Source organism: Allostigmatella hybrida, assembly GCF_020103775.1.
In the GTDB taxonomy this organism is placed as follows: Bacteria; Myxococcota; Myxococcia; order Myxococcales; family Myxococcaceae; genus Hyalangium; species Hyalangium aurantiaca.
In genome coordinates this window covers 229,099-421,268 of the sequence record NZ_JAHXBH010000005.1, presented here as the reverse complement: position 1 = coordinate 421,268, position 192,170 = coordinate 229,099, and the positions used below count along the sequence as shown (strand labels likewise).

Here is a 192,170-nt window from a genome sequence, read left to right as displayed (position 1 = left end):
GCTCGCTCCCCGTGGAGGAGCCAGGCGCCGAGCCGTCCGCCCGACGCCCCTGGCTCGTTAGCTCAACACACTCCTAGATGCCCAGCAGCTCCGGGCAAGGGACTTGCGGGCGTTGACTCTCCGCCAGCTCGGGCGGGACGCGGAGGCTTCCGAGGCGCTGGCCGACACGCTCCGGATGGACCCGCTCGATTGGTGGGCGAGGGATCTGTTGGGCGAGACGCTGGCGTGTGACAACCAGGTTCGGTTGGATCTCGCTTGGGATTACGCCCACGCGGGCTTCTACGGGGAGGCGCGCCGCGTGCTCAAGCAGGCACCTCTGGCGGCTGATGGGACGGCGCCACTTCTCGCTTACACCCGTGCATTCCTTCACACGCAAGAGGGCCAGGCCCAGGAAGCCAAACGCTTGCGCCGTGCCGCCCGCGAGGCCGAACCGGCGTATTGCTTTCCCGCGCGTCTGGAGGAGCTCTTTGTCCTGCGTGCGGCCATCCAGGCGGAGCCGTCCGATGCCCGCGCGCCGTTCTTCCTGGGCCACCTCCTCTATGACCGGCGCCGTCACGAGGAGGCCATCGCGTGCTGGGAGCGTGCGGTGCGCCAGGAGCCCGGCAATGCCATCGCCTGGCGCAACCTGGGCATTGCCTACTACAACGTCCGCAAGCAGCCCACCCGTGCCCGCACCGCGTATGAGCGGGCCTTCCGGGCCAACCCCAGCGATGCCCGGCTGCTCTTCGAGAGGGACCAACTGTGGAAGCGCCTGGGGACCGCGCCCCGGCGCCGCCTCCGCGAACTCGAGAAGCATCTGTCCCTCGTGCGCCAGAGGGATGATCTCTCCATCGAGCTGTGCACGCTCTATAACCAGACAGGACAGGCCGCGAAGGCACAGGCGGTTCTCGCCTCCCGCAGGTTTCAGCCCTGGGAGGGGGGAGAAGGGCTGGTCCTCGGACAGCATTTGCGCACCCACCTCCTGCTGGGCCGGGCCGCGCTGGCTGCCGGACGCGCGGAGGAGGCCCGGAAGCTCTTCGAGGTGGCCGGCTCCGCGCCCGCCCACCTGGGCGAAGCCCGGCACCTCCTGGCGAACCCGGGCGAGCTCGGCTTCTGGATGGGCGAGGCGCTCGCCGCCGAGGGAGACCAGGCTGGGGCCCGGCGCGCGTGGCAAGCGGCGGCTTCCTTCCGGGGAGACTTTCAGCAGATGGCCGTTCAGCCGTTCTCGGAGATGACCTATTGGTCCGCGCTCGCGTATGCGCGGCTCGGGAAGAAGGCCGAGTCGAAACGCCTGCTCAAGGGACTGCTGGAGCATGCGCAGGCGCTGGCGTGGAAGCCCGCGGCGATTGACTACTTCGCCACCTCGCTGCCGGCGATGCTGCTGTTCGACGAGGACCTGGCCTTTCAGCAGGAAACGGCGGCCTTGTTTCTCGAAGCGCAAGCCCTCTCAGGGCTCGGCCAGAACGCGCGTGCCCGCAAGATTTTGACCGAAGTGCTGCGCCGTGAGCCGAGCCATGCGCTCGCTCAGGACTTGCTCGGCGAATGGGGACGGTGAAGGCCCGCAGGTCACGGGCCGGTAAAAATGGTTCAAAAGTTGGACGCTCAACATTGCCCATCATACCGTCTGGTTAATCCTGCCGTTTCGTTGATAACCAGCACGCCAGGGGGGAATTCATGGCCAGTGGGCGTAAAAAACAGCCATTTCAATTGCCAGATTTCTATGTGCCTTGGCCCGCGCGGTTGAACCCTCACCTCGAGGGGGCCCGCACGCACTCGAAGGCCTGGTCGTACGAGATGGGGATCATCGGGGTGCCGAAGGACGGCTCCAGCCCCGAGATCTGGAACGAGGCCCAGTTCGATGCCATGGACTACGCCTTGCTCTGTGCGTACACGCATCCCGAGGCGCCCGGTCCCATGCTGGACCTGGTGACCGATTGGTATGTCTGGGTTTTCTATTTCGATGACCATTTCCTGGAGGTCTTCAAGCGCTCCCAGGACAAGGCGGGCGCGAAGAAGTACCTCGACCGGCTGCCGATGTTCATGCCGGTGGATCTCTCCAAGGCACCGCCCGAGCCCACCAATCCGGTCGAGCGGGGGTTGCTGGATCTGTGGGCTCGCACCGTGCCCACGCGCTCCGAGGATTGGCGCCGCCGGTTCTTCGAGAGCACCGTGAACCTGCTTGAGGAGTCCAACTGGGAGCTGTCCAATATCAGCGAGCGCCGCGTCTCGAACCCCATCGAGTACATCGAGATGCGCCGCAAGGTCGGCGGGGCCCCCTGGTCCGCGGGCCTCGTGGAGCACGCCGTCTCCGCCGAAGTGCCTGCCCGGATCGCCGCCAGCCGGCCCATGGAGGTCCTCAAGGACACGTTCTCCGATGCGGTCCACCTGCGCAATGACCTCTTCTCCTACCAGCGGGAGATCGAAGAGGAGGGCGAGCTGTCCAACGGCGTCCTCGTGTTCGAGCGGTTCCTGAACATCGATCCGCAGCGCGCCGCCAACCTCGTCAACGACGTGCTGACCTCCCGGCTCCAGCAGTTCGAGAACACCGCCGTGACGGAGCTGCCGCCGCTCTTCGTGGAGCATGGCCTGGACCCGGCCGAGCAACTGAGTGTCCTCACCTACATGCGGGGACTTCAGGACTGGCAGTCCGGCGGCCACGAGTGGCACATGCGCTCCAGCCGCTACATGAATGACAGCGCCGGGGGCGCTTCGGCAGGGGGCAGCACGCCATTCGGGTTGTCGGGCCTGGGGATGTCGGCCGCGCGGCTGCCCCTGTCGCCGGGCGCCCTGGGGCTGGGGCGGATCAAGAACTTCACCCACGTGCCCTTCCGGCCCGTGGGGCCGGTGAAGCTGCCGAAGTTCTACATGCCGTACTCCACGAGCGTGAGCCCCCACCTTCAAACGGCCCGCCGGGACTCCAAGGATTGGGCCCGCCGGATGGGCATGCTGGACACGCTTCCGGGCGTGCCCGAGGTCCACATCTGGGATGACCACAAGTTCGATGTGGCCGATGTGGCCCTGTGCGGCGCGCTGATTCATCCGGAGGCCTCCGTCCAGCAGCTCAACCTGACGGCCGGGTGGCTGGTGTGGGGCACCTACGCCGACGACTACTTCCCGGCCTTCTACGGCAACACCCGGGACATGGCGGGGGCGAAGGTCTTCAACGCCCGCCTGACCGCCTTCATGCCGGACGGTCCCTGCACGGCCATTCCCACCAACCCGGTGGAGCGGGGCCTGGCCGACCTGTGGGCCCGTACGGCGGGCCCCATGACCGACAGGGCACGGCGCCAGTTCCGCAAGGCCATCCAGGACATGACCGCGAGCTGGCTGTGGGAGCTGGCCAACCAGATCCAGAACCGCATCCCGGATCCGGTCGACTACGTCGAGATGCGCCGCAAGACGTTTGGCTCGGACCTCACGATGAGCCTGTCCCGGCTGGCCCAGGGCGACGCCATCCCGGAGGAGATCTTCCATACCCGACCGGTGCGCGGGCTGGAGAACTCGGCCGCCGACTATGCGTGCCTGACCAACGACGTCTTCTCCTACCAGAAGGAGATCGAATTCGAGGGTGAGCTCAACAACGGCGTACTCGTTGTTCAGCGCTTCCTCAACCTCGAGGCGCCCCAGGCCGTCGAGACCGTCAACGATTTGATGACCGCGCGGATGCGCCAGTTCGAGCACATCGTCTCGAAGGAGCTGCCCATCCTGGTGCGCAGCGCCGGTCTGAACGCGAATGCGCAGGACAAGCTGCGCGTCTACGTCGAGAAGTTGCAGCGCTGGATGGCGGGCGTGCTCCGTTGGCACATCGCCGTGGACCGCTACAAGGAATTCGAGCTGCGCAGCACCCGGAAGCCCCGGCGCAAGGCGGGAGAGCTGACCGGGATGGGGACCTCCGCGGCACGCATCTCCGAGCTGTTCGGTGCCAGCCGTTCCAAGACCGTGGCGAAGTTGGGCAAATAGGTTTCTTTCATTCAGACACAGAGAAGGTGACGCATGGCGACTCCCGTGAAGACGGATGATGGGGCAGAGAAGCAGCAGATGAGCCTTGGGACGGATGCGGCGCGCCAACTGGCGACGACGACCAAGTCCGCCCCGCAGATGCAGGGCATTTCCTCCCGGTGGCTGCTGAAGCTGCTGCCGTGGGTCCAGGTCTCCGGCGGCATTTTCCGCCTCAACCGCCGGCTGAGCTACAACGTCGGTGACGGCCGCGTGTCCTTCACCAGCGTGGGCGCCAAGGTGCAGGTCATCCCGCAGGAGCTGCGGGAGCTGCCCCTGCTGCGCGGCTTCGCGGATGACGACGTGCTCGCCGGGCTGGCCTCGCGCTTCGAGCAGCGCGACTACAAGCCCGGGGACATCATCACCGAGGCGGGCAAGGAGGCCGACTCCATCTGCCTCATCGCCTACGGCAAGGTGAACAAGATCGGCAAGGGCAAGTACGGCGACCAGACCGTGCTGGAGACGCTGGCCGAGGGCGACCACTACAGCTACCAGGCGCTGCTGGAGACCCAGGACTACTGGCAGTTCACCGCCAAGGCCGTCACCCCGGTCACGGCGCTGATCCTCCCGCAGTCCTCGTTCGAGGCGGTGGTCGCGCTGTCCCCGTCCCTGCAGCGGCACGTGGAGGAGTTCAAGGCCCTCTCCCGGAAGAAGAAGGACACCTCGGGCCAGGCCCCCATCGAGCTGGCGGCCGGCCACCACGGCGAGCCCATCCTGCCGGGCACCTACGTGGATTACGAGACGCGGCCGCGCGAGTACGAGCTGAGCGTGGCCCAGACCGTGCTCCAGATTCACAGCCGCGTCGCGGACCTGTTCAACGACCCGATGAACCAGACCGAGCAGCAGCTCCGGCTGACCGTCGAGGCGCTGAAGGAGCGCAAGGAGCACGAGCTCATCAACAACCGCGAGTTCGGCCTCCTGCACAACGCCGACCTCAAGCAGCGCATCCAGACGCGCAGCGGGCCGCCGACGCCGGATGACATGGACGAGCTGCTGGCCACGGTGTGGAAGGACCCGTCCTTCTTCCTGGCCCACCCGCGCACCATCGCCGCGTTCGGCCAGGAGTGCAGCCGCCGGGGCATCTACCCCACCAGCGTCGACATGGGCGGCAACATGGTGCCCGCCTGGCGCGGCATCCCCATCATGCCCTGCAACAAGATTCCCATCAGCGACGCGCGCACCAGCTCCATCCTGCTGATGCGCACCGGCGAGCACAACCAGGGCGTCATCGGCCTGCACCAGGCGGGAATCCCCGATGAGATCGAGCCCAGCCTCTCGGTCCGGTTCATGGGCATCAACGAGAAGGCGGTCATCTCCTACCTCGTCAGCACCTACTTCTCCGCGGCGGTGCTCATCCCGGACGCGCTCGGCATCCTCGAGAACGCTGAGATCGGCCGCAACTAAACGCCGTCTGTCCACGGGCAGCTTGGAAAGAGTTGAGGGAGCATTTCATGGCGAATCCTGTCCATTCGGCGGGCGGTGGTAAGGCCGAGGCGCAGCAGACCAGTTTGGGAACGGCGGCGGCCCGTCAGCTGACGACGGTCACCAAGTCGCGGCCGCAGATGGAGGGCATCTCCTCCCGGTGGCTGCTGAAGATGCTGCCCTGGGTGGAGGTGCCCGGTGGCACGTACCGCGTCAACCGCCGGCTCACCTATGCGGTGGGCGATGGGCGCCTGAGCTTCAGCAACATCGGCGCCAAGGTGGAGGTGGTGCCCCAGGAGCTCCTGGAGCTGCCGCTGCTGCGCGGCCTGGAGGACGAGGGCGGCTTGCTCCAGGCCCTGGCCAGCCGGTTCGTTCAGCGGGAGTACAAGGCGGGGGACCTCATCGCCGAGGCGGGCAAGCCCGCGGACCACGTGTTCCTGCTGGCCCACGGCAAGGCCAACAAGCTGAAGCAGGGCAAGTATGGCGACCCCGTCATCCTGGATGTCCTGGCCGACGGGGACCACTTCGGCGACCAGGCCCTGGTCGAGTCGAATGACCTGTGGCCCTTCACGGTCCAGGCGGTGACGCCGTGCATCGTGCTGGCGCTGCCGCAGCGGAACTTCGAGGAAGTCATCCGGCAGTCGCCGGTGCTCCTCGCCCACGTGGCGGCCTACCAGGAGCGCCTGCGCAAGCCGCAGGACAAGGCCGGGCAGGCCTCCATCGAGCTGTCGGCGGGCCACCATGGCGAGCCGCAGCTGCCGGAGACGTTCGTCGACTACGAGCTCAGGCCCCGGGAGTACGAGCTGAACGTGGCGCAGACGATGCTCCGGATCCACACCCGGGTCGCCGACCTGTTCAACAACCCGATGAACCAGCTCGATGAGCAGGTCCGGTTGACCGTCGAGGCCCTGCGCGAGCGGCAGGAGTACGAGATGATCAACAACCGCGACTTCGGGCTGCTGCACAACGCCGACCTGAAGCAGCGGGTCATCACCCGGAGCGGTCCGCCCACGCCGGACGACCTGGACGAGCTGCTGAGCCGGCGCCGGAAGTCCCGGTTCTTCCTGGCCCACCCCCGCGCCATCGCCGCCTTTGGCCGGGAGTGCACCCGCCGGGGGGTCTACCCCACCGGCGTCGAGGTGGAGGGCCGCAAGTTCATGGCCTGGCGCGGCGTGCCCCTGCTGCCCTGCGACAAGATTCCCATCTCCGACAGCCGCACCACCTCCATCATCGTCATGCGTACGGGCAAGGACGACCAGGGGGTTGTCGGCCTGCACCAGACGGGCATTCCGGACGAAGTGGAGCCCGGGCTCTCCGTGCGGCGCATGGAGGTCAACGAGAAGGCCATCGCCTCCTACCTCGTCACCACCTACTTCTCCGCCGCCGTCCTCGTTCCCGATGCGCTCGGCGTGCTGGAGAACATCGAGCTGGGCGTCTAAGCATCAGGGCCGCTCCGCCGTCACCTCCCGGGCCACGTCCACGAAGGCCCGGAAGGCTGGCGACACCTGCGCGCGGCTGGGGAAGTACAGGAAGAACCCGTCCACCCAGGCCGCGTAGGGTTCGAGGACCAGGCGAAGGGTGCCGCGCTTCAAGAGCGGCTCCACGGTTGGCTCGAACGTGTACATGAGCCCCAGGCCCGCCTCCGCCATCCCGTGCAGCACGGCGGGATCGTTGGAGATGAGGGCGCCCCGGACCGGGATGCGCCACTGCCTCTTTCCGCGCTCCAGCTCCCAGGCGTAAAGGGTGCCGTGGGATGCGAGCCGGAAGCTCAGGCAGTCGTGCGTGAGCAGGTCCTCGGGGCGCTGGGGCGTGCCCCGGCGCTTGAGGTAGGCCGGGGCCCCCACCACGACGAAGCGGAAGCCCTTCGACAGCCGCACCTGCACCATGTCCTTCTGGATGGTCTCGGACATGCGGATGCCCGCGTCGAACTGCTTCTCCACGATGTCCACGAACTGGTCCTCGACGCGCACCTCCACCTCCACCTGGGGATGGCGCGCCATGAAGCGCCGGAGGATGGGCAGCACGAAGGACTCCACGGCGAAGCTGGGAACGGAGAGCCGCACACGCCCGGTGAGCTCGCCGGGCCGGGCCACCGCCGTCTTCAGGGCCTCGAGCGCCTGGTCCACGGCCGGCCCCGCGGACTCCAGCAGCCGCTGGCCCGCCTCGGTCAGCGAGACGCTCCGGGTGGTCCGGGTGAGCAGGGGCACCCCGAGCCGGGCCTCCAACTGGCGGATGGACTGGCTCAGCGCGGAAGGGGAGATGCCCAGGCTGGCGGCGGCCACGGTGAAGCTCCGCTGACGGCCCACGGCCAGGAAGGCGTTCAGGGCATTGAGGGGGGTGGAGGCCATTGTGAAGTTTTCCTACAAGGCGTGTGTCGATTCCACCCGTTTCGAAAGCCAGGCCCCGGACGCATGATTTTCCCCGTTGGGTTTCACGCACCTGTTTCCGAGGAGTGCCTTCCATGATTTCCGCCCGTGGTTACGCCGCCCAAAACGCGAAGTCCCCCCTGGCCCCGTTCCAGTTCGAGCGCCGGGAGCCGGGCGCGCGGGACGTGCAGATCGAAATCCTCTTCTGTGGTGTCTGCCACTCGGACCTCCACCAGGCCCGGAACGAGTGGGGCGGCTCGCTGTACCCCATGGTGCCGGGACACGAGATTGTCGGCCGCGTGGTCCGCGTGGGGGCGGAGGTCCAGAAGTTCAAGGCGGGTGATCTGGCCGGGGTCGGCTGCATGGTCGACTCGTGCCGCACGTGCGGAAGCTGCCAGGAGGGGCTCGAGCAGTACTGCGAGGCGGGCAACACCCTGACGTACAACGCCAAGGAGCGGGATGGCCAGACGCTCACCCAGGGGGGTTACTCCGACGCCATCGTGGTGGACGAGGCCTTCGTCCTGAAGATTCCCGCGAACCTGGACCTGGCGGGCGCCGCCCCCTTGCTGTGCGCGGGCATCACCACGTACTCGCCGCTCCGCCACTGGAAGGTGAAGCCGGGCCAGCGCATCGGCGTGGTGGGGCTGGGCGGGTTGGGGCACATGGGCGTGAAGCTCGCGCGCGCCATGGGGGCCCAGGTGGTCGTGTTCAGCCACACGGACCGGAAGAAGCAGGATGCGCTCCGGCTGGGAGCCCACGAGGTGGTGGTGTCCTCGAACCCGGACGAGATGGCCGCCCAGGCCGGGCGGTTCGACTTCATCCTCGATACCGTCTCGGCCCAGCATGACCTCAACGCCTACCTGAACCTCCTGCGGCGCGACGGGACCGTGGTGCTGGTGGGGGCGCCCGAGAAGCCCCTGCCGGTCAACGCCTTCTCGCTGCTGGCCGGGCGCAAGGGCGTCTTCGGCTCGGGCATTGGCGGCATCCAGGAGACGCAGGAGATGCTCGACTTCTGCGCCCAGCACGGGATTGTTTCCGACATCGAGCTGATCCCCATCCAGCAGATCAACGAGGCCTACGAGCGGCTGCTGAAGGGCGATGTGAAGTACCGCTTCGTCATCGACATGAAGAGCCTGCGGTAGGCAGGGCTACCCGCGCTGGAGCGCGGGCAGCACCTTCTCGCCGAAGGCTTCGATGAAGGGCGCCTGCTCGCGGTTGACGTTGTGCAGGTAGAGCCGGTCGAAGCCCAGGCGGACGTCCTCGCCGAGCCAGTCCAGGTGCTGCTGGAGGCTGGAGGAGATGCGCACCGAGGCCTCCAGGTCATGCGGCTGCACCGTGCTGGCCGCCTCCTCGAACTGCGAGGGCCGCCGCAGGTCGCTGAGCACCGAGCTGGGGAAGATGTTGGCGGCCCACTGCCGCAGGGCGCCCTCGCGCGCCCGCGCCTCGGCCGGGGCGTAGGACAGCTGTACCTTGAGGAACATGGGCTTGCCCTCGCCGCCACCCCGGCGGAACGCCTCCACCACCTGGCGCAGCGCGTCCGGAGGCTTGGAGGTGGTGATGAGCCCATCCGCCCAGCCGCCCACCCACTCCGCCGTCTTCGGGGTGATGGCCGCGCCCACCAGCAGCGGTGCCTGGGCGGGCCGGGTGTAGAGCTTCGCCTCCTCCACCGTCACGAGCCCCCGGTACGTCACCGTCTCGCCGCGGAAGAGGGCGCGGATGATGTCCACGCACTCGCGCAGCCGCGCGTTGCGCTGGTCCTTGGCGGGCCAGCCCTGGCCGGTGATGGCCTCGTTGAGGAGCTGGCCGCTGCCGAGCGCCACCCAGGCCCGCCCCGGGAACATCTCGCCCAGGGTGCCCAGCGCCTGCGCGATGAGCGCGGGGTGGTAGCGCTGGCCCGGCGCGTTCACCGCCCCCATGGAGAGCTTCGTGACGGCGAGCGCCGCGCCCATGAAGGACCAGACGAAGCCGCTCTGGCCCTGGGCCTCCGTCCAGGGGTGGAAGTGGTCGGAGTTGAGAACGGCCTGGAAGCCCGCCTCCTCCGCCTTTCGCACCAGGCCGAGCAGCTCGCTGGGGGGAAACTGTTCGTGGGATGCGTGGTAGCCGACCTGCACTCTGGGGACGCCGTTCATCACGGGCATCTAAGCGGGAAGAACGGGCTCCGAGTACACTGTCCTTTCGTGCATTCCCCGTCCGCTGACTGGCCAACACCCATGGGACTGAATCTGTTGTACGCGAGCGAACACCTGGACCTTCACCACGCGGACACGCAGCGGTGGCTCTACGCCGACTGGAAGGGGTACCTGTCCGTCGACATGGTGAAGGGCGGCTGTGAGGAGATGCTGCGCTACCTCACCCGGCTGAAGCTGGCCAAGGTGCTGAATGACAACTCCCACATGACGGGCGCCTGGATCGGTGCCGCCGACTGGCTGGCGAAAGCGTGGTTCCCGAGGATGCGGCAGGCCGGCCTGCGCCACTTCGCCTGGGTCCCGTCTCCCTATCCGCTGAGCCGCCTCGCCGCGCTCACGGCCTTGCAACACGCCGTCCTGGGCCCCGCCGAGCTGTTCGACACCGTCGAGGCCGCCGCCGCCTGGCTGCGCGTACAGCCGTTCTGAGGCAGCCGGGCCCCCGGCTTCACTCCAGCAGGTGGGAGGCCGCGGTCTTGAACAGCCAGGTGATGCCCATCGAGACCGCATCCGCCGCCACGTCCTCGTTGCCCGTGAGGTAGATGCCCAGGGCGGGGGCGAGCGCCGGGCTGGCCCGGGCCAGCTCGATGTCGAAGGGCGCCGCCCCGGCGGGAGCGCAGCTGCCGCAGTACAGCTTGTTGTCATAGGTGAAGGTGTGCTTGAGCAGCTGCTTGCGCTGGCACGCGGAGCAGGGGGCCTTCTTGAGCGTCTTCAGCAGCTCCTGCGTCGTCACCACCGGCTTGCGCGGGCGGTTCTCCGCGGCGATCTGTTGCAGCCGCTCCAGCCCGCTGGGATCCAACGCCATGCCGTTGCAGCTGGAGCAGATGTCCATCCGGAGGCCGTGCACCTTGGCCACCGCCAGCGGCGCGGTGCCACACGGCGGACAGGCGGGGGCGTCATGCCCACAGCGCGGGCACTGGGCCACGTAGGACAATGACGCATTGCAGTGTTTGCATTGTCCGGGTTTGCCTTTCGTCCGCTGGGCGAGCACGGCGGCCGCCTCGGGGCCCACCAGGTTCACCAGGCTCTCCCCCTCGAACCAGAGCGAGGCGCACTTGGTGCACTTCTCCCGGGGCAAGCCATTGGTAAAGGTGGGGGACATCTTTCCGAAGCAGAAAGGGCAGGGGTTCATGGGGGCTCCGCGGGGGGCCCGTGAAGTCTAGCCCAGGTGCGGCCCCGCGGCCTCCTGCTGCTAGACTGAGCCCATCTTGAGCGACGGTGCCGTCACCCCTTTCGGAAAGTACGAGCTGCTCGAACGCCTGGGCGCCGGAGGCATGGCGGTGGTCTACCGGGCCCGCTACACCGCCGCGCCGGGCATCTCCAAGCCCGTGGTCATCAAGCGGGTGCTGGGCCACTACGCGGAGGACCCCGCCTTCGTGGAGATGTTTGTCCATGAGGCGCGCATCTCCGTGGGGCTCAACCACGGCAACATCGTCCAGGTCTTCGACTTCGGGCAGGTGCAGGGCGAGTACTACCTGGCCATGGAGCTGGTCGACGGGCAGCCCCTCTCCCGCCTGCTCAAGAAGGCCGAGGCCCTGGGGCTGGCGCAGCTGCCCCCACCGCTGGCGGTGAATATCGCCATCGAGATGTGCAAGGGCTTGCACCATGCCCACACGCGCAAGGATGAGCGGGGGCGGCCCCTGGGGCTCGTGCACCGGGACATCTCTCCGGACAACGTCCTCGTCAGCTACGAGGGCGAGGTGAAGATCTCGGACTTCGGCATCGCCAAGGCCCAGCTCGCGGGCCGGCCGGTGACGGAGTCCGGGGTGGTGAAGGGCAAGTTCCGCTACCTCTCGCCGGAGCAGGCGTGCGCGGAGAAGGATCTCGACGCGCGCTCGGACGTCTACGCCGTGGGGGTGGTGCTCTACCGCATGCTCTGCGGCCGGCTGCCCACCGAGGGGCACGAGTACGCCGTCATGCACCGCATCGTCGAGGGGCGGCTCACCCCGCCTCGCGAGCTCAACCCCGGCCTGGAGGAGGACCTCGTGCGGATCCTCCAGGAGGCGCTGGCCACCGACCGCGAGGCCCGCATTCCGGACATGGAGGCGCTGCACCTGCGACTCTCCCAGTGGACGGCGTCCATGGCGCCGATGTTTCCCGTTCACACCCTGAAGCACCTGACGGCCCTGCTGTGCGAGTCCGAGCTGACGGCGCGGGGCCGGCCGCCCCCCCTGCCGCCGAAGTTCCGGGAGCAGGTGGCCCGGTGGATTGCCCAGCAGCAGGTGAAGCCCCGCCCTTCGCCGGAGGCGTCCACGCCGTGGCCTGGCACGACGGCGGCCGGCAGTGCGCGCCCGGAGACGGGCTCCGAGGCGACGCGGCCGGTCCGGCGGGTGGCCCGGGCGGAGCCTCGGAAGGTGGGGGCTTGGCCCAAGGGGGACGAAGGGGCACTCGATGGCGACACCCGGGAGATGGCCCCCGTGGTCCGGGAGGCCGCCTCGGCCGCGAAGGCCGGCGCCCCGCCGGATGGCTACGCGAAGGTGGTGGGCGTGCTGATGAACCTGCCCCACTGGCGCCTGCTTGCCGCGGGCGCCGTGCTGGCGGTGATGCTCTTCAAGATCGCCGTGGCGTCCTTCGGGTGGGGGACGCCCAAGCTGGTGATCCGCTCCGAGCCGCCGGGCGCGCTGGTGAGCATTGACCACACGTTCAAGGGGAAGACGCCCCTGGAGCTGCCGGACATCTCACTCAGCGAGCCGCACACGCTGGAGCTGACCCGGCAGGGGATGAAGGTATGGTCCCGCCGCTTCGAGCCCGGCACGCTGTCCGAGCGGCTCGATGTCACCTTGGAGCCGATGAATCCACTCCAGCGGGGGCCTTGAGGCTAGGCCGCGTCCCGCGCGAGCTGGTCCTGGATGGCGCGCAGCAGCTCCTCGTCCGAGAGCCCCTTCTCCCAGTGGCCGGGCAGCTCCACGCGCACCGACTTGGCGCCCCCGCTGGGGGTGCAGACGACGTGGAAGCGGTTCCCGGCGCCCTCGACGCGGGCGGCCTCGGTCTTCTCCGAGTCCTTGCCCAGCCCCGCGAAGGCCTGGATGCAGCTCCACCGGATCCCTTCCGCGTCTGTGACCTCCCGAGGCATGCCTTGCTCCCGCACCACGAGCCCGCCCCTCAGGTAGGACCCACGGCGGGCTTCATCATCTGGACGCGTGTTCAGACCGCCCTGTCCCGAGCCGTGCTTCTTGGCCGGCTAACGTGTTCGAGCCCCTCGGATTGACGCGTCCAGTCCCCTGGGCTATTGCTCGTGCGAACCGTAAATGAGAATGATTCTCAGTCGTAGCATCGAACTGCACGCGCCCGGTCCTGGCGAAGTCCAGGATGCCTCGGATCGCGGACAGCTCTTCCGCATGGGAGAGCCGCCCCGAGGGGGAGGCGAGCGGGAGCGGTGGGGCTGGGCGTTGGTTCTCGCGGTGCTCGTTCATGTGGGTGGGGCAGGGCTTGGCCTGATGGTGCCCCCCGAGGTCCGGCCGGTGGCGCCGCCCGAGGCGCCGCCCGAGCTGGTGTTCCTGCAGTTCGCGCCGCCGCCTGCCGCCAGCACCCCGGCCCCGCAGCCGGTGCAGGCCGCGCGCGTGAAGCCGCGCACGAAGGTGCTCCCGTCGCAGCCGGTGATGCCCCGGACCGTTCCGCAGGAGCTTCCCAAGGAAGTGCCCGTCGAGGTGCCCGTGGAGCCCGAGCCCGCCGTGGCCGAGCCGGAGGTGGCCGCCGAGGCGGCGCCTGCCCCAGCTCCCGTGGCGGACAGCGCGGGTGTGGCAGGGGGCGTGGCGGGGGGCGTGGCGAATGGCCAGGAGGGTGGGCTCGTGGGCGCCACCGGAGATGCGCTGCAGCTGAAGCAGGTGGCGCGCGCCCCCGGGGTGCTCAAGCAGGTGCCTCCCCGCTATCCCCGGGCCGCCCGGAGCGATGGCATCGAGGGGCTCGTCCTGGTGCGCGTCATCATTGGGGTCGATGGGCGCATCGAGCCCGGCAGCATGCAAGTCATTCGCTCCGTGGCCGCGCTCGACGAGGCGGCCCTGGCCGCCGTCAGTCAGTGGCGCTTCTCGCCCGCCCTGGGCCACCAGGGCAGGCCCGTGCGCGTCATCGTTGAGATCCCCATTCAGTTCTCTCTGAAGTGAAGCGCGCGGGCAGGGCTCACCGCCCCGGCCGCGCATGAGCCGCCATGCGCCTCAGCGTCCGTTCCTTCCTGTTCTGGCCCCACCTCGTCGCGGGCCTTCTCGCCGGGCTCATCATCGGCGTCATGTGCTTCACGGGCGTCGCGCTCGCCTTCGAGCATCAGCTCCTCGACTGGGCGGACCAGGAGGCGCGGCAGGTGGCCGTGCCCTCGCCGGGCGCGCCCCGCCTGCCCATGGATGAGCTGATCTCCCGCGTGCGCGCCGCCCGCCCCGAGACGCCGCCCTCGGCGGTGACGGAGTACCCCGAGCCCACCCTGGCGGTGACGGTGAGCACCGGCCGGGGGACGGGCGTCTATGTGAATCCCTACACGGGCGAGGTGCGCGACTGGGGCGCCCCGGGCTGGCGCGCGTTCCTCCAGACCATGGAGTCCTGGCACCGGTGGCTGGGCACGGAAGGCGACACCCGCCCCATTGGCAAGGCCCTCACCGGCGCGAGCAATGCCCTGTTCCTGTTCCTGGGCGTGACGGGCCTCTACCTGTGGATGCCACGCAAGTGGACGCGGCGCATCCTGCGGCCGTCGATCTGGTACCGGCGCGGGCTCAAGGGCAAGGCGCGCGACTGGAACTGGCACAACGTCACCGGCTTCTGGCTGCTGCCCGTGCTCATCGTCCTGACGGCCACGGGCATGGTCATCTCCTACAAGGGGATTTCGGATCTCGTCTTCACATGGGCCGGGGAGACGCCGCCCGCCACCGGAGGGCCTCCGCCAGGGCGCCCCGTCCAGGTGCCCGTGCCGCCGCCGGGCAGCGCGCCGGTGTCTCTCGAGGCGGCCTTCGCCCAGGCCCGCAAGCAGCTTCCCGCCTGGGAGAGCATCCACCTGAGGCTGGGCGGCGGTGGGGGGAAGAAGGGCGCTGGGGAAGGTCTCTCCGCCCTGACCTTCGCCATCCGTGAGCCGGAAGGCTGGCCCCTCTTCGCGGCGACGCAGGTGTTCGTGGATCCGTACACCGCCCAGGTGCTGCGCCAGGATGCCTTCGCGGATCTCTCCACCGGGAACCGGATGCGCCGGTGGCTGCGCTTCCTGCATACGGGCGAGGCGCTGGGCCTCCCCGGCCAGTTCATCGCCGCCCTCGCCTCGCTGGGAGGCCTGCTCCTCGTGTGGACCGGCTTCGCCCTGTCCTGGCGCCGCTTCTTCCCGGCCAAGCGCCCGGTGTCCGAGCAGATCGAAACCACTCCCTAGCCTGCCGGGGATAGGTGGCCACCGGAGCAAAATTCGTCACGGGGGAGCCCAAAAGGGTCACCTGGCGCATGGCCTGACATCTGGAACCTCCTGATTCCAGGCGTGGGCGGGAGGGCACGCCCGGTATGGAAAGTGCTTCGGGGCAGGGCCAACCCCTTTCCAGGAGCAAGCCCCGATGGTTTCCGTTGGACGCCGCGGTTTTACCTTCGTCGAAGTGCTCATCCCCGTGGCCATGGCGGGCGTGCTGGCCGCCATTGGCATTCCGAAACTGCGCCAGGCTCAGGAGCAGGCCCGGTTTTCCGAGGTGATTACCAACCTCAAGAGCATTCACGCGACCCTGAACGCTCAGCCCACCAAGCCTTGGTCTCTGTACGAGGCCGGGGTGTCGCTGCCTCGCGGCAACCGCTACAGCTACCACGCGGGCACGCCGTGCATGTCCTTTGAGGATCGCAGCACGATCTATCTGGATGCGCACGAGACGGACGATTGCATTGGCGTGGATACGTATGCCCATCCCTTCTCGCCGCCTTTCTTCGAGCCGGCTCCGTTGAGTGCCGTCGCGTGGGATGATCAGGGCGTTGCCAATGAGATGACCGCCACCCCAGGAATCTTTGGCTCGGAGACGAACTGGGATTACTTCGTGGCGGCGGCCCGGAACCGGGACTCGGATCCGTCCGATCTCGCGGAGACCTGGGGGATCGCATCCGCGGATGCATGGGTGTTTGTCATCTGTCCAGAACTCCCGTCTGACACCTTCATCGCGGCCGGTGAGCCCTTCCGGGTGAACCAAGACATCGGCTGCTCCTACTGAGCCGGGGCCGCTGTGCCTCACGGGCTTCTGGGGCTACCGCCAGAAGCCGAGCGAGAAGCCGACGTTGGTGTAGCGCCGGGCCAGGTCGAACGAGGTGCTGAAGGACCAGTCCTGCCAGTAGCGGAAGAGGAACAGCTCGAAGCCCCCGGTGATGTGCGGCCGGGGCGCCTGCCCCTCGAAGGGCGAGGGCTCCACGAAGAGCCCCAGCCGCGTGCGCACCCGCCCGGGCCACGTGTCGTGCTCGGCCCCCACGCGCGGCTGGAGCAGCATCGCGCTGCCCACGTTCTCCGGCTGCTCGTCGAAGGCGGCCACCGAGCGCAGCGCCACCGCGCGCTCCACGCTGGAGATGAAGTCCACCTGGCCCGAGATGAGCAACGTGCCCGTGGGCACGTCCGGCGGCTCCTCGGGCGGCACGTTCAGCTCGCCGTTCTCCAGGAACTGCCGCCGCGCCGCCGGGGACAGGCGGTTGTAGCGCTCTGCGCCCTCGCCGAAGCGCCGGCTCACTCCCAAGGAGAGCACCGCCGGGGACACCACCCCCGAATAGATGGGACTTCCTCCCAGCACCGGGAGCTGGCCGTCCGCCCGCTGCCAGGTGCCCACCACCTCCGGCCGCACCGCGATGCCGATCCGGTACGGGCGCCCGTGGGGCCGGAAGAGCAGGTCCAGCGACAGCCCCGTGCCCCCGTAGCGCCATTCCTCTCCGCCCTGGGAGAGCGTGGCCTGCCCCGCGTAGAGCCCCAGCGAGACGATGAAGTCGTCCTGGCCGAAGGCCACCGCCCCCGCCAGCGCCGAGTGCGTGACGGACACCTGGATGTAGTCCTGCGAGCGGCACTCCGGCGTGGCGCAGTAGCTCACCGAGCGCGTGCGCAGGAACGTGCCCACGCCGAACTGCTTGTACTGGAGCAAGAGCCCCATCAGGTACTGGCGGCTCCGGGGCGCCAGGTCCGCCAGCCCGTCGTTGTCCAGATCCTGCCGCCGCCGGTTGGACAGCGGCACATCCAAGAGCGAGAAGGTGACGCCCACGTCCCAGTCCCGCTCCAGCCCCGGCGCCCGGTGCGCCAGCGCCGCCAGGTTGCCGGAGAAGCCCGCCGTCCCCTCGGCGATGCCCGCGAAGGCCCCTCCCATCGCCACCATGCGCGTGGAGCCCATCAGCACCCCGGGGTTCAGGTACAGCCGCTCCGGCCGGGGCTCGGGCTCCGGGGCGGGCACGTCCTGGGCCTCGGCGGCCAGGGCGATGGCGAGCACGGCAAGGCATCCCAGCAAAGGCATCCGGCGCATGGCTGCGTCCCCAGGCCGCTACTGGCCCGTGGTCTCCTTGAAGAGGCGGTCCGCCTCGGCCGCCAGGTTCGTGTCCCGCGAGGTGAGCCCCCCCGCGTCGTGCGTGACGAGCGCCAGCGTCACCTTGCGCCAGCGGATGTCGATGTCCGGGTGGTGGTCCGCGCGCTCCGCGGCCTGGCCCACCCGCTCCACGAAGGCAATGCCCGTGAGGAACGCCGGGAACGCGTAGGTGCGGCGGAGCATGCCCCCCTCGTGCGTCCACCCGGGGTGGCCGGTGAGGAAGGACTGGAGGGCTTCGGAGGTCAACAGCGTGAGGCCGGTGGCCATGGCAGGGGCTCCTGGGAAAGGGGGAAACGGCGTTACGGTAGGGCCGGAGGCCGCGAGAGGATGCGCAGCATCGTGAGCGGATTTCCGGAGGTGAAGACCGTGCTCCTGCCCCACATCAGGGTGGACGAGGCCTGGGGCAGCACCATGCCCGAGTCCAGGTACTCCAGCAGGAGTCGTTTCTGCACGGCGTCGTATGCCGGCATGAGGGCGTGGGGAGGACGAAGCGTGCGGTCCAGGCTGGAGGGGAAGTTCTGGTGGGAGGTCAGCACCGGGACGGAGGTGTTCTTCCCCTCGGCCGTCGTGAAGAACGTCTGCAGCCCGTTCAGGCTCAGCGTGGCGCGCGGCATGAGCCCCCCGGGCGTCCACTCGTAGTAGCTCAGGGTCTGGGTGCTCGAGGACTCCTCCACCCACAGCCCGCCCGGCTCGAAGCCCACCACGGTCCCGTTGAACCCCGTGCAGGCGAAGGCCGTGCGCTCGAGGCGGCCGTTCACCACGGTGTAGGGGCAGGCCTGGTGGGAGAACGGAGAGCCGGAGCCGAAGGGCCGGCCGGCGGCGATGGCCAGCGTGTCCCCCGCGCGCATCAGCAGGGCCTTGGGCCCCAGCCCGGAAGGCAGCTCCGTGCCCGTACCCCAGCGGGTGGGGGCTCCGCCCGTGAGCGCCGTGCCGTCGAAGGCCACGTGCTGGACCGTCTGGCCATGGAGCGCCACGAGCGTCTCCGGCGTGGCCAGCACCGCCTCCACCTTGCCCTCCGCATGGGGCCAGGTCCCGGTGAGCACCAGCTCCGTGCCCGTGTCCATGTAGCGCTCGAACCGCTGGGGCTCCATCCGCCACACCACCTCACCGGCCACGGCGAGGCGGCTGCCGGGGAAGTCCCGGACGAGGACGCCCTCGCGCAGCACGCGCACGTCGCAGACCCAGGCGCCGGCCTGGGTGCGCTCCAGCGTGCCGCAGTCGAGCGGCAGCATGACGGGGGCCGTCTCCCCGGAGCGGTCCCGGGCCGCGTGGAGGTCCGCCTGGATGATGCCTCCCACCGGGTCGAACGCGGCGAAGAGGTGGTAGCGGCCCGCCTGCTCCGGGGTGAAGTGGAGGACACCCAGGGTGGGGTTAGCCGGCTCGAACGCCTTCTGGACCGGGACGGGCAGGTTGTCCGGGCCGGAGAGCTCCACCACCAGGGAGGAGGGGGGCGTCTCCTCCGGCGCGCATCCCGGCATCGCCGCGTGGACGGTCACGCGCGCGGGCACTCCCACCAGCACCAGCTCCGTGACGGAGGGCTGCGGCGCCGGGGCCGTGGTGCAGCCGATGGGGTCCGGGCACGCCGGCAGGCCCACGAGCAGCGCCAGGGCCCCGGGCAGGGCCAGGAGGCGCCCGCGGCTCATGCCCGCTCCACCGCGCGCTTCCACTTGTCCAGGTGCCGCTGGCGCACCTCGGGCTTCATCCGCGGCTTGAAGGTGCGCTCGGCCTTCCACGCCCGGCGGATGGCCTCGGGGCTGCTCCACACCCCCGCGCCCAGGCCGCCCAGGAACGCCGCGCCCAGGCTCGTCGTCTCCAGGTTGCGCGGGCGCACCACCGGCGTGCCCAGCACGTCCGCCTGGTACTGCATGAGCAGGTTGTTGGCCGCCGCGCCCCCGTCCACCTTGAAGGCGGGGATGTCCCGGCCGCTGTCGTGTCGCATCGCGTCCGCCAGGTCATGAATCTGCAGCGCCATGCCCTCCAGCACCGCGCGCGCCAGGTGCGCCACCGTGGTGGAGCGGTCGATGCCCGCGAACAGCCCGCGCGCCTCCGGGCGCCAGTGCGGCGCGCCCAGCCCCGCCAGCGCCGGCACGAAGACGACGTCCCCGGAGTCCTTCACGCTCTCGGCCAGCGCCTCGATGTCCGGGGCGCGCTTGATGACCTTGAGCCCATCGCGCAGCCACTGGACCGCCGCGCCCGCGATGAAGGAGCTGCCCTCCAGGGCGTAGCTGGTGCGCTCGCCCAGGCGCCACGCCACCGTGGTGAGCAGCCCCGCCGTGGAGCGCACCGGCGTGCTCCCGGTGTTCATCAGCAGGAAGGCCCCCGTGCCGTAGGTGCACTTGGACTCGCCGGGCTCGAAGCAGGCCTGGCCGAAGAGCGCCGCCTGCTGGTCGCCCGCCATGCCCGAGATGGGGATGCCGTCCGGCAGGCTCTTCATCCCCTTCGTGGTGCCGTACACCTCCGCCGAGCCGCGGATCTGCGGCAGGCACGCGGCCGGCACCCCCAGGAGCGCGCGCAGCTCGTCATCCCAGGTGAGCGAGCGCAGGTCCATGAGCAGCGTGCGGCTGGCGTTGGACACGTCGGTGACGTGCACCGCGCCCCCGGTGAGCTTGTAGACGAGCCACGTGTCGATGGTGCCGAAGCACACCTCGCCCTTCTCCGCGCGCGTCCGGGCTCCCTTCACGTGCTCGAACAGCCAGGTGAGCTTCGTGCCCGAGAAGTACGGATCCAACACCAGCCCCGTCACCTCGCGCACCCGGGGCTCCACGCCGCGCGCCTTGAGCCCCTGGCAGATGTCCGCGGTGCGCCGGTCCTGCCACACGATGGCGCGCGCCAGCGGCTTGCCCGTCCCCCGGTGCCACAGGCCTGTCGTTTCGCGTTGGTTGGTGATGCCCACCGCGGCGATGTCCTGCCCCTTGAGCCCCGCGTCCCGCAGCGCCCGGGCGATGCAGAATTCGCTGGAGGCCCAGATTTCCTCCAGGTCGTGCTCCACCCAGGAGGGCTTGGGGAAGTGCTGGGTGAACTCGCGGTAGGAGCGGCCCACCACCTGGAGCCGCGCGTCGAGGATGGTGACGTGCGTGCCGGTGGTGCCCTGATCGATCGCCAGGACGTGCTTCGCCTTCGCCATGAATGTCCTCCTCCGGGCCTTGCCGGATGGCCGGACACCTTAGCCGAGGCCGAGGAGTGGGCAGGATGGCTTCGAGGGTTTAACCTGGAGCTGCCATGCCGTCCGTGCACCAGCTCCGCCCCTTCGCTGAAGCCCCTCTGGAGGCCTTCCGGGCCGCGTCCGGGCCGGTGGCCCTCATCCAGCAGCCGCCGGACCCCGTCTTCCAGCGGGTGGCGCGCCAGCTCGGCGAGGGGCGCACCGTCGTCATGGCCCACCGCACCCGGCTGGTGGAGCGGCTCCTGGCCATGCTCCAGGGCTTCCACCACCTGGAAGTCCATTTGCTCCAGCCCCGCCGGGATGGGGAGGTCTTCACTGTAGGACGGTTGGATACCTGTGTGCTGGTGGTGCCGGACCCGTCCGTCTCCAAGCTCCACGCCATGCTGCGCTGGAACGCGAAGGAGAACCGCTGCACGGTGGTGGATGCGGGCTCGATGAACGGCACCTTCGTCAACGCCGTGCCGCTGGGCGCCAAGCAAGAGGTGACGCTCAACGACGGGGATGCGCTGGCCTTCGGGGACTCGCAGTTCCTCTACGTGCACATCGAGACGCTGCACGCGCACCTGCGGCTGTTGCAGGACCCCTCCTAGGACGGGCGCCCCCCGCGGAAGGTGTCCCCCCGCGAGAGGCGTCTTCCCGCGCGCATCAATAGACGCGGCGCCGGCTCATCAGGCTGCGCGTGAGGTAGGCGGCGGCGCCCCCCATGGCCATGCGGCCCAGGGAGCCTCCGAAGAAGCCGGACGAGGGGGCGCGGCGGTAGCCCCGGCCATAGGAGGAGCTCCAGTTGCTGGAGGAACCGCGGCCATAGCCGTAGCTCCGGCGAGAGGCGAGACCCAGGGCGCTCAACAGGTTTCCGAGAATGGCCATGACGTGACTCCGGTGAAGGGTGGCTCCCGGCCCATGGGCGCGGTGGCCGGAGCGGGAGTGCCCTAGAAGGTGGGCCCTCACCGGGGAAGGAACAGCCCTTCCGGGCCCCTTCGCGCCCGGCCCTTTCTGGGACTGACGGGGTGGACGGGGCCTGCCTGCCTGCCCGCCGGGTGCCCAGCGGCCATGCCTACTTTTGAACTCATGGGCGGCTTGCCGCGTGCCCCGGAGGCTCAAGGCCATGGCTCACATCACGGACATCCGAACCGGTGGGGCCTCGGCCCTGCCCCCGCAGGTCTCCACCGCCAAGATTTCCCTGGTGGCGGCCGTGGCCGCGCTGGGTGGGTTCCTCTTCGGGTTCGACACCTCGGTCATCAATGGGGCCGTGGGCGCGCTGCAGTCCACCTTCGCCGCGAGCCCCTGGGCCACGGGCCTCGCCGTCTCCTCCGCGCTGATGGGTTCCGCGGTGGGCGCCTTCTTCGCGGGCTCCATGGCGGACCGGATCGGCCGCGCGCGGACGATGATGGTGGCCTCGCTCCTGTTCGTCATCAGCTCGCTCGGCTCCGGCCTGTGCATCACCCTGTGGGACTTGAGCGCCTGGCGCCTCGTGGGCGGCGTGGCGATTGGCGTGGCCAGCGTGGTGGCGCCCGCGTACATCGCCGAGATTGCCCCCGCGCACCTGCGGGGCCGGCTCGGGTCGTTGCAGCAGCTCGCCATCGTCATCGGCATCTTCGCCGCGCTGCTCGGGGACTATGCGCTGGCCACCCGCGCGGGCTCGGCCACGGAGCCGCTCTGGTTCGGCGTCCCCGCCTGGCGCTGGATGTTCTGGTCCGAGCTGCCCGCCGCGGCCCTCTATGGCATCGGTGCCTTCTTCATCCCCGAGTCCCCGCGCTACTTGGTCGCCCGGGGCAATGAGACGCAGGCCCTGGCCGTGCTGCGCGGCCTCGTGGGGAACTCGGCGCCCTCCAAGGTGGTGGAGATCCGCCGCTCGCTGCGTACCGAGAGCGTGCCGCGCTTCCGGGACTTGCGCGGGCCCCGCTTTGGGCTGCTGCCCATCGTCTGGGTGGGCATCCTGCTGGCGATGCTCCAGCAGTTCGTGGGCATCAACGTCATCTTCTATTACTCGAGCGTGCTGTGGCAGGCGGTGGGCTTCTCCGAGCAGGACTCGCTGGCCATCACCGTCATCACCAGCTTCACCAACATCGTCACCACCGTCATCGCCATTGCCTGCGTGGACCGCTTCGGGCGCAAGCCGCTGCTCCTCGCGGGCTCCATCGGCATGGCGCTCACCCTGGGGGGCCTTGCCTACCTGTTCGGCACCGCGGGCATGGATGCCCAGGGCAACCCCGTGCTCCAGGGCACCCGGGGCATGCTGGCGCTCATCTGCGCCAACGCCTACGTGTTCAGCTTCGGCTTCTCGTGGGGCCCCGTCGTCTGGGTGCTGCTCGGGGAGATGTTCCCCAACCGGATCCGCGCCCTGGCCCTGTCCATCGCCGCCGCGGCGCAGTGGGTGGCCAACTTCGCGGTGTCCGCCACCTTCCCCTCGCTCAAGGGGGTGGGGCTGGGGTGGGCCTATGGGCTGTACACCACCGCCGCCGTGCTCTCGCTGTTCTTCGCCTGGCGCTACATCCGCGAGACGAAGGGCAAGGAGCTGGAGCAGATGTAGCGCGCCTTCAGGAGAGGGGCTCCATCGCTTGGAGGTGCTGGAGCACCTCGTGGGGGTGCTGGACTTCGGCGAGCCGGTCCGCCAGCCCCTGGCTCGCCAGCCGCGCCACGTGCGCCAGCCGCATGAGGGCGGGCCGCCCCCGCTCCGGGCTCATGAGCGCCACCACCAGCCGCACCGGGTGCCCATCCGGCGTCTCCGCCTGGAGCGGCCGGGCCAGCGTCACCAGCGCCGCCACCGCGGGCCCTCCGGCCAGGGCGACCCTCGGCACCACCACCCCGTTGCCCACGGCGCTGGAGACCTCCTCCTCGCCCCGCAGCAGCCGGGCCGCCAGCGCCCCCGCGCCCGTGCCCGGGACGGCGGAGGCCAGGCGCCCGGCGGCGACGTCCAGCGCGTCGTCCAGGCGGGAGCAGGACAGCTGGAGCACGAGCCGCTCGGGGCTGAGCAGCGGGGCCAGCGTGGCGGGCGGCTCGTCCCGGGAGAACTCCCGCGAGGGAAACTCCGTGTGAATGAGTTGCCGCAGGCGCGCGAGCTGCTGGCCGTTGAGCTGCCGCCGGGCGATCTCCAGGAAGAGCTGGCTGGCGGCGGGCTCCTGCTCCAGGTAGCTCGCCAGGAAGGGGCTCACCCGGTGGGCCACGTCCATGAGCAGCGTGGGCGGGATGTCCAGCTCCCGGGCGATGGCGGAGATGCGCGCCGGGGTGGGCACCGCGTCCAGTCCGTGCTCCACCCGGCTGAGGTAGGCGCTCGAGACGCCAATGCGCTTGGCGAGATCTCTCAGCGAGAGCCCCGCCTCCACGCGCAGCAGTTTCAGGGTGGCCCCGACGTGCATGTCAGGAGACGCCCTCGTTGGCGGGCAGGCCGCCCACCGCCGCGGAGGCCACCGCCGGGGCGGCCGACGCCTGCGGGTGGCGGACGATGAGCAGCGAGCCCGGCGCGTCGCGGATGATGCGCTCGCGCGACAGCCCGAAGAGCCGGTCCTCCAAGCCCCACTCGGAGCCGGCGCCAATCACCGTCAAGTCGTAGCCCTGCGAGGCCTCGGCCAGCGCCGCCTCCTCGGGCGAGTCGCTCTCCACGACCTTGAAGCGCACCTGGCCCAGCTCCTGGGGGAAGAGTTCCTCCACCAGCGCGCGGCCCCGGGGGCCCTGGGAGGCGCTGCCCGGCGCGGTGACGTGCAGCACCGTCACCTCGGCGCCCGTGTGCCGCAGGATGCGCCGCGCCAGCGCCAGCGCCTGCCGGTCATTCTGGCTGCCGACGAAGGGCACCAGCACCCGCTTCGTCTCGGACAGGCCGCGGTCCACCAGCACCGCCACGCTCGTGGTGGCCTCGCGCATCACCTCGTGCACGGTGCCTCCCAGCATCGTCCGGCTGAACAGCGGCTTGTGCCAGCCGAGCAGCACCAGGTCCGCGCGCTTGGCCTCGGCGGTGCGGCAGATGTCCGCAGCGGGCTCCGAGGAGACGAACGACAGCGAGCGCACCGCCAGCTCCAGGCGCTTGGCGCTGGAGAGCAGCGGCGCGAGCGCGCCCTCGTCCGGGGGCCGCGGCTCGTGCAGCCGGTGCATGCTGGAGCGATCGGCGGAGATGAGGTGCAGGGCGTAGAGCTGGGCGTTCTCCGCGGCGCTGCCGCCAGTGAGTGCCCGCCCCAGGGCCGCCATGCCGGGGCCCGCCTGGCCGTGGGAGACGCACATCAGCACGGTGAAGGGCGCGGGGCCGGCCGTCACCGGCGTCAGCTCCATCTTGTCCCGGGCGAGCTCCTCGGTGGGGTAGATCCAGTTGAGCAGCGGCGAGGTGATGAACGTCGTCACCAGCGCCATCACCACCATCATGGTGAAGAGGGTGGGGGAGATGACGCCCAGGTCCAGGCCGATGTTGAGCACGATGAGCTCCATCAACCCGCGGGTGTTCATCAGCACGCCCACGGCGCTGGCCTCGCGCCAGCGCAGGCCCGTGAGCCGCGCCGCCACCGTGCTGCCGCCGAACTTGCCCAGGCAGGCCAGCAGGATGATGAGCCCGCACATGGCCCACGCATCCACGCTGTTGAGCAGGCCCACCTGCGTGCGCAGGCCGCTGTAGGCGAAGAAGACGGGCAAGAGCAGCACCACCGCCACGTCCTCGAGCCGCTCCGCCAGCGCATCGGCGAGCCCGCCCTCCTTGGGGATGACGGCGCCGAAGAGGAAGGCGCCGAACAGCGCGTGGATGCCGATGAGCTCCGTGGCCCAGCTGGAGGCCAGCAGCAGCACCAGCGTGCCCGCCACGACGTTCTGGGTGAGCCCGTCCTTGCTGGCCACGCGCGCGCCCAGCCGCGCGAGGAACGGCCGCACCACCAGCAGCATGAAGACGATGTAGAGCAGCGCCAGCAGGGTGGTGATGCCCGCGTCCGTGAGGCTCGAGGCCCGGACGATGGACACCACGAAGGCGAGCAGGCACCACGCCGTCACGTCATCCACCGCCGCGCAGGTGATGCTGATGACGCCCACCCGCGACTGGAGCAGCCCCCGCTCGCTGAGGATGCGCGCCAGCACCGGGAAGGCGGTGATGCTCATCGCCACGCCCATGAAGAGCACGAACGACAGGAAGGGCACCTCGGGCGACGACAGGGCGCGGTAGAGCCACAGGGCGCTGGCGCCCGCGCCCAGGACGAACGGGGCGATGATGCTGGAGTGGCTGATGGCCACCGAGCTGTGGCCCCGCCCCTGGAGCAGCTTCAGATCCAGCTCCAGCCCGATGAGGAACATGAAGAGGATGAGCCCCACCTGGCTGAGCATCTTCAGCACCGGCAGCGAGCTGTCCGGGAACAGGCTGTGCATCAGATCCGGCGCCAGCCAGCCCAGCAGCGAGGGGCCCAGCATCACGCCCGCGACGACTTCCGCGATGACGAGCGGTTGGCCCAGCCAGCGTGTCACCTTCCCAATGAGCCGGGAGAGTCCAATGATGACGATGAGCTGCACGATGAGCACCGTGAGCGGGTTCTGGGCCAGTCCGTGCATCGTCTCTCCTTGGACCAAGAGGGTGATAAGGAGGCACTTAGCAACCACGTCCGGAGGCGTCAACCCACGGTTCCTGGGAGCGTTGGGTGGCCGCGTGCGCGCGGATCATCGTCCTTTCAAGGGGGCCGGGAAGCCGAGGCCTCGGGCACATCCCCGTAGCCCGTCAGCTCCACGTAGCCCCGGCCCGTCACCGGCTGGCCCGCGCGGGTGCCGGTGAGCGTCACCGCGCCCTCCCAGTAGAGGACGACGACGGGCAGCTCCTGATCCGCCTGGGCCGGGAGGATGTCGAGCTCGAGCTGCTGCGAGGGCACCGCGAGGTGCCAGCGCGAAGGATACGTCACGCCGCTGCGCGGACTCTTCCACGTGCCGCGCACCTCGAGCCTCACGTCCTCGCGCTTCAACTGCACGGCGGCGCCCTGCGGCGGCACGAAGGAGCCCGCGCTGCGCGGGGCCACCACGCCGTCGCGCTGGCGCAACTGGTAGTACATGAGCTCGGTGCTGTCCGAGAGCTGGAGGGCGAACCAGTCCCAGCCAATCTGCGAGGCATCGAGCCCCACGGTGCTCCACTCGCGGTCCATCCAGCTCGCGCCCGTCACCGCGTGCGTTTGCCCCTCCACCGTCACCGTGCCGCGCGAGGGCATGCGCGTGAGCGAGTAGTAATAGGAGGAGCCCTCGCCGCCGCCCTTCTGGCTCAGCCCCTGGTTGCCCTGGAGCACGGGCGGCTTGCCCTCCTCCAGCTCCAGCGACAGGCCCACGCCTTGCGCCGCCGCCACCAAGCGCATGGGCAGCGCTCCGTCCTTCACGGCCCGCACCTCCCAGTCCTCCAGCCACACCCGGAAGGGCTGCGTCTGCGCGCCCGCGAGCCCCAGCGCCGCGCGGTTGAACCGCTCGAAGACGTGGAAGCGCTGCGCATGGATATCCGACAGCGCGAAGTGGCCCATGTAGAACTGGCGCGTGCCCCACTCGGAGGCGCGCTCCGGGGCCGTGGGGGCCAGCGCGTTGCGGAACAGCGTGAGCTGGTAGCCGAAGGCGCGCCCGTCCGCCGTCTGCAGGTTGCCCGTCCAGTACCACCACTCGGTGCGGAATTCTTCGTGGGGCCCGTGGTCCTCGGGGAAGTGGAACGGCCGGACCTCCAGGGCGCGCGCATAGCCCTCGTCCCCGCCACCCGTCCGGCCGAGCAGCGCGGCCACCGTGAGGCCCGGGGCCGCCGGCGGCGCGGGCGGCTCGCGCGTGACGAGGAACACCCCCACGGCCAGCACGGCCAGCACCGCCCCCACCCCCAGCACGAGCCCCTTGCCGCCACGCTGCATGGCCTACTCCTCCCGAAGGGCCAACGCCGGGTTGGCGCGGGACATTCGCCACGCGGGGTACAGGCCCGCGAGCCCCGCGGCCGCCAGCGCCAGCCCCACCGCCTGGAGCAGCACCCCCGGGGTGACGGCGAGCTGGAGCGTCCACCCGAAGGAGCGCTGGTTGATGACGTGCACGAGGATGTACGCGAGCGCCAGCCCCAGCGGCACGGCGAACAGGCCCGCCAGCAGCCCAAGCAGCCCCGTCTGGAGCGAGACGAGCCCCCAGAGCTGGCCCGGCGTCAGCCCGGTGGCGCGCAGCACGGCGAACTCCCTCGCCCGTTCGAGCTGGAGCGCCATCAGCGCGCTGAGCACGCCCACGAAGGCCACCCCCACCGCGAGCAGCCGCAGCACCTGGGTGATGGTGAAGGTGCGGTCGAACACCTCCAGCGAGCCCTCGCGCAGCACGCGGTTGGAGCGCACGTTGACGGTTTGCCGGTCGTCCACGCGGGCGCGCACCCGCTCCACCAGCGCGTCCACGTCCTGTCCGGGCGCGGCGTAGAGCGCCAGGCCCGTCACGCCCCGGTCCTCGAAGGCGGCCTCATAGGTGGTGCGCGTCATCAGCACCGCGCCCACGTCCGAGCCGAAGTCGTAGTACACGCCGCGCACCTGGAAGTCGCGCGGCCCCCGGTCCGTGCGCAGCCGCACCGTGCTGCCCCGGTGCACGTTGCGGTGCACGCTCAAGGGCTCGGAGACGATAAGCGTGTCCGGGGCCTCCAGCTCGCGCCACACCGTGTCCGCGTCGCCCTCCTTGAAGCGGTAGGCGCGCGGGAGGCCCGGCGGAAAGCCGATGGCCGTCAGGTCCGTGGGGACGCCGTCCACGTCCACCTTCACCGAGCGGAGGGTGGAGCTGGCCGCCACGCCCGGCGTCCCGGCCAGGTGCTCGGCGAGGCCCGGGACGAAGGCGCTGTCCCCGCGCCGGGCCATGAGCGAGGGCGGGGAGGCGTAGATGTCCGCCTGGAGCGAGGACTCCAGCCACTCGGCCACCGTGCCCCGGAAGCTGGCCACCATGAGGCCCACGCCCACGGTGGTGGACACGGCGATCATCAGCGCCGCCAGCGCCACGGAGGTGCGGCTCAGGCTGGTGCGCACGCCGCGCGCCGCCATGCGCCCCAGCATTCCGAACACCGCGCCCAGCGGGTGGGCCGCGCCGAGCACCAGCTTCCCGGTCGTCCACGGCACGAGCAGCGCCGCGCCGAGCTGCACGCAGAACAGGCCCACGTACGCCGGCGGCAGCGCCTGGGTGGGCAGCACCAGGAGCCCCGCGCCCCCGCCCAGCACGAGCAGCCCCAGGAGGGCGAGCCTCGGCGCGCGGCCCTGGGCGAGGTCCTCCGAGGCGGAGCGGCGCATCGTGGTGACCGGGGGCGAGCGCGCGGCCTCCCACGCGGGCACGAGCGCCGCGCCCAGGGTGGCCCCCAGCCCCAGCGCCACGCCCTTGGCGAACATCAGCGGCTCCAGCGACAGCCGGCGCACGCTCACCACGAAGTACAAGTCGTTGAGGGTCTGCGTGACGAGCCCCACGAGCCCCCGGCCCAGCAGCACCCCCAGCAGGAGCCCCGCCACGGTGCCCACCGCGCCGAGCAGCGCGGCCTCGCCGAGCACCAGGGCGAACAGCTCCCCCCGGGTGATGCCCAGGGCCCGCAGCCGCCCGAGCAGCCCGCGCCGCTGCACCACCGAGAAGGTCATCGTGTTGTAGATGAGGAACATGCCCACCACGAGCGCCAGCAGGGACAGCGCGGTGAGGTTGGTGCGGAAGGCCCGCGTCATCTGCTCCACGGTGTTGCCGCGCGAGGCGGCGCGCAGCAGCTCCACGCCCGGTGGGAGCGCCTGCCGCACCTGGGCCACCTCCGCCTCGTCCCCGAGCTTCAAGTCGATGCGGGACAGGCGCCCGGTGAGGCCGAGCACCTCCTGGGCGGTGGACACATCGGCCAGGAGCAGCCCCTCCAGGGCCCGGCGGGTGCGCGCATCGGAAGGGGTGAGGAAGCCGAGCACGCGCAGCGTCCGGAGCTGTCCGCCCACCGCCACCTGGAAGGAGGCCCCCGGCGCGGGCGCGCCCACCAGCCGCGCCGTCTCCGCCGTCATCAGCACCGTGCCCGGCTCGGTGAGGAGCGAGGGGAGCTGCGTGCCCTGCCGGTCCGACACGTAGGGCCGGAAGGGCTCCTCGGCGAAGGGGTCCACGCCCAGGAGCGTGAGGGGGCGGCGGTTCCCCTGGGCGGCCCGCACGTGGCCCTCCACCACGGGGGCGGACGGGGGCATGCCGGGGCGCAACCGCAGCGCGCTATATAAGGATGCGGGCAGGCCCGTGGGCCCCCCGGTGAGCTGGTGCGTGGCCTGGCCCGCCACCGTGCCCGTGGACTGCTCGAAGGCCTGGAGCGCGCTGTGGCTCGCCAGGTCGATGGAGACCACCACCGCCACGCCCAGCGCGATGCCCAGCAGCGACAGGGCGGTGAGCCACGGGTGGCTTGCCAGGTGGCGGGCGCTGGCGCGCGCGAGCAGCCGCCGGCTCATGGCCGCCCCGTCCGCTCGACGAGCCGGCCCGCCTCCAGCACGAAGGTGCGGTCGGCCCGGGCCGCCAGCGCCTCGTCATGCGAGACGACCAGGGCACACGCGTTGCCCCGGCGGATGAGCTCCTCCAACAAGTCCAGCACCTGGAGGCCCGTCGTCTCGTCCAGGTTGCCGGTGGGCTCGTCCGCGAGCAGCAGGGGCGGGGTGTGCGCCAGCGCCCGGGCCACCGCCACGCGCTGCTGCTCGCCGCCGGACAGCCGGTCCGGGAAGCTGCGCTCGCGCCCGCCGAGCCCCACGCGGCCGAGCAGCTCCTTCACGCGCGCGTCCACCTGGGCGCCCGGGCGGCCGAGCAGCTCCAGCGGCAACCGCACGTTCTCCTCCACCGTGAGCGTGGGCAGCAGGTTGAAGGCCTGGAAGACGAAGCCGATGCGCTCGCGGCGCAGCAGCGTCCGCTCCCGCTCGCTCAGGGTGGAGAGGTCCTTGCCCTCCACGCGCACCTGCCCCCGCGTGGGCAGATCGATTCCGCTGATGAGGTTGAGCAGCGTGGACTTGCCCGAGCCGCTGCGGCCCAGCAGCACGGTGAACTCACCCCGGTGCAGGGTGAGGGTCGCGCCGGTGAGCACCTCGCGCGTGGCCTCGCCCTCGGAGTAGGCCTTGGTGACGTCTCTCAGCTCGATGACGGCGGACGAAGGGGAGGGCATGCGCGGCGCCGCACACTAGCCGCCCCGGGCGCTCAGAGCGCGGAGGAAGCCTCGGTTAGCCCCGGCGCGCCCAGGCTCTCGTTGCGCCCGCGCAGGGCGTGCAGGAACGCGCCCACCTCCAGGGCGAGCCGCGGCCCACCCCGGTCCCGGGGGATGATGTGGTAGCCCTCCTGGAGCGACAGCACGCGCACCGAGGCGGCCCCGGTGAGCTGGTGGGCCAGCCACGGCCCGCCCTCGGGGTCCACCACGTGGTCCTGCTCGGCCACCGCCACCAGGGTGGGGCAGCGCACGCGCGGGGCGAGCACCTGGGCGGACTCCTGGAGCGTCCACAAGTCGTTGAGCCGCGCGCTGGGGAAGGCCTTCAGGATGGGCGCCTCCGCCAGGGCCACGGGGTCGCTCAGGTCGGTGCTGTCCTTGGGCACCCAGGGCTTCACCCACTCCAGCAGGCCCGTGTGCCGCAGCCCCTTGAGCAGCGCCATCTTCGGCCCCTTGAAGCGCGCCGCGGGGGCGATGAGCACCAGCCCGCGCACCACCTCGGGGAACTGGGCCGCCAGCCCCAGGGCGAGCAGCGCCCCCATGGACAGTCCCGCGACGAACACCCGGCGGAAGCCCGTGAGCGAGTGCAGCGCCTCGGCGGCGGCCTGCTCCCAGTCGCGGTGGTTCACCTCCAGCAGGGCCTCGGGCGTGGTGCCATGGCCCGGCAGGCGGGGGGCCTTCACGTACAGGCCCTGGGCCGCCAGGGCCTCGCCCAGGGGGAGCATCTCCCAGGGGCTGCCGGTGAACCCATGCAGCAGCAGACAGGCGTCGTCGCCTCGGCCCAGCTCGAAGGGTGCGGTTTTCCCGGTATCCATCCAGCGTCCGTGGGCGTGCACAGGGGGACGCTAGTCACGATAGCCCCAAAGCGTTATGCCGAGTGCCTTTTGTCAGACATTCATTCGCGGCATTCCGCGGCTTTCCGCCGGAGTTCTCATGACGCGTAGCGCTGGCCTCTCCGCGCGGTCCATCGCAGACTGGGGGCGCGTGTACTCCTTTCTCCTCCTGCTCCTGGTGGTGTTGATGGCCCCGGTGGCCTCCGCTGCCTGCGCGGAGGGCGGGGTGCAGCTGTTTCCCCGGCCGGGGGCCGTCCTGCCCACCAACACGCGCCTGCTCCTGGAGGGAGTCGGCACGGCGCGGACCCTGGTGGAGGCCTTGCCAGGCAAGACGATCCGCCTGCAGACGGGGGGGCACGAGGTGCGCGCGCGGGTGCAGCGCGGGTGGACGAGCACCCTGAACCGCGCCACCGTGGTGCTCAAGCTGGAAGGGCTGCTCTTGCCGGACCGGGTCTACACGCTGCGGCTGGACGACGTGCTGCCGCGCACGGTGGCGCTCCTCAACGGCACGGCCACCACGGTCCAGCCCGAGTGGCTCTCGGGCAAGGGGCCCGACAAGACGGCCCCCATTTGGCTCAAGCGCCCGGCGGTGTCCGAGGGCTTCTCGCGGCGCTCCGAGCAGGGGACCACGCGCTACCTGCGGCTGACCTTGTCCGCGCGGGAAGAGAGCCCCACCTACATGGTGGTGACGCTGACGCGCAAGCGCTCGGGGGCCGCGGCGCAGCACTACGTGGTGCCCGTGGTGAACGGCACGGCGCAGCTCGGCCACGAGCCGTGCAGCGGGGCCTTCGCCCTGGAGGATGGGAAGAGCTACCGGGCGCGCGTGGAGGTGTTCGACGCGGCGGGGAACCTCGCCCCGGCGGTGCCGCCCATGGACTTCGAGGCGCCGGCGGCGCCTCCCGAAAATTAGGAGGGACCATGACGTTGGACGTGGAGAAGGTGGAGCGGCTGAAGGGGCGGATGTCGGAGTTCATCCAGCAGCTGCAGAATGAAATCTGCGCGGGGCTGGAGACGCTCGAGGGCACGGCGCGCTTCCGGGAGGACGCCTGGGAGCGCGCGGGCGGCGGCGGGGGGCGCTCGCGGGTGCTGGAGGGCGGCACCGTGCTGGAGAAGGCCGGGGTGAACATCTCGGTGGTGCACGGCCAGCTCGAGGAAGCCTTCGCCAACCGGCTCCAGGGCGAGGGCCGGCACTTCTGGGCCGGCGGGCTGTCGCTGGTGCTCCACCCGCGCAACCCCCACGTGCCCACCGTGCACGCCAACTTCCGCTTCATCCACCAGGGCCCCAAGGCGTGGTTCGGCGGGGGCGCGGACCTGACGCCCTACTACCTCTATGACGAGGACGCGGTGCACTTCCACCGCACGCTGAAGGCGGCGTGTGACAAGCACGACCCGGCCTACTATCCGCAGTTCAAGCGCACCTGCGACAAGTACTTCTACCTGCGCCACCGCGAGGAGTGCCGGGGCATCGGCGGGCTGTTCTTCGAGGACCTAGGCGGGGCGGACCTGGAGCGCGAGCTGGCGTTCGTGATGGACGCGGGGCGGGCGTTCCTGCCGGCGTACCTGCCCATCGCCGAGCGCCGCAAGCACACGCCGTACACCGAGCCGCAGCGCTTCTGGCAGGAGGTGCGGCGCGGGCGCTACGTGGAGTTCAACCTCGTGTACGACCGGGGCACGGTGTTCGGCCTGGAGACCAAGGGGCGCACCGAGTCCATCCTCATGTCGCTGCCGCCCCAGGTGCGGTGGCTCTATGATCACCACCCGGTGCCGGGCACCGAGGAGGCGCGGCTCCTGGAAGTGCTGCGCAACCCCCGGAACTGGGCTGCTGGCGGCCAGGAAGGGTAGGGCGCGCCCGTGACGACGACGCAGGACGCTCCCCGCCGCGGCCGGCCGGGCCGGACCGTGGCCCTCGTGCTCGCGGTGCTGGTGGGGGTGCCGCTCGTGCTGGGCGGCGGCGCCTTCCTCTACCTGCTGTGGAAGCGCAGCCAGGCCCCGGATCCGGACAACGCGCTGCGCGTCGAGGCGGGCGGCAACACGGCGCCCTCCGAGGAGGCGCGCATCAACGTGCTGGCCCTGTGCGATGCGGTGCAGATGTACCGCGCCGAGCATGGGGCGTTTCTCCAGGCGGGGCCCACCCCCGCCGCGGTGCCCCGGGGCGGCCAGGCGGTGCCGTTTCCGCACGACGAGGCCTTCGAGAAGCTGGGCTTCGCCCCGGGCACGGCCGTGCGCTTCCAGTACCAGGTGGCCCTCCAGGAGAACCCGGTGGGGGAGACCGAAGTCACCTGCTTCGCGCGGGGGGACCTGGATGGGGACGGCCAGAACGCCGTGTACCGGGTCATGTTGGACGCCAACGGCATGACGTCCCCGGTGGAGGTGGAACGAGAAGGTGAGTAATTGGCGCACCTGCACGCAACTTGCCCGCCCACCGGCCGAGAATCCCGGAGATGGGGCATGTAGGGGAACTCGGCAGAGGCGCACGAAGTGGGGGTGGTGAAGCCACCCGCATCGGACCTGCGCCCACCGCGGAGGGTCCCCGGGAGGGCCGGGGCCGGACGGGCGAGCGTCCGGCCCTGGGTTCCCGCTCGGACACCCCGCCCCAGGTGCGCGTGCCGGCCACGTTCGCCGACGCGCTGACCCAGGAGAAGGGCGCAGGGACGCGGGGCAAGGCCGTCATGGCCACGTTGATCATGCCCCAGCTCCCGGCGGAGGCCCCTCCGGCGCGCAAGGGCAAGGACGTGCTACCCTCCGGGTCTCCCCAGCAGGCCCCGCAGGGGCCCCCGGTCAGCCCCATGGATACGCCCATCGGTCGTGGCGGTGGCACCCGCATCGTCAGGATGCCCGAAGCCCCGGGTGGCAAGGAGCGGCCCGCGGGCCCCTCCAAGGGCGGGGACACCCAACCCGGCGGACGCACCCAGACGCGCGATGGCTTCGGGGCCACGCCCACCACGGGCAACCGCCCCGCGCTGGGCCAGGGCGAGGCCCGGGGCCGGGTGCTGCCGGTGAAGGACCTGGTGCCCGGGGGGCTCGAGAAGCTGGTGAGTCAGGAGGGCGTGGCCAAGCGCTTCGCCTCGGACCTGGCCCTGCTCCACCAGCAGCTGCGGCCCTCGGACATGCCCTCCTCGGAGCGGGCGCTGCGCGCCTGGGCCTTCTTCACCGCCTACGCCGAGGCCGCCGCGGGGCACGAGTCCACCCCGGAGGGGCGGGAGACCTTCGACAAGGCCCTGAAGGACCAGGGCTTCTCCGAGCTCCGGGACGCCCACACGGGCGATGACGGCATGGCCGCGGCCCAGTGGGTGCTGGAGGCCTCCAACCCCGAGGAGGCCCGGGCACGCGCCGAGCAGGTCCAACCCGAGCCCCCGCCGGAGGTGCGCCTCTCGGAGTCCGCGCAGCCGCAAGAGGCCGCCCGCAAGCCGCAGCCCAAGGACGAGCCCCCGCAGGCGCCCTCGCAGGAGCACCGGGACAACGCCTTCACGCAGGGGCCCGAGCGCCCCGCGCTGGAGCGCATCCCCGGCCAGGCGGAGCTCGTCCGCGTGTCCCCGCAGCTGTTGCACCTGCCGCCGCAGGTGATGGTGCCCGCCCGCACGGAGGCCGAGCGCCTGGCCGGCGACGAGGCCCCCCTGGACCGGTGGAAGGGCCGGGCGAAGCGGCTGGGCCGCAACATGCTCTGGAACGTCCTCCACCGCTTCCGGGCGGGCCCCGAGGACAGCGCCATCGAACAGGAGAAGTGGGATCAGCTCGCCTTCGGGGCGGTGCTGGCCATCGTGGGGATGATGATTTTGATCATCCTGCTGGTGGCGTTGTAGTCCCCCGCCCAGGGTTCAATTTCACCCGGAGGCTCACGGATTTGTTGGGAAAGCGTTCGTGCGTGGTAGGGTGTACCCCCCTTGGCCACCGACGACCTTACCCTCGTCAAGCGCGTCCGCAACGGCGACCAGCGCGCTTTCAAGCTCCTCGTCGAGCGCTACCAGCGCAAGGTGTATGCCGTCGCGCTGGGAATGCTCAAGGACAAGGAGGAGGCGATGGACGTCTCGCAGGAGGCGTTCGTCAAGGTCTACAAGTACCTGGACCACTTCAAGGGCGACTCGTCCTTCTACACGTGGCTCTACCGCATCACCGTGAACATCTGCATCGATCTCATCCGCAAGCGCGCGGGTGCGGGCGGCGAGGCGGTGGAGTTCGACGAGACGCAGGCCCTGGACTTGTCCCAGGCCAACATCGGCGCGCTGGGCAGCCGCCTGGGCACCAACCCCCAGAAGAGCGCCCTGCGCCGGGAGCTGGCCGAGAAGATTCAAGAGGCCCTGGCCACGGTGCCCGAGAAGCACCGCGCCATCCTGCTGCTGCGCGAAATCGAGGGCATGTCCTACGAGGAGCTGTCGCGCACGCTGGACATTCCCAAGGGCACGGTGATGAGCCGGCTCTTCCACGCGCGCACCAAGGTCCAGAAAATCCTCAGTGAGTACCTGGAGTTGGACGAATCCAAGAGCGGAGTAGGAAGTGAGTGAGACGGGTTGGAATATCGGCCTGTGGCCGCCGTCACACCTCCGGGGCATCACTTTTCTGAGAGAATGCTATGGCCGGTAATCCTGCTTGCGAGCGGTTCATCCCGTTCCTGTCTCCCTACATCGATGGAGAGCTGACGCCCGCGGAGCGCGTCAACGTGGAGCGCCACCTGGGCGCCTGCAAGGAGTGCATGGGGCGCACGGCGGACTTCCGCGCCGAGGCAGGCCTCCTGCGCGTGGGCCTGGACATGGCGGTGGACGATGTGGACTTCAAGGACTTCACCCAGAAGGTGATGGCTCGCATCACCCCCGAGAAGCCGCCCCTCCTGGAGCGGCTCAAGCTGTCGCTCTCGGAGATGTTCCTCTACCAGCGCACGGCCATGGTCTCCTCGCTGGCCACCGCCGCGGTGCTGACGGTGGTGGCGGTGCCCCTGCTCATGGGCCGCGGCGCCCCGGAGGGCTACGGCGCCGAGCGGATGACGGTGCAGCGGGTGAGCGCCTACGAGCCGGCGCGCGTGGCCCCGGTGGTGATGGAGACGGACAACGGCGGCGCCATCATCTGGCTTGTGGACCAGGACACACCAGGAGCCCAGCCCGGTCAGGATGAGGACGGTGGGACGGGCGCGGGGCTGGAGCGGGACGGGCTGCGGCGGGAGGATGCTCCCCGGCCGATGAACCCGGCGTCGCCGCCGGACACCCAGGGAGGTTCCTTGTGAGGATTCAGACGCAGGCGGTGCTCTCGCTGCTGTCGCTGGGGCTGGTGCTCCTGCCCCCGGCGGACGCGCACGCCCAGGCCCAGACGGTGAAGGTGCAGGCGGAGGTGGTGCTCGCCTCCAACAAGGGCGACGCGGTGGAGCCCCCCGAGCTGGAGAAGATGAAGGAGCTGTTCCGCAAGCAGAACTTCAGCTTCACCTCCTTCAAGCGGCTGTCCCTGGAGACCGTCACCGTGGAGGCCCAGAAGGCCACGGAGATCCGCCTGCCCAACGGCGTCAACGCCTCGCTGCAGCTCCTGGCCTTCAAGGACGGCACCGCCACCGTCCGCGTGGTCATCCCCAAGCAGTCCGCCATGGACGTGGAGCTGGGGCGCCAGGGCTCCGTCTACCAGAAGGCCGGCCGGCACGTGGGCGGAGAGCTCATCCTCGTGCTCTCCCCGCCCCCGAAGTAGCGCCCGCTCAGACGGCCAGGCACTCCACGGCCTGCCCGGTCAGCACCTCGGCCTGCGGCTTCTGGGGCTGGAGCGCCAGGGGCAGCGCCGCATGCTGGAGGGCCACCGTGGGCGCCAGCGGCTCCAGGGCGCTGGCCACCTCCTGCCGCAGCCCGTGCATCATCGCGTCGAAGACGGAGTAGGTGCGCTCCACCAGCGCCAGCCCCTGTACGCGCAGCTCCTCGGGCAGCTCCATGGCGCGCAGCCGCCGCTCCATCTCCTCCTCGAAGACTTCGTGCTGGGCCTCCACCTGCACGTGGAAGTCCGAGAAGTAGCGCAGCCGCTCGGTGTTGCCCTTGGCCGCCACCAAGGCCGCGGTGCGGCTGAAGAACACGTGGCTGGTCGCCTCCATGGTCAGCACCAGCGCGATGCGCAGCCGGTCATCCATGGGGCGATACACCTCGGAGATGAGCGCATACGTCGCATCGCGCGTGGCGGTGTGCGCCCGGCCGAACAGCGCGCTGACGGTGAGCTGCTTGCCCGTCAGCTCCGCGATGTCCTCGAAGAACCACCGGTCATGCCCCACCTCTTCCGAGCGGTGCTGGATGGTGAGCTGCTTGAGCGCGGGGTCGCTGATGAAGTGCGCGTTGAGCCGCAGCACGTCCTGGAACGTCATCACCCAGAAGGCCAGCTTGGGCGCAAAGGCCATGATCTGATCGATGGGCCGATCGAGCTTCAGATCCTCGAAAAAGGGATGTTCGGCGAACAGATGCTGACGCGCTGCGATGTATTCCAGGATGACCTTCATGGACTTCCTCCCGACCTGCCGTTCGTGGCGCCTCACTCAGGTGAGGATGACTGCTATGTAAGGGGGTTCGGGTGAGGGCTACTACCAGGTGATGAGATAGGTGCAGGAAGCGTCACCCCGGCGACGGCAGCTCTTGGGGTCGTGCTCGATGCGCACCCAGAGCGCATCCTTGGGCCGGAACCGGTCACACACCGCCTCGATCAACCCCAGATCCAAGTCACAGGGATACGGGTTGTCGCAGACCATCCGCGCGCTTCGCCGGTCGATCTGCTCGTACCGGTAGTCGCCAATCCTGTCGCTCCCGCGATGATTGAGGTGGTAGGCCACGTCGATGGAACGCAGGCCCTTCTCCAGCGAATCCAAGTTCGCCGGGAACCGGGCATTGTCGGGAATCTTCCTTCCGATGGCGCGCACCGTGCTGGGGCCAATCTTCTCGAAGATGAGCTGGAAGGAGTTGAGCAGGCTGGACATCGGGTACCACACGTCCGCCTTCAAGGGAGCAATCCCATTCTCCTCCAGGATGCGAAGCGCCCGCGCCTGGACCACTTCCATGCCGCCAACGATGGCGAGGATGGATTGTCCGACCACCTGGGAGTTCGGGTAGGGATCGTTCATCTCGGACTTGGCCTTGAGGGGGGGTGCGTTCGATTCCATGGGTCAAGCACCTCAAGACTCGCCCCACACTCCATTGGAACGGTTAAAGGCGTCAAATGCAAATTGCCCCGGATGTAAGCCGGACTACCTGGGGGCAGGGGGCCGCCCCGGCGACACATGTGTTGTAGCAAGTTGTAAAGCGGCGAATGTTTTGATGCCCCAGGGCCGGGGGTGATCCCGTCATTCATTCCGATCTTCCCCGCCTTCTGAAAAAATGTCAGTCCTTTTTCGGGAGGCATGAACCTCGGATTCCAGGAGGCGGCCAATAAAACCAATAGGTTAGAGCCTGGCACACGGGTTGCTGAAGAGGAACTGCGCAGGGCGGCGGCGGTTTGGCCGGGCCTGGAACAACCAAGCAGTAGCCCACCAGCACTCCTCGGAGAAAAGACCATGGCGAAGGCTCAGCGGCGTGATCAGGTCATTCAGCGGAAGACCCGTCAGACGAAGGCGAAGGTGGCCCGGGCGGCCGCCAACGTGGCGCGGCCGGTGCGCCGGGTGCAGGTGACGCTGGGCGACCTGATCGCCGCGGCGTTCGATACCGTGGGGGGCGAGGTGAAGAAGGTGGCCAAGGTCGTCTCCTCGCCCAACATGACGCTCGCTACGGGCAAGAACATCGTCTTCGTCGGCTGAGGCGCAGGCCACGCGGCCGGTGCCTCGGGGGGCAGGCCATCGGGAGAGGTTCACCGTGAAACGCATCCTGGAACCCGGACGCAACTGCTGGACACAGACCGAAGCGCACGACGCGGGAGTGCTCGTCGACGGACGGGACTACTACAAGGCTTTCTACCGCGAGGCGCTCCGGGCCAAGAGTTACATCGCCATCACCGGATGGCAGTTCGACAGCGATGTCTCGCTGCTGCGCGGCGAGGACGCCGGGCAGGCTCAGGGCGAGCTGCGCATGCTGCCGCTGCTGCGCGAGCTGTGCGAGAAGAACCCGGAGCTGCACATCTACATTCTGGCGTGGGATTTCAACGTGCTGCTCGCGATGGAGCGCGAGTGGATGCAGCACACGCTGTTCAACGGGTACAGCGACCGGCTGTCCTTCCGCTTCGATACCTCCGCGCCGCTCTACGCGGCACACCACCAGAAGCTGGTCCTCATCGATGGGCGCGTGGCGTTCACCGGCGGCATGGACATCTGTGACTGCCGCTGGGATGACCGCGACCACCCGGCCCGCTCCACGCTGCGCTGCGACAACGGCAGAGATCCGCACGGCCCCTACCACGATGTGCAGTCGGTGCTCACCGGCCCCGTGGTGGAGAAGCTGGCGGAGCTGTTCGAGGCGCGCTGGTTCAACTCCGGCGGTGGCACGCTGCGCCTGCCCACCCCCGTGTCGCGCGACGACGTGGACCTGAAGCCCACGGTGCCGCTGCCGCCCGGGCCGGTGGCCATCTGCCGCACCTTCGGCAAGACGCTGGTGCCCTTCCAGGAGCAGGTGCAGGAGATCCGCGCGCTGTACCTGGATGCCATCGACGCGGCCGAGCACTTCCTCTACTTCGAGAACCAGTACTTCTCCTCGCGCACCCTCTTCCAGGCGCTCGTGCGCCGCATGCGCGCCAAGGACCGGAGCCGGCTCAACATCGTCTTCGTGCTGCCCCGCATGCCCGAGGCGCTGCGCGAGCAGCTCGCCATGGGCGTGGCCCAGGTGCGGCTCCTGCGCCTGCTCCAGCGTGTGGCGAAGGAGACGGGCCACGCGCTGGGCGTCTACTGCTCGGTGTCGCGCGATGAGGCGGGCCAGGATGTCTACACCTACGTGCACTCGAAGCTCCTGGTGGTGGATGACCGGCTGCTCACGCTCGGCTCGGCGAACACCACCAACCGCAGCCTCGGGGTGGACTCGGAGCTGAACCTGGCCTGGGAGGTGCCCGAAGAGAACGGGGAGCTGCTGCGCCGCGCCATCCGGCGGCTCCGCGTGAGCCTCATGTCGGAGCTCAGCGGGGTGTCGCGCCCGGCGGAGCTGCGCCAGCTGGCCCGCGCGGACGGGCTCGTCTCCTTCCTGGATGGCGTGGCGGCCCGCGGCGAGGCGCGCCTGCGCGCGCACCCGCTGGAGACGGTGTTCGACCAGAACCCGCTCATCAAGCCGCTGGTGCCCGAGGAGCTGGGGTTCGACCCGGAGGACTCGCTCATCGACGAGAGCCTCTTCGAGTCGCTGAAGCAGGAGCAGGGCCTGGTGGCCTCGAGCGTGCGCTTCCTCGCGCGCTGGTTCGGCAGCCTGCCCGCGCGGCCTCACCCCGCGAGCCTGCCGGCCGCGAACACGGTGCCTCAGGAGCACTGAGGCAGGCAGGCAGGCCGTGGGCCACGCCCCGGGCGTTGCCCGGTGGACGCTGAGTGTGGGGCCCTGGCCCCGCGAGGGGGGCGCCCCGGGCATTTTGTGTCCCTACGGCTTTCGGGTCTGGAGGAGGCGGGTAGAGTGAAGCGGATGAACGCCGCTCCCTTCCTGCTCCTGCTCGCCGTGCTCCAGCAGACCTCTTCGGTGGAGGACGTCTCCTCCGGGGACTCTGGGGACTCCTCCGGGGACTCCTCCGTTCAGTTCCGCGCGCTGCTCGAGGCCGGGCTGCTGAGCTTCCCGTCGGGAACCCGTGGGGGCGAACAGGACTTCTTCGCCGCCGCCACCCCCGTGCTGCGCCTGGACGTGGGCGAGAACTTCGCCCTGGAGGTGGGCGCCACGCTGCGCTTCCGCCTCGTGGACCAGGACCCCAAGCAGACGGCCGGGGACTACGGGGGCCACCTGCGCCGCGAGGACTGGGACACGCCCAGTGACTTGGGCCAGCTGATCCGGGAGCTGCGGCTGGGCCGGGAGGAGGGCCGGTTCTTCTTCCGGGCGGGCCCCCTCACCACCTTCACCCTGGGCGAGGGCCACCTGGTGGACCGCTACGTCAACCAGCTGTCCGCCGACTACCACCCGGCGGGGGCCACCGCCACGGGCTACTTCGGCCCCTTCCGGCTCCAGGTGGCCGCCAGCGACGTGCTCGCCATGCGGCTGTTCGCGGGCGAGCTGCGCATGGACATCGGCCGCCTGGCCAGCACGGACGAGACGGTGTTCGACCGCTACCACGTGAGCGCCTCCCTCGCGCACGACTTCGGGCGCGTGGGCGAGGAGCGCACCGAGCCCATCACCGCCGCGCTCGTGGGCGGCAACGCGGCCATCTACAAGGGCGAGCGCTTCCAGCTGTTCGCCATGGCCGGGGCGGGCAGCCGCGTGGATGTGAGCCCGCTGGACTTCGGCGGCTTCGTGGGCCTGTCCGCGCGCGGCATGCGCGGCGCGGTGGACGTGAGCGGCCGCCTGGAGGGGCGCTCGCAAGGGGGCAGCTTCCGCTTCGGGCTCTTCGGGCCCTCGTACGAGCTGTCACGCTTCTCCGCCACGGGGCTCTCCGAGGCGCCGCTCGCCGAGGAGCGCCTGTCGCGGGCATTCTCCGGCTACGGGGAGCTGCGGCTGGGGCTGGGGGATGCCGAGAACGCGCTGTATTTCTCGGCCAGCGCCGCCGCGGAGTACTTCGCCTTTGGCCGCATCGACACGGACATGGCGCTGATGCTGCAACTGCCGGGGGGCCGCACGCGCATCACCGCGCGCGCCATCGTGGTGGGCCTGAAGACCCACCCGCGCTACTCCCTGCTGGCCGAGCTGCGCCAGCGCCTGCTGTCCTCCCTCTACGTGTGGGGCTCCACCGGCACCGTGCACTTCCCTCAGGCCGATGGCACCCTGGTGCGGGGGTTCACCGCGGGGGCCGGCGTGGGGGTGGACTGGGCGCGCTGAAGCGCGGGAGGGCCTACCCGGTGAAGCCCTCCGCGATGTTGAAGAACGACTTGATGACGCGCTCGCCGTGCACTTCCCAGATGACGACCTGTCCCTGCTGGATGAAGTAGCTGTCCCCGGGGCGGTACGTGTGGGTCTGTCCAGTTTCGTCCGTGAGCGTCACCTCGCCCTCCAGGATGGTGGCGTGCTCGGTGAACGGGAACGTCACCTCCACGCGCCCCTGGGTGGCCACGAAGAGCCCCGCCGTCATGGGGCCCGCCCGGAAATCCACCCGGGTGAAGATTTCCGGTCTGCCTCCCAACGTCTTCCCGCCGAGGTTCTCGGGCCTACCCAGCGAGACGAGTTGGGACAGATCCTGGCTCGTTCCAGGCGAGCACACGTTCATCCGGCGTGCCCGTACCGCATTGCTCGAAGTCATGACTCCTCCCTAGCGAAAGCGGCGAGGATAATCTCTTTTTCAATCAGGCGACGGTTGGCCCCGGCCAAGTGATGACGGCTGGCCAAGGGCCTGCCTGGAGAGACGGTCTCGCCCCGGCCGCGGCGGGGGCCGGGCCGTACGTGCGGGTGATGGCGCTGTCGGTCCCCGGTCAGCGCCCGAAGAGCCCTTTGCGCTTCACGGCGGGCGTTGTGACCTGGGCGCGCGAGAGGCGCTGGCCGAGGATGCGGCTCATCTCCAGCGCCACGGAGGGGTTGGCCATCACCATGCCCCGGAAGTCCTCGCGCCCCACGGCCGCCAGCTCGCACGGGGTGGCCGCCAGCGCGGTGGCCATGCGCGGCTCGCCGGTGAGCAGCGCCAGCTCGCCGAAGAAGCCCCCCGCGCCCACCATGCCCACCCTCTGCCCGCCGTCGCCCACCAGCTTCACCTCGCCGGAGAGCACCACGAAGAAGCTCTCGCCCGGGTCCCCCTTCTTGAAGATCTCCGCGCCCGCGGGGCGCTGGAGGAACTCCGCGCCGCGCGCCACGCCCTCCAGGTGCTCGTCGCTCAGGGGCATGAGGAAGTCCACCTTGCGCAGCGCCTGGGTGAGCGGGGTGATGCCGGCCGCGAGCTCGGGCTCCGCGGTGAGGAACTCCACCACCTGCGCGAGCTGCGCGCGGCGCGCCACGAGGATGACGGTGTGGCCGGCGCGCAGGAGCGTGCTCCCATCGGGCACCGCCGTGTGCCCCTCGGGGTCCACCATGCCGATGAAGAGGCTCTCCTTGGGGAAGCCCTCCAGGGCGCGCACCTGCGCCACCGTCTTGCCCGCCACGAGCGCGCGCGCGGGCACCGTCAGCTCGAACAGAATCGTCTGCCCATCGGCCAGCGGCAGCGAGCCCTCCACCTGGGGAAAGTCGATGGCCGTGGTCATCTTCGCCACCACCACCTCGGCCTCCGCCACCAGCTCCTTCACGCCCGCCAGCCGGTACGCCTCGCGGTAGCGCGTGTCCAGCATGCGCACCATGAGCCGCGCCCCGGACATGCTGCGCACCAGCATGGCGAAGGCCAGGTTCTCCGGGTCTCTGGCGAGCACCCCCGCGGCCACGTCCGCCGTGGCGATGCCCGCGGCCTCCAGCACGTGCGGGTCCGTGGCATCGCCGCACACGGTCACCACGCCCACCTCATCGAACAGCCGGCTGCAGATGCCCGCATCGCGCTCGATGACCGTCACGGTGTGCTGCTCGGCGATGAGCCGCGCGGACAGCACCGAGCCCACCCTGCCTCCTCCGGCGATGACGATCCTCATGAAGCCTTGTGTCCTCCTCCGGGCTCCCCATGCGGGGTGCCTCGCAGTGCATGTTCCAGCTCCAGCGTCCGCTCATCCAGCCGCGCGAGCATCTCCTCCGCGGTGGCCTCGGGGATGAGCCCGTTGCGCCGCGCGCCCAGGAGCGCCGTGCGCTCGGCGTCGATGAGGCGGCGGCGCACGGCGATGAGGCTCTTGGCCCCCTGCGCCAGGTGCTGCTCGTTGATGCGCCGCAGCTCCCGCTCCGCGCGGGCGATGTTCACCTGGTAGTCCCCGCGCAGGTGGTCATACGCGGCCCGGGGGATGAGCCCCTGGCCGTGCAGCGTCTCCAGCTCGAGGTGCGCGGCCCGGCTGGCGATGAGCCGCGCCTGCTGCTCGGCCACCTGGAAGGACACGGGGTCCTGCTCCAGCAGCCCCATGCGCCGCAGAAAGCCGCCCAGCATCAGCCCCTGGCCTACCAGGGACAGGAAGGTGACGCCGAAGGCGATGGCCACCAGCAGCTCGCGCGAGGGGGTGTTGGCAGGCAGTCCCAGCACCAGGCCAATGGAGATGGCGCCCTTGATGTTGCCCACCAGGAACACGTGCTGCCAGCGCAGGGGGATGGCCTCCGCGGGGCGCACCCAGCGCAGCAGGAGGAACGGCCCGTAGATGGCCACCGCGCGGCCGATGAAGATGCACACCACGGCGATGAGCGTCTGCGGCAGGTACGCCAGCAGCGTCTCGGGCGGCGTGGACAGCCCCATCGACAGGAAGAGGAAGGTGTTCACCCCGAAGGCGGCGTACTCCCAGAAGGTGTGGATGGCCACCTGGCTCTGCGGGGAGACGTCCCGGCGCAGCGTGCCGCCCACCGTGAGCCCGGCGGTGACGGCCGCGATGGCGCCCGAGAGGTGGAACTGCTCGGCGGCGGCGAACGAGGCGAACGCCAGCGCCGTGGTGGCCATGATTTCGGCCAGCGGATCCTCGGTGCGGCGGATGACGAAGCTGGCCAGCAGCCCCAGGGCCAGCCCGACGACGGCCCCGCCCAGGCTGGCCAGCACCACCCGGCCGCTCATCAGCGCCAGCGAGGGGCTGTGCCCGCCGGCCACCACCGCGCTGATGGCCGCGTAGACGACGAGCGCCGTGCCGTCATTGAAGAGGCTCTCGCCCTGCATGATGCCCGACAGGCGCTGGGGCACCGGGGCGCGGCGGAAGGCATAGAGGATGGAGACGGTGTCCGTGACGGCGAGCACCGAGCCCAGGAGCAGCGCCGGGCCCCAGGCGAGCGCCAGGCTCCAGTGCAGCGTGGCCCCCGTGGCCCCGATGGCCAGCAACATCCCCAGCGTGGCCAGGAGCGCGATGGGCACCGCGTTGGCGCGCACGTTGTCCAGGTCCGCGGTGATGCCGCCCTCGAAGAGCAGCGCCGGCAGGCACACCAGGAACACCACCTCCGCGCTCAGCGGGGGAATGCCCGGCAGCAGGCCGCTCACGGAGATGAGGAGGCCGCCCACCACCAGCGCCACGTTGTAGGGGAGGCTCGCGCGCTTGGCGGCGATGGCCACGATGATGGCCACCACCATCAACCCAATGATGACTGGCATCTCCAGATGCACGGTGTGTCCATTCCTCCCGGGCAGGGATGGGGAGAGCCTCTCACCCTTCCGCCGCCGCCGCACGCCAGCCGGCAGAACCCAGCCCCGCCGCCGGGCTGACTGTACGGACTGCAAGTGAATCTGTCATCATTCCCAGACATCCTCGAAATACATCGTGATGCTGAAATCAGGAGGAAGGCCGATGTCCCCGTCGCCTCGAACCCTCGCGGCCCTGCTCGGTACGAGTCTGTGGCTCTCCTGCGCGGAGCCCCCCGCGCCCGCCTCCCCGTCGGCCCCCCCGGACGCCGCCGCCTCCCAGGCCCTGGGCGCGGCCCCCCTGGCGGGCCGCCGGCTGTACCGGGCCGGAGAGCGGGGCCTGGCCGGCCGGTACATCGTCGTCTTCTCGGAGGCGGAGGCCCAGCGGCTGCGGGCCTCGCCACTGGAGGTGCGCAAGGCCTCGGAGGCGCTCTCCCGGGCGTACCGCGCCACCGTGCGGCGGGTGTATTCGAGCGCCCTCAAGGGGTTCTCCGCCGAGCTTCCGGAGGCCGAGGCGCTGCGCCTGAGCGAGGACCCCCGCGTGCGCTACGTCGAGCAGGAGCGCGTCTTCACCCTGAGCGGCACCCAGCAGGCCAATCCCCCCTGGGGGCTGGACCGGTTGGACCAGCGCGGGCTGCCGCTGGATGGCCAGTACCATTCGGAATACACGGGGGCGGGGGTCCACGCGTACGTGCTCGACACGGGCATCCGGGACACCCACGCCGAGTTCGCCGGGCGGATGGGCAACGGCTTCGACGCGGTGGGCGGCGGGAGCACCGGGGACTGCCACGGCCACGGCACCCACGTGGCCGGCACGCTGGGCGGCGCCACGTACGGGGTGGCCAAGGACGTGACGCTCCACGCGGTGCGGATGATCGACTGCTCGGGGGAGGGGACGCTGGAGCAGCTGCTGTCGGGCATCGACTGGGTGTCGGCGAACCACGTGAAGCCCGCCGTGGTCAACATGAGCCTCGGGGCCGAGGGCACCCAGGCGGTGGATGACGCGGTGACGGCCTCCATCGCCCAGGGAATCACCTATGTCGTCTCCGCGGGCAACGAGGGCTTCGATGCGTGCACCAAGTCGCCCGCGCGCACCCCGCGGGCGCTCACCGTGGGCGCCACGGACAGCGAGGACCAGCGCGCCTTCTTCTCCAACTTCGGCACGTGCGTGGACCTGTTCGCCCCGGGCCAGGACATCCTCTCCGCGTGGCACACCTCGGACACGGACTCGAGGGCCGAGAGCGGCACCTCCATGGCCGCGCCCCACGCCGCGGGCGCCGCCGCGCTCTACCTGGAGGCGCACCCCCAGGCCTCGCCCGATGCGGTGCATGACGAGCTGGTGGCCCGCTCCACGCGGGGCTTGGTGTTGGACCCCGGCGAGGGCTCGCCGGACGTGCTGCTGCACGCGGGCTGCATGGGCTCGGCCGGCGCGGTGAATCCCCAGGTGGTGCTCACCTCGCCCACGGAGGGCGAGGTGCTCACCGGCCGGGTGGCCCTGTCGGCCACCGCCAGCGACGATGGGCTCGTCTCCCGCGTGGAGTTCTACCTGGATGGGCGGCTGCTCGGCACCGACACCCAGGCGCCCTACACGTGGGACTGGAACAGCAACGAGGTGGGCAACGGGCCCCACGTGCTCGGCGCGCGGGCCTTCGACGAGGGCTGCAACAGCCACTTCGCCTCGGTCACCGTCATCCTCCAGAACCCCGGCAAGGCCGCCTATGACGCGGCGCTGGGGGCGCCCGCCTGCGCGGAGCTGGCCAGCCAGTGCGACTCGATGGACCTGCTGGTGGGCCGGGGCGCGATGGGCCCCGAGCCGCACACGCCCAACACCCTGTCGAGCGCGTGCCCGGACGGGGACGAGGGCTGGTACCAGTTCGACGGCTCGATCGAGCAGCTCAAGGTGGTGCGGGACGATGGAACGCCGTTCGCCGCGGGCAAGCAGGTGCGCATCGAGGCGAGCTTCTACTCGGGCCTCTTCGGCGCGGTGGAGCGGCTGGAGCTGTACTCCGCCGCCAATGCCCATGCGCCCGACTGGAAGCTCATCGGCCCGGTGCTGCCGCTGGACTATGGCCTGAACACCGTGTCCACCCGCTTCATCCTGCCGCCGGGCGGCGTGCAGGCCATCCGCGGCGTCTACCGGACCACGGGCGAGGCCGGCCCCTGCGTGGTGGGCGCCTCCAATGATCACGACGACCTGGTCTTCTGGGTGAGCGATGCGCCGGACACCGTGCCGCCCACGGCCGCGCTCACCGCCCCCGCGGCGGGCACGGTCCTCAAGGGCACCGTCAAGCTCACCGCGGCGGCGGCCGACAACTTCGGCGTCACCCATGTGGAGTTCTACGCCGGCGATACGCTCCTGGCGTCCACCGCCACCGAGCCCTTCCGCTTCTCCTGGGACACGGCGCGGGTGCCCAACGGGGCCACCCCGCTGTCCGTCCGGGCCTACGATGCGGTGGGGCAGGTGGGCACCTCCGCCCCCGTGGCAGTCATTATCGACAATGACACGGAGCCGCCCACCGTGGGCTTCACCGCCCCCGCGGAGGGCGCCAGCATCAAGGACACGGTGTCCCTCGCCGTGGCGGCCACCGACAACGTGAAGGTGACGCGCGTGGAGTTCTACGTGGGCACCACGAAGCTGGGCAGCGACACCACCTCGCCCTTCAGCTACAGCTGGGCCACCCGCTCCACCGCCAATGGCCTCTACACCGTGCGCGCCACGGCCTTCGACGCGGCGGGCAACACGGCCACCGCCGAGCGCACCGTCACCCTCGCGAACGACGAGGAGCCCCCGTCCGTGGTGCTCACCCAGCCCGTCGAGCTCCAGACGCTGAAGGGCACGGTGAGCCTGGCGGCCACGGCCAGTGACAACGTGGGCGTGTCGCGCGTGGCGTTCTTCGTCGAGGGCGTCCAGGTGAACTCGGACGCCACGGCCCCCTACAGCTACACCTACAACACCCGGCTCAAGCCCAACGGGACCTGGACCCTCCAGGCGAGGGCCTACGATGCCCGGGGCAACGAAGGGCGCTCGGAGGAGGTGCGCGTGCGCTTCGACAACGACTTCACCCCGCCCACCGTCACGCTCACCAGCCCCGGCCAGGGGCAGACGCTGACGGGAACCGTGAACGTCACGGCCGAGGCCACGGACGACGAGGGCGTCGTGCGGATGGCCCTCTTCGTGGATGGCGCCCAGGTGGCCGTGGACTCCGCGCCGCCGTTCACCCTGAGCTACAACACACGCAGCAAGCCCAACGGGGAGAAGGTGCTCACGGTGAAGGCCTACGATGCGGTGAACAACGTGGGCACCTCGCAGGAGGTCCCGGTGACGTTCGACAATGATCTCCTCCTGCCCACCACGAGCATCCTGTCGCCCGCGAGCGGCGCGGCGGTGTCGGGCACGGTGACCATCGAGGCCACCGCGAGCGATGACCGGGGCATCGACCGGGTGGAGTTCTTCATCGGGGGCGTGCTGAAGGGCACGGCCACCACCGCGCCGTACACCCATGCCTGGGACACCTCCAAGTCCTCCGTGGGCACGGTGAACCTCATGACCAAGGCGTGGGACGTGGGGGGCAACTTCAAGACGAGCACCACCGTCCCGGTGAAAGTGGTCCGCTGAGGCGGGGAGGGCGCCCGGCCGTGGAGCAGGCCTGCGGCCGAGGCGCTGGTTCCCTCCGAGGGGACCTTCCGTTGTCGCCTCTCAGGGCGTGGGCACCTTCTTGGAAGGACCCTTTTCCGGAGGAGGGACGCATGGCTCGAATCATGTTCATCGTGGCATCTGACTTCGAGGACTCGGAATTCCGTGTCCCTTACGACCGGGTGAAGGAGGCGGGCCACGAGGCGGTCATCGTCGGCACGGAGGCAGGCAAGAAGCTCAAGGGCAAGAAGGGCAAGGAGTCCATTCTCGTGGACCGGGCGGCCCGGCATGCCTCCGCCGAGGAGTTCGACGCGCTCGTCATTCCCGGCGGCTACTCGCCGGACCACCTGCGCATGGACGCGGACGTGGTGGGGCTCGTCCGCGACTTCTCCCAGGCACACAAGCCCATCGCCGCCATCTGCCACGCGGGCTGGATGCTCGCCGAGGCGGGCATCCTGGAGGGGCGCACGGTGACGTCCTACCCCTCCATCAAGACGGACCTCATCAACGCGGGCGCGCACTGGGTGGACCGCGAGGTGGTGGAGGACGGCCACCTCATCACCTCGCGCAAGCCGGATGACCTGGAGGCCTTCTGCGGGGCCCTGCTGCGCCAGGTGGCCCAGGGGCGTGGCTCCCAGGCCCAGGCGGCCGAGGCCGTGACGGAAGTGCCGCCCTCCATTCACTGAGCCAGGGCGCGCCCGGCGTTCGCCTGGAAGGCCTCGTGCGCGTAGCGCGCGAGCCCCGGGCGCACCCCGTCGAGGCTCGCCGTGAACCGGGCGTCGTTCACGTAGAGCTCGCCCAGCCCCCGGTGCAGCGCGTGGGAGCAGGGATAGAACCACCGCGAGATGTACTGGCGGTGCTGCTCCGCGAGATCCATCGGTCCCTCATCCGTGGGGGGCGTGCCCGCCTCCAGCTGGGCCGCCAGCTGCCGCAGCAGGGTGTCCCCCTCGGCCTTGAGCCGCTCCCAGTCCTCGCGGGTGTAGCGCGAGGTCCGCTTCGCGGACTCCCGGTAGGCCTCCGTGTGGCCCCAGCGCTCGCGCACCTCCTCCTCGTACTTCGAGGGCTCGAAGTCTCCGAACATCTTCGCCTGCTCTTCCTGTGACATGGGGGTTCCTCGCTCCAGGGTGTCGAGCGCTGCGTCCACCGCGCGGACGAGCGCCTGGAGGTGGCCGGCCTTCTCGAGCAGCAGCCGCCGCTGGGTGTGCAGCGCGGCCCGCACGTCGAAGTCCGGGTCATTCAGGACGCGGAGGATCTCCTCCAGCGGGAAGCCCAGCTCCTTGTAGAAGAGCACCTGCTGGAGCCGCCGCAGATCCTCCGCTTCGTAGAGCCGGTAGCCCGCCTCGCTGCGCCCGGAGGGCTTGAGCAGCCCCAGCTCGTCGTAGTGGTGCAACGTCCGGATGCTGATCCTCGCCAGCCGGGCCACCTGGCTCACCGTCAGGGCCATCGTCCTCACCTCCGCGAGAACAGATAGGGCCTCACGCCGCGTGAGGGTCAACCCCCTTCGCCGCCCCCCGCTGCGAAAGGGCGGCGCGGTGCGCTACAGTGAGGCGTGGGTCAGCCAGGAGGAACTGCCGTGGCCACGGACAAGAACCGCCGCACCATCGCCTCCCGCCCCATCGGCCGGGTGCTCAGTGGGCAGGACCGCTACGAGAAGGAGGCGCAGGAGGGTGACCCGGCGAGTGCCCTGGCCGAGTCGGTGAGGGCGCAGCGGCGCGGGGCGCTTCCGCCCGCGCCCGCCAAGTCCAGCTTCCTGGAGGCGCTCCAGCGCCAGACGGGCCCGAAGCGCAAGCCCTGAGCGGGATTGACCTTACCCACTTTTCGGCGGGCCCGAGCGTGCTCCGAACCGCTCGGAGAGGGAAGCTCCAGAGGAAAATGGGCGCCGCTTGGTCGGCTGGAGATGAGGCCTCCTCAGTCGCCTGCACCATGGCGAATCCCGGCAATCGATGAGCGCACGTCGCTAGCGTCGCCTGAGAATGCTGGGCTTTTGTTAGGTTGGTGACTTCGGAGGTTTTACGTCCTTGGTCCTACCCGCGCACTGGCTGGCCCTTCCCCTCTGCTTTCTGGTGGCTGGCCCGGCCGCCGCCGAGCCCGCTATCCGCCAGCGCCAGGACCGGCGCGCCTCGCTGCCCACCACGGCCTCCGAGCCCTTCCTCGAGCTGTACGTGGCCGCAGGCCATCTCACCACGGTGGCCTTCAATGGACCTTTGGACCGGGACAGCCTGGTGGTGGACCGGACGCGCTTCAAATGGGTGGACGTCGGCGACCGCATCCTCGCGCTGCAGCCCCTGGTGGATCTCGGCTCAGGCGAGCGGCTCTTCGTGAAGATCGGCTTCAAGGACAGAGCCCTGCCCACGCAGGCCGTCCTCGCTGTCGTCACCGATTCCAAGGTGGTGGACGGGAACGTCGAGGTGGATCGGAGGGCGAACACCCCCGAGGCGCTGCTGGCAACCCTCGCGCGGAAAGAGGCGGAGCTGGAGGAACTCAAGGCACGGCTCGCAGGCAGTGGCCCCGCGAACCTCGTCCTCTCCGAGTGGCTCAACAAGCACATGCTGCCTATCGCGTTCTCCATGCCCGTCGTTCCGGCAGGCACCAGCGGCTTGGAGGTACTGGAGAGCATTGGCTACGAAGGGAAGTCCTCATCTCTGGTTGCCATCCGGTTGCGCAATGTCCCGGGCCAGAAGCGCTGGGTGTTGGGGCAGGCGCGCCTCACCAGCGGGACGGGAGTTCCCGTGAAGGTGCTCGCGGCACAGATGAAGTTGGAGCACTTGGAGCCAGGAGAAGAAGGCCTCGTCGTGGTGGAGACGAAGACGCCTCCCTGGGGGCCCAAGGCGTTCGGCGTGGAAATGGTGGACTCCAGCGGCCAGCGTCGCCTTTCCTTCAACCTGAAGACGAAGTAGGAGTCGCCCGCCCATGGCAACGGACGCCTTTCACCCTGATCACCTCCAGCCAGGACAGTGGGTCGGCTCCTGGCGCATCCTGGAGACGCTGGGCAGCGGTGGCTTTGGCCGTACCTTCAAGGTCGAGAGCGAAGGGGCGCTGTTCTCGCTGAAGATGGCGCTGCGCCCAGCTTCGGAGGACAAGGAAGTCGAGGGGCGTGCGGCCCACGAAGCCGCCACCCTCATGGCCAACACGAGCCATCCCAACCTGCTCCGGCTGCATGCTCTGGGCCGCTGGCCCCACCCCAGTACCGGCTACCTCTACTTCGTCACCGAGTACGTCGAGGGGGAGAACTTCAACGACTGGCGTGTGCGCACACGCCCCTCCGCGGCACAGCTCGTGGACCTCTTCCTCGCGCTGGTCCTGGCGGTGGTGGAGCTTCACCGGCGCCAGCTTCTGCACCGCGACCTGACCGGCGCCAACATCGTCATCCGCAAGGGGGACCACAAACCCTTCTTCATCGACTTGGGCAGCGTCTGGTTGCCGGGCTCCTCCACCCTCACGGAGAAGCTGCCGCCCAGCATGGCCCACGCACTGCCACCCGAGTGCGTCGCCTTCCTGCGGCGCAGTACCGAGGAGGGCGAACACTTCGACGCGGGCGTCGCGGGAGACCTGTACCAGCTGGGGGTGCTCATGTTCGAGGCGCTCACGGAGCACCACCCCTTCGACCCCAAGAAGCTCCCGGCACCGGAGCTCCTGGCCGCCATCGAGACGCTCGTCCCCCGCCCCCCGCACTACCTCAATCCGGATGTCCCCGAGCCGCTGAGCCGCGTCGTCATGCGGCTCTTGGAGAAGCGGCCGGAGGACCGGTACGAGAGCGCCACCGCCCTTCATCAAGCGCTCTGGGAAGCCGCCAAGGAGCGGAAGAGTCCAGCCTGGAAGGTGCCGCTGGTGCTTCCGGAGAGCGGGCCAGCGCCTCTCACCCAGGAGGAGGTGGAAGCGCGGAAGGCTCTGCAGCAGGAATCCGAGCGCAGAGCGCAGGAGGCGCGGCAGCAAGAGACCGAAGCGCTCTCCGATAAGCAGTCGCTGGAGAAGATCTACACCGCTGCGCAGGAGTTCGAAGCCCAGCTCCAAGCCCTGGATGAAGCGCAGGCCCGCCGCAGAAAACGGCGCTGGAAGATGGCGGCTGGAGGAGGGGTGGTGCTCCTGAGCTTTTCGCTCTTCGCTGCGTGGCGGCTGTGGCTCAGTCCCACGACGGCATCGACCGCCGAATCCGAGAAAGGAAGCTCGCTCGTGTCCACCTTTAACAACTCTCGCCCCATCAAGGCAGGGGCTGCTTGGCTGTGCGTCACCTTCAGCGTTGGCTGCCCCGCGGCCCAAGTGCGGCCCCTCGCCGAAGACTGCCCTCAGGAGGCCGTCCGAAGTATGGAGGACCTGCACCTTCTCAATCAGGACTCCTACCGCGTCGTCATCGACATCAACCAGCCAGGCTCGAACTGGCAGGAGGGCACCTACCACGAGGGGAAAATCGTCAGCCGGGTGGTGCGCTACGGATGGACTGGCCCCTTGCCCGACGGCACCCTTCTTTACGGGCGGCTCTGGACAGAAGGGCTCATGAAGCGGGGGGAGGAGGCTGTCCTCGGCCGCTATACCGAGGCCCTCCTGCCGGATGGGCAGCGCGTTCCCGTCTGCTTGGTCCTGGGGGATCTGACGGGCCTCACCATCAAAAACTCCGGGTCTAAGCCCGGCGCGGCTCGTCTGCCGCGGGAGTGGAGCGCCCTGGCTGTCCGGCACTGGCCGTGAACATCGCCGGATTCCCGTCCGCGATGGGACGTTCCATGGAGTTCCTGCTTGGGCGCCGGGAGGCGCCGCCATTTAGGGCAGGCTACGTCCAGGTGGACGGCGCAGCGCTTCTTCATCGGAGGGGCAGGCGAGGGGGCATGGGCCCCACCAAGCGCTCTTTCAGAAAATGGGAAAGGTCGAACGGAGCGGGGCGCTCACCCCGCGGTGCGCTGGGCCGCGGGGGCCATGGGCAGCTCGATGGTGACGGTCGTCCCGACGCCCTCGTCGCTCTGGATGGAAATCTTCCCGCCGTGGACCTCGATGACCCGGTGGCACACGGCCAGGGACAGCCCCTTGTCGGACCACTGCTGCTTGGTGGTGAAGAAGGGGTTGAAGAGCCGGTCGAGGTGCTCGCGGGGGATGCCGCGCCCCGTGTCGCTCAGCTCCACGCGCACCGCCTGCCGGCCGATGACATGCGTGGCCAGGGTGATGCGCCGCTCCGGGCGCCCCTCCATGGCGCTCAGCGCGTTGCCGAGCAGCCGGTGGAAGACATCGTCCAGCGCCTTGCCATCCCCCAGCACCAGGGCCTGGCCCGAGTGGAAGCGGCACACCACGTGGACGCCCGCCGTGTCCAGCTCCTGGATGCGCGCCTCCACGGCCCGCTCCACCACGGGGTGTAAGTCCACGGGCGCCATCTCCCCGCGCTGCCGGGCCTCCAGGGCGCGCAGCTCGCGGATGATCTCCGCCATGCGCAGCGCCTGCCGGTGCGCCGCGGAGAGCATGGGCCGCTCCGGGGAGTCCTCGGGCGACTCGGCGAGCAGCAACTGGAGGTTGGCGGTGATGACCGACAGCGGCGTGTTCATCTCGTGCGCCATGCCGGCCGCCAGGTCTCCCACGGCCACCAGGCGCTGGCTGCGCAGCAACTGCTCCTGCGTCTGCTTCAGGTCCCGCGTCTGCTCCTCCACCTGCTCCAGGAGCTTGCCGTTGACGTGCACCAGCTCGCGGTGGGCGTTCTCCAGGCTGCGGCCCATCTCGTTGAAGGCATCCGCCAGGTCTCCCAGCTCGTCCTTGCGCCCCAGGGCGATGCGGTGCTGGAGGTTGCCCTGGGCGAGCTGCCGCGCGCCCTGGGCGAGCTGGGCCAGGGACTGGCCCATGGAGCGGAAGGTGAACAGCGCCAGCGCCAGGCCGCCTGTCACCACCAGCGCGACGAGCCACGGGGTGGCGGGGCTCAGCCCGCCCAGCGAGGCGAAGGAGGCCTCGTGGGGCCGGGCCGCCACGGCCATCCACCCCAGCTCCGGCACCGGGCTGAAGGCCGCGAGCCACGGGCGGCCGTCCTCCTCGTAGTGGAAGGTGCCCGCCTGGCGCGTGAAGGCCGTGGTCTGGAAGGGCACCGGGGGGCCGCCGGCGCCGGTGCTCCCGTCGAGCAGGAGCCGGCCCGCGCCATCCAGGAGGAACAGGCGGCTGCCGGCCTGGCTCGTGGTGGAGAGGCGGTGGGACAGCTCCTCCAGGCTCAGCTCGGCCACGAGGCTCGGCCCCTGTCCGGACGGCGCCCGTCCGGCCACGAGCACGGTGGGCCGCAGGTGGACGGCGCTCAGGTAGGGCTCGGAGAAGAGGTACGGGCGGCCCGTGGGGGCGCCCGCCAGCAGCGCCTGCGTCCGGCGCTGGAAGTCCTCCGCCTCCTGGGGCGTGAGCAGGGCGCGCCCACCGCCGGGGGCCTCGCGCGAGCCGGTGGAGATGGCGGCGGTCATCTGGCCCCGGGCGTCGAACAGCCCCACCCGCCGGAGGCGCTCCTGGCTCGCGTAGCGCGCGGTGAGCCACGCCTCCGCCTCGGGGGCCTCGCGCGGCAGGGTGTCCGGCATGGAGAGCGGTTCGGAGAGCCGCTCGGCCACCGCGCGCACGTAGAGGGCCACGTGCTGCGCCTCCCCGTGCGCCGTGCGCAGGTGCTGCTCGGTGAGCGCTTGCGCGAGCTGACCCTCCATCTCACGCCGGATCAGCAGTCCCGTCATCAGGGCGGGGGCCGCGGCGGTGAGGGCGAGCAGGAGCAGGAACTTGTGACGGAGGTTCATGCGCGAGCGCAGCTCTCTGCTGTCACGGGGGGGCCCGGAGAAGGGCACAACCTCCCACGGCTGTCCCGCTTCGGTCTTCATCATCAAATGGCCGGCCTCCCCCGTGCGCACCTGCCCCGCGTGCGCTCCCCACTCGTCCGGTCTTTTGCGTGAGGTCCTTCAAGGATAATCGGTTTACCTTGTTTCCGCAGAAGAGGCTACCTTGCAAGTTGTCCAAAACGGGGCACTGGCCGCGCCCAAGTGACGGGTAGCCCACGGGATGGCACCAGGGTGCAAGGCGGAGAGACCTGCCGGGTAGGCAGGCGCTCGCGGGAGGGCGTGAAGAGGGTGCGCGGACGCCCGGATTCCGCTAGCACGGGGGACACGTGCGAGACCGTGAGGGTGTGGGAGTCGCCAGCAGGAAGGCTGCCCGGTGGCCGGGACGCTCCGCCCAGGGCGTGAACGCCCGCTCCTGGGCCCTCACGCTCGTCATCGCCGCGGGGCTGGGGCTGCTCCTGGCGGTGGCGACGGCCAGCCTGCCCTACCTGGTGTCCTCTCCCACCACCGACCCCCACTTCGGGGCACTCAACCACTGCCTCACCGGGGCCCTCCGGGGCCCGCGGCTGGGGTGGGCGGTATCGCCGGATGGCACGCGCGCGGCCCTGTTCGACGCGCGGGGCGTGGCCCTGTGTGGCCCCTCGGGGCGCCCCACGGTGAGTGCGCGGCCCGGGGTGACGGCCCTGACGTTCGACGGGGCAGGACGGCTCTGGGCTGCCACCCGGGGGCAGCTCTTGCGCGAGGAGGACGGCCAGCTTCGGGTCCTCGGGGACCTGGGGGCGGTGGCCCTGGCGGGACACGCCGGGGGGGTGCTGGTGCTGGACGGCGAGGGGCACCTGGCCTCCATCTCCCCAGGCGGAGAGGTCCAGGCCCAGGTGCTGCTTCCCCCTGGGGGCACGCTCTCGGTGGGGCCTGGCGGGACGCTGGCGGCGGCCGTGGTGGACGGTGTGCCCTGGGTCTTCGAGGCGAGCACCCTGGCGCCCCTGCAGCTCCACGCCCCCTGTGCCGTCGAGGGGGCCGGGTGGCTGGCAGACTCCGGGCGCCTCCTCTTGGTGTGTGCGGCCGGGGCAGGAGGGGCTTTCACCGTCGAGCCCAGGACGGGGGAGCGGGCACCAGCGCCCCGGCCCTCCCACCTCCCCGCCCGTCTGCTCCTCGGCCGGGCGCTCTACGTCCAGGGGTGTGAGGGGCTCCCCTGTACTGCGCCCCCGCCGTGAGGCATTAAGAGGAGACATGTCCAGTCCCAGCGGATGTCCACGCCGGTCCACGACCAAAAACGAATGGGGTTGAGTTTTGAACCGTTCTCTTGAGCGCCTCCGCTCAAGAGTCGACAAGACACCCCACTCCTCAGAATGTCAGCTTACCGGACATGCGCCCCTCCGAGGCGGCGCGTTCCTCATCCTCGCAGAGGTTCCATCTCGTGAACGCGAACGACAACGACTCTTCGCCTGACAAGAAGCGCAGCCCCCGGCGGAAGGACAAGGGGCAGGGCACGGAGAGCGTGCCTGCCTCCCGTCCCATGAACCGCTTGAAGTCCCGGCTGGAGGGAGAGGTTCCCGGCGAAGCGGCGGCCCCTGCGCCCCCGGCCAGGCGCAACGGGAATGGCCCCGGCAAGCTGCCCGCGGGGGAGGGGGTCCGGGGACGGACCGCCGCGCGTCCGGGCCGGGGCGCTCAGCCGCTCCTGGAGCTGCTCGCCGCGCTGCATGCCGCGGAGTCCGGGGACTTCAGCGTCCGGCTGCCCCACACCCAGTCCGACGAGGTGCTGGAGGACATCTCCGATGCCTTCAACGCCCTGATGGTCCGCAACGCCGCGCTCGCCAATGAAATCGTCCGCGTGGAGCGGGTGGTGGGCCGCGAGGGCCGCATGGGCGAGCGCGTGTCGCTCGGCGAGGTTCGCGGCGGCTGGGCCGCCAGCGTGCACTCCATCAACGCGCTGATCGGCGACCTGGTGCTGCCCACCACGGAAGTGGCCCGCGTGCTCGTCGCGGTGGCCGAAGGCGACCTGACGCAGAAGATGGCCCTGGAGATTGACGGCCAGTCGGTGAAGGGCGAGTTCCTGCGCATCGGCACCACGGTGAACGCCATGGTGGATCAGCTCCGCGCGTTCGCCGCCGAAGTCACCCGCGTCGCCAAGGAAGTGGGCAGCGACGGCAAGCTGGGAGGCCAGGCGGATGTGAAGGGCGTTGCCGGGACGTGGAAGGACCTCACGGACAACGTCAACATCATGGCCAGCAACCTCACCACCCAGGTGCGCAACATCGCCGAGGTCTCCACGGCGGTGGCCCGGGGCGACCTGTCCCGGAAAATCACCGTGGACGCCAAGGGGGAGATGCTCCAGCTGAAGGACACCTTCAACACGATGGTGGACCAGCTCAACTCCTTCTCCGCCGAAGTGACGCGCGTCGCGAAGGAAGTGGGTACGGAAGGAAAGCTCGGCGGCCAGGCCGAGGTGAAGGGCGTGTCCGGCGTGTGGAAGGACCTCACGGACAACGTGAACTTCATGGCGTCCAACCTCACCACCCAGGTGCGCGGCATCGTCAAGGTGGTGACGGCGGTCGCCAATGGGGACCTGTCCCAGAAGCTCCAGGTGCCATCGCAGGGTGAGATTGCCGCGCTCGGCGAGACGCTCAACAACATGACGGACACGCTGAACGTGTTCGCCCAGCAGGTGACGAGCGTGGCGCGCACGGTGGGCGTGGAGGGCAAGCTGGGCGCCCAGGCCCAGGTGCCCGGCGCCGCCGGCACGTGGAAGGACCTCACGGACAACGTGAACCTGATGGCCAACAACCTCACGGCCCAGGTGCGAAACATCGCCGAGGTGACGACGTCCGTCGCCAAGGGCGACCTGTCCAAGAAAATCACGGTGGACGTGAAGGGCGAGGTGCTCGAGCTGAAGAACACCATCAACACGATGGTGGATCAGCTCAACTCGTTCGCCGCCGAAGTGACGCGCGTCGCCCGCGAAGTCGGCACCGACGGCAAGCTGGGCGGCCAGGCCGAGGTGAAGGGCGTTGCCGGAACGTGGAAGGACCTCACCGACAACGTGAACATCATGGCCAGCAACCTCACCACCCAGGTGCGCAACATCGCCCTGGTGACGACGGCGGTGGCCAAGGGAGACCTCTCCAAGAAGATCTCCGTGGATGCGCGCGGCGAGATGCTGGAGCTGAAGAACACCATCAACACCATGGTGGACCAGCTCAACTCCTTCGCCGCCGAAGTGACCCGCGTCGCCCGTGAGGTGGGCACGCACGGCAAGCTGGGCGGCCAGGCCGAGGTGAAGGGCGTTGCCGGGACGTGGAAGGACCTCACGGACAACGTCAACATCATGGCCAGCAACCTCACCACCCAGGTGCGCGGCATCGCCAAGGTGGTGACGGCGGTGGCCAACGGCGACCTGAACCAGCGCCTGAAGGTGGACGCCAAGGGCGAGGTGGCGGAGCTGGCCGACACCATCAACGCGATGACGGAGACGCTCTCCATCTTCGCGCAGCAGGTGACGGACGTGGCGCGCACGGTGGGCGTGGAGGGCAAGCTGGGCGCCCAGGCGGTGGTGCCCGGGGTGGCCGGCACGTGGAAGGACCTCACCAACAACGTGAACCTCCTCGCGAACAACCTGACCGACCAGGTCCGGAACATCGCGGAGGTGACCACGGCGGTGGCCCGGGGCGACCTGTCCCGCAAAATCACGGTGGACGCGAAGGGCGAGGTGATGGAGCTGAAGAACACCATCAACACGATGGTGGATCAGCTCCGCGGCTTCGCTTCCGAAGTGACGCGCGTCGCGAAGGAAGTGGGCACCGAAGGAAAGCTGGGCGGCCAGGCGCTGGTGCCCGGGGTGTCCGGCGTGTGGAAGGACCTCACGGACAACGTGAACTTCATGGCCACCAACCTCACCACCCAGGTGCGTGGCATCGTGAAGGTGGTGACGGCGGTCGCCAACGGGGACCTGTCCCAGAAGCTCATCGTCGAGGCGAAGGGTGAAATCGCGGCGCTCGCGGACACCATCAACGCGATGACGCAGACGCTCTCCATCTTCGCGCAGCAGGTGACGGATGTGGCGCGCACGGTGGGCGTGGAGGGCAAGCTGGGCGCTCAGGCCGAGGTGCCGGGCGTCGCCGGCACGTGGAAAGACTTGACCAACAACGTGAACCTGCTGGCCAACAACCTCACGGCCCAGGTGCGAAACATCGCGGAGGTCTCCACCGCGGTGGCCAATGGCGACCTGTCCCGCAAAATCACGGTGGACGCCAAGGGCGAGGTGCTCCAGCTCAAGGACACCATCAACACCATGGTGGACCAGCTCCGTGGCTTCGCCTCGGAAGTCACGCGTGTCGCCAAGGAAGTCGGTACCGAGGGCAAGCTGGGTGGCCAGGCGGACGTGAAGGGCGTGTCCGGCGTCTGGAAGGACCTCACCGACAACGTGAACGCCCTGACCGGCAACCTCACGGACCAGGTGCGCAACATCGCCAAGGTCACCACCGCGGTGGCCAATGGCGACCTGTCGCAGAAGATCACCGTCAGCGTGAAGGGCGAGGTGCTGGAGCTGAAGAACACCATCAACACGATGGTGGACCAGCTCCGCGCGTTCGCTTCCGAAGTCACCCGCGTCGCCAAGGAAGTGGGCACCGAGGGCAAGCTGGGCGGCCAGGCGGATGTGAAGGGCGTGTCGGGCGTCTGGAAGGACCTGACCGACAACGTGAACGTGCTGGCCGGAAACCTCACGGACCAGGTGCGCAACATCGCCAAGGTCACCACCGCGGTGGCCAACGGCGACCTGTCGCAGAAGATCTCCGTCGAGGCCCGCGGCGAAATCCTCGAGCTGAAGAACACCATCAACACGATGGTGGACCAGCTCCGCGCGTTCGCCTCGGAAGTCACCCGCGTCGCCAAGGAAGTGGGCACGGAAGGAAAGCTGGGCGGCCAGGCCGAGGTGCCGGGAGTGGCCGGCACGTGGAAGAACCTCACGGACAACGTGAACTCCATGGCCAGCAACCTCACCGCCCAGGTGCGCAACATCGCCCTGGTGACGACGGCGGTGGCCAACGGCGACCTGTCCAAGAAAATCACGGTGGATGTGAAGGGCGAGATGCTGGAGCTGAAGAACACCATCAACACGATGGTGGATCAGCTCAACTCCTTCGCCGCCGAGGTGACGCGCGTCGCGCGCGAGGTGGGCACGGAAGGCAAGCTGGGCGGGCAGGCCGTGGTGGCGGGCGTCTCCGGCACCTGGAAGGACCTGACCGACAACGTGAACTCCATGGCCCGCAACCTCACCACCCAGGTGCGCGGCATCGTCCGCGTGGTGACGGCCGTCGCCAATGGCGACCTGCGCCAGAAGCTCGTGGTGGATGCCAAGGGCGAGGTGGCCGCGCTCGCGGACACCATCAACAGCATGACCGACACGCTGGGCACCTTCGCCGAGCAGGTCTCCACGGTGGCCCGCGAGGTGGGCGTCGAGGGGAAGCTGGGCGGCCAGGCCCGTGTGCCGGGAGTGGCCGGCACGTGGAAGGACCTCACGGACAACGTGAACTTCATGGCCAGTAACCTCACCACCCAGGTGCGCGGCATCGTCAAGGTGGTGACGGCGGTGGCCGATGGGGACCTGTCCCAGAAGCTCATCGTGGACGCGAAGGGCGAGGTGGCGGCGCTCGCCGAGACCATCAACAGCATGACGGACACGCTGGGCACCTTCGCCGAGCAGGTGTCCACGGTGGCCCGCGAGGTGGGTATCGAAGGAAAGCTGGGTGGCCAGGCCCGCGTGCCCGGTGCGCGCGGCACGTGGCGGCAGCTCACCGACAACGTGAACCAGCTGGCAGGCACCCTCACCTCGCAGCTGCGCGCCATCTCGGACGTGGCCACCGCGGTGACCAAGGGGGACCTGTCCCGGAGCATCACCGTCAGCGCCGAAGGGGAAGTGGCCGCGCTGAAGGACAACATCAACCAGATGATCTTCAACCTGCGTGAGACGACGCAGAAGAACCAGGAACAGGACTGGCTGAAGACGAACCTGGCGAAGTTCAGCGGCATGATGCAGGGCCAGAAGAACCTGGAGGCCGTCAGCCGCCTCATCATGAGCGAGCTGACGCCGCTGGTGGGCGCGCACCACGGCGCCTTCTTCCTGATGGAGCAGGACGGCCCCCTGCCGGTGCTCAAGCTCACCAGCACCTACGCGTACCGGGAGCGCAAGAGCCTGGCCAACCGCTTCCATCTGGGCGAGAGCCTGGTGGGGCAGTGCGCCCTGGAGAAGAAGACCATTCTCCTGACCAAGGTCCCGGCCGACTACATCACCATCTCGTCCGGCCTGGGCGAGGCCACGCCGCTCAACATCATCGTCCTGCCGGTGCTCTTCGAGGGCGAGGTGAAGGCCATCATCGAGCTGGCCTCGTTCCACCCGTTCAGCGCCATCCACCAGATCTTCCTGGATCAGCTCACCGAGAGCATCGGCGTGGTGCTGAACATGATCATCGCCAACATGCGCACCGAGCAGCTCCTGCTCCAGTCGCAGGGGCTCACCCAGGAGCTCCAGAGCCAGTCGCGCGAGCTCACCCAGCAGCAGGAAGAGCTCAAGCGCACCAACACCGAGCTGGAGGCGCAGGCGCTCGAGCTGGAGGAGAAGGCCAAGCAGCTCGAGGAGCAGAACACCCGCGTGGAGGAGAAGAACGCGGAAGTGGAGCTGGCGCGCTCCTCCTTGGAGGAGAAGGCCGCCCAGCTCAGCCTCATCTCCAAGTACAAGAGCGAGTTCCTGGCCAACATGAGCCACGAGCTGCGCACCCCGCTCAACTCGCTGCTCATCCTCGCCAAGCTGCTGGCGGACAACAAGGACGGCAACCTCAGCGGCAAGCAGGTGGAGTACGCCAACACCATCTACGCGAGCGGTGGGGACCTGCTCAGCCTCATCAACGAAATCCTCGACCTGTCCAAGGTGGAGGCGGGCAAGATGCAGGTGGAGCCCCGGGACATCGTCCTCACGGAGCTCAACCAGTTCGTGGACCGCTCGTTCCGCCCGGTGGCCGAGCAGAAGAACCTGTCGTTCGACGTGGAGCTGCTGCCCAACGCACCGCGGCAGATCCGCACCGACCCGCAGCGGCTCCAGCAGGTGCTCAAGAACCTGCTGTCCAACGCCTTCAAGTTCACCGACGAGGGCAGCGTGCAGCTCGTGGTGAAGCAGGCCGACAAGGGCGTGCGCTTCGAGCACGAGGTGCTCAAGCGCGCCAAGCGCGTCATCGCCTTCGTGGTGACGGACACCGGCATCGGCATCGCCAAGGACAAGCAGAAGCTCATCTTCGAGGCCTTCCAGCAGGCCGACGGCTCCACCGCGCGCAAGTACGGCGGCACGGGCCTGGGCCTGTCCATCTCGCGGGAAATCGCCAAGCTGCTGGGCGGCGAAATCCACGTGGAGAGCGCGCTGGGCAAGGGCAGCACCTTCACGCTCTACCTGCCCCCCGAGTACGTGGCGCCCGAGGACGAGGTGCCGCAGAGCCCCACGCAGTTCCTGGCGCCCATCCCCACGCTGGCCTCGCAGCGCCTGGCCGAGACGCTGCCCCCGGTGCCCGCGATGCAGACGCCCCCGGCGCCGGCGGCCATTCCCAGCTCGCACGTGCTGGATGCCGCGCTGCCGCCGCCCTCGGACTCGCTGCTCGCCCCGCTCGCGGTGGAGGATGACCGGGAGCACATCCGCGAGGGTGACCGCGTCCTGCTCATCATCGAGGACGACCTGAAGTTCGCCCGCATCATGGCGCAGATGGCGCGCGAGAAGGGCTTCAAGGTGCTGGTGGCCAGCCGCGGCGACAGCGGCCTGGCCATGGCCAACGAGTACCTGCCCCACGCCATCACCCTGGACATCCAGCTGCCCGTGGTGGACGGCTGGAGCGTGCTGGAGCGCCTCAAGCGCAACGGGCGCACGCGCCACATCCCCGTGCACGTCATCAGCGTCATGGACAAGCACCTGGGCAACACCCACGGTGCCTTCGGCTACCTCACCAAGCCCGTCTCCAAGGAGGGCCTGGAGCGCGTCTTCTCCCAGCTGGCCCACTTCCTGGAGCGCAAGGAGCGGCGGCTCCTCCTCATCGAGGACGATGACGTGCAGCGCGACAGCCTCGTGAAGCTCTTGAGCGAGGGCAGTGACGTGGAGGTGACGGGCGTGGCCACCGGCGAGGAGGCCCTGCACAAGCTGGAGGAGGCCGAGTACGACTGCCTCGTCATCGACCTGCTGTTGCCGGACATGGACGGCACCAAGCTGGTGGAGGAGGTGAAGACCCAGCCGCGCTTCCGGGACCTGCCCATCGTCATCTACACGGGCAAGGAGCTCACCGCCAAGGACGAGAGCCGGCTGCGCCGCTACACCGGCAGCGTCATCCTCAAGAGCGAGCCCAAGAGCCCCGACCAGCTGCTGGGCGACACGGCCCTGTTCCTGCACCGGCTGGAGCAGAACCTCTCGCCCCGTACGAAGCAGGCCCTGGCCGAGCGCGGCAGCGACACGGACGGGGACCTGACGGGCAAGAAGGTGCTCGTCGTCGATGACGACATGCGCAACATCTTCGCGCTCACCAGCGTGCTGGAAAACCAGGGACTCCAGGTCATCTTCGCTGAGAATGGCCGTGCGGCCATCGAGATGCTGGAGAAGAACCGCGACGTGGATGTCGTGCTGATGGACATCATGATGCCGGAGATGGATGGCTATGAGACGATGCAGGCCATCCGCCAGAACCTCCAGTACGCCCGGCTGCCCATCATCGCCATCACCGCCAAGGCCCTGAAGGACGACCGCGAGAAGTGCATGGCGGCGGGGGCCAGCGACTACCTGCCCAAGCCGGTGGACACCGACAAGCTCATTGAACTCATCCGCATGTGGGTGAACGCCTGAGTTGGATAGCACACGGCTTGCCTTTGGGGCCTTTTGCCCGGCCCCGAGGCATGCCTAGCGTTCGCCTGTCATCCTCCAGGGCCCCCGCTTGCTCAGCATGATTCCCACCGACACCACCCCTGATCGCAACCCCGAGAGCGCCCCCCGCTCCCGGGCCAGCATTCTGATGGTGGATGATCACCCCTCCAACCTGCTGGCGCTCGAGGCCATCCTGGAGCCCTTGGGCCAGGAGCTCGTCAAGGCCACCAGCGGGGAGGAGGCGCTCAAGTTCCTGCTCCAGCGCGAGTTCGCCGTCATCCTCATGGACGTGCAGATGCCGGGCATGGACGGCTTCCAGACCGCGGCGCTCATCAAGCAGCGCGAGCGCACGCGCACCATCCCCATCATCTTCCTCACCGCGCTCAGCCGGGACGCGGCCCACATCTTCAAGGGCTACGAGCACGGCGCGGTGGACTACCTGCTCAAGCCGTTCGATCCGGAGATTCTGCGCTCCAAGGTCGGCGTCTTCGTGGACCTGTCGCTCAAGGAGCAGCAGCTCCAGCGCCAGGCGGCGCTGCTGCGGCAGAAGGAGCGCGAGGCGCTGGAGCGTGAGAGCGAGCTGCGCTACCGGCGGCTGCTCAACGCGCTGCCCGAGCCCATGTGGGCCGCCAGCGCCGACGGCACGCTCAACTACGCCAACCAGGTCTGGGGCGACTACACCGGCTTGAAGGAAGAGGCGCCCTCGCTGGAGTTCTTCCTGAAGTCGGTGCACCCCGCGGACCGGGACATGATGCGCCGGGAGTGGAACGAGGCGGTGCGCACCGTGTCGCGCATGGAGCACGAGTTCCGCATGCGGCGCCATGACGGCACCTGGCGCTGGCACCTGGGGCGCGCGGTGCCCGAGCGCGATGGCACGGGCAAGCTCGTGGGCTTCATCGCCGTGGCCACGGACATCGACGACAAGAAGCGGGCCGAGGCCACGCTGGAGCGCTTCAAGGCCACGCTGGATGCCACGCTCGACTGCGTGCTCATGTTCGAGCCCGAGCGCCTCACGCTCACCTACGCCAACGTGGGCGCCACCAAGCAGCTCGGCCTGGAGCGCGAGCAGCTCGTGGGCATGCCCATGCTCCAGCTGGAGGGCACCTTCGACGAGGAGGGCTTCCGCAAGCTCCTGGCGCCGCTGCAGAGCGGCGAGCAGCCCAGCCACACCTACTCCACGGTGTACCGGCGCCAGGATGGGCGCGAGATTCCGGTGGAGGCCGTGCTCCAGTACGTGGCGGCGGGCGGGGGCCCGGGCCGCTTCGTCTGCGTGGCGCGCGACATCACCGAGCGCAAGCGGGCCGAGGCGGCCCTGCTGCTGGCCAGCGAGGCGAAGGACGCGTTCCTGGCCGCCGCGAGCCACGAGCTGCGCACCCCGCTGGCCGCCGCCAAGGGCCATGCCCACCTGGCCCTGCTCAAGCTGGGCGGCGAGGGGGAGAGTGGCACGGGCAAGTCCCTGAAGATCATCAACCGGCAGATCGACCGGATGACGAAGCTGGTGGAGGACCTGCTCGACATCAGCCGGCTCCAGGCGGGCCGGCTCTCGCTGGAGCTGGAGCGGTTCGATTTGGGCGGGCTGGTGCGCGAGACGTGTGACCGCATGGGGGTGCTCTCGCAGCAGCACCCGCTGCGCATCGACGTCCAGGAGCACCTGGAGGGGCTCTGGGACCGGGGGCGCCTGGACCAGGTGCTGACGAACCTGTTGTCCAACGCCATCCGCTACTCGCCCGAGGGCGGCGAGGTGGTGGTGAAGGCGGCGGCCGATGGGGAGGGCATTCAGCTGTCCGTGAAGGATTGTGGGGTGGGGATTCCCCCCGAGAAGCAGGCGCTCATCTTCGAGCGCTTTGGACGCGCGCACGGCTCGAAGTACGGCGGGCTGGGCCTGGGGCTGACCATCAGCCAGGGCATCGTCGAGCAGCACGGCGGCCGCATCTGGGTGGACTCCCTGGGCTGTACGGGCGAGGGCTCCACCTTCCACGTCTGGCTGCCCCGCGAGGCGGCCCCGGCCGCTCCGGAGGCGGGCGCCGCCACGGGCGCTGCCCCGCGCTCGGAGCCGCCCCCGGCCTCCGGGGAGCCCCCCCGGGCCTCGGTGGTCTGAACGGTGTCTGACGTGGCGAAGTCCGCGGGCTTTCTGGGCCCCAGTGAGATGCACGCGCGTGTGAACGCGCACGATTGGGCCTCCACCCCCCTGGGGCCCCCCAGCGAGTGGCCGCCCAGCCTCCGCGCGCTGATCCGCACCCTGCTGTCCTCGCGCTACCCCATGGTGCTCACCTGGGGGCCGCGCTTCATCCAGTTCTACAACGACGCCTACTCCAAGCTCATCGGTGACAAGCACCCCTCGGGGCTGGGCGAGGACATCCGCGTCACCATGGCCGAGTCCTGGGACACCCTGGGGCCCATGATTCACGAGGTGATGGCCACGGGCACCGCCAACTGGACGCCCGCCCTCATGCTGCTGATGGAGCGCGGCGGCTACCGCGAGGAGGCCTACTTCAGCGTCTCGCACGCGCCCGCGGAGGACGACGCGGGCCGCATCGTGGGCATGCTCGCGGTGTGCAGCGAGGTGACCCAGCAGGTGCTGGGGGACCGGCGCCTGCGGCTGTTGAGGGACTTGAGCGCCCACGCGGGCGAGAGCCGCGAGGTGCGCAAGACGAGCCAGCAGGTGCTCACCGCGCTGTCCACCGCGCCGCTCGATGTGCCCTTCGCGCTGCTCTACCTGCGCGAGCGGGAGGACAGCCCGCTGACGTTCGCCGGCGCCGTGGGGGGGGCGTGGACGGAGGCCGCCTGCCCCTGGCCGCTGGAGCGCGCCCTGGCCGGGGAGACGGTGCGCGTGGACGATGTGGCGCGGCACCTGACGGTGCACGGTGGGCCCTGGGGAGACGCGGTGGGCTCGGCGCTGCTCATGCCCCTGGCCTCCTCCGGCCAGGCGGCCCCGCTGGGCGTGCTCGTGGTGGGCTTGAGCCCCAACCGCGCGCTCGACGAGGGCTATGCGTCGTTCTACGAGCTGATGGCCAGCCAGGTGTCCGTGGCGCTGCGCAATGCCCGGGCCTCCGAGGAGGAGCGCCGGCGGGCCGAGCAGCTCGCGGAGCTGGACCGCGCCAAGACGGCCTTCTTCAACAACGTCTCCCACGAGTTCCGCACGCCCCTCACGCTGATGCTGGGGCCGCTGGAGGACCTGCTCGGCGCGGGCGTGCTGCCGAAGGCAGCGGCGCAGGAGCTGGAAGTCGTCCACCGCAACGCCTCGCGGCTGCTGCGCCTGGTGAACACGCTGCTGGACTTCAGCCGGCTGGAGGCGGGCCGGCTGGAGGCGAGCTTCGAGCCGGTGGACCTGGCCGCGTACACTGCGGAGCTGGCCAGCGGCTTCCGCTCGGTGGCCGAGCGCGCGGGGCTCGCCTTGACGGTGGACTGCCCCCCGCTGCCCGAGCCCTTCTACGTGGACCGGGAGATGTGGGAGAAGGTTGTCCTCAACCTCCTGTCCAACGCCTTCAAGTTCACCTTCCAGGGCACCATCACCGTGCGCCTGCGCGCGCAGGGCGGGCAGGCACTCCTGGAGGTGCAGGACACCGGCACGGGCATTCCCCCGGAGGACCTGCCCCACCTCTTCGAGCGCTTCTACCGGGTGAAGGGCGCCCAGGGCCGCACCCACGAGGGCACCGGCATTGGCCTGGCGCTCGTGCAGGACCTGGTGCGGCTGCACGGGGGCACCGTCCGCGTCCAGAGCGTGGAGGGAGCGGGGAGCTGCTTCACCGTCGGCCTCCCCGGGGGACGGGCGCACCTGGCCCCGGGGCAGCTCCGCGCCCCCCGGCAGCTCGTCTCCACCGCCACGGGCCCGGAGGCGTTCCTCTCGGAGGCCTGGGGGTGGCTGGAGGACCCCGCGGAGGGGAGCGCCGAGGCGCCTGGGCCCGTGCCCGCGGGGCCCTCGGAGGCCCCGCGGCCCCTCCTGGGGCGCCTGCTGCTGGCGGACGACAATGCCGACATGCGCGACTACATCCGGCGCGTGCTGTCCTCCTCCTTCGAGGTGGAGGCGGTGGCGGACGGGCAGGCCGCGCTGGAGGCGGCGCGCGCGCGCGTGCCGGACCTCCTCCTCACCGATGTGATGATGCCGCGCCTGGATGGCTTTGGCCTGCTGCGGGCGCTGCGGCAGGAGCCGCTCACGCGCACGGTGCCCGTGGTGATGTTGTCGGCGCGCGCGGGCGAGGAAGCCGCGGTGGAGGGGCTGGAGGCGGGCGCGGATGACTACCTGGTGAAGCCCTTCAGCGCCCGGGAGCTGGTGGCCCGGGTGCGCTCCACGCTGGAGCTGTCGCGCATGCGCCGCGAGGCGGGCCTCCAGGAGATGCGCGCGGAGGCGCTCCGGCGCGCGGTGCTGGTGCGCGATGAGTTCCTGTCCGTGGCCAGCCACGAGCTGAAGACGCCCCTGATGGCCTTCCGGCTCCAGCTGGAGCTGCTCGAGCGCGACCTGGGGCCGGAGCCCCGGCAGCGCCTGGCCCCGCGCCTGGCCTCCGCGGGCCGGCAGGTGCAGCGCCTGCACAGCCTGGTGGAGACACTGCTGGAGGTGTCCCAGCTGTCGCTGGGGCGGCTGCGGCTCCAACTGGAGGAGGTGGACCTGGCGGAGGTGGTGGGAGACACGGTGGCGCAGCTCCGGGAGGTCCTGGAGCGCGCTGGCTACACCCTGACGCTGGAGGTGGAGCGGCCGCTGGTGGGGCGGTACGACCGGGCCCGCTTCGAGAAGGTGGTGCGCAACCTGCTCGACAACGCGCTCAAGTACGGCCAGGGCAGGCCCCTCCGGGTGCGCGCGTGGAGCGAAGCGGGCTTCTCGCGGCTGACGGTGGCCGACCAGGGCATCGGCATTCTCCCGGAGGACCAGGCCCGCATCTTCGAGCGCTTCGAGCGCGCGGTGCCCGGCCGCCACTACGGCGGGCTGGGGCTGGGGTTGTGGATTGCCCGCCAGGTGGTGGAGGCCCACGGGGGCCACATCCAGGTGGACAGCGCGCCCGGCGAGGGCACCACCTTCAGCGTGCGAATCCCCCAGGAGCGGTAGGCTCGCGCGCCGGCGGCGGCGGCGGCGCGGAGGACGCCTTGCTGCGGGTGATGAGCATGACGGCCACGAGGATGGCCGCCATGGCCCCCAGCGTGGAGGGGCCCGGCGTCTCCCCGGCGAGCATCCACCCCAGCAGCACCGCCACCATCGGGTTGACGTAGGCATAGCTGGTGGCGAGCGCGGGCCGCGCGTGCGTCAGCAGGTAGCCGTAGGCGCTGAAGGCCACGAGCGAGCCGAAGCCCACGAGGTAGAAGAAGGCGAGCAGGGCGCGCGGGGTGGGCATCGCCACCATGCGCTCGCCCCAGAGCTGGCTCAGCCCCAGCAGCATGACGCCCGCGCATAGCATCTGCGTGGCGGTGGCCATGAGCCCCGGGGCCATGTGCGGGTGGCGCTTGCTCCACATGGAGCCGAAGGCCCAGGCGACGGGCGCCAGCACCAGGCCCACCATGGGCAGCCAGTGCTCGCCCATGGCCCCGCCCCGGTTGAGCAGGGCGATGCCCACGAAGCCCAGCGCCAGCCCCCACCGCTCGGAGGTGCCCGGCCAGTGCCCCGCGGTGAGGCCCCCGAAGAGCGCCGCCCACAGCGGCATGCTCCCGGCCACCAGCGCCGCCACCCCCGAGGGCACCCACTGCTGGGCGATGGCGATGCCCCCGTTGCCGATGACGAGCAGCAGCAGCCCGGTGAAGGCGCTGGCGGCCCACTGGCGCCTGCCCGGCCGGGGCGCCCCCTTCAGGCGCAGCAGCACGTACAGGCACGTGCCCGCCAGCAGGAAGCGGCAGCCCCCCAGCATCAGCGGCGGAAAGCCGCCCATGAGCGCGAAGCGCATGCCCAGGTACGTCGAGCCCCAGATGACGTACAGGGCGAACAGGCAGAAGTAGAGCCACTCCCGGCGGGGGGCCGGGGCGGCGGAGGCGGGGGACAGCGCGGGGACGGCGGGGGAGGGCATGGAGGACAAGGCGCGGTGTTCTAACGCGTCCCCGGAAGGGGTGCGATGTGCGCCAGTGTCCTGAAGTCCCAGGGCTGCTCAGAGCGGGTAGACGCGCGTGCCCGAGAGCCGGCACATCTCGAAGATGACGTCCATGCGCTCGAAGAGGGGCTCGGGGCGCAGCAGCACCTGGGCCTCCAGCCGGCCCACGCTCAGCAGGTCCACCTCGCCCTCGTCCACCGTGTGGTACACGGCGTAGTTGGCGCGCAGCAGCACGCGCCCCGGGCTGCCCTGCTCCACCAGCACGTTGGTGTAGAGGTGGCGGCAGGCGTACGGCACCGTGGCCTGGACCCGGTACAGGGCCTTCACGCGCTCCTCCATGGCGCTCCGGGAGGTACAGTGCAGGAGCGCCACGGGCACCCCCTGCAGGAAGTTCTCCCGGGGGATGAGCCGGTAGTGCCCGTCCTCGGTGAAGCAGCGGGGCCAGTGCGCCAGGGGCCCATCGTCCAGGCTGGTGGCATACCGGTACAGCAGCGAGGCGGCGGTCTGGTGTGCTTCCAGGGGGTCATCGTACATGGCCCGCCATCTGAGGCCGTTCCGCCCTCCCGCTTCAAGGGTGGACGTGGCGTTTCCGGAGGGTGGAGAGCACCCCCTGGAGCCGTCGCCTGACTGCCTGGTGATGGGCTGGGATTGAACCGTTCCCGGGACCTTCTTACACTTCAGACTCTCGTCGTCCTTGCGGCCCTCCTGGCGGCGAGTGGCACGGGCAGCCGGGACTGTGAGCGGGATGTCGGACGAGATTGGCGATCGCGAGAAGGAAGTCCTCCGGGCTGTCGTGCAGGAGTACATCACCACGGGCGGACCGGTGGGCAGTCAGCAGCTCAGCCGCAAGCCGGGGTTCGATGTCTCCTCGGCCACGCTGCGCAACGTGCTGGCGGACCTGGAGGAGCTGGGCTTCCTGGAGAAGCCCCACACCTCCGCGGGACGGGTGCCCACCGACCAGGGCTACCGCTTCTACGTGGACACGCTGGTGCGGCTCAAGGAGCCGGCCCCCCGCGACCGGGAACTCATCCACGCGGGGCTCGGCCAGGAGAAGAACGTCGGGGAGATTCTCTCCGAGGCGAGCCGCGTCCTGCACTCGCTCACCCGCCATGCCAGCGTCGTCATCACCCCCCGCCCGGGCGCCGCGGTGTTCCACCGCATCGAGTTCGTCCGGCTGCGCGAGGACCGGGTGCTGGCGGTGCTCGTGGGCAACGGCGGGCAGGTGCAGAACAAGGTCATCACCGTCGACTTCCCCGTCACCTCGGACGAGCTGCTCAAGGCCTCCAACTTCCTGTCCGAGCTCTTGCGCGAGGTGTCCCTGGAGGAGGCGCGCGAGCGCATCCGCCAGGAGATGGACCAGGAGCAGGCGCTCTACAACGCGTTGACGTCCAAGGCGCTCAAGCTGGGGGCGGCCGCCACGGACCTGCACACCCCGGAGTCCGAGCGCGTGCGCATCGAAGGCACCAACTCGTTCCTGGAGCAGCCCGAGTTCGCCGACGTGGAGCGCATGCGCGCGCTCTTCAAGATGCTGGACGAGAAGCACAAGCTCTTGCAACTGCTCGACCGGGTGCAGCGCGCCCGGGAGATGCAGATCTTCATCGGCGCCGAGAGCGAGTTCTCCGCCGCCGGCGAAGTCACCGTCATCGCCAGCCCCTACGGCAGCCGCGAGCAGGTGCTCGGCACGGTGGGGGTGATTGGGCCCACGCGCATGAACTACCAGCGCGTCATCCCCCTGGTGAACTTCACCGCGCAGGTGCTCTCGCGCGTGCTGGGGCAGGACTAGAGAGGAGCCCCGCCCGGCTTCGGCGGGGCCCCTGCCTGGCAGCGGCTTACTGGCGCTGCCACACCCGGACGTAGTCGACCTTCATGTACATGGGGAAGTCGGCCGGGTTGGGCTCCAGGTAGCCCGTGAAGATGCCGCTCAGCGCCAGGTTCAGGATGATGTGGAAGGGCTTCTGGAACTCTTCCTTGTTGGCGGCGGTGATGTCCACGGTGTGCACGGGCGAGGGGTTCGTCTCGCGGTCCACGTACCAGCGGATCTGCGTGGGCTCCCACTCGATGGTGTACAGGTGGAACTGGGTGACGTTGCCCACGTTGATGTTGCTGGGCTGCTCGTTGTTCTGCCCATCGGCCCAGGGGAACAGCCCGGTGCGCGAGTCCCAGAAGACGTTCTGGAAGGTGCGCGTCTCGGTGTTCTTGTGCTCCATGATGTCGATTTCGCCGCAGCTCGACCAGTTGGAGGCCATGGTGTCGTAGCGGTCCGCGGCCGCGGTGTAGCTCGTCGTCACCGTGTCATCGCACGCGGTGCCCATCATCCAGAACGCCGGCCAGGTGCCCACCGCGCTGGGCATGGCGATGCGGGCCTCGACGCGGCCGTACTTCCAGGACTTCTTGCCCTTGGTGGTGATGCGGCCGGAGAACTGGTACCAGTCGCGGCCCTGCAGCCGCGTGGCCGTCTTGTTGAAGTCGGCGCGGATGACGAGGTTGCCGTCCTGCACGTACGTGTTCGACGGCCGGTACCACTCCCACTCGCCGTTGCCCCAGCCCGAGAAGCTCTGGTTGCCCGGGTTGAAGCCGTTGCCCGTGTGGTAGCTCCAGTTGGCGGCGTTGGGCTGCCCGTTGGTGTTGAAGGTGTCCTCCCACACCACCGCCCAGCCGCCCGTGGGCGGCGGCGTGGTGCCCCCGCCGGACAGGGTGAACTGCGCCCACGCCGTGTCCGTGGCCCCGCCGCTGCTGTTGCCAATGGTGAAGAAGTAGCGCACCGCCGCGCCGCTGGGCACGCCCGTCACGGAGTAGACGTTGTTGTTGCCACTGCGCGTCATCCGGAAGTTGAGCTGGCCACCCCCGTTGATTTGGTAGTGCAGGTCCGCCCAGGGCGCGTCGTTGACGTAGAACTGGACGCTGCTGCTGGAGGTAATCGTGTAGCCCGGCGTGGCCGCCGAGGCGCCCGTGGCGAACAGCAGACACAGGGACAGGGCCAGTCCGGAGGCCATCCGGAGCCGCGGGCTCCGGGCCGGGAGTGCTTCGTTTCCTCGCATCTGAAACTCCTGGGGGCAGACGGCGGAGCCAGCAAACACAGCCAGGAAGTCCGTGCGCTGGCTTCCGTTCGTCACGGGTTGGGGGGATGACTGGGAGAACAGCGAGCGCTGTTGTTGCATGTTTTGGGGGCGAGGGTCACGCGTGAAACCATGGCCCGGTGTGTCATTCCTCGCCGCGCTTCACGCGCTCCCAGGCCTCGTGCACGTAGTCCAACTCGGCGGGGCTCAGCGGCGGCCGCCAGGAGGCCGCGGCCACCCGGGGGGTGTGCTTCAGACAGGCCCCGATGTCTTCGATTAGACAGGCCTGCTGCTCGGGGTTGAGTTCGCGGAAGGCGCGGCCCTGGGCAAAGCCCTCACGCCACGCATAGGCCCTGCCGCGGGAGCCCGTGCGGAGGGTGGCGAGGAATTGGGCCAGCAGCGCGCGGTGGACGAAGCCCCCACCGCCGTTCTGGTTCTGCCAGACGTGGGCGGCCTCGTGGATGAGCGTGTCCCGGCAGGCCTCGGTGAGGGTGCCATCCGGGTGGAAGAGGGCGCCGCCCCAGTGTTCGGGCAGGTACATCGTGTTGCCCACCACGTGGGGGGCCAGGCGTGTCCAGTCCGTGGCGCCCCCCCGCTTGAGGCGCACCACCGCGGCATCCAGCGAGTCCCCGAAGATGCGTGCGAGCAGCGCGCGCTCGGCGGGGGTGAGCGCGCGCGAGGGGCGCTCCAGGAAGGTGAGGGTGAGCACGGCGTTGGCGGTGCCCTGGAGGGCGCGGAGGAAGAGGTCCACGGCGCCCCCGGCCAGCCGGAGGTTCGCCCCCAGCACACCGTGGAGGAGCCGGCGCCCCGCGCGGCGCCCGTGGCCCTGGGCCGCCAGCCGGAGCGCCTCCCAGGCGCCTCGAAGCAGCAGCAGCGGGGCTTCCAGGAGGGTGCGGTACACATCCCGGACGAGGCCGGTGGTGACATCCACCAGCGTCAGCGTGGCATCCAGGAGCCGGGTGCCGAGCGCCCGTGTGGGGCCTCCCAGGGGGCCCAGGGCGGGGCTGTGCAGGTCCAGCAGGCGCTGGGCGGCCCCGAGGGCGCGGGCGGCTCCCCGGACGGGCGCCTGGAGCAACGCCTTGTCCACGGCACGCACGAGCGATGGGAAGGGGACGGCCACCGGGGCAGGGTACCCCGGACCGGGGCCCGTCAGTTCGGAGAGGTGGGCTCCGGGGCTGGTACGAAGACGCGCAACGCCGAGGGCATCAGCTCGAAGCGCATGGGCGTCTGGCCGATCAGCTCTCCATCCGCGTTCACCTCTTGCGAGGGCTCGGCCTCCACGAGCAGCCGGGCGGTCCGCAGGGTGGTGACGGAGGGGTGCTCCACGTGCTCGCCGTTGCGCAGCGAGAACGCCACGCGCGCCAGGGTGGACAAATCCTGGAGGTGGCCCAGCCCCGTGCCCTCCCGGCCCGCGTCCACCGACGGCGCGGTGATGGCGTACACGTGCAGCACGCGGTCATCGAGCGTCGCGTCGGGCGCCACCATGTTGCCGGCGCCGTGGTAGCGGCCATTGCCCACCACGAGCTGCAGCACATCCAGCTCCAGCTCCTGCGTGCCGGTCTTCAGCCGGACGTGGAAGGGCTGGTGCTCCCAGACCTCGGCGGCGGCGGCGACGGGGTAGGCCAGCTTGCCGATGCGCTGCTTGAGCCGCTTGTTGAGCCGCTTGGCGATGGCGGTGGCCAGCCCCAGGCTCGCCGCGTTCAGGAAGGGCCGGCCGTTGGCGAGCCCCACGTCCACCCGGGCCGAGTAGCCCTGGGCGATAACCTCACAGGCGGCCTCGATGGTGTCCGGAATGCCCAGGGAGCGCGCGAAGTCATTGCCCGTGCCGAGCGGCAACACGCCCAGCGTCACGTTCTGGCCGAGCAGGGGCTTGATGACACCGCTCAGCGTGCCGTCGCCTCCGCCCACGAGGATGCGCCGGGCGCCGCGCTGCACGGCCTCATTCAGCACCTGCGGCATGCGGCGTGGCTGGGTGAGGGCATGGCAGTCCATCAGCTCCACGCCTTGGGTGGTGAGCGCTTGGCGGGCTGCCTCGAAGGCCTCCTGTCCCGAGCGCGACTTCGTGTTCACCACCAGCACGGCGGGCCCTTCGTCGAGCGCACGCCGCTGTGGGGGAGCAATGAGAGCCGTTTCCAGGGTGAGACCCTCCTTCTTTCCGGCGATGGAATGTGCGCATGGCCACACCGGAGGAGAAGGGGGGACGCACCGAACGCTGTCCCGCGCCCAGGTGGGGAAAGGGAGGAGACGGGGAATGCTGAACGCCGGGCCAGTGCCTGGCGGGCTCCGCCGCCCTACGGGTTCTTCACCCGCTCGTTCAGCCAGGGCACGAACGTGCTCAACACGTCCGGACGCGGGTTCTGCAGGGTGATGGGCCCCTCCTGCTGCTCGGGGAAGAGGATCGGCTCGAGCGGGATGTCGATCCGGCCCTCGAGGGTCAGCGCGGCGGGCAGCGTCAGGCAGTAGGTGAGGGGCGTGAACCGGTTGAACGTCTTGTACACCAGGATGTACTGCTGGCCCTTCTGGACCCAGTACCCAGCGATCGCCGTCCCGGTCTCGAGCGCGTCCTGGTAGGTCTCGGTCATGACGTGCTCAAGGGTCCGGTCCTCCCGGATGTCCGTCAGGCTCAGCGGATACCCGTACCCATACGGGTAGTCGGCATAAGCGGAGTGGCGTACATCGGACCGGATCTTCACCAGCTGCGTGGCCTGTGCGGTGACCACGTAGGCGTCGTACCGGAAGTCGAGGACGCCCAAGGCCGAGCGGGCATTGAGTTCTTCGCAGTACACACGGCTGTCCGGTGGCGACTCCGGGCCCGGCTCCGGCTCCTGGCTCATGGAGGTGAGGGTCACGGTGGCGGCGGCCGGGGGCTTGTAGGGGAGGGGCTCCGGGGAGGGGCCCGGTTCAGGCTCGCAGGCCGTCACCTGCGCGGCGAGGAGGAGCAGGGCCCCTGTCTTCCAAAAGGATGGGAGTGCATGGGATTCGGGGGAGAAGACGTGCAAACGCTTCATGGAATGTCTCTCAATGTGAGCCGGCCCTGAATTCATGTTTGGTCGAACATGCCACGCCGTCAACAGGTTTCGAAGACAATCGCCGTGAGCAGATTCTCCGGGAATATTCGCGGCCCGTTTCGTTCAGACGCCTAAAAAAGCCAGATTTGAGGGGGCGTGGCTGAAGACAGACTCATTCCAAACCGTGAATCCTTTACGGAGCGGTCTCAAGCGCGGGCTTGGGAGCCTTGAACGTGTTGCGGAGCGGGCGGGGCTGCCCGGCTGCCGATGCGAAAGAGAGCGCTCCCGGCCCCCATTTCCGGAAGACGTGCGTGGAGGGCGCACACGCGGCTCCCCAGAAAAAAGCGCATCCCCCCAGTTTCTTTGCATGGTTTTCCGCCCCCCGGTCTCATGCCTTGTCGAGTGGAGCACCTGTCCGGACTCGCGGAGGTGAGGCTGGGCCAGGCCTTCCACTTAGGTGGCACCGGGGAGCCTTGCGGCCGCGCTCCCCGTGGACCAACACAACGCAGGGACCTGGGGGTTACCAATGAACGGCAAGAAGAATGGGATGCGACTGTTTTCCGTGGTCATGGGCTTGGCGGTCCTGTCGGGCTGCGGGGCCAATGGACCGCAGGCGGCGGACACGCTTCAGGCGCAGCCCGCCAAGGTGGAGGTGAAGGTGGCCGAAGCACGGCCTTCTCACCTGCCTGACTTCAAGTTGGAGCAGATGTCCGTGCTGCTGGATGGAAAGGTCCAGACGATGGGCTCGCTGTCTGGCGCCAATGGCCCCCTCTCCGTCATCGTCGATGAGGAGAGCCTCAAGACAGGCGTGGCCCGGGCCTACCGGACTTCGGAAGAGTTCGATGCCTACGTGGCGAACCAGAACAAGCACTGCGCCACCTCGGACGTATCCGCGGCGGACACCACCTCCCAGTGCGTCTTCTATGACACCCTGGGCTGCGCGGGCTGGACGCTCCGGTTGGCGATCAACTGCGGCTACGCGGCCGGCGATCTGGCGAGCCTGTTGACGGTTCAGTCCTTCGGCCTGGGATGTGGCACGACCTTCATTTGCCCCACCGCGGATTGTTCGGGCTCCTGCCTGGCCGCGACCGGGCCGGCGGGCGCTTGTGTCGACATCACGAGTGGCTTGGTGCAGTGCGCGGGCTGCGCCAACTGATGCCTCAGGGGGCCGGTGCGTGCCTCCGCACCGGCCCCCCGGCTGAGCCTTACTGCGGCACCGAGCTGTACAGGGCGCTCACGTCGCTGTCGCTGAGCGCGCGGCCGAAGGCCTGCACCTCATCGATCGAGCCTTCCCAGTAGTCGGTGTTGCTGCCGTTGTACTTCGCGCGGCCGATGGCCAGCGGCCCCGTGCTCACCGTGCCGGTGGTGGCCGTGGCGGCCGCCACCCGTTGGCCGTCCACGTACAGGCGGAGCTCGTTGCCGGCCCGCACGCCCACCAGGTGGTACCAGCGGCCGAGCTGCGGCGTCACGGCGTGCCGGGCGCGGCGATCACCCGGCGTGCTGAACGCGAACGCGCCCTGCCCGTACTGGAGGTAGAACGGATTCGCCGTCTGGCGGCCGTCCTGGCTGACCGCCGTGGCGTAGTTGCCCGGCAGCTTGTCGAGCGTCACCCACGCCGAGATCGAATAGTCGCCCTGGGTGTTCAACACCGGAGCGGTGGTCTCGGCGAAGTCCCCGTCGCCATCGAAGCGCAGCGCCGACTGGAGGGCGCCGGCCGTCCATTGGGTGTTGCCGTGCAGCGTCAGGTGGCTGGCCCCCTCGGTGTCGCTGCTCACCGTGCCACTGCCCTCGTTGAGCGGCCAGCGCCCGAGGCCAGGATAGGCGATGCCCTCGCCCGCGGCGGCGCCCGCGGCGATGACCTGCCGGTTGATCTCCTTCACCGGCGCCGGGTCGACCTTGATCACCCGCCGGTCGTACGTGTAGAGGCCGTTGAGCTCGTTCTCCAGGTCGGTGACCTGCGTGTAGACCGAGCCGGACAGCTCCGCCCGGGCCGCGGCCAGGTAGAAGGTCCGGGTGTTGTCCACGTACTTCGCGGTCAGCGCCGCCTTGTCCGCCACGCCGCTGTAGATGACGGTGGGGGGGCCTGGCCACATGTGGCCAGGCGTGCGCAGGGTGAAGCCGCCGTGCTCGCCGTCCATCGCCGCGCGCCGGGCATCCGGGAAGGGCGGGCTGTTGTTGCCGTAGTCGTGGTGGTCGATGACGTCCCCCTTGCCGGAGTCGCCCTTGGAGTCGCAGCAGTTCACGCCGCTGTGGGCGTTGACCCACCGCGAGGGGTCGGCGGCCTTGACCTCTTCGGCGAGCACGCCGGTCGCCTCCCGGTTCCACTCACCCCAGCCCTCGTTGAAGACGATCCAGCCCACGATGGACGGCGCGTTGTGGAACTGCTCCATCATCCGGAAGCCCTGGGTGCGGAACGCCTCCTGGCCGGACACGTCCGGGAACCGCCCGGAGACGAAGTCCTGCCACACCATCAGGCCGATCTGGTCGGCGTGGTAGAACCAGCGCGCCGGCTCCACCTTGATGTGCTTGCGCACGGCGTTGAACCCCAGGTCCTTCTGCGCCTGGAGATCCCATCGCAGCGCCGCGTCGCTGGGCGCGGTGTAGAGGCCGTCGGGCCAGAAGCCCTGGTCCAGCATGGAGAGCGAGAAGACCGGCTTCCCGTTGAGCACCAGCTTCTGGTAGCCGCCGACGTTCTGGATGCGCATCGAGCGCATGCCGAAGTAGCTGCCCACGGTGTCGGTGCTCGGGCTGGCGGTGAGGGTTGCGCTGAGGCGGTAGAGGTACGGATCCTCCGGCGTCCACGGGCGCGGCTGCGGCACCGGCAGCGTGAGCGCGGTGTTGGCCGGGCCGGAGATGGAGCCCACCACCTGGCCCTCGGCCGTGCGGGCCTCCACCGTGACGGTGGCGCTGGCGGTAACCGGAGAGGCGCGCACGGTGACGGAGAGCGTGCCTGCCGAGAGGTTCGGCGTCAGCACCAGGCTGTCGATGGCCACGGTGGGCACCGGCTCCAGCCACACGGTCTGCCAGATGCCCGAGGTGGGCGTGTAGAAGATGCCGCTCGGACGGGGCGACTGCTTGCCCACGGGCTGGTTGGAGCCGGTGGTGTCGGTGACCGCGACGATGAGCTCCTGCGGGCCCGTGCCGCTCAGGGCGCTGGTGATGTCCGCGCTGAAGGCGGTGTAGCCGCCGGTGTGCTCGGCGACCTGCTGGCCGTTGACCCACACCCGCGCGCGGTAGTCCACCGCGCCAAAGTGCAGCAGGAGCCGCTGCCCGGAGCCGATCTGCCAGTCCGAGGGCACGGTGAAGAGCCTGCGGTAGAACATGTGGTCCTCGTGGCGCTCCACCCCGGACAGCAGGGACTCCGGCGGGAACGGCACGAGGATGCGCCCGGCCAGCGCCTTGCCCGGCAACGGCTGCTCGTTGGCGGCCGCGCCGGAGAACTCCCACGGGCCGTTGAGGTTGAGCCACCGCTCGCGGACCTGCTGCGGCCGCGGGTACTCGGGCAGCGGGTGGTTCGGGTCGAGCTGCTCGCCCCACTCGGTGAGCAACCGGTGGGTGGACAGGTTGGTGGCCTCGCGGATGAGCTGTGGCACGGCCTCCCCGTCCACGCTCAGGCCGCCCGCGCCATTGTAGGAGACGCGGACGCGCTGGTTACGCTGGACCTTCGCGGAGAGGGTGACCACCACCACGGACGGATCATTCGCGTCGAGGACGGCCGAGGCCTGCGGCATCGGCGTGGTGTCGGCGGCGATCTCCAGGGTCTTCGCCAGGTCGCCCAGGGCGGTGACCGGCCCCGGGAAGTCCATCGCCACCCGGAGCCCATCCTCCCCGACGGTGAAGTGGGCCGGGTAGACCTCGAAGTCCGCTGGCGGGGTGAACGCCGTGGTGGGGACGATCTGCTTGGCGATCGTCGCGGTGGACCACCGCAGGTACATGTTCGCGCCGCCGAAGTCCTGGAACAGCTCCATCCGGAACTCGTGCGCCTCGCCCGCGACGAGCCGCACCGGGGCGCTCGTCTGCTCAACGTCCCAGTCGCCCACCCAGTGGTCAATCACGGCCGTGTTGTCGATGAACATCCGGAAGCCGTTGTCGCCGATGGCGTGGAACGTGTAATCGCCGGTCTCCGGCGCGGTGATCCGCCCCGTCCAGCGCGCCGTGGTGTGCTCGGTGCGGCCGTTCAGCGACGCGAACACGCCCGTCAGGTCCGTGAAGTGGATGTTCGGCTCCAGCACGACGCCGCCCAGCACGGCGAAGTCCCGGGCGTCTTGCGCCGACATCTGGAAGTACTCGCCCTTGAGGCCATGCACCACCTCGGGTGTTCCCGAGTCGGGAGTCCCCGAGTCCGGCGTGCCTGAATCCGGGGTGCCTGAATCCGGCGTCGGATCGTCCTTGTCGTCGCCCGAACAGCCGCTCAGGGGATGGATCAGAACCGACGTGAGTAACAGCAGCAGCAGGGGATGAAATCTACGCGCAGGGCGTGACATGGCGTCCCTTCGTGAACGTGCGTGAGGTGTCTGGGGGGGTAAGGCGCGGAAGGTTTTGACGGCAAATGAGCCGGATGTCCACGACGAAGCCCACCGGCTCCGCATGGCCTCACACGGAGTGGGAGAGCGCCAGAAACCGGACAGAAGCCCGCACGGCAGGCATGGGCCCCGTCACACGGACGGCAGCAAAAAGCCCGGCAACCCCGAGAGGGTTGCCGGGCTTCTGGGAGGAAGCGGTGGGGCTGGGATCAGGTGCGCGGGCGCTGCATCCAGCGCCACGCGGAGGCCACGATGGCCTCCAGCTCCTGCTGCTGGGGCCGCCAGCCCAGCTCGCGCATGATGCGCGAGGAGCTGGCGATGAGCACCGCTGGGTCTCCCGGGCGCCGGGCACCCATGCGCACTGGAATGTCCCGCTGGGTGACGCGGCGGGCGCAGTCGATGACTTGCTTCACGCTGTAGCCCTCGCCCCCGCAGCCCAGGTTGTAGATGGCGCTCGGGTGCCCCTTGGCGAGCGCGTGCAGGGCGAGCACATGCGCCTGGGCCAGGTCCACCACGTGGATGTAGTCGCGCACGCACGTGCCATCCGGCGTGGCGTAGTCATCCCCGAAGACGGTGATGTCCGGCCGCTCACCCGCCGCCGCCTGGAGCACGAGCGGGATGAGGTGGGTCTCCGGGTGGTGGCGCTCCCCGCAGCGCTCCGTGGCGCCCGCCGCGTTGAAGTAGCGCAGGCTCACGAACCGCACCCCGTAAGCCCCCTCGTACCAGCGCAGCGCCCGCTCGAAGGCGAGCTTCGTCTCGCCGTAGGGGTTGGTCGGCTCGGTGGGGTCGCTCTCCTCGATGGGCTGCTTGGCCGGCTCCCCGTACACCGCCGCGGTGGAGGAGAAGACGAGCGAGGACACCTTCGCCTCGCGCATGGCATCCAGCAGGCTCAAGCCGCCCAGGACGTTGTTGCGGAAGTACTTGGCAGGCTCCTTCACCGACTCGCCCACCAGCGAGTCGGCCGCCATGTGCACCACCGCCTCGATGCGGTGCTTCACGAGCGTGTCGCGCAGGAAGGCGGTGTCCAGCAGGTCACCCTTCACGAAGGTGGCGCCCTCCACCACCGCCTCCCGGTGGCCCTTGTAGAGGCTGTCGTAGACGACGGCCTCGTCACCGCCCTTCAGCAACTCCTCCGTCACCACGCTCCCGATATAGCCTGCACCGCCCGTCACCATGACTCTCATCGCCCATTCCTCCACAAAGCTCGCATCGCGTGCGTCCACCGCCCGCCGCGGGCCTGTGCTCCACCGCGGGCGTGACGTCCGGCAATATCTCACGCTCCTGGAAGTAGCGGCCCAATGCATCTTCCAGTGAGGGCATCATCTGGCGCCGCTCGCTCGTCATCACGCTGAAGCGGGGGCGCGGCGCCGCCAGGCCGAAGGTGGTCAGGGGCCGGCCCTCCACAAGCAGCGGATCCTTCCCGGCCAGGGTGGCCGCCCAGCGCGCCAGCTCCGCCCACGTCACCTCGCCCGCGTTGACCAGGTGCCACACGCCGCTCGCCTCATCCAGCAGCAGGTCCAGGCAGGTGTTCACCAGGTCCGGCACGTACGTGGGGGAGACGACGGTGTCGTCGGCCGCCGGGAACCGCTCCCCGCGCGCCAGCGCCCCGAGCGCGAGGGTGACGAAGTTGTGCGCATCCCACGGGCCGAAGAAGGCCCCCGTGCGCACCACCATCGCCTCGGGCAGGCGCTCCAGCACCCGGCGCTCGGCTTCCGCCTTGCTGCGGCCGTACGCGTTGAGGGGATGGACCGGGTGGCTCTCCGCATAGGCCGAGGTCCGCTCGCCGCCGAAGACGAGATCCGACGAGAAGGTGACCAGCTTCACGCCCCGGGCCCGGCAGGTGGCGGCGAGCACCTCGGGGCCGAGCGTGTTCTCGCGGAAGCACCGCGCCTCATCCGCTTCGGCCTCGTCCACGCGCACATAGCCCGCGGCGTTGATGACCGCCCAGGGGAGGTGCTGGCGGAACGCCTGCTCCACGGACTCCGGGGAGGCGATGTCCAGCTCCTGGCGTGACAGCAGCCGGAAGGCGATGCCCCGGGCCTTGCACAGCCGGGCGAAGGCCCGCCCCAGCGTTCCGGTCGCGCCCGAGATGAGGAGCGGCCGGGGCTCCGTGGGCCACGTGCGGCGGGAAGCGGACGCCGCGGCATGGGGGGCGGGGCTGTCCCCATGGAGGCTCGCGGCGAAGTCCGGCCAGGGCCGCTCCTTGCGCCGCCACCACCCGGGCGAGTCGAGCACCGGGTGCTCGAAGCGCCCGCGCGTGGCCAGCCCGTAGGTCATCCGCGCCAGCGCGGTGGGGCAGGGGACCGGGGCCCGCAAGTCAAAGGCGCCTGGCTCGTAGAAGCCTCGCTCCGCCGTCACCAGGGTGTTCCAGTCATAGGCACCCAGCAGGCTCCACACGGTGAGGGCCCGCACGTCGGTGCCCTCCTCGCGCAAGGTGCAAGCCGCCTCCCACGCCTCCTGGAGCCAGCGCAGCTGGTCCTCCCGGGTGCAGCCCAGGTGCACCTCGGTGAAGGCCACCGGCAGCCGGTAGCGCTCCCAGGCGCTGGCGAGCACGGCCCGGTGGCCGAAGAGCGCGTCCTTCCACACCCCCGCGATGTGCACGTCCGCGTAGGTGTCCCGCCCGTTGCCCCCGTGGGACCACTCCGGGTAGTGCGCTTTGCGCTCGTCGAGCAGCCGGTCGCTGGTGATGTAGTAGTTGAGCCCCACCACGTCCGGAGGCGTGGGCGCATCGAGGAACTCGCCCAGCTCCTGCTCGGTGATGCCCCAGCGCAGCAGGTCCTTCCACAGCGGGTGTTTCGAGTCGACGCGCCCGCAGAGCAGGTCCAGGCTGAGCCAGCGCCGGTGGTTCTCGAACTCCGCCTGGTAGGCCAGGCGCGGGGTGCTGTAGGTGTGCCCCATGTCCTCCGTCTGGATGAGGCGCGCCCCGGGCGTCACCTCGCGGATGGCACGCATGGCCAGCGCCACGGCGCGGCACTGCACGAGCAGCGTGCGCGCGAAGGTGGGGTAGTCCTTCCCGTGGGGGTACCAGTGGCCGTAGAGCCCGCTGAAGCGCGCGGTCGTCAGCGGCTCGTTCACGGGGGTGAAGTCCTGCACCCATGGGTAGCGCTCGGCCACCGCCCGCGCGAAGCGCGCGAGCTCCCCGGGAAAGGCAGGGTCCACCAGGCTCGTGTGCCGGGGCCCGCTGCCATGGTGCACCAGGCCCACGATGGGCCTCACGCCCAGCAGCCGCAGGCGCTCCAGCCGCGCGTCCGGCCAGGACCAGTCGGCCCGCTCCGGGCCGAGCGGCGCCGTCTTCTCCCAGAGCACCGGGTAGCGCAGCGCCTGGATTCCGAGCGCCGCGATGAGCTCCAGGTCCTCGATGCGCGTCCAGTGGCCGCCGCGCACCATCTGGTCGAAGTACTTTTCCCCGACCCGGTTGACCGTGCACTCGATGCCGCCCCAGACCTCGGGGCGCCCCGGCAGGGGCCTGGGTGTGGAGTTCATGCGTGTCCCTCCACCTGCATGCTGATGAGATCCTTGCGGCGCATGCCGATGATCTTCGTGCACAGGGTGAGCGCCTGGGCCACCACCTGATCCATGTTGTAGTACTTGTACGTGGCGAGCCGGCCCACGAAGTGCACCCCGTGCGTGTCCTTGGCCAACTGCTCGTACTTGCGGTACAGCTCGGCGTTCTCGGGGCGGGGCACCGGGTAGTACGGGTCGCCCTCGGCGGTGGGGTACTCGTAGACGATGCTCGTCTTCGGGTGCTCCTGGCCGGTGAGGTACTTGAACTCGGTGCAGCGCGTGTACGGGTACTCGTTGGGGAAGTTCACCACGGGCGCCTCCTGGAAGCGCTCCTTGCTGAGCGTCTCGTGGCGGAACTGCAGCGAGCGGTAAGGCAGCTTGCCGAAGCAGTAGTCGAAGAACGCGTCCACCGGGCCCGTGTAGATCATCTCCCGGTAGGGGATGAACTCCTTCACCTCCTGGTAGTCGGTGTTCAGCATGACCTTGATGTTGGGGTGATCCAACATCCGCTCGAACATGCGGGTGTACCCGTGCAGCGGCATCACCTGGTACTTGTCGCCGAAGTACCGGTCATCCCGGTTGGTGCGCACGGGGATGCGGGCGATGACGGTGGAGTCCAGTTCGCTGGGGTCCAACCCCCACTGCTTGCGCGTGTAGTTGCGGAAGAACTTCTCGTACAGCTCGCGCCCCACCTTGGAGATGATGACGTCCTCCGAGGTGCGGATCGTCTCGCGCGGCTCGGCGAGCTTCTTCAGGAAGTCTTCCACTTCGAAGGCGGTGAGGTTCAGCCCGTAGAACTGGTTGATGGTGGTGAGGTTGATGGGAATGGGCATCATCTGCCCGTCCACGTTCGCCAGCACGCGGTGCTGGTAGGGCCTCCACGCGGTGAAGCGGCTCAGGTAGTCGAAGACGTCCTGAGAGTTGGTATGGAAGATGTGCGGCCCGTACTTGTGCACGAGCAGCCCGTCGTCGTTGTAGTGGTCATACGCGTTGCCGCCGATATGCGGGCGCTTCTCCACGACGATGACCTTCTTGCCGTGAACGCTGGCGAGCCGCTCCGCCATGACGCTGCCCGCGAACCCCGCCCCCACCACCATATAGTCGAACACGTTGTCCTCCCTCGCGGTTCATCCGCTTGCCTGCGTGAAACTCAGACGCTCGCCATCTCCACGCCCACCGGCAGGCCGACCGCCCGGGCCGTGTCCCACCGCTTGGCGGTGGCGGCGTCGAGCAGGGCCTTCATCCGGGCCCAGGTGCTGTCCCAGGACATCGTCGCCAGGTGCGCGTCCACCTGGGCCCGCCACGCGGCGGAGTTGCCGGCCAGGGCCGCCTCACACGCGCGCACGAAGTCCTCGGGCGTGTCCGCGATGTGCACCAGGCCCTGTTCGCCATAGGGGCGCACCACGTCGCGGATGGAGGTGGACACGACGGGCTTGCCGGCCGCGAGGTACTCGGGCGTCTTGGTGGGCGAGATGAAGCGCGTGGACTCGTTGCGCGCGAAGGGCATCAGCGCCACGTCCCACCCGGCCAGGTACGCCGGCAACTGGGTGTAGGGCTTGCCGCCCAGGTAGTGGAGGTTGGGCCGGCGCGGCAGGCTGGCCGGATCAATCTTCACCACCGGGCCCAGGATGATGAGCTGCCAGTCCGGACGCGCGGTGGCCAGCGCCTCCACCAGCTCGATGTCCAGCCGCTCGTCCACCACGCCGAAGAACCCGAGCCGGGGGTGGGCCAGCGCCGCCTGGTCCTCCGGGGCCTCCACGGCGCCGCGCGCGGTGGCGAAGTGCGCCACGTCCACGCTGCTGGGGAAGGCATGCACGTTGGGGTGGCGGTCCCGCTTGGCCTCGTAGAGGCTCTGCCCGCCGGTGAAGACGACGTCCGCGCGGTGCAGCAGCGCCTCCTCGTTGCGCAGCAGGCCCGGGGGCGCCCCCCGGAAGGCGGACAGCTCGTCCATGCAGTCGTAGGCCACGGCCCACGGCTTGAGGTGGTGCGTGAAGGGCACCGCCATCGGGGTGTAGTACCAGCTCACGAACCGCTGCACGGCGTGGCCCGCGAGCAGCTCATCCACGAGGCTCCGCTGGGCGGCCACGGCCTGCTGTTCCGTCAGCCCCTCGGGCAGGTGGGGCACGGCCACCCAGACCCCTTCGGGCGACTGCGTGACGTCGAGCCGCGGCAGCCCCGGGCCATACACGGGCTCCTCGACGAAGAACACGCGGCGCTCCCGCGCGAACCTGCTGAGCAGGTGCTGGGGGCGCTGAAAGACGAAGTTCCACCGCAGATGGGAAAAGCACACCAGGTCCGGCAGATGGCCAGTGTCCAACAGGCTGTGGCTTGAATGCGTCATCAGGAGTCTCCATGGCTGCCCTCGGGGGGCACACCCCCCAAAGTGGGTGTCCGGCTCGCATGGACCCACTGCTCTTGAGTACAAGGTGCGCACAGAATTCTGTTTGCAAGCAGGCACGGCAAGCGCGTGGAGGTCTCAGCGTTCCAGAGAAGCGGGGGGCACGAGGACTGTCGCCTGCTGGGCCGAGCGCTCGTGGTAGCGGGCGGTGATCCGCGCGGCGGTGGCCGCGCCCTGGCCAGCCCGGGCGAGGATCACCACCGAGCCCCCGAAGCCGCCGCCCGTCAGCCGCGCGCCCAGCACGTCCGGCTCGGCGCGGGCCAGCTCCACCAGGAGATCAATCTCGGGAATGGATACCTCGTAGTCTTCTCGCTGCGAGGCGTGCGAGGCGTCCAGCAGGGGCCCCAGGGCCTCCAGGTCCCCCGCGCGCAGCGCCTGCACGGTGGCCTGCACGCGGGCGTTCTCGGTGAGCACGTGGCGCACACGCCGGCCCAACGGCTCGGGCAGGGCGAGGGCGCGGGGCAGCGCCTCCATGGGCAAGTCCCGGAGCTGCGCCACCCCGAGGGCCGCCGCGGCGCGCTCGCACTCGGCGCGGCGCACCCGGTAGTCCCCGCCCGCCAGGCGGTGGGCCACGCCGGAGTTGATGACGAGCAGCTCGAGCCCCGGGGGCAGCGGCACCCGCTCGTAGCTCAGGCTGCGGGTGTCCAGGAAGAGCGCCTGGCTGCCCTGGGCCAGGCTGGAAGCCATCTGGTCCATGACGCCCACGGGCGCGCCGACGAAGTTGCACTCCACCTTCTGGCCCAGCAGGGCGATGCGCACGTCGTCCAGCCCCAGGCCGAACGCCTCGCGCAGCCCCCGCAGCAGCGCCACCTCGAGCGCCGCGCTGGAGGACAGGCCGCTGCCGGGGGGCACGTCCGAGCGCAACCACAGGTCGAAGCCCGTGAAGACGAGCCCCTCCTCGCGCAGCACGTGGGTGACGCCTTGGATGTAGTCGAGCCAGCTTCGTCCGGGCGTCTCCTGGCCGAGCGTGTACTGGCCCAGAGGCTCCGCGGGGCCGAGGTTGGCGCTGAAGGCGCGCACCATGCCGTCCTCGCGCGGTGCGAGCCGCACCTCGGTCTGCTGCGGGATGGCCATGGGCAGCACGAAGCCCCCGTTGTAGTCGGTGTGCTCGCCCATGAGGTTCACCCGCCCGGGGGCACGCGCCCGCACCCGGGGGGGCCGGCCGAAGAGCACCTCGAAGGAGGGGGCAGGGTCCGGTGACGCGTGCATGGAGGGCCTCACGTGCCCACGGGCTCCGGGCCTTCCGTCCCGGAGGCGGGGCGGGGGCGGCCCGAGGGCGCCGGGGGCATGGGGATGTCGCTGAAGAAGCGGGGGCCTCGCGTGGCGGAGGCCATCTGCTCCAGGGGGAACTTGGGCGTGCGGTCCGAGTAGAGCAGCCCGTTGGATTCCTGGTACGTGTCGGCGAACTGCGTGTAGCAAAAGCCCGCGAACAGATCGAGCGAGCGCACCACCTCGAGCAGCGCGGTGTAGCGGCGCGCGAGCGCCTCGGGCCCCTCGCACTGGGAATAGCCCCACTGCCCCGTGCCCTCGCGTGTCATCGAGATGCCGCCGAACTCGGAGAGCACCAGCGGATGCTCGGCATGCGGGTGGCCGTCGAGCACGAGCAGCCGCCCGCCGGGACGCTCCCGCCGGAACAGGTGCGAGCGCACGTCGTGGGAGTGGTAGCGCTGGGCGATCTTTTCGGGGTCCGCGTCGTAGTCGTGGATGCCGATGATGTCCGTGGCCACGCTCTCCCAGCCGTCGTTGCCGATGACGGGCCGCCCCGGGTCCAGCGTGTGGGTGAGGTGGAAGAGCGTCTGCACGTAGTGCCGCTCGGTGGCGTTGTCGGGCAGGTTGGGCACGCCCCAGGACTCGTTGAGCGGCACCCACGCTACGATGCACGGGTGGCTGTAGTCCCGCGCGAGCACCTCCAGCCACTCGCGCGTGAGCCGCTCCACCGACTGGCGCGTGAAGCGGTAGGCGCTGGGCATCTCCTCCCAGACAATCAGCCCCAGCCGGTCCGCCCAGTACAGGTAGCGCGGGTCCTCGATTTTCTGGTGCTTGCGCACCCCGTTGAAGCCCATGGCCTTGGCGAGCTCCACGTCCCGCCGCAGCGCCGCGTCGTCCGGCGCGGTGATGCCGGTGCCATCCCAGTAGCCCTGATCCAGCACCAGCCGCAGCGGGTAGGGCCTGCCGTTGAGCACGAACCGGTCTCCCTGCACCGACACGGAGCGCAGCGCCGTGTAGCTGTCCACCGCGTCGAGCAGCTCCCCGCGGCCATCCCTCAGCTCGAGCCGGGCGGAGATGAGCGTGGGCGAGGAGGGGCTCCACAGCAGCTCGTTGCGGAAGTCGTCGATGCCCGGATCCGACAGGGCGATGCGGCGGTACACCTCGCCGAGCACCACCGCATAGCTGTCCTGGGCCAGGAGGGTGCCGCCCACGCTCAGCCGCACCTCCAGCCGGAGCCCCTCGGGCCGCGTCCCCTCGATGTGCGCCTCGAGCCCCAGCTCCCAGCGCGACAGGTTGGCCGTCCAGCGCAGGCCCTCGATGCGGGTGACGGGCACGCGCTCCAGCCATACCGTCTGCCAGATGCCGCTGGTGCGCGGGTACCAGATGGAGTGCGGCTCAAGCTGCCAGTCCTGCTTGCCCCGGGGCTTGGCCAGGTCCGCCGGGTCATCCTCCGCGCGCACGACGATTTCCTGCGGGCCGTCCCGGTGGAGCAGGTCGGTGATGTCCGCCTTGAAGGGCGTGTAGCCGCCCTCGTGGAAGGCGCAGCGCGAGCCGTTCACCCAGACCGTGCTCGCATGGTCCACCGCGCCGAAGTGGAGCACCAGCCGCTCCTTGGGCCCGAGCGCTGGCGGCTCGAAGGTGCGGCGGTACCAGCAGGCGCGGTAGAAGCCGGTGTCGCCCACGCCGCTGCGCGCCGTCTCCGGGGAGAAGGGCACCCGGATGCGGGCGTTCCAGCTCACCTCGGCGGGAACGGACCAGCGCCCGAGCGCATCGAGCGCGAAGTCCCAGGTGCCATTGAGGCACGTCCACCCGGCCCGCCGCAGCTGGGGCCGTGGGTAGCCTCGCGGTCCTGTCTCCCCGTCCTCGGGTAATCCAAAGCTCCCGTCGAGGGCCGGGGTGGCCTCGGGGAGCGCGCCGTCACCTGGGGTTCGCTTCGTGTCCTGGCTGCCCATGCGCCAAGGGTAGGCACCGTGCTCGTGGGAGCGGGGAGGACCCTGGCCGTGGCCGACCGCGGAGTAGCCAGCGGAGCGGACCCGAGGGCGGGCTGCCGGGGGCACGCGGCCCGTCCCTAGGTCCACCGGAGGCCCCCGTGAATTGACTGAAAGTCCAATGCGTGCGCCCCCTGGGCTGCCCGGGCACCCTCATTCGGCGCTGGGCCGCGCCGCGGGGGCCGCGAGCGGCGCCTGGGCCAGTACCTGGAGCCGGTGGGCCAGGAAGTGCGCCAGGCTTCGGTGGACGATGTCCGGGCTCATGGCCTGGGGCCCGTAGGCCTCGCCGAGGACCTGCTTCAGCCGGTCCGCGTGGAAGTGCCACGTCACATCCGCGAAGGGCTTGTTCTTCTCGATGAGGCGGTGAATCTCGGCGTCCACCGCGAGCGGGGACGGCCCGAACCCCACGCGCAGCCCCAGCAGGGCCCCGGCGGGCGCGAGGGCCTCCGCCACGGCGAAGGTGTCATCCCCCACGCAGTGGAAGATCTCCTCGGGCTGGCGGTGGGCGCGCGCCTCCAGGAGCGCCAGGGCCCGGCGCACCACCGTGTCGATGCACACGAGGTTCAGCCGGGCCTGCGCGTTCAGGTCGAGCCACACCTGGGCGGCCTCGCGCCGCTTCCCATGCAGGAGGCCCTCCGCGAGGCAGAACAGCCCGAAGCTCACCCCCGTGGACCAGCCCGTGTGCTGGTGGCCGATGACGGCGCTGGGCCGGAAGAGTGTCACGGGCAGGTGCCGCTCCCGGTGGTGCTGCAGGAGGCTCGTCTCGGCGGTCCACTTGCTCAGCTGATAGGCATTGATGAGCTTGGGGGTGAGGTGGACGGTCTCGCGCACCTCGTCCACGCCGAACCCGGCGGTGTAGGCGGTGGAGACGTGGTAGAAGCGCTGGCACCGGGGCGCGTGCTGGGCGGTGAGCCCGTAGAGGGCGGAGGCCGCCACCACGTTCTGCTCGACCGCTTGGAGGATCTTCTTGAGCGAGTAGCTCATCTCCGCGGCGGCGTTCCACACGTGCGTCACGTCCGCGAGCACCTCCGGGGCCAGCGTGCCCGGCAGGTTCCGGAAGTCCACCTCCACGGGGCACAGCCGGGCCCAGTGCGCGTCCTCCAGGAGGAGGCCAAAGCCTCTCGCCGCCTGGTCAATCGCCGCGCGGACCCGGGCGCCCGCCGGATCATTGCGCGACAGGGTCTTCACGCGCGCGCCCTCCGCCAGAAGGTTCGCGGCCAGGGCACTGCCAAGAAAGCCGGTCGCACCGGTGAGCAGGATCGTCTTCAAGAAGCGCCATGCTGGCCGCGGTGCTTCCGTTCTCCCATCGCCTTCCGGGAGGAGGGCGGTGTCGAGCCCTTCGCATGCCGCACGGAGAACCGTTCAGGGGTGGATGGAGGCCGGGCCCGGGCGATGGCAGCCCGAGGGCCCTGTTACTCCCCAGGGGCAGGCCCCGCTCAGCGGGGCTCGTCGTCCTCGGGCGCCGCGTTGAGGCCCGCCTCGCCCCAGGGCCAGGTGCGCGGCGAGGCCTCGTAGCGCTCCAGCAGCTCCGCCGGGTCCTTCATCAGCACGCGGCAGCCCGCGGCCTCCAGGTCCCTCGCGGCGAAGCCTCCGCACAGCACGCCCACCGTGGGCAGGCGCAGCTTGCCGGCGGCGATGGCGTCAAAGGGCGTGTCCCCCACCACCGCGGTGGTGCTGGCATCGGGACGGCCCAGCCGCCCCAGCGCCGCCTCGAAGATGTCCGGGTGCGGCTTGCTCTTGTCCGCGTCGTCCTTGGACGTGGCGGCTTCGAACAGGCCGTCGATGCGGCACAGCTTCACGTAGTGCTTCAGCTCGTCGCCCTTGGCGCTGGAGGCCAGGGCGATGCGCACGCCGCCCTCGCGCAGCCGCTCGAAGAGCTCCCGCACCTTTGGGAAGGCCCGCACCTTGGGCAAAAAGTCCTTCAGGAAGAGCTTGGAGCGGTACTCCTCCAGGTCCTTGCCGAAGCGCTCCAGCTCTTCGTCCGTGAAGAAGACGGGCAGCAGCTGATCGGCGCCCTTGCCGATCTGGCTTCGCACGTGGGCAAAGGGCACGTCCCGGCCAAATTCCAGGAACGAGCGCCGCCACGCCTCGGCGTGTTCATCCACCGAGTCCACCAACGTCCCATCCACGTCGAAGATGATGTTCTCCACCATCATCTGCACCTCCCCGGCGGGAAGGTGGGGACGCTTTCCCTCAATGACAAGGTGGGAGGCTACTTTGCCTCGGAATTCACCAGCGTCCGGGATTCCACCGCGTAGCCCTCGGGGGCGGCCAGGGTGAAGGTGTCCTTGGGCAGCACGGGGTTCAGCTCGATGCGCGACAGGGTCATCTCGCCCACCTGTTGGCCCGCCACCCAGCGGGTGAGGCGCTTGGGCACGCACAGCTGGAGCGCCTCCTCACACTGCTCTTCCTCCATGCGCACCTCCAGCGTGGTGCCATCGGCCTGCTGGGTGTTCCGGGAGAGGAAGTCCAAGTGGGGCCAGCGCAGCGTGTAGGTTACACGCAGCCCCGGGGCGCCCCCGGTCTCCACCGCCGCGGCGAGCTCCACCGCCTCGGGCGCGCGCGCGTGCGAGACGCGGCGGGCGCTCAGGGTGCCGGGCAGCAGCGGGGCGCGGAGCCCCTCGGGCATCAGGGGGGAGAACACCTCGGTGAGAAACCCCGCCTGGCGCTCCGGGGACAGCTCCATGGCGAAGGTGGTGAAGCGCTTGTCCGCATCGTGCTGCTCGAAGAGCCGCTCCCCGTCCCAGGAGAAGGTGCGTGAGAGCGGGGCGCCCAGCCAGGCGCGCAGCCGCTGGGGGGCCCGGTAGGCGAACGCATAGCTCACCGGCGCCGCCTCGCCCTCCCGGGTCTGCCCCTCCAGGCGGTAGCTGCCCAGCCGCGCGTCACGCTCGGCCAGGCGCCGCCGCACCTCGGTGAGCAGCGCCGCGGGGGCATCCCCGGCCGGCTTGGTGCAGCGGACCAGGGCGAGCAGCAGGAGGCATGGGAGCAGGAGGCGCATGGGGGAGCGGGGGAGCGGAGGGCAAAAGAAAAGGCCCCACTGTCACCAGGGGGGCCTTGCACAGCGCTGGAAGCCGAGGCTTCCAGGGACTTACTTGACGGCGACGCCCACGGCGGAGGAGCTGGTCACGCCGATGATGGTGCCAGCCAGGGCGAAGATGCCGTGGCGGGGCGTGGTGCCCGCGTTCTTCAGGTCGACCTTGGAGGCGCCCATGGCCTTGGCCTCGGCCACCAGGAGCTTGTTCACCACGGTGTCGAGGTCGCTCTGGACCAGGTCGACGATGTGGAAGATGGCCGTCAGGCCCAGGGCCTTGGCCTGGATGACCGCGATCGCCTCACCGCCGGTGGCGGAGAACTCGGTGCCCGAAACCACGGCGCTCTCCACGCTGGTGCACGCTACGAGGCTGCTGGCTGCGACGGCGGACAGAATGGCCTTCTTCATTGTGTTCCCTCCCGAATGGATGGCTTGAGCGGATGACGGGGAGGCAAACCAGCGATTCCCCGCTTGAGTGGTACCCCCAAGCGCGCGGCGTTCGTAGCAGAAGCTTGGTGTGTGTCAAGGGCGCTTCGGGCAGGGTTGACGGGTCTCCACAGGCCGGGGGGGCGCATTGCAAAGCCGGGGGCCCCTTGGTAGCCACCGCTGGCGCCCCCCATGGAGACCGCTTTCGTCCGCCCCACCGCCCGGCCCTGGTTTCACCTCCTGCTGCTGGTGGTGACGCTGGCCTCGGCGTTTGTCTCATTTGCTTTTTTTCTGGGAGGCCAGGGCGAGGAGCTGGGCCTGCCCGGGTGGGTGGGCGGCTCGCTGTCCTTCGCCCTGGCGCTGCTGGCCATCCTGGGGGCCCACGAGATGGGCCACTACGTGCTGGCGCGCCGCCACGGCGTGGACACGTCGCTGCCCTACTTCATCCCCCTGCCCCTGCTGAGCCTGGTGGGGACGCTGGGGGCCGTCATCGTCATCCGCGGGCGCATTCCTCACCGCAATGCCCTGGTGGACATTGGCGCCGCGGGGCCGCTCGCGGGGCTGGCGGTGGCCGTGCCCGTGCTGCTCTGGGGGCTGGCGCACTCGCCCATCGTGGATGCGCCCCCGCTGGAGGCAGGACTGCTGGGGGATGGCTCCCTGTGGGTGCTGGCGCAGCGGCTGTTCGGCTGGCTCATGCTGCAGCTCACCCACGCGCCCGCCCCGCCCGAGCTGGACGCGGAGGCCGTCTGGCAGGTGCTCTTCGGGGACAGCCTGCTGATGCAGGGGCTGCGCTGGTTGGCGGTGGGGCCGCTGCCCCCGGGCAAGCAGCTCTATGAGCACCCGGTGGTGGTGGCCGGCTGGTTCGGCCTGCTCGTCACCATGTTGAACCTGATGCCCGTGGGGCAATTGGATGGGGGCCACCTGTCCTTCGCCCTGTGGGGCCGGCGCGCGCAGTGGCTGGGGCGCGCCGTGGCGCTGGGGCTGTTCCTGCTCACGCTCTTCGCCTCGGCCTCCTGGGGCGTGTGGCTGCTGGTGACGGTGAAGCTGGTGGGCTTTGGCCATCCGGAGGTGATAGAGCCGGGGCTGCCGCTGAGCCGGGGGCGCCAGTGGCTGTGCGCGCTGTGTTTCCTGGCGTTGGCCGGATGTGCCATGCCCATTCCCCTGCGGCAGGTGTTGTCATGAGGTACCTGTGTGATGTGTGTGAGCGGCTCGCGCCGCCGGCCTCCTTCCGGGTGGAGCTGGGGGTGCTGGTGATGACGTGCGCGCGCTGCGGCAACGAGAGCCGCGCGCGGCCCGAGGAGGCGCTCCAGGGGGCCGTCACCCAGGCGCAGGAGCCCGTGCCCCCGCTCCAGCAGCGGCTTACCCCGGTGCCGGTGCTGAAGGTGGTGGCCCTGCGGCCCTCGGACGAGCAGGTGCGGGGGGCGGCCGCCGTGGCGCGCTCGGAGGACCCCTTCGCCGTGCCCCCGGGCTTCTGCCCTAAGTGCATCACCGCGCGCCGGGAGGGGGCGGAGTCCTGTGCCTCCTGCGGCCTGGTCTACGCCAACTTCATCCCCGAGGAGCAGCGCCCCTCGGAGGCCCTGCAGGCCGCGTGGCTGGCCGTGCTGGGCCGGTGGGACGACCGCGACGCGCACGACCGGCTCTTGTCCCTGGCGGTGGGGCGCGGGGAGCTGGCCATGGCCGGGCGCCTGTACCGCATCCGCCTGGCCCAGGCCCCCGAGGACTTGTACGCCCAGCGTGGGCGGGACGAGGTGGTGCGCCTGGCCTCGGCCTCGCCGGTGGGGTTTTCGCCCAAGGCGCAGGGCGGCCTGTCCTCGAGGACGCAGCTCGTGGCGGCCATCCTCCTGTTCCTGTTCCTGCTGGTGTCGGCGCTGCTCATCTTCCGGCAGTTCCGGCTGATGTTCGGGAGGCCGTGAGGTGCGCGACGCGCACGCCATCAACCTCTCGTGGCTCCTGCGCCTGCGCTGGGGCGCGGTGGTGGCCCAGGCGGTGCTCATCCTCGGCGCGCACTTCGTGCTGGAGATGCCGCTGCCGCTCGTGCCGCTGTTCACCACCATCGGCGTGGCGGTGCTGAGCAACGCGGCGCTGGGCGTGTGGAGCCGGCGCCCCCGGGCCGTGCACGAGTGGCTGCTGTGGGGGGTGATGGCGCTCGACGTGGTGCTGCTCACCGTGCTGCTGGCCTTCAGCGGCGGGCCCTTCAACCCCTTCAGCACGCTGTACCTGGTGCACATCGCCCTGGCGGCGGTGGTGCTCCGGGCCCGGTGGACGTGGACGCTGGTGGCGCTGGGGCTGGGGTGCTTCGGTGCGCTCTTCGTGCGCCACCTGTGGATGCCGGGCGCGGACGCGCACGCCGCGCACCACCACATGGACGCGGTGCGCCTGCACCTGGAGGGCATGTGGGCCGCCTTCGGGCTGGCCGCGGCCGTCATCGTCTACTTCGTCCAGCGCGTCACCCGGGCGTTGGCCGAGCGCGAGGCGGAGCTGGAGGCGGCGCGTGCGGTGACGGCGCGCAACGAGAAGCTGGCCGCCCTGGCCACGCTGGCCGCCGGGGCCGCGCACGAGCTGTCCACGCCCCTGTCCACCATCGCCGTGGTGGCCCGGGAGCTGGAGCGCCGCGGGGAGCTGCCCCCCGCTTGCCGCGAGGACGCGCAGCTCATCCGCCAGCAGGTGTCGCGCTGCCGGGACATCCTCGTGCAGATGGCCGCCGACGCGGGGGCGAGCCACGGCGAGGCCTTCGTGCCCCTGGCGCCCGGGACGCTGCTGGACGGGGTGCTGGAGGGGCTCAAGGGGCGCGAGCGGGTGCGGGTGGCCCTCCAAGGCCCCGCGGACGAGCCGATGTCCGTGCCCGCCCGGGCCCTCACGCACGCCATCCGGGGGGTGGTGAAGAACGCCCTCCAGGCCTCGCCCGAGGGCGCGCCCGTGCAGGTGGTGCTCCTGCGCCAGGAGGCCGGCTGGCGGCTGCGCGTGGAGGACACGGGCGCGGGCATGGCCGCCGGGGTGCTGGCCCGCGCGGGCGAGCCCTTCTTCACCACGAAGCCGCAGGGCGAGGGCATGGGCCTGGGGCTGTTCCTGGCGCGCGCCCTGCTGGACCAGCTCGGCGGCACGCTGGAGGTCCGCTCGGTGCCGGGCCAGGGCACCCAGGTGGCGCTGACGTGGCCCGCGCGCGCCCTGCGACAATTTGACCCGTTGTCCTCCGGGCCGTCCGGGGCGAGCCTGCTGGAACCGGGCGCCTGACGCCGGGTGTCCCCATGGCCTCTCCTCGCGCTTCCGATGCCCCTTCGCTGCTGCTGGTCGATGACGACGGCGTGTTCCGCGAGCGCCTGGCGCGGGCCTTCCGCGAGCGCGGCTTCGAGGTGGCCACCGCGGGCTCCATGGAAGAGGGGCTCGCGGCGGCCCAGCAGGAGTCCCCGGAGCTGGCGGTGGTGGACCTGCGGATGCCGGGGCGGGGCGGGCTGGAGCTGGTGCGCGAGCTGAGGGCGCTGGATGCCTCCACGCGCATCATCGTCCTCACCGGCTACGGCAGCATCGCCACCGCCGTGGAGGCGGTGCGGCTGGGCGCGCTCAACTACATTCCCAAGCCCGCCGACGTGGATGACCTGCTGGCGGCGCTGGCCCGGGGCCTGGGCGAGCCCAGCCCCCCGGTGGCGGAGGCCTTCCAGGCCCCCTCCCTGGCCCGCGCCGAGTGGGAGCACATCCAGCGCGTGCTGGCCGACTGCGAGGGCAACATCTCCGAGGCGGCGCGCCGGCTGGGGCTCCACCGGCGCTCGCTCCAGCGCAAGCTCCAGAAGCACCCCCCCTCGCAGTGAGCCCCCCGCCCCGGAAGGGCCCTGCCTGGTGCCCGTCCAGTCAAGCGGAACCTGGGCCCTGAAAGGGACGGTGGGTGCAACGGACCTGGCGGCCGGGGGCTGTTATTCTCCCTGTCCCGCATGGCGCTCTCCCTCGTCCGCACCTCCAACGTCGATGCCCTGCTCGGTCCTGGAGGGGCACTCCAGGCGGCCCTGCCCGCCTACGAGCACCGCCCCGAGCAGCTCCAGATGGCGCGTGCCGTGGAGCGCGCCTTTTCCGACCGCAGCTACCTCCTGGCCGAGGCCGGCACGGGCACGGGCAAGACGCTCGCCTACCTGGTCCCCGCGCTGCTCTCCGGGCGGCGGGTGGTGGTGTCCACGGCGACCAAAACCCTGCAGGAGCAGATCTTCTTCAAGGATCTGCCGCTCCTGAAGGAGCAGATGGGGCTGGAGTTCGAGGCCGCGTACCTCAAGGGCCGGGGCAACTACCTGTGCCTGCACCGGTACAACAGCTTCACGAAGGACCCCACCTTCGGCACCCGCGAGGAGGCGCGCCAGTGGCCGCACATCCAGTCCTGGGCCGCGCGCACGGAAACAGGGGACCGGGCCGAGCTGGAGCTGCCCGAGAACTTCAGCGCCTGGCCCCGGCTGTCCTCCTCGGCGGAGACGTGCCTGGGCTCGCAGTGCCCGCTGTATGAGCAGTGCCACGTGACGCGCATGCGGCGCGAGGCGGAGCAGGCGGACCTGCTCGTGGTGAACCACCACCTCTTCGTCGCGGACCTCTCCCTGCGCGGCGCGGGGCGGCGGGGCGAGGGCGTGCTGCCGCTCTACGAGGCTGTCATCCTCGACGAGGCCCATGCGCTGGAGGACGCGGCGAGCGGGTACTTTGGCTGCGGGGTGTCCAACCACCGGCTGGAGGAGCTGGCGCGCGACGCGGTGGCGGCGCTGCCGGAGACGGACGCGCGCTTCCCCACGCTGCGGGCCCTGGCGGCGCGGGTGCGCACGCACGCGGAGGTGCTCTTCACCCAGGCGCCCCGGGTGCTGGGACTCTTGGGCAGCGAGGGCGGGGTGGCGCTGAAGCCCGACCGCATGGCGCTCCTGGGGGGCCCCCTGGAGCAGGTGCGCCACGGCCTGGCGGCGCTGGGGGCCTTCGCCTCGAGCGCGCGCGAGCCGGAGCTGGCCGCCCTCACGCGCCGGTCCGCCGAGCTGACCGAGGAGCTGAGCTTCCTGGAGAAGGTGGAGTCCGCGGACCACGTGTACTGGGCCGAGGCGCGCGGGCGCGGCGTGTTCCTGCGCGCCAGCCCCATCGATGTGGCGCGCGAGCTGCGCGTGCGCCTCTATGACGCCGTGGACACGGTGGTGTTCACCTCGGCGACGCTGGCGGCGGGGGGCCGGTTCGACTTCTTCGCCAAGCGCATGGGGCTGTACGACGATGATGGGGCCCCGGTGGCCGAGGTGCGCACGCTCGCGGTGCCCAGCCCCTTCGACTACGCGCAACAGTCGGCGCTCTACCTGCCCACGCACCTGCCGGACCCCGCGGCCCCGGGCTTCATCGAGGCCGCGGCGGAGGAAATCGTCCAGCTGTGCGAGGTGTCCGGCGGCCGGGCCTTCGTGCTCTTCACCTCGCTGCGCAACATGGAGCGCGCGTACGAGCTGACCAAGGCCCGGTTGCCGTACCAGGTGCTCCGCCAGGGGGACCGGCCGAAGCAGCAGCTCCTGGAGTCCTTCCGCGAGCTGCCCAGCGTGCTCTTCGCCGCGCACAGCTTCTGGGAGGGGGTGGACGTGCCGGGAGACGCGCTGAGCCTGCTCATCATCGACCGGCTGCCGTTCGCCTCGCCGGGGGACCCGCTGGTGGCCGCGCGCATCCGTCAAATCGAGGCACGCGGGGAGGGCGCCTTCGAGCAGTACCAGCTCCCCCAGGCCACGCTCGCGCTGCGCCAGGGCTTCGGGCGGCTCATCCGCACGCAGAGCGACCGGGGCGCGGTGGCGCTCCTGGACCGCCGCATCGTGACAAAGCCCTATGGCCGGGCATTCCTGGAGAGCCTGCCGGACGCGCACCGGGTGAGGGATCTGGACGGCTTGCGGGACTGGTTCTCGGAGGGTTAGGAGGCTCGCCCATGGATGTCTCCCTGGTCATTCTCATCGTCGCCGCCGTGGCCGTGGCCTTCCTCGTGTTCGGACCACTGCGGCACGTCCGGGAGCGCGAGGCGCGCTGGGGGGGCGTGGCCGAACAACTGGGCGGCAAGCTCCAGGGCGGCGAGGTGCGCGGCGAGCACGAGGGCCTCTCCGTCCGCATGGGCATGGAGTGGCACGCGGAGGGCTCGCAGGGCCTGGGCCACTTCTGCGTGGTGCGCGCGAAGGTGCCGGGCCCGCTTCCGCCCGGGTTCGTCGCCGCCCCGCGCCGGTGGACCTCGGGGGTGAACCGGCTGCTGGCCAGCAACCTCTTCGCCTCGGGAGATCCCGCGCTCGACGAGATGTACGTCTTCCAGAGCGATGTGAAGGCCCAGGGGCAGGCGTTCCTCCAGGATTCCGAGGTGAAGGAGGCCCTGCGCGGCCTGCTCGGCGCCGGGGGGGTGGCCTTCGTGGAGAAGGGCCAGACGGGCTTCGCGTCGCTGGGGTCGCTCTCGGACACCGAGGAGATTCAGCGCCGGTTTGCCCTCGTGGGCCGCGCGGCGCTCCGGCTCGCGGCGTCCCCCGCGAGCCGTGCCCTGGCCGAGGCGCCCGCCCAGGCGGGGTGAGCCTCATGGTCTCCCGCGCAACCTCAGGCCGAGGCGCGCCAGGAAGGGCTGGCCGACGGTATCCACCCCCGCCCGCCCCACCAGGTACTCCCGGTCGAACAGGTTCTCCGCCGCGGCGAACACCTCCAGTCCGCCCACCAGGCGGCGGCTCACGGACGCGTCCACCACGGCATAGCCGCCCATCCGCCGCGTGTTGAGATCGTCCTCGAACTGGGGACCGGTGACGCGAAGCTGCACCGTGGCGGTGAAGAGCGCTGGCGCATCGAAGGTGACGAGCGCCGTGCCCCGGTGCTGCGGGTCCTGCGCGAGCTGCTTGCCCACGAGCTCCGGGTTGCCGGGCGCGTCGCGGACCTCCGAGTCCACGAAGGTGTAGGCGAGCAGGACCGTCCACGCACGCGCCACGCGCCAGTCCAGGCCCGCCTCGAGGCCCCGGACCCGGGCGCGGCCCAGGTTCTGGCGCTGGCGCGAGGTGCCGTCGGGCAGGGGCGTGGCCAGGGTGGCATTGATGATGGGGTCCTCCAGCTCGTTCCAGAAGCCGGTGAGGCGCGCGGTGAGGCCCCGGGGGCCCTGCACCTCGGCCCCGGCTTCCCCGCCCGTGAGGCGCTCGGCGCCCAGGCGCGCGTTGGCGGCGGTGAGCACGGTGCCCACCTGGAAGGGACGGTACAGCTCGTTGAGCGTGGGGGCGCGGAAGGAGCGGTAGCCCGAGGCGCGCAGGGTGAGCCGCTCCAGGGGGCGCAGCCGGGCGCCGAGCCGGGGGCTGAGCTGGTGCTCGCCCCGGTCCGCGAAGGCCTCGGTCTCCACCCCGCCGCCCACCTGCTCCACCCGGCGCTCGCCGTTCACGTTGCTCCAGGTGTCCCAGCGCAGCGCGGCGGTGAACTCCAGCGCCGACGTCACCGTGTAGAGCTCCTGCAGGAACAGGCCCGCGAAGCGTTGCTCACCCCCCGCGCTGCGCAGCGCGGGTGTGGTGGGCGAGGGGTTGGGCACGAAGAGCTGCTCATCCGAGGTGCCCTCCACCCGGCGCACGTCCGCGCCCGCCGTCAGCACGTGCGCTCCCCCCAGCGTCCAGGCGGGGCCCGTCCACGTGAGCGAGGCGCCCTGCTCGTTGGCGGGAACGTCCTGGAGGGCGGAGAGCGCCTCGGAGGAGCGGTCCGCGGCCACGCGCGCCCGGCGCTGCTCGAAGTGCTGCAGGCGCCCGAAGAGCTGCAGCGCGAACTGGCCTGCGCTGGGCGTGGTGAGCTGGGCCCCCGCGCTGGCGAGGCCAGACTCCGCGCGGGCCGTGGTGTAGGTGGTGCCCCCGTTCTGGTTCTCGCGGAAGAGGCTCAGGCGCGCGTCGAGCCGCAGGGCGGGGCTCACCTCGGCCTCCACCCGGCCATGGAGGGTGACGTGGTTGCCTGGGGTGTCCTGGTCGATGGGGCCCCGCTGGGAGGCGGCCACGACGGGGTGGCCTCCGGTGGTGAGCAGCTCGGTCTCCACCGCCGCGCCCACGTTTCCCCAGCGGTGGGCCCCGCGCGCGGACAGCTGGCCGGTGTTCAGCATCCCGTAGGCCACATCCCCCTCGAGGAGCGGGCCGGTGAGGGGGCGGGAGAAGAGTTGCACCACGCCGCCCAGCGCCGCGCTCCCGTAGAGGGCCGAGCCGCCGCTGGGGACAATCTCCACCCGGTCCAGGCCCAACCGGGGCAAGGAGCGCCAGTACACCCAGCCCCCGAACGGATCATTCGCGGGCACGCCATCCACCAATACCAGGCTGCGGGAGACGCCCGAGGGGGCCAGGCCCCTCAGGTTGAGCCCCTGGGCGGTGGGGTCCGACACGAGGCTCGAGGTGCGGCGGAACGTGGCCACCGAGGGCACGGTGCGCAGCAGCCCGTCCTGGGTCAGCGAGGGGCTCCGGTCAATCTCCGCGCGGGGCAGGACGATGACGGTGGCGGGCACATCCCGGAGGGGCCTCGGCAAGCGCGTGGCGGTGACGACGGTGCCCTGCGCCGTGGGGGGCTCCGCGGGGGGGCTGGGCGTGGGCTCGGGGGGCGGGGCGTCCGTGCTGCCCATCCAGAGCAGCACGAGGCAGAGGGGAGTCATCGGCACGGCGGGAGGTTCTCAGCCAGGCAAGCGGCTCACCACGGCAGAGTTTGGATGTGGCAGGTGGTGGACAGGTGCCTGGCGCGGGCGCCCTTGGTAGAAAGGCGCCATGTCAGAGACCCTCACGCAGCGGGCCATCGCCCTCGAAGAGCGATACGGAGCACACAACTACCATCCTCTGCCCGTGGTGTTGACCCGCGGCGAGGGCGTCCACGTCTGGGACGTGGAGGGCACCCGGTACCTGGACTTCCTCTCGGCCTACTCCGCCGTGAACCAGGGCCACTGCCACCCGCGCATCATCGCCGCCCTGACGGAGCAGGCGCGCCAGCTGACGCTCACCTCCCGGGCGTTCCACTCCGACCGGCTCGGGGAGTGCGAGAAGTACCTGGCGGAGTACTTCGGGTACGACAAGGCCCTGATGATGAACACGGGCGTGGAGGGCGGGGAGACCGCCCTGAAGCTGACCCGGAAGTGGGCGTACAAAGTCAAAGGCGTGCCCGCCAACCAGGCGAAGACGGTCTACGCGGCGGGGAACTTCTGGGGCCGCACCCTGGCGGCCATCTCCGCCTCCACGGACCCGGAGAGCACGCGCGACTATGGCCCCTTCCTGCCGGGCTACCTCATCATCCCGTACAATGACCTGGCCGCGCTGGAGCGCACCTTCGCCGCGGACCCTACGATTGCCGGCTTCATGGTGGAGCCCATCCAGGGCGAGGCGGGCGTGGTTGTCCCGGATGCGGGGTACCTGAAGAGCGTCCGCGAGCTGTGCACGAAGTACAACGTGCTGTTCATCGCCGACGAGGTGCAGACGGGCTTGGGGCGCACGGGCAAGCGGCTCGCGTGTGACCACGAGGCGGTGAAGCCGGATCTCCTGGTGCTGGGCAAGGCGCTCTCGGGCGGCACGTACCCGGTCTCCTGCGTGTTGGCGGATGACGCCATCATGCTCACCATCAAGCCGGGCGAGCACGGCAGCACGTACGGCGGCAACCCGCTGGCATGTGCCGTGACGGTGGCGGCCCTGAACGTGCTGCGCGAGGAGAAGCTCGCCGAGAACGCCGAGCGGATGGGCCAGCTGTTCCGTCAGCGGGTGAATGCGCTGGTGCAGAAGGGCGGGAGGGTGACGCTGGTACGCGGCAAGGGGTTGCTCAACGCCATGGTCATCGACGACACGGAGGCGAGCGGCGCGGCCTGGGAGCTGTGCTTGAAGCTGAAGGAGCGGGGCCTGCTCGCCAAGCCCACGCAGGGAAACAAGATCCGCTTCGCGCCGCCGCTGGTGATTACCGAGTCTCAGATGAACGAGGCCTGCGACATCATCGAGCGCGTCATCCAGAGCACCTGAGAAGCGAAGGGCGGCCCTCGGGCGGGAGCACCGAGGGCCGCGGTGGCCCCGGCGTTACGACGCCAGGGGCAGCGCCGTCTCGGCCGTCACGTCACGCAGGGGCTCCGGCGGCAGCGAGTCCATCAGCGCCTCGACCAGCTTCGCTACCTGGGCCAGGGGCACCCCCTTGAAGTCGAGCACGGCCTTGCCCTTGTGGTTGCGCACCTGAACCCGGACGGCCTCTCCAGAAGAGAAGCGGCTCGACACGCTCTGTTGATACAGGTTCACCAGGGCGAGGTCCGAAGGGGGCAGGGGCTTGCTGGAAGAGGGCTTGCGCTTGCGCTGGATCGCCCGGCGCATCTCCTCCACGCTGCACTCGGAGAAGGGCTTGGGCGTTACCTCCCAGTTCTCGCCCGGCACTTCGATGAGGGTGTCTCCCGGCTGAGCAGGGTTCACCTCCAGGCCCGTCGCCTCCTCATACGTCAGCAACAGGGAGAGGCGGGTGACGCCGAACCGGCGGCTCACCTCCTCGCTGAAGGCGCTCGCCACCGCGCCATACGAGGACAGGGTGGCCTGAGACAGGTCGCGGAAGTGCTGGCCGAAGTAGTCCCGGGCGTCCTTGTAACCGGCGCGCTCCGCCAGTGCGTTCCTCACCACGTAGTTGTAGAGCTGTCCCATTCGGTGGTGGTTGGCGCCCTCTTCGGCCAAGAGCTGGAGCATGGCGGCACGCACTTGCTCCAGCGTCATGCCCTCCTGAACGACACCTTGGATTTCCTTCGCAGTCCACGTGAACATCGTTGAGCCCCTCAAGGAACGCGCCATGCGTCCCAGCTGCGTGACGAAGCAGCTGAGGCCGTGCAGAGCACAAGGCGCGCCAGCCCATGCGCGTCCGAAAAACAGGCACTTGCGTGGGAGGGACGATGCCACTGCCGTCCACGAGTTGGACGCGGCGTCCACAAGGGAGACAGGTCCGCGAATACCCGTCACCCTGCGCCACTTCTGACTGGTCAGAAGCAGAGCCCCTCGCTACTTCTCAAGAGGCGGAGACCCGAGCGAACTCCAGCCCCAACGGTGCTGGGGGCAGTAGCAGTGGCGTGGGCTCCCGTGGAGCAGCCGCCCACTCAGGGCCGCGAGTTTTCTGAGTTCCATGATGGAACTGCTTGATCCGCCCTGGGACAGCCTCGGAGGTTGTGCGCTTCTTCCCCATCCTGATAGGTTAGGTGGGCTATGCGAGACTTCCTGCCTTGCTGGTCTGTTCTGCTAGCCGTTCTCATGTCCTCGGTGGCCTTGGCCAGTGGCCCGTATGACAAGGGAATCATCCGAACCGAAACGATCTCGGACCATCCCGGCGTGCCTACGAGCAGTGTTCACGTGTCCGGACAGGTGGCGACCGTCCTGCGCTTCGAGAAGGATGTTGATCCGGCGAAGACGAAGCTTCTGGGATGGGAGGGGCGGTTCGAACCCCTCGTGGTGGGGAGCAAGATGGTGGTCATCATGCCGGCCCGGGATCTCAACCGCGACGAGGCGGTTCCCTTGCTCGTTACGCTGGTAGATGGGACCGAGATCCCGTTCATTGTGAGACCGCCTTTCTCCAGGGATGACGGGGGGTGGGAGAGGTGGACTGACCATCAGGTCAACGTGTTCAAGAATCCCGGCAGCTACAACGCTGTCCTCTCCGAACTCTACGACACCCTGAAGAAACAGCGCGCACTCGGCGAGGAGGTTCAGCGGCTCAAGAAGGAAGAGAACTCCGTCGATCACGCACTGGCCACCCTGCTCATGAGTGGTGAACTCAAGAAGACTCTATTTGTCCGCAAGAGGGTTTTCCGTCCGCGGAATGAGGACATGGACATGGTCGTCGAATTGTTCTCAGGTCTCGGCAAAGCGGCAGCGGTCGTCACCCTGACGAACACCTACTATGGCGATGACTGGAAGTTTGATGGCGCCTACTTGACCCGCGACTACACGAACTTCACGGCTCGCCCCTTCGCGATGCGCATGGATCGCTCCACCATCGTCCCTGGCCAGTCGGGGAAGATCGCGGTTGTCGTGGACCAGAGCGCTTTCCGGACGAAGGACGGAGAGCTTGTCGATCTCGCCCTTCAGATCTTCCGTGGGGACGGACTCCTGCAAGTGGCCGTAGTGCTGGAACACGAGCTCATTCGGCAGTAGAGGTGCCGCTCATGGTGACCACCAAAGCCTTCTTGTTTGGCGCTCTCGTCCTGCTCGCTACATCCTCCGGCTGCACCACGGCGGGTGGAGTGTCGCTGCGTCCGGATGGCAGTCCAGGTTCGCAAGAATGCGCGGAGGAGGCAAAGAAGACCATGCGAATCCTGAGATTGCACGTCGGGGATAGCGCATTGGTGGAACTTGATGCGAACCAGAGCGGCAGCCGACGCGTGACGCTCTACGACGGACCGATTGAGAGCGTCTTGGAGGAACGCTTCGGCACGCTGGAGGGGGCCACACGCTTGTACGGGCAGGTCTGGACGGCCGGGCCACAAGTCGTCATCCGGTACTACGAAGCCCATCCGCCTGATGGAGACAAGGTTCCCATCTGTGCGGTAGCCCGGCTTGGCAATGACCAGATGCGGAAACTGCCCGAGTCGAAGCCTGGGACGGCCATCATCGACAGCTCCATCGCAGCGGCCTTCGTCGTTGATGCCTTCCGCTGATCCACCCCTGACAATGCTTCCTGAGGAAGACGCGCCCGCCGTTTCTTTGTGCTCAGGGAAGACCCGTTCGGGCGCTATGGCTCGCAATGGCTCAAGGTGCAGCCTGTCCATACGGGCGATGCTGCGCGTTGTCCGGAGTGCGGGGGCATCATCGGCATGCGGACGTGGCTGCCACCCTATGAGGGAGAGGTCGAGGTTCATGGGGAGGCCTTGGGGGACATCATCGCGGTGACTGGCGATGACATGATCATCTCCGAGCGATTGGCCGAGTCTTTCCGGGCAGAGGGACTGGTGGGGTGGGGTGGTTTTCATCCCGTGGGCATCCCGCACGTCCGAAAGAGGCGGGGGCATCAGGACTCGGGAGGGATGCCGCGTTACTTCGTCGTGACCCCCTGTTTTGGCCAGGGAGCCGTGGATGAGGCGCACAGCCGGTTGCGCCGTAGAGAGCCCGTAGCGTGCGCCGCGTGCCGCTACGCCGGGCTGGACTCCATCCATGGTTTTGCCCTGGAGCGGGGCACCTGGAAGGGTGAGGACGTGTTTCGCCCCCGAGGGCTCCAGGGCTGCATTGTCGTCTCCGAGCGCTTCGCTGGATTTGTCCGGCGGCACGGCTTTACGAACATGGAGCTGATCCCTACCGAGGCATACGTCTGGGATCCGCTTCGCAAGGGCCCCCTGCCATCCCCTTCGAAGGCGCCCCTCTGACCGTTCAGTTCACGTTCGCTGGCGCGTCCCCGGGCTGAGGACCGTCCTTTGGGCCCTGGCCCGTGCCGAGCACGGCATAGAGGACGGGCAGCACCAGCAGCGTCAGCACGGCCGACGACAGGACGCCTCCGATGACGACGGTGGCCAGGGGCCGTTGCACCTCCGCGCCCACCCCCGTGTGGAGCGCCATGGGCACGAAGCCGAGCGCCGCCACGGCGGACGTCATCAGCACCGGGCGCAGGCGTGACAGGGCCGCCTCCCGGATGGCTTCTCCGGGCGCCAGGCCCTGGCCGAGGAGCTGACGCACCCGGCTGACGAGCACCATGTCCCCCAGCACCGAGACGCCCGAGAGCGCCACGAAGCCCACGGCCGCGGAGATGGAGAAGGGCAGGCCCCGCACGAGCAGCGCGAGCACGCCGCCCACCATCGCGAACGGCACGCCCGCGAAGATGCGCAGGGCATCCCGCACGCGGCCGTACGTCACGTAGAGCAGGAGGAAGATGAGCGCCAGGGCCACGGGCACCACGAGCAGCAGCCGTTGCCGGGCGCGTTCCAGGTGTTCGAACGAGCCGCCCAGGCGGACAGCGTACCCGGTGGGCAGCTCCAGCTTCGCGTCCAGGGTGCGGCGTACCTCCTCCACGAAGCCGCCCAGGTCGCGTCCCCGCACGTTGGCCTGAATGACGAGCCGGCGCTGGCCGCCCTCCCGCTGGACGGTGGTGGGGCCGGACACCTCGCGGAACGTGGCCAGGCGCCCCAGCGGCACGCGGACCCCCTCCGGGGCCACCACGGACACGGTGGCGAGCTGGGCCGGGTTCTGCCGGTATTCCTCTGCCAAGCGCACGGCCAGCTCGACGCGCCGCTCCCCCTCGCGCACGTCCCCCACGCGGCGCCCTCCCACGGCCTCCACCACGTCGAGCACGTCCCGGGCGGGAATGCCGTACCGGGCCACGGCGGCCCGGTCCACCGTCACGTGCAGGATGGGCTGGCCCGTCACCTGCTCCACGGTGACATCCGCCGCCCCCGGCAGGGGGCGCACCAGGGCCTCCACCTCCTGGGCCTTGGCCTTCAAGAGGTCCAGGTCCTCCCCGAAGAGCTTGATGGCCACATCGCCGCGCACCCCGGCGAGCATCTCGTTGACGCGCATCTCGATGGGCTGGAGGAACGCCATGCGCATGCCGGGAAGGTCCGCCAGCTCCGCCTTCATCTCCGCCACGAGCTCCTCCTGCGTGTCGGCGCGCGTCCACTGCGCCCGGGGGTGGAGGGTGATGAAGACGTCGGACAGCTCGAGGCCCATGGGGTCCGTGGCCACCTCCGCCGTGCCTGTGCGCGTCCACACACGCTTCACCTCGTCTGGGAACTTGCCGCGCAGCAGGGCCTCGATGTGCCCGCCGTAGCGAATGGACTCGGCGAGCGAGACTTCGGCCAGGCGCACGGTGTTGATGACGAGGGTGCCCTCGGACAGCCGGGGAACGAACTCACTGCCGAGCCCCAGGGCGGCCCCAGCGGCGCCCACGGTGAGGAGGGCCGCCCCCACGAGCACGGCCCGGCCGTGGCGAAGCGCCCCGTCGAGCACCGGCCGGTAGAGCCGCTGCAGGAGCGCCACGAGGCGCGGCTCCCGGTGCGGTCCCCGGCCCAGCTTCAGGACGAACGAGGCAAGCACCGGCATCAGCGTCATGGACAGGAGCGCGCTGCCGAGCAGGGCGAAGATGAGGGTGAGCGCCAGGGGACGGAAGAGCTTTCCCTCCACCCCCTCCAGCGTGAGGATGGGCAGGTACACCACCAGGATGATGAGCTCGCCGAAGAGGGTGGGCTTGCGCACCTCGACGGCCGCGTCCCGCACCACCTCCAGGACGCCGCGGCGCCCCGCGTCCTCGGCCAGCCGCCGCTCGGCGTTCTCCACGAGGATGACGGAGGAGTCCACGACGAGGCCGAAGTCGATGGCCCCCAGCGACATGAGCGTGCCGGCGATGCCCAGCGGCACCATGGCGTTGAAGGCGAACAGCAGGGACAGGGGAATGGCCGCCGCCACGATGAGCCCCGCCCGCCAGTGGCCGAGGAACACGAAGAGGATGGCGACGACGAGCAGCGCGCCCTCCAGGAGGTTGTTGCGCACCGTGCGCAGCACCTGCTCCACCAGCTCCGTGCGCGCGTAGACGATGTCCACCTGGACATCCGGGGGCAGGCGCTGGCGCACCTCCTCCAGCCGCTGGGCGAGCGCCTGGCTCACCGCGTGGGAGTTCTCACCCATGCGCATGAAGCCCAGCCCCAGCACGGCCTCGCCTTCCCCGTCTGCGGTGGTGGCGCCCTGGCGCAGCGCAGGGCCCACCCGCACCTGGGCCACGTCCCGCACGCGCACCGGCACCCCCTCGCGGGCGGCCACGGTGACCTCCTCCACCGCCGCGCCCCCCTCCAGCGCGCCCACGCCGAGCACGAGGCGCGCGGCCCCCGCCTGCTCTACCCGGCCCCCGCCCACGTTGGCGTTGTTGGCCTCCAGGGCCTGGTAGAGCTCTCCCAACGACAGGTGGAACTGCTGGAGCCGCCGGGGCTCCACCACCACGTGCCATTGCTTCTCCTCGCCGCCCCAGCTGTTGACCTCGGCCACCCCCGGCACGCCGCGCAGCGCGGGGGCGATGACGCGGTCTTGCAGGGTGCGCAGCTCCGTGAGGCTTCGCGTCCGGCTCTTCACCAGGTAGTGGAAAATCTCTCCCAGCCCGGTGGCCACGGGGCCCAGCGTGGGGCGCTCGATGCCCTGGGGCAGGCTCACGTGGCCCAGGCGCTCCGACACCTGCTGCCGGGCGAACCACACGTCCGTGCCGTCGCCGAACTGGAGCGTCACCTGGGACAGGCCCGGCTTGGACAGCGAGCGCATCTGCTCCAACTGGGGGAGCCCCGCCAGCGCCTGCTCGATGGGCACGGTGAGCTGGCGCTCCACCTCCACGGGCGTGAGCGCCGGGGCCAGGGTGTTCACCTGGACCTGGGGTGGGGTGGTGTCCGGCAGGGCATCCAGGGGCAGGGCCTGGAACGACAGCACCCCGGAGAGCGCGAGCGCCAGCGTGCCCAGGAGCACCACCCCGCGGTGGTGCAGGCTCCAATCGATGAGGCGGGTGAGCATGGGAGGTTACTCGCCGCCTTCCTCGCAGCAGCCCGCGCCGATGGAGCCCTTGAGAATCTCCGTCTTGAGGAGGAACGCCCCCGTGGTGACGACCTCGGCGCCGGGGGCGAGCCCCTTCACCACCTCCACCTCCCCGGGCGTGCCGGCGCCCAGCTCCACGGCGATGGGCTCGTACAGGCCCGCCTCCCGCTTCACGAAGACGAGCGTGCGTCCCTCCGCATGCTGGATGGCCTCGCGGGGAACCATCACCGCCGCGTGCTCGGGGGATACCTGGATGCGGGCCCGCAGGAAGAGGCCCGCCTTGAGGGCCTGGTCCGGGTTGGGCAGCTCGACGCGGGCGCGCACGGTGCGCGTGGCGGGGTCCACCGAGGCCGCGACGCGGGTGAGGGTGGCCTCGCGGGCTTCCCCGGGAATGCCCTCGAACTGGAGCGTCACCTTCTGGCCCGCGCGCACGGACAGGGCGTCCGCCTCGGGAATGTCGAGCTGGGCCCAGAGGGTGGAGAGGTCCGCCACGTGGAGCAGCGTCTGGCCTGCGGCCACGTGCCGGCCGGGGGCCGCATCGCGCGCCACCACCGTGCCGGACAGGGGAGCCTTGAGCGTGTACTGGCCTGCGTGGCTCACGGCCCCCACGCCCGCGGCGGAGAGGGAGGCCCGGGCCGCATCCTGCGCGCCCTCGGCCGCGGCCAGCTCGGTGCGGGCCTGCTCCACGTCCTTCTGCGAGCTGATGCCGCGCTGGAGCAGGGCCTGCTCCCGGTCCAACGCCGAGCGCGCCGAGGCGACACGGGCCTGGGCCGCGGAGAGCCGGCCCTGGTCCTCCCCCACGGCCGCGGAGGCCACCACGGCCAGGGGCTGGCCGGCCTTCACCGGGTCCCCCACATCGGCGAGGACCTCCAGGACGAGCACTTCCCCCCGGGCCGTGAGGGGGGCGGAGCGGTTGTGGTTGAAGGCGAGCTGGCCCACCACCTCCAGCGTCTGGGCCAGGGGCCGTTGCTCCACGCGCCGGGTGGTGATGCCCGCCTCGCGCGCGGTCTCCTCCGAGGCCAGGCGCACGCGCATGTCCGGAGGGGGGAAGACGGGAGGCTCCGCGCCCGCGGCCCGGACGCGCTCCGGGTGGCAGTAGGGGCAGACGGACTCCGGGAAGCCGTGCTCCCGGCAGTAGTCGCCCGCTTCGATGAAGCGCGCGATGAGCGCCGGGTGGCACTTCGTGCAGCGGGATTCGGGAACGGCGTGCTCCGGGCACCAGTCCTTCGGCACGGAGGGCGGACCGGTGAAGGTGAGCCCCGGGTTGCACGCGCGGCACTGCGACTCGGGCACCTGGTGGGCCTCACACCAATCGCCCTGGGCCTGGAAGACCTCCGCGAGCTCGGGCGTGCAGCGCGTACACAGGTCCGCCGGGACGCCATGCTCACACAGCTGGATGGCGGAGGCGCCCGGGGCTGCGGGGGCCACGGGGAGGCCCGCATCCGCGGGGCCCCGGGAGGAGGGGCCCACCGGAACGGCTTGGGAGTCCTTCGTGCAGGCGGCCCCCGCACTCCAGAGCAGGAGGACCCCCAGCGCGGCCGGAAGGATGCGGGCAAGCCCCATTTACTTCACGCCTTTCTGGGCGAGGTCCGGGTGGCAGAGGACGCACTGGGACTCGGGGCGCTCGTGCTCGGCGCACCAGTCGCCCTTGGACTTGTAGACCGGGGCCAGCTTGGGATTGCAGCGGGTGCAGAGGGACTTTTGAACGCCGTGCTCGCACTTCGGCTTGGCCGCCTCCGCGGGGGCCCCGGCGGGCGGTGGGGTTTCGCCCGCCCAGGTGGGAAGGGCAACGGCGGACACGAGGCACAGCGCTGCGGACAGGGAACGCAAGGAACGCATGAAGGGAACTCCAGCCGGGCACGCCCGGGAGGGGCGCGCACGGCGGCAAGGGCCCCGGGCTTCAAGGCTCGGGGCGCGGGAGAACGTGAGAAAGGACGCGGGTTCACGCCGGGGGACAGAGCCCCGGGGAGAACGCTGGACACACGACGGCCTGGACGGGCGGCGTCAGGCTTTCGGAGGTTGGAAGATGTCTGCGGTGACGCCCGAGGGTACCGGTGTGTGCGGGCCCCGCGGGGCGGGCGAAGGGCGGGAGGCGGGAGGAAGGACCCGTACCTCGACCACGGAGGAGCCCGGCAGGGCCCGGTGGGGACAACACAGGCACACCGCGCAGTCCGCGCACCGCTCTTCCGGGCCCTCCTCGTCCTCGCACGGCACGGCCCCCTCGCTCACGAGCGCGAGCGTCTGGAAGACGCCCCCGGCCGTCAGCACGAGCAGCAGGGCGAGGATGCGCAGGAGGTACGCCATCAGCCCTGGGCTTACTGAGGACAGGGGGGGTGCGTCAACGTGCGGGGGCCCCCTCGGCGGGGCGGTGCTCCTGGAGCAGCCGTTCCAGCAGGCGCCGCATGGCCCGGGAGTTCCAATCTCTCACGCCGGAGAAGCGGGCCGTCAGGCGTCCGTCCACCACCAGGATGCTGGCGGGGAGCGCCTCGACACCGAAGGCCCGGGCCGCCGCGCGCCCCTCATCCAGGCGCAGGTGGAGCCCGGCCACGGGAGGGCCGCCAAGAAATGCCTCGACGTCCTGGAGGTGTGCGTCGTGGCTGAAGACGACGGCCCGCAGCCCCTCGGGAGGCTGCTCCGCCAGCTTCACCAGGGAAGGGGTTTCCTCCCGGCAGGGCGGGCACCACGACGCCCAGAAGACGACGAGCAGGGCCCGTGAGGGGGGCGCATCCGCAATCGCTGGGGCCTGTCCCCCGAGCCGGATGTAGGCCGGGGGGGACTCGTTCTGACATCCCGGCAGCAGCAATAGGCCTACCCAGCAGGCCACCCCCAGGCCGAGGCCACACGGGGCCCTGCGAAACGCTCGGGAGAAGGGGGCCATGCGGCAGGGATTGTGACAGACCTGGCCACGTTCCGGCGCCGTCGTGTAACGCCCAAGGATACAGCCCCCGGGGAAAGGACCGTTCCGGCCGGGGGGGCTCCTTGTCCCGAGGCACCCGCTCTTCTTGGTTCACAGCTTGCAGTGAGAATCCGCGATGTCCTCGCCCTTCGAGGACATCCACCACTTTCGCAGGACCTGGGGACGTTATGACGACCATGCGCAACAAGCTGATGAAGAGTGCGGTCATCCTCGCCGTGGCCGTGGGCTTTGGCACCGGCTGCGGGGGCACCTATGAGGAGCCGGAGTTCTCGCAGGACCTGGAGACCGCCGGGCAGGAGGCTGTCGCCGAGGAGCCTCGCAAGGTTGAGGACATGAGCGCGCTCTTCGACGACGTGGCGGGCGTTCTCTATGTCGTGGATACCGAGCAGGACATGGTGCTGAAGCAGCTCGGCGCCCAGCAGGTTGGTGCCAACGCGTACGAGGCCATCAACCGCCCCACGGGCGAGAAGCTGTTCTTCACCCTCAAGCCCTCCCCGATCAGCTGGTGGCCCAGCCTCTTCACGCGCTGCCCCAATGGCCAGTATGTGCTCAACGGGCGGCCGTGTCCGAAGCTCGAGCTCCAGACCCCCAACCTGCAGGTGTGGCGGAACTCCTCGTGCAGCCAGCGGATCCAGGCGGCCGGCACCAGCGCGTGCATCACCTCGTCGGCCACGGGTACCAGCTACAAGTACCAGTACCTGGAGTCCTGGAAGTGCGGCGTGGGCACGGGCTACTGCGTCAACTGGAAGTCCATCCAGTCGCTGCGCTACAACTACAACCTCGCCGCGTGCGGTGGGAACCCCGTGAGCATCGCCCAGACCACGAATTACCTCTGCGCGCGCTGATCCCCCGAGCCCCGCACCCTCCGGGGCTCACCGGGCGCCCCGCGTTCCCTTCAACTCAAGCGTGCCCTCCTGCATCCACCCACAGGAGGCACGCCGTCAGAACGTTCATGGCGTCTTCCCCAGACGCAGACGGATCAGCGCGTCTGGGGTGAGCGGCTCGTGGCCCTGGGTGCGCATCTCGTCGATGAAGGCGGGCGTGACACCGGTGGCCTGGAAGCCCATCAGCGTGTCCGCGCTCAGCCCGGTGAAGCCCGCGCGGGCCAGACCGGCGAGCGTCTCTGGGGTGATGCCCAGGGCGCGCATCCCCGTGGCCTTCTCCAGGTCCGTGTAGCCGGCGTCCTTGAGCGCGCGCAGGTACGCCTCGGTGGCGCCCACCGCATGGGCGGCGGCCACGGTGTCCGGGCTCACCTTCGAGAAGCCCAGCCGCTTCAGCGCATCCACTTCCTCGGCGGTGACGCCCAGGTGCTTCAGCACGAAGAGCTCGTTGGCGGACAGGGGCTGGCCGAAGCGGGCGTGGAGGCCCTTCGCGTACTCCTCGGTGATGCCGGACTGCAGGAGGGCCCGCGGCGCCGGTTCGGGGCCTCTGTCCTTCCGCGGTTTCGCGGGCTCTGAAGGGCTGGGCGAGGGGACCGGGGCCGGCTGAGGCGCAGGGACCTGGCGGGGCAGGGTGGCCCCCTGGGGCTCAGGCGCGGGAGAGGGACTCGTCGAGGGGACGGGCGCTGGGGCGGGCGCGGGCTCGGCAGGCGCAGACGGGCTGGCCGCCAGGAGCGAGCGCGGGGCCTGGGCGGGCAACACCCGGGCGGCAAGGGGCGCCGCGGCTGCGAGGCTGCTCATCAGCACCAGGACAGAAGCGCCCGCCGTCCAGCGGGAGGCGCACCGCGAGGGAGGTGCGGCCACCAGCCGGCGCACGCGCTCCGGCAGCGAGCCTCCCAGCGCGGAGAGGGCGGGGGCTGGAGCGGGGGAGGGCATGACACGCAGGGTTTCCAGGGCGGTGAGTGCCCGGGCGTAGGAGAGGGCGTTGCCCGTCAGGCCCGCGGCGGCGTCATCGCAGCAGTTCTCGCGCTCCACGCGGATGACGTGGGACATCCACCAGACGGCCGGGTGATAGAAGAGCAGCGTCTCCACCACGGTCTGGAGGAGGTTCACCGCGAAGTCATGACGGCGGATGTGCGCCAGCTCGTGCGCGAGAATCATCTCGAGCTGCCGCGCGGGCAGGCCGGTGAGGGTGGAGACGGGCAGCAGCACCACGGGCCGCAGCCACCCCAGGGCGGAGGGAACCTCCAGCGTGGGGGACTGGAGCAGGCGCACCCGGCGCGTCACGCCCAGGCGCCGCGCGAGCGCCTCCAGCCGGTGTTGCCATGCTTCGGGAGCGGGGGATGCCTCGCGCACCCTCCGGTGCAGGCGTGCCCACCCGGCCAGCAGCCGCAGGGAGGACACCGCCACCCCGAGCCCCCAGGCGAGCACCCCCCAGGGCAGAAGGCCGCCGGTGAAGGCGGTGGCCCGGGCGCGCAGGGACGCGGCCAGGGGGGACGCGGGCGCCGCCCCGGCCTGGGAGGCGGGCCCCGGGGGGGACTGCCCGGCCGCGGCTGGGAGGGTGGACACGGCGGCCGGGGCCTGCCGGGCGTGGAGGTGCTGCCAGCCGGTGGCGATGGGCAGGACGAGCATCAGCCCCAGCGCGCCACAGGCCAGCCCATAACGGGCGGTGGCCCGGGGCCCCAGCAGGCGCAGTCCGAGCGCGAGCACGGCCGCCACGAGCACGCCCTGCCACACGAGGTGCAGCAGCGCCCAGCCCAGGGACTCCAAGATGACGTCCTTCATGGCATGTCCTCCTGCTCCAGCGAGTCCAGGAGCCGGCGCAGCTCGGCCAGCTCCTCGGGGGACGTCTTCTTCGAGGACAGGGCCTGCATGGCCAGCTGGGCCGGGGAGCCGCCAAAGGCACGGTCCACCAGGTCCGCCACGAGCTGACGCTGGGTTTTCTGCTGGGCCACCCGGGCGCTGTAGACGTGCGCGCGCTGGGACTCGTCTCGGACCACGAGCCCTTTCTCGGTCATGATCTGCATCAGCTTCAGGACGGTGGTGTAGCCCGGCTCATCCGGAAGCGAGGCGTGGACATCGCGGACGGTGCTGGCGCCCCGCTCCCAGAGGACGCGGAGGATCGCCAGCTCGGCGTCCGTGGGACGCGGCAGTCTTGGCTCGGCCATGGAGGCTCCTGGGTGGTGTGAAGCAATATACGAAGCAATTCGTAGGAGTCAACGAAGAGCTTCGTAGAAGGTTCACACCGCCTCCTCGCCAGGGGGGCTCCTAGCCCTTCAGGTCATCGGACAGCACGAAGTCCGGCTTGATGCGCTGGAGCGTCTTGGCGAAGGACTCGCGGTCCTGGGCCTTGTCCAGCGCGGCCTCGGGGGCGATGGTGCCCGCGGCCACCAGCTTCTCCAGGTGCATGTCCAGGGTCTGCATGCCCTGGGCCTGGCCCGCCTGCATCTTGCTGGCGATCTGGAACACCTTGCCCTCGCGAATCATCGACGAGATGGCGCTGCCGCCGATGAGAATCTCCAGCGCCGCCACGCGGCCCTTGCCGTCCGCGGTGCGGACGAGCTGCTGGGCGACGATGCCCGCGAGGCTCTCGGCGAGCATGCCGCGGATGGCCGGTTGCTCGTCGGCGGGAAAGGCGTTGACGATGCGGTCGATGGTAGCCGGCGCGCTGTTGGTGTGCACTGTGGCGAACACGAGCACGCCGAAGCTCGCCAGCTGGAGCGCCAGCTTCATCGTCTCGTTGGTGCGCAACTCGCCAATGAGGATGACGTTCGGGTCCTCGCGGCCCGCCGAGCGGATGGCGGTGGCGAAGTTGATGGCGTGCGGGCCCACCTCGCGGTGCGTCACCTGGGCCTTGAGGGACTCGTGCACGAACTCCACCGGGTCCTCGATGGTGAGGATGTGCGCGTGGCGGGTCTGGTTGATGTGGTTGATCATCCCCGCGAGCGTGGTGGACTTGCCGCTGCCCGTGGGGCCGGTGACGAGCACCAGCCCGCTGCGGCGCTCGGCCAGCTTGCGCACCACCTCCGGGGTGTTCAGGTCCGTGAGCGTGAGCACCTTGCTGGGAATGGTGCGGAAGACGGCCGCCAGGCCCGTCGTCTTGTAGAAGTAGTTGGCGCGGAAGCGGGCCTTCGTCCCGTAGCTGTAGGCGAAGTCGAGGTCCATCTCCTCGGTGATTTGCTTCTTCTGGTCCGGGTTGACCAGGTCGAACAGCAGGCCCTCCAGCTCGGGCGCGGTGAGCGGCGCCTCGCGCAGGGGCGTCAGCTCCCCGCGGATGCGGCCCATGGGCGGGTGCCCGATGCTCATGTGGAGGTCGCTGCCCTTCTCGGCGAGCAGCGCGTCGAAGAGCGTGGCGATGCGGGGCTGGGCGTTCATGTCCGTCCGTCCTTAGGCGCTGCGGCGGCCCAGCAGCGAGCCCACCTTGTTCATCAGCTTCTGGTCCTGCGCGGGCGCCTCGGGCTGCGGGGCCCCGGGGCGCTTGCCCGTCACCACGGCCTCCAGCTCGTCGGGGCTCTCGGCGAAGCCCCGGGCGATCTCCAGCGTCGTCTTGCCCGCCTTGACGAGCTCCGCCAGCGAGTCGTCGAAGCGGATGATGCCCAGGCTTTTGCCTCGCTGCTGGAGCGAGGGAATCTGGAACGTCTTGTTGTCGCGGATGAGGTTGCCCAGGGCCACCGAGCCCGGGAGCACCTCGGCGGCCACCACCAGGCCCTTGCCGTCGGCGGAGGGCAAGAGCCGCTGGCTGACGATGAGCCGCAGGCTGGAGGCCAGCGTCAGGCGCACCTGGGCCTGGTCGCCCGGGGGGAACAAGTCGATCAACCGGTCGATGGTCTTCGCCGCGCTGGGGGTGTTCATCGTGCTGATGAGCAGGTGGCCCGTCTCGCTGGCCGCCAGCGCCATGCGCACCGTCTCCGTGTCGCGCAGCTCGCCCACGACGATGACGTCCGGGTCCTCGCGCAACGAGCCCTTCAGGGCGCTGCCGAAGGTGCGGGTGTGGGTGCCCACCTCGCGCTGGCTCAGGAGCGCCTGCTTGCGCGGGTGGAGGTACTCCACCGGGTCCTCCACGGTGAGCACGTGGTGCTTGGACTCGCGGTTGATGAGGTCCACGAGGGCCGTCATCGTGCTCGTCTTGCCGTGGCCCGAGGGGCCGGTGACGACGATGAGCCCCTGGTGGTGGTGCGCCGCCTTGGCGATGCTCGGCGGCAGCCCCAGCGACTCCAGGGTGGGAATCTCCCGGGCGATGACGCGGAAGGAGCCCTTGAGGCCCGTGCGCTGGCGGCCCACGTTGACGCGGAACCGTCCGTTGCCCGGCGCCTCGAACGAGAAGTCACAGCTGCCCTCCTTGTCCAGCACCGGCCGCAGGCGGGCGGGCACCAGGGGCAGGAGCATCTGCTCCACGCGCTCGGGGGAAATCACCTCGCCCTCGGGCTTCAGCTCCGAGGCCACGCGGAACAGGGGCGGCCGGCCCGCGACGATGTGCAAGTCACTGGCCCCCATCCGCCGCGCCTCCTCCATCAGCGCGGGCAAATCCCGCCCCAGGTCCGCGCGCGAGGCCCCCATCTGGAGGGACGGCGCGGCTGCGGCCGCGGGTGCGGGTGCCGCGGGAGCCGGGCTGAGCGCCGGGGGCGGCACCGCGCCCTTGACGGGCTTGAGGCCCACGGAGGAGGGGCGGATGGGCGGGATGTTGGGCGCCACGGGGGCGTTGGGGTCCCCGTTCGGGTCCCCGGTGGGGGCCTCGGCGGCGGCGGGAGCGGGAGCGGGGCTTGCGCCCGGGGCGGCCGCGGGGCTGTCGCCGGTGCGCATCACCCGGAGGCTGAGCAGCTCTCCGCGGCGCGCCGCGACGATGGACAGGGTGGCCATGCCCTCGGCGCGCACGGACCACTTCACGGGCTTCTCCGTCACCGAGGCGGCGCGCTCCCGGCCCACCATGGCCAGCAGGGTGCGGTTCAGCTCGTCCGCGGTGAGCACGGCATTGTCCACCGGCTCGTAGCCATTGGTGCTTTTGATCATCGGGCAGCGCCCGGTGGTCAGGGCCAGCTCCGTGATGGCCGGATGGGACAGGTAGCGCAGCATCTCCGCGAGGGGCTTCATGAGAGGATCCGCGTCGGCTCGAGGGTCATGGAAGGAAAGAGACTCCGGCACAGGATAGTCCAACCCCTCGAAAACATCGTCACGAGGGCGGGACGGACTGGCGCCGGGCCAGGGTGCGCGCTTCTGCCACCTTCGCGGCGAGGACGCGCGGGAGGTACTCGCGGTTGGACTCCAGGCGCAGGGCCACCTGGGCCGCCCGGGGGCCGTCCTGGCGCTCGAGCAGCAGCGTGAGCAGGCGCTCCTGGGTGAGCCAGCTGAAGGGGAAGGGGCGCTGGTACTGGCGGCCCAGGGCCTGCGCCTGGGTCCACAGGGCCTCGAACGCGGCGGTGTCCTGGGCGCGGTGGGCCCGCTCCAGCAGCAGCGTGGCGGCCCAGTCCACCTGGAGCCGGTCCCGCCACAGCTCCGGGGGGCGCCAGTCGGCGGCCAGGGTGGCCTCCAGCAGGGGGCGGGCCTCCTCCACGCGGCCCGCCTGGTACAGGGCCAGGCCGGCCTCCGCGCGGTGCAGGGGGGCGCGCACGGGCTCGCCGCGCTCCGCGGCCACGAGGAACAGCTCCGCAGCACGCGCGGGATGGGAGGCGCGCAGGGCGCTGGCCGCCTCGAGGACTTCCTCCAGCGGGGCCTGGGCGGCGCGCTCGGGCGTCATGCGCTCCGCGGCCAGCTCGCGCGCCGTCTCCTCGGCCAGGGTGTGCTCGACTTCCTCGCGCAGTGGGGCCACGGCCTCCAGCGGCAGCCCGGCCTCGGTAGCGCGCTCCAGCAGCGCCAGGGCCTCCTGCGCCGCGGGCATCAGCTCCGAGACCATCACCTCCAGCGCGTCCTGGAAGCGCACGAAGGCCAGCAGCACGAGCAGCCGGGGCGGCGGGTTGTCGGGAAGCGCGTCGCGCAGCAGGGCCAGCGCGGTGCCGTAGCTCTGCTGCTCCAGCGCGCGGGCCAGCTCCGAATCGAGTTCACCGGGCAGCCCCCAGGGGCCGGCCAGCAGGTGCTCGGAAGAGGTGCTCATGCGGTGAAGGGTACCCTGGCGCCCTCGGGTGAGGCCACCTCGGGTGGCGGGCGGGAGGCAGCGCGTTCCTCCCGCCCAGGGATGCTCCCGGCGTGCGCTTACAGCTCGCGGGACATCAACAGGCGCAGCTTGCCGGACTTCTTGGACACCACCGTGGCCACGGTGGTGAAGCCCGCCTTGCGGTAGAAGCTCACCGCGGGGCCGTTGGCCGGGTCCACGCGCAGCGCGAGCGTCTTGCGGTACATGTCGCGCGCGGTCTGCACGCCGTGGTTGAGCAGCACCATGCCCAGCCCCTGCTTGCGCAGGTCCGGCCGGACCACGATGTTGCGCATGTACGCGGCGCCGGGTACCGGGCCGTCGCGCTCCACGGTGACGTAGCCCACCGCCTGTCCCTGCAGCTTCGCCACGTGCAGGAAGGGCCGCAGCTGCGTGAGGGCCTGGAGGCTCTCCTCCTGCGTCTCTCCCCGGCTCTTCCACGGATCCGAGCTGGCGCGCAGGGAGGCCACCAGGCTCATGTCCTCATCGGTCGGGGGAAACATCTTGACCGCCGAGGCCAGATCATTGGGGGGATTGGCCGCGTCCATCACTGGCACCGCCACCTCCACGCCCGGGTCCACCTGCTTCATCGTCATCGCCTTGCTCCTCCGTCGCGCTGCGATCCTAACCGTTAGACCGGTATGCGTGCACGAGGTGTTTCCGCGCACATTTCCCCTCAACTCGGGAGAAGCCGGACCCATTCAAACTGCTCACGGGACAGGTCCATTCCAAGCAGGCCGGCCGGTCCTTCTCGTCTGCTCTCCGGGCGGCTTTCCATTGGCGGACACCTCACTTAAAACCCAACGTCCTGGGGCGAGGGGGGGATGGCCCTCTTCCTTGCCCGCCCGAGTCCTGCTTGCAACTGAACCACGCCCAGCGCGAGCTCACGCTCAAGATCGTCTACTACGGGCCCGGGCTCAGTGGGAAGACGACCAATCTGCGCCAGCTGTACGCCCGGGCGAGCCCCGAGGTGCGAGGGCGGCTGCTGTCGGTGGAGACCCGCGACGACCGGACACTCTTCTTCGACCTTCTGCCGGTCTTCTTCGCCTCCTCGCGAGGCTACAACGTCAAGGTGAAGCTGCTGACGGTGCCCGGCCAGGTCATCCATGTCGCCACGCGGCGCATCGTGCTCCGGGCCGCCGACGCGGTGGCGTTCGTGGCGGACAGCAGGCGCAGCGCCACGGCGGAGAACAACCGGTACTGGCACAGCCTCCGGGACGACATGCGGGAGAACGGGTTGGACCCGGACCGGGTGCCCGTCGTCATCCAGTTCAACAAGCGGGACCTGCCGGATGCCCGCCCGGAGGAGGAGCTGGAGCTGCTGCGCCGCCGGGGCCGGGAGCCAGTGCTGGGCGCGGTGGCCGTGCGCGGCGAAGGGGTATGTGAAACCTTCCACGAGCTGATGCAGCTGGCCTGGCAGCGGCTCGACGCGGACGCGAACCTCGCGCGAAACATCGGCCTGAGCGAGGAGGAGTTCCTCCTCCGGGTGTTCCAGCACCTGGAACTCCGGGGGACTTCGCTCGAGGGCCGCTACCCGGGTGGCAAGAGTTCCAGAGGAGGGGCGGGATGAGCGTGGACCCAGGGCGGACGTCATGGGAGGGCGAGGCAGCGCCCCGCCCCGATACCCTCTTGAACCGCACGCCGGCGCTGGTGGAGCTGCTGGACGTGCCGTCGCTGGCTGGCATGGTGGAGGGCTTCGCGGCCCTGCAGGGCATGGGGGTTCAGGTGCTCGACACCCAGGGCGTGTGCCTTGCGGGCAGCCAGGGGCCCCAGGGGCCCTTCTGTACCCACCCCACCGCCGGTGCGCCGGGGGGCGAGGGGTGCCCGGTCCGGGCGCCGCTCAGCTCGGGCCTCCACGCGCTGGCGTGTCCCAGCGGGGCGCGCTACCTCGTCCTCCAGGTGCGGTGGGAGGGCAGCGAGCTGGGGCGGGCGGTGTTCGGCCCCTTCGCGCCCGAGGCCGTGGCGGGGCTGCCAGAGCGGATGGACGTGGCGCGCGCGGGCGAGCAGGGCTCCGTCCCCGTCCGGGCCGCGGCGTACTTCGCCCAGGTGCTGGAGGCGCTCCTGGCGGTGGGGCACCGCTCGTGGCTGGCCAGCCACATCCAGCTGGAGTCCGCGGGAGAGATTCGCCGGGAGCTGGAGGTGCGCGATGCGCGCATGGCCTCGCTCCAGGGCAAGCTCCGGGAGATGGACCGGCTCCAGTCGAGCTTCCTGGGCACGGTGAGCCACGAGCTGCGCACGCCCCTGGCCTCCATCATCGCCTACTCGGAGCTCCTGGCCGAGGGGATTACCGGGCCGCTCAACCCCGAGCAGCAGCAGTGCGTGCAGGCCATCACGGAGATGGGGCGCACGCTGCTCGATCTCATCACCTCCATCCTGGACATCAGCCAGCTGGAGGCGGGCAAGCTGCGGCTGGCCTTCGCGCCGGTGGACATGGCCGAGGTGGTGGTCTCCGCGGTCTCCAGCGTGACGCCCCAGTCGCGGCGCAAGGGGCTGAAGCTGGAGGTGGTGCTGCCGGAGCTGCGCCAGCCGCGCGTGCTCGCCGACAAGGGCCGGATGCACCAGGTGCTGGTGAACCTGCTGGCCAACGCGGTGAAGTTCACCCCGGAGGGCCACGTGCGGGTGCGGCTCTCGGACGTCGGGCCCCAGGCGGAGCTGGACGCGCCCGGCTACCGCGTCGCCGTGGAGGACTCGGGGGTGGGCATCCGCGCCGACCAGCTGGAGCGCATCTTCCAGACCTTCTACCAGGTGGACTCCAGCTCCACGCGGGAGTTCGGCGGCGTGGGGCTGGGGCTGTCCATCGTCAAGCGCTTCGTGGAAGGGCACGGCGGCAAAGTGCTGGTGGCAAGCCAGCCGGGGCAGGGCTCGTGCTTCACGGCGGTGGTGCCCGCGCGGCCCCCCCAGGTGGGCGATGGCGGGGTGCACGTGCTGCCGCCCCTGCCCGAGCCGGACCGGTTCTGAAAGGAGGGCCCCGGGGCCATGCGCGGAGAGTTCTCCTTTATCGAGCGGTTCCTGAGCGCCTTTCCCCGCGCCCGCGTGCCGCTGGGCCCCGGGGATGACTGTGCCGTGCTGCCCCCCTCCCGGGGCCAGACGTGCGTCACCACGGACGCGGTGGTGGAGGACGTGCACTTCACGCGCGCGCACTTCTCCCCGGAGGACATTGGCCACAAGGCGCTCGCGGTGAACCTCTCGGACCTGGCCGCCATGGGCGCCACGCCGCGCTGGTTCGTGTGTGCCGTGGCGCTGCCCCGGGACTTTCCCGGGCGCGAGCTGAGCCGCCTGGCGCACGGCATGGCGGCGCTCGCCCGGGAGCACCGCGTGGCGCTCGTGGGCGGCAACTTCACCTCCGCGCGCGAGCTGTCGCTCACGATTACCGCCGCGGGCGAGCTGAAGCGCCCCGCCCTCACCCGCGGGGGCGGGCGCCCCGGCCACCTCCTCTATGTGTCCGGCACGCTCGGCGAGGCCCGCCTGGGCTTGAACCTCCTGCGCGAGGGCCGCCGACGGGGCGCCGCCCTCCTGCGGCAGCGAAGGCCCCAGCCCCGCGTGGCGCTGGGCCTGCTCGCCTCCCGCTTTGCCTCCGCGGCGATAGACCTCTCGGACGGGCTCGCGCAGGACCTCGGCCACCTGTGCGAGGCCTCAGGTGTGGGGGCGGAGGTGGAACTGTCCCACCTGCCGGTGTCTTCCGCGGTGCGTCAGGCCCTGGGGTGGGAGGGCGCACTGGAGGGGGGCGAGGACTACGAGCTGCTCCTGGCGGTGCCCCCGGAGCGGGTGGCCGCGTTCGAGCGGGCCTGTGCCCGGGCGGGCGAGCGCGTCACGGCCGTGGGGCTGCTGACACGCGCGCGCCGCCGGGTGCTTCGCGACCCCCAAGGCCGGTTGATTCCTCCCCCGCCAGGCTTCGACCATTTCCGGGTCCGCCCGCCGGTGGATTGACCCTGTCGGACGGCAAGGCTAAACCCCCGGAACGCTCCTGCCGTCTCATCTGGAATCACCTGCCCGTGCGCCGCCCCCTTCGTGATGAATTGACTCCTGGAGTCTCCTCGCCCCGCCGCGAGCCCGTGCAGCGGCTTCTGCGCTCCGTGGAGCCGCCCAGCAGCGGACGGATCGTCTCGCTGCAGCGGAAGATCTTCAACGGCTACGTGCTGCTCGGCGCGGCGCTGTCGGCGGCCTTCATCACCATGGAGGAGATGAAGCTGCCCGTCTGGGTGCGCCTCATCATCGCCACGGGCGTGACGCTGATGGCCGCCGTGCAGCTGCCCTCGCTGCTGGCGCGCGTGACGCGCGTCCGGGTGCTGTCGCGCTCCGCGTTCGAGATCTCCCAGGGCGATTTGTCCAAGACGGTGAGCGCGGACACCTCCAGCGCGCGCGACGAAATCGACGAGCTGACGAGCGCCATCAGCAAGATGCAGGAGAACCTGCGCGAGCTGGTGGGCAAGATCCAGGACACCGCCAAGAGCGTGGCCGACACGGCCATCGACCTGCAGCGCTCGGCGGAGAACGTGAACAGCTCCACGGAGGAGGTGGGCTCCTCCATGGAGAAGATCGCCTCGGGCGCCGAGGCGCAGTCGCTCCTGGTGAGCAAGGCCTCCAAGGTCATCACCGAGATGGCCGGCTCCATCCAGCGCACCGCCGCGAGCGCCGAGGACGCGGCGCGCACCGTGGCGGGCACCAGCGGCGCCGCCGAGGACGGCAGCAAGGCGGCGCGCCTGGCCGGTGAGAAGGTGAAGAAGGTGTTCAGCCGCATCGAGGCGGCCAGCCACCAGGTGTTCGCCTTCGGCGAGAAGACGCAGGAAATCTCGAAGATCGTCGATGCCATCACCCAGGTGGCCCAGCAGACGAACCTCCTGGCGCTCAACGCCACCATCGAGGCGGCGCGCGCGGGCGAGTACGGCCGCGGCTTCGCGGTGGTGGCCGATGAAGTGCGCAAGCTCGCCGAGAGCGCGGGCCGCTCCGCCGAGCAGATCTCCAAGCTGGCGCGGGACATCTCCGGCCAGTCCACCTCCGTGGTGTCCGCCATGAAGGAGGGCATCGAGGAGCTGTCCGAGGGGCGCGAGGACTTGACGAACATCGTCAAGTACATGGGCGCCATCACCGACACCGTGCGCCAGGGCGCCGAGAAGGTGCACCTCATCTCGGAGAGCTCGCGCGAGCAGCTCGAGGGCCGCAAGGAGATGGTGAAGGCCATCGAGGAGATTTCCCTGGTGGCGCGCAACAACGCCGCCTCCACCGAGGCCATCCAGACGGTCATCCAGGAGCAGACCAGCGCCGTGTCTCGCATGACGTCGCTGGCCAATGAGCTGACCAACACCTCCGTCGAGCTGCAGAGCGTGGTTCGCAGCTTCCGGCTGGGCTCGTGATTTCCACACGCGGAGCGCTCCTTGCGGCACGTCATCTTCCGGGTGGAGAAGGAGCACTATGGCCTGCCGCTGTCCGCGGTGCGCGAGGTGGTGGTTCCCCCCGAGCGCTTCACGCGCGTGCCCCGCGCCCCGCCGGCCGTGTCCGGGGTGATGAACTTCCGGGGGCGCGTCGTCACCGTGGTGGAGATGCGCCAGCTCTTGAGCTTGCCCGCGGGGCAGAACCCGCCGGCGCGGGTGCTCCTGCTGGACCGGGGGCGGCGGGATTTGGGGTTCCTCGTCACCGACGTGGAGGGCATCGAGGCCCTGGAGCGCGTGAGCGCCGCGGCCCCGGGCAAGGCGGTGCCGGCGGTGCGCGGGGTGGCCCGGCTCAAGGGGCTGGGCGTCACGGTGTTGGATCCCGAAGGTTTGGATGCGGCGGTGCTGGCCTTGTTCACCCCGCAGAAGTGAGTAGCTCCTCGAAAAGCGCGAGTGCTAGTGTGCGCCTTCCTCTCGAGGCCTTACGCGGAGGCGATGCTTCACATGGCTAAGCGGGTCCTGGTCGTCGACGACGCCATCTTCATGCGCAACATGATCAAGGACATCTTCGCGTCCGGAGGGTTCGAGGTCGTCGGCGAGGCGGCCAACGGACTCGAGGCCGTGGAGAAGTACAAGGAGCTCAAGCCCGACTTGACGACGATGGACATCGTCATGCCGTTCAAGAGCGGCATCGAGGCGACGCGCGAAATCCTCAAGCACGACACCAACGCGGTGGTCATCATGTGCTCGGCGCTGGGGCAGGAGAGCCTGGTGATGGAGGCCATCGAGGCGGGTGCCTCGGACTTCATCGTCAAGCCGTTCCGGGCCGAGGACGTGCTGGCCGTCGTGAAAAAGGTACTGGGCGAGGGCTAGCGCGCTCCGGCGCCCCCGTTCGCTCCGTTTCCCCGTGCGAGGCCCGGCATGACGATGGACATGTCCCGGTACCTCGGGCTCTTCGTCACCGAGGCGACCGAGCACCTGGAAGCGTTGGGCAGGGACTTGGTGCAGCTGGAGCGCGAGGGCGGCGCCAGCGTGGTGGACTCCATGTTCCGCCACGCCCACTCCGTCAAGGGCATGGCCTCCTCCATGGGCTTCGAGCCCATCGCTACCCTGGCGCACCGGGTGGAGGACCTCGTGGATGCCGTGCGCCAGGATGCCAGCCGCCTCAACCGGGAGCTGGTGGACCTGCTGCTCTCCTCCGCGGACACGATGCTCGCGCAGGTGCGCGCCGTGTCGGCCAACCAGCCGCCGGACGAGGCCGCCTCGCTGCTGGCCCAGCTCGCCACGCGCGTCTCCGCCCTCACCGGCCAGGAGCCCGCGCCCACCCGGGTGATGCGCACCACCACCGGGGTGCGCGCCACGCCGGCCCCCGTGGCCTCGACGCCGGTGCCCGTGGCTGTGAAGCCCTCCGAAGCCCCGTCCCCGGAGGAGCCGTCCCCGGGGGCCGCCGCGCCTCCCGCCGCCCCCGCGCCGGAAGCGAAGGCCGCGGAGCCTGCCCCGCCCGCGGTGCGCTGGGACGTGAAGGTCCGCATCGTGCCGACGTGCCAGGTGCCCGGGGTGCGCGCCTTTCTGACGCACAAGCGGCTGTCGGCGCTGGGCACGCTGCTGGACCTCAAGCCGCCCCTGGAGGACCTGAAGGCCGGGCGCGTGCCGGACGGGCTCATCCAGTGTGAGCTGGAGACCTCCGCGGGCGAGGCGGGCATCCAGTCGGCGCTGAGGAACGTGTCCGAGGTGGAGGTGGTCTCCGTCACCCCCTCGGTGCCCGCGCCGCCCGTGGCCCCTGTGCCCCCGCCCTCGTCCGACGGGGCGCGCGTGGTGGGCGAGTCCACCTCGCGCACGGTGCGGGTGCGCACCGAGCTGCTGGACTACTTCCTGGACACCGTGGGCGAGCTGATGCTCGCCACCGCCCGGCTGCGCGAGGTGGGCAAGGTGCTGCCCGAGAACGCGCGCCCGGCCCTGGAGGAGGGCGTCTACCGGCTGCACGCGCTGGTGAAGGACCTGCACGACAAGGTCATGTCGGCGCGCATGACGCCGCTGTCGCTCATCACCGACCGGCTGCCCCGGGCCGCGCGCGACATCGCCCGCAAGCGCGGGCGCGAGGTGGACCTGGTCGTCACCGGCGCGGAAATCGAGCTGGACCGGGCCATCCTGGACGAGCTGGCCGACCCCATGCTGCACCTGCTGCGCAACTGCATCGACCACGGGCTGGAGACGCCCGAGGAGCGCACCGCGGTGGGCAAGGAGGCCCGGGGGCGCGTCCAGGTGACGGTGAAGCGGACCCGGGACCGGGTCGTCATCGACATCGAGGACGACGGCCGGGGCATGGACCCGGCCAAGCTCAAGGCCGCGGCGCTGGCCCGGGGCTCCATCACCGCCGAGGCCGCGGCGCGAATGTCGGACCGCGAGGCCTTCCTGCTCTCGTGCCTGCCCGGGGTGTCCACCGCCAAGGACGTGTCGGAGATTTCCGGCCGCGGCGTGGGCATGGACGCGGTGAAGCGCGTGGTGGAGAACACCGGCGGCACGCTGGAGATTGGCAGCGAGAAGGGCGTGGGCACCCGCTTCACCCTGCGCCTGCCCCTGACGGTGGCGGTGATTCACCTGCTCCTGGTGGAGGTGGGCGAGGAAGTCTTCGGCCTGCCCATCGCCAAGGTGCTGGGGGCCATGGAGGCCGACGGGGACACGCTCAGCCGCAGCCGGGAGACGGCGCTGCTGCCACATGGTAATACATTGCTGCCTGTCCACGCACTCGATGCCTTGCTGGGAATCCCTGAATCTTCCCACCGGGGGCTGCGGCCCTTCGTGGTGATGGAGGTGGACACGGGGAAGGTGGCGCTCGCGGTAGACCGGCTGCTTGGCCAGGAAGAGGCGGTGCTCAAGCCCCTGTCGAAGCCCCTGGACTTGCTGCCGGGCCTTTCTGGGGTGACGATTCTGGGAAGTGGCCGTCCGGTCTTCATTCTGGACGTTCCGAGGTTACTGTCCGCGTGAACGGCTTGGTTCCCAGCGAGATGCAGCTCGACGTGCTGCGCGAGGTGGCCAACATCGGCTGTGGCCATGCGGCCAATGCCCTGGCCCGGTTGGTCGGCGGCAAGCGGGTGAACCTGTCCGTGCCCCGCGCGGTGATGGCCAGCGCGGAGGAGGCCGCCGAGCGGCTGGGCGGCGAAGAGCCGGTGGTGGGCGCGCGCCTGGGCATGCAGGGCGAGCTGCGCGGGGTGATGCTCTTCGTGTTGCCGGTGCGCGACGGCGCCTCGCTGGGCACGGTGCTGCTGGGGCAGGTGGCCCGGGGGGCGGAGCTGGAGAGCGCGCTGTCGGAGACGGCGAACATCGTGGCCAGCGCGTGCCTGTCGGCCATTGGGAAGCTGACGCGCTGGCGGCTGCTTCCCACGGTGCCGGAGATGCTCAAGGGCTCGGCGCGCGAGGTGGTGGCCCAGGCGGTGAAGGAGACCGAGGGCGAGCAGACGAGCCCCGTGGTCGTCCTCGAGGCGCGCTTCTCGGCGGAGTGCGCCCCGGCCGTGTCGGGGCAGATGCTGCTGGTGCTGGAGCGCGAGAGCTCCCAGGCGCTGCTGCAGCGGCTGGGCGTCTAACGTCTCGCGCGCGTGGGTTCGTGGGTTCTCCTCCCCGGGGGTTTGGGGTAGAGGGGCTCCCATGGATGAGAAGGCGCTCACGCGGTTGCTGTCACAGGTGAAGGGCGGCAAGGTCTCCGTGGACGAGGCGGTGGGCCAGTTGAAGGACTTGCCCTTCGCGGAGCTGGGCTACGCCACGCTGGACACGCACCGCTCGCTGCGCTTCGGGTTTCCGGAGGTGGTGCTGGGCGAGCCCAAGACGGCGGAGCAGATTCTGGGCATCGTCGCGGCGCTGGTGGAGCGCAAGCAGACGGTGCTGGTGACGCGGCTGCAGCCGGACAAGGCCGAGGCGCTGGTGGCGCGCTTTCCCAAGGGCGAGTACCACCCGGTGGCGCGCATCTTCCACCTGCGGCAGGGCAAGGCGCGCGCGGGCAAGGTGGCGGTGGTGACCGCGGGCACGGGCGACATTCCGGTGGCGGAGGAGGCGGCGCTGACGGCCGAGGCGCTGGGGGCCACGGTGCGGCGCGTGTACGACGTGGGGGTGGCGGGCATCCACCGGCTCCTGCGGCGGCGGGAGGAGATTCAGGAGTGCCACGCGGCGGTGGTGGTGGCGGGCATGGAGGGGGCGCTGGCGAGCGCGGTGGGCGGCCTGGTGGGCATTCCGGTGGTGGCGGTACCCACCTCGGTGGGCTACGGGGCGAACTTCCACGGGGTGTCGGCGCTGCTGGCGATGGTGAACTCGTGCGCCTCGAACGTGGCCACCATGAACATCGACAACGGCTTCGGGGGCGGCTTCTACGCGGCGCTCATCTCGCGCACGAAGGGCCGCCGGTGAAGGCGGGAGCAGGGGAGGGGGCGGCGCGGAAGATTCTCTACCTGGAGCCGGTGGGCGGCATCGCCGGGGACATGTTCCTCGCGGCGGGCGTGGACCTGGGGCTCTCCCCGGAGGCCATTGCCCAGGCGCTCGGCGGGCTGAAGGTGCCGGGCTGGAAGCTCGCGGTGAGCCGCGCGGTGCGCCACGCCATCAGCGGCACGCACCTGGACGTGGTGCTGGATGAACGCGAGGCGCACCCCCACCGCGCGTACGTGGACATCCAGCGGCTCATCGAGGCGGCGGACACGCTGCCGCCGCGCGCGAAGGAGCGGGCGCTGGCGGTGTTCCGGGCCATCGGCGAGGCCGAGGCGAAGGTGCACGGTGTGCCCCTGGAGGAGATTCACTTCCACGAGGTGGGCGCGGTGGACTCCATCGTGGACATCTGCGGCGCGGCGGTGGTGCTGGAGCTGCTGGGCAACCCGGAGGTGTTCGCGGCGCCCCCGCCGCTGGGCAGCGGCACCATCCGCGTGGCGCACGGGAGCATGCCCATTCCGGTGCCGGCCACGCTGGAGCTGCTCCGGGACGTGCCGGTGCGCTTCGAGGGGGTGGGGGAGCTGACGACGCCCACGGGGGCGGCGCTCCTGAAGGTGCTCGCGCGCATTGGCCATGCGCCGGACTTCATCGTGGAGCGCGTGGGCTACGGGGTGGGGACGAAGGACTTCAAGGACCGGCCCAACGTGCTGCGCGCCTCGCTGGGGCGCGCGGAGGCCCGGGCGGACGCGGGGCTCTGGGTGGTGGAGGCGAACCTGGACGACAGCACGCCGCAGCTCCTGGGGTACCTGATGGAGCGGCTGCTGGAGCAGGGGGCGAGGGATGCGTGGGTGGTGCCCGCGGTGATGAAGAAGGGCCGCCCGGGACACCTCCTGGGGGTGCTGGTGGAGGGCGGCCAGCGCGAGACGGTGATGGACACGGTGCTGCGCGAGTCCACGACGCTGGGGGTGCGCTACCACCGGGTGGAGCGGCACGCGCTGGAGCGGGACTGGGTGGAGGTGGAGACGCCGTGGGGCAAGGTCCGCGTGAAGCGGGGCCTGCGCGCCGGCGAGGTGCTCAACGCGCACCCGGAGTTCGAGGACTGCCGCCAGGTGGCGGACAAAGCGGGCGTTCCCCTCAAGCAGGTGATGGCGGCGGCGCTGGCGGCCCTCACCCGAGGGTGAGGCGGCGCCCCTGCTGCTCGGAGGCCACGGCGGCGGAGAGCAGGCGCTGGACGGTGGCGCCGGCCTCCACGGGGGCCAGCTCCTCCAGGGGCCCTCCCTGAATCAAGGCGAGGAACTTCCGGGCCGTCTCCACGTGGGCCTCGGCCCAGGGCTCGTGGGCGCCGGGGGAGGGCACGTGGCCCGGGGCCAGCTCGCGCCACTGGCCCTCCTGGAAGACATTCACCGGGGAGAGGCACCAGCCATTCCGCGCGGGCACGTAGCCCGCGGAGAAGCCGGCCTCCCAGCCCTCGCCGAGCAGCGACCAGCCCCCGTGGATGCCCGGCTCGGCGCACGCGGCATGGGTGAGGACGAGCACGGTGCCCGAGGCGAGCCCCACGTGCAGCGCGGCGGTGTGGACGGGGCGGCCCGAGAGCGAGGCCTGCACCCAGGTGGGCGCGGCGCCGGAGAGCCACAGGGCCGCATCGAGCACGTGGGAGAAGCCGCCAAAGTCCGCGGACGCGCCCAGGAAGGGGCCGGGCCCATTGCCCTCCACGGGAACGAAGCCATTGCGCAGCGTCACCACGAGGTGGTGCGGAGGCCGGCGCTTGAGCCAACCCTTGAGCGCGCGCAAGGGGGGGAGCATCCGGTAGGGGAAGTTCACCACGCAGGGCAGGTTCCGGGCGCGGGCCTTCTTCACGAGCGCCTGGGCCTCTTCGTCCGTGCGCACGAGGGGCTTCTCGCACAGCACGGCCCGGCCCGCGTCGAGCGCCCGCTCCACGTGCTCGCGGTGGAGGGCATCGGGGCTGGCCACCACGACGGCATCCACGGCCTCGCACAGCGCCTGGACATCGGTGGTGGCCAGGGGAACGCCTTCCTGGGCGGCCACCTCGCGGGTGTGCTCCAGGCGCCGGCCACACAGCGCGGCCACCTCGGCGCCCGCGGCACGGAAGGCCCCCAGGTGCATCCGCCCCCAGCCTGTTCCGATGATTCCAATGCGCATGCGGTGAACTTAAGGGCCTATGGGCCGAAATCGAAGCGGCTCTGGATGGGGTAGTGGTCGGACGTCGTGTTGGCGTAGTCGGGCAGGGAGGGGTGGAGCACCTGCGTGGATTCGCTCACGTAGTCGCCGGCCAGTTCATCGGTGACGAGCTGGTGGTCGATGAAGCTGGGCCAGCCCACGGTGCTGCCCACGCCCTGCAGGGACAGGGGCCTCGTGAGGAACTGGTAGGCGCTGGGGGCCGAGACGAAGTTCTCGTAGGGCGAGGGCATGTAGCCGCTGGCGTCGTAGATGGAGACGTCCACATCGTCGTTCCAGTCTCCCAGCACGACGACCCGGGCAGTGGGCAGCTGCGAATCCAGGTACTGCTTGAGGGCGGCGCCCGCGTCCTTGCGCCGGTTGTAGTCGGCGATGCCGCCGGTCTGCGCCTTCATGTGGAGCACGATGGCGATCAGGTCCACGCTCTGGCTTCCCCGGGTGACGCGCAAGCTCACCTGCAGGGGCGGCCGGCCCGCGAATTCATAGTCATACCCGGTGAGGATGATCTTGGCCTCTTGCATCTGCACGGTGTCTGACTTGAAGAGCACGGCCGGTTTCTGCTCGCTGGCCGTGTAATAGCTGGAGCCCTGGCTGACGCGGGAGTCGTTCGCGGCGAAGCCGTCATAGCCGGGCAGGGCCTGCTTGAGCTGAAGCAGCGCGCTGGCACTGACGACCTCCTGCAAGGCCCAGAAATCGACCCCCGCGTCGCCGATGACGGCGCGCACGTTGTTGAGCTGGAGGGCGTCGTTGGACGGGCCTTCCGTGGTGCTCCCGAACCATTCGACGTTCCAGTTGGCGACGGCCAGGGGGAGGGGTGAGCCCGCGTCCGGGGGACCGCTGTCGGGAGTGCCACTGTCCGGAGTGCCGCTGTCGGGAGTGCCGCTGTCCGGCGTGCCGCTGTCGGGAGTGCCGCTGTCGGGAGTGCCGCTGTCCGGGATTCCGCCATCCTTGGGGGGCTCCTTCACCTCCAGGAGCAACTGCTGTGACGCCTGCGCGCCATTGGCGTCCTCGACGCGCGCCACGAAGAGGCCGGGAACCGTGTCCACCGGGACACCCGAGAGGCCGCCGTTCTCCGCCAGCGTCAGCCCCAGGGGAAGGGTCCCTGTGCTCACCGTCCACTTCAGGGGCGGCTGTCCTCCCGTGGCCGTCAGGGACGCCGCATAGGCGGTACCCCGGGTGGCCGGGGGCAACGGCAGGCTGATCACCGAGGGTGCCGGGTACACGCGCAGCGCGTAGAACCGGGCCGCTTCCTGGCCCAGCGTGTCCTTCAACCTCACATAGAGGGAGTACATCCCGGCTTCCGTCGCCGGACCCGTGAGCAGCCCCGTGTCCGTATCGAAGGAGAAGCCAGGGGGGGCCTGCTCCACGGAATAGCGCAGCGGGGCCACGCCGCCGGTGGCGGTGAGGCGAGCCTCGTAGGGCACGCCCACCGTGGTGGAGGGCAGGTCGATGGTGGGCAGCAGCGGGCCCCCGTCGTACTCCTCGCGGCCGGCGCAGGCGCTCAGCACGGCGATGAGGGCAAGGGCTGCCGCCGATCGGGTGAACAACATAGGTGTAGCTCCCGGGACAGGCCCTCCCCGGGAGGACCAATGGCTTGTCACTCTACCGTGTTGCCAGGCAGGCGGCGCTCGCGGGGCGGTGACGCTCTGCGTAGGAAAGCTTTGCGCTCCTAGCGGCGCTGAAGTCAGATGGGCCCCAGCGCTTGGTTGGCGCCAACAGAACCCGCCGCTCCCGAAGGAGGCAGAAGCACCATGGCCGAGAAATGGGACAAGCAGTTCATGGAATTCATCCGGCGTACCAGCGACGACATCCGGCGCACCGGGGAGGACCTCAAGGTCGAAGCCGAGCGCCTCCTGGGCGAGGTGAGGGACCCTTCCCGCCAGGCCAAGCTCAAGGCCACGCTCTCCGAGTTCCGGGACAAGGCGGCCGCTGTCACCAAGGAGGCCGCCGAGCGGCTGGAAGGTGCGGCGCGTCACGTGGAGGACTTCGTGAGCCGGGGGCTCGACGTCGAGAAGGAGAAGGCCGCCGCGAGTCCTCCCAAGGGCGCCTCCGCCAAGGCCAGCCCTCCGCCTCCGGAGCCCACGCCCGGGACGGAAGCGCCCGCGCCCAAGGCGCCGCGCAAGACCGGAAAAACCATCGGCAAGAAGGCCGCCGCCAAGAAGGCCCCGGCCGCCCAGAAGACCGCCCCCGCCAAGAAGACCGCCGCGGGCAAGACGGGGAAAACCCTGGGCCGCAAGCGGGCCTGAGCCGGGCGGTTCTGCCTTGGCCACACATCTTCACCGGGGCGCGGGGGCTCGCCTGTCCGGGGGTCTTCCGGCCACGACGGTGGGTTGGATCGCACGGAGAGCCGTGACATAGTGTGCGAGTGTCTGGTTCCAACGAGAAGGGCAACTTCAGCGCGGACATCGCGCAGGAAGTGATCAACGCGGCGCTGCAGAGTGTTCAGCGCCGCTCCCAGCAGTCCCACGCCGAGGAAGGCATCTCCCTGGATGTGGAGTCCGCCGCGTCCCCGGAAGCGCCCGCCGAGGAGGCCTCCACCGCGACGGCCTCCGCCGAAGTGGCGGAGCTGACCGCCGCGCTCGCCGAGGCGCGCAAGGAGGCCGAGAACCTCCGCGCGCAGCTCGACTTCAGCCAGGGCGAGAGCCGCAAGCTGATGGAGCGCTTGAAGGCGGATCACGAGCGCTCGCTGCGCGCCGCGGCCGACCTGGAGAACTACAAGAAGCGCGCCCAGAAGGAGAAGGAGGAGGTCCAGAAGTTCGGCGTGGAGAAGCTGCTGAAGGACATCCTGCCGGTCATGGACAACCTGGACCGCGCGATGGACGCGGCGGCCAAGACGCCTGACTTCACCAGCTTTCAGAAGGGCGTGGCGATGACGCGCAAGTCCTTCGAGGACTCGCTGGGCCGCCACGGCGTGAAGGCCTTCAGCGCGCAGGGCCAGGCGTTTGATCCGCGCCTGCACGAGGCCATGTCCCAGGCGGAGACCGCCGAGGTGCCGCCGGGCCACGTCGCCTACGAAGTCCTGCGGGGCTATCACCTCAACGAGCGGCTCATCCGGCCCGCCATGGTGGTGGTGGCGCGCGCGCCGGCCCCGCCGCCCGAGCCCGCGCCGGCTGAGCCTGAGGTTGCTGCCGCTGCCGCACCGGAGGTGGGGGAGACGCCCGCCGTTTCTGTCGAATCCGGGAATTCTGCCGGGGGGAGTCAGTAAGACGCCATGGGTAAGGTGATTGGAATCGACCTGGGAACCACGAACTCCTGCGTCGCCGTGATGGAAGGCGGCGAGCCGGTGGTCATCCCCAACAGTGAAGGCAGCCGGACGACGCCGTCCATGGTGGGCTTCACGGACTCCGGCGAGCGGCTGGTGGGCCAGATTGCCAAGCGGCAGGCCATCACCAATCCGGAGAACACCGTCTACGCGGTGAAGCGGCTCATCGGGCGCAAGCTCGACTCGCCCGAGGCCAAGAAGGCCATCGGCATCAGCTCCTTCAAGGTGGTCTCCAGCCCCAACGGGGACGCCTGGGTGGAGATCCGCGGCAAGGGCTTCAGCCCGCCGGAAATCTCCGCCATCGTGCTGATGAAGATGAAGCAGACGGCGGAGGACTACCTCGGCGAGCCCGTCACCGAGGCGGTCGTCACGGTGCCCGCCTACTTCAACGACGGCCAGCGCCAGGCCACCAAGGACGCCGGCCGCATCGCGGGCCTCAACGTCCTGCGCATCATCAACGAGCCCACCGCCGCGGCGCTCGCCTACGGCCTGGACAAGGTCAAGGAGAGCAAGACCGAGCGCATCGCTGTGTATGACTTGGGCGGCGGCACGTTCGATATCTCCATCCTGGAGCTCAACGCCGGTGTCTTCGAGGTGAAGAGCACCAACGGCGACACGTTCCTGGGCGGTGAGGACTTCGACCAGCGGCTGGTGGACTTCCTGGCCAAGCGCTTCGCCGAGCAGAACAACGGCATCGACCTGCGCAAGGACCGCATGGCGCTGCAGCGGCTGAAAGAGGCCGCCGAGCGCGCCAAGCACGAGCTGTCCAGCGCGGCGGAGACCGAGGTGAACCTGCCGTTCATCACCGCGGACGCCACCGGGCCCAAGCACCTCACCGAGACGGTGGAGCGCGGGGCCTTCGAGGGGCTCGTCGCGGACCTCATCGAGCGCTCCATCGAGCCGTGCAAGGTCGCGCTGAAGGACGCCGGCGTCACCGCGCCGCAAATCAACCAGGTGCTGCTGGTGGGCGGCATGACGCGCATGCCGAAGGTGCAGCAGCGCGTGAAGGAGTTCTTCGGCAAGGAGCCGCACAAGGGCATCAACCCGGACGAGGTGGTCGCCGTGGGCGCCGCCATCCAGGGCGGCGTGCTCAAGGGCGAGGTGAAGGACGTGCTCCTCCTGGACGTCACGCCGCTGAGCCTGGGCGTCGAGACGGCCGGTGGCGTCTTCACGAAGATCATCGAGAAGAACACCACCATCCCCTGCAAAAAGAGCCAGGTGTTCTCCACCGCGGTGGACAACCAGCCGCTGGTGAGCGTGCACGTGCTCCAGGGCGAGCGCGAGATGGCGGCCAACAACAAGACGCTGGCGCGCTTCGAGCTGGTGGGCATTCCGCCGGCGCCGCGCGGGGTGCCGCAGATCGAAGTGGCCTTCGACATCGACGCGAACGGCATCGTGCACGTGGGCGCCAAGGACCTGGGCACCGGCAAGGTCCAGCAGGTGCGCGTGGTGAGCAACTCCGGCCTGTCCGAGGCGGAGATCCAGGCGATGATTTCCGAGGCCCAGGCGCACCTGTCCGACGACAAGAAGAAGAAGGAGCTGGCGGAGCTGCGCAACAACGCCGACGGGCTCATCTACACCACGGAGAAGAGCCTGGAGGAGTACGGCAACCTGCTGGCCGAGAAGGACCGCGACGAAATCAAGGCGGACCTGGAGCACCTCAAGGCGGTGCTGGCCACCGAGGATGCCACGCTCCTGAAGGAGTCCTTCCAGAGGCTGGAGGGCAGCGCCTACCGCATCGCGGACGCCATCTACTCGGGCGAGGCGAAGTCCGGCTGAAGTCCCTGTCTCCTCCCCCGGGCCCAGCCCGGGGCGAGGGCCGCGGGTGAAGCATGAAGGACGTGCGTTTCCCATCGCTCGAAGCCGAAGTCGCCTTCCTGCGCGGGCTGACGTCCGTCCACCGCATGGCGGACGACATCCTCGAGGACTGCTTCGAGCGGGGGTTGGACCTCGACACCGCCCTGGACGTGTTCCTCACCCAGTGCGCGCGGATGGTGCACGCGGCGGCGGGCTTCGTGATGGTGCGCGGCACGCGGGGCCCGGTGCTGACGCGGGTGCTGGGCACGCTGGGCGCGGACGTCTTCGAGGTGGCCAAGCACTCGGGCCCGCTGCGGCAGCAGGACGGGCGCATGCTCTTCTGCACCCAGCTCACGCTCGGCACGCTCAACCTGGGCGCGCTGGGGCTCCTCGTCGAGGGAAGCTTCGAGGACGGCGGGCAGATGGTGATGGCGCTGGTGGAGGCCATCGGCGAGCAGCTCGACTCGGCCATGCTGGGCTTCCTGGCCCTCATGGACGGGCAGGGGGTGCTGGAGCGGCTGGATGCCCTGGAGGTGGATGAGAACGCCACGCCGGTGCCGCACGGCCGCATCGGCCGCTACGAGGTGGTGACGCCGCTGGGCACGGGCGGCATGGCGCAGGTGCTGGTGGCGCGCGCGCGGGGGCCCGAGGGACTCGGGCGCTTGGTGGCGCTCAAGCGCATCCTGCCCCACCTGTCCTCGGACCCCGTCATGGTGCAGCAGTTCCTGGACGAGGCCCGCATCGGCTTGCAGCTCGCCCACCCCAACCTCGTCACCGTCTACGACATCGGCGAGGCGCAGGGCGCGTACTACATCGCGATGGAGCTGGTGCGCGGGGTGGATCTGCACCGGATGCTCCATGCCTCGAAGGCGCCCTTGCCCGCGGCGGTGGCGGTGGCGGTGGTCGTCCAGGGGCTGCGCGGACTGCATGCGGCCCACCTGCTCCAGGGCGAGGACGGGGCGCCGATGAACCTGGTGCACAGGGACTTGTCGCCGCACAACCTCATGGTGGGCTTCGACGGGCGGGTGAAGGTGCTCGACTTCGGCGTGGCCAAGGCGCGCGCCCAGCGCACGGTGACGCTGCCGGGCATCATCAAGGGCAAGCCGCTCTATATGTCCCCGGAGCAGGCGCGCGGCGAGCGGCTGGATGGGCGCAGTGATTTGTTCGCCATGGGGCTCATCCTCTACGAGGCCCTCACGGGCCAGTGTGCCTTTGACCGCGGGGACGAGCTGACGAGCTTGCACGCCATCTGCGACGAGGCGCTGGCGTGGCCGGAGTCCATCCCCCTGCCGCTCTGGGAGGTGATGTCGATGGCGATGGCCAAGCGTCCGGAGCGGCGCTTCCGCACGGCCCAGGAGATGGCGGACCGGCTCGCCGCGGTGATGCCGCCGGTGCGGGAGGAGGAACTGTCCCGGTTCGTCTCCCACCGCTTTCCGGACCGGCTGCGCGAGCTGGGCCGGCTGGACCGGCCCTCCTCCGGACGGGCCTCGCTGGCGGAGACGCGTGCGCTCGCGTCAGCGAAGCCCTCGCGCTAGCGGCGCAGAAGCGGATCGTCGCTGTTCAGGCCGAGCTTGCGCGAGTCCTCCGCGCCATCGATGTCCACCCGTTCGCGGCGGATCGTCTCATCGATGTCCCGCTCCTCCTCGACGGCCTGCTTGCGGATGACGACCTCTTCCTCCAGCACGGGGCGCTTGCGCACCTCCACTTCCTCGGCGCGCAGGGGCACCACCACGGTCTCCTCCTGGAAGGAGGCATTCATCGCGGGCCGGTCCTGTTGTACGGCGCGGCGCTCCACCGTCACGCGCTCGCGGCGCACGGGCACGGTGACGTGCTGCTCCTCCACGACGACGTCCTTGTGGACGCGGACCTCGCCGGCTTGCGTGGAGCGCTTCACCACATCCAGCCGCTCGCCGTGGACGGGGATGGCGACCTCGTCCTGCGTGCCCATCTCTCTGCGGCCCTCCATCCCCAGGGCCCCGGGGCCTACGCCCGCGCCGCCCCCCGTGCCCGCCATCACGTCCGAGTCCCGCGCGCCGTCGAACGAGAAGTGGTGCAGCCCCTCCTTGCCGTGCGTGAGGATGATCTCCCCGTCCTCCATGTGGCTGATCTCCGCGTAGCGGCACACGTAATCCTTGGGGAAGAAAAGACCTTTCTCGATGAGGAACTCGTCCTCGTTCACGGCGAAGACCTTGCCGAGCTTTTCGCCATCCATGCTGCGGACGGTCATGCCCTCTCGCACGTCGTTGCGTTGATACATGGCTTGCCTCCTTCGAGTGGCCTGCCGCGGAGCACACACCCGGGGGGGCGGTTTCCTTGCGGCCGGGTGATTCGAGCAGGGACGCCGGCAATTCCGTTGCCACTGCGGCCTTCCTCGAAAGTCAAAGTGGGCGTACGCGGGCCCCTTGACACCCCGCGAGGAAAGACACGTCAGCCCGCCTGGAGGCGCGCCACCCGGGCACAGAGCAACGCGTGCTCCGCTGCCTGCCGGGCAGGGGGCGTGCGGCGCTAGGGCGGACCGGGCTTCCAGGGAAGGGGGGGCAGCCCAATCCTTCGCTGCGCGGCGTCTGGGACATCCCCGGGAGGAGAGCCCATGAAGAGCAGGCAAGGCAGCGGAGCTCAAGGCAGCTGGGGGCGGGTGCTGCTCGGGAGCACGGCAGGCCTGTTGGGGGCGCTGGTGGGGCGGAAGTTGGCCCGGCGCCAGGCCCTTCCGCCTTCCGAAACGCCGCAACCGCTCACCGCCGCACCGCTCCAGAACGAGGAAACCCTGCAAGGAGCGGCACCCCTGGACGCCCCCCGGAGCTGGGTGGTTCGTCGGGGACCCAACGGCCGCGAGCGCTACGAATTCATTGGGTGGGAGGCGGCCGCGTCCTCCCTGTGAGTTCCCGGCCTGCCCGGGGAGGGAGAAAAGAGCGGCAGGGGCATGGCTGCACGCTTGACCCACCTGGCAGGCTCTCCTAGAAGAGCGGAGCTTCTGACGCCGATGGGAGATCCGCATGCGACGTCTCGCCCCGCTGCTGCTCGCTGGTTTTGCTCTGATGGGAACCGGCTGTGAGAAGAAGTCCCAGCCTTCGCCAACCGAAACACCCCCTGCGGCCGCGCAGGGGCAAGGGCAAGGAGGGGATGCCCCGGGCACTCCCACGCCCCCGGCCAACTCGGGCACGCTGCTGCTAGGCGTCGCCACCGCCCTGACGGGCGGGCAGGCCACCTTCGGCATCTCCACGCGCAATGGCATTGAAATGGCCATCCGCGAGGCCAACGCCGCCGGAGGTGTGAAGGGCCAGAAGCTGGCGGTGAAGGTGTACGACGACCAGGGCAAGCCCGAAGAGGCCGCCCAGGCCGTCACCCGCCTCATCACCCAGGACAAGGTGGTGGTCATCCTGGGCGACGTGGCGTCGTCGAACTCGCTGGCCATGGCGGAGAAGGTCCAGCCGGCCGGGGTGCCGATGATCAGCCCCGCCTCCACCAACCCGGCGGTGACCGAGAAGGGCGACTACATCTTCCGGGTCTGCTTCATCGACCCGTTCCAGGGCTTCGTGATGGCGAAGTTCGCCCGGGACACCCTGAAGGCCGCCAACGTGGCGGTGCTGCAGGACAACAAGAGCGCCTACTCCATCGGCCTCACGGAAGTGTTCACGCGCAAGTTCACCGAGATGGGCGGCAAAATCACCACCACGGAGAGCTTCAGCCAGGGCGACACGGACTACCGCGCGCAGCTGACCGCCATCAAGAAGACGCAGCCGGACGCCATCTACGTGCCGGGGTACTACAGCGAGGTGGGCATCATCGCCCGCCAGGCGCGCGAGCTGGGGCTGAAGGCGCCGATGCTGGGCGGCGACGGCTGGGACTCCGAGAAGCTCTTCGAGCTGGGCGGCACCGCCATCCAGGGCAGCTACTTCTCCAACCACTACTCGCCGGACAACAACGATCCGCGCGTGCAGAAGTTCGTGGCGGAGTACAAGGCGGCCTACGGCGGGGTGCCGGACGCGCTGGCGGCGCTGGGGTATGACGCGGCCAACGTGGCCATCGACGCGCTCAAGCGGGCCCCGGACACCTCCGGCAAGGCGGTGCGCGATGCCATCGCCGCGACGAAGGACTTCCCGGGCGTGGCGGGCACCATCACCTTGGACGAGAAGCGCAACGCGGTGAAGTCCGCGGTTGTGCTCAAGGTGGGGGACGGCAAGGCGGAGTTCGTGACCACCGTCAATCCCTAATGGCGCAGCTCCTTCAGCACCTCATCAACGGACTGGCCGCCGGCACCATCTACGCGCTCGTCGCGCTCGGCTACACGATGGTGTACGGCGTCCTGAAGCTCATCAACTTCGCCCATGGCGATGTGATGATGGTGGGCGTCTACATGGGCTACGGCACGGCGTTCGCGCTGGGCCGTCAGGCGCAGAAGTCGTTCCTGGGCGTGGTGCTCATCTTCCTGGTGGCCATGGCGGGCTGTGCGCTGATGGGCTTCCTCATCGAGCGCTTCGCCTACCGGCCGCTGCGCGAGAAGCCCCGGCTCACGTCGCTCATCACCGCCATCGGCATTTCGTTCGCGCTCTCGTACGGCTTCCAGCTGGACATCGGCTTCCTGCCGGGCGCGGCGCCCCGGGCGTTTCCGGAAATCATCCAGCCCAACGAGTGGCTCATCATTGGTGACCGGGACGTGGTGGTGTGGAACTGGCAGGTCATGTCCCTGCTCATCGCGGTGGGGCTGATGGTGAGCCTGCAGTTCCTGGTCTTCAAGACGCGCTTCGGGCGGGCCATGCGCGCGGTGTCGTATGACCACCGCGTGGCGGCGCTGATGGGCATCCCTACCGACCGCGTTATCGCGGTGACGTTCATGATTGGCAGCGGGCTGGCCGCGGGCGCGGGCCTGCTCTACGCCATCAAGGACACCTCGGTGAACCCGCTGATGGGGCTGTTCGTGGGGCTCAAGGCCTTCGTGGCGGCGGTGATTGGCGGCATTGGCCACGTGCCGGGCGCGGTGGTGGGTGCGCTGATGCTGGGCCTGGTGGAGGAGTTCGTGGTGGGCTACGTGGCCAGCACGTGGCGCGACGCGGTGGCCTTCGGCATCCTCATCCTCGTGTTGCTCGTGCGTCCCGGGGGCCTCTTCGGCCGGGTCGCGGCGGAGAAGGTGTAGCGCGCATGGAAAGCTCGTCTGTCCCGGGGACGGTTCCGGGCGTGCCCGTGGCGCTCCGGGGAATCCTCCCGGTGCTGGTGGCGGTGCCGGTGTTGCTGGCGCTGGAGTGGCTGCTGAGCGGCTCGCCGTTCGCGCAGCAGCTCACCTACCGCGTGGGCGTCAACATCGTGCTGGCGGTGAGCCTCAACATCGTCAACGGCATGACGGGGCAGTTCTCCATCGGCCACGCGGGCTTCATGGCGGTGGGGGCGTACGTCTCCTCGGTGCTGTCGCTGAACCTGAAGGAAGTGGCGATCTCGTTCCTGCCCGTGGCGGTGAGCGACCAGCTCTTCTTCATCGCCGCGCTCTTGGTGGGCGGCATTGCGGCGGCGCTGTGTGGCTTCCTGGTGGGGCTGCCCTCGCTGCGCCTGCGCGGGGACTACCTGGCCATCGTCACGCTGGGCTTTGGGGAAATCATCCGCGTCTTCGTGCAGAACACCCCGCTGTTCGGCCGGGCGCTGGGCCTGTCGGGCATTCCGCCTGCCACCAGCGTGATGATGGTGGGCTTCTGGGTGTTCCTCACGGTGCTGGTGGCGCGGCGCATCGCCGGCTCCAGCCATGGCCGCAGCCTGTGGGCCATCCGCGAGGACGAGGTGGCCGCCGAGGCCATGGGCGTGAACACCACGGGCTACAAGGTTCGCGCCTTCGTCATCTCCTCGTTCTTCGCGGGGGTGGCCGGCGGGCTGTTCGCCCACTTCGTGCAGGTCATCAACCCGAACTCCTTCACCTTCGTGCAGTCGATGGAAATCGTCGTCATGGTGGTGCTGGGCGGGCTGGGCTCCACCACGGGCGCCATCGTGGCGGCGGTGTTCCTCACGCTGCTGCCCGAGGGGATGCGCTCCGTGCTGCCGATGTTCACGGACGAGGGCAGCTCGCTGTCCTCGCGCGTGGATCAGATCCGCATGCCGCTGTATGGCCTGCTGCTGGTGGCGCTGATGCTGCTGCGCCCGCAGGGGCTGTTCGGGACGAAGGAGCTGTGGGAGGTGCTGCCGCGGTGGCTGCCCCGGCGGAGAAAGGGGCTCGCGTGAGCGCCGCGCTGCAGACGGCACCGGAGCAGGCTGGCCCGGCGCTGCTCGAGACCGACGGGGTGAGCATCCAGTTCGGGGGCCTGCGGGCCCTGACGGACTTCCGGATGTCCATCCGCAAGGGAGACCTGCAGGGGCTCATCGGTCCCAACGGGGCGGGGAAGACGACCGCGTTCAACGTGCTGACAGGCGTGTACCGGCCCACGCAGGGTCAGGTGCGCGTGGTGGGGCAGACGGTGAACGGGTGGCTGCCGCACCAGATCAACCACATGGGGCTGGCGCGCACCTTCCAGAACATCCGCCTGTTCCGGTCGCTGACCGCGCTGGACAACGTGAAGGTGGCGTGCCGGGCGCAGGGGGCGCTGAACCCGGAGGGCGTGGGGCTGGGGACGAAGATGCGCGCGGCCCTGCGCAACTACCGCGACTGGTGGCGGGCGATGCTGCTCACCCCGGGCTTCCTGGCCGAGGAGCAGGACCTGACCCGGCAGGCCGAGCACCTGCTGGAGGTGATGGGGTTGTCGCACCGCCGGAACGAAGAGGCGCGCAACCTGCCCTACGGCGAGCAGCGGCGGCTGGAGATCGCCCGCGCGCTGGGCACGCGGCCCAAGGTGCTGCTCTTGGATGAGCCCGCCGCGGGCATGAACACCCGCGAGAAGGCGGACCTGATGGTGCTCATCCGCAAGCTCCGGGATGAGTTCTCGCTGGGCATCCTGGTCATCGAGCACGACATGAAGCTGGTGATGGGCATCTGCGAGAAGATCACCGTGCTGGACCACGGGGAGACGATTGCCCGCGGGGCGCCCGAGCAGGTGCGCAGCGACCGGAAGGTCATCGAGGCGTACCTGGGGGACAACTACCTGGAGACGCACGGAGGGTCGGCGTGAGCGAGGCGGTGAAGACGCTGGGCACGCGCGAGAGCCGCCCGCCCCTGCTGACGGTGGAGGGAATCAAGGTCCACTACGGGGCCATTCAGGCGCTCCGGGGCGTGTCGTTGACGGTGGGCAAGGGCGAGGTGGTGGCGCTCATCGGGGCCAACGGCGCGGGCAAGACGAGCACGCTGCGCGCGGTGAGCGGGATGCTCAAGCCGAGCGCGGGGCGCATCCACTTCGTGGGCCAGGACACCACGGGGATGAAGGCGCACCTGCTGGTGCCCCGGGGCATGGCGCACGCGCCGGAAGGGCGCGGCATCTTCCCGAACCTCACGGTGCAGGAGAACCTGGACCTGGGCGCGTACCTGCGCCGGGACACGGCCGGCATCGCGGCGGACCAGGAGAAGAGCTTCGGGCTGTTCCCGGTGCTCAAGGCCCGGCGCAAGCAGCTCGCGGGAACGCTCTCGGGTGGCGAGCAGCAGATGCTGGCCATTGCCCGGGCGCTGCTGAGCAAGCCGCAGCTGCTCTTGTTGGACGAGCCGTCGCTGGGGCTGGCGCCCCAGGTGACGGAGACCATCTTCCGCACCCTGCGGGAGGTGAACACCACGGGCATGAGCATCCTGCTGGTGGAGCAGAATGCGCACCTGGCGCTGAACATGGCGCACTACGGCTACGTGCTGGAGACGGGCGAGGTGGTGATGGCGGGGCCGGGTAAGGCGCTGCTGGAGAGCCCCGAGGTCCGTAAGGCGTACCTGGGCGAGTAGGCCCGGGCGCCGCCCACGCGGCGCCGGGTCCCCCCAGGGCTTCACCTCACGGCAGGACGACGAGCAGGCCCACCTGGCCGGGACCCGCGAGGACCCGGGCCGAGCCTGCCGCCGGGGGAGACTTCTTGTCCTTGAGGGCGGTGTCGACGCCGAAGAGGGCGCCGCCCGCGGCCAGCAGGGCACCGCCGGCAATCATGAGCACCTTGCCGTTCTTGCGCTGGGACTGGCCGTCCTCACGGAGCTGAATCAGCCCGGGAAGCTCACTGGCGGTGGGGAGCGAATCGCCCGCGAAGGCGCTGTTGAAGTCCTTGGCCTTGGAGTCGGCGCCGAGCAGGAAGACGGTGGCGACGCCCAGGCCCACGACGCCCACGCCGCCCGCAGCGATGCCCACGGGCGTCATCCACGTGCGTCCCCGGGGACGCGGCGGGGGAGGGGGCTCGGCCTTCAGGGGCGGCACGGCCGGGGTGGGCTGCGCCACGGCGGGCGGAAGATCCGGCTCGATGGGACGGTCGGTGAGCGACTGGGGGATGAACTCCGGGGTGGGCGGCCGGGTCGTCTCGAGCTGATCCAGGAGCTGGGAGACCGCCGAGCGGACGAGCTCGGGCTCGGGGGGAACGGGAGACGAGAGGATCAGCTCCTTGAGCTTCTCCTCGACGAGCTTGCCGGAGGCGTCCACGGCGCGCCCGGTGATGCGGGTGCCCTTGAGCGCCCCGCGGACGTAGGTGAAGTGGATGCTCAGGTAGAGGGAGCGGGCGGCCTGGGTGGTGGCGGCGAGGCGGCCCAGGCAGGCGTCACGCTCCTTGGGGGTGCGCTTGGTGGCACAGGAGACGGGGACCTCCTTGCGCTGCCTGCCCTTCTTGGGCGCGTCCTTCGGCTTCTCCGCGTCGAAGAAGGCGTTGACGTCCGTGGAGGAGACGAAGTCGATGTTGTCGCGGACGGCGGCGGTGACACAGGCGAGCTGAAGGTCCGGCGCGGAGGCTTTCTTGTTGCCGGTGATGACGCAGGGGTGGAGGGCGATGCGCTCTCGCTCGGCAGCCTGGGCCCCCGCCATGGGGAACAGGAGCGCAGCGGCGAGGGCGAGCAGGAAGCCGTGGGAAGAGAGACGGTTCAGCATGAATGCCCTCGTGTCGGGCGCGAGAAAGAGGAGGGGTTGAGGCAGTGTCTCAACCTTTCGTGAACAGGGGGCCCATGGTATCCACCGCCGGTGGGCCGTCAAAAGGTTTGGGGAGATCCGTGATGTGGCGAAAACTCCTGGGCACCGCGTTTCTGATGGGGGCGCTGGCCGCGTGCACCGAGTTCGAGGGCAAGACATGTGTCGCGGATGAAGACTGCAGCCCCAACGGAGTGTGCGAGGCAATTGGCGGCGAAAGCTTCTGCCGTCAGAAGCCGGACATCGTGGACCCCAGCGAGTGCCCGAATGCGTGCCTCGCGTATGAAGTGTGCACGACGGAGGGCTGCAAGCCGCGCTTCTCGGCGGTGAAGATCCGCGAGCCCGCCAACGGTGCGTCGCTGAATGGCGGGACGATTCCCATCGTCGCGGAGTTGACCGAGCAGTACGCCACGGAGGCGGAGTGGCCCGTGCTCGTCTTCACCGCCAAGCGGGGCGATGGCAGCCCGGCGGGCTCGATTCCCACCCCCGAGCGCAACGGCAACACGTACACGGCGCTGTGGACGGTGCCCAACCTGGATGAGCAGGTAACAGTGACGGCGGCCTACGCCGAAGCGAACCTGCGGGACACGGTGACCGTCGATGTCGACACCGTGCCTCCCACGCTCTCCATTGCCTTCTCCAACCCGCCCCCCCGTTCCCCCGGAAGCGCGGGCGTGCAAGCCGAGCAGAAGGACCCGCAGGCAGAATATGTGGGCGCGTTTCGCAGGGATGAGACCGTGACGGTGACGGTTTCCTCCTCCGATGACACGGTGACGCAGGCCCAATTGACGGTGACAGGAATTGGGGCGGGAGGAGGTCCTGGCCGCGTCGAAGCCCCTGTCACGGTCGACTTGCAAAGGAGAACTTCGTGCCCAGGGGGCCAGCCTGTCTGTGGCGAGAAGACCGTGGACTTGTCCGCTCCGGAGATGAGTGGCTTCCGAGGGTCTATGCTCTTCCGGGCGAGGGGCCAGGACCGTGCTGGCAACGAGGGACAGACTGCGGAAGTGCCGCTCCGGGTGACGCGCTGGAAGTGGGCGTTCGATGCCGCAGGCAGAATTGAGGCGACTCCCGCCGTCGGCCACCAGGGCGCTATCTACTTTGGGACGAGCACAGGCGCTCAGACAGGTAAAGTGTTTGGTGTTGATGGCGCAGGCGCCAAGAAATGGACTGTCGATGCAGGAGATGTGATTGGCAGCCCTGCTGTCGGGGACGTCACCAACAACGATGAGTACGTGTATGTCTCTGCAAAGGGCCAAGGGGGTCCTGTGCTGTATGCTCTGAAGGGAAGTGGTGGGGAAAAGGCCAATTGTCCCCGTGCCGCGAGCTTTGAGGGGCCGTCCGCGATCGCGGTGGGGAAGGTGGGGGGGCTCGAAACGGCTGTCACCATCTACAACAGTACCGCTCAGGCGAGCATTGCGCGTATCAGGCCGGATGCTGCCAGTGGCGCTGAATGTTTGGACTTCGCGGCCTCCAGCATCCCTCGTGGCATCTCAGGGGCTGTGGTGATGAAGGACCAAAACATTTTTTACGGAACAAACGATGGCGCGGTGACCAGTTACGACCTGTCGGCTGAAGCCAAGCGGACGGGGTGGCCGCAAAGCTTCTCGATCGCGGTTCCTGGATTGGCGATTGTGGGTGAGCAGGTTCTTGCGAGCGCGGGAACTGCGGGCGCCGCTACTCTGGGCGGTCTTTCTAAAATCTCCGTGGAGGGTGGAACTGCTGCGCCCCTTTATCCAGTGACAGGCTCCGCGCGTGTCTTCAATTTCTCGGTTGGCAGTGGAGAGACTGCGTATTTTGGCGCGGAGCACACCGTCAGCCAGGACCTCTACGCTCTGCCGCTGGCGCCTGGGGCTTCCGCAGCAATGCTGGCCTCGGGGGTCGGCACGTTGAGGGGGGCTCCCGTCATGGGCCGCGGTGGGAATTTCTACACCGTGAACACGGCTGGAAATGTGAGGGCGTGGGCCTCCAATGTGCCGACTGCGGTGTGGCAGGTCGATCTGGCTCAGGGGGCCGGTGAGGCGACGAACATCTCGCCGACCCTCGATTGTCTCCGCGAGCCCTCGGGTCAGGCCGTGGTGAACGCCCGCTTGGGCGTCCTGTACGTGACGGCAGCGACCAAGGTCCATGCATTCATCGTCGACAGCCCGGGCCTGGACCCCGACGCGCCCTGGCCCAAGTACCAGCACGACGCGCGCAACACCGGCAACCCGGCCACCCCCATCACCCGCTGCCCTTGAGCGGCGGGGACCGTTGAGCGCACGACACATCTTCGTGTCGAAAGGGGAAACAGCGCGTCAAGAAGCCGGGTAGTCTCCTGCCCTCGTCTTGTCGTCGGGTCCTTCGGGACCCTTTCCCCTCCTTTTCCAAGGAAGCGTACATGCGCCTGAAGTCCCGCCTCCTCGCCGCCTTCGCCGTCCTCTCGCTGGTTGCCGTCGCCTGTGCGACCGGCCAGCAGAAAGCAGCGCCTGTCCAGGCGGGAGGCTCCTCCACCGTCGAGGAGCTGCCCGAGGAGAACGCCTCCGCAGCCGCTACCCCGGCCCCGGCCCCTCAGATCCAGACCGTGGGAGGCCCGGACAAGGGCTTCACCGTGCAGATGCCGGGCTCGCCCCAGTCCACCAGCAACAAGATCACCATCCCCTCGGGCGACATCCTCATCGAGACCCTGAGCAGCGAGATCGACGGCATCACCTACTCCCTGCTCACCTATGAGTACCCGGTGAAGTTCGTGGCGGCCCGCTCCCCCGAGGCCCTGCTCAACAGCGATGGCCGGGACGCGCTCATCAACCAGGTCAAGGGCACGCTCAAGAGCGAGGAGCCCATCACCCTGGATGGCTACCCGGGCAAGGCCTTCGTCATGGGCTCGGACCGCGGCGACGTGCGCGTGCGCACCTACCTCGTCGGGCCGCGCCTCTACACCCTGCTGGGCGTCTACAACCCCGGCATCCCCTCGCCCAGCGTGGACGCGTTCCTCCAGTCCTTCACCCTCATCAACCCCCCGCCGAAGATCGAACGCGCCACCCGCGCGGGCGCCGCGGACGCGGGCACGCCGGATGCCGGTACCCCGGCCGACGCGGGCGTTCCCGCGAATGACGCAGGCCGCTAAACGCGGTACCCCCTCCTGCCCTCGGGTAGGAGGCTGTCGTCATGTAGCCGACCTTTCGGCACGCTGAACGACAGCGTCTCTGTTGTCCGTCTCGCTCCTCCATTCCTAGTTTCCTTCCGAAGGACAAGGGGAGGGGACACGGGAATGGTTGGAACGGCCACGGCGCTGCTCGCGACGGTATTGCTCGCGAGCGGGACGCCCTTGATTTCAGTGGGTGCAGGCAACGCGTTGACCCTGCCGGCGCAGCGGCATGGGGTCCGTATTGACCTCGGAGCGGGACGGGAGCCGGTCTGGCTCCTGGCGCTCCAGCAGTCAGGGGTGGAGCGGCGGGGGCTCTCCCTGTTCCGCTCGGACAACGGGGCCCGGAGCTTCCGCTACATGGCCCCCATCCAGCCGGACACGAGCCACCATGACCGGGCGGAGCTGCTCGCGGTGGGCCGGGACGTGGCGGTGGTCTACTCGTACGAGTCCTCCTCGCTGGGCCCCTCCAGCCGGCACGACGTGTACTTCCAGTGGTGGCGCTACCAGTCCTCCTCGGACACGTGGACGCCCGAGCCCGCGGTGCGCGTCTTCGACTCGCCCAACGACAAGATTGCCTACTCGCGGGCCCTGCTCGCGCGGGACTCCCAGGGGCGGCTGTGGATTCAGGCGTTCCGGCTCGAGCAGAACGGCCGCTCCACCGCCGTCATCTCGGTCTCCACGAACAACGGCAGCAGCTTCCATGCCCAGCCTGAGCTCGACCAGGTGCGGCGGCGGGGCGGGGGGCGGCTGCTGAGCGTCGGCAACAAGCTCGTCTTCGTCTACGGCATGCATGACGGCTTCGAGCCCGCGCGCATGCGCATCCGCAAGGACAGCGATCCGCTGGACACCTGGGAGCCGGTGCGCGAGGCCTTCCCGGAGGGCATCTACCACGGCGCGGCGCTCAGCGCGGTGGCGGACGGGCAGGGCGGCATGCACTTCGTCTACAAGGACGAGTCCGAGCGCCTCTACTACCGGCGCTTCGACGGAAGCACCTTCGGGCCGCGCACCTTGCTGGAGGACTCGCGGGACTGGGCCATGCAGCCGGCCACCACGCGCGTGGGCAACACCCTGTACGTCTTCTACAACCGCCTGAAGTCCTCCACCTCCACCTATGAGCTGCGCGCCCGGGTGCTGCGGAACGGCACCTTCAGCGAGCCCGTGGTGCTGGACTCGCAGAAGACCTTCAAGGGCTACCTCAATGCGGTGGACGTGCTGCCCGTGGGCAGCACCGAGGTGCCCTGCTTCTTTGGCAACGCCGCCAATGCCAGCGCCCAGGGCACGGTGTCCCGCGTGGCGATGGCCGTCCAGGGCGGGGAGGAGGCCCCGCCGCCGGACGAGGAGGACCCTCCCTCCCCCGGGGCGCTGCTCTTCTCGGATGACTTCTCCTCGCCCGTCTCCCGGGGGCTCGGCTCCGCGTGGACGGTGAAGGGGCTGTGGTACGCGAAGAACGGGCGGGCCATCAGCGACCTGGATGGCGAGGACCTGGCGCTGGCGAGCCCCTCGGCCTGTGCGGACTGCCGGGTGGACGCGCTGGTGCAGCACTTCGCGGAGGACGAGGCCGGGGTGGTGCTGCGGGCGCAGGGCAACGCGCGCTACACCCTGCTGTTCCTCAAGAATGGCCGGCTCCAGGTGCGCCGGGAGGTGGGCAGCTCGGTGAAGGTGCTGGGCGAGGCCTCCAGCGGCCTGTCCTCCTCGTGGGATGCGGTGACGCTCTCGTTCTCCGCGCGGGGCTCGGGGCCGGTGGAGCTCGTGGCCTCCGTGAACGGGCAGGTGCGCCTCACGGTGGTGGACTCCAGCTCCTCGGCCCTCAAGGGGGCGGGCACCGCCGGGCTCATCACCCCCATCGCGGGGGTCTGGTTCGACGGCTTCCGGGTCCACGCGCTGGAGCCGGACACCGTCCAGCCCTGAGCGCTTAGCGGGCCCCCGCGAGGGGCAGCTCCAGGCGGGGAAGGTACCGCCCCGCCTTGCTCTCGAAGAGGGTGAAGTGCGCCACGCGCGCTTCGCCCCAGTGCGTGCCCTCCAGCGCCTGGACGCACGCGGCGAAGGCCGCGTCTCCCTGGGGCTCCTTGGCGCGCGCCAGGGTCAGGTGCGCGGTGTAGAGGCGCGTGTCCCGGGGAAAGCCCAGCGGCTCCAGCACGGCCGCCATGTCCCCCTGGAGCGCCTCCAGGGCGGCCGTCTCCCCGCCCACGCCCGCCCACAGCACCCGGGGCCTGCGGGAGGGGCCGAAGCTGCCGCCCCCCGCGATGGTGAGCGTGAGGGGCGGGTGCCGGAGGGCCACGGGGCGCAGTGCTTCCTCCAGCTCCGGCAGCCGGGCCTCTTCCACCTCGCCCAGGAACACCAGCGTGAGGTGGACGCCGTGTGGCTGCACCCAGCGCGCCCGGGGGGCCAGGGCGCGCAGCCGCTCCAGGTGGGCGGTGGCCTGCGCTTCGATGCCACTGCCCAAGGTCACTGCCGTGAAGAGGCGCATGGCACGGGGCTCCCGGCGAAGGGGCTCAGTAGGCCTTGGAGAAGACGATGCGGCCCGGCGAGGCGTCGCCACACACCACGCACTTGCCCGGCTCTTGCTTGAGGTCGAAGGGGCGGCAGCGCGTGGTGGCCGCCACGTCGTTCTTCACCTTCGTCTCGCACGCGGGCTTCTCGCACCAGTGCGCCAGCATGAAGCCGTCCTCGGAGCGCTTCGTCAGCTCCTCGTAGCTGTTCACCTCGAAGGTGTTCGCGTCCCGGAAGGCCTTGGCCTTGGCGAACATGTCCGTCTGCATGGCGTCCAGCATCGCCTTGGCCTTCTCCACCGCCTGCGCCAGCGGGACGAACTCCTTCTGCCGCACGTCGCGCCGCACCATCACGCACGAGTCCTTGGCCAGGTCCTTCGGCCCCAGCTCCACGCGCAGGCACGTGCCCACCACCTCGTGCTCGTTGTACTTGAAGCCCGGGCTCTTCGTGTCGTCGTCGTCCACGAGCACGCTCAGCCCCGCGCGGCGCAGGTCCGCGGCCACCGCGTGCGTCTTCTCCAGCACCTGCGTCTTCTCGGCGTCCGAGGCCTTGCCGGTGATGGGGATGAGCACCACGTGCGTGGGCGCCAGCCGGGGCGGCACCACGAGCCCCGCGTCATCCGAGTGCGTCATGATGAGGCCGCCGATGAGGCGCGTGGACACGCCCCAGGACGTCTGCCACACGTGGTGCTGCTTGCCGTCGCGCCCCTGGAACTGGGTGTCGAAGGCCTTGGCGAAGTTCTGCCCCAGGTTGTGGCTGGTGCCCGCCTGGAGCGCCTTCTTGTCCTGCATCATCGCCTCGATGCTGTAGGTGCGCAGCGCGCCGGCGAACCGCTCCGTCTCGCTCTTGCGCCCGGTGAGCACCGGCATCGCCATGTAGTCCTCGGCGAACGTGCGGTACACCTCCAGCATCTGGAGGGTCTCCTTCTCCGCGTCGGCCTCCGTCTCGTGGCAGGTGTGCCCCTCCTGCCAGAGGAACTCGGTGGTGCGCAGGAACAGCCGCGTGCGCATCTCCCAGCGCATGACGTTGGCCCACTGGTTGATGAGCAGGGGCAAGTCCCGGTAGCTCTGGATCCACTTGGCGAAGCTGCGGTTGATGATGGTCTCACTGGTGGGCCGGATGACGAGCGGCTCCTCCAGCTTGGCCCCACCCGCGTGCGTCACCACGGCGAGCTGGGGGTTGAAGCCCTCCACGTGCTCGGCTTCCTTCTTCAGGTAGCTCTCGGGGATGAGCAGCGGGAAGTAGGCGTTCTTGTGGCCGAGATCCTTGAACATCTTGTCGAGGATCCGCTGCATGTTCTCCCACAGCGCGTAGCCGTTGGGCCGGATGACCATGCAGCCCTTCACGTCCGAATAGTCGGCGAGCTTCGCCTTCAGGACGAGGTCGACGTACCACTCGGAAAAACCCTTCTCGCGGGGCAGGAGCTTCTCGGCCATTGCTAGCAACCCTCTGGGTGGAGCAGTGAGGAGGGTTGCCTACGCCGGGGGCTGCCAGAAATCAACGGCCACGCGAGGGCGGCGGGCCTTCCCGGGCCGCCCCACGGCCAGGACACACGGCGTGGGGCGGGGCGGGGGAGGGCTTTAGAGCCCCTCGCGGGGCGGGGGGACGCTGTCACTCTCGACGATGAGGCCGTCGGTGATGCGCAAGAGCGTGCCTCCCCGGATGGTGAACTGGCGCTTGCCCAGCCGCTCGAAGCACTCCTCGGTCGGCTTGGGCTGGTAGACCTCCACATACAGCGCGCCGTGGCCGCCGGGCACGAGGATTTTCCGCTCCCCGCATCCCGCGAACAGCCGCATCACCTCATTGCGCTGCTGCCCCACCTGGAACGACTCGGGGGTCGCGGGCGGCGGCGCCTCCCCGGTGGGCGCGGGGGCCTCCGGGGGGGTGGGGTCCGCGGCTTCTTCGGCCTCGGGGGCCGCCTCCCCGCCGGGTGCCGGCGAGGAGGTGGGCGAAGGCGCGCCCGGGGGGGCTTCCGCGGAGGCGGGGGCCGGCTCCTTCGAGCAGGCCCCCCCCAGCAGGGCGCCCATGAGCGCGGCCAGGGTCCATGGGTTCAGTGTCCGGTGGGTCCGTGTCACGGGCTGTCGCAGTTCCTTCCTTCGTGGCGGCAGTCATGGGCCTTGCGGTCGAGTTCGATCTGGTAGAGCGCCTTGACGGCGGAGTCGCTCTTGGCCAGCTCTTGCGTCGGCACGCCCTGCTCGTCCGAGCCCTCGCGCTTGAGGCCCGCGGCGATCAGCGGCAGGTCCAGGCTGATCTGCCCGTTCACCATGGTGAGGCGCGTGGAGAACGAGGGAGGAACCGCGACGGTGGTGAACGTCTGGTAGCGCTTCCACTTGTTGTCCTCGAAGAAGCTCGAGGCGCAGTTGGCGCGGCCCGTGGCGAAGTCCGCCTGGTAGATGCGGGCCTTGTTGTCGCCGGTCGTGGAGCACACCGCGCCCGAGGCGCCGCTGGGCTCGAAGGAGCTCCAGAGCATGCACCCGTTGGCGAGCGTGCCGGTGTTGCCCGTGCGCTCGTTGGCCTGGGCGTACCGGATGAACCAGCCCGGCCCGGCCGCATCGGCCTCCGTGGTCCCATTCTCGAAACCCCCGTTGTCGAACTCGCTCACGTTCGTCAGGGAGGCCTGGGTGAGCATCATGGACGTCTCGAAGGTGTCCGCGGCGCTGTCGTCGTCCTCCGTCTCGCCATTGACCGGCAGCTTGTCGAAGCGGCGCGTCTGCCCGCCATAGCTGTGGAAGCCATAGTAGTACTGGGAGTAAGGCTGGCTGTCGTTCGGGAAATTGATCGTCACCCAGTTGTTGGTGGGCTGCGCGCAGGACCAGCTGCTGGTGCTGCCCGAGCACGCGTACTTGATGGAGCCGCTGCTGGTGTAGCCGCAGCTGCCGGCATAGCTCCAGCTCACCTGGGCCTCGACGCCACCGCAGGCGCCCACGGCCTCCTGCTTGGTGCTGTAGGTCTGCGCGGTGTCGAGCGCCTTGCCCTGGAAGGGCGCCGTGGAGTTCCAGGCCAGCGTGTTGCCACGCTTGATGGAGACGGTGTTGTTCACCGAGCAGCCCTGGACCGCGCAGGCGTGCGGGTTGGAGAGCCGGCAGACGGAGCCCCGGTCATAGAGGTTCTGGCTGTCGCTCGTGCCGATGAAGCTCCGCATGTAGCCCGTCCCCGGCTGAATGGCGTTGACGGCCATGGTGGTGAAGGGGGCCCGCACCTCCTCGTTGTTCGCGTTGCCCGAGTCGGGGGTGACGCGGAAGGTGCGCGCGGCGAACCAGTTGGAGATCTTCTTCGTGCTGGCGTCCCACTTGCCGGGCTTCCAGAAGCGGAAGACCCACATCTGGCCGCCGAAGTCGCCCACCGTGGCGGTGTCCATCAGCGTGTCGGCATCCTGGTAGGGCTTGATGGCCTCGCCGATGTCCTGCGTGGTGACGCCCGTGGCGAACGGATAGAGCAGGTGCTCGGAGCGCCGCTTGCCATCCCCGTGGAAGAAGCTCCACATCGTGTGGCCGCTGGCGATGTCCACCATGGCGATGCCGCGGCCACGGCTCATGAACGCGTCATACCCGCCGTTGAACAGCACCACCCAGCGCTCCCGGGCCTCCTGGTTGGCAATCATGGGGGGCTGCGCGGGCTGGGGCGAGGCGCCATCCGTGGAGTCGGCGAGGGCCGCCAGGGCGTTGTCCGTGGCGGGCTCCACGGCCACCGGGATGAGGGGGGGCGGCATCGGCGCGTAGTTGGTGAAGCTCTCGCCCAGCTGGAGCGACAGCTCGTCACACGGCTGCGGCCACATCCACAGGAAGACGCCAGGCTTCTGGAAGACCGTCGTCACCTTGTTGGGCTCGCTGTCGAAGTTCTCGGCCAGCAGGCTGGTGAGGTCCAGCGCGAAGCGGTGCACGCCGCCACGGCCCGAGCCCACCACCGCGACGGTGCGGTACTCGTCCCACTGCTTCTTGGCATCGCGCTCGGACACCTCCGTGCCCGAGCCGTCGATCCACACGTCACGCACCATCGGCGTGCCGTCGGTGAAGTAGCCGTGCTTGCCCAGGTTGGGGCGCATCTTGGGCAGCATGTCCGGGGGAACGAAGGCCCACAGCTCCTGGCCCGTGCCCGCGTCGTACGTGCCCATGCCCGTGTAGATGTCCTTGGATTCGAACGAGCCGTTGTGGAAGGCGTGAATCATGCCGCCGTTGGAGCCCACGAGGATGATCTTGTCACGCTCACCGCGCTCCTTGACGTACTTGTCGTACGCATCGCCGGTCAGCACGTCGTTGTAGCCCTGCTGGTTCTTCGCCCCGATGTTGCTGAACAGCGTCTGGGAGCACTGGGTCGAGAAGTTGCAGAAGAACTTGGAGATCGGCGGATCCACGCTCACGGGCGCCGAGTGGAAGATGTCCTGGAGGAAGAAGGGCCGGTCGTAGGGCTCGGTCTCTCCTGCGGGCAGCGGGGTGAAGATGTCCGCGCCCAGGTACCACTGGATGATGAGCTCGGCGCACTCCGTCGGCGTCAGGCTCGCACGGCCCAGCTGGGCCTTCAGGTCATCACACTCGTGCTCGTTCTGGCTGATGCCCAGGTATTCGCGCAGCTTGCCGGCGTTCGCGATGCTGAACTCCAGCGGGGTGTCCTTGCCGTCGATCTTCCCGTCGGGCGAATCCGGGTTGTCGATGATGGTGAACACCTTGCGGTCCTTCCAGCGGCGCATCTTGCGCTCCGGATCGTCCGCATCATTCTGCTTCACGGCCGGCTTGAGCACGGCGCCCGCCTCCCAGAAGGGCACGGCCCGGACCTTGGAGTCCGACAGCCTCACGAAGTCGCCCTGCTCGTTCTCGATGACGGAGTGCCCGTCCTTGTCGATGAGGTGCGTGTCATTGCAGTCCCCGTCGCCGTTGAGGTCCCCCGCGATGGGGGGCGAGCCTCCCGGCACGCAGCCGAGCACCTTCTCCGAGGCCAGGTTGAAGCGGTAGAGGTAGCCCTGCCAGGGCTGGGCCTTGTTGCGCGCGGGCTTGAACCGCGGAATGACGGTGGCGCCCGCGTCGCGCACCTGCAGGCTGTTGGAGGCCACGGCCGAGAAGGACGTGGAGCGCGTCTGCACGTTGTTGATGATGGACAGGAGCGCGGCCTTGAGCGCGTTGGCGTCCTCGGCGGTGTAATAGAGGCCGTTGCCCACCTCGGCGGTGTTCCGCAGCAGGTTGCTGTTGATGCCGAAGCCGACGGTGTAGATGTTGAGCGACTGATCGCCAAAGGTGTCCAGGCTCCCGACGACGGCCGGGGTGTTCTTCTGCAGGTCCCGGTTGGCCAGCAGCTTCGCCACGTCGTCGAGCATGTAGTTGGCGTCGTTGCTCGCGTCCGGGCACGGCGCGGAGGGCGGGCAGTTGACCTTGTCGCCATTGAGCTCGCGGATCTTCGCCACGACGGTGCCGCCCAGCGTGTCGTTGTTGGGCTCACCGTCGGTGATGAGGATGATGGACGAGCTCTGGCAGCCCCAGCACACCGTGCGGTTCTCGGAGGTCAACGCCTCGTTCTTGAAGTCCGCGGGGTAGGCGAAGCCCAGGGGGGACGAGTTCCCGAAGCCGAAGTCCGTCCTGTAGATGTCCTGGCTCGAGGTGAAGTAGTAGCCGGCGTTCAGCAGCGAGCGCGCCAGGGGCGTGGAGGTGTTGAAGGCAAGCGAGTTGATCCGCGCGATGTAGTCGGCGCGGTGGGAGGAGAAGGCCTCGGGGTTCGCGAGGATCTCATTGCAGGCGGGCTTCATCTTCTGCACGTTCGAGGACGTCGCGGTGAAGATGCTGATGCCCACGCGCACCCGGCGCAGGTCCTTGATGACCTGCTTGAGCACCGCCTTGGCGGTCACGTACTTGGGCGGGTTGAAGTTGAGGAAGCGCCCCCACAGGATGAAGTTCGTGTTCGCCTCGTCGTTCGAGGTGGTGTTGAACACCTTGAAGTAGCCCTTGGTGCTCAAGCACTGCAGGCACCGGGCGTACTGGGCCTGGCCCGGGGGCTTGTCCCAGGTGTTGCCGATCTGCTTCTGGCAGGCCTCCTCCTTGGAGGCCCACTGGGGGGTGGGGCTGGACGACGAGCCCCACACGCCCATCGCGTAGTACTTGGTGTCCTGGAAGAGGTTCATGAAGCCCGTGTCCGAGCCCAGGCCCGTGCCCGGATCCGGAACGGGGTACTGGAAGGAGGGGTTCCACTCGTGGCTGTCGGAGAAGGCATCCAGGGAGGGGTTCTGGCACCCGTTCGTGGTGGCGTCATAGAACGCCCTGTAGTTGCTGTTGTTGATCTGCGGCAGCTCGCGCATGGAGCCGGAGACGTCGATGATGAAGTGCAGGTTGGGCGGCGCGCCCTCGGCGCTGAAGAAGCGCTCGTCGCCGGAGGGATCATTGCCGCGCAGCACGTCCTGGATGAGCGATGTGGTGAGCTGGCAGCAGGCGGGCGTGTCGCTGGTGCCGCTGCCCAGTTGCGCGGAGGCAGCGCCTGCCACGCCGAGCAGGGCGAGGCCGGTGAGGAGATGGCGGAGTTTGGGGGTCCAGGAGTGCATAGGGGCTCCTTGCGATTCGAGGGCTAGAGGCCGACCTTGACGAGGAATTCGATTTCACGTTGGGAGCCGACTTCCCCAGCGTCCAAGAGTTCACTGCACAAGGCGGTGATGCGATAGGTCTCGGAATAGGCGGTCCGGCCGGGGGCATTGTCGATGCCCATGATCTGGGTCCGGTCCGCCAGGGCCCCAGCCCGAGTCTTGTTGATGTTCTCCACCGCGAGGATCTCGGTGCCGGGCGTGCCAGCATCGGAGACGGCATGGGTGGCCGAGCCGCTGAAGTGATCGGTGGAGATGCGGATGCCGATGTTCTTTTCCTTGTCGAGGATGATCTCGTCATCCATGCGCACGAACTCCACGCTCGCCGGGGCCAGGGGCCGCATCCGGGAGACGAAGAGGTTGCGGGCCGCCACCGCGCAGGTGGACATGGTGTCCGCCTGGGTCTGCACTTCCGCGGCGGCGCGCTCGGTGCCCGTGAAGGAGATGGCGCCCGCGACGAGCAGGGTGATGAGAACGACGACGATCATGGCGATGACGAGCACCATGCCGCGGGGAGAGTGTGAGAAGGATTTCATGATCAGCCGCCCGCCTCGGTGGTGGCGATGAACTGCGAGTTGAGTTGGAGGTTCTTGGGGGTGACGGACTCCCGGAGAATCACGCGGTAGTACCCGCCTTCCTGGGGCGTGAAGTCCTTGGTGTTGGGCGTCAGGCCGGTCACGCTCAGGTTCTCCAACTGCCGCCAGGGCACGATGCCGCCGATGAGGGTGCCCTCGCTGGAAAGCATGAGGTTGTCACCGGTGTGCTGGGGGTCCGGCACGGAGCTGCGCGACACCAGGGTGACGCGCACCTGCCGGATGTTCACGGGGCTGTCCGCCTCGCGGGGATCCTCGAAGCCGGGGGGCAGGGGCTCGGGCGGCGTCCAGCGCATGTACCAGTCGGGGCCCGGCATGCTGGTGGGCACCATGGTCTGCCACTCCTCGCCGTAGTGCTCCGGCGAGGTGGCCTCGTTGACGCCGATGATCCGCGGCATCGCGTTCTTCACGCTGTTGAGGATGTAGGCCACCTGCAGCTGCTCGATGCCCTCGGCGATGGGGACCGCGTCGGCGGCGTCGATGATGTTGTCGCCGTTGAGGTCCGTGCCCTGATGCATCATCAGGTAGGGCGTGCGCCGGGGGGAGCCGGGCTCATCGAAGGCGGCGACGTAGAAGGCGGCGCGGTGGATCTTCACTACCTGCGCGGTGTCATAGCAGGCGTGGCTTTCCAGCCGGCTCTGTTCGTGGAAGAGCCGGCCGGGCATGGCCATGGGGCTGTTGGGCGCGGAGCCAGGGTCCGTGGGGTCCAAGGGGATCTGCGTGCTGTTCACCACCCGCTGGCCCACGGTGACGAAGGCATGCTGCTGGGTGGTCGAGACGGCGCCGCTGTTGCGGCAGAGCACCAGGAGGATCTGCCCACGCTCGAGCCGCGCCACCGGCGTGCTGACGGTCAGGCTGTTGGCGCTCGCCGACGTGATATCGCGGCGGAACAGCAGGTCCCGCGAGTGAACGGCGATCGCGTCCGGATAGCCCGTCTGGGCAAGGTCCGTGGCGGCGTTGTAGGAGTCGTAAGCGATGATGGCGCGGTCCGGATTCACGCCGTAGCCGGCGCTCCGGAGGTTGCGGCTCATGAAGGACATGGCCTGGCGCGCATTGGCCTGGATGGACCGGCGGCTGGCGTGCGTCTGGTACTGCCGGGCCTGGGACATGAAGGTGAGGCTGATGCCCAGCAGCACCACCGAGCCCACGGCGCCGCCCACGAGCAGCTCAATCAGCGTGAAACCACGACGGGAAAGGCGCATGGCTCAAATCTCCAACGCCGTGCAGGTACCGGCGCAGACCAGCTCGGGGTTGTACTTGATGGTCCAGAAGTTGACCTGGCGGAAGCCGCTGCTGGTGGGGAAGCGGACCATGATGAGGATGCGGAGCGAGTCCAGCTTGCCGCGCTCGGCCTCCACCGAGCCCGTGTTGGGCACGCGCAGCGAGCGCCAGGCGACCTGGTAGAACGGCTTGTCGTCTGCGGGGCTCATGCCCTCGGCGGTCTGGATGGCGTCCGCGGCGCTGAGCATCGGCCGGATGCCCGCGGGGGCCATGATGTCCTGCTGCAGGTTGATGAGGCCCGGGCCGCCCTCGATGTCATCGAAGCCCACGCCGTCGCCGATCTTGTCGTCGGCGATGTCATCCGGGGTGAGACCACTGGGCTGGAAGGCGGGGTGATCATAGGGCAGACGCTCGAAGGCGTCCGTCAGGTCGCGGGCAATGCGGTTGGCGGTGGTCTGGTGGAGGGCCAGGGTGTTCTGGCCGCTGGCCAGCACGTTCATCTGCATCACACCGAGGATGCCGACGGTGAAGACCAGCATGGCGGCCATCGCTTCGATGATGGTGGTGCCACGGGGAGAGGAACGGACGGAGAGCATGGAAGAGGCTCGCATGGCTAGAAGACCCGGACGACACCGGCGGGCGCGGAGATGACGAGCAGCTTGTAGCCGACGTCCTTGCCCTCCGCGGTGTTGCTCATGAAGGACAGGAGGCCCCCCATCTCGGGGCCCGTGCGCATCGTCACCGTGCCGTCGCTGTTGAAGCGGATGACGCCGTACTCGGAGCCGCCGCCGAGGATGCAGAAGGTGCAGCCGGCCCGCAGCTCGTTGGTGGGCTCATCGAGCGGCGAGGCGTTGACGTCGGTGGTGGCCTTGATGGCGGAGAACGGCGCCGGCAGCTCGATGTTCTTGGCGTCGGGATCCAGGAAGCTGATGCCGCCCTCGTCGGGGCCCGAGCCCGAGGCGAGCGTGATGAAGTCGCGCTCGAGCGCGTTCCTGGGGGTGCCCCCCTCGTTATAGGCCAGCGCCTCGCCGAGCCCCTTGCTCAGATCGAGGCTGTCCCAGGCGATGTCGCTGTCATCGGCGGTGGGCCGCTCGACGAGCGAGGCGCGCAGGCGCCCCTGCTCGTTGCGGTGGAAGATGACGTAGTGGGGCGTGCCGTGGCTGATGGCGCGAAGCTGGGCCACCGACATCAGCGCGGAGATGTCGAACAGGGTGTTGCTCATCCGCGCGCGGCCCATGCCGTAGTAAATGGCCGTGGAGGCCATGGCCGCCAGAACGCCGAGAATGGCGATGACGGTCAGGACCTCGATCAACGTGAAACCGCGTCTTCGGGAATGAATCGGCAAGGCACACCTCCTGCGATGCCGCGAGTATTGCAAAGACCAGCCCTTGCCCGTGAAGGCGGCAAGCCACTGGAATCACAGCGCTTGAGCCCTGGGCTGCTCGCCGGTGGACACCGGCTGCACGCCGCAAAGTTTGCGCTCCGCAAAGTTTGCGCACCCGGTTCCCCGACATGGGGCGACAGGGTAGGCCGTGGGCCTACCTGTGCCTCGGGAAGCGAATCCCCGTGAGGGGCGGGCGGGGGGCGCCTACCCTGGGGCGGGCATGACGCCTTCTTCCCTCCGCGCGCGCGCGGGTGCGCTGCGGCGCCTTCTCCTCGTCCTGGGCGGGGCGGTGACGTGCGGGGTGTTCGGGCTGGCCTGGCACGTGGGCCGCTTTGGCCGGCGGGAAGGCGCGGTCCCGGCGGATGTGCTGGTGGTGCTGGGGGCGCGGGTGCTGGCAGGGGGCGTTGCCTCGGGCGCGTTGCAGGCCCGGGTGGAGAAGGCGGTGGCGCTCTACCAGCAGGGCCTGGCGCCCCGGCTGCTGTTCTCCGGGGGCACCGGGTTGCATCCTCCGTCGGAGGCCCAGGTCATGCGCGCGCTGGCGGTGCGGCTCGGGGTGCCCGCGGAGGCCTGTCTCCTGGAGGAGCAGAGCCACTCCACGGCGCAGAACGCGCGCTTCAGCGCCGAGGTGCTCCGGCGGCTGGGGGCCGGGCGCGTGGTGGTCGTCTCCGATGCGTACCACCTGCTGCGCGCGCGCCAGTACTTCCGGCTCCAGGGGTGGGAGGTGGCCACCAGCCCCGCGCCCCTCGCCGGGCGCCTGGATGCCGTGGACCGCTTCTATTGGACGGTGCGGGAGGCCTTCGCGCTGCTGGCGCATCCCCGGGTACTGCTGGCCCGGAGCCCCTTACGTTGAGTCCTCGGGCGGCGCCTCGTCCTCCTTGGGAGGAGGGGAGGCATCCAGCCGCCGGATGAGCTTCTCGATGATGCGGAAGAGCGCCTTGCGCTCGGTGCCATCCAGGATGTCCAGCAGGTTCGCCAGGGCTTCATTCACCAGCAGGTGCAGTTGCTGGGAGGTCTCCTGGCCGGCGGTGGTGAGGCGGCAGCGGACGATGCGGCGGTCCTCGTTGACGCGCTCGCGCTGAAGGTGGCCCTCGCGCTCGAGGCGATCGACGACCCCCGTCACCGTCTTCTCCGTGATGCCCAGCCGCCGGGCCAGCTCCCCCATGGTGAGCGCGCCGTCCTGGCCCAGCCACAGCAGGGTGTGGACCTGGGGCGGCGTGAACTGGAAGCGCTCGCAGAGCCCCGCGATCGGGTCTCTCAGCGAGTGGCGGCGGCCCAGCGTGTACATGAGCTGGAGAAGCCGCGACACACCGTTGGCGGGTGCCTCCTCTGGAATGGGGATATTCCGTGACACGGAGTTTCAGATCTATCGGTCACCCCCGGCCGGGTCAACGGATTCGCCGGAGCGCCGCTGCGCCTCCTTGCCCTCCCTGGGAGGAGGACAGCGCGGGCGAATCGTCTGTCTTCCTGAGGACATCGGAGAGAGGCGCCCCGGGGCGCGGGGCCTCGGGTGGTGTTGTCCTTGTGCGTCAGCGGTTCCCCCTTTCGTGGAAGCCCCATGTCCAGTGTTCCTGCTCAGGCCTCGATTCCCTTTCTCCGCGCGGTCGGGCGGGGCCTCCCTCCGCACTACGCCTCCCAGGAGGAGCTCATCGGCTCCTTGCGCGCCCTGTGGGCCCAGAAGCACTTCAACCTCGAGCGGCTGGAGGACCTGCACCGTGCGGTGAGTGTCTCGGGCCGCTCGCTGGCGCTTCCGCTGGCGGAGTACCCGGCGCTCACCACCTTCCAGCAGCGCAATGACGCGTGGATCCGCTGCGCGGTGGAGCTGGGCGGGAAGGTGGTGCTCCAGGCGCTGGAGAAGGCGGGGCTGGGGCCCCGGGACATCGACCACATCTTCTTCGTGACGGTGACGGGGCTGGCCACGCCCAGCATCGAGGTGCGGCTGGCCAACCAGCTGGGGTTCCGCTCCGACGTCAAGCGCACCCCCCTCTTCGGGCTGGGGTGCGTGGCGGGCGCGGCGGGGTTGGCCCGGGCGGCCGATTACCTGCGCGCCTTTCCGGGCCACACCGCGGTGGTGCTCTCGGTGGAGCTGTGCTCGCTGACGCTCCAGCGCGAGGACCTGTCCATTCCCAACATCATTGCCTCGGGGCTCTTCGGGGATGGGGCCGCGTGCGTGGTGCTGCAGGGTGCCGAGGCGGCGGCGCGGCAGCGCGCGCCCCGCGTGGTGGCCTCCCAGTCGGTGCTCTACCCGGACACCGAGCGCATCATGGGCTGGGACATCGTCGACACGGGCTTCAAGGTGGTGCTGTCGGCGAAGGTGCCCCAGCTCGTGAAGGAGCACATCCGCGGCAACGTGGACGCCTTCCTCGCCGCGCACCGGCTGCGCCGCGCGGACATCCGGCACTGGGTGGCCCATACCGGAGGGCCCAAGGTGCTCCAGGCGTTCGAGGAGAGCCTGGAGCTGCCCGCGGGGGCCATCGCGCGCTCGTGGGCGTCCTTGAAGGAGGTGGGCAACCTCTCCTCCGCGTCGGTGCTCTTCGTGCTGGGCGAGACGCTGGAGTCCCAGGAGCCCCAGGAGGGCGACTGGGGGGTGGTGATGGCGATGGGGCCGGGCTTCTGCTCGGAGCTGGTGCTGCTGCGATGGTGAGCCCCACACAGGCGGTGTTCCTGGGCTACATGGGCCTGCTGGGCGCCGAGCGGCTCGTCGAGCTGGTGCTCTCGAAGCGCAACGCCGCGCGCGCCTTCGCCCGGGGCGGAGTCGAGCGCGGGCAGGGCCACTACCGGGTGATGGTGGTGTTCCACTCGCTGTTTCTCGTGTCGTGCCTGGCGGAGGTCTTTCTGTTGAACCGGCCCTTCCCAGGCGCGCTGGGGTGGGGGGCGCTGGGGGCGGCGGTGATGGCCCAGGCGCTGCGCTACTGGGCCATCGCCACGCTCGGGGACCGGTGGAACTCGCGCATCATCGTCATCCCGGGGCTGGCGCCGGTGACGGGGGGGCCGTACCGCTTCCTGCGCCATCCCAACTACGTGGCGGTGGTGCTGGAGCTGCTCGCGGTGCCGCTCATCCACGGTGCTTGGGGGACGGCCGTGGTGTTCACCCTGGGCAACGCCGCGCTGCTGTACGTGCGCATCCGGGCCGAGGAGCAGGCACTCGGCGAGGTGTATGCGCAGGCGTTCGTTCACCATCCCCGCTTCATCCCAGAGGTGCGCCGTGGTTGAGCTGGAACAAGAAGTCGTGGGGGAGATCCGCCGCATCGCCCTCGAGGAGCTGGAGTGGAAGGGCCCCGTGGAGCCCGGCCACGACTTGCTGAAGGACCTGCAGCTCGACAGCCTGGGGCTGACGGTGATGGCGGTGGGGCTGGAGAACCGCTTCCGCGTGAAGCTGTCCGAGGAGGACGCGGCGGGGCTGCACACCGTGGCGGATCTGGCCCGGCTGGTGGCCACGCGGGTGAATGCCTCGGTGGGGGGCCGGTCATGAAGGGCCCGGCCTTGCCCCCGGTGAAGTACGCCACCGTGCCGGAGATGCTCGAGGCCACGGCGCGCACGGCGCTGGGGCTCACCTTCGTGGATGCCGCCGAGCGCGAGGTGGCGATGCCGTGGGCCGAGGTGTACCGCCGGGCCCGGCAGACGGCCGCGGGGTTGCAGCGCCTGGGGGTGGCGCCGGGGGAGACCGTGGCGATCCTCTTGCCGACCTCTCCGGGCTTCATGGATGCCTTCTTTGGCGTGCTGCTGGCCGGCGCGGTGCCCGTGCCGCTCTACCCGCCCGTGCGGTTGGGGCGGATGGAGGAGTACCACCGGGCCACGGCGCGCATGCTGAGCGTCTCGGAGGCGGTGCTGGTGCTCACCGAGACGCGGCTGAAGCTGCTCCTGGGCGCCTCGGTGGAGGCGGCGCGCCCGAGGTTCGGGTGCCGGACGGTGGAGGAGGTGTCCCACGGCGAGGCGCTGCCCGTGCGTGCCGTGTCCCCGCAGGCCCCGGGCCTCATCCAGTTCTCCTCGGGCTCCACGGTGGCCCCCAAGCCGGTGGTCCTCACCCATGCGGCCCTGATGGCGCAGGTGGCCGCGCTCGAGGCCATCCTGCCTCCGCGTCCGGGGGAGGTGCCCGTGGGCGTCTCCTGGCTGCCGCTGTACCACGACATGGGCCTCATCGGCTGTCTGCTCTCGGCGCTGTATTACCCGGGCAACCTCGTGCTGTTGCCGCCCGAGGTCTTCCTCGCGCGGCCCGCGCTGTGGCTCCGCGCCCTCTCCCGGCACAAGGGGTTCGTTTCGCCCGCGCCCAACTTCGCCTACGGCCTGTGCCTCAAGCGGGTGAAGGACGAGGAGCTGCAGGGGGTGGACCTGTCGGGCTGGAAGCACGCGCTCAATGGCGCGGAGCCTGTCTCCGCGGAGACGCTTCGCCGCTTCGTGTCGCGCTTCGCCCCCCATGGCTTCTCCGCGGAGGCGCTGCGGCCCGTCTATGGCCTGTCCGAGGCGGCGCTGGCCGTCACCTTCCCGCCGGGTGGCCGGGGGCTGCGCTCGCGGAGCGTGGACGCGGGCGTGCTGGCGCGGGAGGGCCGGGTGGTGGGCGGGGAGCGGGAGCTGGTGTCCGTGGGCAGTCCGGTGCCGGGCTTCGAGGTGGCGGTCCGCGATGAGCGGGGCCACGCGCTGCCCGAGCTGCACGTGGGGCGCGTCTACGCGCGGGGGCCCTCGTTGATGAAGGGCTACCACGGGGATGGCGAGGCCACCGCGCGGGCCCTGGGGGCCGATGGGTGGTTGGACACGGGAGACCTGGGGTTCGTGGCGGATGGCGAGCTGTTCCTCACCGGCCGGGCGAAGGACCTGGTGATCATCCGGGGGGCCAACCATGCGCCTCAGGCCTTCGAGGAGTGCATGCAGGCCGTGGATGGGGTGCGCGTGGGCTGCGCGGTGGCGCTGGGCTTCACCCCCGCGGGCGGTGAGGACGAGGCGCTGCTCATCCTCGCCGAACGCGCGGGCCCGGCGGAGAATGATGGGACGGTGGAGGAGCAGGTGAGCGCGGCGATCGTTCAGGGCACGGGGATCCGTCCGCACACGGTGCGGCTGTTGACGCCGGGGACCCTGCCGCGCACTTCCAGCGGCAAGCTGCGCCGGAGCGATGCGCTGCGGCAGTTCCTCGCGGGGGAGCTGGTGGCGCCGAAGAGGGCAGGGCCGGTGAGCCTCATGGTGGAGATGGCCAAGGGCGCATGGGCGCTGGCCCGGACGGGGCGGGAGGGATGAAGCCGTACGATGTCGCCATCGCCGGGGGCGGCCCCGCGGGGCTGGCGGTGGCCATCACCGCGGCCCAGCGAGGGCTGTCCACGGTGGTGGTGGAGCGGGGCGCGCTGCCCGTGGACAAGGCCTGTGGCGAGGGGCTGATGCCCGCGGGGCTGGAGGTGCTGGAGCGGCTGGGGGCCCGGGTGTTGCTGGACGGGCAGGGGTGTTCGCCCTTCGTGGGCATCCGCTACGTGCAGGAGGATGGCAGCACGGCGGAGGGGGTGTTGCCGGCGCCGGGAGGGCTGGGCGTGCGGCGCGTGGCGCTGGCCTCCGCGCTGGGCGAGCGGGCCCGCGCGGTGGGGGTGGAGCTTCGGGAGCGGACCGTGGTGCAGGGCCACCGGCGCACCGGCACGGGCATGGAGCTGGAGACCTCCGAGGGGCGAATCGAGGCCCGGTTCCTCGTGGGGGCGGATGGGCTGGGCTCGCCCTTGCGGCGCGCGGAAGGCTTGGAAGGGACGGTCAGGGGGCCCCAGCGCTTCGGGATGCGGCAGCACTTCAAGGTGGCCCCGTGGACGCCCTTCGTGGAGGTGCACTTCGCCTCGGGCGTGGAGGCCTATGTGACGCCCGCGGGGGCGCAGCGGGTCGGACTCGCGTTTCTGTGGGAGAACGGCGCGCTGGAGCATGTGTCCTTCGAGGAGCTGCTCGCCCGCTTTCCCGCCCTCCACGCGAGGCTGGGCGCGGCGGAGCCAGATTCGAAGGTGCGCGGGGCGGGGCCGCTGGAGCGCTCGGCGCGGGCGCGCGTGGCGGACCGCTTCGCCCTGGTGGGGGATGCGGCGGGCTACGTGGATGCGGTAACGGGCGAGGGGCTCTCCCTGGCCTTCACCTGTGCGGAGGCGCTGGGGCAGCTCTTGCCGGAGGCGCTGGTGAAGGGGGCCTCGCGTGAAGCGTTGCAGCCCTACGAGCGCACCTTCCAGCGCGCCTTCCGCAAGTACGCGTGGATGGCCCGGGCGCTGCTGGTGCTCGCGCGGCGTCCCCGCCTGCGCGCGCCCGTGGTGCGCTGGCTTGGCCGCTCGCCCAGGGTGTTCGAGCGCCTCCTGGGGTTCGCGGTGAAGTAGGCATGGGAGCACCCCGCCATGTTCAAAACACGTAGAAAGGCGAGCCTTTGGTCGAGGTGACCATCGGACTCTGGTACGGGTCTGCGGTGCTCATCTTGCCGGAATTGCTGGACGGGATGGAGGAGGGCATCGCGGCGTTCGATGCCGAGGGGCACATCCTTTACCTCAACGAGTTGCACGAGCGTCTGCTGGGCAAGCCTTGTGTGGAGCTGCTCGGCCAGAGCCTCTGGACGCTGTTCCCTCAGGAAGTGGGGCAGCCCTTCCATCAGGCCTTCCTTCGGGTGGCTCAAGGGGGAATCCCCGAGTCCCTGGAGCGTCAGAGCGTGCCCTGGCAGCGCGGCGTGGGCAGCCGGCTCTTCCGCACCCAGAGCGGCCATGTCTGTGTGGTGACCCGCGAGTTCAGCGCCCGCGAGGGACAGGAACCGCTGCATTCCGGGGGACTTCCGCACCCGTTCCTGCTCGGCGCCGCGCTGTCCGTCTGGGTGGAGGATCTCTCTCAGGTCTCCGCGCTGCTGGCGAAGCTGCGGACCGAAGGGGGCACGGACGTGCGCGCCTTCTGCGAGGCCCACCCGGACTTCGTTCAGCAGGCCGTGCGGCTCGTGCGCGTGCTGGATGTCAACGACGCCACGGTGCGCCTGTTCGAAGCCCGCGACAAGGCCGAGGTGCTCGGCGCCCTGCCGCGCATCTTCCTGCCCGAGACCTTGCCGTCGGTCGTCGAGGAGCTCGTTGCCCTGTCCGAGGGGCGCACGCACTTCAAGGCCGAAGCGGTGATGCAGACGCTCCGGGGCAGGCGCATCCACGTCCTCCTGACCTTGGCCGTTCCCGCCGAGGGCACGGGCTTTCAGACGATCGTCACCCTCAGCGACATCACCGAGCGCAAGGCGGCCGAGGCGGAGCGGGTCCGCCACATCCATCACGGCCGGCTGATGGCGGACGTGGGGCTGGTGCTCACCCAGAGCCGCACCCTGCACGACATGCTGCACGGGTGCGCCGAGGGGCTCGTGTGGCACCTGGGCGCGGCCTTCGCGGGCATCTGGCTGCTCGACGAGTCCACCCACGCCTTGCAGCTCCAGGCCAGCTCAGGCCTGCTCATTCCTCCCGAGGGGCTTCAGGAACGGGTTCCGCTCGGGGACTCCCCGGTGGGGCGCATTGCCCAGGACCGGGCCCCGTTCCTCACCAATGTCCTCGCGGGCGAGCCCTCCCTGGGCGTGCTGGAATGGGCCCCGCAGGAGAACCTGGTCTCCCTGGCCGGGACGCCGCTGCTGCTGGATGAGCGGCTGGTGGGCGTGGTGGCCATCTTCGGCCGGGAGCCGTTGACCCCGGATGTGCTCGATGTGCTGCGGCTCGCGGCCGACAGCATGGCCCTGGGCATCGAGCGGCTGCGCCACGAGGACAACCTCCGCGAGGCCTTGCTTCGCATGGAGAAGGCCGAGGCCCAGGCGCGCGAGAGCGAGCGCACCCTGGAGACCCTCATGGGCAACCTGCCCGGCATGGCCTACCGCCGCTCCCATGAGCCGCCCTGGCGCCTGGCCTACGCCAGCGAAGGGGGCGGGCCGCTCACCGGCTATGACTTCGAGGACTTCCAGGCCTGGGGCGTCTCCTGGGGCAGCCTGGTGCACCCCGACGATGTGGGCGGCGTGGCCGCCGGGATGGAGGCGGCGATCGGCGCCCGCGAGCCCTTCACCCTGAGCTACCGCATCCGGACGCGGGCCGGCGAGGAGCGGTGGGTGTGGGACCGGGGCCGGGGCATCTTCTCCGCGGAGGGCCAGTTGCTGGCGATGGAGGGCTTCGTCGCCGACGTCACCGCGCAGCGGCGCGCCGAGGAGGAGCGCCAGAAGCTGGTGCACGTCGTCGAGCGCTCCAGTGACTTCGTCGGCATCGCGGACACGGAAGGCCGCATGCTGTTCGTCAACGAGGCCGGCCTGAAGATGGTGGGCCTGGGGAGCCTGGAGGCCGCCCGGGGCACGCGCATCCTCGACTACTTCACGGACGAGGACCGGCCCTTTGGCGAGAACACCCTCCTGCCCGTCATGCTGCGGGAGGGGCGCTGGGAGGGCGAGTACCGCTTCCGCCACTTCCAGACGGGCCAGGCGGTGCCCACGTATTTCACCCTGTTCACCCTGCGGCACCCCCAGACGGGCGCCTTGCAGGGCATCGCCACCGTCACGCGGGACATCACCCAGGCGAAGCGCCAGGAGGCCGAGCGCGCGGCGCTGCTCGAACGGGAGAAGGCGGCCCGGGCGGACTCCGAGCGCGCCAACCAGCTCAAGGACGAGTTCCTGGCCACCGTCTCCCACGAGCTCCGCACACCGCTGACCGCCATGCTGGGCTGGGTGCAGATGCTGCGCACCGGGAGCCTGCCGGACCACAAGCGCCAGCGCGCCCTGGAGACCGTGGAGCGCAATGCCCGGGCCCAGGCGCAGCTCATCGAGGACCTGCTGGATGTCAGCCGCATCATGTCCGGCAAGCTCAAGCTGGAGGTGGAGACGGTGGAGATGACCGCCATCGTCGAGCAGGCGCTGGAGAGCGTGCGGCCCGCCGCGGACGCCAAGGGCATTCACCTGCAAGCGGCCCTGGACGCCACGGGCAGCGTGCTGGGGGACGCGCACCGGCTGCAGCAGGTGGTGTGGAACCTGCTGAGCAACGCGGTGAAGTTCACCTCCAAGGGGGGCCGCGTCCAGGTGATGGTGGAGCGCCAGGACGCCTCGGTGGAAGTCACGGTGACCGACACGGGCGCGGGGATTCCGCCCGCGTTCCTGCCCCATGTCTTCGAGCGCTTCCGCCAGGCCGAAGGGGGCACCTCCCGCCAGTACGGCGGCCTGGGGCTGGGGCTGTCCATCGTGCGGAACCTGGTGGAGATGCACGGCGGTACGGTGTCCGCCCAGAGCGAGGGCGAGGGACAGGGGGCGGCCTTCACCGTGCGGCTGCCGCTGCTGATGGCAGTGCGCAAGGACGTGGCGCCCCCCCTTGCCCCGCGCGAGGCGCCCCTACGGGAGCCGCCGGCGTGTCCCCCGGAGCTGAGCGGGCTGCATGTGCTCGTGGTGGACGATGAGGAGGACACGCGCGAGATGCTGCGGACCCTGCTCGAGGGCTGCCGTGCGCGCGTGACGTGTGCGTCGTCCGCGGCCCAGGGGCTGGCGCTGCTCCGGGAGCACCGGCCCGATGCCCTCGTCTCCGACATCGGCATGCCGGGCGAGGATGGCTACTCCTTCATCCGCAAGGTGCGCGCCCTGGACCGGGAGGAGGGGGGACGGACGCCCGCGGTGGCCCTCACCGCGTACGCGCGGATGGAGGACCGGACGCGGGCCCTGCTCGCCGGCTTCCAGAGCCACTGCCCCAAGCCCGTCGAGCCCATGGAGCTCATGGCGGTGCTGGCCTCGCTGTGCAGCCAGGTGGGGCTGGAGACCGAGGGGTGAACCCGGGCTACAGCTTCATCCGCTTGAAGACCCCTTCGGGGATGGTGCGGATGATGAGCATGATGAGGGCCCAGAAGCCCGGGACATAGACTTCGTCCTTCCGCCCGTCCGCCGCGCGGAGGATGCCGCGGGCCACCTGCTCGGGCGAGGCGAACAGCTTGTTCTTCGCCACGTGCGCCGTCATGGGCGTGTCGACGAAGCCGGGCTTCACCGTCACCACCGCCACCCCGGCGGGCGCCAGCCGGTTGCGCAGCCCCTGCAGGAAGACCGTGAGGGCGCCCTTGGAGGCGCCGTACACGTAGTTGCTCTGCCGGCCCCGGTCTCCGGCCACCGAGGAGAGGACCACCAGCGTGCCGGCCTTCTGGGCCTCGAAGCGGTTGCCCAGCACCGTCAGCAACGAGGCGGCGCTCAGGAAGTTGGTGTGCAGCACCTTCTGCGCGTCCGCCCAGGCGCGCTCGCAGGCCTTCTGCTCGCCGAGCACCCCGTGGGCGATGAGCGCGCCATCCAGCCCGCCCAGCGCCTGGAATGCGCGCTCCACCAGGGCCTCGTGCGCGGCCGTGTCGTCCAGGTCCACGGCCTCCTGTTCAACCTGGGAGGCGCCGCGGGTGGCCGCGTCCTTCGCCACGGCATCGAGGTTGGCGGCGTTGCGGCCCACGAGGTACAGCGCGGCGCCCCGCGCGGCGAGCAGCCGCACCGTGGCCTGGGCGATGGCGCTCGTGGCGCCGAGGATGAGGACCTTCTTCATGGTGGGTTCCTACGGATTCATGCGCCGCCAGAAGGACGAGGAGAAGGCGGGATCGACGTAGCGCTTGAAGCGCTCGAGCTGGGGAAAGTAGGCGGCGAAGTTCTCGGGGCTCATGCCCGCGTCCTTGGCCGGGTATACCGCGCCGCCCGCCTGGCGGGTGATGCCGTCCAGCTCCGCCACGAGCTTCAGCGTCCGCTCGCCCCGGTTGGCGAAGTCCAGCGCCAGCGTCACCCCGGGCCGGGGGAAGGACAGCCACCCGGGGGAGGGCATGTGTCCAAACGTCTTCAGCACGGTGAGCGGGCTGGGCACCTCCCGGGCGCTGCGCTCCAGGATGGCCCGCAGCGCATCACGCCCGGTGGAGAAGGGCAGCACGCACTGGAACTGGAAGAAGCCCCGCCGTCCGTAGCCCCGGTTCCAGTGGTGGATGGTGTCCAGCGGGTAGAAGAAGGGATCGTAGTGCTGGAGGCGCGGCCCCCGGCGCAGGAGGTTTGCCCGGTAATAGAGGAAGTTGAAGGCGGCCACCGAGAGCCAGTTGAGGCTGAAGCCGGGCAGGTGAAAGGGCACCGCCAGCGCCGAGCCGTGGCTCAGGTGGCTCTTCACCAGGGGCAGCCCATCGAAGCGCGGCGGGGCGAAGTTGCCCCGGAAGAAGAGGCCCCGTCCCATCCGGCGCCCCCGCGCCAGGCTGTCCACCCAGGCCACGGTGAACTCGTAGTCCTGTTCCGACTGGCGGGAGATCTCGAAGAAGCCGTCGAGGTTCGCCATCGGCACCGTCTCGGTGAGGACGAACGGGTTGTGGATGGGGCGCATCTGCACGTCGGCCCAGAGGATGACGCCAGTGAGCCCCAGGCCGCCGACGGTGGCCTCGTACCAGTCCGCGTTCTCCTCCGGCGAGCACACCCGGCGGCTGCCATCCGAGCGCAGCAGCTCGAAGCGGCGCACGTGCCGCCCGAAGGTGCCCGAGCGGTGGTGGTTCTTGCCGTGCACATCGTTGGCGATGGCCCCGCCGACGCTGACGAACTTGGTGCCCGGGGTGACGGGCAGAAAGTAGCCCCGGGGCACCGCCAGCTTCAGCAACGTCTCCAGCGTGGTGCCCGCCTCGCAGCGCACCACGCCCGTGGCGATGTCGAAGCCCAGCAGCCGGTCCAGCGCGTGCGTGGTGAGCAGCGTGCCGTCCTCGTTGAGGCACGAGTCGCCGTAGCTGCGCCCCTGCCCGTAGGGCAGCAGCGAGGCCCCCGTGGCGGGGAGCCGGTCCGTCTGCCAGGCCAGGGCGTGCGCGGTCTGCCGCGTGGCGAGCGGAAAGCGTCCCCAGGACTGAAGCTCTTTGGTCATCGCCGCCTTCTCAAGTGGCCGCCAGCACCACCAGCGCCGCCACCAGCCCCACCGCGTAACTCACCTTGTCCCGCAGCGCAAAGACGAGCGGATCCTCGTTCACGAGCCCCCGGTGGGCCAGCAGCCACACCCGGCTCACCCAGTACAGCATGACCGGGCAGAGCAGCCACAGCCGCTCGTGGAACCGGTAGAGCACCGTGACTTCCTTGCTGGTGATGTACAGCGCCAGCACCAGCACGGCGATGTAGCCCGAGGCCACGCCCAGGCTGGAGAGCTGCTCATAGTCGCTGGCCAGGTAGCCCCGGCCCGGCGCGGCCTCCGCGTTGGACAGCCGCAGCCGCCGCACCTCGGACAGCCGCTTCACCAGCGCCAGGGACAGGAACAGGAACATGGAGAAGGTGAAGAGCCAGCTCGACGTGGGGATGCCCACCGCCAGCGAGCCGCCGAAGATGCGCACCGTGTAGAGGCTCGCCAGCACCAGCACATCCAGCACCATCACCTGCTTGAGGTACAGGGAGTAGGCGAGCGTCACCCCGTAGTAGGTGGCCAGCAGCGCCGCGAAGGCGGGGGGCAGGAGCGCGGCCACGCCAAAGCCGGCCACGAGGAGCACCGGCGCGAGCATCGCCCCCGTCTGCACGGGCAAGTCCCCCGAGGCGAAGGGGCGCAGGCGCTTGGTGGGGTGCTGGCGGTCCGCATCCAGGTCCAGCAAGTCGTTCAGCATGTAGACGCTGGAGGCGCACAGGCTGAAGGCCGCGAAGCCCAGCGCCGCCTGGAGCAGCACCCCGGCGTTGAGCCCTTGGTGGGCCGCCAGCATGGGCACGAAGACGAGGATGTTCTTGGCCCACTGGTGCACGCGCAGCGCCTTCACCCAGGCGCGCGGCCCCACGCGGGGGCGCTCGAAGACGCGCACCTCGCCCCGGCCCAGCGCCCGCACCCGGCGCTCCAGCCCCGGCGCGCCGTGCACCACCAGCGCCCGGCGCGCCTCGCGCCACAGCGTGAGGTCCACCTCGCCATCCCCGGCGTAGTCGAACTCGGCGTGCGCCTGCTTCAGCCGCGCCAGCTTGTGCGCGCCCGAGAGGTTCACCGTTCCGTCGCTGGCGTACACCTCGGAGAAGAGGCCCAGGTGCGCGGCCACGGCGTGGGCGATGCTCTGGTCCGCCGCGGTGGCCAGCACCAGCCGCCGGCCCCGGCCCCGCTCCTCCCGGAGGTAGGCGAGCAGCGGTTCGCTGTAGGGCAGGCGCGAGGCATCCAGGCGCACCCGCCGGCCCACCTGCGCCTTGAAGAAGGCCTTGCCCCGGAGCATCCACACGGCCGCCAGCACGAGGAGCAGCGGGTTCTGCTTGAGCAGCACCAGGAGGCTCTCGTGCAGCGTGTCCGTGCGCACCAGCGTCCCGTCCAGATCGACGGCCAGGGGCGGCTCGGAGGCGGGGAGCGACTCGATGGGAGAGGACTTCTGCACGGGGCGGGAAGGTAATACAGCGGAGGGCGGGGGAGGGGCCCGGCAAACCCCTGCCGCCCGCCGGGGCGGCGCCCGGATGCCGTTACTCCGGCCGGGCGAGGATGAGCGTCTGCAGCGGCAGGTGGCGCACCGCCTGGGTCTTGGTGATGTGGAAGCCCGCGTCGCTGAGGAACCCCTCCATCTCGGCCGGCGAGTAGGCCGTGGCGCGCGAGGTGAGGAAGTAGTGCAGGCCGATGAGGGCCGCGGAGCTGGGGGGCGCCTCGGCGTCCTCGCTCAGGTACTCCAGCACGGCCAGCGTGCCCCGGGGGCTGAGCGCCGAGCGCACCCGGCGCAGCAGCGCCACGTTCTGGGCGGGCGTCAGGTGGTGCATCACCTGGAAGACGAGCACCGCGTCATACGGGCCCCCCAGCTCGGCGGTGAGCAGGTTGCCCTCCTGGTGCCCCACCACGTGGGACAGGCCCGCGGCGGCGATGATCTCCCGCCCCACGCGCACGCTGCCCTCCAAATCCAACACCGTGGCCTTCAGCCCCCGGTGGCGCTGGCACAGCTCCGCGGAGAACCAGCCGTGTGCCCCGCCCAGGTCCAGGATGTGCCGGGCGCCCCGGGGCAGGGGAATGGCCGCGGCCACCTCCGGGGCCGACAGCAGCGCCAGCTGGTGCATGCCGTGGATGTAGTCGCGCCAGCGCCGGTCCTCGGGATCAAACCCGTGGATCTCCACCGGCTGCCCGCTGCGCACCACGTTCTCCAGCTGCCCCCACCAGTCCCACTGGGCGTAGTTGAACTCCAGGAAGCCGCCCATGTACCGGGGAGAGCGCGGATCCAACCAGCGCTTGGAGCGGGCATCCAGCTGGTAGCGGCCCCGCTTGCGCGTCACCGCCTCGCAGGACACCAGCGCCTCCAGCAGCGCCCGCGTCCCCGCCGGGGACAGCTTCAGCCGCTCGGCCAGGGCCTCCGCCGTGGTGGGCCCCTCCGCCAGCGCCCCGTACACCCCCAACCGCACCCCCGCCATGAGCGTGCGCGCGGCCATCATCCCGAAGAAGGACTGCACCACCGGCCGCGGGGCCAGGTTGAGCCAGTCCGCCACACGCTCCAGCAGGTTGTCTGCCTTGAAGCCCAGCTGCATCCGCGTCTACCCCTTCCGGCGCCAGAGCGCCGCCAACCCCAGTCCCATCAACCCCACCGCTGCCTCGGGCCCCAGCAGGCACCCCACCCGTTCCGCCTCGCGAATGCCGGTGTACTGGCACCGGCCCCCCTGGCAGCTGAAGCGGGGCGAGCAGTCACTGCTGCGGTGGCAGGTGAGGGGGACCCGGCCCACCCCATCCTCACCCTCGGGGTTGTCCCGGTCCGCCCCGCCCTCGCCCACGGAGGCATCCGGCGCGGGTGCGACTTCGCCTCCATCCCTCCCACCATCGTCCCGCCCCCCGTCCTGGGCATGGCCCAACCCTGGCAGGGCAAGGCCCAGACACCACAGGAGCAGCCACGGGCCAGGACGTGGGAAGAAGCGAATCACGGGGGAGGGAACCTACCCCGCCTCGCGGGGCGGATGCACCCTCCACCTCTTGGGGGAACCAACAGTTTCCTGATCCTGTCGCCCGCTTTTGCTAGGTTACGGGCCCCGATGGCGCCGCGAATTCTCGTTGTGGATGACAACACAGAGCTTCTCTCTCTCCTCACCCAGCTGTTCGAGGACGCGGGATACGAGGTGAGCGGCGCCAGCAAGGGCAAGCAAGCCATCGAAAGCGCCCGGGCGAATCCGCCCGCGGCCGCGGTGCTCGACATCCTGCTGCCCGACATGATGGGCTACCACCTGGCGGACACGCTGCGGCGCGAGCAGCCGCAGCTGCCGTTGCTCTTCATCACCGGCGTCTTCAAGGGCGGCAAGCACGCCATCGAGGCGCGGCAGAAGTACGCGGCGGCCGGCTACTTCGAGAAGCCCTTCGAGGCGCAGAAGCTGCTGGAGGCCGTGGCCAAGCTGGTGCCCCCGGAGAAGAAGGCGCCCCCGGCCGCCTCGCTCCAGGATGCCTTCGAGGTGGAGCTGGACATCGATGTGGAGGAGGAGGGGCCCCAGGACGCCATGGAGCTCACCGGCCGCATCAAGGTGACGGGCGGGGGCAACCTCTCGGCGGAGATTCGCGGCGCGAACCTCACCGCCAACCCCCTGCAGAAGGCGCCCGCCACGGTGGTGCGGCCCCCCGTTCCCGGCAGGCCCGCCACCCCGGTTCCCGTGGGCGGAGGGGGCTCGGGCCCGCGCCGGGGCGAGTTCAAGGACAACCTGCCCGCGCTCATCACCGCCTTCTACCTGTCGAAGGAGACGGGGGAGCTGGGCGTGCAGCGCGGCAAGGTGAAGAAGGTGGTGTACTTCGAGCGCGGCACCCCGGTGTTCGCCCTGTCCAACCTGCTGGCGGACCGGTTCGGCCAGTTCCTGGTGCGCGTGGGGAAGATCCGCCCCGAGCAGCTCCAGGACGCCACCGTGGTGGCCACGCAGAGCCAGCGCCGCACGGGGGATGTGCTCGTGGAGCGGGGCCTGCTCAAGGACACCGAGCGGCTCTACTACGTGGGGCAGCAAGTCAAGGCCATCATCTACTCCCTCTTCTCCTGGGACGAGGGCACCTACGTCATGTCCTTCATGGAGAAGGCGGCCACGGAGTCCATCAAGCTGGAGCTCCACCCGGCCAACCTCATCGTCCGGGGCGTGAAGAAGCTCTACAAGCCCGAGCGCCTGCGGCGGCTGCTCCAGCCGGAGGACCGGCTCGTGCCGGCCGTGGCGCCCTCCTATCAGCTCAACGAGGTGGAGCTGGAGCGCTGGGAGGCGGAGCTGCTGCCGCGCGTGGACGGCCACCGGACGGTGGCGGAGCTGCTGGCGTATGCCAACCGCCCCGAGCACGTCGTCTACGGCTTCCTCGTGGCGATGACGTCCCTGGGCGTCCTGGATCGCCAGACGTAGCCCCGGCTCAGAGCCGGGAGGTGATCCAGAACAGCCCCAGCGCTCCCGAGCCCACCGCGACGGCGCGCTGCAGCCCGGCTACGAGCCGGGCGCCCAGCCGGGAGATGCCCTCGGCGAACAGCAGGCCCACCGCGCCCATGCCAATGAGGATGCCCAGGGCAAAGCCGGGCAGGTACGTCCACGCCGCCAGGCTCATGCTGCCGCCCATGAGCAGCGGGGGCAGGGCGAGCAGCAGCGAGCGCACGCCGCTGACGGCCATGAGGGCGCCCGCCGCGGTGCTCATGTGCCGGTGGATGTGGACATGGGGCTCGTGCGTGTGGCTCGGCAGGTGCGGGTGGCCGTGGTTCAGGCTGTTGGGGAACAGCAGGGCGGTGACGGCCAGCGCCACCAGCACCACCCCGCCGAACACCTCCGCCCAGCGCTCGAAGGCTTCGGACAGGCCCACACCCGCAAGCAGGCAGACGGCAGCCACCCCACCGAGCATGGCGGCGTGCCCACAGGCGAACCGCACGGCGGTCATGACCGCGGCGCGGCGCCGGCCGCCCTCCAGGGTTCCGAGCGTGGCCATGGCGGCGCAGTGGTCAGGCCCCACGGCATGGAGCAGGCCCTGGCCCAGACCGACAATGAATGCGAAGAGAATGGGAGGCACGTGGGCGACCCTAGTCTTCCCCGGTCTGCATGGCCAGCATAGGAGCGCGTCATGTCTTCCACTTTCCGTCGTCTCTTGCTGGTCGCGGTGGTCCTGCCGGGCGTGCTCCTGGGGCCCGGGTGTGACACGGGCGCCGGGCAGCTCCAGAAGGCCGAGGCCCAGTACGCGGACCTCGTCCAGCGCGGGGTGCACCCCCGGGACCCGGCGTACGATGCGGTGATGGCCGCCTTCGAGGCCGTGCCCCAGGACTCCAAGGGCCGCAAAGAGGCGGAGCAGCGGATCGCGGCCATCCGCTCCCTCCGGGGCTCTTTGCCGCCCCGGCCGTTGGCCACGCCCGCGGCCCCGGGGCCGGGCCTGGACGCGCTGGAGGCCCAGCGTGCCGCCTGTGCGCAACTGGCCCAGGAGCTGGGCGTGACGGAGGGGGAGAAGCGCGAGGAGGTGCGCAAGGCCCTCACGGAGTGTCAGGCGAAGCGGGTCCGGCTCGAGGCGACGTCCCACCCGCCTGGCGAGGAGGCTGGCGCACACGGCCCGGAGGGGCATTGACAGGTCTTTCCTCCGGGAGGCGACCTGGAAAGTAGTGCTTGCGCGCCCGCAGGCCCGGGATTACCACGGGCAGCATGCCCATTCCCCAAGCAGGTAGCGCGGCCCCGGGGTTCCAGCTCCCGGATCAGAACGGCAACACCGTGTCGCTCGCCCAGTTCGCGGGCAAGCACGTCGTCCTCTACTTCTACCCGAAGGACGACACCCCCGGCTGCACCACGGAGGCCTGTGACTTCCGCGATGAGTCCTCCGCGCTCCAGAAGGCGGGCGCGGTGGTGCTGGGCGTGTCGCCGGACAGCACCGCGCGGCACCAGAAGTTCGCCGCCAAGTTCAACCTGCCGTTTCCGCTGCTGGCGGACACGGAGCACACGGCCTCCGAGGCCTATGGCGTCTGGGGCGAGAAGACCAACTACGGCCGCACGTACATGGGCATCACCCGGACCACCTTCCTCATTGATCCCCAGGGCCAGGTGAAGCACGTCTGGCCGAAGGTGAAGGTGGCGGGCCACGTCCAGGAGGTGCTTGCCCTGCTGAAGGGCGAGGTGCCTGCCGGGGCCAAGAAGGCCGCCGCGAAGAAGGCGCCTGCCACCCCGCGCTAATCGCCTCGGGGGTCCTGATACCATTGCGCTCCGCCGTTGCCGCGAAGCCCTGCGGCGGGTGGGGTGTTCTGAGGAGACGGCCATGCGGGGCATCACCGGGTACGAGCTCAAGGCCCAGATCCACCGAAGCACGCGCACCCTGGTGTACCGGGCTCGCCGCCTCGCGGATGGGGCCCCGGTGGTGCTCAAGCTCTTGGGGGAGGAGTACCCCAGCCTGGAGGATGTCACCCGCTTCAAGCGCGAGTACGAGATTGGCCGCAAGGTCTCGGGCGCGGGGGCCGTGGTGGTGCTCGGGCTGGAGCCCGTGGGCAACAGCTGGGCCATCGTGATGGAGGACTCCGAGGCCCTCACGCTGCGGGCCCTCCTGGAAGAGCGCCGGTTGTCCCTGGAGGAAGCGCTCCAGTGGGGCATCGGGCTGGCCGCCGCGCTCGCCGCGGTTCACCGGCTGGGCGTGCTCCACAAGGACGTCAACCCCTCCAACATCGTCCTCGAGCCGCTTCGGCGGGAGCCGCGGCTCATCGACTTCGGGCTGGCCTCGGTGCAGATCCGGGAGACCCCGAGCCTGCTGCATCCCCACCACCTGGAAGGCACGGTGCGCTACATCTCGCCCGAGCAGACCGGGCGGATGAACCGCGTCATCGACCACCGCTCGGACCTCTACTCCCTGGGGGTGACGCTCTACGAGATGCTGACGGGGCGCGTCCCCTTCGCCTCCGTGGACACGGTGGAGCTCGTCCACCTCCACATCGCCCAGCGGCCGCTGCCGCCCCGGGAGGTGGAGCCCGCCGTCCCGCTTCCCGTCTCGGAGGTGGTGATGAAGCTGCTCGCCAAGACGGCGGAGGACCGCTACCAGAGCGCGCTCGGGCTGAAGCGGGACCTGGAGGTGTGCCTGGAGGCCTGGAGGGCCCACGCCCAGGCGCCCGGACTGGGCCTGGAACACTTCCTGCCGGGCCAGTACGACTGCGCCCCCGGGTTCCAGCTTCCCCAGAAGCTCTACGGGCGGGAGGTGCAGGTGGAGGGGCTCATGCGGGCCCTGGACCGGGGGGCGCGGGGCCAGGCCGGGCTGGTGCTGGTGAGCGGGGAGTCCGGCATGGGCAAGAGCATGCTCGTCCACGAGATGCAGGGGCCCGCCCTGGAGCGGGGCATTCACTTCCTGCCGGGCAAGTTCGAGCAGCTGCAGCGGGACGTGCCCTATGCCCCCTTGCTCCAGGCGTTCTCCGACTTCGTCCGCCGGCTCCTGACGACGAGCGAGGCGGAGCTGGGCCGCTGGCGGCAGCGGCTCACCGAGGCCCTGGGCGAGAACGGCCAGGTGATTGTCGATGTGCTGCCCCTGCTCGCGCGGGTCATCGGTCCGCAGCCGCCCGTGCCGGAGCTGTCCTCCCAGGAAGCCCCCCTGCGCTTCAACCTCGTCTTCCAGCGCTTCGTGGGCGCCCTCGTCTCGGAGCAGCACCCGCTGGCCCTCTTCCTGGATGACTTGCAGTGGGCGGACCACCCCTCGCTCCAGTTCATCCAGATGCTCCTGACGGAGTCGGGGCTCCGGCACCTGCTCATCGTGGGGGCCTACCGCGAGGACGAGGTGGGCCCCGCGCACCCGCTGCGCGGGATGCAGAAGTCCCTGGAGGAGGCGGGCGCGCACATCACCGTGCTCCGCATGGGCCCCCTGGAGCTCGCGCACGTGGAGCAGCTCGTCACGGACACGTTCCACGGCGCGGCCGGGCGCACGGAGCCGCTGGCCCGGCTGCTCTGGGACCGCTCCGGGGGCAATCCCCTCTTCATCGGGCAGCTGCTGCGGGCGTTGTACGAGGATGGGCTCATCGGCCTGGCCCCGGGCGAGGACGCGTGGACGTGGGACCTGGAGGCCATCCGGGCGCGGGGGCTGACCGACAACGTCGTCGCGCTGATGACCTCCAAGCTTCAGCGGCTGCCGGGGCCGACGCGGCAGGTGCTGGAGCTGGCCGCCTGCCTGGGCAACCGGTTCCCGCTCCGCTCCCTGGCCATCGTGCTCGGGTGTGCCCCCGGGGAGGTGGAAGCGCGGCTGGCGCCGGCCATCGCGGAGGACCTCATCCTGCCCCTGGACAGCGAGGAGCGCGCCTACCGGTTCTTTCACGACCGCGTGCAGCAGGCCGCCTACTCCCTCATCTCCCCGGAGGACCGGGCGGCGCTGCACCTGCGCGTGGCCCGGATGCTGCTGGCCCGCGAGGCGCCCGAGCAGTGGGAGGAGCACCTCATCGAGCGGGTCCACCAGCTCAACCTGGGCCTGTCCCTGGTGACGGGCGAGGCGGAGCGGTGCGAGCTGGCGCGGCTCAACCTCCTGGCGGGCCGCAAGGCCAAGGCCTCGGCCGCGTTCGAGCCCGCCCTGCGCTACTTCTCGGTGGGCCGTTCGCTCCTCCCCGAGGATGCCTGGACCCGGCACTACGCCCTGTGCCGCGACCTCTTCATGGAGGCCATGGAGACGGAGTACGCCAACAGCCGTCTCGAACGGGGGGATGAGCTCTCGGAGCTGCTGCTCGAGCGGGTCCGGGATCCGGTGGAGAAGGCACGGGTGTACGAGGTCCGCATGGCCTCCTGCGTGATGCGCAGTGAGATTCACCGGACCATCGAGGATGGGTACCAGGCCATGTCCCTGCTGGGCCTGGAGCTGCCCCGGAACGTGGACCTGCCGGTGCTGCTGGAGCGACTCGCCCCGGTCCAGGCGCTCCTCGAAGGCCGCAGCCAGGACGAGCTGTTGAACCTGCCGCCGATGACGGAGCCCCGGTGGCTGGCGCTCTGTCAGCTCTCCATGACGATGATCTCTGCGCTGTACTCGCAGAACGCGCTCTCCGCGCTGACCGTCTCCATGGAGATGCTGAAGCTGTGCCTGCTGCATGGCAATGCGCCGGAGGCCCCCTCGTTCTATGTGGATTACGGGGTCATCCAATCGTCCATCCTGGACGACATGGCCCGGGCCAGCGAGCTCGCGGACCTGGTCCTGGCGCTGCAGGAGCGGACGAACCTGCGGCGGCTCAAGTGCAAGGTGTACCTCATCACCTCCATCACCATCCTGCATTGGAAGCGGCACCTGCGCGACACGCTGCCGCCGCTGCAGGTGGCCATCGAGGCGGGGCTGGAGACCGGGGACATGGAGTTCCTGGCGTACTCGGCCAGCTTCTTCTCCCTGCATCAGTTCTACGCGGGCCTTCCGCTCGACGAGGTGCTGCAGCAGACCGAGCGCTCCCTGCAGCTGATGACGGCCCGGAAGCTCACGGCGGGCGCCTACATCCTGCGCACCCTCCGGCAGACCCTGCTCAACCTGATGGGCCGCTCCCGGGAGACCACGCGGCTGGTGGGGGAGTCCTTCGATGAGGCGCGGGAGCGGGTGGATCTCGAAGCGTCGGGCTCGGGGTGGGGCCTGTCCTTGCTCTACCTGAAGCAGGGCCTGCTGGCGTACTTCTTCCGGGACCGGGCGCGCGCGGCCGCCCTGTCGGAGGTGGCGGAGCCGCATGTGACGACGCTGGTGGGCCAGTTCCCCTACCTGCTCTTCCATTTCTACCAGTCGCTGGCGCTGCTCTCGGCGCATGGCGGCGCGTCCGAGGCGGACCAGGCGCGCTTCCTGGCCCAGGTCGAGAAGAACCAGGCGCGCACGAAGCACTGGGCGGAGCATGCGCCGGTGAACTCGCTGCACCGCTACCTGCTCGTGGAGGCGGAGCGGGCGCGGGTGAGGGGAGACCGGCTGAGCGCGATGCAGCTCTACGAGGAGTCCGCGGCGGAGGCCCGGAAGCAGGGCTTCGTGAACGAAGAGGCCCTGTGCCACGAGCTCGCCGCGGAGTTCCTGCTGTCCATCGGCCGGGACCGGCTGGCCCGGGACAGCCTCCTGGAGGCCGCGGGGGCCTACCGCCGCTGGGGGGCCGAGGCCAAGGTGGCCGACCTGGAGAAGCGCTACCCCGTGGCCTTCGCCCGGAGCCGGGCCCTGCCCCGGGTCCACAACCCCCTGACGAGCACCTCCTCCAGCGGCGGGGGGGATCTGCTCGACCTGGCCACCGTCATCAAGGCCGCGCAGGCCATCTCGGGGGAGATTCTCCTGGACCCCCTGCTCGAGCGCCTGATGCGCATCGTCCTGGAGAACGCGGGGGCGCAGCGCGGGCTGCTCATCCTGGTGCGCGGGGGCACGCTCGTCATCGAGGCCGAGCAGGCGGTAGGCTCGGCGTCCGCGGCCCGGCTCTCCTCGCCCGTGGAGGGCAGCGCGCTGCTGTCCCCGGCCATCGTTCACTTCGTGGCGCGCACGCGCGAGAGCCTCGTGCTGGACAACGCCTCGGCCGAGGGGCTGTTCACGCAGGACCCCTACGTGGCCGCGCACCGCCTGCGCTCCGTGCTCTGCGCGCCGCTCATCAGCCAGGGCAAGCTGGTGGCCCTGCTCTACCTGGAGAACAACCACGTGGTGGGCGCCTTCACCGAGGGGCGGCTGGAGGTGCTGCGCCTGCTCTCGGCGCAGGCCTCGCTGTCGCTCCAGAACGCGCTGCTCTTCGCGCAGATGGAGGAGTACAGCCACACGCTTGAGCAGCGCGTGGAGGCGCGCACGCGCGAGCTGCAGTCGAAGAACGAGGAGCTGGGCCGGGCCATGCGGCACCTGCGCGACACGCAGAAGCAGCTCGTGGCCCAGGAGAAGCTGGCCTCGCTGGGCACGCTCACCGCGGGCATCGCCCACGAGCTGAAGAACCCCCTCAACTTCATCAACAACTTCGCGGAGCTGGCCCTGGAGTTCACCCAGGAGCTGTCCAAGGCCATGGCCTCCCCGCCCACCCCCGCCATCCGCCAGGAGCAGGACGAGGTGCTCGGGCACCTCCAGCAGAACGTGACGAAGATTCGCGAGCACGGCCGGCGCGCCAACCACATCATCAACGGCATGCTGTTGCACACGCGCGAGCTGTCGGGCCGGCGCGCCTCCGCGCACCTGAACGCCGTGCTCGCCGAGAGCGTGGACCACGGCTACCTGGGCTTTCGCGCCAAGACGCCCGGCTTCGAGGTGGACATCCAGGCGGAGTATGACCCCGAGGTGACGGAGGTGGACATGGTCGTCCCGGAGCTCAGCCGGGTGTTCATCAACGCCGTGGACAACGCCTGCTATGCGCTGCGCCGCAAGAAGAGCGTCCTGGGCGCGGCGTTCTCGCCGCGGCTGGCCGTGCGCACCCGGAGCCAGGGGGACTTCGTGGAGGTGCGGCTCCGGGACAACGGCACGGGGATTCCCAAGCACCTGCTGGGCAACGTGTTCAACCCCTTCTTCACCACCAAGCCGGCCGGCGAGGGCACGGGGCTGGGGCTCTCGCTCAGCCATGACATCGTCGTGGGCGGGCACCAGGGCCATATCCGCATGGAATCCCAGGAGGGGGAGTTCGCCGAGCTCATCATCGAGCTGCCCAAGCGCGCGCCAGCCCTTTGAGTTCTGGGAAGACTGGGCTACCTATACCGTCCAGCTTGGGCCGGACATGGCCCTTCGCCCCAGCCAAGGCGCTGGGCTCCCTGGGAGAACTTCGATGGCCGATCACGACGCAAACAGCACGCCCGATGGCAAGAAGCTCCGGCGCCCGGTGGAGGTGGTCCGCGCCGAGCTGCTGGCCGACAAGGACGTGAAGGAGCAGGCCCGGCTGCTGCAGCTGCCGGTGGAGGCCTACGTGGAGAAGATCCTCGACTACGCGCTCCACCCCCAGAAGCCGCCCCAGATTCAGATCGTCCCGGACGAGGCCCTCAAGGCGCAGGACCCCTCCATCCCCACGGTGGCGGAGATTCAGACCCACCTGGAGAAGGTCATCAGCGGAGAAATCGTCATCAGCCCCGCGCAGATGCGCGACGGCTTCAGCGAAGATCGCACCCTCGAGCGCTACCAGTCGGCGCTCGGCACGGCCAACGACCAGCAGGGCACGCCGGTGGATCCTTCCACGGTTCAGAAGAAGCCCCCCCAGTCCTGAGGGCCCCCCCCGCGCCAAGTCCCTGAGTTCCGGGGACTTGGCGGAAGAAATGGGATTTTAATCCCGGGAAGCAACCGATCAGGGGTGGGTGCGATAATCCTTTTGTAAGCCTCACTTGAGGGCCGCACGGCGGCTCTCCACGAAAAGGACATCAACCATGGGTGGCATCGGCAAGGCTCTCGGCAAGGTCATCGACGTCGTCAAGCCGTTCATCGCTGCGGTCAATCCGATCGCGGGTCTGGCGCTGGGCCTGGCCGGCGACCTGATGCAGGGCAAGAACCCCCTCCAGTCGCTGCTCGGCGCGGCGACGAGCCTCATCCCGGGCGGCGGCGTGCTGAAGAACGCCCTGGGCGCCTTCGGCGGCTCCGGCCTCCTGGATGGCGCGGGCGGCAACAGCCTGCTCAGCGGCGCGCTGAACCTCGCCACGGGCAAGGGCAAGTTCACCGACATCCTCGGCGACTTCGTGAAGGGCGCCGGCGCCGGCGGCCTGAGCAAGCTGGGCCTGGGCAACGCGGCGGAGCTGACCGCGCAGCGCTTCGCCTCGACGCTGCTCTCGTAATCCAGACGACACCGTCTCACGCGCGGGCCCGGGAGGATGTTCCTCTCCGGGCCCGTGGTGCTTTGCGGGCCCCGCCAGGTTGCCTGGCTGCTGGGCCCCGGGGCCCGTCCGGAAGGCCGGCTCGCCAAGTGGGGGCAGCCGAGCCGCCGAGCGCTGTGCTCCCCGCTGTTTCACCCCTGTGGGAGCAAGGGGACATTACCACCCTGTGGGTACGCCAGCGCGTGCGAGGGCGATTCTGGATGTTCAACAGGTACCCACCATGCTGCATGACTCCACAGATGCCACGCTGTTGCCCTCCCTGCCCCCCGATGTGCTCCAGGAGGTGAAGCAGGAGGGGCTGCCCCGCACGTTCCAGCCGGGCGAGCCGCTCTTCGCCGAGGGCTCGCGGGACTATGATTTTTTCGTCCTTCTGTCCGGGGAGGTCCGCATCACCCAGCGCGTGGGGGATGAGGATCAGGTCCTGGGCGTCTACCGGCCGGGCGAGTTCGTGGGGGAGCTGGCCCTGCTCTCGGGCGGCCCCGCGCCGGTGACGGGGCGGGCCGTGGGCGCCGTGCGGGTGCTCCAGGTGAAGGCGGACACGTTCCGCCAGATGATGGCCGTGTGCTCCCCGCTGGCGAAGTTCGCCGTCCAGGGCATGGTGGCGCGCCGCCAGGAAGTCGAGGCGCAGGTGCGCCAGCACGAGAAGCTGGCCATGCTCGGGCGCATGGCGGCGGGGTTGGCGCACGAGCTGAACAACCCGGCGGCGGCGGCGCGGCGCTCGGCCCAGCAGCTCCGGGAAAAAGGCCTCGCGGCGCACCACCAGGCCCTGGCCTATGACAGCCGCTTCACGGACCCGCAGCGCGAGGCGCTCCTGGAACTGGTGAGTGAGCTGCAGGCCTCGCCCCCCAAGCCCCTGGATGCGCTGTCCCAGAGTGACTTGGAGGATGCGCTGCTCGAGTGGCTGGGCATTCACGGCATGAGCCAGGCATATGGCCGGGCGGCGACCTTCGCGGCGGCGGGGGTGGACCTGCCGCACCTGGAGGTGCTGGGGGCCTCGCTGGAGGGGCCGGTGCTCGCCGCGGGGCTGGAGTGGCTGGAGACGCTGCTCTCCCTGGCGCAGCTCGCGGACGTGCTGGAGGTGGGCACGGCCCGCATTTCGTCGCTCGTCTCCGCGGTGAGCCAGTACACCTACGTGGACCGCGAGGCGCCCCAGGAGGTGGATGTGCACACCGGTCTGGAGGCCACGCTGGCCATGTTCGCGCACCGGTTGAGCGGGGGCGTGACGGTGCGGCGCGACTACGACACCACCCTGCCCAAGCTGTGGGCCCACGGGGGGGAGCTCAACCAGGTGTGGTCCAACCTCATCGAGAATGCCCTGGATGCGATGCAGGACCAGGGCACGCTGCGCGTGAGCACCCGCCGCCGGGGCGACGAGGTGTACGTGGAGATTGGCGACAGCGGCCCGGGCATCCCCGGGGACATCGTGGGGCGCATCTGGGAGCCGTTCTTCACCACCAAGGCGATGGGGCAGGGCACCGGGCTGGGGCTGGACATCGTCCTGCGCATCATCGAGCGCCGCCATGGCGGGCACATCCACGTCGAGTCGGCGCCGGGCAATACCTTCTTCCGGGTGGAGCTGCCCCTGAAGCCCGAGCTGCCCCACTGACCGTCTGCTGGGTGGGAGAGCGGCCGGCCTGACGAGGGACGCGCTGGAGGCTCGATGGGTGGTTGATGTGCGTCCAGGTGACCATTCCTTGAAGCAAGAGGGGGCTCGGATGCTCCCGGGGAGATGGACATGAACCGCAAAAGCATTCGTGGATGGGTGGGGCTGGGCGGGCTGGTCACGGCGACCCTGCTGAGCATGGGGTGTGGCCGGCTTCCGGAGTCCGGTGGCGCGCAGCCGGATGCGCCCAGGATGAGCTTCTTCAAGACCCAGCTCCATGGCGTTTCCCCGGAGACCTACAGCGACTATCAGCTCCCGCGGGACCGGGGCTTCAACGGCACCATCGCCGATGTGGGCTCGAGCATTGATCCGCGCACTCCGGAGAAGGAGGGCATGCCGGAGCGCACCCTCCAGGTGGATGTGACGGGGCGTCCCGCGCCGGCCACCCCGCTGAGCGCCGCCATGGAGGGCACCGGGGGCAGTGGCAGCGCGGGCAGTGGCGAGGGCTCGAGCGACCTGGGCTGGCGCGCGCGCCGCGGGCAGGAGGCCCCCTCGTTCACCGGCTTCGGCAGCTACAAGCTCCCGTTCAGCCAGTGAGGGGCCACGGGCGGCACATTCTCGGACGGACAACACCCATCAGGAAGGCATGCACATGAACGGCAAAGGCATTCGGAAGTGGGGACTGCTCGGAGCACTGGCCGCGGCCTCGGCGCTGGCCCCCGCGTGCAATGAGAATGGAAGGATCAAAGAGGGCACGGACAACGAGGGCGTGGCCAACACCTCGCAGCCGCTCGACACCTTCCAGGACAAATCCGCCACGGGCGGCTCGGGGGCCGCTGGCGAGACCGCGCCCGCGGCGCCACACGAGGCCTGGGGCATTCATGGAAACCAGAGCGGCATTGGCGCGCCCGGTTACTCCTCGCCCCGTGAGGGCACGGAGGGCTCGGACCTGTACAGGGACGAGCCGGTGAAGGGCGAGTCCCTCAACGAGCGCAAGCCCTCCCGCGAAATCGAGGGCCCGGGCGCGGACAACTGACGCGGCGCGCCTACGCCAGGCGCTCGGTCGGATCCCTCCCGGTGAAGTGACTGGCGAGCCCCTCGGCCAGCGCGCGGTGGGCGCTGTCGCCGAGCGTGGCGAGCCGGTCCTCCGCCGGGTGGACGAAGCGGGCCTCCAGCTTCGCCAGCCGCCGGTGGGCCTCGGCGATGCGCTCGCGCGGCACCCGGCCGGACTCCACGGCCTTCACCAGCGCCTCGATGGCCCGCCGCTGCACCGGGGCGCTGTGGCACACCAGGAACAGGTCCACGCCGGCCAGCGTGCCCTGCACGGCGGCCTCTTCCACCGAGTAGTGGTCCGCGATGGCCTTCATCTCCAGGTCATCGCTGACGAGCACCCCGTCGAAGCCCAGCTCCTCGCGCAGCACGCCGTGGAGCACGCGCCGGCTCATCGTGGCGGGCAGGCCCGGCTCGATGGCCTCGAACAGCACGTGCGCCGTCATGAGCGAGGCGAGTCCCGCCTGGGCGAAGGCCTGGAAGGGCACCAGCTCCACGCGGCGCAGCCGCTCCAGGTCATGCGCCAGGCGCGGCAGGGTGTGGTGGCTGTCCGTGGTGGTGTCCCCGTGGCCCGGGAAGTGTTTGCCACAGGAGGCCACGCCCCCCGCCTCCAGCCCCCGCGCGAGCGCCACGCCCAGCCGGGCCACCGCCTCCGCCTCCCGGCTGAAGCTCCGGTCTCCGATGACCGGATTGGCCGGGTTGGTGTCCACGTCCAGCACGGGCGCGAAGTCCCAGTCGAACCCCACCGCGCGCAGCTCGTGCGCGAGCAGCTGCCCCGCCCGCATGGCCAGCGTCTCGTCTCCCCCCTGGCCCAGCTCCCTCAACGGGGGCAGGGTGGTGAAAGGTGTTCCCCGGAGCCGGGCCACGCGGCCCCCCTCCTGGTCCACCGAGAGGATGAAGGGCCGGTCCGCCCGCGTCTTGATGTCCCGGCAGAGCTGGGCCGTCTCCGGGGCGGAGCCGACGTTCCGCTTGAAGAGGATGGCGCCGAAGATGCCGTCCTTCATGAGGGCGGCGAAGTCCGCGTCCACCCGCGGCCCGGGGAATCCCACCATGAACAGGCGGGCACAATCACGGTAGAGCGCTGAGGAGGGAGTCACTCCGCATCCTTTCTATTTTCACGCAGGGTGGCAGAGCTGTGAGCCGGCTCACAGCCAAGTTTGGAAAAAGGGGGCACACTGCCGGGCATTGGACCGCAATGAGGCCGGGAACCACATCGTAGACTCAACGGGGGAGACACGATGAAGGACACGCTTCGCCAGTACAAGGACCGGGCCGCCGAGCTGTTCTCCCAGGGCAACCTGGAGGGTGCGCTCTCGGAGTACCAGAGCGTCATCGAGTCGGCCCCCGACGACGCCACCACCCGGCAGCGCGTGGCGGAGCTGCTCCAACTGCTGGGCCGCCGTCAGGAATCCCTGGCCACCTACGAAGTCCTGGCGGACGTCTGGGCCCGGCGGGGCTGGGTGCTGCGCGCCCTGGCGCTGTGCAAGGCCATCCTTCAGATCGATCCCACCCATGCGCGGACCCAACACCTGCTGGAGGCCTTGCATGCCCAGCAGCTGGAGACGCCCCTGATGCAGCCCCCCCTGCCCCGGCCCGCCGAGCCCCGGCCCGCCGTGTCCGAGGCGCCCGTGTCGCTGGGCCGGCGGCCCCGCATCCCCATCTTCTCCCAGCTCAGCGGCAGCGAGTTCCTGTCCCTGGTGGGCGACATGGAGCTGCGCGTCTTTCCCGCCGGGGCGACCCTGGTGGAGCAGGGGCAGGCCTCCAGCTCCATGTTCGCCATCGTCGAGGGGAGCGTGGGGCTCATCCGCCACTCCCGCTCCGGGGGGCCGCGCACGGTGGCCTTCATGGGCGAGGGGGACCTGTTCGGCGAGCTGGCGCTCGTCACCGATGGGCCGAGCCGTTCGAGCGTCCAGGCGCTCGAGCGCACGGTGGTGCTGGAGCTGACCTCGGACCGGGTGGCCCAGCTCCTCCGGCGCGCGCCCTCCGTGGGGCAGATGCTGCAGACCTTCCACCGGGAGCGCCTGCTGTCGAACGCGATGAGCACCCACTCCCTGTTCCGGGGCCTGTCGCGCGAGCAGAAGGAGGCGATGACGCGGGACTTCCAGCTCTGCTCGGTGCCTACGGGCAAGGTGCTCATCGAGCAGGGCCGTCCGGTGGAGGCGCTGTACCTGCTGCTCCATGGCCACTGCCAGGTGGTGCTCGATGAGGGCTCCGAGGACGAGAGCCTCCTGCCGCCGATGGAGGCGGGGGACGTGTTCGGAGAAATCTCCATGCTGCTGAGCGTGCCGGCGACGGTCACCGTCCGGGCCGCCTCGCGCTGCACGCTGCTGCGGCTGGAGCGCGACGCCTGCGAGAGGCACCTCTTCCATCAGCCCGGGCTGCGGGAGCTGCTCACGCGCATCGCCGCCGAGCGGCTGCACCGCACCTCCCGCTCCCACGCGGCCGCGCCCCGGTGAAGGGGGGCGCCGCTAGCCCAGCTCCCGGTGGAACTTCTCCGGGTCGAGCAGGGTGATTTGCCCGGACTCGTATTCCAGCATCCCCTCGCGGACATAGAAGCGCAGCCACTTGTTGGTGCTCTCCCGGGTCAGCCCGCAGAGGTTGGCCAGCTCCGACTGGGTGAGCCGCTGCCGGATGGCGACGCCCCGGGGACGGGGCTCGCCCTGGTTCCGGCTCAGGTCCAGGAGGACGCGCACCAGGCGGGTGCGCGCGTCCAGGAAGGTGGCGTCATGCACGTGCTGGGTGACTCGCCGCACCAGCCGGCTCAGGGTGGCCAGCAGGCTCCGGGCCACCTGGGGGCGGCTGTCCAGGAACCGGTGGAAGTCCTCCCGGCGCAGGCTCAGCAGGTGGGTCTCCTCCCGGGCCACGGCGTGGGCCGAGCGGGGCTCCCCATCCAGCAGGGACAGCTCGCCGAACACCTCCCCGCTGCCCAGCAGGGTGAGGATGACCTCCTTGCCCTCCGGGGAGTGGAGGCGGATGGCCACCTGGCCCGTCTGGACGATGTAGAGTTCCGCGCCCTCGTCACCCTGCTGGAAGATGACGTCTCCCTTGGAGCAGTGCCGGGGGTGGAGCAGGGCGGACAGCAGCCCGAGCTCCTCGGGCTGGAGGTTCTCGAAGAGGGGAATCCGGGCCAGCAGGGGTGCGTACGACAACAGG

The 192,170-nt window shown here is 70.1% G+C and carries 156 protein-coding genes; 83 read left to right on the top strand and 73 right to left on the bottom strand.

Translation table 11 applies throughout. The annotated features are described in order from the left end of the window. Positions 1-112: 112 nt before the first annotated feature. The 4 genes from KY661_RS12550 (at position 113) to KY661_RS12535 (ending at position 6,836) form a co-directional block, all read left to right on the top strand. On the top strand, positions 113-1,534 hold the full coding sequence (locus KY661_RS12550) for a tetratricopeptide repeat protein (RefSeq protein ID WP_225410432.1): 1,422 nt from the start codon (positions 113-115) through the stop codon (positions 1,532-1,534). A gap of 119 nt (positions 1,535-1,653) precedes the next feature. Next, a complete protein-coding gene (locus tag KY661_RS12545; protein ID WP_225410431.1) occupies positions 1,654-3,939 on the top strand; it encodes a family 2 encapsulin nanocompartment cargo protein terpene cyclase in 2,286 nt (761 codons plus the stop codon). A gap of 33 nt (positions 3,940-3,972) precedes the next feature. Then, the gene (locus KY661_RS12540; protein ID WP_225410430.1) at positions 3,973-5,379 is read left to right on the top strand and encodes a family 2B encapsulin nanocompartment shell protein; all 1,407 of its coding nucleotides are present in this window, start codon (positions 3,973-3,975) and stop codon (positions 5,377-5,379) included. Positions 5,380-5,426: 47 nt separating this feature from the next. Next, positions 5,427-6,836, top strand: a complete 1,410-nt coding sequence (locus tag KY661_RS12535) for a family 2B encapsulin nanocompartment shell protein (RefSeq protein ID WP_225410429.1) — start codon at positions 5,427-5,429, stop codon at positions 6,834-6,836. Between the two features lie 3 nt (positions 6,837-6,839). Here KY661_RS12535 and KY661_RS12530 read toward each other — a convergent pair whose 3' ends face one another. After that, a complete protein-coding gene (locus KY661_RS12530) occupies positions 6,840-7,745 on the bottom strand; it encodes a LysR family transcriptional regulator (RefSeq protein ID WP_225410428.1) in 906 nt (301 codons plus the stop codon). Positions 7,746-7,858: 113 nt separating this feature from the next. Here KY661_RS12530 and KY661_RS12525 point away from each other — a divergent pair, with 113 nt between their 5' ends. After that, positions 7,859-8,905: an NAD(P)-dependent alcohol dehydrogenase gene (locus KY661_RS12525; protein WP_225410427.1), complete on the top strand. Its 1,047-nt coding sequence runs from the start codon at positions 7,859-7,861 to the stop codon at positions 8,903-8,905. A 6-nt stretch (positions 8,906-8,911) separates the two neighbouring features. On the opposite strand, the gene KY661_RS12520 is transcribed toward KY661_RS12525, so the two are convergent. Beyond that, positions 8,912-9,892: a TIGR03885 family FMN-dependent LLM class oxidoreductase gene (locus KY661_RS12520; RefSeq protein WP_225410426.1), complete on the bottom strand. Its 981-nt coding sequence runs from the start codon at positions 9,890-9,892 to the stop codon at positions 8,912-8,914. Positions 9,893-9,973: 81 nt separating this feature from the next. Here KY661_RS12520 and KY661_RS12515 point away from each other — a divergent pair, with 81 nt between their 5' ends. Further along, on the top strand, positions 9,974-10,375 hold the full coding sequence (locus KY661_RS12515) for a hypothetical protein (RefSeq protein WP_225410425.1): 402 nt from the start codon (positions 9,974-9,976) through the stop codon (positions 10,373-10,375). A 19-nt stretch (positions 10,376-10,394) separates the two neighbouring features. On the opposite strand, the gene KY661_RS12510 is transcribed toward KY661_RS12515, so the two are convergent. Beyond that, positions 10,395-11,078: a zf-TFIIB domain-containing protein gene (locus tag KY661_RS12510; protein ID WP_075006506.1), complete on the bottom strand. Its 684-nt coding sequence runs from the start codon at positions 11,076-11,078 to the stop codon at positions 10,395-10,397. Positions 11,079-11,154: 76 nt separating this feature from the next. On the opposite strand from KY661_RS12510, the gene KY661_RS12505 reads away from it, so the two are divergent. Further along, the gene (locus KY661_RS12505; RefSeq protein ID WP_225410424.1) at positions 11,155-12,762 is read left to right on the top strand and encodes a serine/threonine-protein kinase; all 1,608 of its coding nucleotides are present in this window, start codon (positions 11,155-11,157) and stop codon (positions 12,760-12,762) included. A gap of 2 nt (positions 12,763-12,764) precedes the next feature. Here the strand turns inward: KY661_RS12505 and KY661_RS12500 are convergent, their stop codons facing one another. Then, a complete protein-coding gene (locus KY661_RS12500) occupies positions 12,765-13,019 on the bottom strand; it encodes a hypothetical protein (protein WP_225410423.1) in 255 nt (84 codons plus the stop codon). 181 nt (positions 13,020-13,200) lie between these two features. Here KY661_RS12500 and KY661_RS12495 point away from each other — a divergent pair, with 181 nt between their 5' ends. The 3 genes from KY661_RS12495 (at position 13,201) to KY661_RS12485 (ending at position 16,092) form a co-directional block, all read left to right on the top strand. Continuing rightward, a complete protein-coding gene (locus tag KY661_RS12495) occupies positions 13,201-14,046 on the top strand; it encodes an energy transducer TonB (RefSeq protein ID WP_225410422.1) in 846 nt (281 codons plus the stop codon). A 44-nt stretch (positions 14,047-14,090) separates the two neighbouring features. Next, on the top strand, positions 14,091-15,281 hold the full coding sequence (locus KY661_RS12490) for a PepSY-associated TM helix domain-containing protein (RefSeq protein ID WP_225410421.1): 1,191 nt from the start codon (positions 14,091-14,093) through the stop codon (positions 15,279-15,281). A 175-nt stretch (positions 15,282-15,456) separates the two neighbouring features. Then, on the top strand, positions 15,457-16,092 hold the full coding sequence (locus KY661_RS12485) for a prepilin-type N-terminal cleavage/methylation domain-containing protein (RefSeq protein ID WP_225410420.1): 636 nt from the start codon (positions 15,457-15,459) through the stop codon (positions 16,090-16,092). A 33-nt stretch (positions 16,093-16,125) separates the two neighbouring features. On the opposite strand, the gene KY661_RS12480 is transcribed toward KY661_RS12485, so the two are convergent. Genes KY661_RS12480 through glpK form a run of 4 tightly spaced genes read right to left on the bottom strand, consistent with a single transcriptional unit; the run spans position 16,126 to position 20,554 of the window. Then, positions 16,126-17,370 (bottom strand): hypothetical protein, encoded by a 1,245-nt coding sequence (locus KY661_RS12480; protein WP_225410419.1) that lies wholly within the window; start codon positions 17,368-17,370, stop codon positions 16,126-16,128. Positions 17,371-17,388: 18 nt separating this feature from the next. Further along, the gene (locus tag KY661_RS12475) at positions 17,389-17,697 is read right to left on the bottom strand and encodes a 4a-hydroxytetrahydrobiopterin dehydratase (protein WP_225410418.1); all 309 of its coding nucleotides are present in this window, start codon (positions 17,695-17,697) and stop codon (positions 17,389-17,391) included. A 32-nt stretch (positions 17,698-17,729) separates the two neighbouring features. Continuing rightward, entirely contained in the window at positions 17,730-19,073 is a 1,344-nt protein-coding gene (locus KY661_RS12470) for a hypothetical protein (protein WP_225410417.1), read from the bottom strand. Beyond that, positions 19,070-20,554, bottom strand: a complete 1,485-nt coding sequence (gene glpK, locus KY661_RS12465) for a glycerol kinase GlpK (protein WP_225410416.1) — start codon at positions 20,552-20,554, stop codon at positions 19,070-19,072. Before glpK ends, KY661_RS12470 begins: the two co-directional genes overlap by 4 nt. A 95-nt stretch (positions 20,555-20,649) precedes the next feature. Between glpK and KY661_RS12460 the strand changes: the two genes are divergently transcribed. After that, the gene (locus KY661_RS12460; RefSeq protein ID WP_225410415.1) at positions 20,650-21,180 is read left to right on the top strand and encodes an FHA domain-containing protein; all 531 of its coding nucleotides are present in this window, start codon (positions 20,650-20,652) and stop codon (positions 21,178-21,180) included. Between the two features lie 55 nt (positions 21,181-21,235). Here KY661_RS12460 and KY661_RS12455 read toward each other — a convergent pair whose 3' ends face one another. Then, a complete protein-coding gene (locus KY661_RS12455) occupies positions 21,236-21,457 on the bottom strand; it encodes a hypothetical protein (protein ID WP_225410414.1) in 222 nt (73 codons plus the stop codon). Positions 21,458-21,695: 238 nt separating this feature from the next. Between KY661_RS12455 and KY661_RS12450 the strand changes: the two genes are divergently transcribed. Beyond that, complete coding sequence (locus tag KY661_RS12450) at positions 21,696-23,120, top strand: sugar porter family MFS transporter (RefSeq protein WP_225410413.1); 1,425 nt, start codon at positions 21,696-21,698, stop codon at positions 23,118-23,120. A gap of 7 nt (positions 23,121-23,127) precedes the next feature. On the opposite strand, the gene KY661_RS12445 is transcribed toward KY661_RS12450, so the two are convergent. From KY661_RS12445 to KY661_RS12420, 6 genes are all read right to left on the bottom strand, one after another. After that, the gene (locus KY661_RS12445) at positions 23,128-23,946 is read right to left on the bottom strand and encodes a helix-turn-helix domain-containing protein (protein WP_225410412.1); all 819 of its coding nucleotides are present in this window, start codon (positions 23,944-23,946) and stop codon (positions 23,128-23,130) included. A gap of 1 nt (position 23,947) precedes the next feature. Next, positions 23,948-26,101, bottom strand: coding sequence for a cation:proton antiporter domain-containing protein (locus KY661_RS12440; protein ID WP_225410411.1), 2,154 nt, complete (start codon positions 26,099-26,101; stop codon positions 23,948-23,950). A 116-nt stretch (positions 26,102-26,217) separates the two neighbouring features. Then, a complete protein-coding gene (locus KY661_RS12435) occupies positions 26,218-27,411 on the bottom strand; it encodes a lipocalin-like domain-containing protein (RefSeq protein WP_225410410.1) in 1,194 nt (397 codons plus the stop codon). Positions 27,412-27,414: 3 nt separating this feature from the next. Next, positions 27,415-29,955 carry an ABC transporter permease gene (locus KY661_RS12430; RefSeq protein ID WP_225410409.1) on the bottom strand — a complete coding sequence of 847 codons (2,541 nt, stop codon included), beginning with the start codon at positions 29,953-29,955 and terminating at the stop codon, positions 27,415-27,417. After that, complete coding sequence (locus KY661_RS12425) at positions 29,952-30,653, bottom strand: ABC transporter ATP-binding protein (protein ID WP_225410408.1); 702 nt, start codon at positions 30,651-30,653, stop codon at positions 29,952-29,954. Before KY661_RS12425 ends, KY661_RS12430 begins: the two co-directional genes overlap by 4 nt. A gap of 32 nt (positions 30,654-30,685) precedes the next feature. After that, the gene (locus KY661_RS12420; RefSeq protein WP_225410407.1) at positions 30,686-31,504 is read right to left on the bottom strand and encodes an alpha/beta hydrolase; all 819 of its coding nucleotides are present in this window, start codon (positions 31,502-31,504) and stop codon (positions 30,686-30,688) included. A gap of 118 nt (positions 31,505-31,622) precedes the next feature. Between KY661_RS12420 and KY661_RS12415 the strand changes: the two genes are divergently transcribed. From KY661_RS12415 to KY661_RS12385, 7 genes are all read left to right on the top strand, one after another. Then, positions 31,623-32,432 (top strand): hypothetical protein, encoded by an 810-nt coding sequence (locus KY661_RS12415; protein WP_225410406.1) that lies wholly within the window; start codon positions 31,623-31,625, stop codon positions 32,430-32,432. 8 nt (positions 32,433-32,440) lie between these two features. Further along, positions 32,441-33,364, top strand: coding sequence for an oxygen-dependent coproporphyrinogen oxidase (hemF, locus tag KY661_RS12410; RefSeq protein WP_225410405.1), 924 nt, complete (start codon positions 32,441-32,443; stop codon positions 33,362-33,364). 9 nt (positions 33,365-33,373) lie between these two features. Then, positions 33,374-33,913, top strand: a complete 540-nt coding sequence (locus KY661_RS12405; RefSeq protein WP_225410404.1) for a hypothetical protein — start codon at positions 33,374-33,376, stop codon at positions 33,911-33,913. A 212-nt stretch (positions 33,914-34,125) separates the two neighbouring features. Further along, positions 34,126-35,322 carry an Immediate early protein ICP0 gene (locus tag KY661_RS12400; RefSeq protein WP_225410403.1) on the top strand — a complete coding sequence of 399 codons (1,197 nt, stop codon included), beginning with the start codon at positions 34,126-34,128 and terminating at the stop codon, positions 35,320-35,322. An 81-nt stretch (positions 35,323-35,403) separates the two neighbouring features. After that, entirely contained in the window at positions 35,404-36,021 is a 618-nt protein-coding gene (locus tag KY661_RS12395; protein WP_225410402.1) for an RNA polymerase sigma factor, read from the top strand. A gap of 68 nt (positions 36,022-36,089) precedes the next feature. Beyond that, the gene (locus KY661_RS12390) at positions 36,090-36,734 is read left to right on the top strand and encodes an anti-sigma factor family protein (RefSeq protein ID WP_075006487.1); all 645 of its coding nucleotides are present in this window, start codon (positions 36,090-36,092) and stop codon (positions 36,732-36,734) included. Continuing rightward, positions 36,731-37,183, top strand: a complete 453-nt coding sequence (locus KY661_RS12385) for a hypothetical protein (protein WP_075006486.1) — start codon at positions 36,731-36,733, stop codon at positions 37,181-37,183. The genes KY661_RS12390 and KY661_RS12385 overlap by 4 nt, the downstream gene beginning before the upstream one ends. Before the next feature lie 7 nt (positions 37,184-37,190). Here the strand turns inward: KY661_RS12385 and KY661_RS12380 are convergent, their stop codons facing one another. Beyond that, positions 37,191-37,970, bottom strand: a complete 780-nt coding sequence (locus KY661_RS12380) for a hypothetical protein (protein ID WP_225410401.1) — start codon at positions 37,968-37,970, stop codon at positions 37,191-37,193. 81 nt (positions 37,971-38,051) lie between these two features. After that, on the bottom strand, positions 38,052-38,624 hold the full coding sequence (locus KY661_RS12375; RefSeq protein WP_225410400.1) for a hypothetical protein: 573 nt from the start codon (positions 38,622-38,624) through the stop codon (positions 38,052-38,054). A gap of 390 nt (positions 38,625-39,014) precedes the next feature. On the opposite strand from KY661_RS12375, the gene KY661_RS12370 reads away from it, so the two are divergent. From KY661_RS12370 to KY661_RS12360, 3 genes are all read left to right on the top strand, one after another. Continuing rightward, positions 39,015-39,254: a chaperonin gene (locus KY661_RS12370; RefSeq protein ID WP_225410399.1), complete on the top strand. Its 240-nt coding sequence runs from the start codon at positions 39,015-39,017 to the stop codon at positions 39,252-39,254. Between the two features lie 55 nt (positions 39,255-39,309). Beyond that, entirely contained in the window at positions 39,310-40,899 is a 1,590-nt protein-coding gene (locus KY661_RS12365; RefSeq protein WP_225410398.1) for a phospholipase D-like domain-containing protein, read from the top strand. A gap of 144 nt (positions 40,900-41,043) precedes the next feature. Further along, the gene (locus tag KY661_RS12360; protein ID WP_225410397.1) at positions 41,044-42,378 is read left to right on the top strand and encodes a hypothetical protein; all 1,335 of its coding nucleotides are present in this window, start codon (positions 41,044-41,046) and stop codon (positions 42,376-42,378) included. Positions 42,379-42,391: 13 nt separating this feature from the next. On the opposite strand, the gene KY661_RS12355 is transcribed toward KY661_RS12360, so the two are convergent. The 3 genes from KY661_RS12355 to KY661_RS12345 form a co-directional block, all read right to left on the bottom strand. Further along, positions 42,392-42,796, bottom strand: a complete 405-nt coding sequence (locus KY661_RS12355; RefSeq protein ID WP_075006482.1) for a cupin domain-containing protein — start codon at positions 42,794-42,796, stop codon at positions 42,392-42,394. A gap of 169 nt (positions 42,797-42,965) precedes the next feature. Beyond that, entirely contained in the window at positions 42,966-44,099 is a 1,134-nt protein-coding gene (locus KY661_RS12350; RefSeq protein ID WP_225410396.1) for a cyclic nucleotide-binding domain-containing protein, read from the bottom strand. Continuing rightward, positions 44,096-45,673, bottom strand: a complete 1,578-nt coding sequence (locus tag KY661_RS12345) for a cation:proton antiporter (RefSeq protein ID WP_225410395.1) — start codon at positions 45,671-45,673, stop codon at positions 44,096-44,098. Before KY661_RS12345 ends, KY661_RS12350 begins: the two co-directional genes overlap by 4 nt. A gap of 193 nt (positions 45,674-45,866) precedes the next feature. On the opposite strand from KY661_RS12345, the gene KY661_RS12340 reads away from it, so the two are divergent. Together KY661_RS12340 and KY661_RS12335 are read left to right on the top strand one after the other, a co-directional pair. After that, positions 45,867-49,316 (top strand): Ig-like domain-containing protein, encoded by a 3,450-nt coding sequence (locus KY661_RS12340; protein ID WP_225410394.1) that lies wholly within the window; start codon positions 45,867-45,869, stop codon positions 49,314-49,316. Positions 49,317-49,447: 131 nt separating this feature from the next. Further along, complete coding sequence (locus KY661_RS12335; protein ID WP_225410393.1) at positions 49,448-50,020, top strand: type 1 glutamine amidotransferase domain-containing protein; 573 nt, start codon at positions 49,448-49,450, stop codon at positions 50,018-50,020. Here KY661_RS12335 and KY661_RS12330 read toward each other — a convergent pair. After that, complete coding sequence (locus tag KY661_RS12330; RefSeq protein ID WP_225410392.1) at positions 50,014-50,778, bottom strand: MerR family transcriptional regulator; 765 nt, start codon at positions 50,776-50,778, stop codon at positions 50,014-50,016. The genes KY661_RS12335 and KY661_RS12330 overlap by 7 nt on opposite strands. Positions 50,779-50,907: 129 nt before the next feature. On the opposite strand from KY661_RS12330, the gene KY661_RS12325 reads away from it, so the two are divergent. From KY661_RS12325 to KY661_RS12315, 3 genes are all read left to right on the top strand, one after another. Next, positions 50,908-51,129 carry a hypothetical protein gene (locus KY661_RS12325; protein WP_225410391.1) on the top strand — a complete coding sequence of 74 codons (222 nt, stop codon included), beginning with the start codon at positions 50,908-50,910 and terminating at the stop codon, positions 51,127-51,129. Positions 51,130-51,352: 223 nt separating this feature from the next. Next, the gene (locus KY661_RS12320) at positions 51,353-52,231 is read left to right on the top strand and encodes a DUF2381 family protein (RefSeq protein WP_225410390.1); all 879 of its coding nucleotides are present in this window, start codon (positions 51,353-51,355) and stop codon (positions 52,229-52,231) included. A gap of 13 nt (positions 52,232-52,244) precedes the next feature. Next, complete coding sequence (locus KY661_RS12315; RefSeq protein ID WP_225410389.1) at positions 52,245-54,014, top strand: serine/threonine protein kinase; 1,770 nt, start codon at positions 52,245-52,247, stop codon at positions 54,012-54,014. Positions 54,015-54,208: 194 nt separating this feature from the next. Here the strand turns inward: KY661_RS12315 and KY661_RS12310 are convergent, their stop codons facing one another. Further along, a complete protein-coding gene (locus KY661_RS12310; protein WP_225410388.1) occupies positions 54,209-56,059 on the bottom strand; it encodes a sensor histidine kinase in 1,851 nt (616 codons plus the stop codon). Between the two features lie 437 nt (positions 56,060-56,496). Between KY661_RS12310 and KY661_RS12305 the strand changes: the two genes are divergently transcribed. The 4 genes from KY661_RS12305 to KY661_RS12290 all read left to right on the top strand — a co-directional run bounded on the left by KY661_RS12305 (position 56,497) and on the right by KY661_RS12290 (position 70,014). Further along, entirely contained in the window at positions 56,497-57,309 is an 813-nt protein-coding gene (locus tag KY661_RS12305; RefSeq protein WP_225410387.1) for a hypothetical protein, read from the top strand. A 302-nt stretch (positions 57,310-57,611) separates the two neighbouring features. Beyond that, positions 57,612-64,958, top strand: coding sequence for a HAMP domain-containing protein (locus KY661_RS12300; RefSeq protein ID WP_225410442.1), 7,347 nt, complete (start codon positions 57,612-57,614; stop codon positions 64,956-64,958). Positions 64,959-65,055: 97 nt separating this feature from the next. Then, positions 65,056-67,074, top strand: coding sequence for a hybrid sensor histidine kinase/response regulator (locus KY661_RS12295; RefSeq protein ID WP_225410386.1), 2,019 nt, complete (start codon positions 65,056-65,058; stop codon positions 67,072-67,074). A gap of 12 nt (positions 67,075-67,086) precedes the next feature. Next, a complete protein-coding gene (locus KY661_RS12290; protein ID WP_225410385.1) occupies positions 67,087-70,014 on the top strand; it encodes a hybrid sensor histidine kinase/response regulator in 2,928 nt (975 codons plus the stop codon). On the opposite strand, the gene yedA is transcribed toward KY661_RS12290, so the two are convergent. Both yedA and KY661_RS12280 read right to left on the bottom strand, forming a co-directional pair. Beyond that, entirely contained in the window at positions 69,986-70,960 is a 975-nt protein-coding gene (gene yedA / locus KY661_RS12285; protein ID WP_317987254.1) for a drug/metabolite exporter YedA, read from the bottom strand. The two genes, KY661_RS12290 and yedA, sit on opposite strands and share 29 nt — an antisense overlap. A gap of 78 nt (positions 70,961-71,038) precedes the next feature. After that, positions 71,039-71,515 (bottom strand): aromatic-ring-hydroxylating dioxygenase subunit beta, encoded by a 477-nt coding sequence (locus tag KY661_RS12280; RefSeq protein WP_225410383.1) that lies wholly within the window; start codon positions 71,513-71,515, stop codon positions 71,039-71,041. A 211-nt stretch (positions 71,516-71,726) separates the two neighbouring features. Between KY661_RS12280 and hrcA the strand changes: the two genes are divergently transcribed. Continuing rightward, positions 71,727-72,764 (top strand): heat-inducible transcriptional repressor HrcA, encoded by a 1,038-nt coding sequence (gene hrcA / locus KY661_RS12275; protein ID WP_225410382.1) that lies wholly within the window; start codon positions 71,727-71,729, stop codon positions 72,762-72,764. A 46-nt stretch (positions 72,765-72,810) separates the two neighbouring features. Here hrcA and KY661_RS12270 read toward each other — a convergent pair whose 3' ends face one another. From KY661_RS12270 to KY661_RS12255, 4 genes are all read right to left on the bottom strand, one after another. Next, entirely contained in the window at positions 72,811-74,019 is a 1,209-nt protein-coding gene (locus KY661_RS12270) for a glycoside hydrolase family 16 protein (RefSeq protein WP_225410381.1), read from the bottom strand. Positions 74,020-74,182: 163 nt separating this feature from the next. Then, positions 74,183-75,157, bottom strand: a complete 975-nt coding sequence (locus KY661_RS12265) for a hypothetical protein (RefSeq protein WP_225410380.1) — start codon at positions 75,155-75,157, stop codon at positions 74,183-74,185. 29 nt (positions 75,158-75,186) lie between these two features. Continuing rightward, positions 75,187-76,116 (bottom strand): lipid kinase, encoded by a 930-nt coding sequence (locus tag KY661_RS12260; RefSeq protein ID WP_225410379.1) that lies wholly within the window; start codon positions 76,114-76,116, stop codon positions 75,187-75,189. Between the two features lie 212 nt (positions 76,117-76,328). After that, the gene (locus tag KY661_RS12255; RefSeq protein WP_225410378.1) at positions 76,329-77,045 is read right to left on the bottom strand and encodes a hypothetical protein; all 717 of its coding nucleotides are present in this window, start codon (positions 77,043-77,045) and stop codon (positions 76,329-76,331) included. Positions 77,046-77,592: 547 nt separating this feature from the next. On the opposite strand from KY661_RS12255, the gene KY661_RS12250 reads away from it, so the two are divergent. Next, a complete protein-coding gene (locus tag KY661_RS12250; protein WP_225410377.1) occupies positions 77,593-78,201 on the top strand; it encodes a hypothetical protein in 609 nt (202 codons plus the stop codon). A 49-nt stretch (positions 78,202-78,250) separates the two neighbouring features. Here KY661_RS12250 and KY661_RS12245 read toward each other — a convergent pair whose 3' ends face one another. The 11 genes from KY661_RS12245 to KY661_RS12195 form a co-directional block, all read right to left on the bottom strand. Beyond that, positions 78,251-81,529 carry a LamG-like jellyroll fold domain-containing protein gene (locus KY661_RS12245; RefSeq protein ID WP_225410376.1) on the bottom strand — a complete coding sequence of 1,093 codons (3,279 nt, stop codon included), beginning with the start codon at positions 81,527-81,529 and terminating at the stop codon, positions 78,251-78,253. Positions 81,530-81,777: 248 nt separating this feature from the next. Further along, entirely contained in the window at positions 81,778-82,752 is a 975-nt protein-coding gene (gene galE / locus KY661_RS12240; RefSeq protein ID WP_225410375.1) for a UDP-glucose 4-epimerase GalE, read from the bottom strand. Continuing rightward, a complete protein-coding gene (locus KY661_RS12235) occupies positions 82,679-85,051 on the bottom strand; it encodes a family 1 glycosylhydrolase (RefSeq protein ID WP_225410374.1) in 2,373 nt (790 codons plus the stop codon). The genes galE and KY661_RS12235 overlap by 74 nt, the downstream gene beginning before the upstream one ends. Continuing rightward, a complete protein-coding gene (gene glf / locus KY661_RS12230) occupies positions 85,048-86,181 on the bottom strand; it encodes a UDP-galactopyranose mutase (RefSeq protein ID WP_225410373.1) in 1,134 nt (377 codons plus the stop codon). The genes KY661_RS12235 and glf overlap by 4 nt, the downstream gene beginning before the upstream one ends. 41 nt (positions 86,182-86,222) lie before the next feature. Next, positions 86,223-87,413: a glycosyltransferase family 1 protein gene (locus tag KY661_RS12225; RefSeq protein WP_225410372.1), complete on the bottom strand. Its 1,191-nt coding sequence runs from the start codon at positions 87,411-87,413 to the stop codon at positions 86,223-86,225. A 135-nt stretch (positions 87,414-87,548) separates the two neighbouring features. After that, a complete protein-coding gene (gene galK / locus KY661_RS12220; RefSeq protein WP_225410371.1) occupies positions 87,549-88,679 on the bottom strand; it encodes a galactokinase in 1,131 nt (376 codons plus the stop codon). Positions 88,680-88,687: 8 nt separating this feature from the next. Further along, positions 88,688-90,631 (bottom strand): glycoside hydrolase family 2 protein, encoded by a 1,944-nt coding sequence (locus KY661_RS12215; protein WP_225410370.1) that lies wholly within the window; start codon positions 90,629-90,631, stop codon positions 88,688-88,690. A gap of 189 nt (positions 90,632-90,820) precedes the next feature. Then, complete coding sequence (locus tag KY661_RS12210; RefSeq protein ID WP_263436922.1) at positions 90,821-91,936, bottom strand: SDR family oxidoreductase; 1,116 nt, start codon at positions 91,934-91,936, stop codon at positions 90,821-90,823. A gap of 167 nt (positions 91,937-92,103) precedes the next feature. Continuing rightward, positions 92,104-92,820 (bottom strand): HAD family hydrolase, encoded by a 717-nt coding sequence (locus KY661_RS12205; RefSeq protein ID WP_225410441.1) that lies wholly within the window; start codon positions 92,818-92,820, stop codon positions 92,104-92,106. 59 nt (positions 92,821-92,879) lie between these two features. After that, entirely contained in the window at positions 92,880-93,665 is a 786-nt protein-coding gene (locus tag KY661_RS12200) for a hypothetical protein (protein ID WP_225410369.1), read from the bottom strand. 90 nt (positions 93,666-93,755) lie between these two features. Then, positions 93,756-94,106: a hypothetical protein gene (locus tag KY661_RS12195; RefSeq protein WP_075006463.1), complete on the bottom strand. Its 351-nt coding sequence runs from the start codon at positions 94,104-94,106 to the stop codon at positions 93,756-93,758. A 210-nt stretch (positions 94,107-94,316) separates the two neighbouring features. Here KY661_RS12195 and KY661_RS12190 point away from each other — a divergent pair, with 210 nt between their 5' ends. The 6 genes from KY661_RS12190 (at position 94,317) to KY661_RS12165 (ending at position 100,644) form a co-directional block, all read left to right on the top strand. Beyond that, on the top strand, positions 94,317-95,306 hold the full coding sequence (locus tag KY661_RS12190) for a site-2 protease family protein (protein WP_225410368.1): 990 nt from the start codon (positions 94,317-94,319) through the stop codon (positions 95,304-95,306). Further along, positions 95,303-96,037: a hypothetical protein gene (locus KY661_RS12185; RefSeq protein ID WP_225410367.1), complete on the top strand. Its 735-nt coding sequence runs from the start codon at positions 95,303-95,305 to the stop codon at positions 96,035-96,037. Before KY661_RS12190 ends, KY661_RS12185 begins: the two co-directional genes overlap by 4 nt. 1 nt (position 96,038) lies before the next feature. Further along, complete coding sequence (locus KY661_RS12180; protein WP_225410366.1) at positions 96,039-97,355, top strand: ATP-binding protein; 1,317 nt, start codon at positions 96,039-96,041, stop codon at positions 97,353-97,355. A 14-nt stretch (positions 97,356-97,369) separates the two neighbouring features. Continuing rightward, positions 97,370-97,927, top strand: a complete 558-nt coding sequence (locus tag KY661_RS12175; protein WP_075006459.1) for a response regulator transcription factor — start codon at positions 97,370-97,372, stop codon at positions 97,925-97,927. Between the two features lie 120 nt (positions 97,928-98,047). After that, positions 98,048-100,012, top strand: a complete 1,965-nt coding sequence (locus KY661_RS12170) for an ATP-dependent DNA helicase (protein WP_225410365.1) — start codon at positions 98,048-98,050, stop codon at positions 100,010-100,012. 11 nt (positions 100,013-100,023) lie between these two features. After that, positions 100,024-100,644, top strand: coding sequence for a hypothetical protein (locus KY661_RS12165; RefSeq protein WP_225410364.1), 621 nt, complete (start codon positions 100,024-100,026; stop codon positions 100,642-100,644). Between the two features lie 3 nt (positions 100,645-100,647). Here the strand turns inward: KY661_RS12165 and KY661_RS12160 are convergent, their stop codons facing one another. Then, a complete protein-coding gene (locus KY661_RS12160; RefSeq protein ID WP_225410440.1) occupies positions 100,648-102,717 on the bottom strand; it encodes a TonB-dependent receptor in 2,070 nt (689 codons plus the stop codon). A 109-nt stretch (positions 102,718-102,826) separates the two neighbouring features. On the opposite strand from KY661_RS12160, the gene rocD reads away from it, so the two are divergent. Continuing rightward, positions 102,827-104,056 carry an ornithine--oxo-acid transaminase gene (gene rocD, locus KY661_RS12155; RefSeq protein ID WP_225410363.1) on the top strand — a complete coding sequence of 410 codons (1,230 nt, stop codon included), beginning with the start codon at positions 102,827-102,829 and terminating at the stop codon, positions 104,054-104,056. A 54-nt stretch (positions 104,057-104,110) separates the two neighbouring features. On the opposite strand, the gene KY661_RS12150 is transcribed toward rocD, so the two are convergent. Next, a complete protein-coding gene (locus tag KY661_RS12150) occupies positions 104,111-104,830 on the bottom strand; it encodes a hypothetical protein (RefSeq protein WP_225410362.1) in 720 nt (239 codons plus the stop codon). Positions 104,831-105,262: 432 nt separating this feature from the next. Between KY661_RS12150 and KY661_RS12145 the strand changes: the two genes are divergently transcribed. The 3 genes from KY661_RS12145 (at position 105,263) to KY661_RS12135 (ending at position 107,412) form a co-directional block, all read left to right on the top strand. Continuing rightward, positions 105,263-106,207 carry a DUF2381 family protein gene (locus KY661_RS12145; protein WP_225410361.1) on the top strand — a complete coding sequence of 315 codons (945 nt, stop codon included), beginning with the start codon at positions 105,263-105,265 and terminating at the stop codon, positions 106,205-106,207. Between the two features lie 11 nt (positions 106,208-106,218). Further along, positions 106,219-106,710 carry a serine/threonine protein kinase gene (locus tag KY661_RS12140; RefSeq protein WP_225410360.1) on the top strand — a complete coding sequence of 164 codons (492 nt, stop codon included), beginning with the start codon at positions 106,219-106,221 and terminating at the stop codon, positions 106,708-106,710. A 366-nt stretch (positions 106,711-107,076) separates the two neighbouring features. Further along, positions 107,077-107,412 (top strand): hypothetical protein, encoded by a 336-nt coding sequence (locus KY661_RS12135; protein WP_225410359.1) that lies wholly within the window; start codon positions 107,077-107,079, stop codon positions 107,410-107,412. Positions 107,413-107,416: 4 nt separating this feature from the next. On the opposite strand, the gene KY661_RS12130 is transcribed toward KY661_RS12135, so the two are convergent. The 5 genes from KY661_RS12130 to KY661_RS12110 all read right to left on the bottom strand — a co-directional run bounded on the left by KY661_RS12130 (position 107,417) and on the right by KY661_RS12110 (position 113,423). Continuing rightward, on the bottom strand, positions 107,417-110,524 hold the full coding sequence (locus tag KY661_RS12130) for an efflux RND transporter permease subunit (protein ID WP_225410358.1): 3,108 nt from the start codon (positions 110,522-110,524) through the stop codon (positions 107,417-107,419). Positions 110,525-110,530: 6 nt separating this feature from the next. Further along, complete coding sequence (locus tag KY661_RS12125) at positions 110,531-112,108, bottom strand: efflux RND transporter periplasmic adaptor subunit (protein ID WP_225410357.1); 1,578 nt, start codon at positions 112,106-112,108, stop codon at positions 110,531-110,533. Then, on the bottom strand, positions 112,109-112,345 hold the full coding sequence (locus tag KY661_RS12120; RefSeq protein ID WP_398577177.1) for a hypothetical protein: 237 nt from the start codon (positions 112,343-112,345) through the stop codon (positions 112,109-112,111). Positions 112,346-112,549: 204 nt separating this feature from the next. Beyond that, complete coding sequence (locus KY661_RS12115; protein ID WP_225410356.1) at positions 112,550-112,849, bottom strand: hypothetical protein; 300 nt, start codon at positions 112,847-112,849, stop codon at positions 112,550-112,552. A 34-nt stretch (positions 112,850-112,883) separates the two neighbouring features. Continuing rightward, positions 112,884-113,423: a TlpA family protein disulfide reductase gene (locus tag KY661_RS12110; RefSeq protein ID WP_398577175.1), complete on the bottom strand. Its 540-nt coding sequence runs from the start codon at positions 113,421-113,423 to the stop codon at positions 112,884-112,886. 206 nt (positions 113,424-113,629) lie between these two features. On the opposite strand from KY661_RS12110, the gene KY661_RS12105 reads away from it, so the two are divergent. Continuing rightward, positions 113,630-114,307, top strand: a complete 678-nt coding sequence (locus KY661_RS12105; RefSeq protein WP_225410355.1) for a hypothetical protein — start codon at positions 113,630-113,632, stop codon at positions 114,305-114,307. Between the two features lie 105 nt (positions 114,308-114,412). On the opposite strand, the gene KY661_RS37245 is transcribed toward KY661_RS12105, so the two are convergent. From KY661_RS37245 to KY661_RS12075, 6 genes are all read right to left on the bottom strand, one after another. Next, positions 114,413-116,125, bottom strand: coding sequence for a M56 family metallopeptidase (locus KY661_RS37245; RefSeq protein WP_263436921.1), 1,713 nt, complete (start codon positions 116,123-116,125; stop codon positions 114,413-114,415). After that, entirely contained in the window at positions 116,122-116,508 is a 387-nt protein-coding gene (locus KY661_RS12095) for a BlaI/MecI/CopY family transcriptional regulator (protein WP_225410354.1), read from the bottom strand. Before KY661_RS12095 ends, KY661_RS37245 begins: the two co-directional genes overlap by 4 nt. Before the next feature lie 100 nt (positions 116,509-116,608). Next, a complete protein-coding gene (locus KY661_RS12090; protein WP_075006426.1) occupies positions 116,609-117,715 on the bottom strand; it encodes a type IV pilus twitching motility protein PilT in 1,107 nt (368 codons plus the stop codon). Positions 117,716-117,727: 12 nt separating this feature from the next. Next, a complete protein-coding gene (locus KY661_RS12085) occupies positions 117,728-119,428 on the bottom strand; it encodes a type IV pilus twitching motility protein PilT (protein ID WP_225410353.1) in 1,701 nt (566 codons plus the stop codon). A gap of 79 nt (positions 119,429-119,507) precedes the next feature. Next, positions 119,508-120,425, bottom strand: a complete 918-nt coding sequence (locus KY661_RS12080; RefSeq protein WP_225410352.1) for a serine/threonine-protein kinase — start codon at positions 120,423-120,425, stop codon at positions 119,508-119,510. 98 nt (positions 120,426-120,523) lie between these two features. Continuing rightward, positions 120,524-121,057 (bottom strand): GNAT family N-acetyltransferase, encoded by a 534-nt coding sequence (locus tag KY661_RS12075; protein WP_225410351.1) that lies wholly within the window; start codon positions 121,055-121,057, stop codon positions 120,524-120,526. Positions 121,058-121,317: 260 nt separating this feature from the next. On the opposite strand from KY661_RS12075, the gene KY661_RS12070 reads away from it, so the two are divergent. The 10 genes from KY661_RS12070 to larC all read left to right on the top strand — a co-directional run bounded on the left by KY661_RS12070 (position 121,318) and on the right by larC (position 131,415). After that, positions 121,318-122,031, top strand: a complete 714-nt coding sequence (locus KY661_RS12070; RefSeq protein WP_075006422.1) for a GTP-binding protein — start codon at positions 121,318-121,320, stop codon at positions 122,029-122,031. Beyond that, the gene (locus KY661_RS12065) at positions 122,028-123,419 is read left to right on the top strand and encodes a sensor histidine kinase (RefSeq protein ID WP_225410350.1); all 1,392 of its coding nucleotides are present in this window, start codon (positions 122,028-122,030) and stop codon (positions 123,417-123,419) included. Before KY661_RS12070 ends, KY661_RS12065 begins: the two co-directional genes overlap by 4 nt. Before the next feature lie 18 nt (positions 123,420-123,437). Then, positions 123,438-124,388, top strand: coding sequence for a thiamine-phosphate kinase (gene thiL, locus KY661_RS12060; protein ID WP_225410349.1), 951 nt, complete (start codon positions 123,438-123,440; stop codon positions 124,386-124,388). 65 nt (positions 124,389-124,453) lie between these two features. Then, positions 124,454-125,812 carry a methyl-accepting chemotaxis protein gene (locus KY661_RS12055; protein ID WP_075006419.1) on the top strand — a complete coding sequence of 453 codons (1,359 nt, stop codon included), beginning with the start codon at positions 124,454-124,456 and terminating at the stop codon, positions 125,810-125,812. A gap of 21 nt (positions 125,813-125,833) precedes the next feature. Beyond that, the gene (locus KY661_RS12050) at positions 125,834-126,259 is read left to right on the top strand and encodes a chemotaxis protein CheW (RefSeq protein WP_075006418.1); all 426 of its coding nucleotides are present in this window, start codon (positions 125,834-125,836) and stop codon (positions 126,257-126,259) included. A gap of 72 nt (positions 126,260-126,331) precedes the next feature. Further along, complete coding sequence (locus KY661_RS12045; RefSeq protein WP_013374565.1) at positions 126,332-126,700, top strand: response regulator; 369 nt, start codon at positions 126,332-126,334, stop codon at positions 126,698-126,700. Between the two features lie 48 nt (positions 126,701-126,748). Further along, complete coding sequence (locus KY661_RS12040) at positions 126,749-128,812, top strand: chemotaxis protein CheA (protein WP_225410348.1); 2,064 nt, start codon at positions 126,749-126,751, stop codon at positions 128,810-128,812. Then, on the top strand, positions 128,809-129,408 hold the full coding sequence (locus KY661_RS12035) for a chemotaxis protein CheC (protein WP_225410347.1): 600 nt from the start codon (positions 128,809-128,811) through the stop codon (positions 129,406-129,408). Before KY661_RS12040 ends, KY661_RS12035 begins: the two co-directional genes overlap by 4 nt. A 61-nt stretch (positions 129,409-129,469) precedes the next feature. Beyond that, positions 129,470-130,222, top strand: a complete 753-nt coding sequence (larB, locus tag KY661_RS12030) for a nickel pincer cofactor biosynthesis protein LarB (protein WP_225410346.1) — start codon at positions 129,470-129,472, stop codon at positions 130,220-130,222. After that, positions 130,219-131,415 (top strand): nickel pincer cofactor biosynthesis protein LarC, encoded by a 1,197-nt coding sequence (gene larC / locus KY661_RS12025; protein ID WP_225410345.1) that lies wholly within the window; start codon positions 130,219-130,221, stop codon positions 131,413-131,415. The genes larB and larC overlap by 4 nt, the downstream gene beginning before the upstream one ends. Here the strand turns inward: larC and KY661_RS12020 are convergent. Both KY661_RS12020 and KY661_RS12015 read right to left on the bottom strand, forming a co-directional pair. Beyond that, positions 131,402-132,394 carry a Gfo/Idh/MocA family protein gene (locus KY661_RS12020; RefSeq protein WP_225410344.1) on the bottom strand — a complete coding sequence of 331 codons (993 nt, stop codon included), beginning with the start codon at positions 132,392-132,394 and terminating at the stop codon, positions 131,402-131,404. The genes larC and KY661_RS12020 overlap by 14 nt on opposite strands. Before the next feature lie 17 nt (positions 132,395-132,411). Next, positions 132,412-133,980 carry a putative Ig domain-containing protein gene (locus KY661_RS12015; RefSeq protein ID WP_225410343.1) on the bottom strand — a complete coding sequence of 523 codons (1,569 nt, stop codon included), beginning with the start codon at positions 133,978-133,980 and terminating at the stop codon, positions 132,412-132,414. 201 nt (positions 133,981-134,181) lie between these two features. Here KY661_RS12015 and KY661_RS12010 point away from each other — a divergent pair, with 201 nt between their 5' ends. The 4 genes from KY661_RS12010 (at position 134,182) to KY661_RS11995 (ending at position 139,024) form a co-directional block, all read left to right on the top strand. Further along, on the top strand, positions 134,182-134,676 hold the full coding sequence (locus KY661_RS12010; RefSeq protein WP_225410342.1) for an ATPase: 495 nt from the start codon (positions 134,182-134,184) through the stop codon (positions 134,674-134,676). A 119-nt stretch (positions 134,677-134,795) separates the two neighbouring features. Next, complete coding sequence (grpE, locus tag KY661_RS12005; RefSeq protein ID WP_225410341.1) at positions 134,796-135,635, top strand: nucleotide exchange factor GrpE; 840 nt, start codon at positions 134,796-134,798, stop codon at positions 135,633-135,635. A 6-nt stretch (positions 135,636-135,641) separates the two neighbouring features. After that, positions 135,642-137,471 carry a molecular chaperone DnaK gene (gene dnaK, locus KY661_RS12000; protein ID WP_075006409.1) on the top strand — a complete coding sequence of 610 codons (1,830 nt, stop codon included), beginning with the start codon at positions 135,642-135,644 and terminating at the stop codon, positions 137,469-137,471. A 53-nt stretch (positions 137,472-137,524) separates the two neighbouring features. After that, positions 137,525-139,024: a serine/threonine-protein kinase gene (locus KY661_RS11995; RefSeq protein ID WP_225410340.1), complete on the top strand. Its 1,500-nt coding sequence runs from the start codon at positions 137,525-137,527 to the stop codon at positions 139,022-139,024. Here the strand turns inward: KY661_RS11995 and KY661_RS11990 are convergent. After that, on the bottom strand, positions 139,021-139,746 hold the full coding sequence (locus KY661_RS11990; protein ID WP_225410339.1) for a YsnF/AvaK domain-containing protein: 726 nt from the start codon (positions 139,744-139,746) through the stop codon (positions 139,021-139,023). The two genes, KY661_RS11995 and KY661_RS11990, sit on opposite strands and share 4 nt — an antisense overlap. 736 nt (positions 139,747-140,482) lie before the next feature. Between KY661_RS11990 and KY661_RS11985 the strand changes: the two genes are divergently transcribed. From KY661_RS11985 to KY661_RS11965, 5 genes are read left to right on the top strand one after another with little or no spacing between them, the layout of a single operon-like run. Then, complete coding sequence (locus KY661_RS11985; protein WP_225410338.1) at positions 140,483-141,700, top strand: ABC transporter substrate-binding protein; 1,218 nt, start codon at positions 140,483-140,485, stop codon at positions 141,698-141,700. Continuing rightward, positions 141,700-142,620 carry a branched-chain amino acid ABC transporter permease gene (locus tag KY661_RS11980; RefSeq protein WP_225410337.1) on the top strand — a complete coding sequence of 307 codons (921 nt, stop codon included), beginning with the start codon at positions 141,700-141,702 and terminating at the stop codon, positions 142,618-142,620. The genes KY661_RS11985 and KY661_RS11980 overlap by 1 nt, the downstream gene beginning before the upstream one ends. A 5-nt stretch (positions 142,621-142,625) precedes the next feature. Continuing rightward, on the top strand, positions 142,626-143,687 hold the full coding sequence (locus KY661_RS11975) for a branched-chain amino acid ABC transporter permease (RefSeq protein ID WP_225410336.1): 1,062 nt from the start codon (positions 142,626-142,628) through the stop codon (positions 143,685-143,687). Continuing rightward, positions 143,684-144,568: an ABC transporter ATP-binding protein gene (locus tag KY661_RS11970; RefSeq protein WP_225410335.1), complete on the top strand. Its 885-nt coding sequence runs from the start codon at positions 143,684-143,686 to the stop codon at positions 144,566-144,568. Before KY661_RS11975 ends, KY661_RS11970 begins: the two co-directional genes overlap by 4 nt. Next, complete coding sequence (locus KY661_RS11965; RefSeq protein ID WP_075006401.1) at positions 144,565-145,317, top strand: ABC transporter ATP-binding protein; 753 nt, start codon at positions 144,565-144,567, stop codon at positions 145,315-145,317. The genes KY661_RS11970 and KY661_RS11965 overlap by 4 nt, the downstream gene beginning before the upstream one ends. A gap of 46 nt (positions 145,318-145,363) precedes the next feature. Here the strand turns inward: KY661_RS11965 and KY661_RS11960 are convergent, their stop codons facing one another. Further along, positions 145,364-146,431 (bottom strand): hypothetical protein, encoded by a 1,068-nt coding sequence (locus tag KY661_RS11960; RefSeq protein ID WP_225410334.1) that lies wholly within the window; start codon positions 146,429-146,431, stop codon positions 145,364-145,366. A gap of 122 nt (positions 146,432-146,553) precedes the next feature. Here KY661_RS11960 and KY661_RS11955 point away from each other — a divergent pair, with 122 nt between their 5' ends. The 3 genes from KY661_RS11955 to KY661_RS11945 all read left to right on the top strand — a co-directional run bounded on the left by KY661_RS11955 (position 146,554) and on the right by KY661_RS11945 (position 151,499). Next, the gene (locus KY661_RS11955) at positions 146,554-148,704 is read left to right on the top strand and encodes a hypothetical protein (RefSeq protein ID WP_225410333.1); all 2,151 of its coding nucleotides are present in this window, start codon (positions 146,554-146,556) and stop codon (positions 148,702-148,704) included. 140 nt (positions 148,705-148,844) lie between these two features. After that, entirely contained in the window at positions 148,845-149,570 is a 726-nt protein-coding gene (locus tag KY661_RS11950; protein ID WP_225410332.1) for a hypothetical protein, read from the top strand. A 144-nt stretch (positions 149,571-149,714) separates the two neighbouring features. Next, the gene (locus KY661_RS11945) at positions 149,715-151,499 is read left to right on the top strand and encodes a hypothetical protein (protein WP_225410331.1); all 1,785 of its coding nucleotides are present in this window, start codon (positions 149,715-149,717) and stop codon (positions 151,497-151,499) included. Positions 151,500-151,503: 4 nt separating this feature from the next. On the opposite strand, the gene thpR is transcribed toward KY661_RS11945, so the two are convergent. From thpR to KY661_RS11905, 8 genes are all read right to left on the bottom strand, one after another. Beyond that, positions 151,504-152,058 (bottom strand): RNA 2',3'-cyclic phosphodiesterase, encoded by a 555-nt coding sequence (gene thpR / locus KY661_RS11940; RefSeq protein WP_225410330.1) that lies wholly within the window; start codon positions 152,056-152,058, stop codon positions 151,504-151,506. 25 nt (positions 152,059-152,083) lie between these two features. Then, a complete protein-coding gene (gene proS / locus KY661_RS11935; protein ID WP_075006395.1) occupies positions 152,084-153,517 on the bottom strand; it encodes a proline--tRNA ligase in 1,434 nt (477 codons plus the stop codon). A gap of 144 nt (positions 153,518-153,661) precedes the next feature. Continuing rightward, complete coding sequence (locus tag KY661_RS11930) at positions 153,662-154,156, bottom strand: hypothetical protein (protein ID WP_225410329.1); 495 nt, start codon at positions 154,154-154,156, stop codon at positions 153,662-153,664. After that, on the bottom strand, positions 154,153-158,598 hold the full coding sequence (locus tag KY661_RS11925) for a pilus assembly protein (RefSeq protein WP_225410328.1): 4,446 nt from the start codon (positions 158,596-158,598) through the stop codon (positions 154,153-154,155). Before KY661_RS11925 ends, KY661_RS11930 begins: the two co-directional genes overlap by 4 nt. Positions 158,599-158,621: 23 nt before the next feature. Further along, positions 158,622-159,170 (bottom strand): hypothetical protein, encoded by a 549-nt coding sequence (locus tag KY661_RS11920; RefSeq protein ID WP_225410327.1) that lies wholly within the window; start codon positions 159,168-159,170, stop codon positions 158,622-158,624. Between the two features lie 2 nt (positions 159,171-159,172). Then, positions 159,173-160,429, bottom strand: a complete 1,257-nt coding sequence (locus tag KY661_RS11915) for a prepilin-type N-terminal cleavage/methylation domain-containing protein (RefSeq protein ID WP_225410326.1) — start codon at positions 160,427-160,429, stop codon at positions 159,173-159,175. A 3-nt stretch (positions 160,430-160,432) separates the two neighbouring features. Further along, the gene (locus KY661_RS11910) at positions 160,433-161,044 is read right to left on the bottom strand and encodes a type IV pilus modification PilV family protein (protein ID WP_075006390.1); all 612 of its coding nucleotides are present in this window, start codon (positions 161,042-161,044) and stop codon (positions 160,433-160,435) included. A gap of 17 nt (positions 161,045-161,061) precedes the next feature. Continuing rightward, positions 161,062-161,793 (bottom strand): prepilin-type N-terminal cleavage/methylation domain-containing protein, encoded by a 732-nt coding sequence (locus KY661_RS11905; protein WP_143101387.1) that lies wholly within the window; start codon positions 161,791-161,793, stop codon positions 161,062-161,064. A gap of 259 nt (positions 161,794-162,052) precedes the next feature. Between KY661_RS11905 and KY661_RS11900 the strand changes: the two genes are divergently transcribed. Then, complete coding sequence (locus KY661_RS11900; protein ID WP_225410325.1) at positions 162,053-162,682, top strand: YdcF family protein; 630 nt, start codon at positions 162,053-162,055, stop codon at positions 162,680-162,682. Here the strand turns inward: KY661_RS11900 and KY661_RS11895 are convergent. Then, the gene (locus tag KY661_RS11895) at positions 162,674-163,183 is read right to left on the bottom strand and encodes a MarR family winged helix-turn-helix transcriptional regulator (RefSeq protein ID WP_075006388.1); all 510 of its coding nucleotides are present in this window, start codon (positions 163,181-163,183) and stop codon (positions 162,674-162,676) included. The two genes, KY661_RS11900 and KY661_RS11895, sit on opposite strands and share 9 nt — an antisense overlap. 204 nt (positions 163,184-163,387) lie before the next feature. Here KY661_RS11895 and KY661_RS11890 point away from each other — a divergent pair, with 204 nt between their 5' ends. From KY661_RS11890 to KY661_RS11865, 6 genes are read left to right on the top strand one after another with little or no spacing between them, the layout of a single operon-like run. Then, positions 163,388-164,473, top strand: coding sequence for a type III polyketide synthase (locus tag KY661_RS11890; RefSeq protein ID WP_225410324.1), 1,086 nt, complete (start codon positions 163,388-163,390; stop codon positions 164,471-164,473). Then, on the top strand, positions 164,467-165,042 hold the full coding sequence (locus KY661_RS11885; RefSeq protein ID WP_225410323.1) for an isoprenylcysteine carboxyl methyltransferase family protein: 576 nt from the start codon (positions 164,467-164,469) through the stop codon (positions 165,040-165,042). The genes KY661_RS11890 and KY661_RS11885 overlap by 7 nt, the downstream gene beginning before the upstream one ends. Beyond that, positions 165,035-165,301, top strand: a complete 267-nt coding sequence (locus tag KY661_RS11880) for an acyl carrier protein (protein WP_225410322.1) — start codon at positions 165,035-165,037, stop codon at positions 165,299-165,301. Before KY661_RS11885 ends, KY661_RS11880 begins: the two co-directional genes overlap by 8 nt. Continuing rightward, positions 165,298-167,055 carry a fatty acyl-AMP ligase gene (locus KY661_RS11875; RefSeq protein ID WP_225410321.1) on the top strand — a complete coding sequence of 586 codons (1,758 nt, stop codon included), beginning with the start codon at positions 165,298-165,300 and terminating at the stop codon, positions 167,053-167,055. Before KY661_RS11880 ends, KY661_RS11875 begins: the two co-directional genes overlap by 4 nt. Further along, positions 167,052-168,146 (top strand): NAD(P)/FAD-dependent oxidoreductase, encoded by a 1,095-nt coding sequence (locus tag KY661_RS11870; protein ID WP_225410320.1) that lies wholly within the window; start codon positions 167,052-167,054, stop codon positions 168,144-168,146. Before KY661_RS11875 ends, KY661_RS11870 begins: the two co-directional genes overlap by 4 nt. A 56-nt stretch (positions 168,147-168,202) precedes the next feature. Further along, positions 168,203-171,562, top strand: coding sequence for an ATP-binding protein (locus KY661_RS11865; protein WP_225410319.1), 3,360 nt, complete (start codon positions 168,203-168,205; stop codon positions 171,560-171,562). A 7-nt stretch (positions 171,563-171,569) separates the two neighbouring features. Here KY661_RS11865 and KY661_RS11860 read toward each other — a convergent pair whose 3' ends face one another. From KY661_RS11860 to KY661_RS11840, 5 genes are all read right to left on the bottom strand, one after another. Then, complete coding sequence (locus tag KY661_RS11860) at positions 171,570-172,307, bottom strand: SDR family oxidoreductase (protein ID WP_225410318.1); 738 nt, start codon at positions 172,305-172,307, stop codon at positions 171,570-171,572. 9 nt (positions 172,308-172,316) lie between these two features. Then, positions 172,317-173,636, bottom strand: a complete 1,320-nt coding sequence (locus KY661_RS11855) for an FAD-binding oxidoreductase (RefSeq protein ID WP_225410317.1) — start codon at positions 173,634-173,636, stop codon at positions 172,317-172,319. A 10-nt stretch (positions 173,637-173,646) separates the two neighbouring features. Beyond that, entirely contained in the window at positions 173,647-175,095 is a 1,449-nt protein-coding gene (locus KY661_RS11850) for a UbiA family prenyltransferase (protein WP_225410316.1), read from the bottom strand. An 82-nt stretch (positions 175,096-175,177) separates the two neighbouring features. Then, positions 175,178-176,218 carry a methyltransferase gene (locus KY661_RS11845; protein ID WP_225410315.1) on the bottom strand — a complete coding sequence of 347 codons (1,041 nt, stop codon included), beginning with the start codon at positions 176,216-176,218 and terminating at the stop codon, positions 175,178-175,180. Between the two features lie 6 nt (positions 176,219-176,224). Then, the gene (locus KY661_RS11840; protein ID WP_225410314.1) at positions 176,225-176,605 is read right to left on the bottom strand and encodes an MXAN_6627.5 family MYXO-CTERM protein; all 381 of its coding nucleotides are present in this window, start codon (positions 176,603-176,605) and stop codon (positions 176,225-176,227) included. 108 nt (positions 176,606-176,713) lie between these two features. On the opposite strand from KY661_RS11840, the gene KY661_RS11835 reads away from it, so the two are divergent. Next, positions 176,714-178,039, top strand: a complete 1,326-nt coding sequence (locus KY661_RS11835; protein ID WP_225410313.1) for a response regulator — start codon at positions 176,714-176,716, stop codon at positions 178,037-178,039. A gap of 7 nt (positions 178,040-178,046) precedes the next feature. Here the strand turns inward: KY661_RS11835 and KY661_RS11830 are convergent, their stop codons facing one another. After that, positions 178,047-178,688 carry a hypothetical protein gene (locus KY661_RS11830; RefSeq protein WP_225410312.1) on the bottom strand — a complete coding sequence of 214 codons (642 nt, stop codon included), beginning with the start codon at positions 178,686-178,688 and terminating at the stop codon, positions 178,047-178,049. 51 nt (positions 178,689-178,739) lie between these two features. Between KY661_RS11830 and KY661_RS11825 the strand changes: the two genes are divergently transcribed. The 8 genes from KY661_RS11825 to KY661_RS11790 all read left to right on the top strand — a co-directional run bounded on the left by KY661_RS11825 (position 178,740) and on the right by KY661_RS11790 (position 189,003). Then, positions 178,740-179,231 carry a hypothetical protein gene (locus tag KY661_RS11825; protein ID WP_225410311.1) on the top strand — a complete coding sequence of 164 codons (492 nt, stop codon included), beginning with the start codon at positions 178,740-178,742 and terminating at the stop codon, positions 179,229-179,231. A 74-nt stretch (positions 179,232-179,305) separates the two neighbouring features. Continuing rightward, complete coding sequence (bcp, locus tag KY661_RS11820; protein ID WP_225410310.1) at positions 179,306-179,827, top strand: thioredoxin-dependent thiol peroxidase; 522 nt, start codon at positions 179,306-179,308, stop codon at positions 179,825-179,827. An 82-nt stretch (positions 179,828-179,909) separates the two neighbouring features. After that, entirely contained in the window at positions 179,910-185,240 is a 5,331-nt protein-coding gene (locus tag KY661_RS11815) for a trifunctional serine/threonine-protein kinase/ATP-binding protein/sensor histidine kinase (protein ID WP_225410309.1), read from the top strand. A 94-nt stretch (positions 185,241-185,334) separates the two neighbouring features. After that, positions 185,335-185,766 (top strand): hypothetical protein, encoded by a 432-nt coding sequence (locus KY661_RS11810; RefSeq protein WP_225410308.1) that lies wholly within the window; start codon positions 185,335-185,337, stop codon positions 185,764-185,766. Positions 185,767-185,923: 157 nt separating this feature from the next. Next, positions 185,924-186,325: a hypothetical protein gene (locus KY661_RS11805; RefSeq protein ID WP_225410307.1), complete on the top strand. Its 402-nt coding sequence runs from the start codon at positions 185,924-185,926 to the stop codon at positions 186,323-186,325. A 259-nt stretch (positions 186,326-186,584) separates the two neighbouring features. After that, a complete protein-coding gene (locus tag KY661_RS11800) occupies positions 186,585-187,970 on the top strand; it encodes a sensor histidine kinase (RefSeq protein WP_225410306.1) in 1,386 nt (461 codons plus the stop codon). A gap of 129 nt (positions 187,971-188,099) precedes the next feature. Further along, complete coding sequence (locus KY661_RS11795; RefSeq protein ID WP_225410305.1) at positions 188,100-188,564, top strand: hypothetical protein; 465 nt, start codon at positions 188,100-188,102, stop codon at positions 188,562-188,564. A gap of 55 nt (positions 188,565-188,619) precedes the next feature. Then, complete coding sequence (locus KY661_RS11790) at positions 188,620-189,003, top strand: hypothetical protein (protein WP_225410304.1); 384 nt, start codon at positions 188,620-188,622, stop codon at positions 189,001-189,003. A gap of 10 nt (positions 189,004-189,013) precedes the next feature. Here KY661_RS11790 and nagZ read toward each other — a convergent pair whose 3' ends face one another. After that, complete coding sequence (gene nagZ / locus KY661_RS11785; protein ID WP_225410303.1) at positions 189,014-190,114, bottom strand: beta-N-acetylhexosaminidase; 1,101 nt, start codon at positions 190,112-190,114, stop codon at positions 189,014-189,016. Between the two features lie 141 nt (positions 190,115-190,255). On the opposite strand from nagZ, the gene KY661_RS11780 reads away from it, so the two are divergent. After that, positions 190,256-191,473, top strand: a complete 1,218-nt coding sequence (locus KY661_RS11780) for a cyclic nucleotide-binding domain-containing protein (protein WP_225410302.1) — start codon at positions 190,256-190,258, stop codon at positions 191,471-191,473. A gap of 12 nt (positions 191,474-191,485) precedes the next feature. Here the strand turns inward: KY661_RS11780 and KY661_RS11775 are convergent, their stop codons facing one another. Further along, positions 191,486-192,166, bottom strand: a complete 681-nt coding sequence (locus KY661_RS11775) for a Crp/Fnr family transcriptional regulator (protein ID WP_225410301.1) — start codon at positions 192,164-192,166, stop codon at positions 191,486-191,488. Positions 192,167-192,170: the final 4 nt, after the last annotated feature.

Excerpts from the sequence above, each read along its gene's own strand:
- KY661_RS12545 (WP_225410431.1), top strand. The coding sequence starts at position 1,654 with ATGGCCAGTGGGCGTAAAAAACAGCCATTTCAATTGCCAGATTTCTAT.
- KY661_RS12540 (WP_225410430.1), top strand. The coding sequence starts at position 3,973 with ATGGCGACTCCCGTGAAGACGGATGATGGGGCAGAGAAGCAGCAGATG.
- KY661_RS12535 (WP_225410429.1), top strand. The coding sequence starts at position 5,427 with ATGGCGAATCCTGTCCATTCGGCGGGCGGTGGTAAGGCCGAGGCGCAG.
- KY661_RS12530 (WP_225410428.1), bottom strand. The coding sequence starts at position 7,745 with ATGGCCTCCACCCCCCTCAATGCCCTGAACGCCTTCCTGGCCGTGGGC.
- KY661_RS12525 (WP_225410427.1), top strand. The coding sequence starts at position 7,859 with ATGATTTCCGCCCGTGGTTACGCCGCCCAAAACGCGAAGTCCCCCCTG.
- KY661_RS12520 (WP_225410426.1), bottom strand. The coding sequence starts at position 9,892 with ATGAACGGCGTCCCCAGAGTGCAGGTCGGCTACCACGCATCCCACGAA.
- KY661_RS12515 (WP_225410425.1), top strand. The coding sequence starts at position 9,974 with ATGGGACTGAATCTGTTGTACGCGAGCGAACACCTGGACCTTCACCAC.
- KY661_RS12510 (WP_075006506.1), bottom strand. The coding sequence starts at position 11,078 with ATGAACCCCTGCCCTTTCTGCTTCGGAAAGATGTCCCCCACCTTTACC.
- KY661_RS12500 (WP_225410423.1), bottom strand. The coding sequence starts at position 13,019 with ATGCCTCGGGAGGTCACAGACGCGGAAGGGATCCGGTGGAGCTGCATC.
- KY661_RS12495 (WP_225410422.1), top strand. The coding sequence starts at position 13,201 with ATGATTCTCAGTCGTAGCATCGAACTGCACGCGCCCGGTCCTGGCGAA.
- KY661_RS12490 (WP_225410421.1), top strand. The coding sequence starts at position 14,091 with ATGCGCCTCAGCGTCCGTTCCTTCCTGTTCTGGCCCCACCTCGTCGCG.
- KY661_RS12485 (WP_225410420.1), top strand. The coding sequence starts at position 15,457 with ATGGTTTCCGTTGGACGCCGCGGTTTTACCTTCGTCGAAGTGCTCATC.
- KY661_RS12480 (WP_225410419.1), bottom strand. The coding sequence starts at position 17,370 with ATGCGCCGGATGCCTTTGCTGGGATGCCTTGCCGTGCTCGCCATCGCC.
- KY661_RS12475 (WP_225410418.1), bottom strand. The coding sequence starts at position 17,697 with ATGGCCACCGGCCTCACGCTGTTGACCTCCGAAGCCCTCCAGTCCTTC.
- KY661_RS12470 (WP_225410417.1), bottom strand. The coding sequence starts at position 19,073 with ATGAGCCGCGGGCGCCTCCTGGCCCTGCCCGGGGCCCTGGCGCTGCTC.
- glpK (WP_225410416.1), bottom strand. The coding sequence starts at position 20,554 with ATGGCGAAGGCGAAGCACGTCCTGGCGATCGATCAGGGCACCACCGGC.
- KY661_RS12460 (WP_225410415.1), top strand. The coding sequence starts at position 20,650 with ATGCCGTCCGTGCACCAGCTCCGCCCCTTCGCTGAAGCCCCTCTGGAG.
- KY661_RS12455 (WP_225410414.1), bottom strand. The coding sequence starts at position 21,457 with ATGGCCATTCTCGGAAACCTGTTGAGCGCCCTGGGTCTCGCCTCTCGC.
- KY661_RS12450 (WP_225410413.1), top strand. The coding sequence starts at position 21,696 with ATGGCTCACATCACGGACATCCGAACCGGTGGGGCCTCGGCCCTGCCC.
- KY661_RS12445 (WP_225410412.1), bottom strand. The coding sequence starts at position 23,946 with ATGCACGTCGGGGCCACCCTGAAACTGCTGCGCGTGGAGGCGGGGCTC.
- KY661_RS12440 (WP_225410411.1), bottom strand. The coding sequence starts at position 26,101 with ATGCACGGACTGGCCCAGAACCCGCTCACGGTGCTCATCGTGCAGCTC.
- KY661_RS12435 (WP_225410410.1), bottom strand. The coding sequence starts at position 27,411 with ATGCAGCGTGGCGGCAAGGGGCTCGTGCTGGGGGTGGGGGCGGTGCTG.
- KY661_RS12430 (WP_225410409.1), bottom strand. The coding sequence starts at position 29,955 with ATGAGCCGGCGGCTGCTCGCGCGCGCCAGCGCCCGCCACCTGGCAAGC.
- KY661_RS12425 (WP_225410408.1), bottom strand. The coding sequence starts at position 30,653 with ATGCCCTCCCCTTCGTCCGCCGTCATCGAGCTGAGAGACGTCACCAAG.
- KY661_RS12420 (WP_225410407.1), bottom strand. The coding sequence starts at position 31,504 with ATGGATACCGGGAAAACCGCACCCTTCGAGCTGGGCCGAGGCGACGAC.
- KY661_RS12415 (WP_225410406.1), top strand. The coding sequence starts at position 31,623 with ATGACGCGTAGCGCTGGCCTCTCCGCGCGGTCCATCGCAGACTGGGGG.
- hemF (WP_225410405.1), top strand. The coding sequence starts at position 32,441 with ATGACGTTGGACGTGGAGAAGGTGGAGCGGCTGAAGGGGCGGATGTCG.
- KY661_RS12390 (WP_075006487.1), top strand. The coding sequence starts at position 36,090 with ATGGCCGGTAATCCTGCTTGCGAGCGGTTCATCCCGTTCCTGTCTCCC.
- KY661_RS12380 (WP_225410401.1), bottom strand. The coding sequence starts at position 37,970 with ATGAAGGTCATCCTGGAATACATCGCAGCGCGTCAGCATCTGTTCGCC.
- KY661_RS12375 (WP_225410400.1), bottom strand. The coding sequence starts at position 38,624 with ATGGAATCGAACGCACCCCCCCTCAAGGCCAAGTCCGAGATGAACGAT.
- KY661_RS12370 (WP_225410399.1), top strand. The coding sequence starts at position 39,015 with ATGGCGAAGGCTCAGCGGCGTGATCAGGTCATTCAGCGGAAGACCCGT.
- KY661_RS12360 (WP_225410397.1), top strand. The coding sequence starts at position 41,044 with ATGAACGCCGCTCCCTTCCTGCTCCTGCTCGCCGTGCTCCAGCAGACC.
- KY661_RS12355 (WP_075006482.1), bottom strand. The coding sequence starts at position 42,796 with ATGACTTCGAGCAATGCGGTACGGGCACGCCGGATGAACGTGTGCTCG.
- KY661_RS12350 (WP_225410396.1), bottom strand. The coding sequence starts at position 44,099 with ATGAGGATCGTCATCGCCGGAGGAGGCAGGGTGGGCTCGGTGCTGTCC.
- KY661_RS12345 (WP_225410395.1), bottom strand. The coding sequence starts at position 45,673 with ATGCCAGTCATCATTGGGTTGATGGTGGTGGCCATCATCGTGGCCATC.
- KY661_RS12340 (WP_225410394.1), top strand. The coding sequence starts at position 45,867 with ATGTCCCCGTCGCCTCGAACCCTCGCGGCCCTGCTCGGTACGAGTCTG.
- KY661_RS12335 (WP_225410393.1), top strand. The coding sequence starts at position 49,448 with ATGGCTCGAATCATGTTCATCGTGGCATCTGACTTCGAGGACTCGGAA.
- KY661_RS12330 (WP_225410392.1), bottom strand. The coding sequence starts at position 50,778 with ATGGCCCTGACGGTGAGCCAGGTGGCCCGGCTGGCGAGGATCAGCATC.
- KY661_RS12315 (WP_225410389.1), top strand. The coding sequence starts at position 52,245 with ATGGCAACGGACGCCTTTCACCCTGATCACCTCCAGCCAGGACAGTGG.
- KY661_RS12310 (WP_225410388.1), bottom strand. The coding sequence starts at position 56,059 with ATGAACCTCCGTCACAAGTTCCTGCTCCTGCTCGCCCTCACCGCCGCG.
- KY661_RS12300 (WP_225410442.1), top strand. The coding sequence starts at position 57,612 with ATGAACCGCTTGAAGTCCCGGCTGGAGGGAGAGGTTCCCGGCGAAGCG.
- KY661_RS12295 (WP_225410386.1), top strand. The coding sequence starts at position 65,056 with ATGATTCCCACCGACACCACCCCTGATCGCAACCCCGAGAGCGCCCCC.
- yedA (WP_317987254.1), bottom strand. The coding sequence starts at position 70,960 with ATGCCCTCCCCCGCCGTCCCCGCGCTGTCCCCCGCCTCCGCCGCCCCG.
- KY661_RS12280 (WP_225410383.1), bottom strand. The coding sequence starts at position 71,515 with ATGTACGATGACCCCCTGGAAGCACACCAGACCGCCGCCTCGCTGCTG.
- hrcA (WP_225410382.1), top strand. The coding sequence starts at position 71,727 with ATGTCGGACGAGATTGGCGATCGCGAGAAGGAAGTCCTCCGGGCTGTC.
- KY661_RS12270 (WP_225410381.1), bottom strand. The coding sequence starts at position 74,019 with ATGCGAGGAAACGAAGCACTCCCGGCCCGGAGCCCGCGGCTCCGGATG.
- KY661_RS12255 (WP_225410378.1), bottom strand. The coding sequence starts at position 77,045 with ATGAAGCGTTTGCACGTCTTCTCCCCCGAATCCCATGCACTCCCATCC.
- KY661_RS12250 (WP_225410377.1), top strand. The coding sequence starts at position 77,593 with ATGCGACTGTTTTCCGTGGTCATGGGCTTGGCGGTCCTGTCGGGCTGC.
- KY661_RS12245 (WP_225410376.1), bottom strand. The coding sequence starts at position 81,529 with ATGTCACGCCCTGCGCGTAGATTTCATCCCCTGCTGCTGCTGTTACTC.
- galE (WP_225410375.1), bottom strand. The coding sequence starts at position 82,752 with ATGAGAGTCATGGTGACGGGCGGTGCAGGCTATATCGGGAGCGTGGTG.
- KY661_RS12235 (WP_225410374.1), bottom strand. The coding sequence starts at position 85,051 with ATGAACTCCACACCCAGGCCCCTGCCGGGGCGCCCCGAGGTCTGGGGC.
- KY661_RS12225 (WP_225410372.1), bottom strand. The coding sequence starts at position 87,413 with ATGACGCATTCAAGCCACAGCCTGTTGGACACTGGCCATCTGCCGGAC.
- galK (WP_225410371.1), bottom strand. The coding sequence starts at position 88,679 with ATGCACGCGTCACCGGACCCTGCCCCCTCCTTCGAGGTGCTCTTCGGC.
- KY661_RS12215 (WP_225410370.1), bottom strand. The coding sequence starts at position 90,631 with ATGGGCAGCCAGGACACGAAGCGAACCCCAGGTGACGGCGCGCTCCCC.
- KY661_RS12205 (WP_225410441.1), bottom strand. The coding sequence starts at position 92,820 with ATGGTGGAGAACATCATCTTCGACGTGGATGGGACGTTGGTGGACTCG.
- KY661_RS12200 (WP_225410369.1), bottom strand. The coding sequence starts at position 93,665 with ATGCGCCTCCTGCTCCCATGCCTCCTGCTGCTCGCCCTGGTCCGCTGC.
- KY661_RS12195 (WP_075006463.1), bottom strand. The coding sequence starts at position 94,106 with ATGAAGAAGGCCATTCTGTCCGCCGTCGCAGCCAGCAGCCTCGTAGCG.
- KY661_RS12190 (WP_225410368.1), top strand. The coding sequence starts at position 94,317 with ATGGAGACCGCTTTCGTCCGCCCCACCGCCCGGCCCTGGTTTCACCTC.
- KY661_RS12185 (WP_225410367.1), top strand. The coding sequence starts at position 95,303 with ATGAGGTACCTGTGTGATGTGTGTGAGCGGCTCGCGCCGCCGGCCTCC.
- KY661_RS12175 (WP_075006459.1), top strand. The coding sequence starts at position 97,370 with ATGGCCTCTCCTCGCGCTTCCGATGCCCCTTCGCTGCTGCTGGTCGAT.
- KY661_RS12170 (WP_225410365.1), top strand. The coding sequence starts at position 98,048 with ATGGCGCTCTCCCTCGTCCGCACCTCCAACGTCGATGCCCTGCTCGGT.
- KY661_RS12165 (WP_225410364.1), top strand. The coding sequence starts at position 100,024 with ATGGATGTCTCCCTGGTCATTCTCATCGTCGCCGCCGTGGCCGTGGCC.
- KY661_RS12160 (WP_225410440.1), bottom strand. The coding sequence starts at position 102,717 with ATGACTCCCCTCTGCCTCGTGCTGCTCTGGATGGGCAGCACGGACGCC.
- rocD (WP_225410363.1), top strand. The coding sequence starts at position 102,827 with ATGTCAGAGACCCTCACGCAGCGGGCCATCGCCCTCGAAGAGCGATAC.
- KY661_RS12150 (WP_225410362.1), bottom strand. The coding sequence starts at position 104,830 with ATGTTCACGTGGACTGCGAAGGAAATCCAAGGTGTCGTTCAGGAGGGC.
- KY661_RS12145 (WP_225410361.1), top strand. The coding sequence starts at position 105,263 with ATGCGAGACTTCCTGCCTTGCTGGTCTGTTCTGCTAGCCGTTCTCATG.
- KY661_RS12140 (WP_225410360.1), top strand. The coding sequence starts at position 106,219 with ATGGTGACCACCAAAGCCTTCTTGTTTGGCGCTCTCGTCCTGCTCGCT.
- KY661_RS12135 (WP_225410359.1), top strand. The coding sequence starts at position 107,077 with ATGCCGCGTTACTTCGTCGTGACCCCCTGTTTTGGCCAGGGAGCCGTG.
- KY661_RS12130 (WP_225410358.1), bottom strand. The coding sequence starts at position 110,524 with ATGCTCACCCGCCTCATCGATTGGAGCCTGCACCACCGCGGGGTGGTG.
- KY661_RS12125 (WP_225410357.1), bottom strand. The coding sequence starts at position 112,108 with ATGGGGCTTGCCCGCATCCTTCCGGCCGCGCTGGGGGTCCTCCTGCTC.
- KY661_RS12115 (WP_225410356.1), bottom strand. The coding sequence starts at position 112,849 with ATGGCGTACCTCCTGCGCATCCTCGCCCTGCTGCTCGTGCTGACGGCC.
- KY661_RS12110 (WP_398577175.1), bottom strand. The coding sequence starts at position 113,423 with ATGGCCCCCTTCTCCCGAGCGTTTCGCAGGGCCCCGTGTGGCCTCGGC.
- KY661_RS12105 (WP_225410355.1), top strand. The coding sequence starts at position 113,630 with ATGACGACCATGCGCAACAAGCTGATGAAGAGTGCGGTCATCCTCGCC.
- KY661_RS37245 (WP_263436921.1), bottom strand. The coding sequence starts at position 116,125 with ATGAAGGACGTCATCTTGGAGTCCCTGGGCTGGGCGCTGCTGCACCTC.
- KY661_RS12095 (WP_225410354.1), bottom strand. The coding sequence starts at position 116,508 with ATGGCCGAGCCAAGACTGCCGCGTCCCACGGACGCCGAGCTGGCGATC.
- KY661_RS12090 (WP_075006426.1), bottom strand. The coding sequence starts at position 117,715 with ATGAACGCCCAGCCCCGCATCGCCACGCTCTTCGACGCGCTGCTCGCC.
- KY661_RS12085 (WP_225410353.1), bottom strand. The coding sequence starts at position 119,428 with ATGAAGCCCCTCGCGGAGATGCTGCGCTACCTGTCCCATCCGGCCATC.
- KY661_RS12080 (WP_225410352.1), bottom strand. The coding sequence starts at position 120,425 with ATGAGCACCTCTTCCGAGCACCTGCTGGCCGGCCCCTGGGGGCTGCCC.
- KY661_RS12075 (WP_225410351.1), bottom strand. The coding sequence starts at position 121,057 with ATGACGATGAAGCAGGTGGACCCGGGCGTGGAGGTGGCGGTGCCAGTG.
- KY661_RS12065 (WP_225410350.1), top strand. The coding sequence starts at position 122,028 with ATGAGCGTGGACCCAGGGCGGACGTCATGGGAGGGCGAGGCAGCGCCC.
- thiL (WP_225410349.1), top strand. The coding sequence starts at position 123,438 with ATGCGCGGAGAGTTCTCCTTTATCGAGCGGTTCCTGAGCGCCTTTCCC.
- KY661_RS12045 (WP_013374565.1), top strand. The coding sequence starts at position 126,332 with ATGGCTAAGCGGGTCCTGGTCGTCGACGACGCCATCTTCATGCGCAAC.
- KY661_RS12040 (WP_225410348.1), top strand. The coding sequence starts at position 126,749 with ATGACGATGGACATGTCCCGGTACCTCGGGCTCTTCGTCACCGAGGCG.
- larB (WP_225410346.1), top strand. The coding sequence starts at position 129,470 with ATGGATGAGAAGGCGCTCACGCGGTTGCTGTCACAGGTGAAGGGCGGC.
- KY661_RS12020 (WP_225410344.1), bottom strand. The coding sequence starts at position 132,394 with ATGCGCATTGGAATCATCGGAACAGGCTGGGGGCGGATGCACCTGGGG.
- KY661_RS12015 (WP_225410343.1), bottom strand. The coding sequence starts at position 133,980 with ATGTTGTTCACCCGATCGGCGGCAGCCCTTGCCCTCATCGCCGTGCTG.
- KY661_RS12010 (WP_225410342.1), top strand. The coding sequence starts at position 134,182 with ATGGCCGAGAAATGGGACAAGCAGTTCATGGAATTCATCCGGCGTACC.
- dnaK (WP_075006409.1), top strand. The coding sequence starts at position 135,642 with ATGGGTAAGGTGATTGGAATCGACCTGGGAACCACGAACTCCTGCGTC.
- KY661_RS11995 (WP_225410340.1), top strand. The coding sequence starts at position 137,525 with ATGAAGGACGTGCGTTTCCCATCGCTCGAAGCCGAAGTCGCCTTCCTG.
- KY661_RS11990 (WP_225410339.1), bottom strand. The coding sequence starts at position 139,746 with ATGTATCAACGCAACGACGTGCGAGAGGGCATGACCGTCCGCAGCATG.
- KY661_RS11985 (WP_225410338.1), top strand. The coding sequence starts at position 140,483 with ATGCGACGTCTCGCCCCGCTGCTGCTCGCTGGTTTTGCTCTGATGGGA.
- KY661_RS11980 (WP_225410337.1), top strand. The coding sequence starts at position 141,700 with ATGGCGCAGCTCCTTCAGCACCTCATCAACGGACTGGCCGCCGGCACC.
- KY661_RS11975 (WP_225410336.1), top strand. The coding sequence starts at position 142,626 with ATGGAAAGCTCGTCTGTCCCGGGGACGGTTCCGGGCGTGCCCGTGGCG.
- KY661_RS11960 (WP_225410334.1), bottom strand. The coding sequence starts at position 146,431 with ATGCTGAACCGTCTCTCTTCCCACGGCTTCCTGCTCGCCCTCGCCGCT.
- KY661_RS11955 (WP_225410333.1), top strand. The coding sequence starts at position 146,554 with ATGTGGCGAAAACTCCTGGGCACCGCGTTTCTGATGGGGGCGCTGGCC.
- KY661_RS11950 (WP_225410332.1), top strand. The coding sequence starts at position 148,845 with ATGCGCCTGAAGTCCCGCCTCCTCGCCGCCTTCGCCGTCCTCTCGCTG.
- KY661_RS11945 (WP_225410331.1), top strand. The coding sequence starts at position 149,715 with ATGGTTGGAACGGCCACGGCGCTGCTCGCGACGGTATTGCTCGCGAGC.
- thpR (WP_225410330.1), bottom strand. The coding sequence starts at position 152,058 with ATGCGCCTCTTCACGGCAGTGACCTTGGGCAGTGGCATCGAAGCGCAG.
- proS (WP_075006395.1), bottom strand. The coding sequence starts at position 153,517 with ATGGCCGAGAAGCTCCTGCCCCGCGAGAAGGGTTTTTCCGAGTGGTAC.
- KY661_RS11925 (WP_225410328.1), bottom strand. The coding sequence starts at position 158,598 with ATGCACTCCTGGACCCCCAAACTCCGCCATCTCCTCACCGGCCTCGCC.
- KY661_RS11920 (WP_225410327.1), bottom strand. The coding sequence starts at position 159,170 with ATGAAATCCTTCTCACACTCTCCCCGCGGCATGGTGCTCGTCATCGCC.
- KY661_RS11915 (WP_225410326.1), bottom strand. The coding sequence starts at position 160,429 with ATGCGCCTTTCCCGTCGTGGTTTCACGCTGATTGAGCTGCTCGTGGGC.
- KY661_RS11910 (WP_075006390.1), bottom strand. The coding sequence starts at position 161,044 with ATGCTCTCCGTCCGTTCCTCTCCCCGTGGCACCACCATCATCGAAGCG.
- KY661_RS11900 (WP_225410325.1), top strand. The coding sequence starts at position 162,053 with ATGACGCCTTCTTCCCTCCGCGCGCGCGCGGGTGCGCTGCGGCGCCTT.
- KY661_RS11890 (WP_225410324.1), top strand. The coding sequence starts at position 163,388 with ATGTCCAGTGTTCCTGCTCAGGCCTCGATTCCCTTTCTCCGCGCGGTC.
- KY661_RS11885 (WP_225410323.1), top strand. The coding sequence starts at position 164,467 with ATGGTGAGCCCCACACAGGCGGTGTTCCTGGGCTACATGGGCCTGCTG.
- KY661_RS11875 (WP_225410321.1), top strand. The coding sequence starts at position 165,298 with ATGAAGGGCCCGGCCTTGCCCCCGGTGAAGTACGCCACCGTGCCGGAG.
- KY661_RS11870 (WP_225410320.1), top strand. The coding sequence starts at position 167,052 with ATGAAGCCGTACGATGTCGCCATCGCCGGGGGCGGCCCCGCGGGGCTG.
- KY661_RS11860 (WP_225410318.1), bottom strand. The coding sequence starts at position 172,307 with ATGAAGAAGGTCCTCATCCTCGGCGCCACGAGCGCCATCGCCCAGGCC.
- KY661_RS11855 (WP_225410317.1), bottom strand. The coding sequence starts at position 173,636 with ATGACCAAAGAGCTTCAGTCCTGGGGACGCTTTCCGCTCGCCACGCGG.
- KY661_RS11845 (WP_225410315.1), bottom strand. The coding sequence starts at position 176,218 with ATGCAGCTGGGCTTCAAGGCAGACAACCTGCTGGAGCGTGTGGCGGAC.
- KY661_RS11835 (WP_225410313.1), top strand. The coding sequence starts at position 176,714 with ATGGCGCCGCGAATTCTCGTTGTGGATGACAACACAGAGCTTCTCTCT.
- KY661_RS11825 (WP_225410311.1), top strand. The coding sequence starts at position 178,740 with ATGTCTTCCACTTTCCGTCGTCTCTTGCTGGTCGCGGTGGTCCTGCCG.
- bcp (WP_225410310.1), top strand. The coding sequence starts at position 179,306 with ATGCCCATTCCCCAAGCAGGTAGCGCGGCCCCGGGGTTCCAGCTCCCG.
- KY661_RS11815 (WP_225410309.1), top strand. The coding sequence starts at position 179,910 with ATGCGGGGCATCACCGGGTACGAGCTCAAGGCCCAGATCCACCGAAGC.
- KY661_RS11810 (WP_225410308.1), top strand. The coding sequence starts at position 185,335 with ATGGCCGATCACGACGCAAACAGCACGCCCGATGGCAAGAAGCTCCGG.
- KY661_RS11805 (WP_225410307.1), top strand. The coding sequence starts at position 185,924 with ATGGGTGGCATCGGCAAGGCTCTCGGCAAGGTCATCGACGTCGTCAAG.
- KY661_RS11800 (WP_225410306.1), top strand. The coding sequence starts at position 186,585 with ATGCTGCATGACTCCACAGATGCCACGCTGTTGCCCTCCCTGCCCCCC.
- KY661_RS11795 (WP_225410305.1), top strand. The coding sequence starts at position 188,100 with ATGAACCGCAAAAGCATTCGTGGATGGGTGGGGCTGGGCGGGCTGGTC.
- KY661_RS11790 (WP_225410304.1), top strand. The coding sequence starts at position 188,620 with ATGAACGGCAAAGGCATTCGGAAGTGGGGACTGCTCGGAGCACTGGCC.
- KY661_RS11780 (WP_225410302.1), top strand. The coding sequence starts at position 190,256 with ATGAAGGACACGCTTCGCCAGTACAAGGACCGGGCCGCCGAGCTGTTC.